Raw genomic sequence first — 230,686 nt, 5'->3', positions numbered from 1 at the left:
TTCTTTAATACTTCTCGTTACATTTATTACTTCGTTTCCCCCATCAAGTATAATTACTGAACATATCGCTCAGAGAAAATGCTTATTCTGATTTTCTATCAACAGTAAACAAAACAGCACATTAATTACTTGATTTTTTTCTAACTTTTATATCTTTCTCCACGGTTAAGAAATCACATTAGTTCTAACAGTATTCTTTGCCCGATCCGTAACTGCGGTGGGTTATTCACTATTATTTTTTCTAATTCGGCTATTTGGTTTTCGGTTAAAAAAGTAAACTGTTGAAAATAGATTGGAACTTGTTCGTCTGCCATATTCTGTCAAAAATTACGAAAATCTTTTTTGTCACTATTTAATCAGAGCATTTTTTTTCCTTTTTCGCTTTTAGAAAACTTTTTCCCGTCTTTATCAGTCAGCAACGGAAAATTAAAAGCGAAAGCCTTATGTTCTGGATAAAAATTATTAATTAATTTTAAACCTGTGGTTAAATTGCCCCACTGGTCGCTCCCGCCTAATTGCCCTCGACAATTATAGTTTTCATATAAATAATAAAAATCATAAGCCTGAATAAGTGGATAACTAAACTCTAAAAAAGAAAGTCCGGTATCAATTCTTTTTTTAATGGTTTCTTTGCTGGATAAGTAAGCAACGGTTAAGTGTTTGCCAGTTTGCCGCAAAAAATCGATGAAATTCATTTTTTCCAATCAGTCTTTATTATTTAAAATCTGAAATTTGGTGTTTTCTTTTAAAGGTCAAATATATCATAAGTAATCCTCTCATTGCTTTTCTTTTTTGTCTTCCTTATTTATTTTTAGCACTTGGTAGATGCTATTTAACAGTTCTGGGTCGTCTTGGTAAAATTGTTCTAAAGGAGAAAGATTTATCTTTTCTATTTTTTTGGGTTTAATTAATATTCTTTCTAACTGCGATTTTATTTTTTCTTGGTAATTTTCAATTTGTTTTTCCTCTAATAAAGGTCGTTCTTTATCTTTATCACTAGGGTCGCCGATTTTGCTGGTTGCTCCGCCCAAAACTAATAGAACTGTAAAATCCTCTTTTGCAAAGCGAATAGTTTGGATGAGTTGAAATAAATGTCCGATATGTAATCTTTCACCCGTGCAATCTATTCCTAGGTAAATTACTTTTTCATCAGGTTCTACAGGTTCTAATTGAAAGAAGTTGTTTAAATTAGCGTGATTAGCAATTATTTTACGACTTTGTAAATCGTAAAAAAAAGATTTTAATTTTAAACTGTCTGACATTATCCATTAATCTAATTTTAACTCACTTTTAACTAAAGAAAGATTTAATATTACTTTTAAGTTTCTCCCATGCGCATAACAATATATTAAAATAGTATTAATAAAGTGAATAGATAGAACGAAGTATGTTTATAAATAATTTTGATAAAGACTATGATTGTTTAAACTCTTGCTAATTAAGGGTTAGAATTGCTTACTTAACAAAATAATAATATATGATGAATAATATTGAAGAAATTTTTAGGCTTCATAAAAATGATACCGGTTCTGTTGCTCTTCAAATAATCTTGTTGAGAAAAAAAATAAAAAGAGAATGAATTCATTTGAAAAATAACAAAAAAGATGTTTCTACCGGAAGAGCATTAGAAAAAAAAGTAGCTAAAGAGAAAAAGTTCTTTCAATACTTAAAAAGGTATGACTCAGATATCTATGAAAGATTAAAAAAAGAATTAAAGGTTCTAAAATCTTAAGAATAAAATAATATAATGAAACATTTATAACATTGTTGGTATCGCTTCCAAACAAATAGGTTACTTGTTATCCTTGTTAAAAACAATTTAATAGAGTATCTTTGAAAACTAGGCAGAACCAAGCCTGCAGGTGAATTCTTGCAGTTCAATTTTTTGAGAGTTTGATCCTGGCTCAGGATTAATGTTGGTAGTATGCTTAACACATGCAAGTCGAGCGGAAAGTGTTAGTAATATCACTTTTAGCGGCGAACGAGTGAGTAATGCTTATCTTATTTGCCAATTAGTGGAGGACGTGTTGGAAAGGTCCTGCAAAGGATCTTCTAACTAATACTGCATACCCTTTGGCTTCGGCCAAAGGAAAGGAAGTCTTCGGACTTTCGCTAATTGATAAGGATAAGTTGTATTAGCTTGTTGGTGAGGTAATGGCTCACCAAGGCAATAATGCATAGCCAGGCTGAGAGGCTGATTGGCCACGAAGGAACTGAGACACGGTCCTTACTCCTACGGGAGGCAGCAGTGAGGAATTGTTGGCAATGGGGGAAACCCTGACCACGCAATACTACGTGAAGGAAGAAGGTCTATGGATTGTAAACTTCTTTACTCAGGTATACTCCTAAAAGCTTGTATCTGAGCAAAAAGTCACGACTAACTATGTGCCAGCAGTCGCGGCAAGACATAGGTGGCAAACATTATCCGGAATTATTGGGCGTAAAGGGTGCGTAGGCGGCATGATAAGTTGCTGGTGGGAAATCAAGGCTCAACCTTGTGGAAGCTAGCAATACTGTCAAGCTAGAGGGCAGAAGAGGTTAACGGAACTCTATGTGGAGCGGTAAAATGTGTAGATATATAGAAGAACATCAATAAAGGCGAAGGCAGTTAACTAGTCTGTCCCTGACGTTGAGGCACGAAAGCGTGGGGAGCAAAACGGATTAGATACCCGTGTAGTCCACGCCCTAAACGATGAGTACTAGATATTGGAAATTAATTTTCAGTGTCGCTAGTTAACACGTTAAGTACTCCGCCTGGGTAGTACGCTCGCAAGAGTGAAACTCAAAGGAATTGACGGGGACTCGCACAAGCAGTGGAGCATGTGGTTTAATCCGATACAACGCGTAGAACCTTACCAAGGCTTGACATGTTCGGCAAAACTAGAGAAACCTAGCGGAGGTTATCCGAACACAGGTGCTGCATGGCCGTCGTCAGTTCGTGCCGTGAGGTGTATGGTTAAGTCCTATAACGAACGCAACCCTTAGACTTAGTTACCAGCATTAAGTTGGGGACTCTAGGTCGACTGCCTGAGTAATCAGGAGGAAGGAGAGGATGACGTCTGGTCGTCATGGCCCTTATGCCTTGGGCGACACACGTGCTACAATGGTTAGTACAAAGCGTTACCAACCCGCGAGGGGGAGTCAATCGCAAAAAGCTAACCTCAGTTCGGATTGGAGGCTGCAACTCGCCTCCATGAAGTCGGAATTGCTAGTAATCGCAAATCAGCCATGTTGCGGTGAATACGTTATCGAGTCTTGTACACACCGCCCGTCAAATCACGAAAATCGGTAGTACCTAAAACCAGTTGGTTAACCCGCAAGGGATGCGGCTGACAAGGGTAGGATTGGTAATCGGGGTTAAGTCGTAACAAGGTATCCGTAGGGGAATCTGCGGATGGAAAATAAAATATATATAAAGGTTCTGCCTAGCTTTGAAAGGCTATAAATTATTACTCAGATTTAAAATTTTAAAAACTTTTGATGTTATTTTAAGTCATTTTAATTTTCTTTAATAATAGACTATTTAAATCTCTTCTTTTTTTTTTCGTAAGCTACTATGGTAGTATATGGAATACCTTTTTCTATCCAAGCTGACAAAATTAGCATGTTGCTTAGAGACTGAAGATTAGAAAAAGAGATAGCAAAGAGTAACCAAGCCTTTGTAAATATGACTAATGCTGATACTTATAAATATGAAACTAGCAGGATTAGATTTTATGAATTAAAAGCAAACTCGATATTGTTTACTAATTCTAATACCATATTGTTCTTTTCGGTTCCCTATTAGTTTTTCTAAACGAAGTCCAGAAAAAACTGTTAAGTCTTGTAAGCTTTCAGCTCGGTTTAAATATTGTAAAGCCTTTCAAACTAATTTTTCAATATGCTTTCATTTTAATACTCTTTTTCTTTCAAAAAGTTGTTGTGTATACTTATCTTTGAAAGATTTTATCATTATTTAGTTTTTTCTCTTTTTGCTAAATAGTAAGTAAATAATAACTATTCCTCCTATAATGTTAATTTAAAAATAAGGTTAGAAATGACAGAAGTTGAGCAGGAAATACAAAAAAAAAAACAAGGAAGATGAACGAAAAAACTGACTCTTAGTTGAGAATTATTAGGTGGAAGTATAGGATTTTGCTTACTTTTTGGTTATTTGGCTCAGGATAATAAAAGTTGATGGGTTGCCTTTATAATCTTTACTGTTCCTGCTATATGAAGTCTTTTAAGTATTACTTCTGAAAGTGGTAAGGTTAAAAATCTTGAACGAAAAATAGAGCGATTAGAAAGAAAGAAAAAGGAACTAAGGAATTCGATAAGATAAGCTTCTAATGATAAAAAAAGATGAAGTAGTTGAAAGCAAAGAAGGAAAAGAACTCCAAAAATCTACTCGAGAACTAGGAGAATTAAGAAAAAGAAAAACAGAAGTGGAAAAGAAATTAGAGAGTTTGAATTATTCAGTGAAAACAAAGGCTAAAAAAAAGTAAATGCTTTAAAGTAAGGACTGATTAAGAATATTTGCTAAGAAAGTGGAAGTAGATCCTTTTTTATCATTTTTTGAAAGGTGGGTCTCATGTATTTTCAATTAACTAGTTCAACTATAAAGGGTAGATTTGATTCTTCTAAGTCCTTTTTAATTTCAATTAGTACATAACTAGGAATTTCTTCTTGATAACAAAGATCTAAATCTGAATACTTTCGAGCAGTTCCTTTTGTTCTTGAACCATAAGCATAAAAACGATAAGGATATTTACTTAGAATTTGTTCTAGTATTTTTTTATCTGAATTACTTATTGATAACTTAGTCATGATTAGAGTTTTTCCAAGTTTTTAATTAGTGAATTAAGATCTTTTAGGAATTTTGGTAAAACAGGATAAACTACTTTCATTATTTCATCTTCATAAGAATGAACTGTAATATTTCTTTTCTCTACATAATCAAACCAATTTTTTGGATTAGCAATTAATGCTTCTCGAGCAGCTAAACGAAAAGTCTCTCGTGGACTAAAAACATCAATTCCTCTTAGATTTAAAACTTTTTTCAAAGTTTTTCAAGCCAGTTCGTAACAAACTTCAAAAGCTTGGATAGTTCCAGCAATTTCTAGTTTACTTTCTGCTTCATAAAGAGCTTGATGAAGAAAATCACGAGTGGAAATCAATTGTTGAATATCAATTTTACCAAGTATTTTTTTCTTAGCCATGTCTATACTTTAATTTTATTTCCTTTACTTCTTTTAGGAGTAGTAAAGCAAACTCCATTACTTTTTCTTTCATCATCAACTACTTTTGGCCTTCTCTCTCTCTGCTACATTCTTCAATAGTTCATATAGTCCATTAAAATCAATAGTTTCATAATTATCAGAGTTAGGATCAAAAAGGAGATTGATTTTCCTTAACTGTTCCTGATATTTTTTTTGTAATAACTCTTTTTCTTCATCAGTTTCAGTGAGTATCCCGAGAAGAAGTAAGAGGCTTAATTTTTAATTGGTTATTTTTTTCCTCTAATTCCTTAATTTCTTGTTCTAACTTATTTTTCAATATTCCTAAATTTCATTTCTGATTAGTATCTATTCCTTGCTCCTTAGCTCATTCAGCGACTTGATTTTACTGATTAATCAACTTATCTACATTGTCGTTAGTTAAAGAAGTCTGGGTTTCTTTATCATCTCCCAAAATATCATCAGTTTGGATTTGTATGGATTTATTTTCCAATCCTAAGTCTTTGGCTACTCTATTCTGATAAAGTTTTTGGTAATGTTGGACTTGTCTTTCTAAATCTTTGATCTCAGAACTATTATCGATAATGTTCGGTTGATATTTTTACTGATGGTAATAGTAGACTAGTAAGATTATTAGGGTAATAATGATTAATTCTTTTGTCATGATATTTCTAACTCCCACTAACTATTCACAAAACAATCAGTAAGCCAATAGCAATCCAAAACAGTCCTCGATAAAAAGTAGGCTGGTTTTGATAGTAATTGACTGGTTTATAAGCAGTCTCTTTGGCTTTTTGGCTGTGAGTGTTTACTTGCTGAGAAACCAAGTTTTCTAATTCTTGGGTTTTCTTTTCAATGAGCTGTTTTATTCAGTTTTCGTATTTGTCAGTCATTCAGTCTTTGACAGCGTCTTTAATTCCGAGGTTTACCATATGTTTTTATTTGTTTTTAAGTTAAGAAATGGTTTTGATGTTAAAGGGCATTAAAATTAAGTAAGTGTTGATTAAGGTTTCTGCTGTTTGCTGAGCTAAAAAGCCTATCAAAACAGCTAAACCTATACAAAATAGAGTTGTTATTCCTGACATATTATTTATTAGTAAAAAATTCATTTAGTCTTCTAAATTGTCCAGTTCCTGTTCGACTTCAATGTCTAATGTAGAAACCTAAGACAATACAGGTACTAAACAAGATTATGTTGCGAGTTTTTATCATATTGTTTTTATATTTCTTTGAAACTCTTTAAGTCTTGTTATCTCAACTTTGTTTGTTGAACCTTATTTACGTTCATTTCTTAAAAATATCAGTGCCTTGGCACAGGTATTAGTTTATTAGTTTAGAGATATCAAAGGTTGAAAGTGCATACCGCTGTTATAAACGACTCATTCTTCTGAATATTTGTCAGGAATAGAATCGAAACGCGAAGCGCTTCTATATTTTTCAATATCATTAGGAAAAACATAAAACTGCATTTGAGTTCACTTTTTTCCATGAGTGTCATTAAAAGAATATCTATTTATTGAAACCAACGGTCTTTTCAAAACAGAAGCTAGATATTTTATGATTTCACTGCTTAATCATTTTCGGTTTTGAGTAATTTCTTCTTGCCTTATTGTATTTTTCAAGTCGTTTATTATTTCTTCATCATTCTCATTTAGTTGACTTTTAAAATATATTTCAGCATTATCCATAATTTCCAGACATAATGCAACTCTTAAACGAATAGTTATGTCTACATTACTTTCACCGGTCAAAAACATTGAAAAGGTGTGTAAAAAACAATTGCCATCTGCAGCAACAGATAATTTAACGTAATCTTTGTATTTCTTAGCCAAATTAAAATCTTCTAATGACCCCGAAGTAGTTAGATTTACTAAACCCGATATTACTCCATAATTAGTTTGTAGTCTAAGTCTGTCTATTTCTATTCCCCTCAAATCTATTCCTTCTAACGGTTGATATTCCTTTTTTAGTATTCACTCTTTTATTTCTTGTAAACTTTTTGGATTGTTACCAAGAAAATTTTCTATTTCGTAAAGAACCGTTTTTCATTCTTTTCTATTTTTATGCAAATTATCATTAGATTCGTAAGGGGCTTTAGAAAAAGATTTTGGTAAAATAGGTTTTTTTTCTAAGCTGTTAATAATGCTAATAATATTATTCTTTCGAATTCTTAGTTCCTCCAAATCATTAGCATCGTTAAGATATTTTTTTAGATCATTAGCTTTACAGTCATGTTTTTTTGCTAACTCTTTTAATAATTCCTCAACTTTAATAATATTTTCATTATTTTTCATTGCTAACTGGATTTCGGATTTTACTTGGTTTTTTACTTCTTTCAAAGCGTTAAATTTAGAAGAAACTCTGTATTTTTTATTCTTATCATTTCTTCTTTTCATAGTCAAGGAAACAGAGATTATTACTAATAAAGTCAGAAATAGAAAAACAAAAAGAGAAGTTGCTAGAAAAACGTTCCTGTAAACTTTATTTACTTTATTTTTCATAAAATTTGGTGCAAAATTTAACATAAATTATTTTATTTCTCATTAATAAGGAAGCTGTTTTTTTCAATCAGAGAAAAACTTGAAAAGATAATGACCAAAAATTTGTAGTTACAAAACCCAAAATAATTAAGAAAATTTACCGATGATTCTAAAAGAAGAACATCAAGTCTAAAATTCAGATTTAATGTTTATTAAGTAAAAAAAATATAAAACATCACGGTTAAAGAAAAAATTGCTTGTAAACATCCTTACAGCTACCCTATATACGCTTTTTTTTTATTGTTTTATTGATTTAATTTCCTCATACCTTATTTTTGTTCTTTTGCAAATATCAATGTAAAGGTTTAATATTTTTGTCAATTTTGGATGATTTTTTTTTCGCTTCTCATATACTTCTATATTTCCTTTTAGTGCCAAAATATCTTTATCAATTTGCTCTAAGTCAGCAGCACTATTAACATCGTTGATTCCTTTGTTAGCCGCCATATAAGTATACTTTTCATTTTCAACCAATTTTAATTCTTCTTCATTTAGTCCTTCGTTTTTTAATTTCTCTATCTCTGCGTTTTTTTTTGAGATCAATTTCTTAATTTCTCCAATTTCTATCTTCAATTCTTTTTTTTGCTTCCTAATTTTGGAACACTTATACGCGCAAGTAAGAATTAAAATAAAATTTATAAAGCTAAACATTAAGATAATCATTGCAATGATTAAGTTTTTTTTCTTATGCTTTTTATTAAACATATAGTATCATAATATAAATTCATTTATTCTTCTGTTTTTCTCTTAATAGTATTTCTGAAACAAACAAAAAAAAGTATTTAAGAGCTCTTAAAGAAACAAAAATAAAAATTTGAGTTTTAAAGAAAGCAGTAAATTATAAACATCTTCAAAAAGCTCTTGAAAATAATCCCAAAAGAATAGCCTATAACTATAAAATAGATAACGGAGAAGAGATTGCTTGAATTTATGAAGTAACTGAAATCTTTAATGAAAAGTTTGGCTCCAATTGAAGTCCAGTTGGGATTTTTGGTTTCATAGTGGGAGGTTTATTAGGAATTGTTTTCTTTGGTTACTGATTTTTCTCACGAGTGAAGTCATTATTGAGAAATAGAAATAACAGACATAGTGAATAAGTTTTAGAGAAAAGGAGAAAAAATTAAGGGAATTACAAGAAAAAAACATAATCGAATGTGAAGTCTACTAGCAAAAGATGTAAAATAAAAACAACTAATTAATCATGATAAAAAATTATCAAAGAAGCATGCATAATTCTAATATATTTAGATAACTTTTTCTCTAGTTATTGCCAGAAATTGATTTTGACATCAAGTTCAATTTACCGTACATGTATAGACTTTTTTAGATGCAAAAAGAAAGATGAAAGAGACGGGTGGATTTTTACCATGACATATTTTTTTCCTTTGACAAAAACATTGACACGTTGCTTTCGAAATATCTACAAGGAATTTGTATTAGTAAACAAACTAGCTTGCCTAATGGATGAAATAATTATCCAATTTCTAACAGTAGAATTCTACGCTATTTAGGGTTAAAAAAATAATAAATTAAAAATAAAATATTTTTACTAATACTTTTTTAATAGCTACTAAAACATTTAGCGCATGCATGCGTTTTTTCGTTTTCAGAATTATAACATTGAGTTTCTTCACAAAAGAACTCACTTTTGCATACGATATTTGTGTACTGAAATCTACCATAAGAATCGTATCTTATGCAATTAAAAATAATCCCCGAGGATCCTATAGAATTTGGCTCACAATAAGCGCCTTCGTCTATTTTGCAAGTAACTTCGTTTTTATGATAGGGATTTGTTTTTAGCTTTCGAATAATCTTTTGCTCGTAAAAACTAAAGCCGAGATAAGCATAAGAATAATTGAGGAAAGTAGTAAAATAAAAAATGACTAGCAACAACATAAAACGCATTTTAATTAAAAAATCCTTTTTTTTATAAAATAAATCGAAAAACCTAAAGGTATTAAATAATGAAATTTATATTAAACAGTATGATAATTAGCCATTTTTTATTACATAATCTTTATAAACGCTCCGTGTTTTTTCTATTAATTTTCTAAAATATAATAAAATAAAGCTCTTCTAAAGCGAATTACTTTACGTTTTGTCTGAACATTTTTTCGTTTGATAAGCCATTTTACACAATAAAAAAAAATTGCTTGTTTATGAAACAGTAAAAAAATAAAATTGGCGATATAAAGATAAGAACAAATCAAAGATTACTAAAAATCAGCTGAACTAAGAACAAACTAATCTAAAAAAAACCTAATTATCCAATAATATTACAATGTTAGAATTAAATGTCAGTATTCAAAAATCTAAATCTCTTAGATAGCAAAGGTTTAGAGGAAATCAACTGACATTAATTATTGGTAAAGTAATATATTATGCTACAAAAAATTAATTTCCGCTTTTTAATCTAATGTCTTTCTCATTCTTGTATAAGGTTACAATCTTTAAATTAATTTTCCCCTAAAATTAATAAAATGTATGGCAAATGCCCAAGTTTGATTAGATGCAAATTATTCCAAAGAAACAAGAAATAAGACAACTACATTAGATATTACTTTTTATGGTCTATAAGGTTCTTTAAATTTGAACGGTTTTGTCAATTTAGAGAAATTAGCTTGCTCTTATAATTACTTAACTGATTTAGATATTAACAAAAGTGTTAAACTTAATAAACTAGCTTATTAATAAAGGTCCTGATCCTGGCCATCAACCTCTTAGATTTTAATTAAAATTAAATCATGAATCGAGTATTGATAGGTGATATATTTTATTCATCAAATTCAGAAAATTTAAAAAAAATTAAAAATTTAGAGGATAAATTCTGTTGCAATTTTTTGCAGTTACGATTAGAAAAAGATGATTCTCGTCTTCATTACGACAGAGTACTTCGTGAATTCTATATAGAAAGAATTTATGATAGTTCTTCGGCGCATGTAATAAAAAACTGCCCTTGATGTGGAAAGAAGTTTCCTAAGGAACTTCGTAGCGAATGATTTAACATCTTAGAAAAAGAATATAATATAGAACCTGAAGTTGGCAAAAATGGAGAATGGGTAGATAATGTCCCTAAAGAATTTAAATCTGATGAGTGATGAAAAAAAAGAGGTTTATAAAATGCTAAAAAAAACATTTTGTTGTGATTATCTCTCCTGAGTAATAAAAGAAAAAGAAGTTTATTTAGGATATGACAAGAAGAGTAATTTTTTTTATATACCAAACTTTTTTTCTGATAACTCTGCTTTTCGCATTAACTTTTGTCCTTGATGTGGAAAATTACTAAAAGATAATATAAATAATTCGTTAAAAGAAAGGTATAAAATGGCTTTAAAAGTAAAAGAAAGTCCGTTAAAAAAACAAATTTGAAGTGAAAAAATTTCTGAAGAATTACGAAGAGAAATCTTAAGAAAGCATTATGACAGTACAAAACGTTTGGTTTTTTCTGATTCTCTGACGCTTGCTTACAGCTTCAAATTCGAAGTTTATTGAACAATTATCGAAGAAATGAATTGTAACTTTACAATAGAAGAAGTTGCAAAAAAAATTCAAATAAGCGAGGGGGAGATGAAGGATCTCTTGAGCTATGAAATAGATAAATTTAGTTTAGAAAAATTGATTATCTATGCAAATAGATTGGTACCCAACTTGTGATTAGAATTGACAAAAAAGTAATAAAAGATATTTATTTTATTTTATTCTCATTCGCTTTTTATTTTAATTCAAAAATTTTGCTATGAATGAAGATATTTCTTTAACAAATTTGCTACCGTATCTGTTGGTTGATTACCTCACGACAAACGCTTTTTTATTTTATCTTTATCATATAAATTTACTTTTTCTTCTCCGGTTTTTGGACTGCTCGGGCAATAGAAACCTAATTTTTCTATAAATGATTCAGTGTCTCGAGGTTTTCTTGCATCAACAGCAACTATTCAGTAGGAACGTTGATCTTTTTTACCTTTAGGGATTAAACGGATTTTTATCATTTATCGCTCGTGTATATTATTAATTTTAATTAGTTTTAGAAAGAAGCAATTTTTAATGACTAAAGGTTTAAGCGGAGCTCAGATAGTTAATATGTTTAATGAAGCCTCCATTTTAAGCATCTTAAATATAGATTTTAGAAATATTAAAACCTAAAAAAAAACTAGCTAAGAAACATAAAAATAATAATATGATTAAAGAAATTATAATACAAAAACTAAACTCAGCTTTTCATTCAATGTGATGATTTATTCGTAACTTTATTCATCCTTTTTTGACTCCTTTATTCGCTGTTTATAATTATGAGTATTTAAAAAAAAATTTGGTTTCTTGATTAGCCGATTCAATGATCTTTCTTAGCACGTTTTACGGAGCACTAACCTTTGGTATTGCAATATATAGAGTAATTAGTAACATAAAAAACCCCCCAAATTAGAGGCAATATCTTGCGTGTAATTTTTTTTTATCACAATTTGGTTTTAACAAACTTTTAACCGGCTCGTAAGTTCTTCGATGTAGATCACATATTCCATAATTAAAAACTGCGCTTAAGTGAGTTTTATTTGGATAACCTTTGTTTTCAAATCAATTATAAAAAGGATACTCGACATGTAGTTTTCGCATTAAAGTATCCCTAGTGACTTTAGCAATAATGGAAGCAGCTGCAATGTTGATAGATTGACGATCACCGCCAATAATACTTATAGTTTTAAATCCTTCTATCATTATTTTTTCTTTTCCATCAATTAGAATCAAGTCAGGTTTTATTTTTAGATGTGAAATAGTTTCTATCATAGCTTCCTTAGTTGCCTCAAGAGGATTTTTTATTTCTATTTCTCGAACATTCTTCGCTATTACAGTGTATTCTAGTGATTCTTTTTTTATTATTTGATAGGCTTTTTCTCGTTTGTTTGGACTAAGTACTTTCGAATCTTGAATTAGAGGATTTTTAAAACCAGTTGGTAAAATAACTGCTGCAACTATTATAGGTCCTGCTAGTGCTCCTCGTCCTGCTTCGTCAATACCGGCAATCATAGGATAATCTTTTCAAAAATTTAATTCCAAATCTAGGCTCTTTTTTGTCATAATAAACTTTTTTTATCTTTTTCTGTTTCGTGTTTTTTTAAATGAAATGATTAGCAGAGTATATTTAAAAAGCATTATGAAACAATTATGAAACAATTAAAAAAAAGATGTTTGATAATCGATGGTAACAATCTACTCTATTCCTCTTATCATATATCTCAAAAAATGTCTTGAAAAATAACCAATGGGACAATTTTTTTTTCTTTACGAGTATTAATAAGTGTTCTAAAAAAAAATGACTATCGGAGGTTGATAGTATTCTTTGATGGTGGTGGAACTAATTTTCGAAAAAAAATTTTTCCTCAGTACAAAGCTCAAAGAGTAGAAATGCCTAATGAATTATGAGAACAAATGAAAATGTTTAAGTTATTGTTAAAAAAAACAAATATTTCTTACATTCAACTAACTAATTTTGAAGCTGATGATTTAATTGCTTCTTTTATCAATCAAATTACAAAAATTGACCCTAACTTAATTTTTGACATCTTTACTCGTGATAAAGACCTGATGCAGTTAATTAACGAAAACACTAGTATTTTAAAGTACATCAATAAAAAATTGACCTTCTATACTCATGAACATTTTTTTAAAGAATATAACTTTTTACCGAAAAATTACATAGATTATTTGAGTCTGCTAGGAGATGATGTAGATAATATCAAAGGAATAAAAGGAATAGGACCAGTAAGCGCTAAATCTTTAATTCAATGTTTTAGCACCATAGAAAACATTTATCAAAAATTAGACACCTTGCCAGAGAGTATAAAAAATTTGTTGATGAACAAGCAAGAAGTAGTTTTTCTCAATAAGAGGATCATTAGTTTAGAAGAGAATATTCCTTTATCAATAAAAAAAAATGAAATCCGTGAATTTTATTGAAAAAAGTGGAAAAATAATGAAGAACTACAAAGATTTTGTACGGATAACAATTTTTTGAGCATACTTAAATTATTGAATTAAATTTGGTGCCCACAGCAGGACTCGAACCTGCATTATTACACAGTGTTTGAGGCTGCAGCATCTACCATTTTGCTATGCGGGCAATTTATTATATTTTACCTTTTTACTTTTTATTATACTGTGTCAAATTTTCATTTAGCTTCTTTGCTAATTTTAGTTTCTTTGGTAGCAGGGGAAGGACTCGAACCTCCGATCTTTGGGTTATGAGCCCAACGAGTTACCAAACTTCTCCACCCTGCGTCATAATATGTCATTAATTAATAATATATAATAATTTTACTATGCTGTCAGATTAATTCAACTTTCTTTTATTTTCGATAATAAAATAATTTGACAAATTAAAAAAAGAATTTAATCAATATCATAGTTGAAGATAATGTAAAAAGCTTTTGTTGTTAACAAATTTTTTATTTTATTGAGAAAAGATTCTGAAACCTGTCCCAAATCATCATTAAAGCTTTGATTACTGTTTGTGAAAAAAATAAATGCTATGCTAGGTTGCCATAAAACTAGAAAAACAATGAGGAATAACATAGAAAAATTCTCTTTTTATACTTTTTCAGTGGTAAGCACTATACTTTAACTAGTTATTCTATCATTAACAATTATTACAAATAGACTAAAAAGCGTTCGTTTAATACTAATAACAATACTAAAAATAATTATATATGCCAAAGAAGTGTTTAATCGTTAAAGCAGGAAAAACTCCTAAATTCTCTACTAGAAGGTATAAAATTTGTATAGAATGTGGTAGAAGTAGAGCAGTGTTTTCATGATTTTTGCTTTGTCGTATTGACTTACGAGAATATTTTTATGGTGGAAGGGTGCCAGGATATAAAAAAGTATCTTGATAAAGAAACAATTTTTAACATATAACAATAATGAATTACGGTAACTATTATATTGGAGTAGGAAGGCGAAAAGAAGCAACCGCTCGTGTTTATTTAAAAGAAGGACAAGGACAAGCCCAAGTCCGAACTAACGACGGAAAAGAAAAGAACCTCCAAGATTATTTTTATATGGAACCCTCGCTTTGTGAGGATATTTATCAACCGCTTAAATTATTTAATAAAGAAAAAGATTATGTTTTTTTTGTACGAGTAAAAGGAAGTGGTTTTCATAGCCAGGCCGAAGCGATTAGATTAGGGGTAGCACGGGCTTTATTAAAGGTTTATCCTGATTATAAAACTACTCTTCGTAATTTTTCTTTGCTAACTCGTGATCCGCGTCGAGTAGAAAGAAAAAAAATTGGTTTCAAAAAAGCTCGCAAAAAAACTCAATTTTCTAAGCGATAACAAAATTTTTCTATTCAAAACTCTGATTTTAAGCAGTTACTGTTTTTTTCTTATTTATCGGTAGAAATTTTTATTATGTGTCTTTCTTAATCATCATATAATTTAATTAATTTCAATCTTTTTGTTTTATTAATAAACAAAAGTTAAACATATAAACATATGAGTAAAGAAATTTCTAAAAAAGCCTTTTTTAGCAGATTAAAAAATAGATTTGAATTTAATTTTAATGGTAAACAAATAATATTTGAAATTGATTGTTTAGCTAGTAAAAGTGATAAGTCAATAATTTGTCGTTATGGTAATACTACCGTTTTAACAACTTTAACTATTAAGCGAATTACTAAAGATGTTTATTCTTTCTTTCCTCTCGCCGTAAGTTTTGAAGAGAAATTTTACGCCATAGGACGAATTCCTAATGTATTTGGTAGGCGCGAAGGTAAACCCAGTTATGATGCTATTACCACGGCTCGGTTAATTGACCGCTCGCTGCGTAGTTTTTTTCCTTCTTCTAGTCAGCAGGAAGTTCAAATAGTTAATTCAGTTCTTTCGCTTGATTCTGAATATGATCCAAGGATAGTTTCTGCTTGAAACTCTTTTTTAGTTTGCTATCTTTGCCCTAGCCTACCTTTTTTTTCTACTCCATTAGCAGCAGTAATTGTTAGCCAAGAAGAGAAAAATTTCATTTGTAATCCTAGTAACGAAAAATTAAATAGTTTACCTCTAGAGTTAATTGTTAGTGCCACAAAAGAAAAAATTGTTATGATTGAAGCGAGAGCTCAGGAAATAGACAGAAAAGAACTTGAAAAAGCCGTTGAATTTGCTCATCAAGAAATTCAAACACTAATTGAATTTTTTCAGAATATCGCTAACACTTTGAATGTTAAAAAAAAAACAGAGACAAAGCAGAAAATATTAACTTATGATAAATGATTAGAAGAAGAAGGAAATATTTTTTTGAGTAAAATTATTTCAGCAACAGATCTTTCTTGAATAGAAAAAGAAAAAAAAATGAAGGAAGTTCGACAAGAGTTAACTCAAAAATACCATGCTAATAATCCTCAATTAAGAGAAGAGACAGTAAAAAATTTAGTCGAGAGAATTTGAGACAGTTGTTTGCGGAACTGAATGCGGAAACTCTGAAAAGAAAAGCAGGTGCGGTTAGACGGAAGAAAAGCTGACCAAATTCGTCCCTTAGAGATTCAGATAGATTATTTGCCTAATGTCCATGGAAGTGCCGTTTTTGCACGAGGAGAAACCAAGGTTCTTTCGGTAATAACCATTGGCAAAATCAGTGAAAAACAGCTAGTTGACAGTATTTTCAACCGTTCTTATAAACATTTTATTCATCATTATAACTTTCCCTCTTTTGCTGTTAATGAAATCGTTAGTCATCATAATATTTCCCGCCGGGAGATCGGCCATGGAGAATTAGTAAAAAAAACCTTTGATCATCTAATCCCTTCTTCCAGTTTATTTCCCTATACAATTAGAGCAGTTTCTGAAGTTTTTTCTTCAGATGGTTCTTCTTCACAAGCTTCTATTTGTGCTACTTCCTTGTCACTTATGACTACAGGAGTTCCTTTGATTAGGCCTGCTGCAGGAATAGCCTTGGGGTTATTTGAAGGCCAAGTTTATAGTGATATTAATGGCTTAGAAGACAAGCTGGGAGAAATGGATTTCAAAATTGCTGGGACGGAAAAAGGTATTTGTTCACTACAATTAGATATAAAAAACGAAGGAATTAGTAAAAAAATAATAAAAGAATGCCTGGAAAAATCATCTAAAAATTTATTATGTTTACTAAAAGAAATGAAGGTGCATATTCCTTGTTCACGCGAATATTTACCAACTAACGTTATTAAATGCCGAAAGTTCTACGTAGAAAAAAATAAAATAGGATTGATCGTCGGTGTTCGTGGTAAAAATATTAGTCAGATAACTGAAAAGTTTAATTCTACTATCGAAATACAGGAGAATGGTTGAGTGCTTGTATATAACAGAGAAGAAAATGCTCTAGAAGAAACTTATCAGACAATCAAAAGAATGGTTGGTCCAACTTAAATATTTCTTTTTTAATCTCTCGACTAAAAAAAATACTTACCAATATTAGCCGATTTTAGCGAACATGTAGAATATTGTTATAATTGTTTACTATTGACGAACTTCTTCTAAGCACTATTTTTTAATAAAGAATTAATGAATTAATAGTTAAATGGAAATAAGCAAAAGAATGTTATTTATCACAATTGTCATTAGTTTAGTTATAGGGATTTTTATCGGTTTGAAATCAAAGATTGTCTGGAAAGTTTTTTGAATATCTATTTTGGCACTAATTCTTTACAAAACAGTTTTGACATAACAACAGTTAATTAAATTAAACAATTCAATAAGTTCTGATTTGTTCCTGTACTAACCTATAATTAGATACAAAGTATGACATAAAAAAACATGGTAAAAAATGCAATTAATAAAAATTGACTAAATCAATGTATTTTGCGACATGTAACAAATGAGAACAACAAAAAAACAGATCAGTTCATAATCTCGAAAAAATTATAATATTACATGGTATCTCAAAAAAAAAACACAGAAAATAAAAAAGTTATAAATTGCCTATATTCTCATTTTAAAAATAAAAATAAGAAGTTAAAGATAGTGTGTGATTGAGATGAAGTAATTCAACCACACGAACCTTATGCTTTGTGACTGACTCCTTTAAGTGAAAAGCAAAAAAAAGATAATTATGTTAGCGAGAAAATTGATTTTTCTGAATATTTTAAAGTCTTTTGGGAAAAATGGTCAGAACCTTGAATTAACTATTCTCCTTATGGTTCTTATCTAGCAGAAATAGAGGACACAGAAAAATTAAATCAACAACAAACAATTAAAAACTCTCTTGACTTCTATCAAAAAGCACCCTTTTTAACTATTGCTAAAGAACTGTTAAAACTAATCAAAGAAGACAAGGTAGAACAAGTTATTTTTCTTTCTGCTTATGATAAGAGAAAATTTCCTGATGGCGACCCGCGAAAAAAACAAATATTTAATGAAACTTTTGGGAAATTTCCTAACTGTGCTTTGGAGTTAATTGGCTTTGATAATGAAGAAAAAGGAAGAACCAAAGCTGACTGAATAAAAGAAAATACCGCTGATTTTGATTTAGTAATAGATGACAATCCTAATATTTGTAGAAGTGTAGTAGAAAACATTCCTAATATAACTGTTTGTTCTCCTCATTATCCAGCAGCAGAAAATCAACATCATGATAAAGTGTTATTGATTAAAACTTCAGTTTCTGACTTAAAAAAAAATGATTTTAACAAAAAAACAGTAGAAAAAGAGAAGTAAAAGCAGAATTCAAAAAAATTAGAAAGTTAGAAACAAAATCATCTTAATCTCTCTCGCTTTTCTAAATTTTAATAACATTTTAAAAAATTAATTTTCATTGTTAACTTTGCTACCTGAAAGTTCAATATTTATGAATAAAGGTTGTTGGATCGCATTTTTTAGCCTCTCAACATGACTGACAATAAAAATAATTTGTGGAGCATTGGAAGCAGAAACGCTTGCCATAAGATATTGAATTACTGTTTCTAAATTGTCTTCATCACAACAACCAAATCCTTCATCAATAAATTGACAATTTAACAATGGAACTTCAGCTAGTTTTCAAAGTGCTGTCCGAAAAACTAAGCTAAGCACAAATTTTTGGTATCCACTGCCAAGTTTCGCAGAAAGTAATTTTTTTGATTGCTGCTGTGAGTGATTGTTAGAAGAAATACTTAATTCAAATTCATCGCTTATATAAACCTGAAACAAAGCTCTGCATTCTCCAAGAACGGAATTGACCGCATCTTCCAAATAAAAACGTGATTTTTTTAGTAAATAATCCGCAATTCCGGTTTTTGGATTCAAAATGCCCCGATACGCCGTTATTATATTAATTTTTTCTTGGGTTTCGGTTAATAAATTTATTCTCTTTCTTTCCTCCTCGAGAGATTTATCAATTCGCTTAATCTCTGATTCAGTTGTAGCTACAAAATTCATAATTTTATCGCGTTGTAAACGTAATTCAGCTAATTCATTTTTCGAAGAAACTATTCGTCTTTTTCATTCAGTTAGCTTTTCTTCCACCAATTGGTGTTTAATTTTAAGCTTCTGCCGTTCAGCCTGAACTTTTATAAACTCTTTAGTCATTTCCACTTTTTGAGAAGCAGACTTGACTCGCTCTAATCCTAACTTCCTCAAACTAATGAATTCTTTTTCCATCTGAAAAGTCTCACTTTCTAAGCGTGCTAGTTCTTTTAGTAAAGATTTTGATTCTGATAACTTCTGAGAAACTGAAATTAATTCTTGCTGTAAATTGCGTATGTTTTCTGCTTGGGTAATTGCTGAATCATATTCTTTTCAAACCTTATTATCTTCTTGTCACCAATAGGCAGCTTTTTCCAAAATTTCTAGCGATTTCATTTTTTGTTGCCAGTAGTTTTTTTTTTTCATCCTAACTTCATAATCAGCAATCTTTGCTCGCTGATTTTGAATTTCAGCAAGACGTTCAACTCTTTTTTGAGTAATTTCGATTTGACGTAAATCAGATTCCAATTTATTTACTTCTTTTTCAGCAAGATGGGTATTATAAACAGCCAAAGCGGCTGATTCTAGAAGAACATCTTCTAAATATCTTTGAATAGTTTCAACTTTATCTTCAGTAAATAGGCTTTTAGTATATTCGCAACCAGAACAACCTGCTTTTAATTTTAATTGTCGGAGCATTTGTTGGGCGTTCTCAGCGGCTAATAATTTTACTTTGGTGTCTGTGATTTCTTGTTGCAAAATAATTGTGTCTAAAAATCGCAAATTTTCAGTAGCAGTAGTTCATGGATTTTGTTTGACTTTTTTTAATAAATCTTTTCTTTGTGTTTTTTCTACTGATTGGACATTTTGCAATTTCAATTTAGCCGCTTGGAAGGTTATTTCTAGCAAATTTTTATTAGAAACTATTTCTTGATCTTTTGCTGTCGAAGCCAGTAAACCCTCAAATTCTCCTTTTTTTTCATCTTGAATTGGAGAAACTAAATTGTTAGAAACTACTGCCAAGTTTCTCAGAATAACGTCACGAACTGAGTCTTTTTTCTCGCAAAAGTCAACTAAATTGTTTTCAGCTTCTAATATTTCTTCATGAGTAGGTCTCGAACCTTTTTGAATAGTAGGCCAAGGCGATTCTTGTTCTTTTGGTCGCTCTATTGAAGGTATCTCTATTTCCAAGGTTTTAAAATCTATTTGTAATTTAGGACAGCTTTCCTGTAAACATTTTTTAGATGTTTCTAAAAGAGTGCTTATTCGTGATTTTTCGGTCTCTAAGTGAGTAATTTCCGCTAAAATTTCTGGTTCTTTTTCTTTCTTATTTTTTTGGGTTAACTGGGCTCGATTAACAATATTTAATACTTCATCATGAGTAGGAATTTTTAATGAATCCAAATCCACATTATTAGCAAAACTAGCATCGAATAAAAGATAAGCATTGCATTCGTCAGAAGGAGATAATTCATTATCAACCTTAACCATTTTTAAGGTTTTTTCTAACTCAGCTTCGGCTTCCTTCAAGTTGGTGAAAAGTTCAGGACCGAGGCTTTTAATTTTGTCTTGAATTCTGGCTAAGTTGATTGATAATTGTTCTTTTTTTTCTATAAATTTTCGGTGTTTTTTTTCTTGCGATTCTATTTTTTTGTCTAATTCTCGAACTTTTATTTTTTCCTTATTACTCGAATTAATAGCAGCCTCGCGTTCTTCAACTAGTTTGGCTATTTTTTTGCCCTGAAAATTCTCTTGTAACACTTTAACTCTTTCATTTAGTTTAATACCTTCCTCTTTTGTTTCCTTCTCTAATTTTTCGAAAGAACCAAGAGCCAAAAGTCGAGCTAAAGATTGTTTTCTTTCGCCAGATTTTAACCGAACAAAATCTTTCTGGCTATCCTGATGTAAAATTGAAGTAAGTTCAGCATTAGCATAAGTTCCTACTAATTTCTCTATTTCTTGGCAAGTCTGCGTATTAGTCCCTTGAGTTAATTCCTGATTATCATAGACAAATTTATACTGGCCGGAGTGTAAGTTTTTTTTGCCGGACCCTTTTTTTTCTATGTAGCCTCGCTTGCCACCAAGTTCAAATTCTAACAATAAGTAATATTGCGACGAATGATTATTAATAATGTTCAACTTTTTTTCGGCTCGTGGATATTCATCATAAAGAGCAAAAACAATGATATCGATCAGAGAAGATTTTCCTGCCCGATTAGGAGCTACTGCTCCGCTTAAACTATTTTCTAGTTTGGTAAAATCGATCAAATTATTTCGTCCGTAGCAATAAATATTACTAAACTTTAATTTGAGCAGACGAATTCGAGCTCGAGTTCTTTCTTGGTTTAAAATTGTTGAATAATTTTGCTGGTGAAACTCTATAACTTTTTGAAGATAAGGATGTTTTTCGCCAAGAATATCCCGAATAATTTCCTGATGAGTTTCGGGAGATTGGGCATCAATTTGGGCTTGGCTTAAAGCAGAAAAATTATTTTCAATAGTTTTTTCATTGAGCAATTCTAGTCTAACAGCCTGGGGAGGAATTCCATAAATTTTTGTCAAGAGATCCATATGAAAAGCAAGTTCTTCTTGGGTTGTAGTTTCATCATGTATTATTTCGTAATAATTAGGTTTAGTTGGGAGAGGCCTTTTGGTTATATCTTGTCCTGCTTTTAGCCTAACTCTTAAAAAACCCTGCTCGTTAGGAATATTAACTTGGCGAATTTTGGGAGATACAGTGCGATAAGGTGAATGATTCGAACTTAATTCTAATTCTCAAACAAGAAATCCATGCCCTGTGTGCGATTCTCCAATATTTTGTTGTATTAAAGAGCCAGCGTACATAGCTCGTTGACTCTCACCAATATTTTGTTGTAAGTGTATGTCTCCGGCTAAAACAGCATCATAAATTACTAGATCTTTAGGAGCTAATCTTCTTTCTCTCAGCAAAGTTTCATTATATAGTAAAGATCCATCGATGGTTTCATGAATTAAGCATATTCAGGCAGTATTTTTTAGATTATAACGCAATGCTGTTTCTTCAATCTCGTTTAGAGAAGGATGGAGACCATCAGGAGCAATAACTATTCAAATAACACCATAGGCTGCATATACTCCAGAGTGACGTCAATAAATAAATCTTGGAGCGTTGAGTATAGTATGATTACTAACTACTGGCGAAATTAAGTCAGGTCCTCCGGGCACTTTGACATTTAAATCATGATTTCCTGGTATCAGAACTACTGGAGCTATCTGGGTTAGCGTTGATAAAAAATCTGCTACATCCAAATAATTATGAGCCGAAGCTTTGGTTTTATCATGAAATATATCTCCGCAAATGGCAATAACATCTGGAGATTCCAAGCGTAATTGTGCATATAATTTCTTAAATATATTTGAATATTCTTCTCTTCGGTTATCTTTTATATGAACATCAGCTAAATGGGCAATTTTTATTCGCCCTTCATCTAAAAAATTTTTCATGGATTTTAATCTAATAAATTATAAAAAAAGCAGAATTAATACTAAGACTTGTATAAATAACTTTTTTTGTTTTCTTTGGTTTATTAATAATTTAATTAAGTAAGTATTACCAAAGATTATTTTTTGCTCGTAAAGAGCGCAATCGGAATGTTGTTGAAGATAGTGAGGAAAAAAATGCTAAAGCTAAACAGAGTTTATTAGTTTCAAAAGTTAGTATAGAAAATATTCGAAGAATTAGTCGAGAATGCGAAAAACTTGCTATATCGAGTTGAGATTTAGAACAAATTCAACAACAATACGAAGCAAGAGTAGAAGTTCCCCCTCGTTAATAGAGGGGAATTATTTAGTAATAATTCAAAAATTAAGAAATTAATATAAAAATATGACAAAAAAGTATTATCAAACGCTAGGAGTGGGCGAGAAAGCGACTCCGGAAGACATCAAAAAATCCTATCGTAAATTAGCTCAGCAATGACATCCTGATAAGTGAAATGACAAAGGTCTTAAAGAGCGAAAACGAGCAAATGAGATGATGCAGGAAATTAATAAGGTTTATGAGATTCTAAGTGATGCTGAAAAAAGAAAAAGATATGATTCAGGTTTAACTGATTTTCCCGCTGATGATTTTAATTGTCAATATGACCCTAAAGAGGAAGTTAGAAAGCAAGAAGAGGAGTTAAGGAGAAGAGAAATACACATTATAGATCTAGAATTGGAGATTCTTAAATTGGAAATGAAAGCTCTCGACCGTTCTTCAACCCTTAACGAAATTTCAGCAGCCCTTTGTTTTACTTGACCACGGGTTCACGCGGAAGATTTAGATCCAATCCTGTGGCAAACTTACCAAAATTGGGGAGAAAAAGTGGCAAAAATGGAAATTACTATTCCCAAAGGCAAGGATAGGAGTGAAGAATTAAAAAATTTCAAAGAGGAAATGGTTAAGGCTATCAAAGAAGCTGAAGTTAATCTTAAAGTTAGAGAAGAAAACAAGAAAAAAAGCGAAAATGATTCTGAGTTAAATCAAGCCAGAACAGCGGCTTTTGGATATATCAAAAAAGAAATGAACAAAAAAGGTTTAAAAGTCAAGGATTTAGGACAATATTCTAATTATCAGGAAAGAATTAACAGTTTAGGTGAGGTGCAAGAAATTCGTAACTTTCGGGATGAGGTTTTGAAATATATTTTGAAATTAGCCAGAAAAGAGCCTGAAACGAGATTTCCAGACAGAACTGATTTTCCGAAACCAGAACCACAAAAAGTCCCTAATAGGTGAGATGAACCACGAGGTAGAATTAAGAAAGACAAAACAGATAATTTTTTAAGCGGAATTCGGGGTAGTAAATATGATAATTTAACTCACCAAGAGTTAGTTGATGAAATTAAACAAAAACAGTTAAATAATGCTTCTTTGCAAAAATTGATTTCTGTCTTAGAAACTAGAAATAAAGAGTTGGAAGAAGATAATAAGGCACTAAAACTAAAAGTTGCCGCATCCAAACTTCTTGTTATTATTGTTGTAGTTGGTATGGTTGCTTTATTGAGTTTAGTTGTTTTTGTAAGATGAGCAAGGAGTAAGATTAAAAAAAACCAGCCAACCATGTCAAGTAATAAGATACATAGAACAATATGCGAATAGATAACACAAAAAAGTATTTGTCGAGAAAATGAAAGGGAGTTTTCTAAAATACCTCTCCCTTTAAATCACATAAAATCATCACATATGTCAAACACACCCATAAAAAAAAGGCAAAATATTCTATTTAGATTTATGTAATCGTAATCTAGCGGGAGAAATAAAACTTATCGGAGTTTAAAACTCTTTACCAAACAAAGATAAATTACAATTTTTCCTAAAAAGAAGCAAAAATAAACATTTTTCTAAATAATAAGATCAGTTCCTTGGGGGGAGAAAAAATACTAACTATTTTATTTTCCCCGTTCATTAGTTTTTTGGTTAATCAGCTTTTAGTTTTATCCTCACCAACCGTAAAAAAAGTTTTTAAGTTTAATAATTGCTTAATTTTTCCAAGCGAGGGTCGGGGCAAAGTCATTATTCCGTTATTAGGAGCAATAGTGACAAAAGGATAATTATCGGCATCAACACTCTTTTTTGGCTTGGTTAAAAAATTAAACAAAGAAGACTTTCCGACATTAGGCAAGCCAACTAAACCAATTTTATAAGGCATTTAATTTGTTTTTAAAAAAATTAAAAAAAACAACATTATATTAAGTAAAAATAAACAAATAAAAAATGAGTGTGAGGATTGGTATAAGTGTGGTTTCTCACATGTGAAGAGCCCATTGAGGAAAAGGAAAAAAAAGTTGAATAAAGTGTTGGATTTGCTGAATGTATTATTTGCTTGGTTGCTTAATGGCTTTTGTTATTCCTTGAAAAATAAATAATAAACATATGAATGAAATATTACAATGAGTTTTAGTAATTATCGCTATTTCTATCCCGCCTATTTTTGTGGCTTTGATTGATTATTATGCTAAAAAGAAGAAAAGGGCTGCTGAAACCGAAGAAATTAAGTTAAAAAACAAAATTACTAAGGACATCACCTACGAACAATTACAGAAAGAAGGCAAACAAAAAGATATTAAGGGCAAAATTGATATTTTTCAACGCTTATTAACCTTAGAGGGGGAAATCAAAAACAAAAAAGAACAGTCGCCTACCGACAAGAAAAAATTAGAAAGTTTAGAAATAATTAAAAAAGAATTTAAAGAAACTTTTGCGGTGGAGGTAAAAGAAGAACCAAAATTAGTCGAGGAAGAAAAAAAACTAGAAACCAAAAAGGAAGATAATGAAGAAATGAAAAAAATAAAATCTGTTAAAACTAATTCAAAGAAAAAAAGAACACCCAATAATAGTAAAGTTAGAGCAGGAAATAAAATTAAAGAGCGCAAAAAATAAAATGACTTTTTATTCAAGAATAGGCTCACCATTTTCTTTATTTCTTTCTGTGTTAAAAATCACCCCCCCGCCTAAACAAATATTATTCTGATAAAAAACGGCATATTGTCCAGGGGTAATTGCTCTTTGTTTTTCGGAAAATTCTACTTTTAATTCCTTAAAATCAGCCATGGGGAAAACTTTGACTGGGATTTCCGGTTGTCGATAGCGAAATTTAGCAGTTATTTTTTGGTTATTAAGAAAATTAACTAATTCTAACTCTTCAACTAATCAATTAATATTTTTCACTAGGCACCATTCGCTATATAATGACCTACTATCTCAACCACTAGCCACATAAATTATATTTTTTTCTACGCTTTTTCCTACTACATAAAGCGGTTTTTTTTGTCCTTGTAATCCTAATTTCCTCCGTTGACCAACAGTAAAAAAAGGAGTTCCGAAGTGCCCCCCTATTACTTTTTTGTTATCGATATTTATTATTTCTCCTTCTTTTTTGGGAAAATAATTAGCAAGAAAGTTTTCAAATTTCCGCTCACCAATAAAACAAATGCCGGTCGAATCTTTTTTTTGGGCGTTAATTAATCCAGCCTCTTCTGCAATTTGGCGAACTTCTTTTTTAGTTAAATCAGCCAAGGGGAAAATTATTTTATCTAATAAATTGCGGTCGATTTGGCACAAAAAATAGGTTTGGTCTTTGGTGTCATCTTTGGGTTTACTTAAACAATACTTCTTTTTTTCCTGAACTATTTTCGCATAATGACCGGTAGCAATAAAATCAGTAGCAAAGTTTTTTTTCACGTATTTAATAAAACAATTAAATTTAATCGCGCTATTACATAAAATATCCGGATTAGGGGTAAGTCCTTTTTTTAAATCTTGAAGAAAATTAGCAAATACTTCGTCTCAATATTCCTGAATAAAATCCACTTTATAGATAGGGATTTCTAGTTGGTGAGCAATGGCTTGGGCATCATTCCAATCCTGAGTTTGGGAACAAATACTTGTTTGTTGTCCACCCAAATAGTCATCTCAATTTTGCATAAAAACGGCGACTAATTCTCAACCTTCTTTTTTTAATAAGTAAGAAGATACTGCCGAATCTACTCCTCCACTCAAACCAATTACAATTTTTTTTTTGGTTTTAATAATCAAACAAGACATATTAGTAAAATTTTTACAAGGAATTTAATAACGAGAAGTAAACTTTTATCCTTTTAGAAAGGTAATGATCGAAGTAATTACTATGACTATAACTCTAATACCTCAGTATTATCTTGTTCTAGTAATTGCTGAATGCTTTAAGCTTTCATAAAAACTTAGTCAATTAGGAATTAAAGGAAATTTTCCTTTGTTGAGAAGTTACTAATTTCACTTAAGTAGTAATTTTTCTATTCTTGGACATTTTTACTATTAGTAAAAGCAAAAATATTATAAAAATTAATATATAGAATAAAGGTTTATAAAAATAGTAAACGAAACATTTTATATTATGAAAATTAACGTAAAGGTTCTCCTAAAGAACATCAAGAATTAGAAAACATAAAAATTATGAATTATGACAAACAATAATAAAATTTTTATAGAAAATAAAATACCTTTTGAAACAGAATATAAAATTCCTAGTTATGAAGAGTTTTTAATTAACTATGACGGGGATGAAAGAGTAAATTATGAAGACTTAGTAAATAGTGATATAGGTGAAATAAGAGGATATGGACCTTGTAAAAACTCTCATTGTGGTTGTTGTTGTTCTAATATCAAGTGTGATTGTAAAAATCCCGAGTTTTCAATCTGCAAAAAAGATAATCAGAAAATAGGCAATATTAATGCTTCCGGCAGTAGTAGAAATTGAGATGATGGTATGTCTGTTGAAGCTGACTTCACTTTTTTTAGAGAGACAAGACATGATGGCGATCTCAAAGTTTTGAGCGTTTCAGCTGGAGTAGATGTAACTAGAACTGGCATTTTGTTAAAAGGCGGAGTTAACGCATTTGATTTCAAAACGCACGGAGTAGGTGTAAAAGTAGGTCTTAATGCTGATACTGGTGGTTCAATTAGTGCTAATGGTCTGGAGCTTAAAGCAGCAGGTGTTGGATTTAGTATAGGTAAAAAGATAGGAGTAAGTCTGCCTGTTGGAGAAGTATCAGTTGATGTTAGCGAAAATTGTAATATTCAATAATGCTATGTACTAAATGTTATAAAAAAATACCAGAAGGGAAAGAAGTTACTAGAACTACTTGCTATTTCAGAATAAATAAACAAGAGCGATTGGGAAGTGGAATTTTTTGCAAAAAATGTGCTATTAAACTGAGCAAAAGGGATCGTGTTATTGGCTTCCTTTTATTATTACCAGCTTTTTTTTTATCACTGAGCGCTATTTTTGTCTCAACAAAAAGCAGCGAGAACTGAATGGCGAAAGATTCAAAAGGTAATGAATTCCCTCTAATTTTGTCTTTGCTTCTCTTTGTTTCTCTTGGAGCATTTTTTATTTTTTCAATATTTTTTATTTTTTTCAACTCGTCTGTCTCATCAAAAAAAATAAAAAATGCTAGGAAAAAAAATACTAAATAATAGCGATATTCAACAAATAAAGAGATTGTATTATCTTGATTCATAGTGTTTTTATTTAAATTTTTTTGAGGCCAAGAATTCTTCTCCAGCTTTTTCCTAAGAATCATTAGAACAATTAATGTTTCATAATATTGTTTGATGTGCAGTCAATATCAGAACAATAGGATAAAACAATAGATTAATATATTTAACAACAATAATTATAATTTCAATTCAAAGTAAAATAAAAATTTTTCTCTGAAAAGAAATCTTTGAAGCAAATTTTATGTTTTAAAAATATTTAAAAAAGGCTATTTACGTTAATATGTAAGTAACAACTAACTATAAAAATAGCATTATTACAGCAAGTTTCAAGTATTTTTTTTTATTTTGAAAATGAAAAGAAGCTCACTTTTCTTAATAATTTAATTTCTACAATTTTTTTTATGAGTCTTTTTGCTAGTGTTAAGTTTTCATCGCAATCGTTTGTGACTAATATTCCCTTAATTAAAAACGGATACAATGTAATTACTACAGAAAAGGAATGTAAAGAAAAAACTGATTTTTATACAAAAAAACCTATATTAAGAAAACTAAAAATATTAACCAACAACGAACCCGAAATAATTAAACTAATTGGTCTGTCTGACGAAGAATATGTTGATATCTTCTATATGAGTCCAATCAAAATTGGTGACCAAGAATTTCGGGTACTACTTGATACTGGTTCAGCAGATTTTTGGGTGGACTCAAACAAGTGCGAATCTAAAGCGTGTAACAAATCACGTGGTTTTGATGAAACATCTAAAAGTTTCTTTAATCTTGGAGAAAGCATTTTTACAGCCTATGGTAGTGGTGAAAGTATCGTTGGTATGATTAGTGGAAAAGATGATGTAACTATTGGTAATATTACTGCAAAAAATCAAACATTCGGTCGTGCAATCATAAAAACTGATGATTTTTTTGGTCCTCCAATTGATGGCATACTTGGAATGAGTCTCAATAGTCTCAGTAAACTGAAAGCGCCAAACGTTTTTTCTACATTGATTGAACAAAACAAATTTTTAGAACCTATCTTTAGTTTTTATTTACGTCGTAGTAAGAGTGACAAAGATAATAATTTTGCTACTTTAACGCTTGGCGGAGTTGACAAGGAAAAATTTTCTGGAGATATTGTTAATAATAAAGTAATCGGTGAATCCGGATTCTGGGTTATTAATTTAGAAGATGTATTGATAGATAAAAATAATCTTAAAATTGGCAAAAGAAAAGCTATTATAGACACCGGTTCTACGTTTATTTTTACTCCTTTCGAAGACGCTAAAAAAATTCATGAGAAAATTAAAGATTCAATTAACATGGGTGATGGAAATTTTGCAATACCTTGTAATACAACTTCTGTAGTATCTCTTCAGTTTAACGGAATTGTATATGACATTGATCCGCGAGATCTTTCAACAAATTCTGACTCATCTATACCTAAAGGATTTTGCGCTTCAGGAATTTTAGGAACTGAAACAATTTCTAATTCTATTGCTAAGACTGCAGAGTGGCTGATAGGAAATGTCTTCTTAAAAAATGTTTACTCGGTATTTAATACTAAAGAAAAAACCGTGGGGTTTGCTCCTAGTGTTCACGATTGATGACTAAATAAACAAGTGTTTTTAAATTGAATTACTGCGCAGTATTATTCAAAATTACTTTTAATACTTTATGACCTATAGCTTTACTCTGTCAAAAGCAAAATCTTATTAAATCTTATTAATAAAATTTACTAAAATAAAACTCTCTAACTCTTTTTCAACCTATTGAAGCAAAAGTTTCTTATATCAACTTCTCTTTTTTTTTAAAATATTCTTGTAGGTAAATAATAGATAACTGATCCTAGAAAAAATCATTAACAGTGATTGTTTAGTAACATTTTGGACATTGAAAAGAAAAAAGATTTTTTATCCTGTCTAGATATTTCCTTTTGTGATACATCTTTTTCTGTCATAATACCGATGTAAGAGTAATAAAATTTTACTATACTTTTATACAAATGAGTAAAGATTTATTGCTAGAAAAATTAAAAAAAAGCAAATTGGTTAGATCATCACAAAATCCTTTTCAACAAACTAGTTTTTCTAAAACCACTAACGTTTATTCAATTATTCAACAATTTTCTCAGTTTAATAAAGAATGATTAATCGAAAAGAATGAAAAGGTAAGTATTGCTGGAAGAATATTAGACAAAAGAGGACACGGTAATTTAATTTTTGCTGATTTAGTTGACCAAAGTGGAACTATTCAATTAATGGTTATTAAAAACAAAGATTTCGCAGAACAAGTAGGCAGAGGCGACATTATCGGAATAAAAGGAAGAGTTTGTAAAACTGATAAACAAGAATTAAGTATAAAAGTAAAAGAATTTATTTTATTAAGCAAGTGTTTAGAGTCTCTTCCTGGTTCATATTTCGGATTGAAAAACACCGAAGAAAGATTTCGCAACCGACATTTAGATTTTATTATTAATAAGGGAAAAAGAGAAATTTTTTTTATTCGTCATCAAGTAATTAAAGGTATTCGTCAGTTTTTAGAAGAAAGAGATTTTATTGAAATAGAAACGCCCATTCTTGTTTCTGAAGCTTCGGGAGCCCAAGCCAAACCTTTTGTTACTAGTCATAATAAGTTAGAAAGAGACTTCTATTTACGGATTGCAACCGAAATTCCTTTAAAAAAATTACTCGTTAGTGGCTTTGAAAAAATATATGAGATTGGTCGAATTTTCCGTAATGAAGGTACAGATGCTCGCCATAATCCAGAGTTTACTACTATTGAAGTTTATCAGGCTTATGAAAATGCTGAATATATGATGAAATTGGCCGAGGAATTGCTTCATTATTTAGCCAAAAAAGTTCTTAAAGAAAAAGAGTTTAAGTTTAAATTAAGAGAGGAAGAGAGTTCAGAAGAGATTTCTTATATTATTAATTTTCAAACTCCTTTTCGAAGAATATCAATGATAGAAGTGATTAAAGAGTATACAAATATAGATTTTGTGAAAATAAACAATTTAGAAGAAGCCCTAGAGTTAGCCAAAAAGCATAACTTAAAATTAGAAAAATTTCAAAAAACTATTGGACATGTCATTTTAGCCTTTTTTGAAGAGTTTGTAGAAAAAAAATTAATTCAGCCAACTTTTATTTATGATTTTCCAATAGAAGTTTCCCCATTAGCCAAAAGTAAATTGGAAAATAAAAATATTGCTGATAGATTTGAACTTTATATTGGAGGATTAGAGTTTGCCAACGGTTATAGTGAGTTAAATGATCCAGTTGAACAAAAAAAAAGATTTGAAGAACAAACTAGACAAAAAGAATTAGGTAATGAAGAAATTGCTAGTTTTGATAAGGAATTTATTGAGGCGTTGGAATATGGCATGCCGCCGGCAGGTGGGTTAGGTATCGGAATAGACAGATTAATAATGCTATTTACCGGTCAAAATAAGATTAAGGAAGTGATTGCTTTTCCACAGCTTAAAAAAAAGAAAATTATTTAAGCAATTTCAAAAAGTCTAAATGTTAAAACTATCAATATTGTATGAAAAAAAAGCAGGTCAATATTAGTAAATCTGGCTTTGGAGATTTACTTGAAGAAAGTGTTTTCTCTTTACCATATTACCAAAGAAGATACTCTTGACAAGAAAAAAATTGAAGAGATTTTATTGAAAGTTTAACAAACTTAATTAACGATGATGAAGAAGAAAAAACTAATAATAGCATAAAGTTTTTTGGAAATATTATCCTTCAAAGGCAGAGTGATGATGATGATGAGTATTATATTATTGATGGTCAGCAAAGATTAATTAGCACATCACTTTTTTTTCTTGTTGTTTACGAAATTTTAGATGATGATAAAAATGGAGAAGAGTGAGAAAAAAGATCAATTAGAGAGGAAATTAAAAATTATCTTCTCACAACAAAACAAGAAATAAGAATTAATTTAAATAATCCAGAGGACGCAGAAGATTACAGACATTTGTTAAAATCTTCCTTTGAACTCACAAATGCAAAAGGTAAGGAAGAAAGCGAAAGGGTTAAGACACTAATCTCAAAAGCAAAAGATTTTGTTCAGGAAACTATTGTCAATGAACTGATAGGAGAGGGTCATTCAGTTATAAAACTTTATAAAGCTGCTAAAAAACTTTATTTCGCAGTAGTCACCCTAACAGGAAATGAAGATGAAATTATTCAAGAGATGTTTATGAGTTTAAATAGTACTGGATTAAACTTGAGTATTTCTGACCTTCTTAAAAGTCTGCTTATTAAAAATAGAAACAAACTAAAAGCAGACGAAGTTCAAAAAATTTGAGATGAGGAAATAATAAAAGTAATAACTGACAATAGCGAAGGAACAAATATAAACAGCGAAATGAACAGATTTCTTTTGGATTTCTTACTTGGCAAAATTTGGACCTAACGGAATGGTAAACAAGACAAAATCTATAAAACTGAGTGAAGAAAATCTGTATAGACTTTTTCGATACAAAATCGAAGAAAAAAATCGTCAATTGAATCCCGGACAAATGCTTAAATTGCTAAAAGACTATGCAGAAGTCTATTTTCATATAAAGAAAGCTAGCCACCATTGGTGGATTCATGAAAAAAGTTGGCCAGTAGAAATGGTTTATGTTCTCGAAGATATCAAATTACTTGGTTTCAGGCAGTTATATCCTCTTGTGCTTTCAATTTTTTTTGAATTTAAAGATATTAAAGAAAAAGAAAAAAAATCCATAGCAAACTATTTAGAGATATTAGTTGCTTACATATTTAGAACAACAACAATAAAAGAAAAAATATCAAGGGGTATTCACCAATCTGTCACTACAAGAATTATAGACGAAAATGTTCTGGGAAATAATAAAAATAAGAACTTGTTTGATAATGATAAAATAAGGGAAAAGTTAAGCGAAGAATTCAATGATGAAGAAGACATAATTCTTTATAAAAAACTTGAAAATCATCATACGAGTGCTAACAAAACTTGGAAATTTGTTTTAGAAAAAATTTATTGAAGGAATTTTCAAAAGAGAATAGAGATGAGGGAAGAATCAAACTTCTTCAACAAACTTCGATGGAGAAAAGCATTTCAACTCGAACATATTATTCCTATCCGAGGGAAAAAGGATAAAAACTTTGTTGAGTATAAAGACGAAAGTATTAAATATTTAATAGGAAACACCACTTTACTTAAAAGAGATGATAATCTTAAGGTTTTAAACGAATCATGAAATAAAAAAAAATCTTGATTTCTAACTTTAGTAAATAACTGTTGTTTAAACTGAGAAAAATATGTAAATTATGAAAAAAACCCTTATGTTCCTAATCTCTTAAAAGTTGAAAATCATTTAAGTGAAAAAGATATTAAATACAGAACGCTTTTTCTGATAAATGAATTGAAAAGATATAAAATTTTTGAGGCAAAGATTTAATTAAAAATTTTTTGTAATATTTCATATCTTTCTATTCTACATTCAAAATTATAATGTTTTAAAATAATTCATGAACTAATCCTACTTAACTCTGATGAGTTTGAAGTAGGAGTTTCTAATGATTTAATTGGTAAAGACCAATCATGCTCCCATTTTACGAAGTTACATTGTTTCCAACAACCTAGGGGATAGTCGCCCATTGCTTTTTCTACTTCGCAAGAAAAAGAAGCTAATATCTCATCTTGGCTTTTCCATGAGATAGTTAAAGTTTTGATTTCTCTTTGAATTGGTTGGTTAAGTTTAAGAGGAATTTTTAACTCTCTTTCTGATTTTTTAACTTTCGCCCCTTGTTTGATTATTAGATAATTGCCCTCGATTTTAAAAACTCAAACCTTATTCACGATTGGTTGCGGATAATTGAAACTGCTATACCAACCCTTATCTGTTTTTATTCTTGGATAACTAGCATTGGCATTAGTTTTCTTATGTTCCTCATACTTTTTTCAAGCATTAGGAACTTTTACTCTTACTATCTCTGCAAGAATTTGGGGTTGAATGCTTTTTAATTCTTGATTAGCATCTTTGAATTGCTTTAACTGTCTTTTTTGTTCGTATTTGATGGGTTGCTTTTGTTTGTTTTTAGCACTTTTATTCTTTCTTTTAAAAAGTGATTGTAAACTTTTTGGCAACCGCGAGAAATTGTTTTTAGTGTTTTTCTTATTTTTTGATTAGGATAGATTTGATCCTGAATAGTTTTTTTCATTTTAATCTTAGATTTTGGATGTATTTTTTAATTAAAACTTTATTAAAATCAACATAAATCATGGCAGTTAATCTTGAAAAATGAAAAGAAAAATTAGAGAACTATATAGAAGAAACCGAAACAGTATTTAAAGAATGAAAAAAAGAGATGAAAAAGATACTATTTGAATCTCGAGAAAAGGAAATTAGTGAGGCCTTTGATTACTACTGTAAAGAAATTATAGAAAAAAGAATCTTAGAAACCTTAAAACCAAGCAAAAAAATTGCTCAATGTATTTTGGACTTAGAATCGGAAGAAAGAGATAAATGATTAGAAGCCGATAAAACTATTTCTTGGGCTTTTTATCCAAAAAAAACTGTTAGTGATAATATTGAGAAAAGATTTCGAAAAGATAAAGATGCAAAATTTCCGAAAAGCATGAAGGAAGTAAGTAATTACTTGGAAACCAGTGTTAAATTGTTATTTTTATATTTCTCTTTTGGTGAAGATAAATGAAAAGTTAAGATTATAAGAAAAAAAGAAAAATTTCAAGAATTATTTGACGAATATAAAGTTGAACCACTTTCAATTTCCGAAACTGAGGGTGAAAAAAAGAGTTACCAAGACTTAACGGAACGCAATATGAGAGTTGAATATAATTATCTTTTGCAAAGAAAAATTGGGGAATTATTTTTTTTGCCGTTCCCTCACGAAGCAGAAGGTTGAGAAAAAGAAATGCTATTAACCATGGAGAAATGAGATAAGAAATTAAAATGGTTAGCCAGAAACAAAAACACCCTCTTTATAAATGAAAAATATAAAATAAATTTTTATGATGGTTTTCAATTTAATTTTTTATCGGTCTGTAATATTATTCTCTATAATTATGCTTACCAAAAAAATAATGAATGAATAAAAAATCGAGCCAAAAAAGCTGTTGATCTTATTTTTTCTTCTATTGATAAAGAAGAAACTATTAACCAACATTTAGAAGCCGAAAATAAACTAAAAAAATTACGAGCCGACAAAGAAGAATTGCTGGTAAAATCTATAACTTTTTTTTGGCAAAATTGTTTTTTTGAGAAATTTAAACATCAAGGAGTTTTAACCCTTAATGACGAATCTTTTGGAGATTGAAGAAATAATTCAATAGGTAAACTTCCCGTATGTTGTTATTGTCTCAAAAAGGAAGAAGAAGATTATGTTAATGAAGATGAACTTGCCGTTAAAGGTTATAGGAAAATTGTTGTTTTTCCCGCACTTTTTGCTGTCGATAATAACGGGCAAAGAATAACCATTGATGAAGTTTTTACTTTATTTCTTAAATCAAGAGTACCAAACAGCAAAAGTTTTATCTACTGGGTTGATAAGTATATTGAAGAACTTTGCTTAACCGACCAGGATAAAGAAAAAAAAGAACAGTTAAAAGAAATAAATAAGAGTAGTGAATGACTAGTTTTTCATGCTAGTTCGTGACAAAGAAATTTTAGTTTTGTTTCTCTGACCGATGAAAATAGCCAATATTTAGGTCCAATTTTGGTTTATGAAGGCGAAAAAGAAAAAAGTGGAAAGTATTTTCTGAGTTTTAAGAAATATAAGGATTTAGAAAAAACGAAAGTAATTGATGTAAAGGAAACTATTGACAATCTTGATAATGTTTCCGAAAAACAAAAGCATTCTTTAGATAGCTTTTTTTATTTGTTTTCTCAAAAAAAACGCAATTATTCTGAAAAAATAACTAAAGAAGCTATTGAAATCAGTGAATATATCGAATTTTTGAATCATTATATTACAGATTATGAAGAAAAAATTGTTAATCACAAGGTAGTTACAGATAACGTGATGGAAGAAGTTTGTGAAAAAGAATCCTTTAAAAGATATCGAGTGATATACCGAAAGAGATATGAAAAAAATTGTGTTGAAAGTCGCTTCCTTAATTATCATGAAGAGAGTTATATCAAACATTCCCCAGAAAACTATTTTATTAAAGATGAAACCTTAGCTAATTTAATTACGACTTATATTATAAAAGAGGAGATCGATGACAAAAAAGTTCCCGAGGAGCTAAAAATAGAGGGAATAAGATATCTTAATTTTATTGGTGGCCGAGGCGGATGTTATGGCCAGCAAACCGAAGAAGCAGAAGTCCGTTTAAGAGACTGAACTGTTTTTCCTTTTTTATGTTTTGAAGAAAATTGAGTTGCGATTAATAAAAACACATTAAAGGACCATTGCCAAAAAAGTTCATTTTCTTTAAACGTGGTGGAAATTTACTCGGCTTTAAGTAATGACCCTTTAAAAATCCAAGACTTAAAAATTGAGGAAGGTAGTTTCTCTTATCGGGAAAAAGGTGATAATACTCCGTGATTAAGATTAGATAAAGAAGAAACAATATTCGATAATATATTAAATAAAAGTGTGGTGCTAAAGGCCAAAACGGTTGAAGGATTGTTAACTGAAATAAAGAAACAAGATTCAGAAGAAAAGCAAAGAAAAGAATTAAATAAGCAATACTCTCAATTGATAAGCAAAGCTGAAGATGAGTGAAAAGATTTAAAAACCTCTAATGATCTGCGAAAATGAAAACAAGAAAAAAAAAAAGATTTAGAAACTCTTCTGAAGGAATTCAATCAAAATTTTCCCAAAAAAGAGAGAATTGGATGGCAAATACTCTTTCATGTTCAGTTAAGAAAGAAAATAGAAAAATTTGAAAAATGAGAGAAAGAAACAGTTCTTAAACTCAGATCTGGTTTTGCTAAGGAAGACAATAAAAAAAACAAAAAAACCAAGTTAAGCAATAAAGAGCAACAAAAAACAAAAAATTTAATAAAGAAAAAAATTAGTGCTTTATTTAGGTATGCTGGACGTGGACCCACTGTTTTCCAACCAAACATTCATTGTTCGCTGTTTCTTTCTTCTGATGCTAAACCTGGAGAATCAGGTAAATATACTATTGAGATTAGAGATGATCACCCCGCTCTTACTAATGCTTCCCAACAATTTTGGAAAATTCTGACTGATCAAAATAAATATCAGACAGTAAAACTTACCTGATATAAGTCTGAAGAAAATAAAAAACTATTTGAAAAAGATGATTTTATTGAAATAGAAAAAGATGAACTAGCTCCTCTAATTAAACAAGCTCAGAAGGAAAATGACTCTGTGAAACTAGCAAAATTAATTAATGATATCAAAACCTATCACAACAAACCAATTTATTTAGACTATTCTCAAAAAATAAATGATTTAGTTAATAAACAAATAGATTTATCTAATCAAGAAACGTCGGTTTTATTAACTAATTTAAAAAAATTAAACATTAAACTTATTGAGAAAGAATTAAAAGCACTAGATAAAAGTAAAGATTTAAGCAATCTAATAACAAAATTAGCCCCTGAAAACCAAAATTTTGTTAATGAAATTAACTTAGCCGGAGAGCAAGACCAGATTGAAACAATAAAAAACCGAGTGTCTACAGATATTGCCAAGGTAAAAGCAACTATAGCTAAAGAAAAAAAAAATCTGTTAAAAAATAATAATGATAGTTTGACAAAAAACTTATTGTATGGATCATTATTTGCTATTATTGTTTTATTAGTCTGTTATCTAGTAGTGAAAATAGTAAAAAAACCCTCATGAAGGAAATAAAAGCTATGTGTTACAAAGTGTTGCTTTAAAGAATGACTCATTTTTGTACAAAGGAAATTAAAAAGAAAATAATCTTTCAACCTAATAAAATCTTGGGGCAGAATTTCCTCTTTGATAAAAATTATCTGCAAAAAATAGTCGCAATCTGTCCGATTAATTCTGACACAGTAATAATTGAAATCGGCAGTGGTTATGGAGATTTAACTAATGAATTAGTTAAAACTAATTGTAAAAAAATCATCGGCTTAGAAAAGGATAAAAAATTGTTTCAATGATTGGAAAAAAAAAACAAAAGCGAGCGAATAATTTATTTGTGACAAGACGCTTTATCAATCGATTGAGAGAAATTCTGCCTAGAATACAAGGACAGTTCTATAGTGGTTATTGGTAATTTACCCTACTGTATAGCTAATTCTTTGATAATTAACTTGCTATTCCAGCATCATTTATTCAAATATTTTGTTTTTTTGGTTCAAAAAGAAGTAGGACAAAAATGAGTGTCCAGTTCCACTAAGTATTCCTCTAAATATTCAGCTCTGTCAATTTTTATTAATTATTTAGCTGAAACTAAACTTGTTTTTGAGATACCACGAAATATTTTTAAGCCTGTTCCTAGTGTAGATGGATCATTAGTAACAGTTAAGCCTTGAAAAGACAAGAACGTTTGTGTATCTAAACAACAGTTAGTTTCCTTTTTAAAATTTTTAAAGAATTGCTTTTTTTTCCGTCGTAAAACTCTTTGAAACAATCTTTTGGCTTTTTCTGGTGATAGAGAGAAGGATTGAAAAAAATATTTTTATGAAAAAAACTATTCAACGAAGATTCGCTCTCAAAATCTAACCGTTGAAGATCATCGCGAACTGTTTCTTTATTGAAAAAAAATACTCAAAAAAAATCTACTAAATTAGGTGTTATGAAAAACCATTACAAAAAAAAAAATAGTAAAATTGTGAAAAATTTGTGTAATTTGATTATTGTTATTTTTTCAAAATGCATCAATGAGAAACTCCGCTATCCAATCAAACATCCATAATATCTTGTCCTAAAACAGTTTTTTCATTTATCAAATTTGGAAATTTTTCCCTCAAAAGCGGCAAGATACTACCATTAAACCAACAATCGGAACCACGACTGGCAACTATTTCAGCAACATAATCAATAATTTCTGAGTTAAGTATCGGTTCATCATTTTTATATAAAATTGGAATAGGCACACCTCATTTTCTTTGGCGAGAAATACACCAATCCTCCCGAGCCGTTATTATTTGCCACATTTTTTCTTCCGTTCAATTAGGATATCATTTTACTTCTTGGATATTTTTTAATAACTCCTTTTTTATTGCTTCTACTTTAATAAATCATTGTTTAGTTAGGCGATAAACCAGTGGACTTTTATCACGCCAATCATGGGGGTAACTATGAGTAATTATTTTTTTTTTTATTATTAGATTTCTTTTTTCTAAATCAGTAATAATATAATTATTAACTTCTGAATAATGTTTATTGATTATTTCTGGAATTCCAATTTTTTCATTAAAATAGCCATTAGGTTCTAGGGGACATTCAATAACTAATTTTTCTTTTTTTGCCGCCGCAAAATCCTCTGCCCCGAAAGCAGGTGCTAAATGAACTAGGCCAGTTCCCTCTCCTTCCTCAATAAAATCGCTACCATCAACAATATATCCTTTTATTTCTTTCCGATAAGGGTGAAGATAAGCCTTGCCTAGTAATTCTTCACCTAAGAATATTCTTTCTACTTTTGCTAACCTTTCTTCATTGTTTAACAAATTAAGACTTTTTTCGAGAGTTATTAAATATTCCTCATTATAGTTCACCAAAGCATAAGAAGCCGATTTTTTGACTGCTACCAATTGATTAGCAGGTATAGTTCAAGGCTGAGTAGTTCAAACCGAAAGATTAACATTTTCTTTACCAAAAAAGTTTTCTAACAAGGTAATTTTAAAATAAAGAGAAGTATCTTTTTTTTCGTAATATTCTATTTCGGCTTCTGCCAGAGCCGTTTCGTGTCCGCAAGACCAATGAATTGGTCTAAATCCTTGATAAATTAAGTTTTTTTTTACCATTTCGCCAAAAATTCTTAATTGCTCGGCTTCATAATTTTTATCCGAAGTTATATAATACTTTTCATAATCAGTGAATAATCCTAACTTTTTTAATTGTTCTCGCTGGATTTGGGCTTGTTCACAAGCAAATTGATGGCAAAATGGTCGCAAATCATTTTTTTTGTCCGGATAAACTTGCAGCATTTTGTGTTCGATAGGCAAACCATGAGCGTCCCAACCAAGTAGAAAGGGAGTATAATGACCCATTGAAGCCTGCCAACGGACAATAATATCCTTAACCAGGAAATTTAAAACATGCCCCAAATGAATTTTACCGTTAGCATAAGGAGGACCCGAATGGAGAATAAAAGAGGGATTATTTTTATTTTTTTCTAAAATTTTTTGGTAAATTTTTCTTTCTTCTCATAAGTCTCTAATTTTTTTTTCGTTTTCTAAGTGGTTTGCGTTTTTTAAAGGAAAATTAGTTTTGGGTAGTAAAAGAGTATTTTTAACTTTCTTTAGATCCATCTTATAATAGAACATTTTAATAAGAATTTAACAATACATAATCATTTAAAATCGCTCTATAAAAAAAATAGCTAAACTAAAAATTTGCATCACTTTGAATCAAAACCATACTTTTTTAATTTGCTCAATATTGTTGTTTTTCAGTTCTACTAGTTATCCTTGTTAAAAACCTCAAAATAGAGCAGTTAAGAACATTCAATAGTTCAATATTGTTACTCTTAGTGCTTTGTAAAAGTAAACTATGAGTCATTTAGTTGATCATTTTCGCTTTGTTTTTGTAATAGATCTTAATACTCAAACTATTTATACTCTTTAGGTAGTTACGATATTTTATCAAAATAATCATCGGTTTAAGTTTTTTTCTGACTTACTAATATCGCTCCTTTTTTGTTTACATTTCTCTCTCTATTATTACGTGATGGTTTAATAAAATAAATCTTTCCTGTTTAATTTTTGAAAGAACTTCGTTTTTTTGTTATTAATTTATTCTGTGTTACTTTGCTATAATTTATTTCATAATAATGACAATTACGATTCAGAAAGAAATTTATATATTGTTCCATGATAAAAAGCTTTAAGATCATTAATGAAAATGAACACTAAACTAGGAATATAAATATTGTTCTTAAATATTCGATTACCTTTATGGTTATTATTTTTTTCGTATCAAGATCAAGAACAATATGAGATTCTGCATTATTATGTCGATGAGAAAATGCAGAAAATCGTGAAAAACATTTTTTCAAAACTATTATTTCTTTATCAAATTGTTTTATCTAGACGTTTTAAAAAGCTATATAAATAAACAAAAGATTTTTGGTAACTTTTAAGCTTCAAAAAATGTTACAAAAAGATTATATTGCTTTATTTTTATGGTTTTTTACTCTTTTTTCTAAAACATCTTTAGTTTTATCTAAAGGAGGAGGCGCAGGTGCCGGCACTAATAGTGGTTATAGCGGTTCCTCTTCTACTACTAGCATGACTCGTTCGTCTTCAGGTTCAGGTTGGGTGTTTTTTTATTATGGAGTAGGCGGAGAAAAGCATTGCGGAAACTATTGTATTACTGTATTCTCAATATTGGCATTTCTCATTTTACTGGTAATCATCTGTGGAATTTGGAAATGTTATGAAATTAGCAAGGAATATAAAAAAGAAAATTCATTTGATATAGAAGCATCTTTGTTTTACGATGATAAAGAAAGAAATAATAACTCGCCTTCAATAAATTCTATATATCCATCGCTTTCGGACATTTATGGAGATAAAATTTTACCACCTTCTTATAAAGAGGTTAGCCCAGCTCCTGAAAAATCATTTTTTTATGGACTAAAAAATGAGTCTAAGCATAGATCGTACATTGCTGGAGAAAAATTTTCTAAGAAATATCCACCAATTGAAGAGGAACCATCTTCTGAACATATTCAACATATCAAGAAGTTAGGAGTAAAAGCCTGGAAAATTAGACCAGATAAAGAAGTTATTGATGCTAAAATTGTAACCATTTGCAATGACGGACTTATAGTAGAATTTAAAAAAAAGAGTTTAGAAGTAATTGTACAAGCAAATTACCCAATGTTTGATCCTTTTGGCAGCTTTTTAAATAAAGAAAAAAATAACGAATTATCTGTGAATACAGATTCAACACAATCATCGTATAACAAAGAATTTATTAATGACACAACGACACCAGTTTCAAATCAAATAACGGAAAATTTCTCATTTTTTTACTACGAAATAAAAATATTGTCAAATCCTAATAAAAAAAAAACCGCTATAGCTATGGGATTGGCGACGAGACCTTATCCCAATTTCAGGTTTTATTTTTACTTCTGTTAACTAAAGTAGATCTGCAAAAATACATAATTTTGTTGATTTGATTACTAATTTAAAAATAACTATTAGATTCCCAGGGTGGCATAAAGAATCTGTGGCATATCATTCAGATGATGGGAATAAATTTTGTAATAATAGTTACGGAGGACAATCTTACAGTGAAACATGGGGTGAAATTGGAGACGTTATAGGATGTGGTTACTATCCCCAAACCGGTATCGTGTTTTTTACTAAGAACGGTAAAAATTTAGGAAATGCATTTTGTGGAGTAAGACATACATGGTTTCCTGCTGTTAGTTCTGACAACAAATGCAGAATAGAATGTAATTTTAGCGGAGAAAAAGAATTTGAATATAAAGGAGCAAGAAATAATAATGTTGCTGGCTATTTTCCTAAAAAAGCTTAAAAAAAGTCGCGTACAAGAAAATCTTATTTTCAAAAATAAGATTTTCAGGTTATCCTGCTAAAAAAACGTTTTCTATCGTAGATCAAGAATTTTCCTAATAAAACGCTGTATTTTTATAAAAAATAACTAATAACTTTAGGTTTAAATTTTTTTTTTGTTGTGAAGGTTAACAAAGAAAAAAAACAACAATACTGACGCTGCAAATTATGGATAATATGATTAATAAAAAACAAATGATAACTTTATTTGTCAAATATTAAGTTGAATGTTATCATTTTTTCGTTTTCCGTTATTTTGATAACAATTGGAAAGTAAAAAAATAACTGACAGGGCAGAATAAAACAATCTTTACTGATCAAATTAGAGATTCTTATTGAACAAACTATTTTTTTTGCAATCACTAACATTTAGATTGGTTAAAAAAAGATTAAAACGTCTCTTTATAAACATTTATTTTTTTCTTCTATCTTTTACTAGTAAATAAGCAATTACACCTACAACAAATATTGCTACTATAGTCAAGCCAGTATAGAGACTTTTCTTAGAAAGAGGATTAGGATGATTATTTTGTTCTAAATCAGCTAAAAATAAAGAATTCTTATTTTGTTCTTCGATATAGCTTTTTATTTGTTTTAGTTTCTCAGTATTTATTTCTTCTTCTTCTTCTTCTTTTTCTTTACTCTTTATGATAATTTTGTTGTCTTTAAAAAGTTTAATATATTGAATATTGTGCTGTTTGAAATAGCTCAAAATGTTCTCCCTGTTTATCTTTGCCGTTTTACAGATGCAAGATTTATTCGTTTCTACCAACTCGTCACCATAAACATTACTAGAAACTGTTTTAATCACTTTACAACATTTTTTGCATTTATGAAGAGAAGTTGATTTTTTTTCCTGATTTGCTTCAGAAGAATAAGCATGAACATTATAATAATTATCTTTTCTAACTGGAGAGTCACAAACACACTTTTTTTCTAATTTTTGCTGTCAGTATTCTTTTCTTTTTACTTCTCAATCTTTATTTTTATCAAGTTGGGTTTGAATTTTTTGAGAACAAATATTACAGTTTTTTGCTTTTTTATTTAAAACATTGCTTTGGATTAGAGACTCGTTTGCGACGTATAAATCTCCAAATCTATTGAAAATATTTATTGCTACATTGTTTAAGTTATTGTTTATTACAATTCAAGCCTTTCCTTTATCGCTGTTGACATCGTTTTTATATTCTTCTCAAAAACTCTCAATTTTTTTAAAATTATCTAGTCGAAAGTTGTTAATTACTCTATTTACTGCAGCAGGAGTGTTCAAATTGGTTAGAGGCACTCAACCACCATTTCTTGTTTCATTTCTAATGATAGTGCGAAGAAGACTTAGTAATACTGCTGATTCTTTAATGGAATTAGTAGTATTTAGAGTAGTATCATTAATTACGTTTATTTCATTAACAGTTAAAGCTGTTTTTCCTCTTAAATCGTTTCGGGTTGGATGGGACCATTGAGCATTGGTGAAAGGATCTATTTCTAAGAATGTATTTCTAGAAGAAAGAATATTTCTCTCTGCATTATTATTTTTTAACAGATTTTTTTTTTCTTTAGCTATAGTTGCTTTTACCTTGGCAATATCTGTAGACACTCGGTTTTTTATTGTTTCAATCTGGTCTTGCTCTCCGGCTAAGTTAATTTCATTAACAAAATTTTGGTTTTCAGGGGCTAATTTTGTTATTAGATTGCTTAAATCTTTACTTTTATCTAGTGCTTTTAATTCTTTCTCAATAAGTTTAATGTTTAATTTTTTTAAATTAGTTAATAAAACCGACGTTTCTTGATTAGATAAATCTATTTGTTTATTAACGGCAGTGGCTGGTTTTTCATTAGCAGTCTTTAGTTCTTGACATTTTTCATTAAATATTGCCCTCCAATTGTCCCCATGGATATTTTTCAGAACTCATTTAGAATAAGGATTAGTTTCTAGTTCCTGCTCCGCCTTGGCATAAAACTCATGAGTATTCTGTAAATTAGTAGCTTCTTTTAAATTAGCGACAACGATATTATGATTACAATAAACCAGCAATCATTTAACTTTTCCAGCAACGTCTTTTAAAAGATTTTTTCCTCCGTCGATGAAATTTTCTAATCCAGTTAATTTTTCTCGGTTGGTAAAATCAGCGAAAATTCCGGAAATGTCAGCTAATATTCTTGAATAAATAAAGCCTTCGCCAGTTCCTGGTTGATTGAATAAGTCAGGGTGATAAAAAATTTTTTCTCGCTCTTCTTGGGTGATTTTGGGACTTATATTGGGAGCTAAACAGAACTTTTCTGTATCATTAATTTTTTTTATGGCTTCTAGGAATTTTCTTAATTTTTCATAATCACTACTATTTCTAACAAATTTGTTTATGCTTTTTCAGGTGTCAGTTTCAAATTGAAAATTTCCTTCACCAACTGCTTGGTTAATTAATTCCTTTATTTTTCTTTCTTGTCGTTCTTGGGCTGGTTGGTTGCTTTTTGCTTTAAGGTAAAAAGTGTCTTTTAAATCATTAAAATTACAATCAAAAAACATATCAGCATTTCGCTTTTTTCATTCTCAAACTGAAAATGTAATGTTCTTAACTTTTTTTCCAGGAACATAATCAATCTTTGCTTGCCCTCCCTGCGAAAGTGCTTGATGAAATTCTAATTTATCGGTGGGCAGATAACCATTATCGGCTAATTGTTTTAGATAACTAACGGCTCTTTGGTCATTTTCTAGCCAACTATTTATCTCATTGTCATATTCATCTTTCTCATTTATCAGGTTAATTAAATATTTTCCTCATAGTTCTTTTTCTTTGAAGTCGGGAAATACTTTACTTAGTTTATTTTGCAATTCCACTATTTTTTTCACTTCCTCATTAATATTAATTTCCGCCGGGGATGGTGTGAGTTTCGCGGTGGTTAATGCGGTTATTGTTCAATCACTCTGGGAAGACAAGACTAAGCCGTGGTGTTTTACTCCTTCCACTTCTCATTCATGACCCACTTCAATCGTATAACCATCAACCGGTCGGCCTATCACCTTTTCTATATAGTCAGCTTGAAGACTAATTTCTGTTCCTGGGGCTAAGTTTTTTAAGTCATTCTCTTTCTCACAACCTGCATATTTTCCCATAATTACTTGACCTATTAAAGCAATGCCCGAATCCTCTTGATAATTAAAAGGCTCAACATCAAAAATATAGTTTAAATCATTACTGTTATTTTGGATAATTTTAAATTTAAAATTGATATTCTTTTTTGGTGTCCTTATATAAAATAATTCTTCTTCTTTATTTTCTATTCTTTTTTTTTGTCGTTTTAAAGCACTTAAATTCGTACTAATCTCTACCTTGTGATGAATATTATAATCCCAAATATCCCAGGCTCAATTTTTAATTTTATTATTTTTATTTTTGTAGGCTTCTAATTTTTCAATATATCCATTAATTTCTGCCAAGTTATTAGAAGTGGTTAATCGTTTATCATTAATTTCATTTTTTATTTTTTCTAACTCTTTTAATTCGGCAGTTCATTCATTTTCCTCCTTCTCAATATTAATACCCCTAAAAGTATCTTCAAGGATAATTTTTAAAATCGGTTCTTTACTACTAATTGGACTTCTATCTTTAACTGCCTCATCACCAGCAAATTTCTCTATTACTCATTCATTTCAGAAAACTTTTTTTCCTGTCGCTTCTTTCTCAATAGCCTTAAAGCCTTCATAAAATTTAACTCTCTCTTTTTTATTGAAACCACCCCCAACCAATTTAGGAGAAACTTTATCGTTTCAATCGAATTGCGTAAAAGTAAATTTTTTCCCCCAATTAAGAGCCGAAAATTTTCCCGGTTCCACTGTTTTTCCATTCGCATCCGCACTTCGCTGACTTAAAAGAGGAACGCCACCCTTTCTTTCTCATACTTCTACTACTTCTTTTTCTAAAATTATGTAATTTACTTTTTGTTGTAGATATTTGGTAAATGTTTTCTCTCCTTGTTTTTCTATTTCTAGTAATAAGACTTTTTTTTGTTTGTCTTCACGGACTTTCAAAAGAATAAATGATATCTCTGTTTCTACTTTTTGCGCTGGCTTAACCCGCAAAGTACCTTCTCTTGCGGCATCTTCTAAAAGATATTCTTCTATTTCGAATTTAATTTGCTCGCGTTTTGGGTCTCCTTGATTTTCTTTTAATGTTCCTCCGCTGATAAAATTTATTGGAAGTAATAAAGTATTATATTTTTTCCCTCCTAGAAAATCTGTTCCGTCTGTCTTTTTGAAAACGACTCCGCCTGCTGATGATTCAGAACCGCCCGAGCCAATTTTTAGCGAAATATCTCAACAATCGTGACGTTCCAAAAAACTATTTACTTGAAAATTTAAATTCACTTTCATATCATTCTTGCTTTAAAGCTATTTTAAGCATTTTACTATCTTGTTTTTCGATACTCTCAAACGACTGCCGAAACTAATTATTAATAAGAAACTCAAAGAGAAACCTAAAAAAAATATAAGGTAATAAGTTTATAAACATCTATAAAGATTATATAAGTGTTTTGGTTTATAACAAGATCCTATCTATACATAATTTTTGTATTGTGTGCAAGTGAAACACTAATAAAAACACAATACTCATCTATCACTCCGTATTTAGTTGACTAGATTAACATTTTTATTTTGGAAATTCATCTAAACAAAAATGTAAGAAGCCAAAAATTTTTATAACACTAGAAACAAAAAATACTGGTGAATGAATAACTAGGATAGAAATCCTTCTTAAAAGGTAAATTTTTCAGAACCTTCTTATCAGCTTAACTTTTTGAAATAGATAACATAATAAGATCTTATGAATACTGATTAATATTTTTATAATTAGATTATCTTTTTGTGAAAATACACTAAAAAATTAGTACAATGAATGAGTTAATTTCTATGATAATTATCGCTATCGAGACTAGCTGTGATGAAACTAGCATTGCTATTTTAGAAAATAAAAAAGTTCTCAGTAATATCACTGTTTCCCAAATATTAGAACAACAAAAATATGGAGGAGTAATGCCAAGTTTAGCAGCTAAATTGCATGTTAAAAATATTCAAAGAGTTCTTTTGCAGTCTCTGAAAGAGGCCAAAGTTTCTCCTGAAAAAATTAATTACATTGCCTATACTGAAAAACCGGGATTAATTATTTGTTTACAGATTGGTAAAACAGTTGCGGAAACTCTCTCTTTATACCTCAACAAGCCGCTTATTCCCTGCAATCATTTAGAAGGACACGTTTATGCTAGTTTGTTAGAAAAAAATGAAGAATGAGAATTTCCGGCTTTGGCTCTGATTATTAGCGGTGGTCATACTCAAATTTATCAATTAAATAATCATTTAGATTTTGTTCTTTTGGGAGAAACTTGCGACGATGCTATCGGAGAATGTTTAGATAAGTCAGCAATTTTATTAGGCCATAACTACCCTGGTGGTCCTATTATCGAAGAATTAGCGCTATCAGGCAAAAATACTTATAAATTACCTTTGCCGAAAAATGACAAAAGCTGTGATTTTAGTTTCAGTGGCTTAAAAAGCGAAATTAGTCGATTGGTAAGCAAGGAAGGAAAAAATATAAATATTAATAATCTGGCTTGTTCTTTACAACATACTTTAGTCGAAATATTAACAAAAAAATTGAAAAATGCTTGATTAATAAAAAAGTCGAAAACTATTATTGTTGGCGGGGGAGTAATTGCTAATAAGTTTTTAAGAAACTGTTTAATAAAAAATATTCAAAAATGGGATAGAGAAATAAAAGTATTCATCCCTAAAAAAAAATATTCTACTGATAATGCTGCCATGATAGGAATATTGGCTTATTACAAAATTGTTCAGAGAACCAGACTTGAATCTTCCTACTAAAAATTATTTAATTTTTTTTATTACTTGTCCTAATGTCTATAATTATTAATATTATATGAGGTTCAACATGTAAAAGAATTAAAAAATGTAGTGTATCAAATTAACAAACTAAGCTATCAAGACGCTTATTTCCACTCGCAATTTTCTTGCTGAAATTATTCAAAATGATAGGGAGTGGTTGAAGCAAAACCAAAAAAAAGCTCTTTCGACACCACAAAAGATTTAGTAATATTTTTTTATTTGTTACTATTAACAATTATAGATATAAATTGATATTCATTATAGTTTTTCCCTGCTAATCATACTACTAAAATATTACTTATATAGGTTGTTGAAATGTTAAATTTAATGATAAAGAGCTAAAGTTACTTACTGTTATTTAACAAAAACAGTTATAATATGAAATATGAAACAAATAGAAATCATTAATAATAAGGGTGAGGCAATCGGGAACTTTCCACTTGGTAATTCAATTTGGCAAACTTCTTTTTCTTCCCGAAACATTTCTCTTTCTAATCGTTATTACTTAGCTAATCAAAGAAAAGGCAATAGTAAAGTAAAAAGTAGAGGAGAGGTTGCTGGCAGTACTAGAAAAATTTATCGGCAGAAAGGGACAGGTAATGCTCGCCACGGAGATAGATATGCTCCTCAGTTTCGTGGAGGAGGTATAGCTTTTGGTCCAAACGGAAAAAGAAATTATTCTCTCGATATCAATAAAAAAGAAAAAAAAAAGTCTTTTCAGTCTCTTCTAGGATTAAAAATGAAGGATAAAAAAATAATCGTAGTTGACAAGATAAACTTTGATTATTATAAAACTAAAGAAGCAGCAAATTTTATCAATATCTTGCCAGTTAAAATCAAAAATGCCTTAATAATTTTAGGAAAAGAAGAAGCAAACAAACAAGAAATAACGCGTGCTTTTCGTAATTTGCCTTACATAAAAATTAGTGACAGTAAAATGTTCAATTTTCTTCAAGTGCTATCTACTGATTACGTTATTTTTACCTATTTTGCTTTTGTTGAAACTGAAAAAAGACTGAGCTAATTTAAACAATAGGAAAAAGCAGTGAAAAATATTATTGATTTATCTGCACCCCCTAATTTTTCCTCTAAACAATATAAAGTTAATGACCCTCATTGCCATGCTCGAAAAAATGATTAGTTGGGAGAAGTTAGAATTAGTTTAAACCCTTTTACACATGAACCAATAGAATTAAAAGTTAAAATTGGTAAAGTTTTAAGAACCGACCAGACAGAAATAAGAAATTTGGTTAGTATCAACAAAGATATGACTAAAACTAAATTCAGAGTAAATTCTCGAATACTTTTCTCTTGATTGTGCATAAATTTATCAATAAATTATGTTTTCAAGACATCATAATAGAAATTTGACAAGATAATAAAAAGATATAGTATATGAAAATAAAAATGTACGTGGAAATACCAAAGGGTAGTTCTGATAAATATGAATACAATCCGATTACAAAAAAATTAGAACTCGATAGAGTTTTATCAGTGGCTATGCATTATCCGGAAAAATATGGTTTTATTCCTGAAACATTAGCACCTGACGGAGATGAATTAGATGTTATTTGTTTAACTGAAAAGAATACTCCGCCCGGAAATTATGTTAAAGTACGAATTATTGGAGTTTTAAGAATGATTGATAATGGCGAACAAGACGACAAGTTATTAGCAGTGGATAATGATGAACCCGAATTAAAACATATCCAGAATTTAGAGGATGTTCCGGAGAAAAGGAAAAAGAAAATTATTCATTTTTTTTCCCACTATAAGGATTTAGAAAATAAAAAAGTAGAGGTAGGTCAATTTGAAAGTAAAGAGCAAGCCGAAAAACTATTAAAAGAGTGTCAAGAAGCCTACCAGGAAGAGGCAAAAAAAAGTTAGTTAAATTGTTGAATAGGAAAAAAATTGAAAGAAGATGGTAGCGATTTTATTCTCACTTTTCATATTCTTTATAATTCGAATAATATCTATTACTTTCATCAATTCTAACATGGAAATAATAAACTCCTAATCCATGCGTATTTAACCAGCGAGGAGCATTGTCTTTTGATAATTCTTCGGATAATTTCTCTGCTACTAACTTTCAAAGTGCTTGTTGTTTGTGTAATATTTTAATTTTATCTCCCTATTTTTCTTTTTAACTCATATCTTTAAAAAAATACGCTCTTGCTAACAACAGCAAATAGCGGACGTTAGTAAAAATTATTCATAAACTAGCTTTTTTTGTCTATATTCTCCTGTTATATCATTCTGTTACCAAGGAAGTGTTTATTCCTTGCTCTAATTCCTCATGAGTAAAACGTCTCAAATAAGCAATCGTTAGTTCTTTTTTGTCAAAAGCAATATAAGAAGGAGTTTTAATGTTTTGTTCTAAACTATTTTTAATTAGTTCATTTTGTTTCATTTCTTCTTTTAAAATGATAACTTGTCCTGCTTCTACTTTATAAGAAGGAATGTTTACTGTTTTTCCATCAACTAAAATATGTTTATGACTGACTAATTGCCGGGCAAAGTTAAGAGTGTTAACTAATCCTGATCGAAAAACTAAGCTATCAAGACGCATTTCTGAAATCACCAAGAGATTGATGTTAGTATCTCTTGATTTAGCCTTAATTTTCATGTATTCATTTTTCATTTGTCTGTCACGTCAGCCATATCCATACTTAATTTTTTGCTTTTCTTTTAGTTGCAATTTATAAAGAGATTCTCTTGTTTTTTTTTTTTGGGTAATATTTTTTCTAAATTCCTTTTTGTTTCAAAGTAGAGAAAAGCTTAAGCTACGGGATTTTTTTCAAAAAGGACCGATATATCTTGACATATATTATAGTTTTACATTACAAAACTTTTCTTAAATAAATTTGCTTTCTATTCTATACAAGCAAAAAGTATATGGTAGAAACTAAAAAAGAAAAGGTCAACATTATTATCATAAGATTACCACAAGTCTAACAGTTGAAGTTTATTGTCTTTTCAAAACTGCACATTTTTTTAACTAATTTATTAATAAAATTATATTTATATAATGAGAATTGAAAAAACACTCTCCATTATTAAACCTGATATCGTTAAAAAAAATCAAATTGGGGAAATTATTAATTTTTTGGAGAAAAAAGGGTTAAAAGTAGTAGGAATGAAAATGGTTCATTTAACTATTCAAAAAGCTAAAAGATTTTACCAAGAACACCAAAACAGACCATTTTTCGAAGGAATGGTGAAATTTATGTGTAGTTCACCAGTAGTAGTAATGTGTCTCGAAGGAGAAAATGCCATCAAACTTAATCGTGAAATTATGGGGGCTACTAATCCTCATGAGGCTAAGGAAGGAACAATCAGAAAAATTTATGGCAAGAATATAGAGGCTAACGCCATTCATGGTTCTGATAGCGAAGAAGCTGCCGAGCAAGAGATTAATTTTTTTTTAAAGGCTAATTATTCTATAAATAAAATAAAAAATTAATCGCTACTAAAATCTCTAAACAAGTAAATTTATATTCTTCGTGATGTCCGCAGGTTTTTTATCAAGGATTTAAAAATGAGATTTTTTTAACAGACTAGACTGCTAGTTAAATTATAAATTTTTTTGCAAATAATTATACAACAACTCAGTAAAAGTGCTATATTTTTGAGATTCTTTTTTGCTCGTTCTTCACCTGATACTATCAGGAACATGATCACCTATAAAAGAAACTTCACCATGGTCAGCATGCTTGAAGAGATAAAGATTAATTTTTTTTTTATTAGTTCTTTTTAATCTATGATAAAAATTAAGCGAACACTTTCATTCAACAATAGAATCTTCTAAACCATGAAGTAATAATAACTTAACAGGTAGCCGCCATGGCATGTTAATAAATGGAGATATTTCTTTTAGGGCTTGTTTTGTACTTTTTAACTTATTCTCAATTAATTTGTCAACTAATATTTTTTTTCAGTAATAATTAATTCCTTTTCCTAAAATATATTCATAAGTTCCAGAAAAATCTTCAAATGAGGATTCAGAAACAACCAATTTTACTTCGGAATTATTCCCCCCACTGAAATAGCTGATCCAAAAAAGGCAGGTTGCCGCTCCCATAGAAAATCCATAAAGACAAATTTTTTCAGGCTGATAGGTTTTTTTTACATAACCAATAATATCCTGTAAATCACAAGATTCTTCTTGTCCTAAAGTATTGATGGAATTTTCGGATGATCCATGATTACGCGCGTCATAATTAATTACTTGATAACCCCTTTGGAGAACTAAATGAATAATATAAAAAAGTGATCATTTGTTATTAGTTACACCATGACAAAAAATGATCACTTTTTTATTATTACTATTTTTCAATATAGGATGGAGGCTAACTCCTTTAATGACTAAGTTACCACGTGTAGTAATGATAGAGAATTCTTCCGTTAATTCTAGTTCCTTAAGAAAGTTAAAATATCTTTGGTAAGAAGTAACGTTTATAGAATTTTTTCTTGTTCATGTTAATAACTTAATTTTATTGTTGACTAAATCAATAAAGTCCTGATCATTGATAATATCAAGATTTCTAGAAGAATTCGGAGACAAAAAAAACAACCTAAGAATATTTTTATACAACTTTTTGGCTCAGAGTCAAAGTTTGGACATTTTACTTTGCATATATCATTAATTTTTAATAGCATTTGATTGATTTTCAATTCAACCTTACCTGTTGAAGCTTGTTTTTAAATCTTTTCTTTAAATAATGTTCGTAAATTTACGTCAATCTCAAATGTTTTTTTATTTAAATAAGAGAATGGAAAAATCAAATTATTAAATAATACTTTGTAAGCAAACAAAAAAATCTTATTTTTTATTTCTATTTTGCTTTCATATTTTTTGTCACCGATAATCGGACAACCTAAATAGGACAAAATAGCTCTAATTTGGTGTTTACGACCAGTATGTAAAGTAATCTCAAGAAGCAGTTTATTATTCCCCCGGTCCACTTTTTTTATTTCCATAGAACATTGTTTCGTTTGTTCTTGTTGAGGATTAGGGGAAAATTTCATCCTTTTCTCTTTTTCATCTTTTCATAAATAGCCACTTATGTAATTAGGCAGTGCTTTCTTAGTATTATTTTCACAGACGGCTAAGTATTTCTTAGTTATTTTCTTCTTATCATTAATGACATTATATAACATTTTCTTAGCCGGAGGATTTTTTGGGTAAATAACTAATCCTTTAGTTAATTTGTCAAGGCGATGAAGAGCATTTATTATGAATAATGATTTCGTTTGTTCTTGATATTTATCAGGATCTTGCTGATAAAGATAGTATTTTACAGCATTATTTAAACAATCACTACTTTTGCTACTGTGAACTTCAATGTTATGTTCTTTTACTACTAATATAATGTTTTCATCTTCATAAATGATTTCGAAATTTACTTCAGTCTTAGTAGGGAGAGTAATCTTAGGTTGGCAAATTTTTAGTAAACTATCTCAAACAGTAATTTTTTCTTTTTTTTTTAAACGATAATGATAATAACGAATGCTTTTTCTACCGATTTGGACTTTTTTGTTACGAAATAACTTATAAATTAGACTTAGGGGAGTGGATCTAAATTTTTTTTTGAGGAAACTAATTATAGTTTGATCAGATTCTTCTTTTTTAATAATAAAATTAATCATTATATTAAGCGTAAATTTTATTTCATTATCACAACTAAAAAAATAAATCAATAAAATCCTGATCATTGATAATATCAAGATTTCTAGAAGAATTTGAAGTGCAATGAATTAGATATATTTTTTTTATGCGTATTGTTAATCCTAATTTTTTCACTGTTGACGCGGTTGAACTAGCCCAAAAATTACTTGGTAAAACACTAGTGAGAAATATTAATGGTAAAATTATCAAAGTTAAAATTGTCGAAACCGAAGCCTATATCGGAAAAATTGACCGGGCTTGTCATGCTCATCTAGAAAATAGGTCGAAATGAAAATCTGCCGCTTTGCATAATCGCGGCGGTTGTGCTTATGTTTACCTCATTTATAGCATGTATTACTGTTTCAATATTGCTTCTTCTGTTAAAGGAGACCCACAAGGAGTACTGATTAGAGCTGCTGAGCCTCTTGAAGGTCATACTATTCCAGTCAGTTCCCACCAAGACGAAAAGAAAAAAATTTACTATCACACTAATGGTCCAGGAAAATTATGCCGAGCCTTGAATATCGACATAAGCCTCAACCATGTTGATTTAACTACTAGTGATTTAATTTACTTAGAAAACCAATCTGAAATTAATCAGGATGAAATTATTGCTACCAAAAGAGTTAATATTGACTATTCTAAAGAAGATAAAAATCGTTTATGACGATTTTATCTTAAGGATAATTTTTTTGTTTCTAAAAAATAGTTTAATCAACATTAAATCAAAGTATTAAAGGAAAAATATTATGCTAGAAATTGATTAAATTTTTTTACTTTGAAATTTCTTTGTCGTGCTATATTTAGCAGTTGACTTTTTTCTCGAGGAGAGTTAATAAAGGTTATAGCCTTGCCGCTGGCTCCTGCCCTTCCTGTTCGTCCAGTTCGGTGGATATAAAATTCTCGATTTTGGGGAAAATCATAATTAATAACATAAGAAATATCTTTAATATCTAACCCGCGAGCTGCAACATCAGTAGCAATTAACAAAGAAATTTTCTTAGCCCGAAAGTTCTGGAAGACTCTTGTTCTTCTGTTCTGTGATAAATCACTATGAATACAATCAACTCGTAAATGATTATCGAGCAAATTATTTTTTATTTCTTCAACCTTTCTCTTAGTATTAGCAAAAACGATTACTGAATCTAGTTGGTTCGCCGAAAGAAAATTGACTAAATTTTGCTTTTTTTGTCGCGGGGAAGCGATTTCTATAAAATAATGCTCAGTATTACTTGGTAAATCGTTAGTTGGGTTGGTAATAAGAGAGGGATTTTTGGCAAATTTGCGGGCAAATCCTTCTACCTCATCGGAGACGGTAGCGGAAAAAAACAGAGTTTGGCGTTTTGCAGGAACCCTTTTTAGTATCTTTTCTACATCGGCTAAAAACCCCCGGTTAATCATTTCGTCCACTTCGTCCAGAACTACAAATTTTAGATAATCCAAGCAAAAAGTTTTTTGTTTAAAAATGTGGTCAATAACCCTCCCCGTAGTTCCTATTATTACATCTACTCCGCGACGAAACGATTTTGATTGCTCTCTGATAGAATCTTGACCAAAAACTGCCAAAACCCGTAAATTATTGTGCGGGGACAATTTGCGGGCTTCTTCGCTCACTTGCAAAGCCAATTCCCGAGTAGGAACTAAAATAAGTACTTGTGGTTTGAAAATTACTTCTAGTTTCTCCAAAATTGGAATAAGGAAGGCAGCAGTTTTTCCGGTTCCGGTTTGAGATTGAGCAATAATGTCTCGACCTTCCAACACTAGAGGAATGGTTTGTAATTGAATGTTGGTTAATTGTTGGTAGCCAGTTTGGCGTAAATTTTTTTTGGTTTTTTCCGATAAGGTTATATTTTCTAAGTTCATTTATATATTATGTTTATTAGTTGTTATTATTTTTCTTTTTCCGATGGATGAATAAGTAAGAGGAGGAAATGTAAATCTACTTTCTCATTTTTTCAACATAATTTTTGTTGTATAAAGTTAAGGAAAACACTAGAAATCCACAATCTAGGAAAAATTATTCTAAAAATATTTATAACGGAGATATACCCAAGTGGCTGAAGGGGGCAGTTTCGAAAACTGTTAGGGAGCAAAATCCGCGGGGGTTCGAATCCCTCTATCTCCGCCATTATTGACATTTTAAAAAATTCTTGTCATTTTTTTAAAATGTCAATAATGTTAAACTAATTAATTATTTAAAAAAAAATCAAACGCTTCTAAAATAACATAATTTTTATCTTGAAACTTTGGTTTTTTCAGTGTTCCAAAAACTAAATTATTTTTCATTAATGTTTTTTTTTTTTTGGCATTTTTGCTAGAACATGTTTATCTGCTCAAGAATTTTCTGTTTTTGCTTGTCTCTCCTTCTCATTCGATATCAAATTTTGTTTCAAAAAATAATTATTATTGCTACAAAGATTGCCAATAAAAAGATTGCTTTTGTTTTACTCAAACTTTTTTTTGTTTTACTCGGAAAGTAAATCGCTTGTGCCAAATCTCAAATAGTTACTCTTTCCTTGAAATAAAAATAGACACAGATTTCAATTTGATCGCCTTTGAATTCATTGTGAACATGTTTAGAATCGCCCTCTTTCCATACTGCTACTACAATATTTTCATCATAATCTGTTTTTATAGCATATTCAATGTCATCGCTTCCAACAATTTTTTCCCCCTTTTCTTTGCCAAACAATTCTTTAAATCTTTCTTTAAATAAATCAATGTGAGCTGCTCTAATAATTTTAAAAAATTTTTCTTGCTCATTTAAATTAGTTATTAACTTACCATTACTACCTACTTCTCAACTATCATTATTTTTTAGTGAATATTCTACTGTTCCTTTTTTGTCCTCTTCATATTCAATAGGAATTTTTCTATCAAACTCAAGAGTAATCCTCACTTTATCGTTATTAATGTCTAGATCGTTTCAATACTTAACTTTATCATCATTTTTATCAAATAGTTCTATTCTAAATTTGGAGTTGTCGAATACTTTTCCAATATTCACTTTATTATGATCTGTTTTTGATTTCTTAAAAGAAACTAACTTAGCTTTTTCCATTATTTTTTTTTACAAAAATAAAGACCATTTCGATATTTTTTTAAGGTGAAAGAAACAGCTTTCTTAAAAACAAGATAGGATAAACCTTTGTTATTTTTGTCTCTTACTTTTACTTTAATCATTAGTTAATTTTAATGGCGGTCCTGACGAGACTTGAACTCGCGATCTCCTTCGTGACAGGAAGGCGTGATAACCACTACATCCACAGGACCTTCTTGATTTGGTGCCCCCCATGGGATTTGAACCCATACCTTTATGGATCTTAACTCCACTGCATACTACCGACTGTGCGACGGGGGCAAATTAATTTTTTGGCAGGGGCGACAGGACTCGAACCCACAACAATCAAGTCTGAAGCCTGACGTTCTACCAATTGAACTACACCCCCTCCATGCTTCGACAAGAAGATTGATCAATATTTACCAATAAAAGTATTATGATTGAGGAACTACTGGTAAATAAGAATTAACAAGTAATTTGGTGACCCGTATGGGGATCAAACCCATGAATGTATGCTTGAAAAGCATATGTGTTAATCGCTTCACCAACGGGCCCCTGCTTAAATACCAATAAACTTTTTTAATTGTTGAACGCTCATGCTGCCACTGATATTTTTAATCATTATACCTTGTCGGAAAAGAAAAGTAGTTGGCACAGACTGAATCCTGAATTGAGCCCTTTGGGCTAACCGGGGGAATTTTTCCGCGTCTATTTCCAACACTACCAATTCTTTCTCCGGTTCCGCTGACTGTTCTAATTCTATCAACAATTTCTTAATATTTTTTTGTAATTCTTGGCAAGGGGGACACCAAACCGTAGAAAATTTTACTAATACTAGTTTATCGTGATTATTTTGAAGAAGAGAATCAAATTCATCTTCGTTACTTAAATTTTTCAGCACGAAATATAAGTATTAAATATCTTCTTCTTGTTCTTCTTCTTTGTTAGAGCTCATTATTCATCATGTTCCTAATCCGATTATAACAATTATTCCTAAAAAAGTTAAAGCAGGTCCCATATATCTATATTGTTCAGCTTCATGCTTAGCTTTCAGTTGGCTTGTTTTATCAGTACTGCCTTCAAATAATTTGAATTCGTCTATATAGTCTTTATATCATCCTTTACAAAACTTACCCTTTACTTTATATGCTACACTATCAATTTCTATTGTTTCATCAATGGATTTTCCAATTTTATCTTCTGGTAACTCTAGAGTTTCACTATAATCTTTTGTACCTTCTCCATCTTTTTTTGTTATTATTATTTTGAGTTTTCTATTTTCGTTGTTCATGTTTTATTTTGTATCCTTCTTATATATGTTTATTTTATTGGAGCGAATGAAGGGGTTCGAACCCTCGCTAATACCCAGCTTGGAAGGCTGGAGCTCTACCGGCTGAGCTACATTCGCAAGTAAAAAAACAGAGACAAAATGTCTCTGGCTTTATTCTTGCTTAATTAATTTATTTTTTAGTTCTTCATAAGTTTTTAAGCTAATTTTTCTACTTTCAGGAATGTTAATCTTTTCTTTTGTGATTGGATTTATCCCTAAACGAGCTTTAGTTTTTATCGCTTTTAAAGAGAAAAGACCCTTTAGACTCAACTTGTCTCCTTTTATTAAAGCTTTTTCTATTTCTTCTAAAAGATTGTCTACTATAATACTTATGTTTTTTTGTTTTTCGTTCAAAGAAGACGATATTTGTAAATTTTTATTTACTCTTTTAATTAGTTCTATTTTGCCTACTATTTTATCTTTTTTGATTTCTAACATGGTTGATTTATTTTTTTTAAGCGTTATATAACAATTAATTTAATGCAACAGCGCTTTAAATTGCAATGGTGGTTTGGGGCAGAATCGAACTGCCGACCTTCTGATCTTCAATCAGACGCTCTAACCAACTGAGCTACCAAACCTTTTAAAATTTTTTGTTATAATCTATATATCGCTACTACTCGTAATCGGCCTTCCCGATCAGGATAAACAGATACTTTAGCTTGAGAAAAATATTTTATTACTAATTTTATAATCTTTTCAGCCTGCTGATAACCTATCTCTACTATTAATAAGAATTTTTTGGTTAGAAATAAATGAGCTTGATCAAAAATTTTTCGATAAAAAAAATAACCGTTATTTCGAGCTACTACTGATATTTTGGGTTGCTGCTTAACATAAGATGAAATATCTTTATATTCATCTTTGTTAACATAAGGAGGATTAGAAATGATTATGTTAAATTTTCCTTTTATGTTGTCGAATAAATTACTTACAACAAATTCGATATTTTTCAATCGATGTGCTTCTGCATTATCCTTTGCTACCTTTAGCGCTTTTTTATTTATATCAGAAGCTACAAATTTTCAATTAGGTTTATTTTTTGCCAATGAAATTGCTATATTACCACAACCAGTTCCAATATCTAAAATTCTTAATTTTTTCCTATTTTTTCAACATCTATTTGTTATTTCTAGTGTTTTTTCTATTAGTACTTCAGTGTCGATTTGAGGAATAAAAACTCCTTTTTTGACACAAAAAAAAAATCCATAAAAAAAAACTTTGTTAATTAAATAAGGAATTGGATAGCTTTTGTCAAGATATTTATTTATATTTTTGCAAATTTTTGAGTAACATTTTTCACTTAATGATTTTTCAGTAAAATTAAGTCAAAATTTATTAGAACTTACTTGTAAAATACTGAGCAGATCATATTTTGAATATTCTTGATGATTTATTTCTTTTCGCGAAAAGAAATAATTTCAACAGTCTTGATAAGAATATTCTTTTTTGTTTTTAATAAGCATAAGGTAGAACAAGCAAACATATGGCTGGTATCAGCATGGAAATTAGTTTTGTTTTTTGTATTATTACTCTACCAATAATTAGCGATAGTTTTCTATAACTTTGTTTTACAATTCTTAACCTCCTAAATTTACACCACTTCCATAAGTTTTAAAAGTCAAATTATACACTTCCTCAGAAGTATCGCAATCATAATTATTATTAATAATTTTATGAATACCTTTAAAATTTAACTCTTTTTGGTTGCTAATAGTTCACTGATTTATAAACTCTGATAAAGAAAAAGAAGTTAAAACAACAATATTTTCCTCCTTGAATATCTTGAATAGCACCACGAGAGTATTCAGGAGTTATCACAATACAGTATTTAGCGTGGGTTTTAGCGATATATTGTTTAAGTCTCTCAGGATTAATTTGAATTAACTTTTTAGTAGTAGATTTAGCATCCACATTGAATTTATGCTTATCATTTGGAGAGATGATGTAAGCGCTTTTGTATTACGTGCTCCACTTATTCTTTCTGCTTTTACATCATAAAACAATTCATTGCTTTTTCGATTATCTTTCAAACTTCTCACTAGACCTTTATTCAATGTTTTAGGAGTGAGAAACAATTAATTTATGAATATCAAATAATTCTCTATCTTTTTTATCTTCTTTACTTACTACATTGTAATCTAATAAAACGTTAGGAAGTTTAGAATAAATTAACTTAACATTTTCAATATACAGAGCATTAGGGTCATCTAATTGAATAGGTTTTTCATCAAATCTCCATCATTTTCTAAAGTTAGAACATATTTTTTTACTACTTTATCAGTCGCTAATCGAATAAGTGTTACTTTATTCATGTCAAGTTTTTTTATTATAAATAAATTAAATAGGAGAATAAAAATGAAAAAATAAGAAACCAAATCCTACAAAGATGGATAAAAAAAATAAGGGATTTAAAGAGAATAACACTTAAAAACAGTAAAAAATAAAAAATATGATAATTCAAAAGCCAATTTTAAGTGAAAAAAGTAAATTAATTCACCAAAACAATAATAATGTTTATAGTTTTTATGTACTTCCATCAGCCAATAAATATCAAATAAAAGATGCTTTGCAAAAAATGTTTCAAGTCAAAATTAAAAAGATTCGTACTAGTCGCCAAAAACCAGTTTTACAAAAAACTAAATATTTGCAGAAGTTACCTGGAAAAATCTATACTAAACCAAGCAAAAAAGCGTTTATTGAGTTATCATCAGGGCAAAAGTTACCTAACATTTTCCAAGAATAAAAAAGCGGAGTATTAATACTATAAAACTATAAAAATGATGGGAACTAACTTTTTTTGTAAACAAAATAGTTGCTTGCTATATAGATTAATGAATATCATGAAATTGCTATATAAATATAAATTTCTGGTAATTATTTAAGATATGTAAAAATAATTTATGGAAAACCGATTTGAACTAAAAATTACAGAAAACGAAACTAAAATTGTTCCTAATAATCAGGATTATTTCTGAATAGAATTAGAAACCACCAAAAGAGGTTATGAAAAATTGTCACTAAAGTTAAACGGCGAACACTATATAGGTTTTTTAAATCAAAATGAACGAAAAAATAAAGATATACTGTGAGTGAGATAGTTGTGTTGTTTGTTGTCCACATCAAATATCCATTTAATAAAAATAAATAGAAAAATTTATGTCTCTAAAAGATAAAAAAACAGAAAATTATTTACATCTTCTTAATGAAAACATTCCTTTTTCTCAAGTTCTTTTAGTTATTAGTAAAGAAGAAAAAAAAAAAGTTACTAGGCAAGAGGCACTAAATATAGCGATTGAAAATAATCTAGACCTTTTTTGTGTTTCCCCCTCTGCTAATCCTCCTGTTTGTAAATTAATTGATCATAAAAAGTATATTTTTGATCTTAAGAAAAATAATAAAAAAAAGAAAAAGAACCTTTGTAAAGAAATAAGAATTTCTTTAAAAATAGGAGATCATGATTTAAAAACTAAACTAAACAAAGTTAAGAAGTGAATAGAAGACAATTTTACAGTGAAAGTTAGTTTAACTGCAGTAGGCAAGGAAAGGCATCGGAAATTATTGGCTAGAGAAAAATGTAAAAGAATAATTACAGAACTAAAAAATCAGTTATCCAGTATTCAGTTAGAGGGTAATATTAATCAGCACTCTTCTGGTAGTTTCTATTTTTTTCTTCATAAAGAACGTGTCCAAAGCGCGTCCGTTGAGGAATAATAAAATAAATCAACTTGTTTTTATCAAAGCAATCTAGGAATGATAAAGATGTTTCAAAATTTTTTTAGAACAAAGCATCATTCTGTCTTTAACTGAGAAATTAAAAGAAATTAAAAGAAATTAAAACTTATGATGTTTAATAATTACTCTATTTTTGATTAAAAAAAAGATTTGATGATCTTATTTATTTCGATAGTGAACAATATATTTATTCGAAGGTTTGTTTTTGCGTGTCTTTTTACCCAAAGTTTTTTTACCTCAGGGGCTAAGTGGCGAAGGATGGCCAATTCCCGCCTTTTGTTCACCACCACCATGAGGATGATCACAAGGATTCATGGCAGAACCACGTACAGTTGGGCGAATTCCTCGTCAACGATTTCGACCAGCTTTGCCTAATCTGACTAGATTAGCTTCGCTATTGCTGACTTTTCCAATGGTTGCTCGGCAAACTGCTAGTATTTTTCGAACCTCCTTGGACCTTAATTTGACTAGCACATACTTGTTTCCTTCTTCTTTACCGATTATTTCCCCATAAGCGCCAGCGCTACGAATTAATTGCCCGCCTTTTTTTGGCTTTAATTCTAAATTATGAATAGGAGTATTAATTGGAATATAGCGAAGAGGCAAATTATTCCCTACTTTCAATGGAATATTTTCTTCTTCTCCGCTAATTATTTTATCATTAACCTTTAATCCTTCAGGGGTAATTATAAACACAAAGCTACCATCTTTATAACTTATCAGAGAGATAAAGCAATTGCGATTAGGATCATATTCAATGCTTTTTACTTTTCCTTCTATTCTGTCTTTTTTATAGCGTTTAAAATCAATAATTCGGTAAAATTTTTTTCTACCTCCTCCTTGGTGTCGCGTAGTAATCCTCCCTTGGTTATTACGCCCTGAATGCAATTTAATCAAATGCAAAAGCTTACGGGGAGTTTTTTTGATACTAGGAACTAGTTTTTTTTGGTAATCAATTAAAACAGTGTTACGTTTAGAATTAGTTAAAGGTCTAATTTCCTTCATCATATACATCATATTTTAATAGGTTTTTGTTGTATATAGTTATGGCGAGTTGTGACACAGAAACTAAATTGCGTTTTTACTTTAGCATCTTTTAGTAGCAATTATTTTTTTTACTGGTTAATAATTTTATAAAATATTTTGCAAATATTTTAGAGGATTCATAAGCAATTTATAACAGCTAGTTTTTAAACTATTAATCTTTAACCTTTTTCTTGTCTTATCTACTAAATTTTATATGCGCTTTTGCATATGCTTATATTTAATCATGCTTCCGGTTATAATCAATTCACTTTTTTTTATATTCTCATTTTCTCTTTCTTTTCTTGCCACTATGAATCTTTTAGTAGCTGAATAAGGACGACTATTTTTAATTACCACTTCATCTCCAGGTTTTAAGTAAAATTTTTCATTATGAACTTGTCACTTTTTAGTTTTTTTAATTAGTTTAGAATATTTGGGATGTAATTTAACAGAAACTCATTTCACAGTCACTGTTTTAGCTCTTAATCCTTGAAAATCATTAGTTTCTAGTCAGTTCTTGATACAATTTTGAGAACAGAAGTAATTGTGTTTAAGTTCCCTAATTTTCCAAATTATCAATTTATTCTGCTTGTATTTTTCATAAAAATTATCGTTACATTGAATACACTCTTTTAAATTGTTTTCTTTCGAATAATCATTTTTTTCACTTATAAATATTAGCTTTTCAGCAAAATCCTTTAGACCTATCACTGTTACTATAAATTTTTGGCTCATATATATTAACTATTTTTTATTTCATTTTTTTTAATTGTAAGTAGTCGGGCAATTATTTTTTTTAATTGTTTTATTTCGTGTGTTTGAACTAATTGACCCATTTTACTTCTCATTTGCAAAACTGATAAAGAAGTTCGAGATTTGGCTAATAATTCTTCTGATGAAAGTGGTTTTTTAGTTTCTAGTTTATTTTTATTCATGTTTTAATTTGTTAAAAAGATATTCCTTTAAAATAATTTTAATTTTTTTGCTCGGGCAATTTACACTCATTTTTTCTAGTTTTAAATATTTTAGTGTTTTATGGTTTACGTAATTGATGATGTGCTTTCCTAGTTTGGCAAAAAAATATCTTTCTTAACATTCATTTGTAGTCAAAATCGCTATATGCTTAATTCTTAATGTCCTCAGCGTTAATTAATTGTTCTTTTACAATTTTGTTTTTATGTTTAGTTTCAATAACATTATCATTATTATTAATAAAACATTAAGATAATGTTAGAATGATAAATTACAAGAAGTTATAAAATCATTTAGTTGTTAAACACAAGATAAATTTTTTATTAATGATTAATAAAAATTCAATAAATCACTATGTTTTATATGCTTATCATTTTTATTTTGATTTTACAGATTTAAAGAAAGTGTATGAATTTTTACGTTAAATATAGAATTGATAAAATATTATCAGAAGTGAGAAGCGAGGTTTAATAAAAAAAATGTTAAGCCTTGATAAACTAGTGAAGAATTTAATTAAGTATTTTCATTTTTTTTCTTTAGTATCTCCTACAATTGCACCAAGAAAAGCTTCAAAAAATTCTTTTTTGTTGATGACCCCATCGTTGTTTTTATCGAAGGCATCAAACGTTTTTTCTGCTATTGCTTTAATTGCTAGATAAAATCCAGTCTCGAATTCTTCATAATCGATTTCGTTGTTTTTATCAACATCAATTTTTTTGAATGATTCTTTGATAGTTTTATGATTCACGAAACTATGACCAATTAATTTTATAATCACTTCTCCAAACTCGCTTTCGGAAATAGTGCCATTTCCATCCTTGTCGTAAATAGAAAACAAAAATCCGATGCTTGCTGTCTTTATTTTTAAAAATAAAGACAGTTTAAATTAGTAATGCTTATCAAAAAAATTAAAAATGTTTTTATTTCACGTCAAAAAAATAAAAACTGTATGAGTTACCATTTTTAATTTTTAAGAAAGTTTTACAGAAAGATATTCGAATTTCGAAAATTAGTGCGAGAGCTCTGGACAACAAAAGTTAAAAGGTTAAAAAGGACATTATAAATAATATTTCATACAATTAATTATTTTCTCCGATTGTCTGTTTAATTTGTTTTATTTAAAACAAAAGGATATTTTTTGTACAAAATTCTCTATTGTGTTGTTGGCGTACTTGAAAGACTTAAACAACAATCAATTCAATTGATTGTTGTTTGTATTATTATAATCCTTACGTAAGCTAAACGTTTGATTAATTAATTGTTCTTTTCATCGTCTTGTTATCTTGTTTTCGTTCTTTTTAAGCTAATATCTTCTTATAATAAATTTGAACGTTTTGTTTGCCTATGTTGGTTACATTTGATAATATTAATTAAAAATAAAAATATTAGCTATTGTTCTTTTGTTTTTGTTTCATTTAATAAACAGTTATTTCTAACTAGTTGGCGGATTACTATTATCATACATTATTTTTGTTCAAAAAAATAGAGCAAAGATCATTGAGATTATTAAAAAAGCAGTTATAATTCAAACTAAAAAAAGTCATTTTTTACTTTCTACTATTCATTGAAAAACTAAATAAGGATATTTTTTTAAATAGAGACTGATTTTTCCAACATTTTCAGGCTGGTTGAATATCGAAACAATATAAGCATAAAGAAAGTAAAGAGAAGGGTGAATAAAAGAACACAAAATACTCTTTACTATTTTTTTTCTTAACAGATCTATTCGAGCCAGGGAATAAAAACAATAAATAATTAGCGGCGGAGCAATAAAATGCCAAGAAATTAATTGAGTGTTAAGAATAGTATGATTAGTTCATTCTAGTTTCCCAAAAGGTCAATGAATAAGGCAAAACAAGAAAGTAGTTAAATTAAAAATTGCCGTTAAAAAGGGGATAAATTGGGATATTCAAGAGGTAGTTTGCTTATTTTTTTCTCACACTAGCACGATTAGCGTAATGATAGCCAAAATAGAAGCATGAACCGATCACCAAGTAAAAAGACGGAGTACTTGAAAATATGGACTAAAAGACAGTTCGTTATTTTCAGTTTGAAAAAAAGCTATTGAAATTCCTAATAGATGTAATACAAATGTGACAAACATTATGAAAGAACGCCATTTAGATGAATAATTATTATTTTTCATTTTCATAGCACAAAGCACTTAGTATTTTTACGTTTTGTTAAGTTCGGTGTTTTATTTAAGTCAAAATTGTTTAATTTTTATTTTACTGCTAATTTAGAATTTACGATTCGATAAGTAGAACAATGCAAACAAATGTGATGAAATATCTTGATTTTTTTGCAATTAGCGCACTTTGCTAATGGCCGAGCAAGAGATTTTTGGTGAAATTTTCAGTTTTTAGGTCCTCGGCCCTTTTTAATTCGAGTAGATGATTTACGCCGAAACGGAACTGCCATAATAATTTATTTTACTCTATTCTTGTTTGCTTAGCTTTATTTTTAATACTATGAAATTTCTATCGAAAAGTTGGTTTCTATCACTATTGCTATTGTTTTTACTACTAGAAATGGTAATTTAGGTTCCGATGAAATATTCTGATTCAAATGAAGTAAAATTTAAATATAACGATTATGAGAGAAATATTGATAATTGAAAACTGTTGAAGCAAAAAAAAATAAAAAATTTTCATATTTTCATAGATGAAATAAATGGCAGCACCAATAAAAACTAAAAAAATAAAAAAAGTTCCTGAAGGAAGAGGAATAATTCACGGCAAATTCAGCTTTAATAATACTGTTTTGCGATTAACCAAAGAAAACGGTGATGCGTTAGGAAAAACAATTAGTGCTGGAAGCATTGGTTTTAAAAATACAAAAAAAGCTACCCTTTATGCGGCTCAAAAAACTGCCGAAGAAATTATTAAAATGGCAGCCGAATATGGCGTTAATAACCTTGAATTACAAGTAAGAGGAATTGGGGCAGGTCGAAACGCTGTAATTGAAAAAATCCTCGAGTCGCAACTTTTAAATGTTGAAGCATTAGCCGATAGAACGCCAATTCCTTATGGAGGATGTCGTCCGCGCAAAAAACCTCGAAAGTAAGATGTAAGTTGACTATCTAAATTCTTTTTGATTTAGATGAGAGCTTTTTATAGTTCGACTATTAGATTAATCAATTATTCATAACATGTTTTAATATGAAAACATAACATAATAAATCAGCGTTTAGCTTTTTCGCTAAAGATAGATTATTAACACGTTTATTTTTAGAAATTTAGAAATGTTCATCAAACAAACAGTCATAATTAGATTGTTAAATTAAAAATATTAGAAACATAGAATTATTTAATTAGCTTACATCAGAGACGTAGTTAGTGAAAATTTCTATAGTACGGAACAATAAACTAATTGTTTATATAATTCAATAAGAGTAATAGATTGTGCTTTTATTAACTTGAAACTTCAGGGTTCACAGGGTTCAAACTAAAGAAATAAAAATTAGCTGTTTTTTTCATTTTCCTTTTATAAAGTATATAAGTCGGCATTTTTCAAGTAGATTCTAATTTTCATAATTTCTAATTTACAATTGCATTTATATTTTATAATAAAATATTGATTAAAATCTTCTGGAAAGATTCAACATTTCTCTTGAAAACTCTTCTTTTTTTTCTAATGAATGCTTTGATTATATTAACTTTCCTGTTTACTACAATAGGATCAATCTCTGCTCATATGAGTATGATGTTTCCTATACCTCGTTCTCACCCATTAGCACTTAAAAAGCCTTTCAATCTTTCTCCCGAAGAAACAGATAAATGCATAATAGGACCTCTTAACAAAGGCAGAAATCCAACTTGTGAATCTCATGAACTTAACTTCCCTTGTGGTGGTTATAAACCTAACTTAAAATTAGTAACAAAACTCAAAGCAGGCCAAGTTTTTAACGTATCTTTTTTAAGTCTACAATATGAAGATAGTATATTTTTTGACGAAAAAGAAGAAAGATTTTTTGTTAATAAAGAGTTTTATGATAATCATCATAAAAAAGATAATCAAGGAAGGCATAATGGTGGACAGTGTGAATTTTCTTTAAGCTATGATGGTGGTAAAACCTATTCAAAGATCGCTACCTATCATAAATCTTGTCCCGATATGGCTTACAATTGGACAGTTAAAATACCAGACAATGCTCCTTCTTGCAGAAGCAAAATTGATGGAAAAAAATTTGGCGATTGCATATTCTCCTGGACATGGTTAAGCAATACTACTCAAGAATTCTATCAAAGCTGTGCTGACATTGAAATTATTAGTAATTCAACTTCTCCTTTAAAAAAAGAAGATATTACAAAGGTAAATTTACCAGGAATATTTAACGAAACAGTGAATGTTCCTGGAGGTCTAGATCCAAGCAAATGTTTAAGTGATGCTGATGAAGATAGTGGTCCTAATGAAGGCAGAGCTGTTTGTAATGCAGAATTTTCTGGTCCCGACATTGAGGATATCAGAAGAAATTTGAAAAGCCAATAAAAGTAGTGAATTTTCTAAAACTAATCTTTAATAGCAAAGATATTCATGATTTTCTTGTTTTCCTTACTTCTTAATATAGTCTTAATATAAGCAGAGAAAGAACATTATTAAATTTCACAGTTCTGTTAGATAATGAAGAAAGCTTTGTTGAATTTGAAAAGCGATAATAAAATTTGTTCCTAAAAAATAAAAAAACTACCCTAGTTGGTGTGTTTGTTAATTTGAAAATAAAAGCTTTTTTAGGCAGAATAAGTAATGTATAATTGTTGTAAAATTATATTTTTCGTACAACATAATATAATAAAACATCTTTAAGGAAGACTTAGCTATAATAGCTTCCTTTCAGTACATGAAAACTGATGGCAGTTGTTAATTATATTAATATTAATAAATAATTGAGGAAAGTCCGTACTCACACTTGCTGGAATGCAAGTAGTTTTGATGCTAGATCCAATAAATCTAGGCGAAAATTTTTTCGACGGCTGATGAAAATATCTAAATGCTGTTTTTTTTTGGCAGATGGTATAGTAGTCTATAAAAGTGCTATAGTGACGATTACTAAGGAAACTTAGGAAGTGAGACTTCGTAAACCCCATCAGTGAGCAATCCAAACTATTTAAATTGGTAGGAGCACTAGAGAAAAAGAACAATAATTTGACTTTAGTAATTCTTAGAAAGAATTAAGATAAATCATCAGTTAAAAACAAAATACGGCTTATTTCATGTACTCTGAATAATAAATGAAAATGAATATATAGAAGAGGCGTAGTTCAATTGGTAGAACGTCAGTTTCCAAAACTGAATGTTGTGGGTTCGAGTCCTGTCGCCCCTGCCATTTTTACCAAAAGGTTTTTTTTAGAAATTCTTTTTAGTAAAAATAAACAAAAAAGACTAAAATCTAGAACATAAAGTTAATAATTTAAATAACATATTGTAAATGCCCGAAAAAGAAGAAAAAAGAAGAAAAAAGTATAGTAGTGTTCAGGATTACCAGGTCTTGGAGGACATTGAACATATTCGAAAGCGACCAGGTAACTATATCGGTTCTACTGATGAACAAGGTTGACACCACCTTTTTCAAGAGGTAATTGATAACTCCATTGATGAAGCAGTTGCTGGCCATTGTGATCAAATAAAGGTAATTCTTTCTCCTGATCAAAGGACTATTACCGTGGAAGATAATGGTTATGGAGTTCCGATTGAAACTCATCCTAAAACTAACCAAAGTGTTTTGGTTACCCTTTTTTCCGCCCTTAAGTCCGGTGGAAAATTCGATGACAAAATTTACAAAACTTCCGGTGGACTTCACGGAATTGGAGTAACGGCAGTCAACGCCTTATCGCAAGAGTTAAAGGTATGAAATAAACGGCAAGGCAAAACTGAGATTTTGGAATTTAGCCGAGGACTTTTAAAGTCGGAGGAAATTATTGACTCGTTTCAAGCGACTGATGGAGTTATCGTTACCTTTACTCCCGATCCCGAAATTTTTAAGGATTTTACTTATTTTAAAATTGACACCATTCAAAATCGTTTAAAGGAGTTAGCTTATCTTAATCCTAACCTTACCCTAATTTTTCAGTCCTCGCCCACCGCCGAAGCAATTATTTACCATTTTAGTAGCGGTTTGGCTGGCTGAGTAAAAGAAATTAATCAAGACGATTATTTAGCAAATACAGAAATTTGTAGCGAGGAATGATCTAATCCTCCCCATAAAGAATACTTTTATTTAAATTTTGCTTGACAATATAACCAAAAACAAAGGAAAAGTCAAGTTAGATCCTTTTGTAATAATATTGGTACTGCTGGTGGTGGAACCCACGTTGAAGGTTTTGAAAATGGTTTGGTTAGTGCCACACGAGATTGAATTAAGGACAAATACTCCCAGTTAAAAGTTAATGTTATTAGGGATGATGTAGGTGAAGGTTTAGTGGCCGTTTTAGCCATTCGCATGAAAGAACCACAGTTTGCAGGACAAACAAAAAGTAGTTTAACTGACAAGCATGTGCGCGAAATAGTTAAGAATGCTACTTACGAGTTAGTGAAAAAATTTCTCCAAGACCATGGTAATAGTGCCGAAGCAATTAGCCAGCAGATTATCACTAACGCCCAAAATCGGGTAAAATCCGAAGAATACAAAGAAACCTTGCGGGAAGGAGGAAGAGGGGCAAATTTACCCGGCAAATTAGCTCCTTGTATTTCCAAAGAGGTGATGAATAATGAACTATTTATTGTCGAAGGAGATTCAGCTGGTGGTAGTGCCAAGGCTGCCCGTTTTCCTTTTAATCAAGCGGTTTTACCAGTTCAAGGAAAATTTATTAACACAATAAAAGCTAGATGAAGTCAAATTTCGAAAAATAAAGAAGTTATCAATATAATGAGTGCCCTCGGATTTAGCACTACGGAAGCGGCTCAAAATTATTACAATCGTTTTCAAAATGAATTGGACACTGACTTTAGTCAAAATGAATTAGAAATACCTGAAGAATTTATTTATCAAGACGATGCTGGTCAAGAACAAATAATTCCAGCTCATACTGCCCTCACCCGAGAACAAGTAAAAACCATAGTTGAAAAAACCAAAGAAAAATTAATTAAAAAACTTCGTTATGGCAAGATAATAATTATGACCGATGCTGACCCGGATGGTAAACATATCGGGTGTCTAGAACTTGCTTTTTTTATCCGTTATTTTCGTTACTTGATTGAAGGTTGTCATTTATTCTTAGCAGTTACTCCCCTCTATAGTTGACGAACTAAAGAAGGAGTTAGATATTTTAACAACGACTATGATTGAGAAATTTATCGGCGGGAAAATAAAAAAGTTGCTGGTAGTTTACAACGATTTAAAGGATTAGGAGAAATGAATGCTAAGCAATTGCGAGAAGTCGCTATGGTCGCTGAAAAACGTTGCGTTAATGAATTAACTTACTCTGATCCTTTGGCTATTTGGAAAACAGTTCAAGATTTAATGGGTCCGAAAAGTGAACCCCGTAAAAGGCTTCTAGAGAGTGGTGAATACAAAAATGCTCAATCGAAGGTGACTGATGGTAAAGCAGATATTAGGGAAACCTTACTAGTAGATTTTTCTGCTTATGGCTATGAAGTAGTAGAAGACCGTGCCCTAACTCAATTACAAGACGGTTTAAAGCCAGTGCAACGTTATATCCTCTACGTTCTTTATTTATTAAATTGTTTGCCTAATCGACCTCACCGCAAGTCCTCCAAAGTAGTCGGGGATGTTATTGGTGGTTACCATCCTCATGGTGACCAAAGTATTTACCAAGCCATGGTGAAAATGGCTCAAGACTTCAATTATCGTTATCCCCTAATTGACGGACAAGGTAATTGAGGTTCCATTGATGGTGACTCTGCTGCTGCTTTTCGTTATACCGAAGCCCGTTTGACTCGTTTTGGCTTGTATTTCTTGAAAGATTTAGAGTTTGAAACTGTAGTAAATTGAAAAGACAATCATGATGGCACCGAAAAAGAACCCGAAATGCTTCCGCCTCACCTTAATTTGTTGCTCAATGGTTCCAGCGGTATTGCGGTGGGAATGAGTGCCAATATTCCTCCCCACAATTTAGGAGAAGTAGTGGATATGACAACTGAACTGGTTAATAATCCGCAACTTACTATTGAAGAATTAATAATTACTTGGGAATGCTCTAATTGTCAAAATAAAGGAAGAGGGGGAACTACTCAATGCTCTGTTTGCCAAAGCACTGAAATCAAATCAAACTATTTTGGACCTGATTTTCCCACTGGCGGGCAAATATTAGAGCGGGGGAAATTATTGGAAATTTACGAAAAAGGTGAATGTCCCAAGGGCAAAGGGACTATTTATATTCGGGCCAAAGCCGAAATTATTTCTAGCAAGAAAGAGAAAGAAAAAAAAGATTTAATTAGGATTACTGAATTACCTTTCAAGATTAATAAATCAAAACTAGTAGTTAATATTAGTCAAATAATCAAAGATAAAAGGATTGCGGGCTTGAAGAGTGTCGCTGACTATTCTAATTTTGAAGATCCAGTAAATATTCACTGTTATTTTGATCCGAATTATGATGGAGAAGTTATTCTTAACCAATTATACAAAAAAACTAAACTTCAAAGTACTTTTTCTTTTCAAATGCGGTCTTTGATTGGTGACCAACCCCAAGTATTTTCTTTAAAGGAAATTATCCAAGGATTTATTGTTCGAAAATCAGAAAATATTCGAAAAAAGGCTCAATTTATTTATTGCAAAACCCAAAAAGAATTAGTCAATTTAAAAACGCGTCATTTCATTATTAAAAATTATCAAGGAATTGCTCAAATAATTCATAATAGTTCTTCCGAAGAAGAAAGCCAAAAGCAATTAATCAACAAATTCCAAGAAGAAATAAAAGAATTAAAAAGTTTGACCATAGATTTATTTTTAATTGACCTTATTATCAAAGCCCAAAAGACGTTAGGTGAATTGCAAAGTAAAAGTTATCAAAAAAATGAAGCGGTAAGGAAAGAAAAATACCGGGAATTAGTCGGTTTGGTGAGACAAATTGATGTATACCGAGATGAGAAAAATTACCATAATAAAGAGAGTGAGATAAAAGAGATAAAAGAAAAAAAAACCAGCCTAAATATGGAAGAGAATGTTTTGTCTGAGATGCCTGAATTATTAGAAGATTATCTAAATCCGGAGCAAAAAGTAGTTAATCGCATTTTAGACACTCCTGCCACTTTTCGCCAATTTACTCCGGAAAAGCAAGAAAAATTACAAAGTGATATCGAAACTTTGAAAGGAAAAATTCTTCAACAGCAGTTATTAATTTTCAATCAAGAACAAAGAAAGCAACAACTAATTCACGAGTTAGTCGAATTGAAAAAAGATTATGCCGATGACCACCGAAGAACTGTTATTACTTCTCAATCCTACTCTATTGCAGAAAGACAACTGATTCCTCACGAAGAAAGAATTGTTTTGCTTAGCCGTTCAGAAAATAAAAAAGAAAACAAATTTAATAATTACTTAACTTCTTATAATTTAGCATCCTTAGATCCAACTAACATTCCCAGCCAAGGAAAAGAATTAAAAACCCGAGGGGACAATTGAACCATTGTTAAACTTAATCGCCGAGATGATTTATGATGTTTTTCTAATTATGGCAAACTATACATCCTTAATTTCTACCTTTTTGCTGCCAACAAAATCGCCAACCTAGATGAAGAGTGCTTTACTCGCAAGGGGAAGTCTACTATCCAAAACCAAGAATATTTTACCTCAGTTCTACCAATGAGAGAAGAACCAACCGAAAAATTCCTTCTAATTATCACCAAAAAAGGGAAAATCAAATGTTTGGAGCGAGAAAGATTTCAAAAAGCCAGTAAATCGGGAAAAAATGTAGTCAAACTAGGACGAAAAATGACTGAAGAGTGCTCTCTCCATCAAGCTCAGTTATCCGAACATAAGGCTGATTCCCATGTTTGTGGTATCAGTTGTTTGCAACGTCGAGAACTACAGAAACAAATTAAAGCATGTAATGATTGTCAGAAAAAATGAGTAAGCAGTGATGATGAAATTAGCAAAGTTATCCTTATTCATGGAAAAGAATTAAATCCTAACGAAGAAGTAGAAATTATTCTCAAAAGAAAAAGTAAAGGCGGAAAAATAAAAAATATAAAATTCTCGGCTTACCGGCAAACAAGAAAGAAAATCGAATTGGTGATTGATGACAAAAAGGAAAAAATAAACGAATATTGCCAAACACATCAGGCTCAATCTATAAGCCATTTAACTAATCATAAAAAAACTAACACTTATTGCAGTATAACTTGTTCTATGTCAAAAGGATCACAAAAACAAATTAAAGCATGTAATGATTGTCAAAGCCCTAAATTATTTACCAAACAACTAAGAAAGCAAATCAAATGCGAGCGAGTGATGGACGTATTAGTCAGCCAATCTGAAGAAGAAAGAAAGAATTCAATTTTACTTTTAATCAAAAAAGATAATACTTGTGAGAAAAGACCGCTAGTCACAGTAAAAAATTGAATTTCCGCCGATACCGCTCGACTAAAAAGAACTGATTACTGTAAAAAGCATTGAGGAGAGTGAGAAAAAGTAGAACAAGAAAAACAAGATAAGGAGCAAACTCTAAAAGAAGAAAAACAAAAAATTGAGGAAAAAGTCTTGAAATCTACTTTGCCATTAAAAAACAAAAAAGAAGTATTAAAAGAAGTAAAATTAATCAAAGGAGCAAAAATTTCCAAGGAACTAGAAAGAAAAATTGCTACTTCTCCAATTGACCCAACTATTGGAGAAATTGCTCTACAAGAGCAAATTAAGGATTTAATTAAAAGCGGTGAAAATTACCAACAATTACTACAAGAGTATCAAGAAAAAGAGAATGAATTTAACAAATTCAAAGAAAAAACTGAACAGTGCAAAGATTGTCAAAAATATTGTTCTAAACACAAAGAAGAAATAGAAAAACATAAAACATGTAGTTATTGTCACAAAAATGATAAGCAAATCCAGCAAGCAAAAGAACAAATTAAGGAAATAAAAGACAAATTAGAAGAACTAAAGAAAACTAATCCTGAAGCTAAGAAAGAAATCAAGAAATTAACTAATGATTTAAGCAAAAAAGAAGCAGAAAAGAAAAAACTACACTATGAAGCATTTACTAATCGCGTAAAATGCCTAACTATTAATACGATTAAAAAAGAAAGAAAATATTGCTCCGATTGCCAAGAAAAGATTAATAAGAAGCACCTAATTAAAACAGAAAATCCTCTTCAACACATTTGCATAGCAGACAAAGAAGCGAATAAATCCGAAATATATTTGTTATCCAAGAAAGATGTTTGTTGATACAACAAAAAAGATTTGATTGATTTCTTAAAAAACGACGAAAACCACAGTAAAAGCTTATTAAGAAATAAAACTCGCGAAATTACCGATGTTAAAGTTCATTCTTTCTAAAATTCTCTCGTTTGTTTTCTTAGTGATTACCAATAGTTAAACTAAGTTTATATAACGATGAGCAACAATAAAATTGAACTAACTAAGGAGCAAAAATTATGTGTTGAGCAGTCATTAAACAGTAATCTAGTTATTGAGGCTGATCCTGGAACCGGAAAAACCGAAGTTTTAAAATATCGCACTCTTTATATTCATCAGCAAAATAAAAAGCAAAGAAAACTAATTTTGATTCTGGCTTACGGACGCAACATTGCTACAGAAATTAGAACTAAGTTGAAAGCTGAAAAACTGAAAGTTTATGACCATCTAAAAAAAGTTTTGCCTGTTTTAGTCCACAAACATACTTGTTCGTTAAATGAATGTCCCGCTTACTTAGAAAATATGAAATCCTTAGTTTTAGTTTGCACTATTCATTCCCTTGCTAATGGTATAAATGACTTAGTGATTAAAAAATTATTTCAAGAGGAAAGAAAAACCAAAATACTAGTTACTACTCAAACAGTAGAAAAAAAACACGGATTTGTTTCCATAGAGGATAAAAATCAAAAATTTGTTTGAAAATCAAGAGGTGCAATAAGGTCTCGCAAAAAAAGACTTTTTAATTATCTTTTAAGTTCAATCGAGGAAAAACATTTGAATAAAACTAAAAAGAAAGTTTTATGAAAGATATTTCAACAATCGGAACCAGAAAACGTCATTCTAAGTCAAATTTCCAATCCTTACTTACATTATGAAATTGACTATTCTCGTTTTCTGTCGCAAGTGCGGGTTTTTTTGCCCGAAGACAAAGAATTGTTAACTAAATTAGCAGAATGTTGTTGCTATGACCAAGAAAAAAATGTTTGATTGGATTTCGATGATATAATTGCTAATGCTAATAATCTTGTTGCCCTAAAAAGTCAGAAAATTTGACCGGAATTTGATTATATTTTAGTAGATGAATGTCAAGATTTAAAAGTAGAAATTTTTCAATTAATTATTAAGATATTTGGCAACAATCAAACCAATTTTACTTTTGTTGGCGACCCCAAACAAAACATTATGGGCTTTGCGGGAGCCCGAGAGAATATTTTTTCTTTATTGCAACAAGAATTTCCTCATGAAATACACAATATCATTGCTACTAGTTTCCGTTTACCGCAAGAAATCGCCGAGTTTGCCAACAATTTTATTCAGAAATTTATGGATTATCGAGCTTCGATTAAAACTATTAAGTCTAATAACAACCATAAACCCCAGATAATTACCGTTGGTAAAATATCTGATTACTTACTAAATGAAGAGGAACAAGTGGCAATTGAAAAAGAGTTAGTGGACAATCCTGAAATTAAAAAATCAAACTTAGTTCAAGGAAAAATCCGAAGAAAAAAACTTGACCAACATTTAGAAACCATTTTACCTATTATTAATGGGTTAGGCAACGATACTTCCAAAGCGATACTTTATCGCCAAAATTGGATTGGAAATCTACTTCAAGAATGACTAAACGAAAAATGTGTTATGACTAATATAAGTGAATTGATAGTTAACGAAATCATTCGTAAAGTTCGGCGTAATTCAACAAGCCATTCTTTAAAAGAATTTCCTTCCTTAAAAAGTTTTTTAGTTAGTTTAAAAATCTCCGAAAATAGCATTTTTCAGTTAAAGAAAATAGTTCAAGAAATAGATGAAAATTTCGAAACCAGCTCTTTTCTTACTGAGAATGAAGTTAATAATTTTATTAGACAATTGGAAGAAATAAAAAAACACCAAGGAATTACTCTTTCTACTATTCACGGTATGAAAGGTTTGGAAGCCGACCACGTTTTTCTCATTTTTTGTGATAAAAAAATCTTACCTCGCAAAGAAAAATTTACTACTGATTGAGAAGAAAGAGAAGAAAAGAACCTATTTTTTACCGCCATAACTCGTCCTAAGGAGAGACTATACATAACTACCAGTTCCTCCGAAGAATGTTCGGATTTCATTGAATCTTCTAATCTAAATCTGGATTTAGTTGAATTAATTGTAAAATATAAATAATACTGCGATATGAATCAAATCATCGAAAGATTAAAGAAAGATTAAAGAAAGATTAAAAAATAAGTTTCTGCCGGTCGAACCAAAATTAAAATCCAAATACGAGATTTGTAAAGTGCAATGTCATCCATTGTCAAGAAAACTTATGATGCACTAAGTGGAAAATAAAACAGACGATATTAATGATAATAGTTAAAAAAATTCAAGACCTAAAAAAAAACAAAAAAAATTGAAAATAGATATCCGGAGAAGTTTAACAAAGAGAAAAAATAGAGAAGGTGAATCAAGAAATCCAAATCGAAACTGAGAAAACTGCTAATTCGCGAGTTACGCGAGTCAAAGAAATTACTATCAGATTACGATTACGAGAAAATTCTAATAATTAAATCATCGCTCATGAATTTGCTCATGCTTTTCTTATTTATCATTTAACAAAATAAAACATATGGCAAATAAAGAAAATATTATTAACAAGGACCTTCTAGCAATCAGAATAAAAAAGGCAATTCCAGAAGAAAAAAGATTGATAGGAAAAATTATTGGACAAGTAAAATCAGCTAAAAAGAAACCTAATGTTCGGTTAAATATTGATGAAAAACAACTGCGAATTCATTTAAAAGATATAATAAAAACTTGGGAAGAGAGAAAGGTTACCAAAATAATTGATAAATTTTTAGAAGAGATAAAGGCCAGCCTGCAGAAAAAGGAAGAAGTGTTGTTATGAGGTTATTTCAGCCTGAAAGTATACAAAACCTCTAAAAGAAAAAGTTTCAATCCGTCTATTATTAAACAATTAAAAAATCCTGAGCTTTCTTTGCAAGAAAAAACAGAACTTGAGAAGAAAAAAGTAATTGAAATCCCTCCCAAAAACCGGATAAGTTTTCGAGCAAGCTCTAAACTAAAAAGAGAAATAAATTAGTTTACCGAGTGCTATTTTTTCTATTTTTTAGCAATTCTAAAGAATCAATTTTGATACAAACAAAATAATATATACATGAAGAAAAAAAAAACAAATCTTAATGATTCTGCAAAATATTATAATAAAATGTTTGAATTAATGACTTTCGATCTAAGATTTTCTTCTTGTATGATTATAGCATTAGTTATTTTATTTTGTATGTTCATAATTTCCCAATTATTTTTATTTCTAAGACATTAAAAATTAAAAATATGGAAAAAAAAGAACTATATAGCAATCACAATCGTAACTATCAATGATATATTCTAACCGTAAGTAGTGGAAAAGAAGAGAAATTAATTAAAAAAATTAGGCAAGAATTAAAAAAAAGAAGTGAACTAGATATTCACGTTAAAGATTTAAAAGTGCTCGATACATTTGATAGTATTGGAAACAAAAAAAAATTGAAAGGTTATATAATTTGTTATTGTCATCTAACTTCAGATTTAGCACTATTTCTCCGTACTGTTGGTGCTTTTATTAGCAAGTTATCTAGTTCCATTTCTTCCAAAAGAGTTGAAAAATTTTTCAACAAATCTAAAAAAAAGAGAGATAGCGAGTCTTTTAGCGACAGTCATGATTTCGATTTGAATATTGGTGATCTAGTAAAAATCACAAAAGGTTCATTTATCAATTATGAAGGAAAAATTACTTATTTAGACAATAAAAAAAAAAAAGCCAAAATTGCTATCAATCTTCTCGATTGGGAAATTACCAATGTTTCAACATCTAGTTGCCAAAAATTGTCATGATAATTTGTTTATCTTAGAGATATTTGTTGGGAAAATTGACTGTGTAAAGATAAATTCGCCCAAAACTAGTCCAGAAATTCAAAAAGATCAGTAATTTCGAAAATATTTTTCCATCACCATCTATCCACCATCTATCAAAAACTCGATAAAAATATATTAAATATGGGAATAACATACAACTTTACACCAATAAATATGAAGACAGAAACTAGACCCCAAACCAAAAAAAACCAAGTGCCTTAAATGTCAAAAACAATTTTGAATTAAGTTCGTAGTTCCACAAAAGGACTATTCTAAAAAAAACAATTGAGGATATTGAAGTGGTGAAAAAGGAGATAAAAAAGTCTGTAATTCCTGTTTAAGAAACTTTTACCTTAATGAGAGAAAAACCTTTTTAACCATTGTAAAAGATTTAAAAAAAAGAAATCATCTATCCTCTTATGTTAGCCGTAATATTACCTAATTTGTAAAACTCCTACATTGAAAGCAGTAAAATATTACAAATATGGTAAAAATTGAAACTAGATTAAACGGCGAACCTTATATTTATAACTCTTGACTACAAATAAAAACAGAGGAGGTTTGACAATTTGAAAGTAGAACCAAAGATGGTAAATGACCAGGACACGGAGTATATAGTGAGGCTGAATGAGTTATTTTAGTTGCCAAAAAAAATCCTTGCTTTAAGGATATAAAAGTTGAATACAAATATTACACAGGAAAATTCCAAGAAATAAAACATGATTACATTTATGAAATAGAGTTTGAGGATAACCCAAACCAAGAGCAAAAAAAAGAGGACGAAAGAAAAGAAAACTTATTGATGAGTAAAAAACGGTTATTTTGGAAAGAGCATAATATTAAGATGACAAAAAAAGGTAGTAAAGATGATAACAAAGAGGGAAAAAACTCTGAAAAACCTACTAACTGAACTCCTTGACTAATCGGAGGAAGAATTATTTTAGTTTTGGTGCTTGGAATAGTTGCTTATTATTTATGAGGGAAAAATAAAAAAAAGTAAGATGATGAAGTTTAAAAGTCTATACGAATTTTCAAAGTTCAATCCCTCCGAACAAGATTGTATTAAACATTTGGAAGAAGTTATTTGAGAGAGAAAACCACCAATCTCTCCTCTTGACCCTACTTCCAAAGTTTATAAATGTACTGATAAAAAAGTTGGTGGTAAATATCCTGCTAAATATAGCAGATATAAATGTAAAAACACAGGCAGATATTTTAATGTCAAAACTGGAACCATACTTGAAAATTCCAATATACCATTAAGCAAATGGTTCCTAGCCTATTATGTTTTTTCCTTTCACAAGAAAGGCATCTCTTCTTATCAGTTAGTCAAGTTTCTTGGCATCACGCAAAAGTCAGCCTGGTTTGTATTACATCGCTTACGAGTTGGTTCTGAATGTTCTATTTTTAGAATCATGCTAGAAAACAATGTAGAAATAGATGAAACATTTATCGGAGGCAAAAACAAAAATAGACATAAAAATAAAAAGGTTCCTAATTCACAAGGTAGAAGTTTAAATGATAAGATAGCAGTTTTAGGAGCAAGAGGAAGAAATGGCAACTTAATGGCCTGAAAGTTCTCTGATACTAAAAAAAGCACTTTCTCCCTTAATAATTAATGAATAATCTTAAAAAACAAAAATAATTGAGGTTCGTGCTTGAACTATTGATTATTTTTCCCCCATTGCGAAACCACTTGAGCTAAGATAATTCCGGAACTGACCGAAACATTTAAGGAACCGATATTATTACTCATGGGAATGTAGAGAGAGTAATCACTTTTATTAATTAAACTTTTCCTAATTCCCTCATGCTCATTGCCAAAAACTAGACAAGTAGGAAAGTCAAAATTGAATTTGCTATACTCGGTTGCTTCTGGTTCACAAACAGTAGAAATAACTTTATAATCTCTTTTTTTTAATTCATTAATGACCTCTTTTAAATTTACTTGGCAAATAGGCACATAAGCTATTCCGCCGGCCGAAACGTTAATTACTGCATTAGTAACTGAAACTTGGTTTTCAGTGGAAATAATTATCCCGTCTACTTTTAAGGCCGCACAAGTTCGTAAAATTGCTCCAAAATTATGGGGGTCTTGAATGCTATCCAACATAACAATTAAGGGAAATTTTCTTTGGGGCTGACGAGATAGTAAATAGTCAAGAGAAGCATAATGATAATCGCTAATAAAAGCCACTATTCCCTGATTTTTTTTGTTGAAACTATAACGTTCAAATCGCTCTTTTTTTAATAAATTATAAGTTATTTGTTTTTTTTCTAAAAGTCCTAATAACTCTTTATCATTCTTATATTCTTCCTCTCGCAGAAGTATTTTTTCAAAATCAAAATAAGGGGAATTAAGCAAATTACGAACAGTATGTTTACCAAAAGCAAGAAGGAAAGGCATAATACATTTTATTTTTTTTTGTAAATAAACCTCTGTGTTAAACAACAAAAAATCCCTACTTTCAAAATAGTTATTTTTTTAATATCTTTGTTGTCTTCTCTCGTTTTTCTTTTCTCCGCGACCAGTAAGCAAAATCAAACAAATGATACCAATCAGCACTGCAACAACTCCTAGACTAATCTCCCGATAAACAAGTTTATTACCGCCTTCTTGTTTAGTCGGCGAGGGTTTTTCTAATAATCGGGCTATTTCTTTGTCTCGTTCGGCAATTTCCCGGGCGTTTTCGGCTAATAATTGGTCCTGTAGAGTCTTGTCTAAGTCATTAGTCGAAGTTTGGTTTTCTAACTTTTCTTTTTGAGTTTTTAACTGAGCCTTATCAGTAGTTAATTTTTTGACTGTTTTTTGTTTTTCCTCGGCCGTTAAGTCAGGAGAAGAAGTAGAAGTAGTACTTTCCTGCTCTAATTTCTTCTCAGCCACTTCTATTGTTTTAACAAAATCTTCCATAATCATTCCGAATCAAGTTTGATATTCTTCCTCAGTAAACTATGAATATAATATTACTATAAAAAAACAAGATTTATGGACGCAAATGCAAAAAAAAAGAATTATATTAAAAATTTCTGAATAAAGTTAAAAATTTTATGTTTTCATAAACCAAAAATAGTAAAAATTCTTTTTTTTGGTTTTTATGCTGGGGGCTTGCTTGCTGCTTGAATAATTTCGTGAAAAATTTTGAAAATTTTTGGTATCAGTTTTTCAGACGCGTGGAGAGTTCTTATTAGCCGATCTCATTATCTTCTTCCATTATTAATTTTGATTGGAACTGTTGTTTCTCAGTATTTTTATTGAGTCAATTTTTTCCTAAAAGAACTTACGAACTTTTCTTTAAGTTGAGATGAAATGTTTAAAATTTGGAAGGAAAAAATTGTTTCGTTAGCCGAAGAAGAAGAATATTTAGTGGTAGGCGGAAGAGATTGAAAAGGGGCTTATGAACAAGGCAATTTAATCCACCTCTCCGGAAAATTGATTTTATCTAACCAAAAAGAAGTTAATTTTCACTCCGTTTTTCCGTCTGAATTTTTAAAAATTTGACAAAAAGAATTTGCTACTAGTAAGTTTTCTGTCAACAATATTACTTTTAAAACCTACTCAAAATATACCACAGGCGGTATAATCTTATGAACATTTACAACTTTGCTTTTTGGGGTTTTCCTTGCTTTCTATATTAAACTTGTGGTTATCGATAATATTGACTTACGGAGTGCTTTTTCTGTTTTTCAGGACCAAGTTAATTTAGAAGAATTATCCAAGATAGCCCAAGAAGAGGGAATGTTTGAAAAGGTTATGCCGAATAAAGTAAAAGAAAGTTTTGCAGATGTCGGAGGTTATGAAGAAGCTAAAGAGGACTTAAAAGAAATTGCTCAATTAATAAAAGAAAAATCAGAAATATTTTTCGACAAAGGAACTATTCTTTACGGTCCGCCGGGCACGGGTAAAACTTTACTCGCGAAAGCCTTTGCTAGGGAAGCCGGTCTACCTTTTTTTAGAGCCACCGGTGATGATTTAGCCGCTAATGCTATTACCGCTGCCCTCGGCTCAGTCGAAACTCGTTTAAGGTTAATTTTTAATGAGGCGCGACGATTTAACGAGAAAAATAATAAAGGGAATAAGATTGTTGTATTTATCGATGAATTTGATAAAATGGGTGCTGCTCATATTAGTTACGGACAGGGGGGAGTAGAACTTTTAAAAATGATGGGAGGAGGATTTAAAACGGAAAAGTATGAAGATATTGTTTTAATCGTTACAACTAATCACATAGGATGATTTGGCGAAGGTGTTTTGAGATCCGGTCGACTAGATAACCAATTTAAAATTGATTATCCTAATTTCCTAACCTTAGAGAAAATTATTAAAATTTTTATCAAAAAATATAAGGCAAAAATTAGTTCTGACTGTTCCGAAGAAGATATAATAAATGAATTTAAAAAGGGAGTTGGAGCGGAAAATGAAACTAGATTTGTCGGAGCTGATGTTGAGAGAGTATTTAAATTGTTAGAATTCTGCCAACGAAAAAGTAAAAAAGATAATATCAACAAAAATATTTTTGATCTTGCTATCAATAAAGTCTTGAAGACAAAGAATCGATAACATTATTAATGCCTTGGATTTTTTTAGTAAAACGAAGATTTTAACTTATGAACGAAAACGATTTAAAAATATTTGCTTTAGGGGGTTTGCATGAAGTAGGGAAAAATTGTTACATTTTAGAAAAAAATGAGGACATAATTATTGTTGATTGTGGAATTAAATTCCTTAATAATAGTAACAGTTTAGCTGATGGAGTAATTCCCGACTTCTCTTACTTATTAGAAAATAAAAAAAAAATAAAAGGTTTGTTTATTACTCATGGGCATGAAGACCATATCGGTGGTATTCCTTACTTGTTACAACTAATTCCTAACATTCCTGTTTATGGATCAGAATTTTCTATTTTGCGTTTAGAACAAAATCTGAGAGACAAAAAGACAAGAAAAACTATTATTTTTCGTGATCATACTATTGTTAATACTAAAGAATCTAGCCAAAAAAAAATGATAAATATCACTGGTTTTTTATATTTCATTTCAATGCATCCAAAAAAGAAATAATTTAGGGTTGCCTTTTAATATGAAGAGTAAAAAAATAAAATTAAGGTATAGAGCGAATGTTTCAATCAGAATAATGTATAAAGATAGGAAATAATTATCTATAAGAAATTTTGTGCTTATAGCTCAGTGGATAGAGTGTTTGATTGCGATTCAAAAGGTCGGAGGTTCGACTCCTCCTAAGCACGCCATTATTTTAGAAACTTAGTGTTGTTTATTACTATACATGAATAATTTTTGATTTTATTTTAAAAGTCAAAAAAGAGGTTTGGCGGAAATTGAACTTGATAGTTACGAAAAAAGCATTCTTTTTTCTCCCTCAGAATTTCAAGAAACAAGATTTCAGAAGCTGATAATTTTACCGACCACTTCTCAGACACAAAAAACATTTTTAGAAAAAAATGTAGTTGGAGAATCAATGATCGTTAAGAATGTTCTAAGAAAAATCTTCCCTCCCTTTGAATTATTAACAAGAAGAAAATGATAAAATTAACTGCTTATAATTTTGAAACAGTTGAACATTATTGATTTGGAAGAACGAAAATCTTTTTTTTGCTCCTTGAAATAAGATCCAGATATCTAAGATACCTCCTTATTTTTGTAAAAGAAAAGGAAAAAAATGAAGAATTTGATGAAACAAACGAAATATGAAACTTTTAAATCCTTCATTAACTCCTGATGATCAAGAATATCTAAATAACAATGATAGTAATCAAGGATTCTGAAAAGTTTATAAGGATCAATTAAACTAGCAAAATCCTGAATTTAGACTTTATTTTCAAGCCAATAAGGTTAATAAAAATTGCACTAAGAAACGTGAAAGAATAATGAATATTAGAAATTTTTTCTTGGTCGTTCTTTGCTCTCTGTCAGAAATCGAAAAACTTATTAGTAATTTAACGACCATAAGGAAAAAAGTTTGCTAATTTTGTGGTGATAAGACAAGTAAAAATGGGCAATCTGACTGAGAAAGGCAAAACGGCAAATTTTGTGAGCAAAGCAAACAAAGCAACTTATTGAGGTAAGAAAATAACAATAATTTAAATCGCAACTAAGAACTTAGAAAAGCAACTAAAGTTGGAAAAAAGAAGTAGAGAAACAAAAAGATTTTGATTGAAGAATTTTCTGAACGATCAGCATGCTTTTATTAATTTTATCAGTTGTTTCTATCTATATAGTTATAGTAAAAAAAAGAGAAAAAATAGATAATAACAAAATTTATGGATAGTAATTTAAAAATATTTGCTTTAGGGGGTTTGCATGAAGTAGGGAAAAATTGTTACATTTTAGAAAAAAATGAGGACATAATTATTGTTGATTGTGGAATTAAATTCCTTAATAATAGTAACAGTTTAGCTGATGGAGTAATTCCCGACTTCTCTTACTTATTAGAAAATAAAAAAAAAATAAAAGGTTTGTTTATTACTCATGGGCATGAAGACCATATCGGTGGTATTCCTTACTTGTTACAACTAATTCCTAACATTCCTGTTTATGGATCAGAATTTTCTATTTTGCGTTTAGAACAAAATCTGAGAGACAAAAAGACAAGAAAAACTATTATTTTTCGTGATCATACTATTGTTAATACTAAAGAATTTCAAATAGGATTTTTTCGAGTAACTCATTCCATTCCTGGTTCTTTTGGCTTAATAATAGAAGTAATAAGTGATAATATTAGAATAATTATTACTGGTGATTTTAAATTTGATTGAACAGAAATTGGTGAAAAAACTGATTTGATTAAATTAGCAAAAGCTAGTGAAAAGGGTGTTGATCTTCTTCTTAGTGATTCAACTAACGCTGAAATAGAAGGCAATACTCCTTCAGAAAAAAAAGTAATCAGGCGTCTGGAAAGTATTATTAACGAAGCCACGGGACGAGTAATTATTACTTCTTTTGCCTCTAACGTTTATCGTCTAAAAGAAGTTATTGAAATTGCAAAAAGAACTCAAAAGAATATTGTTCTACTTGGTTCTACATTATTAAAAATGATAAAAATTATTCAAAAAGCTAGTTTATGAAAAATAGATAGTTCAGTTTTTTTAAAAGCTGAAAAAATTAGCAAAGTTCCCAATGATAAATTAATTATTTTTTGCACTGGATCTCAAGGTGAAGAAAAAGCAGTTTTGAGTAAATTAGCCCATCGGATTTATCCAGGATGAAAGGTAGCAAAAGGAGATTCTATTATTTTAACCTCTTCTCCGATCATGGACAATAAATCCCAAATCGAAGCTATTAATGATAAATTATTCGCTTTAGGAGCCAAAATATATGAAAATAGTAAAGAAGATTTGCTTCACTCATCTGGTCATGCTTGTCAAGAAGATTTAAAGTTAATGTTAAAATTAGTCAATCCTACTTATTTTATGCCAGTTCATGGAGATTTTAGAATGATAAAAAAACATGGTTATTTAGCTCAAGAATTAGGTATTTTAAAGGAAAATATTTTTGTTTGTCAAAATGGAGAAATGGTAGAAGCAAGAGATAAAAAATTTTTTTTAAGTAGAATTAAAATGCCAATTCAATCCAATTATGTATCTAATGGAAATCTATTATCCAAAGAGGAACTAAAAAGCAGCTTAGAATTAAGAAATAAAGTACTTGAAGGAGGACTCTTTTTAATTGTTATCTTTTGCAATAAAGAAAAGAAGATTCTAAATAAAATTCCTCACATTTTTACTTACGGATTTATTAACATAAAAAAAAATGAATATCTAATAAATGAATGAAAGAAAAAAATTAATGAATTTATGATTGTTTGTATTCAAAAAAAAAACGACTGAAAAAGAGAAATTAAAGACTACGTAGATAAAGAACTATTAAAGAATTGAACTAGGGAAAAACCTTATATTTGTCCTCTTATCGAAGAAATATAAGAAATTTCACATGATAAAAAACTTAAACAATAAAACATTAATATGGTAGATAAAAAAGTAACCTTGACTGTCACTATTAAAAAGGATAATTATGAAAAGTTAAAAAAGTTAGTTTCTCAGGGAGAAGTCAGTAAACTTATTAATAAATTAATAGAAGAAAAAATAGAAGTCATGGAAAAAGCAATAGCTAATGAATATCGTCAAGAATCTCAAGATAAGATTATTGATGAAGAAGCAGAAAGTTGATATAACATTCATCATCACCATAGAGACAAAAAGAAAGAAGATAATGAAAAAAAAAAGTAAAAATGATCAAACTGTTGTTAAAGGAGACGTTTTCTGATTTGATCCTTTAAAAGAAACAAAAATTGATGGTTCGCCACTTGCTTTAATCTTAAGTGGTAAATTACATAATGAACACGCTGATCATTTTATTATCACATTAGTAAGTAGCAAATCAATTGCGGATGTTAGGGATTTTTTTGAAGTCCTTTCTGAAGTAGAAGACAAAAAAATAAAAATAATCACTTATATTATTCATGCAGTTGGTAAAGAGTCATTTCTTAAGCAAGCAAAATATTTAGGAAGACTAAATAAAGAAGCACTAAAAAAGATTAATGAAAAGGTTAAATTAATTTTGGAATTAGATAACTAAGTATTATAATTATAAACTTAAAGTTTTGTTTAGCATATTGAATAGTTCTTGCACGATCACAATTTTGAAATTTATAATTATTTAGAGCTTTTTGGAGGCGTGGCCGAGCGGCTGAAGGTGATAGTCTTGAAAACTATAATACGGTAAGTATCAAGGGTTCGAATCCCTTCGCCTCCTCCATTTTTATTTGAAAAAAATATGTCCGAAATGATTTTAGCAATAGCAGCTTTTTTATTTATCCCTACTGCTTGTTATTATCTTGTTAAGAAATCTGATCGACGAATTTACAGTGGAAAAGATATCATTTGAATAGTTACTTTTGCTTATTTATGGAGTTTTCTCAACATTTTTATTCACGAATTTGGTCATGCTTTAACGGCTCGTGGTTTTGGTTATGTAGCAAGTAAAATAAGTGTTGGTGTGGGGTGGAAATTGTTCAGTTTCGGTGGAGGAGAATATACCGAAATGACTTTTCAGATTTTTCCTGTTTTTGGTTATACACATGCCAAAATGGGAAACGCGGGTCAAGAAATAATTGTTCTAGCCATGGGCGTTATCACCCAATTTCTTTTTCTTGGCTTAGTTTATTGACTACTAAAAAGGAATAAAAAATGGCAAGAAACATTAATCGGCTATTTTTGTTATCATTATGCGATTAAAACTGCTTTTTGATTAACCTTTGTTCTTAATTTCCCTTTTGTTTTGTCTGGTTCTGATTGAACAAGGATTGTTATACTAATAAGAGATTTGCTAAAGGATTCAAATTTTTAGTCCAGTTTTTTCGAACAATTTTAATAATTTTGTGTGAAATAATCTCTAAAAAGTTTATCCATATCAAATTTTACTAAAAATAATTTATAAAAGGATCCTTAGGTCTCAGTTGGTAGAGCTCCCGGCTCATAACCGGATGGTCGGAGGTTCGATCCCTCCAGGATCCACCAAATCTCAAGAATAATCTAATTCTTCAATAGAATCCTAATTTTTCGGGGGTCCATAGCTCATTTGGTAGAGCATCTGTTTTGCACACAGAAGGCGGTCGGTTCGAAACCGACTGGATCCACCATAATTATTAATGTCATTATGAAAATTTAAAAAGAAAAAAATTGTAATATGTCTACTATTAATAGTGATAATAGGAGTTTCTTTCATAACTTTTTTAGTTTCTCGGAGCAATAAGCAAAAATCTAAAAGTGGGAAAAAGCGCTCTTCACAAAACCTAAATGATATTACAAAACAAAGAGAAAATTTTCTAAAAAATGAGTTGGAAAAATTACCTCACTGGGAAAAACTAAGCATAGAGAAAAAAAATGAGTTAAAAAATGATTGCAAAGTTTCTCAGCCACAACAATTTCTTGGTATTTTAGAAAAGGCAAAAAAACTACTTGCGAAAAAAATTAAAGAGAGAAAAGAACCCGAACCAAAAAACCCAGATAAAGAAAGTAGGGACAAAGATAAAAAAAACAATAATCCTAATCCTAAAACTAACGAAGGTGAAGTTAATAAGCCCACTAACGACTGAGCAACAAAAATCGATTGAACTGCAATTAAACCTACTCAAAAAGAAAAAGAATATGTTAGAGGACAAATACTTCCTATCTCCTCAGTCGGGACTGAGTATCGCGATTGCTATAAGTTAGATAATATGCTTCCGCGAGGAAGTGCCCTATTGACGGAGGCAGGAAAAGGAGAACTTAAAAATAATGGCATTGAAAGCATTATTCATGCTGCTCCTGGTTCGACCGCGAAAGAACAAGAAGATGAGTATCATCCAATTTATAAAGGCATTTTACGAGCCATCCAAAATTCAATTATTTTGGCAGAAAGAGAGAACTATGATAAAATAGCTATTCCTTTTATTAGGGGAGATTTTTGAGACATGTTTGATGATATTGAAGCCACTGCTAAAGCAATTATTTATGGATCACTTAACCAAAGAGAAAAGTTAAAGGAAATCATTTTTGTTCTCTCTCCTGATAAAAAGCAGGATAGAAATAGCACTGAATTTAAGTTTATTGACTACTTTAAAAAATATTTCAAAGAATACCAGCGAGAATACCCAGACCGAGCCAAATTTGGAAGAGTGATAGAAGGGGATATTAGAGATTTCAGTATTCACAGAGCCAAAGTAATTGTCAATGATGCTAATATGGAAATGGAATGAGCCGATGGAGTTTCCGAATTAATTAGACAAAAAATTAATAATTATCAGGAAATACAAAATAAAGCTCAGGAATTAATTGGCAAGTTCAATTCTTCGCTTTCCTCACCATCACCTACTAATAATAACCAGCCAAAATTAGAATTTGAGGTTTGATTTGCCTCTATGTTTTTTGTGCCGAAAAATTATCCTGCTAATTTAAACGATTATTGTGGTTTCACCCTTCTAAATCAATTACCTGGCAAAGATTGTGATGATAAAATAAATTGATTTATTGTAAGTAGAAAACATCCTGTCGTGTCAAAATTATGATCTGAGAGCAAAATGTGTTATAGTAAAAATCACCCTTATAAACTTACTATTCTCCAAAAGGATAGAAACAAAGAGATTTTTGAAGTGGGTGATTTTTTTGAGTTAGAACCTAAAAAATAGTCATTAAAAAGTAAAGAGGAAAGAAAGACAAAAAATTGAACATATGGCAAAACAATATTTTTATGGAGAAGTTGATTATAGTTCGTTGGTTAAGGTTCGGAACACTTTAAATCGAATTCTACAAACTTCCCAAAACGAAGCAGAAAAGATGGGAGTAGTGAAAGCGTTTGAAATTTGTTATGAATTGTCTTGAAAAATAATGAAAAAAATTTTGGAATTCCAGGGAGTAGAAGTGGGTACAGCTCGCGATGTTTTTCGCGAAGCGGCTCGTTTAAAATTACTTATTGATGCTGAGAATTGGTTTGTTTATATCAAAAAAAGAAATATTACTAGTTCATGCCTACCAACCAGAGATTTTGGATGGTTTATTTACCAATACTGCCCAAGAATTTTTGCAAGATTTAGATTATTTATTAAATCAAATAGAAAAGGAAGCACCTAAATATGCTACAAATAGAAACTGGACACCGAGAAATTGTTAATTCAATTCTGTCCAAATATCCTTATCAATTCTATGCTTACGGTTCTCGAGTCAAAAACCGAGCCAAAAAATATTCTGATTTAGATATTTGTTTTTATGGAAAAATACCTTGGAATGTTCTTAGCCATATCCAAGAAGATTTAGAAGAATCTGATTTACCTTTTAAAGTGGAGATAATATCCTGAGAGTGAATGAGTTCAGAGTTTCAAAAATTAATTAATTCAGATTTAATACTAATAAAATAAAAAAGGAAGTGTACCCAAGTGGCTGAAGGGGCTGGCTTGGAAAGCTGGTAGAGATGTTAATAGCATCTGCGGAGGTTCGAATCCTCTCGCTTCCACCATTTACATTTGACTAAATTGTGGGTTTTCTGGCTTGTTTGCTAAAAAAAGTTAATCATTTATTCTTCTTGTTTAAATAACTTCACAAATTCTTGTTTATTTCTAATTTCTAGTGTTATCTACCTGTCTTGGAAATTTTTCATTAACTTGACTAAGGCGTGAAGATTTTTAACTTTGGCTGGCTACCACAAACTCAATAATATCAGGGTGTCAATCAGCCAACATAATCATTTGAGCTCCTCGACGAGAACCTCCTTGTTCAACTAAGTTAGTTAATAAAAAATATTATTATATGGCTGAAAAAAAAAGTAAAGAAACTCACTTTTTTAAAAAGGGTTATATTCATATTTACAAAGGCGAGGGAAAAGGAAAAACAAGTATCTTGAATGGCGCTGTAACAAGAGCTCTTGGTTACCCAGAAATGAATATCAAATATTTACGTTTTTTAAAAAACCGTGAATCAGGAGAAATCTTATTCTTTGAAAAAAGCACGAGCCTAAAAGTTGAAAATTTTTATCATTTCTCTAAGCAATTCATTTGAGAAATGAATAAACAGGAAGATAGAGAAACATTGATTAGTCAGTTTAAAGAAGAAACAAGAAAAGGATTTGAAAGACTAAAAAATTTGTTAAAAGATGATAATATTGACTTGATTGTCGTTGATGAAATACTTGGTTGCATTGAAAACCAATTTATTAGCGAAAATGAGATAGTTGAAGCTTTAAAAGAAAAAAAGGAACATATCGAGGTTATTCTTTCGGGTCGAGAACCTAAAAATGGCATGAATAAATTAGAAGATATTGCTGATTTAATAAGCGAAATTTCTTTAAAAAAGCATTATTTCGAGAAAAAAGTCTATGCTAGAAAAGGTATTGAATACTAAAAAGGACAAGAGACGAGAAAATAAAATTTCTTATAAGAAGTTTACTTCCCAGATAATTAAGTGTTTTCTTTTAGCTACAATGTCTGCGATTTTTACCAATAGTGTATGGTCGATTACTGGTAGTCTTTTTTACCAAAATGAAAAAGTGGAAGATTATGCTTCTTTTACGCCTCATTATTTAGAAATAGAATTTTTAAACAAAGAGAATTTTATTATTTTTAGTTTTCTTTGAGTTTTTTTATACTTTTTGTTTACCTATTTATATAATTCTTGATCCGAGAGATTAATAATTAAAGTTAGTGAACACATCAAAAATCGACTGCTAAGAAAATTTCGCGTTTTAAAACTAGAAGAAAAATTAAAGAGAAAAGGAGAAATTAACCATTTAGTAGAAATAGAAAGTGATGTAGTTGCAAATATTTGGGTTAATTTATGCAGAAAATTATACGAAGGGACTTTCAGTCTTTATTTATTACTTTTTTCCTACTGGAAAGCTAAGAATTCTGAAAGAGAAATTAGCAAAGAAACAATCATTTTTGCAGTTTTTTGACTAATTTTCATTAATGGATTTGTCTATTTTTTTAACAGACTAGGGTCTCAGTATGGAAAGTTGAGTAAAGAAAAAGTGGATAAAGAATACGAATTAATTAACAAAGAAATAAATAATTCGGTTCTCATCGACGGAATGGGTTTAAAATCAAAATATGAAAAAGAGCAACTGATTTTAACTAGGAGAACAAAGAGAAGCAAATTTTTTTATAAAAAAATACTCGTATTAAGCAAATCTGTACCATGAGAATTGTTAATTAATCTTTTTCCTCTTTTACTATTGTTCTTAATTCTAGATGAAAATTTTATTGGAGCCAACTTGCTTATAACTTGAAATATTCTTAATAATTGTGCATTACAATTTGGATACTTGTGAAACTATTCTGACTATGCAACTTCCCAGGAACGAATTAACAATTTTCTTTTCCTCCCTGAAAAAAATGATAATTCAACCGGGATTAAATTAAATAAATTCACTAAAATTAAAGCTTTGCACTTGCAAAATGTTACTTTTAGTTACTCTGGATCAACTCAACCTATTTTAGAAAATTATAATCGTACTTTTTTAAAAGAAGAAATTAATTATTTAACTGGAGCCAATGGGACAGGCAAAAGTACTATTTTGTATTTACTGTTAGGAATGTTAGTTCCTCAACGAGGTCAAATAATAGTAGAGACCGAACCAGGAATAACTTATAATTTACATCAAGATCTTAATTTGCAAACTTGACGAGAACAAAATGTAGTTTATTGTGCTCATGATAACTTAATTGAAAGTGGTTCAACAGGACAAAGGCAATGAACTAATCTGCAAAATACTCTCAGTACTAAATCAGAAGCTCAAATATTTCTTTTTGATGAAGCTAGCAATGCTTTGGATTCAAAACAGAAGCAAGAACTTCAAGGAAAAATAGAGAAATTAGTTAAGCAAAAAAACTTAGTTATTAATGCTAAGTGTTGAAAAAATTAGCGCTTTTATTTTCTTTTTTAGTACCTATCAATCAGAAGTTAAAAGTAAAGATATTGAGGTAAAGAAACAAGAAGATGAAATTAAGTTCTTAAAAGGTAAAGCAGAACAAGCACAAGAAAAGTTTTCTAGCGAAAGAGAGTATTCCAAAGAGGGAAAATTGGAAGAGTTTGCTATTCAGTTCGGAATTAGTTTACAACAACTTGATAGTTTACGTAAATATTATGAGAGATTAATTGTGCTTCTCGCAAGAACTATAACCAAGACAATATTGCTACTCATGAAAGTAATATTATGACAGTTAAGCAAGAAATGTTGAAAGCGGGAATTAGTATTGCTGATATTCAAAAAATCTGTCGTAAGTGTGAAAAATTGGCTGAGGTGCGTTTCGAGTTAGAAGGAATAAGGCAACAACAATATCAAGCTTATCAGGAACAACCAACTAATAATCAGTAATTATGACAAACTTTTACTAAATACTAGAAGTAGGAAAAGATGCTACTGACGAGCAAATCAAAAAAGCCTATCGAAAATTAAGTTTAAAATGGCATCCTGATAAGTGAGCCGTCAAGCCTGAAAGCGAGAAAAAACAGGCTGAGGAAAAATTTAAGGAAATCAGCCGTGCTTATCAAATACTTTCTGACTCTATAACTAGAAATACTTATGATATCTATGGTGAAGAGTTTGAAAATTTTGGTTTAGGTGGTGATACTTCTTCTAGCACCGATGAAATAAGAAGAGAATATGCCGAAGCTGAAGCTAAAAAACAAGAATTGAAAAAACAAATGCTAATTGCACAAATGCAAAGTTTGAGCATTTTACTAATAATTGATGAGTTTATGGAACATATACAAATAACTGAAAGTAGTTTAGATTCTAGTTTATGAAGTTCTTATAGTGATTGGAAAGAAAAAATTAGAAGTTTGCCTTTTGAAGAGGTTGATGCTTTTCGGGAAAAGATGATTAAAGCTATTCGTGAGGCAGAAAAAAATAGAGATGATGTTCCTGGCAATGATGAAATAACTATTACTAAAAATAATTCTGTTAAAAGAGTTGAAGACTTATTAAAAAGTCGAGAAATAGAAGCAGAAGAGTTAGAACCTGCTAATCGTAATTATAAGGAAGTTATTTTTAATGCTGGAAACACTTCTGAGGAAATTTTTGACATTGAGGAAAGAATAAAAGATGATATTATTTTGAAAGAATTGAAAAAGAGAAAAAATGATGAAGAAGAATTTCAACAAGAAGAGGTTATTATCGATGGAGTTAAGTATAATTATAATAATAGCCAAATTCCTTCTTTGTATCTGATAGGATTTATTGGTTTGTTAATAGTTGTCGGAATAGGATTTTTAATATACAAAGATAACGCTAGAAAAAGAAGAATATATTAGAGAAAATAAATATTTGTATTTGTTTAAATATAAAGAAAATAATTATGGTATGTAAACATATTGCTGAGGCTTTAAAAAAAATAGATGAATTAGGGAAGAAGTTGAGGTCAACTGATCCTTCTCTTTATGAAAAATTAGGTCCGTATGTCGAGTATGAAATGGCCGATAAACAATTGAATTTTTTAGTAAGAGCAGCAGATGAAATGACCGGCAAAGCAGCAGAATTTTTAAAAACAGATTTTATTGATAAATATGGGACTTTATCTCCGTTTCATATAAATTCAGTAAAAGCACAATCTCTTTCGAAATATGTTATAGAAATAATTGAAATATTGCAGGGTTGTAAGTGTTTATCTGAATTAAAATCTGAGGTAGTTGACAAGCATTATGATCCATTGTTGAACAAACATAATAACCTAGTTGTTAAGTATAATTCTTCATTAACCGAACATGAAAGTTTACAAAAATCTTTTGGAGAGTTAAAAGGACAATATGATGAAGTAAGTGTTAATTATAAACAAAAAGAGTGAGAATTAGAACTAAAAGAAAAAGAATACACATTAGCACAAATGCAATTGGTTAGTTTGAAAATTCAATCAGAAAGCTATTTTTCTCAATTGGTTGATGTTCGCAAATTATTAGAAGATAAAGAGGAAAAAATAACAGAAATGATGCTAATATTGCCTGAGAAAATATAACTGCAACTAAGGAAGGTTTAGTAGAAAGCGGAATAAGTATCAACAACATCCAAAAACTTTGTAAAAAGAGTGAAAAAGTTTCCCGATTAGAATTACAGTTGGAGAAAACTCATGAACAATATCAGAATAATCAAGAAGTTCCAACTAATAACTATTAATTTTCTTTAATTTTTTTTCTCATTTTGAGCATTCTGAATTCTTAATCGTTTCATAAATTTTCCTTAGTAAATTTTTATAATTTATAAAATTAATACTAACATATAAGTAGTTTATCTTGTATATGATCAAAGAACAAAAGAGTTGAGTTGATACATAAAAGGAAAATTTATTCCTTTCTGATTTTAATAAAACAAAAATTATGACCAAATGATGTAATAACTGTGAAATATATAGATCGGAGTGAAGTTCAGGGTATAAGCCTTCTAGTCGTTGTTGAAATTGTGATAAATGAACTTTGGTAGGTAGTGATGCAAAAAATCTTTATGAGTGGTGAGGTAATGATATTAGCGGAGACCAAAAAGACAAAATTGCTAAGTTTGGTGTCAGCACTAGTAGTTCGAGTAATCAAAAATATCCTTCGTGAACTTTGACAAAGCTCTACTATTATGATATAATATGAGAAAGAAACAAAATATTTATACCAAAAAAAAATCAATTTATGGTTTTTTTCTCTACGTGGTGAAATAATAATTGTGTATTAACTGTGAACGGAGATGACAACTATGCAGTAAATTTGCTGGTTTATGAAATGCCTTCGCGAGAAATGAAAGAAATATTAAAAGAATTTTATGTCGAAGGTGGTTATTCAAGTTTGTATAGTGCCAAGAACAAGGTAAAAGAAGTCGAGACAACCTTAAAGGGCGAAAATCCAATACTTTACAAAGGAATTAATCGAGAAATAGATTATCCTCCTTACAATGACAAAAGTTCTGGAGGTTTTTTTCTTTCTTTTTGGTCTTTTTTTGGAAGAAGAAATCATTTAAGTTCGGTTTTCTCAGAAGTTAAATCTACAACTTTACATTATTCTGATGACGAAGAAGATAAATTACCTTTTTCTTACTCCGGATCTTCTTTTTTGGGAAACTTTGCTTCCTCTTCTAGCAAGTTTTTTGAGTATAGCAAAGTTTCCCATCTATTGACTTCTAAATACCGAGAATTTCTAAATACCGACCCCGATAATTTTATCAAACCTTTGGACATTATTAAAACAAGCAAAGATAAAACCATTCATACCGGAATTTATCTCGGTAAAAGGAAAGTTGCTCATAATTTAGGAAATGGTATTGAAATTGCAAATTGAAAAGATTTTGGAGTTCGAGTTGGTAATCCTAATAAAATGACTCGTTATCACCCAATCATTCCTTTTAAGAAACCAGAGAAAATAATCGAACACATCGCTAAATGTGTGGTAAATAGTAGTTGGAGATTTGATATAATAAAAAATAATTGTGAACATTTTGCTAATAAGTGTATTTATAGCATTAACATATCAGAGCATATGGAGATGAAGAAAAACCCAGAACAAAATTATACAAGAAAGCAATTAAATGGTAGTCCGAGTATGTCATCAGAAATAAATCGAACTGACAATACTCTTGATGATTCAGTTAGTTATAGACCACAAAGCAAAATAGATAAAATAAATAATTATAAAGTTTATCATCCGCAAGGAATAGATATGGAGTGTTCTATTGAAGTTAGCCCGAGATATAGTTATTGATATCACAACGAAAACTAAACTTTTATAAAAAAAATGATTAATTAAAGATATAATAATTTACACATGACAAAGAATTTAAAAGAAAAAGTATTAAAAAATCCTGAAAAATGAAATGTAATTTTCTCTGAAAGTCAATCAGGATTTTCAGTAGATGATTATCGTGAACTTAAACGGGCTGTAATTGAGAAAGTTATTAAACCTTGCAAAAAAGGTGACTGAGAAGTTAAGAATGTACTTACAATGAATGGTGTTTATGGAAAACAAGAAGATACTGTTCTAATCCATAAGTCAGCAAAATTGAAATATGATAATGAAGGTATTTTGGTTTGAGATTTAGGCAAAATCCATTACAAGAATGCTTTTGATAATGAAGAATGAACTGAGATTGAACAAGTTTTGAGTGAGAAAAAATGATGAACAAACAAATTCCACAAGAAGAACACTCATTGAAAACTAGGAGTGCTTTTTCTTATTGTAAACATTAAGTATAGGAAATAGCACGTGAGAAAGCAAAAATTAAAGTAATATTAATATTCTCTCCTGAATATCATAATTGAAGCTAAACACTTAGCTTATTATTTAAACTATTTATGAGTATTTCTCTTGCTAACTAGCTGGCGACATTCTTATAAAACACGCACATAAACACAACGCTTTTCCTCAAAATTATTGGTTCTGCTAAACTTTAATCTTTATTTAAACATCGCATTTGTCCTGAGTTTGGCAATGATTACAAGTGTAACAACCATTAGCCCGAACTAATTTTCCTTCTCCGCAAGTATGACATTTATCCTCATTTTTCAAGTTTTCGGAACTATTATCATTTTTTTCTAAACTAAGCACTTGAAAATCCCGACTGCCATCTACATAAACAGTTCCGCCTTTAGCTCCTCTTTCGTACAATCTTTCATAGATTTTTTTTACCTGCTCGACACTATAACCACAAGGAGCATTAATAGTTTTGGAAATGGAACCATCTATTCAGCGTTGAATAACACATTGAACATCAACATGCTCCTCGGGCTTCAATTCCATCGCCGAAACGAAAATGTCTGGTAATTTTTCTGAGTTATATTCAGGATGATATTTTAACCACTCTTTAACTATTGGATAATCAACCTTAATCCATTTACCTAACCGCCCTGAACGATAATGAGAAAAAGCAAAATAAGGCTCTAAGCCGGTGGAAACTCCTACTAGAGTTCCCGTGCTACCTGTTGGAGCAACAGTTAATAAATGGGAGTTTCTTATTCCATATTCTCTAATTTGGTCTTGCATGCTCTTTGGTAAAGATTGAATAAAGGCCGATTTTTCTACAAACTTATTCTTATCTTTAAGGAAAGGAAAAGAGCCTTTTTCTTTAGCAAGTTCAATCGAAGTTTCATAAGCGGTTAAACAAATAGTTTCAAATAATTTATCCACTACTGAATTGGCTTCTGGTGAGCCATACTTTAAACCTGCATAAATTAAAAAGTCATGAAGTCCCATTACTCCCATGCCAACTCTTCTTTCTCCTTTGGCTTGGTCTTTAAGAGTAGTATCTCCTTCTCCTTTAATTGGAAAATAAAAACTGGCGTCAATTATGTTATCTTGAAATCTAACACATGTTTTTGCTGTTTCTTTTAACTCTTTTCATAAAATTTCAGAATTTTTTTTATTTACAAAAGAGGCTAAATTAATAGCACTCAAATTACAAACTGAATAAGGAGCGAGAGGTTGCTCGCCACAAGGATTAGTTGCTACTACTTTTTGTCCATAACCTCGCACATTAGTAAATTTATTAGCCCTATCAATGAAAAATATCCCTGGTTCAGCCGAATGAGTAGCACAAACAATAATTAAATTCCACAGCTCACGGGCTTTAATTGTGTAATGCTTTTTCAATTCATGTTTTTTTTCTTTTCATTCATAAGCATCACCTATTTTTTGTCATTCTTTTTCATAAAATTCTTTTTCTTTTTTTATATCCGGAAATACTAAATCTCATTCTTGGTCGTTTTTTACTGCTTTCATAAACCGGTCAGAGATACAAACTGAAATATTGGCTCCTTCCAAAAAATCAGGGTTTCTTTTCATATTTTCCAATTTATTTTTAATTTTCTCCTTTATCACTTCATTTTGACTTTTTATCATCAATTCAGTTAGAACCCGTGAGTTCTGCATTTTTGCTACCACAAACTCAATAATATCAGGGTGTCAATCAGCCAACATAATCATTTGGGCTCCTCGACGAGAACCTCCTTGTTCAACTAAGTTAGTTAGCAAAGAAATATCGTTTACTCATGACACTGCTCCGCTGGACCTTCCACCTACACTTTCTACTATTGCTCCTCTAGGTCGCAGAGTGCTACCATTGCTGCCTACTCCTCCACCACGCGACATAATTTCTAACACTTCTTCTCGATGACGAGCAATACTACGACGGGAATCAAAAATATAAGGCATTACATAACAATTAAAATAAGTGACTTGGTTTTTGCTGCCGGCTCCGTGTAATACCCTTCCTGCTGGAACAACTTTAAAGTCTCTAATTTGCTCGTAAAACAATTGAAAATAATTTTCTTTTAATATTTCTTCTTTTTCTTGGCTAGCTATTTCCTTCGCCACACGTCAAGCTATTTGTTCATAATATAACTCCAAGGGTTTTTCAATTTCAAAAGTCTGTTTAACTATACGGTTAGAAGTACTATTATGAAGGATATTAGGATCAATATTATTTATAAATTCTTCTTCAATTTCAATAACTCAAAAGTCAATATCATTATCAACAAATTTATCAACTATTTTACCAATTCCTTTACTGGGAAATTTGGGGTCATATTTAATATTAGTAATAACTATATCTCCTACTGCTAGAGATTTCAATTCTTTATCTTTTTGGGAGTAGCGATCCAGCATGACCAGACGGGATATTCCAGACAAGGTTAAGCGGAAATCTTTTTGAACCGGCGAAAAGTGGTTAAAATGGTTATCAATCAAGTTATTTAGGCGTTTTATATAGGCTTCGGAATAGATTTTATTTTCACTCATATAAAATCATTTTAATAAATCTAATCACCTCCCAAAAAGTCAAATTTAGTAAGTTAAAAAATTCGCTTGTTAAACTCTTTTTATTAGCCACAATATCTGTTTTTATTACTCATTTTTTTTGATATTATGTAAAAAAAACAGTAGACAACTATGCTATTTTTGTCCTCCCGCCTTCGCAAAAGGCGGTTTGTTACGTTGAGCCTTTAGTTGCCATTTCTTTGCTTGTTAGAGGTTCAAGGTGAAAGGTTAATGAATAAGACAAATAGTTGCATCTAAAAATTGTTATGTTGAGAATTAGGAGAAAAATTAAAGAGAAAAGGAGAAACTGCTTACATTAATAATCTAGTGGGTAGTGGCTGATATCTAAGTCAATTTGATCAAAAATGTATACAAAGGATTTGTTAATCTTGGCTTGCTAATTTTTTTTACGACAAGAGAAGAGGGTTTTAAGGGAAAAAGTATCAAAAAGACATCTATTTTTTTTAGTTGCCTGGATATTTATCTACTTTTTTAACCAAACAATTTTTCGATACGGAAAATTAAGTAAAAGAGCAATTTAAGAAGTTTTGAAGTACTTAAATAAGCGAGTAAGGATGTGTTTAATCTACTTATCACTAAGAACTTCGAGTTTAGCTTCGAATTTTGATTCCCTTTTTTTCAGGCGTCGTGCTGAATTTTTCATTGCTTTTTCTAAGCTTTTACCTCATATTTTATTTACCACTTCACGACCACATTTACATAAAACATCTCTTTTAACAAGTTCGTTCAATTCTTTTTCAATACTTAGTTCATTTTCTAAATTCTTGATAATTTGTTCTTGATTTTTAATAGTTTTCTCTAGTTTCTCACTCTTTTTTTGTCAATCTGAGGTTCGTTTTTGTAAATCAGATATATCGTTTTGCGAGCTGTTTTTTTCTTGTTCCATAATATATGTTTTATATTGTACAATGTTATAATCGTTTTTTAGTATCGGTAGCAATCGCCTTTCTAATTAAATTTTTTTACGACTAACTAGCTTTAGCGCAAACTCGATAAAACACAAATCAGAGCTAATTTAAACAACATGGTTAGTAGTTAATTCTCGTCGACAATTAATGCAAATAAATTTATCTTAGTAATAGTTTTTCTCTGTGTTAATCTTTTGCTATTTAGCTTCGATTATCAGATAAGTCACATCATTATCTTAAAAATTTGGTGCTTGTAGAAATATTTAAATTCTTTTGATCCAGAGAAGCTACTATAGCACTTTAATTTCTTTAGTAAATTGATTAATTAGATAAATTTAATCGATGTTTCTCACAATTCTTACATTTTTTATTAAAACATTTAAGATTTTTTTTTTTCATTCTTTTTCCAAAAAAGAATGAGGATTTTGTTCGCTATCGTTATCTAGAGCTAACGAACTTTGTTCACATTGAATATTTAACATATCTAATATGGTGTACCACTTCCCATTAGACAATAGATAGATTATTTCCTTTACTAGCTTCTTTGGTTTTTTACATATAACACGGTACTCTTTTTTATTCATAACATTCTATTTTTAAAGTCTTTAAAGGCTTCATACATAATTTATTTTTTTCTCTTTCTTTGCAAAATAAAAGATAATAAAAATAGATTTTAACATCTATTTTGAACTAGTTCAATACGAATGCAATCATCTTGAGCACCGCGTTTAGCGATTGGCATGAGTAAAGGTTGATGAGAAAAAGAACTACTCATAACACAAATTCTGTAGAGACCAGGATTTAGAAGTGATGTTGCATTGACAGAAACGCTTAAAATTCCGCTGTTGTCAGGTTTTTTGTTTAATCCCGCAAAAAAAACAAAGTCTTTAGCATCGGGAGGATTTTTATCATTGATTTTTTGAACAGTAACGTGCTGATGACCTTTTATTTGTCCTTTGTTATTAAGACATTGAGAAAATGAATAGTATCTATTATCAGCATTACTAAAATGTCCGAGCTCCAAATTACTCGTAATTACCGTCACATCAAAAGCCTTATTAGATGGAAGTTTTTGGTTAAAGTCAGGTTTTATAATGAGGGAGGAAACCATATTATTGATATTGGGTATTTCTCCCTGTTGAGTAGTAGAAAAAAATCCATCCCTAATTTGCTTACCTTCATTAGAAGGCAGCTTGGATTTTTTGCAAATGCTATCAACATTTTTAGCAGGAGCCAAAATTGAATAAAATAAGATGGCAACGAGGATAAAAAGAATTTTTTTCATATTTTAGTGAGTAAAAATATGTGTAAAATTTTTAAGAAAATACAAATTATTTAAAAATAAAATGGGTAGATAGCTTCAAACCATTATCAAAGATGTATTAGAAAAAAAGAGAGTTTATATCTAAAATGTAATACAATTGTATTGATTTATTAAGCAAAAGAATATGTTTCACAGCAATTTATTTTTAACAAAAATTTGAAACTAAAATGATGCTTTTTTTTGGATTTTATCTTCTTTTTAATTTTACATTTCATATTGTTTGAATTGAATATTAATACGGTATTGTTTTATCAAATTTCTTCCTGCAAGAAAGCTTGTTTCGAAGAATTCGATAGAAATGAGTTACAACATATCACGTGGTCTTCAAAAGTTTTTCACTTGTCTACGATATAGTTTTAAGCTTTAAAAAAGTGGCTAATTCTTTTCTAAAATCATGATTATCCAACTATTTACGTTATTTAGATAATCATGATGATAAAAATATTCTCTATCGAGTTCAACTAGGAATCTTTAGAGGCAAAAACCTTTTTTTCTATGAACTCTTTAAAACTTTAGTTAAGAAGCTCTTAATTTAAATCTTGTTAGATCACAGGTTTAATAATATGCCAAAGTTTTTAGGATTAAGTAGAGAGAACAGCTATTTATTGCTTTTATTTCCAAAATTTTTGCTAAGTTTTTTTGATAAATGTAATTAGATTTGCTTTTTTAAGCTCTACTAGTAGTAAGTAGTTAAATTTATAATAATAAAAAAGTAAAACTAGTAATAAAATAAATATAAATATGAATCTGTCTGATCCAGTAGCTAATATGCTAACAATTATACGTAACGCAAACATGAGAGGATACCGCACAGCGATTTTTCCCTATTCTTCTTTTAAATGAAAGATATGCAAAAAATTAGAAGAAAACGATTTTCTTTTGCAATGCTGGTTTGACGAGAAAAATAGAAATATTAAAGCAGATATTAAGTATTCTAATCAAAACAGTCATATTCACCAAATAAAAAAAATCTCTAAACCCTCGCAACATATCCACTTAAAAGCTAAAAATTTAAAAAAACACTGCCGCAACCGCGGCGTTTATCTTATTTCTACTTCTGCCGGATTATTAACTCATCGAGAAGCTTTAAAAAAAAATCAGGGAGGAAAAGTTATTTTTTTTATTAGTTAGGTTAAATTAAGATACCATAAATGTCTTGTGAAGTGAAGATAAAATTTTTCAATCTCTACTCTATAGAAAACATTATAAACTGATGTTTTAACTATGTTTTTTCTAATAACTTTTCTGAAGAATAAAGTATAAATCTGAGCCAAAATGTTTCTAATTCATAACTTACTTCTAAAATCTATTCAAATTTCATAGGCAGTTTTTTTGGCTCAGAGAAACTCTTCTATTTCTTTGTATTATTCCTGAATAGGAGTCTGTTTTTTCTCAGATCAGATTGTAAGATCAATATTCATATTATGAAAATTTGCGTAGTAAAATTATATGTTATTACCTAATATTATCAAATATATCACGCACTCAGCACAGAAATTATTAAAATCATAGTGAGAGCAATTATTAAAGGCAGGGTTTAGGATAAATAGAATCAGTTTGATTAGCAGCAACGCAGAATTGGAAGTATTGCCGTTTAAAGGTCAAGGTTGTTTGCATAATCTGATACTTTTCATTGTTAATGCTAAAGTACTTTTTAGATTTTTTACATAGTTTTTTCCAACATACTTTGTCAAAATAAGGACCAAAAAAAATAATAATAAATAATTTTGTAATACATTTAAACTTACTAGTGAGAATATTATTTATTACAAATAAAACTCTTTATTCTTTTTTAATGAACACAAGTATTTATTTTGATGTTTCATTTTTTCGTTTCAGATAGAAAACTAAGCTTAAAGTTATTGTTTTTTAGCAGTGTATAAATAAAGTATAAAAAATCAACTTGTAGCAATCCTTTTTATCATCAAAAACTTTTTTTTGTTTCCAAAATAATTCCGATTTCCTATGTCTGATATCAAAAAAAAAGAATCTCTTGATTTTGACAATTTTGAAGACATTTGTTTAGTATATAATGACGACAAAAAAAAAGAAGTTAATGAAAACAATACAAAAAGGATTTCCTTATTTTTTTTCCTTAAATGCTTTAAAAAAGATCCGTTAATTTTTTTAGTCTATTTTTTTATTTTCCTGTCAACTTTATTTTTAATGATATTAATGATTGGAAGTTGCAGTTCTATTTACTTGTCGAAATTTGAATTTGATGACAAAGTCAGAAAAATTATTAAAAAAGATAATATAACTTTTAAACTGTATGGTTATTGTATTGATAGCAAGTGCTCTAAGTTTTCTTTGATTAATAATTTTGATAAAGGTGAGAAAAGTTTAAATTAGCATTGTTTTTTCATTTCAAAATTAGCATGCTCAAGATTTTCATCTTTTTTTTATAGTGCCGACTTCTGATGAAGTATCTTCTTCAGATAAAGAAACTAAGAGATTTTTTAATCCAGGTACTACTGTAGAGGATGTTGGCAATGTAATTGAAGAGGGATCAAAAGAGTTATTGGCAAATTTACTTAAAGGACTTGAGAATTTCCAACCAAAGAATCCAACCAAAAAATTGTCTGGAATATTTTCTATGCCCTACTTAATTTCCATAGCCACTAACTTGATTACATTTGTTTTTATCTACTTACATCTACCGTTTTTTGCTACCTTTTTTTTACTTGCTTCAATAATTCTAAATGGTTTAGCTCTAATTTTTGATATGATATTATTTATTTGGGTATTTAATTTAATTGCTATTTTGCCTGGCATTAACAAGCAAAAAACAGGATCCGGCGTTTATTTAGCTATATGGAGCTTGTTCTTTCTGTTAATTGTTTTAGTTCTTATTTATGTGCGTCGTTGGTTAAAATTAGCAAAAAAAGTTTCTGAAATGAGAATGAAGTAAACGTTTTATATTATTATCTATTAAAATTAAAATGAATTTCTTTTTTTATCCTATAATATAAACACTATCGAGCAGGATATAAAACTAGTTCTTGTCAATATAAGACTTTTTTAAACCCTTTGTCTAAAACTAAACAAATTTGAAAAATATTTTCTAATATCCCTTTTATCCAATAAAAATCTATGCTATGAATTAATTGATGCAAGGGTTGGTTAACTATTTTACCAGTTCCACTCAAAACAAGCAACTCTTCACTTTGAGAATAATTATAAATCGAACTAATTTCAAAGAAAATTTTTTACGGAACATAATTACAAAAATTTAGATCCAAATTAGTTAAATTTTTTCTATTTTTTTCATAATAATAAGAGATTTATTTTGATATACTACCATCGATAACAATATTACTTTGTCTAGTTGTATTTTTTTTGGTTTTACTTAGTAACATATGGAATAATTTAGCTGCTATCAAAATCATGGTCGTTATTATTAAAAAAAAAGAAGCTTTTTTGAAAAGTTGACCGTAAAATTTCTCACGATATTTATTCTTTTTGTTATTGCTTTGTGACATTTTATGTCTTAAAAGTTCTAACTCAGCAAAACTTTCTTCACTATCTATTTTTAGTTTTTCATCACTACTTAGCATAAAATTAAATTCTTGTTTAATTTTTTCTTTAAATTTAGTTAAAATATGCTTTCTAGCGAGTTTTTTTTTATTTTTTATTTCCTCTTCAGTCTTTATATTTTTAATATCTTCTTTAAATTTTTCAAAAGGATCGTTAACATCTAGTTTCAAATTATTCGCTTTCCTTAATCAATTATCAAACTTTTTACAAGCATTAAATTGTAATCCTTCATTTTTTTCTTTATCACCTAAATTGAAAAGACGATTATTAAGCACATTGATGACTTTTTTTACTTGACTATCTTCTCTAACATGAGTAGGAAGAACTCCTAATTTTTTAATAAAGAAAGTAATTTCCTTATTTGAACATTTTCTAGCTTTGTCTAAAACATCAGAAAGAGATTTTTCAGCTCGTTTATTCTTTATTTCTTGGATAATTTGCTTTTTAATGTTTTTTTTTTTACCAGGATCTAGGTTTTTGTAATTCTGGAGATAATTACGATATTTAACATCGAGCTCATTAATACTAATTGGAGGAAAAAAAATATTCAAAATATCTTGTATATCTTGTATATCTTGTATATCTTGTATATCTTGTATATCTTGTATATCTTGTATATCTTGTATATCTTGTATATCTTGTATATCTTGTATATCTTGTTTATCTTGTTTATCTTGTATATCTTGTATATCTTGTTTATCTTGTTTATCTTTCAATAACATAGATAAAAGAAATACTTTTTCTTCTTTAAAGATGTCTAACAAACTATCGGTTCCATAATTTGAATAGAAACTTTTTCAAACAATAATAGTTCCTTTGTCAATAAAATCAGATAAAGAAGAAATCAAATAAATAATTTGCTCGCAATGTTCATCTTTTAAAATTGCTTTGCTAGGTGAAAGGTTAAGTAAAATTGATTGTCTTCTAATATCATCAATAGCTGAAATAGTACTTTTTATATTATCATAAAATTCCTTATTGGCAGATTCTAGAGAACGAATAAAAATTTTTCATTCCTTATCTCATTTTTCAATACTATTTCTAATAGAAAGGCTTAAGAAGTAATCTTTTCGATGGCAATCACCACTACCGCATAACTTTCAATTTTTTAAACGCCCATCGATATTTTTATGTTTTTTTTTGTAATTACACAAAGGACAACCATGACTTTCACAATACATACCTTCTTCAGTTTCGATTAAAGCTTGGCATTTTAATTCAAATTTATCTTCCTTCTGAAGAATTACTTCGCATCTTTTAGTTTCTTTCATATCAATATCATTGATTTTAACAAATGTTTTATCTGCTAGCAAGAATCTTAGTTTTATTATCTATTGTCTCCTGACGCATTAAAAAAAGATCAAGACAAGATTCACTCTAACAAATCTTTTAACGTTTTTCTCTTTTAATAGATTTTTAGCAAATTTTTATTAATTAATGGAAAAGAATTTTTGAAACATAATAATCAAAAAGTTATGTTGCAAAGGTTACATACAACTCTATAACTCATTAAAAATTAGTTATATGGTTCGCATTAGTAATAAAGAAATACCTGACAAAAAAAACATTCGGGCTGGTCTAACCAATATTTATGGTATTGGGTGGTCGACCGCGGAAAAGATAATTAATAAATTAGGCATTGGTAATAGTAAAAGAATTCGTGATTTGTCCGAAACAGAGATCAAGTCTATTAGCGAAAAAATCAAACAATTTTCTATCGAGGGAGAATTAAAAGAAAAAATCCAGAAGAACATTAGTGAGCAAATCAGTCTTGGTACTTATAAAGGATTAAGGCGTTCTCGTAGACCTAACCCCTTACCAATTCATGGGCAAAGAACTCGTCATAACGCTCGCACTGCTAAAGGACACAAACGAATAACTATTGCTAATAAAAAGAAAGCTCCCACTCCGAAATAATTTTATTAAGTGTTTTTTTTATTATTTTAATAATAAAATGATATATGCTTAACTCGCCTTATTCAATATAAAAATAATTGGCCTCAATGGTTGAGATTAATTTCATTCATTTTTTTACTACTTTCTAAGCATTACAAAAAAGGCATCTTTTTATTATCTAGACAAACTATGATAACTAACAAACCAAGAGCTAAATTGATAAGAATCTTGTAACAATTTCAAGTGAGTAAGCGAAGTAACTTTTACAGATTAGTCTTGGTGCTTTTTCATGTTTTTCCTCACCAACTAATAGATTGCTATTTATTCATTACTAGTAAACTGATTCACCTAATTCTGATTTATCAATACCTTCTTCCTCATCCTCTTTCTTACTCCTAAGTGATAGACCTGGAGTTATATTCATGATCAACAAAATCGCAGCAGTTATTAAGAGGCTGTAAACTATTCCAACAACTGAAGCAGTGAATTGGTAAATAATTTGCATCCAATTACCATCCAATAATCCTCCAGAAATGTTGATGTTGTCTAAGGCAGCAATTGATTTTTGAGCAAAAATTCCAGTCATTAAGTTTCCTATAAAACCGCCAATACCGTGTATTGCAAAAACGTCCAATGTATCATCATAGTCAAAAAAGTATTTTAATTTTACAGCGAATCTACAGGACGCAGCAGCAATAAATCCAAATATAACAGAAGAGGGAATGCTAACGTAACCAGAGCCTGGGGTTATAGCAACAAGACCAGTAATAGTTCCTGAGCAAAATCCTAGAATCGATAACTTTTTTTTCGTTCTATAATCAAAAAACATCCACGTAAGTCCTCCAGATACAGCAGCCAAATTTGTTACGGTACATGCTATAGCTGCACGTGAATTAGCACCTAATGCAGAACCACCATTAAATCCAAACCATCCAAACCAAATCAAAAATGTGCCAAAGGTGGCATTTATAATGTTTTGTGGTTCAATTTCTTTGTTTTTTTCATAACCATGGCGCCTGCCGATAATGATAGAATAAACTAGAGCTGCAATTCCTGAAGAAGTATGAGCAGGAATTCCTCCTGCAAAATCAAGACTGCCCAATTGGTAAATCCATCCATTCGGATTACAAGTCCAGTAGGCAATAGGATCATAAACAACAGTCGTCCAAATAAATATAAACACTATCGAGGGAACGACACGATCTCGTTCAACAATTGATCCAAAAATAAATGCAGGTGTAATCGCAGCAGACATTCCTTGATAAATAGCAAATATTATACTCGGGAGGGAATCAGTTACCGGCGATGGGTGATCATCAACCCCTATAAAAAATGCATTATCTAAGCCGCCGATGAATGGATTTTTTTTTTTGTTAAATACTAAAGAGTAACCTATCATCCACCACTAAAAAAAAGACAAAAAAAATATTATATGAAATGCTTAATGTAGATAGTTATTTTAAAAAAACAACTGAGAAAACCACACCTGAATCGATACGATAGCTAATGATAAAATGCTTAACACGATAAACGATAATGCATTTTTGTCACGAACCATTCCACTATAAAAAAAACCAACTCCTGGAATCATGAAAAATACTAAAGATGTTGAAACAAGCATCCATGCTATGTCTCCAGAATCATAGTTGTTCCCAATTCCTTCAAATCTAAAATCCACTGCAGAAGTATTATTTGACATTTTTGTATCTGAAAAAACTCAAAACAGATCGTAAAAGTATTTAAATTATGATCTGAGTTATTTGCTTCTAAAAAAAACGAAATTTTTGTTGTGAATTGCAAAATTTTATCAAAAAAAGTCTCTTGATCTAAGCGCATACAAAAATTAATAAAGACCTCTTAAATAACTCTAGTTGCTATTAAAAATCCTGAACAATATTATACTCTTTTTAGCAAATTTATATTACAATAAAATTAAATTGTCAAAGCGTAAATTAACACAAAGAGGACAATCAGTTTCAATCTTTTTTTAGATGTGTTTCAAATGTTATACACTAAACTATAAAATTAGTAATATGTCTCGTTCCTTAAAAAAAGAATTATTCATTAATCCAAAATTAAAAAAAAAAATTGATGAATACAACAAGAAAATTGCTGAACTTTTGAAACAAGGTGATGAACAGAAAGAAATAGATAAAATTTATAGTAACCCTATTAAGGTCTGAAGCAGATCTTCCACTATTTATCCAGAAATGATTGGTTTTACGATTGAAATTCATAAAGGTAAAGGTTTCACTAAAAGACAAATTACTCAAAATATGGTTGGGCATAAACTGGGTGTTTTTTCTCCTACTAGAAAAACTGGAAAAAAAGGAAAAGCAGGAACTCATTAAAACCAAATTGTTCTAATTAAACTCTCAATCTTGCACTAAATAATTCTTTTATGTGGTGAATAATATTATTAATAATTATTTCTATTTCTTTATTTTCTAGTGTTTTTATTTGACTTCTAAAAATTAAATTAAAAGATACTGATTTTTGATTTAATTTTTTCATTTCAACACTTTGATAAATGTCAAATATAGTTATTTTTTCTAGATAGCTTCCTCCTATTTTTTTTATTTCTTGCGTAACTTCGTTATAGTCAATATTATTAGAAAGTAAAAAGGATATATCTTTTTCACTAGCCGGAAAGTTAGAAATAGAATGATAGGACATCAAAGGTGGAAAATTTTTGAGATAACGGAATATTTTGCTTAAGGATATTTGAGCGACAAATATAGTATCGTTTATTTGGTATTTCTTCAGGATCTGAGAATTAACTTGGCCAAAAAAACCTATTTTTTCTCTTTCTAAAATTATTTCAGCACTTTTGATTGGATCTAGGTAATCTAAAAAACTAGAAGAAAAATGAATTTTTGAATTAATTAAACAAATTTGAAAAATATTTTCTAATATCCCTTTTATCCAATAAAAATCTATGCTATGAATTAATTGATGCAAGGGTTGGTTAACTATTTTACCAGTTCCACTCAAAACAAGCAACTCTTCACTTTGAGAATAATTATAAATCGAACTAATTTCAAAGAAAAATAAGTTTCTGTTTCCATGCAACAAATTGTGCTTTATTATTTTCAAGTGACTTGAAATAATCCCTTGTCGATAGTATTCATGATAACTATTTTTTGGCGCTAATAATTGACAAAACTTGTTAATTGATGGATAAACAAAATCTCTTCTTTCTTCTTCTGAAACCAAAGAATAAGTAACAACTTCCTGTCATCCATTATTAGTTAGATAAGTGTTAACTTTCTTCTTTTCTGACTCATATTCATTGTTATCATTATCAAAAAGAACGACTTTGTCACTAGCATAAAAAGAACTGTTTAATTTATTAAAACCATAAATTCTCAATAATTCCTCTAACAGATCTTCTGGGCCATTGATATCGAGGCGATAAAAAGGAATAGTTATTTTATAACTATTCTCTTTTTCTTGATAGGGAAATTGCAATTGTTGTCAAATCTTTTCAATAGTTTTCTTAGAAATTTTCTGACCAACTTTTTTTTCAATGAACTTTTGGCTAATAATAACGGATTTTTTTCTTTCTTTCTTTTCCTGATAAGCAAAAATCACTCCTGAGTTTAAATCACCATTATAGGTTTTAATGATAAGTAAAATGGCTCGACAAATTATTTGTCTGGGTGGTAAAGTCAAATTTGCCTGTTGAACGAAGGAATCTTTAATAAAAACAGACGTATTTAAGGGTTGAGAAGTTCTTTTAATTTTTTTTGGACTAAAAGAGACACATCCGATAATAATATTTTTCGTTTGTGTAGTCAAAGACACTTCTTCAGCGTTAATAAATTTTTCTCCTGTGCTCATTACAATGTCACTAAAACCTAGAAATAATTCTTTTTTTTGAGAGACGCTAACATTTTTTTTACTAACATCGTGGATAATGTTCAGCTTCTTATTCAAAATATCATAATCAAAAATATGAAAACGATACCCAGTTTCTAACATTACTAAATTAACAGCATCTGTTATATTGTTGACAGAACAAATGCCATTTGCTGCTAACCATTCCTTTATTCATGAGGGGCTTTGTTTAATTTTAATGTTTCTTATTAAACCCAAAAAAAAACCATGACAATCACTGGTGTTAATCACTATTTTTAGCTTTTTCTTGCTTTCGTTTACAGCTGGAAAATCAATCAATTTGGCTTTACAATTTAATAGAATTCTTATTTCATGAATAATACCTCGTCAAGATAACAAATCATTTCTATTAGGAAAGGGATTAAAATCAAGATAATAACTCTTTTTCTTTTTAACTATTTTTAATTCTATACCAAAATTGACCAACTTTTTCTCTATTTTTTTGGGGGAATATTTGGATAAATAAAGATGTTCTTTTATATATTTTCAGGGTACTGAGATCATACACTTTTTTGTTAGATTTTTAAATATCTTAAAGAATTAAAAATTATTTCTATGATTATCAAGTTAATCTAATTTTACTAAAAATAACTCTTTGTTAGAGATATATTACAATGTTAGAATTAAATGTCAGTATTCTAAAATCTAAATCTCTTAGATAGTAAAGGTTTAGAGGAAAATCAACTGACATTGATTATTGGTAAAGTAATAACTTATTAAAAAGTTAAAGTTAAAATTACATTTTTGATAGTCGTAACTCTTACGTTAATTGGTTTTTAGATAATATTCCTAGTTTGCAAAGTTTAAGATTTTACATCTATACAAAATAGTATGATATCGAAAATTATGTTCTAAGTAAAGTCACTATAGTCACTATAATTTAAGAAAAAATAATCACAAACGCATCAAGTTATTACTTTTATCATTAATATAAATATAAATCAAATGTTTTCCTATTGTCTTGTTTTCTTGTTTAATGATAAAAGTAATAACTTATTCTATCTTGCATGATTCAATACAAATTTAAAGAAAATAACATAAGTCTTAGTCTTTAGGAAATCTAATAAGAAACAACAAAGAAATTTATAACAGATCTAGAATAGAACTGAGTTACCTTATCAACTTCTTATGGTTCCTCTACAAATCTTGTTAAGGCTATCAAAAATTAATTACGCTTAATAAATGCAATTAGCTAGACTATTCTCAAACTAAACAATTAAACAATAACCGTGAAAGTACTATTTTTAAAAAAATCAACTCTTAATTAAAAACTTATTGTCTTTTTATCATATTCAAACGTCAATCAAACAAAACAGCATATTTGTATTATATAAAAGGAATAAAATAATCAAATTATTTTTTAAAAAGCAAAATGTATCTCAATTTTATCAACTCTTTAACCCTTGTTATTGTCTTAATTTTTCTAAACTCTTCGGCCGCTGAACAACCTGCTTCCATCGTTCCTAAGGCCGAACCCTATAATAATATGTTTTGTTCTGTCAATAAAAATAATCCCAACGATCCTAACAATGCTCGCTGTGATAGCAAATATCCTACCATTATTTTTAACTGTTCATATAGAAACAATGGTGTAAGGGTAGATGCACAATGTCCAGATGGTTATCTGTGTTCTCCATTTTATAAATCAAGTGATCTTTTTTGCGGAAAAATTTACAGCGCCTAGTTTGATATATAAAATTACTCATGAGCCAAAGTTGAAATTTACGGCGTTTTTTTTAACAAAAAGTCATAAAATTATTTCCTAGATCTTTTATTTAAAGGCAATTTAATTTCTTGCCTTTAGCTCAATATTTTTTCTAAAAGTCTAAAAGATTAATCATAATTACATAGTTCCCCTGGAGATTTCGAACAATCAAAATACTTCTGATTTAAGTTAAACCTACGTTCAGACCATTAGGATAAGCATATAACTAAGATCTTAACAAATAGTCTTTATTAGCTGTCTTACATAAACTTTAATAAAGCATATGGTTTAGTTTAACCCTTTTAAAATAAATAAATAATAAATAATATAATAAACTAATTCATTTTATCATTTGTGAATAATAAAAATATCTTGAAAAAATAAGTTAATGAGAAAAAAAAAAATAATTAAAGAGCATTTAATAAAACCTGATTTAAAATATTCTTCAGAAAATGTCAGTAAATTGATTAATAAGATAATGAAAGATGGAGAAAAAAGAAAAGCAAAGAAAATAGTTTATCAAGCTGCTCAGTTAGTTGAGAAAAAAAATTCTTTACCTTTCTTAGATGTTTTAGAAAAGGCGCTAGCAAATATTAAGCCTACTCTAATAACCATAAGTCGCAAATTTGGAAGCCTTAAACAGCGAATTCCAGTAGAGATTAAGGGACGACGTTCTATCAAATTAGCTTTGAAATGATTAATAGAAGGGGCTAGAAAGAGAGGATCAAACAAACCTATGTCTGAAAATCTAGCTGAGGAGATAAAAGATGCTTATAATAAATCTGGAGAAGCTTTTAAAAAAAAAGAAAACATTCATAAGGAAGTAATGAGTAATATGACTTCCACTAGCTCTTTGAAAATAAAATAACGATAAAAGAACTAATCATTCTTTAAAACTTTCCCTGTAATTTTACTGATTTATCATAAGTTATTAAGAACCTTCTATCTTAAGTTTTTCGTCTTCTAAAGCGTGGATAATCATAACAAAGAAAATAAATTAATATTATTCGGAACGTGGTCCAATGATACGATTCTTGGTTTGGGACCAAGCGACACAGGTTTGATTCCTGTCGTTCCGACCATTATTTACAGTTATCATTATAAATTATAATTATACATTTCGAAATTTTAAAGGCACATGAATTGACTAACTTTTGGTTTTCCTATCAATATTTGATTATTTATTTTTCTGCTGATGGGTTCTTTTATATCTGGATTTTTTGCCTGTTTTTTATGAATAAGTAAAAAAATAGGAAAACTACAAAAAATCATGAAAAATCCTTACAAAGTAGATAAGTTACTTAAAGATCCTTTTTTACAAAAACAGCTGGAAGATTTGAAAAAAAAGATAGAGGGTGAATTTTCTAAATAAATGTAAAATGTAAAAAAATAATTAGCTTTAAGATTTGTGTTACTGAAGTTATATTTCAAGATCTTATGTTTTTATAAACATTCATTTGCCTTCATTTTTAATGATTGCAATTTAAAAGTAGCACCAGCAGGAAGACAAATAAAATTATTTTATTAATGATCGTTTCTAATAAACCGCGTGGCACTCAAGATATATTTCCTCCTCGTTCTTTCTTATACTATGAGATTCAACAGATTATTACAAAAATACTTCGCAAGAATAACTACTGGCCAATAATTTTTCCCACCTTTGAATACAGCGGATTGTTTACTACTTCTTTGGGTTCTACCACTGATATTATTCATAAGGAAATGTATACTTTTTTAGATAAAAAAGGTCGAGAATTAGCATTGCGACCTGAGGGAACCGCTAGCACAGTGCGTTTGGTTTGTCAAAATAAACTAATTAGAGAAGGTTATCCATTGAAACTATATTACTGGGCTAATATGTTCCGCTATGAGCGACCTCAAAAAGGGAGATATCGAGAGTTTTGGCAATTAGGAGTAGAATTAGTTAATGCTCAAGGGGTTATCGCTGATTATCAAATATTAAAACTCGTTTCTGATATTTTAATTGGTTTAGGAATTAAAGACTTTGTTTTTAGCTTAAACTATTTAGGAGATAAAGAAATCAAAGAAAAATATAAAAAAGAATTAGAAAGATTTATTAAAAAAAATAATCCTGATTTATGTGTGAATTGTTATAGTCGATATAAGACGAATCCTTTGCGGATACTAGACTGTACGTCATGTAAAAGTGAAAATATTTACCCTTCTTATAAAGATGTTTGAAGTAGTAAAGATAGTGATCACGTAAATGAACTTAATTATTTTTTAGACAAATTTAATTTACCCTATCAGTATGATTATCGCTTAGTAAGGGGATTAGATTATTATACCGGATTAGTTTTTGAAGTTATTTTGAATCAAGAAAAAGCCCTGGTGGGAGGAGGGAGATATGATAAACTTTATTTCGAAATGGTAGACAAAAAGATACCAGCTCTCGGTTTTGCCTTTGGAATCGATCGCTTAGTAGATTATTTAGAAAATAAACAAGTATTAAAAATTGACAGTCAAATTGATATTTTTTTCTTAACTCTCATCTCTAATGCCTACCATGATATACTAGCTTGAAAATCGGAATTAGAAAAATATCCTTTAATAGTGGATTATAATTTGAAAATTACAAAACTGAAATCTCTGTCAAAAATTATTGATCGTTATCAACCAAAAGTATTAGTCATATTAGGAGAAAAAGAACTAAAAAATGGGAAAATTATTGTAAAAGATTGTCTAAAAGAACAAGTTTTTTTTGTCAAAAGAGAGAACTTGACAAAAAGAATAATTGAATTATTTTCATTAATTTAGGCAAAAAACTCCCGCAAGAACTTAACTAATATGCGTCGAATTTTTATCATTTTTTTTACTTAAGTCTTGAATTGAAAATTTCACTCTAATCATGTTAATTATAAACTTAGTCATTCCTCCTCAAAAATTTAGTAAATGATTACCAACACTTCTTAAATTAAAAAACTTCATGAATGCTAATATAGAAAGACACATAAATAAATTAATGGCTCAATTTTTTTTTATATAGTTTTTTAATTCCTGAGCGCTTAGCAATTGTTTTCGATGCAAAAATTCAGTAGATAAATTAGAACAAAAAGTAGAAAGATACAAAGGAATTGTTCAAAAAAGGAGATCAGCATTTTTCTTAAATAAGTGATTATTTTTATCAAAAAAGGCAGGGTGAATAGGGAGAAAAAAATTAAATAATAACATCATAAAAGTGTTAAAGAGTTTGTAGCCCGTTTGTAGTACTATTTCTTTGTTAATTTGTTCTTTCTCCTCTACGCTTAAGTAAAGATCTTGAGATCTTTCGATACTTTTTTCTTGTAACATTGTTGTTTCCGAAAAACTAACTAGAATCAAAAGAAGTTCGATTATCGTTAATTTAAAGATAATTTCTGAAAAGAGAAAACTGTCTAATTTTAGTCATTTACTAAATTTTTGAGGAGGAGAAATGATGAAGAATTCCAATGGATCATAAAGCATCCTTTGTCATCAATTTCTTCCATCGTTTAGTTCAAAAATCTCTAGTCTGTTACTCTTCAATTCCTTTTCAATATTTTTAATAGTGTTTGTTTTTTCTTTAAAAAATTTCTCACGATAAACTCTAATTATTTTTTTTAGTTCTTTCTCCTCTTCTTCGCTACGATTTGTCTCTTTCAGCTTTTCTATTTTCTCCAAGTATTTGTCAAATTCTTTCGTTTTAGTTCTTCATAGATATTTACACTTAGTTTGTTTTTTTTTTTCAATTTGCTTTAAAACGTCTTCCTCAATTTCTGCTATACTCTTTTCTTCTGGATTGTTAAACCATCCAGAATTATAGTATTTGTTAGTTTTCTCATTGTGAAATTCTATTTTTTCGTCTTTTATTGCTTCATAATAACTTGTGCATCTAGCATAAGAGACAAATCCAGTAATTCAATAAAAAAAAATAATTAAATAAAGTATTCGCAAAACATTCCTAATCAAATTTACAACTACCTTGATTTTTTTATACACTATTATATAATTTTTTTTCATTCCCAATCGTATTCCCAAAAATTAAACAAAACAAATTATTCAAATTGATCTGATTGGTAGAAAAATCACTATTTAAATAATGATGGCGAATAATAATTACTAAATTATAGTGAATATGATTAACAGATGTTCAACAACTATTGTTATTAAGCTTCAAGTAGCGAATAATAATTTCACGAATCTGCCTCTTAAACTTATTTCTTTTGACACTAAAGGATTTTTTTTTATTCTTAAAAGATCCTTTAAGCATTTTTTTAGGAATACTAATGCCGAATTTACAATTGTTTAGTGAATTTTTAGTTGCAAACACAAGAAAGCTAGAGTTGATTAATCTTTTTTTACTCTTGTCCTTAATTATTGCTTGAAACATCCAATTTTTCCGCAAACGATAAGGTTTTCACAACATCATCATGTTTATTTGACATGTATTTTATAATAATACTAAAAACAACATAGTAAAAAGATTATTATAGTACATACAGTAATTTTATGAAAAGAACTTACCAACCTAAGAAAAAAAAAAGAAAACGTAAGCATGGCTTTCTTTTCCGTATGAAAAAAAGTCATTCAATAATCACTTTCCGTCGGTCTAAGCATCGATGAAAATTAACAGTTTAAACAAAGCTAATGATCAAAAATAACGATGAGATTTTTAATTGTAAATTAAATTTTATATGAACCAAAAAAGATATAAAGTAAACAAAAACGATACTAATAAAAAGTTAGACAAAAAAATTTTTAAGAGAATAAGTGACAAGTTTCATGAATACTGGAAATGTTTATTTAGATTGATAGGCATTTATATTGTCGCTTACTTATTTTGATTCTTTATAATAGTGAAACATGGTAAGAGACTTACAAATAAATACAAGTTAAATGGTAATGTGTTGTGATTTACCATTATTATGATTTTAATTCAAGGGCTTTTATTTAGTCTAGATGGGTTCGTTACTGCTTTATTAAAATCTCCTTTCAATCAAATGTGTTTCGCCGTTAATAAAACAGAAGGAATATCAGATAAAAAAAAAGACTTTATAATTACTAAAGCTACCGAGTCAAATGAACATTGCAAAGAAACGTTAAAAAAATTTGGGATAATAACAATTGCCACTGAATTGTTTAAATCATTTATTAAATCACAAAAGGAAGAAAAAGGTACTGATTGAGAAGAATTAATGGTTTTGAGTTATTTGGTTCCAATATGTTTTGCTGCTTTTGACATTTGATTAATTTATCAAGAACTTCAAAAAATGAAAAGATCAATAAGTTATTAACTACTCTACTAAAGATAGAGAATTTTTTAATAGACTTAATATCTTTCTAGAAATCATCATTTTGAGGTTATCTTTGAAACATCACAATTTTTTGTGGCAAAGAAGTATAATTATCTTGATATTTGGTGGCAGAAACGCTATTAATTGAAGCAAAAGCAAATATTTTAGGAGAAACCAGAGGCATGATTATGATTCTCGTGCAAAAAAAAGGCTGTAAGTTTATAAGGAACCTTATATTAGAAGACAAGGTAAATGAAGAAACTGTACATTTAAAACTAACTTTACCGTTTTTGATAAGTCAATGTTAAATAACATAAAATTAAATTCTTTTTTAGTGATTTCCTGACATTATCGAATTAGAAAAATAAATAATTCTCTGACCTTGTAATATTAATTTTAGCATTTAGTAAAATAGTAAAAGTAAAATAAATAGTATTACAAATGGGACCGTGGCTCAGTGGTTAGCGCGCTCCGTTGATAACGGAGAGGTCGGTGGTTCAAATCCACCTGGTCCCACCATGATTATTAAAAATGTGGAAGGAATTAATAATTTTTATATTAGGAATAACTTTAGGAATGATAGTGAATATTCTTCTTATAATTTGAGGGATATTATCTTTTTCTTTAGATGTTAAATGTATTAAGTGTAAAGAAAGACAAGTACTTCAAATAGCAGTTTTTAGATTGAAATTAATTAATTATGATACTAACTGTAAAAATTGTAGAGACTTAATACCTCATACAAAAATAAAAAAATGTTAAATATTGGGAGTGATACTCAAGTGGTTAAGAGGATTTCCTGCTAAGAAATTAGGTTGGCCTAATAGCCAGCGCGAGAGTTCGAATCTCTCTCACTCCGCCATTTTGCTTTATTTTGATCGGACTATACAATTATAATAAAAGTTCAGAGAGTGTTTATATTTAATTTCGTAATTTCGAAGAAGAATGCTAGATGAATTTTATTATATGTTATCACTAATCAGCTAAATTATAATAAAATATGAACAAAAATATTACGAAAGAATTTTATAAAAAAATTGATCTTCCTTATAAACTTAATGAGCTAGAACCAATAATTAACTTCTTGTCCATGCATTATCATTATGATGTTTTGCATGAAAATTATAAAATAAATCTTAACGAAAAAATACTAGAAGAAATAGAAGAAGAAAAGCTAAGGAAAGATTTTCCTACTCTAGAAAAATTAATGAAATGTTGAGAACAGTTACCATCTAAACTGAAAGAAGATGTGCGTTTTTTTGGAGGTGGACTAATTAATCATAATTTCTTCTTTGCAAATCTTACTAAACCTTACAAAGAAGAGGAGAAAATTGATCCAGATCTGTTAGCGCTTATCCAAAAAAAATATACTAGTTTAAAAGAATTAAAAGCAAAACTAATAGAAAGTTCCTTAAAAGTTCGTGGAAGTGGATGAACTTGATTAGTGCTAAATGAAGATAATCAATTACAAATTGTCAACACTGCCAATCAGGATAGTCCATGATTGTTTAATTTGCGCCCACTTATTGCTATCGATGTTTGAGAGCACTCCTATTATCTTGATTTTGGAACTGATCGCAAAGAGTACGTGAAAAAATTGTTAGGACATCTATTAAATTGGAAGTACATTAGTAATGTTTATCTTGACTACAAAAATTCTTAATTATTCTCTGGTCCTCTTCACTTTTTTTGAGAAATGTCGTCATCAATTGGTAATTAATGTTTCTATTTCTTCTCTTCGCACCGAAAAATTCAAAAAGTTCTATTTTTTGTCTAAATCCTAGCAAGAGTAAAAAAAACTTCTACTTCTCTAAAAAATGAATTGCAGAAAAGATTAAAATTGAGCATAACAGTGATAAAACTACTAAGCTTTAGTAAACTTCCAATTTCAAATCCTTAACAGTTAAATAGGAGCAGTTCGCACTCCTGAGTTTTTTTTTATTCTTAACAAAAACTGAAACAAAGTAGAAAAATAACATATCTTTCTTTGTTCGTAAAAAACTCTGCTAAAAAAAATCAGTTCCTGTTGACGTCAATAATAAGTAATGCTAAATAATTTATTTGTCATTTTCGACTTTACTTTTATTAAACTTTAAAACTATCTAATATTTTTCTAATTATTGACAGCTTCTTAAAAAAAACATATAAACAAAGAAAAATAGATATTTAAAAAAATTAAGTAAATTTATTGTTAAAAAATAATTCTTGAAACAATAAATCGAAACTTATTCAAAACAAAATATTTTGTTACTGTTAAAGTTATCTTTGAATACACAAGTTGATTTTCCGGCGCAACTTCCTAACAAAACCAAACTCCCAGAAGAACAAGTAAAATCTTTTTCAAAACAACCATTATTATTGGGAGTACAATTTTGAACTGAATTTGAATCACTAAGGCAATCTCTTATTTGCTCTTTAGTTGCACCATTTATACCTACAAACTCTCCTAGTCCATTATTGTCAGTGCTGGGCGGAGTTGGAAAAGCTCCAATTTTACAGTTATTAGTAGTAGTGCAAAAACCAATAGAACAAGCAGTTGTGCTACTAGAAGTGAAGGTGGTAGTATCAGAACTAGCGCTACTGGTTGTTGTAAAAACCGAAGTGCTTATACTTTCGGTTTTTTGTTTGTCTAAAAAAACAAGAATATTTTAAGACAAAATAAACTTGTAAGCTTGAAGATTTAGCGTAAAAAAATCAATTTTGTTACTTTCACTACCTTCTACTCTAAAAGACTTAGAAAACTTTATATTTGTAGCATCATTTTTAAAAGCAACAGCGCACTTAAATATGCCTGGTGTATAATTTTCGAGGAAGATTGCTAATGGCGATATGGTTAAAGCTTCACTTCTGATATCCTTTATGTTTACAGACGCCACTTGTTTCCCAGGTGTACCATCATCGTTAAGTGTAAAAAACAACAAAAGGCCTTGAGTATATGGAGTATCTTTACTTACTATCCAAGTAAATTTAACAGAGTCGGTTTTTTCAAACGCCATTCCAGGAAAATCTACTTTTAACACTTTGTCTTACAACAAAAAAAACACTCTTGCTTTTAGTATTTTTATTTTATTATGAAAATAATAAGTGTTTTGTTAAAAGAAGATAACACCTACGAGAAGCAGAAAAACCAATAAAAATCAAACTTGCTAAGAGAATTGTAAACTTAGACATAATTATTTCTTTTAATTTTAGATCAAAAGAAAATAAAGTAAAAAAAGATTGAATAAATCAAGTCAAAGTGTTTTTTTTGCATTTATATACACTTATTATAAACAAATTATTTATAGGAATAAGGGGGGAAAATCTATTTTTTCTGAAGCATATTCTGAAACATAATATAGAAAAAAACTTTTTGTTTTTCAAACCCAATAGAAATAATTAATTGATAACTTTAGGACAATAGAAAACTGTTTTTTTAAAAACGGACCTTTAGTCAAGAAAATTTTAACATGTCATCTTGTTTTTGAGAGTAGTTACGCACATAGTACTGAGTTCATTTTTTTAATACTATTTTTTTTTCATATCAGCGTCCATGTTAAACATATTAATAAAACTTATAATAATAGATAATAATTTAAATAATTTAATTAAAGAAGACCAAAAATTTTTGTAACTTATTTATAGATGTAAAAAAAATGAAAAATTCGCACTCCCGTCGTTATCGAGAAATTAAAGAAAAGATCTCTAATAAGCATTATAATTTATCTGAAGCAATAGAATTTTTGCGTGCTAATAATCCTGAAAAATTAAAAAACATTAAAGTGAGTTTTTCCCTTCATTGAGTTAATCAAAAAAATATTCTGAAAACTAAATTAATTTTGCCTCATAAGGTTGAAAAAGAAAGAAAGGTGGCAATAATAAAAGAAGGACTACCAGAGGATATTTTAGAAAAATGTCAAAAAATTAAGGAAGTTGAGTTATTAACTATACCCGAAGTTCGTCAGAGGGTAGAGAAAAAAAAATCCCATTGAGATTTTACCAAAATATTAGTTCATTCTGCTAGCGAAGAAACAATTAAGCCATTACAAAAATTATTAGGTCCTAAAAGTCTTTATCCAACTAAAAAAAATAGTTCATTAACCGAAAATATATTAGAAGAAATTGAGAAATTTCAAAAAGGAGAAATTGAAATAAAAACTGATAAAGCTGGTAATATTCAAATGGTAATTGGCGACAGTAATTTTAGTTCTGAACAATTAGAAGAAAACTATAAAATTTTGTACAGCAGTATAACTAGTTTAAGACCTAGTAGTTGAAAAGGAGATTTTGTAAAAAACATAACTCTTTCTACTACTATGGGCCCGGGTTTAAAAATGTTTAAAACTTAGAACTTTAAAAACAAATTAAATCTTAACCGCTGTTTTAGAAGAGTTAAAAAAAAGTTATGTAAAATTTATTTAATAATATTCATAGTGATTATGCCTGCTATTAGCAAAGAAAAACAAAAGCAATTTATCGTTCAAGATATTAAAAATAATTTTCATAATTCTAAGGCAGTTATTTTTTATAACTTCTGTAAAGTTGAAGATAGAGAAATATTCTGTTTAAAAAGAGAATTAAAAAAGATTGGAAGTTATTGAAAAATTTATAAAAATAGTTTAGTAGAAAAAGCTTTTTTTGATTATTCTTTAAAATTAAAAGAATCTAATGCTTCTATCTTTTGTCAGGAAGACGAGTATAAACCATTAAAAATTCTCAATAAATTTGAAAAGGACCATCCTGAAGTTAGGCGATTTCAAGGTGGCATCTATAATCAACAACTAGTAGAAAATACCTTGCTAGAAAAATGAGCCAACTTGCCAAGCAAAGAAGTACTAATAAATACCTTATTCTATTATCTTAATTTTCATACCAGAAGACTTGTTGATGTTTTAGAAAAAATTAAATCAGCCCAAGAAACAAATCAATAAAATATGTCAGAAATAAAAAATAGCAACGAAGTAAGCACAATCAAAGAAAATATAAAAAAATTAAATTTAGGGCAAATCAGCGAATTAATAGATGGTTTAAAAAAAGATTTAAATATTGAGGAACAAGCCCTGGTTCAGCCTATAGCCGCAACTAAAACCGAAGAAAAAGTTGAAGAAAAAGGTAATGTTTCAGTTAAATGAGTGAAAATGAAAGATGAAAAGGCTACCATGACTCCAATACTAGAAGATATAGTGATTGCCGTTAAAGAACTAGAAGAAAAGAATATAACCAAATTTGAAGCTATGAAACTTGCTAAAAAAGGAATTGTTCTAGAAAATATTCCATGAGACAAAGCCGAAGAATTTAAAAATAAAATGGAAAAAAAAGGGGCAGAATTTGAAATTATTAAATAAAAAATTTTTTTATAAATGTCATCGTATCGAATAATTAAAAGTGGGAAAAATCAGCGACGAGAATACTTAGGTCCCAATCATTCACCGCTTTTTCAGAACCTACCAGATAAAAACTTTGCTCAAGAGCGAAAAAAAAAATATAACGATCTTTTTAATAGATTGTCAAAATTAATACACTTTTACTTTCCTGAGAAAAATCCGATCGAATTTAGTGATTATAATAACAAAATTAAGATAGAAATTAAGAACATAGAATGCCAAGAGTTAACAATAAAAAAAAAAATAGGAGATAAAGAAATCGAGGTTAAGGTTACCGAAGAGGAAGCGCGGGACAATTTTCTTACATGGAGTAATGCAATTTCTTTCTTTTGAAAAGTTATTTGAGATTGTGAAAGAATTCGAGAAGTTAAACTCCCAAGTAGTAATTTAAAAGAATGTATCACCCAATGAATAGAAGAAAGTTTTAAAATTGAAGAATTTACATGTGAAAGAAAAGTTTTTTCATCAAGCGAATTAACATTATTATTAACTCAAACTAAAAAAGAACTTCGAGAATTTCTGCTAGATAAAGAACAAAAAAAGAAAAAGTCACATGAGAATATTTCTTGACGTTTAACTAACAAAATTAAATCGTTAGAGAATAATGAATATGAAGAATGAGAAATAAAAGAATTAGAAAGCAAAGATAAAAAATTGAGGATAACTCTTGAAATTTTAGAAAAAAGGCAGGATAGTATGTCGGTTGGATTTCGTTATGAGCAAACCGCAAAGGTAATTTTCTGTCACTTACCTAAAATGAACTCTTGCGGGAATTTTATTATTAACGGCCACGATAAAGTGGTAGTGTTTCAGTCAGTTCGCGCACCTTCGATCTATTTTTTTACAAATGAAGCAAATGGTTTTTATGGCGAAATTATTCCTCTAAAAGGTTCGTGAATTCGTATCTTTCGCAATGTTAAAAAGCCACGAGCTATTGAATTAAAATTCCTTAACTCTAAACTTGTAGTTGATTTGCTAGAAATTTTTAAAAGTTTTTCAGTTACTCAGGAGTTACTAGAAAACTTATTCAGTTATGAAGACCTAAATATTGAAGATTATCAAAAAACTAAACCGTTAGAAACTGGAAAAGATGGTTTACCTAATTTTTTGTTCACTAATTATAACTCTTACTTTACTGTTGGAAAATTAGGGCGGAAGAAAATTAATGAAAAAGTAAATATCCTCAAACAAGCCTCTGGTCAAGTACTAGCTGAAGATATTTACAATAGTAAAGGAAGATTACTTTTAAAAAAAAATACTCTTCTTGCTGGAAAAGAATTGAAATTGTTACAAAATTTTCTGAATAAAGACGAATTAGTGGGCATTTCTATTCCTCATTCAACCAACGTTTTATATATTATAAAAATAATAAAATCATCTCAAGATCAAAAAGTTATTGAAGAAATTAAAACCAAAATTGCTGAACTAGAAAAATCAATAGACAACTTAGCTTTAACATTATCCAATCCAAAAATACCTATTCAAAAAATTGAAAACAAAACTGATAAAGCTTTTGAAGTAGTTAAATTTGAAATGGAAGAAGAGGTAATTGAGTTAAAGAAACAATTGAAACAAGCAGAGTCAGCTCAAAAAACTATATCTATAATTACCAGCAAGGATCTACCAGAAGAAAAAAAATATTTTGATCTAGCTGATCTGATATGTATTGTTTCTAGTTATATTAATTTGCATCATGGATTAGGCAAAACAGAAAAAGATGAAGACAAAGATAACTTAACTAACCAAGTTGTTCGTAGTGTAGAAGATTTAGTATACAATATTTTTGATAACAAATTGGGTAGTTTTCTTCAAGACATAGATAATAAGTATTTAGCCAAAATTTCACAATTAAAAAAAGCTGACTTGTTAGCAATACCTAACTTAAAGGATTTCGATAATATAATTAAAACTTTTTTTAATGATTCAGCTTTAGTACAACTCCAAAATCAAAATAATCCTCTAGCTGAAATTTCCTACATTCGAAAATTAAGCGTGCTTGGGCTAGGTGGATTTAGTTCTGCTAATACTACTTTAGCAGCACGTAATATTAACCCTTCATATTATGGTCGCTATGATTTAATAGAAACTCCTGAAGGACAAAAAGTTGGTTTAATTCATAATTTAACTATTGGGGCTGAAATAAATAATTATGGACAAATAACTGCTCCTTATTATCTAGTGCAAAATGGCGTAATTTCCCCCCAGTTAGTTCATTTGACTAGCGAAGAAGAGTGAAATAAATATATAGTTCATGCTAATATAAAAATTGACGAAGAAAACAGAATTTTAGAAGAAACATTATTGGCCCGTTATCAAGGGGATTTTTTAAAAATAAAAAAAGAAAAAGTAAATTATATTGACAGTTCTTTTTATCAGTTAAATTCAGTCACTAGTGCAACCATTCCTTTTTTTCATCATAACGATTCTACTCGTATGTTAATGGCTACTAACATGCAACGCCAAGCAGTAATTTTATTGAAGAGCGAAGAACCTTTGATAACCAGCGGGATAGAATCTAATCTGTTAAACAATTCGTCTTTTGTTATCAAAGCTCAAGAAGGAGGAACAGTAGAATACGCAGATAACAAACATATTATAATAAAAGAAGACAATAACAAAAAAGAAAAATATTATGAACTAAAACAATTAATAGTTTCTAACAAAAATGTTCTTAGTTTCTCCCAATCTTTAGTCAAAAAAGGCGAAATAATTGAAAAAGGACAAATAATTGCCAGTGGTAATTATGCTAATAATGAAGAATTATCACTTGGTTATAATCTGAGAGTAGCTTATTTATGTTGAGAAGGTTACAATTACGAAGATGCGATTATCATCAGCGAAAGGTTGGTAAAAGAAGATATATTTACCTCATTCTTTGTTAAAAAACATACTATTGTACGTCGCAACACTAAATATGGTCCAGAAACTTTTACTTCTTTTTCTTCTAGTTTAGAAAAAAGTAAGTTCTCTCATTTAGATGAAGAGGGAATAGTAAAGTTAGGTACTAGGGTAAAAGGGAATGACATCTTAGTTGGTAAACTTACTCCCGAACCCAGCCTCCAAAAGGAAACTGAAGAAGAATTGCTCTTGATGAATATTTTAGGAGAAAAAACTCGACGATTTGTAAATTCTTCTCTATTTTTGCCTTCTGAGGAAAAAGGATTTGTTTACGATATCAAAAGAAAAAACCTAAATAAAAAAGAGGATGAATTAGAATTAGTAGAAATATACGTAGCACAAAAGAGAAAAATAGAGCCAGGTGATAAATTGACCACTCGATTCGGTAATAAAGGAGTAGTAGCTAAAATCGTTCCTGAAGTTAATATGCCTTTTGATGAAGAAGGAGAAACTATTGACATAATTTTTAACCCATTGGGTATTCCGACTCGAATGAATCTTGGCCAGTTGCTCGAAACTATACTAGCAAAAGCAGCTCATAAGCTTAACAAAAAATTTCTTGTTAGACCCTTTTCCACTCTTTCTTTAGAGACAATCAAAGAAATAATTGAAGAAGCAGGAATAGAAAATTGAGGGTCCCAGAGATTATTTGATGGCAAAACCGGCTTACCTTTTAGGAAAAATATTTATAATGGCTATATATATACTATAAAACTAAATCACATGACAATTGATAAACTTCACACAAGAAATACGGGTCCTTATTCATTAATCTATCAACAGCCTTTAAAAGGCCGATCTCAAGAAGGCGGACAAAGAATTGGAGAAATGGAGGCTTGAGTGTTAGAAGCTCACGGAGCTGCTTACAATTTAATGGAGATGATGAGCGCTAAATCAGATGATATATATAAAAAAAGGTTAACGCAAAATGCTTTATTATTCGACAATCGTAAAATCGATCTTCGAAATAGTCAAAGTGAAAGTTTTAACCTTTTGTTACAATACCTACGAGGAATTGGTTTCGATCTTAGAGCTACTGATTATCAAGGGAAAGAAATCGATTTTTACGAGACTTTTAGTAAAAAAAATAAGTAAACATGAATTTAATACAATCATTACGAATTAGTTGGCTTTCGCCACAAAGAATTACCCATCTTTCTTTTGGAAATATCACTAATCACAAAACAGTGAATATTCGAACTTTTAAAGCTGAACCAGGGGGTCTTTTTGATCCAAGAATTTTTGGTCCCTCTATTAATTATGAATGTCATTGCGGAGAGTGCAAGGGTAAACAAAATGAAGGTCAAGTATGTGAAAAATGTAAAGTTTTGGTAGCTGAAAAAAATATTCAACGTTGAAGAATCGGTCATATAGATTTAGTTACTCCTGTAGTCAACATAGCTATTTTTAAAAACTTGGCTACTAATTTAAGTAGGTTGTTAGGAATACCAGCCAAGACTCTAGAAGATATTATTTATTTTCAAGCTTACGTAGTTATTGACAATGGCCTAACTAGTTTATTAAAAAAAAAGCAAGTTCTAAATAAAAACATGGACATGAATCTAGTTAGTAATATTTTGCAGGAGATTATAAAGGACGAAAAGTTAGATAAAAAAATTATTTCTCAAGCTAAGGAATTAAATAAAGATGTTGAAAAAGATAAGCAAGAAAATACAGGAGCAAGTATCATCTTTTTAGAAAATTATTTAAACTTTTTAGAAGAACATTGGCAGATAAAGATCAAGATTGGAACTGAAGCTTTTGCAGAGTTAATTAGAACAATCAATATAAAAGAAGAATTAGAAAAAATGCGAGAAAGTGACGAGAAATCGTTGGGAAAATCCGATCTTGAAAAACTGAGATTTTTACAAGCTCTGCAGAAAAATAACATAGAACTTGAATGAATGATCATTCATAAACTTCCAGTAATTCCTTGCGGTCTACGACCAGTTACTAAGTTAAAAGAAGAAAATACTGTTTTTATTGCTCAACATAACAATCTTTACCATAAAATATTATTCATTAATAATAGATTATCTGAATTTCTTAATAGCGAATTTTTTTTTAATGAGATAATTTATAGCGAAAAGAAAAGACTACAAGAATCAGTTGATCAAATTATATATGGATCATCACGTGGTAGTCAACAAAATGAGATTAAAAGTTTGTTACAAAGTCTGAGTGGCAAAGAAGGAATAATACGTCGTTACTCTTTGGGGAAAAGAGTAGATTATTCAGCTAGGTCAGTAATCGTCCCTAATCCTAATTTATCTTTTGACCAAATAGGCTTACCAACAAAAATGGTTCTTGCTCTTTACAAACCATTTATTATTAGAAAAATACTAAAGGAGAAAATTGCTTTCACGGTTAAAGAAGCCGAAAAATTATTATCAGAAGAAAATCCCATTGTTTTTTCTTTTTTAAGCAAAATCATTTCAGATCATCCAGTACTAGCTAATAGAGCTCCTAGTTTGCATCGTCTTAGTATTCAAGGATTTTATCCTCAACTATCACTTAGTAATTCGGTTGAATTACATCCTTTGATAACTACGGCTTTGAATGCTGACTTTGATGGAGACCAGATATCTATTCATTTACCTTTAACTAATGATGCATGTAAAGAAGCTAAAGACTTTATTTTATCCTCTCATCATATTATTGATCCAAAAAACGGTTATCTTATATCTGTACCTAATCAAGATATGATTTTAGGAATTTATTATTTAACTAAAGAAAGCAAAAACAAAAATTGACATTACTATGATGAAATAAGCAATCTTTGAAAAAGTTATGAACAAGGAAAGATAGATATTCATGACTTAGTTGTTATTCCATCTTGTCTGGTCAATCGTAACTTTGCTGATAACAAAGACCAACTTTTTTTTACTACTTTAGGCAAAATTATCTTTAATGAAATTTTGCCTTCAAGTTTTTCTTTTTATGTTAGTGACTTAAGAAGTTATAACGAAAAAGAAGAACAGTATCAAGGAATGATAACAAAAATAGATAAAAACGAAGTTGATGAAAAATGAAGAATATACCAACCTTTAGCAGGGTGAAAAAAAAAAGACATCATTGAATTTCTCAATAAACTAGTTAAAGAAGTGTCACGAAAAGAAATGGTTTGTTTTCTAGATAAATTAAAAAAAATCAGTTTCACCTATGTTACTCGTTCTGGAATTAGTATTTCACCCTTTGAATTGGATGAAGTAACTTCTAAAAAAGAACTATTAAGAAAAACCGAGAAAAAAATTGAGCAAGTAGACTATCATTACTCTCAAGGTTTTTACACCGAAAAACAAAAAATACAGAAAAAAATTGAGTTTTGAGGAGAATGTAAAGATGAATTGCAAAGACAATTAATCAACAACTTAGAAAAAAATAGCAACAGTTCTTTTTATCACATCTGGAATTCAGGAGCAAGAGCTAGTAGCGAAAATCTTGCACAACTTTTTGTCATGCGCGGTCATACTACTAACTATCTAGGAGAAATTGTTGAAACACCCATTATTTCTTCCTTATGAGAAGGATTATCACCTTTTGAGTTTTTTACTTCAGTTTATGGAGCGATGAAGGGAATGATTGATTTAGCTCTAAAAACAGCTATAGCAGGTGATTTGACTCGAAGACTAGTCGAGTCTACTCAAAGTATCTCTATAAATTCTTCTGATTGCCAAACTGATAAAGGAATACTGTTAGAAGAAAATGATGAACTACCGTTATTCAAGCAATTATACGGGCGCTATTTAATTCGTAATATTTGCAACAAAAAAGAAGAAATTATTATAACTAGCGAAACTCTTTTGCTAGAAAAAGAAATAGGAATTATTCAAGAAAATCAAATAACTTCAGCATGAGTTCGTTCCCCATCGAGTTGCGAATCAGTCAAAGGCATTTGCCAAAAATGTTATGGATCAGATCTAAGCAAACCTGGTGAAGTTGTGACAATTGGAACAGCTGTCGGAATAATTGCCGCTCAGTCTCTAGGTGAGCCAGGAACTCAATTAACCATGAGAACATTTCATACTGGAGGGATAGCGGATAGCGAAGGAGACATTACTCAAGGATTACCAAAAATTAAACAAATACTTGATAATATAAAGGTAAAGAAAGAAGAAAAAGCCATTTTAGCAAAAAATGATGGTGAAATAATAAATATAGAAGAAAAAATAATTAAGCAAAAAGATGGGACAAAAATAATCATTTATCCAAGAAGTGAAGACAAATTAATCAGAGTTAGTCTAGGAAACAAGATAAAAAAAGGCGAAAAAATCACTGTAGGAAAAGTCGATCTAGAAGAATATTTAAAAATAGCTGGAAGGGACAATTGCCAGACTTACATCAAAGAAGAAATAAATAAAGTGTATAGCAGTCAAGGTATAGAAATTAATGGAAAGCATATCGAAATATTTTCTAGACAAATGTTATCTTTAGTAGAAATAATAGAAACAGGTGATAGTGAATATTTAACAGGTGATATAATAAACTACTACCAAGTACAAAAAGTTAATCAGTCACTAGCAGCACAGCAAAAAAAACTCATCATCTTTAAAAATATTATTTCTAGTTTAAAGGATTTATCATCTTTTCCTTCTTCTTTTCTTGCAGGTATTTCTTTTCAAAATTCTCTAAAAAACCTAATTAATTACTCCTTATACAGACCAGTTGATGAATTGTTGGGCAGTAAGGAAAGTTTAATTGCTGGTCAACTAATTCCGGTTGGCACAGGATTCAAAGAAAGAGAAAAACACTTGATTAAAAAACGCAGATTAACAAAAAACATAAATTAAAAAATTAAATAGGGAAAATATATGAAGAATTCCTTTAACAAAAGAAACTTTAAGCTTAGCAATAAGTTCAAAATCAAAATGAGCTTTCCTCTTATTCATCGTATTTTTGTTCGTCAATCTGTTCGTCAATCAAAGAAATAATTTGTCCTCTTTTTAAATCCTTTAGGGTTATCTCCACTATTACTTTTCTACCTTCTAGAAATTTTCTTCTTGCCTTTTTTTTTCCTTGAGCAGTGCGAAAGCGAGCAGCAATATCGGCAACGATTACTTTTTTATTAGCAATACATTCAACTAAAAATGTATTATTTACTAACGAATTACTAATTATTTTACCCTGTACCTGAAAAAAGTTTTCATTAGAGTTCTTATTTTTTTTGACATAATTGCCAGCTTTCATAAGAATATTTTACTATTCTGAGAATAGTTTTTATTTAATATAATCAAGATCTTATTACAACATTGACGAGAAAATAATGTGGCTTATGTAGCACACGAAACCTTATTAGAAGCAGGTTCAACAGGACAAAGGCAATGAACTAATCTGCAAAATACTCTCAGTACTAAATCAGAAGCTCAAATATTTCTTTTTGATGAAGCTAGCAATGCTTTAGAACAAAAAAAGGCAAAATCAATTTTATCAAAAGTTAGTATTCATTTTTTTGACGAGTTTAATAAAGATTTAGAAATTATAGAAGTCTAAAAATTAGTATCTTTTTGATATTTTTTTCAGCAAAATACTATACACAGAGATGCAAATTAATTGAAGTTGTAAAACACACTACTAATAATCAGCATAACGGGCCATCGCATCCTCACTGCTTAACCCTGATGAAAAATTAGCAGAAGAAATTTTTGAACTAATCTCTTTTAAATAAACAAAATTATAAATTAATTCTAATGGAACATTTTTTTGTCATTTGGGACTTTTAATACTTTCTCCTGCTTCTTCCAAAGGAGCGTATCCATTTATTTCTTTGTTTCAAGGCAACTCGGCTTGGCGGGCAAATTTTTTATAATCGCCCGCTCTTATTCGATAATCCGAGAACTTTTGAAATTTAGGAAGATTTAAAAGTTGTAAGGCGGGGCAAATAAGATCCTTAAAAGCGGCGTAAGTAACTGAATCTTTGAACTCAAATTCTCATCTGATTATTGGCTCTAAGTGATATTTAGCAGTGATGGGACAGAGAATTTTCCACCCCTTCCCTTTGGTTCAAATAGAATCGTCGCTCGTGTCGCAAGCCTTTCAGTAGCAATTTTTCTTCATATAGTTACGGTTAGAAAAACTCAAACACATTTTAATAATATCGGTCAATTGTCAACTTTCTTTGGCTTGTCAAATAAACTCAGGTAAAGAACTTCGAATATCCTTTTCAATTTGTTCGATATAACCATAGTCGTTATTGATAAATACGTGCGAGTAGCACTTGGGCTTACGGACTCTTCCACTTATATAAGTTAAGTCTATCCCTTTTTTCTTATCCTGATAACAGTCATAAGTAACTCGAAAGAATTTATAAATCCTCATGCCTGATAATAAACCAACTTTCTCTGCTAACTCTTTATTAGATCGCATTTGAAAGGATTTGGCTAAATATTTAGTTAGGTAGGTGACTACTCCTTCTACAGACCCAATTAGCTTGTCGCTAATTTTCAAATAAGACAACCGCTTAATATCAACTAGTCCATGGTTTCAAATATCATGAACAATATAAGCGCGATGGTCCCAACAAACTTGGGAATTGCCCCGCTTATTATATTTGCCTAATCCACAAACCTCATGGTTATATTTGGGTGGTAAAAAATTGGTTGAGAGCATATGAATGTGCCAATTGCGAAGACAATCATGTTTTGTTGGACAACAGCAATGAGATTTATCGTGGTCTTTTCAAGAACTTTTGCGATGTTTTTTGCCCAGCCAATGACAAGAAGTTTGGCACTTGTGAAGTTCCGGAACTGCAACATATTTAAAACCATTTGGTCTTCAAATTTTCTGAATATCATTAATAGCTCGTTTAAAGAGGTCATTTACTCCTTCTAAATTTCTCCCCAATCTTTTTTTAGCAATTTTTTTCTCGGCTAAGAAGGAAGAAATTAGACGGGAAACTCGACGGTAAAAATGCTTGCCATTACAACCAGGAACCAGACATTTTCCTTTTTTTCGCCAGGGAGCAAAAGAGAAGGGCATTTTATTCTGATAATTGTTGAAAGTAAAAGTAGAAAAATATAAGCCTTGGTCAAGGTCTTCCGGAGTAAAGTTCATAAGAACTTTTTGTTGAAAATTCCGCAAAGAAGCACAAAAACTACCTTTTTGAGTTAAATTAGTAGCCAATTGGTATAAATCTTTTTCCTTTTCTTCATCATGAAAGATGGGCTTTCTTTTCCTTTTGGGTCCTTTTCGGTAAATACCTAAGGGAACCTGACCAAAAGAAATTTTAACTTTCTGAATTTTCTCGCCAAAATCCGTGATAGAAAAATTGATTAATTTGCCAGAACTAGCCGAGTCAGTAAATAAATTAGTAAGATTTTCCAGTTGCAAAATAGAGACAATATTTAAATAGATTTAGGCATGATCTTTTTTTCATTAGGATCAGATATGATGCTTAATAGTTTTAATAAAAACTCCCTCGGAGTAGTAAGCAATAACTCTTACTTCAACTTACTTCAAAAGAATTCTTTTGGTCTCCGACAATGCTTTGCATTTCATAACTGTTTCTTAATGGTTGGATATTCCTTTTTTGATTAGTCGAGAACTAGCAGTCTTGTAAACATTAATGAACTTACTTAACTTACTATTCGGATAGGCTTTGAATAAACAATGGATATGGTCGATATCATGTTCTATTCATGGAGAGTTATGTAGTAATTAGGAGCAATGTATTTGAATATCTCTCTTTTAGTCGGTTAGTACGAATACAGAATGATTGTTGCTATCTAGTTCCATATACTATATTATATAAAAAAATATTGTTAGCATTAGTTTAATGTTAAAACTTATATATTAAAAAATAAAAACAAAATATTATTAATGACAGAAAGTGTAAGACTCAAAATAAAACAAATAAAAACTATTGGTTTTGAGGAGATCAAAGAATCCAAGTGGTTTAGAAAAGGTCAGGAGGGGAAATTTTTTTTGAAATTAAGTATAGAAGAATATAAAACGACATGACAAGATGAAGATGAAGATGAACCACATGAAAGAGGAATTCATCAGATACTTATTGATTTAGTTTATAAAGAAGGAGAAAAAAAGGGACAAGTTGATGTTCTTTACGAACCATTAGTTGCTTCTAATCCCATAGGTAAAGAATTTATTATTCAAGATTTGAACTGAGATAAAGTGTTGCTTGAGGAATCATGATGAATAGGAGAAAAAAACGATGTTCTCATTATTCCAAGAGATTCTTATCATAATTTAATTTTTAATCAAGGTGATGAACCTCTGCTAGAAACTAATAGTATAAAAAAAAAATGAGATTTTCCCAAAGAAGAAGAAGTTAATAATGCTAATAAAGAAAAGTACAATGAAATAGTTAAAAATTATAGAGAAAAAATGGATAACGATCCTGTTTTGAAACAATATACTTTTTATTACGAAAACCTTACCTCGAACAGTTCTTATTATGAAATTAATGATGAACACAAATTGAACGATTATTTTAATTCAGAGGTAGAAGAAATCGCAAAACAAAAACCGATTACACCAGCAACATTAAAAGATGATGATGATGATGATTTAGTATCTAGAAGAAAAGAAGAGCTAAAAAAATATATTAAACAATATGGCGAGATAATAATTGCTAAAAGAAAAGTAATAAAAAAATTAAACCAACACTTTTATAAATGGAGAGCAGAAGGAGGTTTAACTGATAGAGAACATAATAATGAAGTTAACGAATGTGAAAAACTATGAAAGGAAGATCCTAATGAATTAAGGTTTAATGAATTAATTAACAATTTTGAAAAAGATGAAAAATTTGTAAACATAAAGAAAAATTTTGAAGATGAATCTGCTCAAGAAAAAGATGTTGGAATAAGAGCTGATATTAAAATTTCTGAAATCATTTCTGAATTATCATTACTTATTATTAAAGAAGACGAAATTCCAAGATATGATGAAGATGTAAGAGAAACAAAAAGGAAAAAGAAGAATGATTTTAAGAAGTTAAAAGAAAGAAAAGAAAAAATCTTTAACTTAAAAAAAAATATAATAGATAAATATTCTCAAATTAAAGAACAAAAAGAAAGGTGTTGACATTGTAATAAAGAGTACTATTATACTTTAACCAACATTTGAAATAAAAGAAATTTTTGCAGCGTAGAATGTGTAAATTTAGGAAAAGCAAAACTAAAAGAAGCTAAAATTGAATCAATTAAAAATATTAAAAAAGCTCTTAGAGAAAATTTCTTAACTAACAGTAATGATTTCAAGTTAGATCCTGCTTATCAATCCTGAGAAGAAAAAATTGAAAAATGTAATGACACTACTAGTCTTTCTTTTTTCGAACTTAATTTATTGACAGATATCAGAGAAAAAATAGCGGTTTTAGAGACCAATTTATTAAAAACTTCACTTGAAAACAATGAAAAATTAAGAGGAACGAAATCCTTTAATAGTTCTATAGAAAACTCTATTAACTCTTCCATTAAACAAATATTCTTAAAAGATCCTCAAGGACTTAAAGAGACGTTTTTGAAAGTAATTAAAAACAAAATGGCTGAATCTAGAGTTACAGAAGAAGATTTAGCTAATAAAGAAATAAAAGCATTTAAAGAAATAAAAACCAGTAAAAAAAATATTTCTGAGAGTCGACTAAAAAATATAAAAGAACTCCTTATTAAGTCGATTGATAATATGAGAATAAATAGATTAATGAGCAACTTGAAAACAGAGACAAACTCATCTCTAAAATATGACGATAAGAAAAAAAAAGAAGCTCTTAGAAAAAAACTACAATTACTATTAGAAAGAGATGACACAATTCTCATTAAAGAACAAGGAGTTAAAATAAGAAACCTTCTAGATAAAGTAGAAAATGATTTAAGTAGAGAAAATGATTCTTCCTCCTTGTTTCGTAATCTTCCGTGAGGAAAGATTTCGTTAGCAACATTGATAATAGGAGGAATAATAACTATCGCGATAGTAGCAACAAGAAAAAGAAGAGAATTAGTAATATCTTTGGACGATTCAGATAGTCAAAATCTTAAAAATTAAGTAAAATATATACTAATGCATGCCTGAAAACGAGAGAAAAATATCTTATATCCGTAATGTTGGTATTATGGCTCATATTGATGCCGGTAAAACAACTACCACAGAGCGTATACTTTACCAAGCTGGTAAAATCCGCGACGTAGGGGAGGTTCATGAAGGAGAGGCTAAAATGGATTTCATGGATCAAGAGCAGGAGCGAGGAATTACTATTCAATCGGCAGCTACTACTGTGTACTGAAAGGAAAACCAAATCAATATTATTGACACGCCTGGCCATGTCGATTTCACAGCTGAAGTAGAAAGATCTTTACGAGTTTTAGATGGTGGAATAGTGGTCCTAGATGGAAAAGAAGGAGTCGAGTCCCAAACTGAAACGGTTTGAAGACAAGCCAATAAATATAAAATACCCCGTCTGATTTTTATTAACAAAATGGATGGTGTTGACAATATAGATAAATTTGATAAATGTTTGGAAAGTGTTGTAAAGAAACTTAACGCCAAATGCTTAGTGGTACAATTTCCTATTGGAGCAGGTAAAGAATTAGAAGGAATTGTTGACATAATAAAAGAAAAAGCTTGCTATTTTCAAATGGGAGATAAGAAAGAAAATTATCAAGTTAAAGAAATTCCGTCTAATTTGTTAGAACAAGCCCAAAAAAGTCGCCGAGAATTAGTCGAAAAAATAATTGAGGTGGAAATGGAAAAAACGATTGAGGAAAACCAAGAAGAAAGTTTAGTTCTCAAAAAATATTGAAAAGGCGATAAATTATCAGAAGAAGAAATCAAAAAATTAATACGTCAAGCCACTTTAACTGGTCGATATTTCCCAGTATTTTGCGGTTCAGCTTATAAGCACGTTGGGATAAAATTACTTTTAGACGGAGTAGTAGACTATTTACCTTCGCCGTTAGATATTGCCGAAATACCAGTCTTTACCCTCTCGAAAAGAAATGAAACAAAAGAAAATGTTGTTATTGAAGAAATTAAAACCAAAATTGCTGAACTAGAAAAATCAATAGACAACTTAGCTTTAACATTATCCAATCCAAAAATACCTATTCAAAAAATTGAAAACAAAACTGATAAAGCTTTTGAAGTAGTTAAATTTGAAATGGAAGAAGAGGTAATTGAGTTAAAGAAACAATTGAAACAAGCAGAGTCAGCTCAAACTAAAATTAATTGCCAAAGTCCTTTATCTTGCTTAGCACTCGCTTTCAAAATCACCGTTGATAATAAATATAAGAGTAAATTGACCTTTTTTCGGGTTTACGCGGGTAAAGTATCTACAAACTCCTATATCTATAATGTTAGTCGAGACAAAATAGAAAAAATTGGTCGAGACCGATTGGTTCGAATACACGCCAACGAAAAAGAAAAAATTGAAGAAGTAGGAGCGGGTGATATTGCCGCGGCGGTCGGATTAGAACATACTATTACGGGAGATACTTGGGGAGAAGAAAAAAAACCTCTATTGTTAGAAACAATCGATTTTGTCGAACCAGTAATTTCCCAAGCCATTGAACCTAAAACCGACAAGGACAAAGACAAATTATTTGAAGCCTTAGATAAATTAAAAATCCAAGACCCTAGTTTTAAATACTGAACCGATAGAGAAACTAGACAAATAATTATTGCAGGAATGGGAGAACTTCATTTAGAAGTTTTAATAGAAAGGTTAAGAAGAGAATATAAATTAGATGTGGAAAGCAAGCAACCAAAAGTATCTTATCGGGAAACCATGAAAGAAGAATTTGAGAAAGACGAAAAAGGTAATAAAAGATATAAGAAAATTGTAATTTCTCATCTTCATAAAAAGCAAACTGGAGGAGCTGGTCAAAGAGCCGAGATCAAACTTGAATTTAAGCCTAATCCCGGAGAAGGGTTTAAATTTGTAAATGCTTTGCGGGGGGAAAAAGTAGGAAAAGGAAATTGCTACGTTCCAGCAATCGAGAAGGGTTTACTATCGGCTTTTTCTGAGGGACCTTTACTTGGCTATCCGGTAGTAGATATAGAAGTTACTCTAATTGATGGTGCTTACCACCCAGTTGATTCTTCTGATTTGGCTTTTGAAACAGCCAGCCGAGACGCTTTTCAGGAAAACGTTAACAAATCTAACACTAGCGATAAAAAAATTAACTTAGTTTTATTAGAACCAATTATGCAAATAGAGGTAGTAGTACCCAAAGAGTACATGGGAGATGTTTTAGCTAGTCTTGGTTCAAGGAGAACGATAATTGAAAATACGGAAGAAAAAGAAAATAATATTCACATTCGGGGAGAATCTCCTTTAAATGAATTACTTAATTATTCCACTATTTTACGTCAGTTAACAAAAGGTAGAGGCAGCCATTCTATAACTCCATCTCATTATCAAGAAGTTCCTAAGAACTCACAAGAAGAAATGTTAAAAGAACAAAAAGCAAAATATTGCTAAGCATTCATCTAAAAAGTGACAAGGTTTTTTTACTTCGTTTGCGAGTTAAAATGAAAAAAATAAATGTACAAATATGCTTTATTCGCCCGAAGAAAAAAGAAAAATAATTTTAGATAATTACAATAATCCCAGCAAACAAGTAGAATTAGAAGAGTTGAAAGAAAAAAGTATTGATTGACAAGTTTCTTTTGTAACTTTTCGTGGTTTGGATGCAAGTTGTGGGGATACCATTTATCTATTGATAAAAAAAAAGGATAATTTCTTGATCAAGTTATTATTCTCAGGCCAACGATCCTGTCTAATCACTGTTGCTGTTACTAACATTTTTTTCTCTTGCTTAGAAGGAAAAAGATTAAATTTTGCTCAAAAAACTTTGGATAATTGTGAAGCTATGATAGAAAGAAAAGAATATGATCTAGAAAACTGCCCTGAATTGCAAGTATTTAATGATATTTACAAGTTTCCTCATCGTGTAGAATGTATTAAGATGATAATAAGAGGAATTAGAAAAATATTAAATCTAAATTTATAGTAAAACAAACTATCATGAAAGAAAAAAACGAAAAAAAATATTTGCCTCTTTACGAAACTATTTATCATTGTATTTCTTGCGATAAAAAATATCAAACTACCTCCACTTATGTTCGAGACAATCTCATTAATAATTGTAGCAATTGTAATATCTTTTACACCGGTTCTTTGGCTAGTGAAGTAAAAACAGGAATGGTGGAGAAGTTTCATCAAAGATCCCAAAAAGTTAAAATGAAAAATAAAATTACCTAAATTAGTAGAAAAGTTCGCAAGAAAATTACTCATAAAACCCCTAATTTTCTCTACAATCAAAATGATTATTTATTTAGAAAAATGATTTGTCCTAATATAGTAAGTTTTCTAAAAAAAAATAATGACTATCAAAATTGGCTTAGTTGGTTTACCCAATGTTGGAAAAAGTAGTTTGTTTCATTTTTTAACCCGAAAAAAAGAAGGAACTAAGATTGCTAATTACCCTTTTGCTACTATTGATCCTAATCATGGTGTGGTGCTTATTCCTGATTTTCGCTTAGAAAAATTAGGCAAATATTGGCAGAGTGAAAAAATTACTCACAGTACGGTTGAAATTGTTGATATTGCTGGTTTAGTGAAAGGAGCTTCGCAAGGTTTAGGACTAGGTAATGAATTTTTATCTCATATTAGGGAAGTGGATATGATTTGGCATGTTCTCCGCTGCTTTCCGGACCAAGAAATAATACATGTGGAAAAATCGGTCAATCCTATTCGGGACTTAGAAATAATTCAGTTGGAATTAATTTCGGCTGATTTACAACAAGCGGAGAGAAAGTTAGGAAAATCAAAAGTAAAAAACGAAAAAACTCAAAAAGAAAAAGAAATTTGCGAATTAATTAAAAAAAATTTAGAGCAAGAAATACCAGTTAGTCAATTAGGTTTATCGGAAGAAGAAAAACAAATAATAAAAGGCTATAATTTTCTGACTAATAAGCCCGTTCTTTTGCTGGCTAATCATGGTGGAAACGAAACAGAAATCGCAAAATTAAAGGACTATGCTCAACAAAAACAATTAACTTTATTTCCCTTAGCGATAAAGTTAGAAAAAGAAATGGAAGAAGAAATGGAAAAATTATCTAATGAGGAAAAGCAAGAATTAGGTTGACAAAGTGTTGATTTTTCAGTTTTAACTGGAAAAATTAAGCAATTATTAAACTTAAAAACTTTTTTTACAGTTGGTGAGGATGAAACTAAAAGCTGATTAACCAAAAAAGCAATGAACGCTCGTGAATGTGCAGGGTTAATTCATTCTGATATTCAAAAAGGTTTTATTTGAGTAGAAGTGCATAAATATAATGATTGACTACAATTTCCTGGTCAGAAAAATTGAAAAGGGCTGACAAAAAAAGCAGATTATATTATTGAGGACGGGGATATCTGTCACTTTCTTTTTAGAAAAAAAAAATAAAACCAATTTATGAAAAGATTTTTTCTTCCTCATTTGAATACCCAAACAAATTCTAACCTTAGTTTTTCCTTTCTTAAAGTTTCTGAATTAGCAAACTGAGCTAGTGAAAAGCAGTTAAGTTATTTGGCTATTGCTGATTATCATCCCTATGAAATTATCGAGTTTTTTAGCTTTTGCAAAGCCAAGAAAATTAAGCCAATTTGGGGCATAAAAATTTTTTTTCAAGAAAAACCAGAAGAGGAAAAATATTCCGCAACTATTTATCCTCAGAACAATAAGGGATACAAGGAAGTCCTCCAAAAACTATTTTCTCCAGACTCCCCTAATGACCGAACCTTTTCTCTAAATTACATTCTCTCTAATTTGAGTAAAAATTGCCTAGTTGTCTTGGAAGCACGAAAGATAGAAGAAATAAAACATTTTGCTGCCGAATGAATCTTAACTCGTCTTTCTCAAAAAGAAATCAATTACAACAACCTTTTTATTGGATTTAATTTTTTTCTCCTTGCTCCCTCTCAATCTATTCCTCCCAAGGTTATTCCTCTTCTGCTTCCTTTCTTTTCGATAAAATGTTTAACTTTCCAAGAAATTGGATTATTGAGTTTATGAAGAAAGACCAATTTTAATCGCTATTTTTTTCCTTCTGATACTTATAACACTTTTCTTCATTATCTCAACACTGATGATTACTTTTCTCATTGCACTGATGACAAAGCTTTTTATCAACTGTTACTCGTCCAATGACAGGCTTTTCTTATTAGAATCAAGCTTAATCCTTCCTTTCGCAGGGAAAAATTAAGCGAGACTAAAAAAGAAAATTCCCTTTTGTTGTTAAAAAGCAAATGCTGGCAAAAATTAATATCTCTAAAAAAACAAAAAGAAGGAAATTATCAAAAAATCCTCGAAGAAGAATTAATTGTCATCGAAAAACTTGATTATTCAGACTATCTTTTAGTATTTAGTGATGTAGTAAATTATTTGAAAACAAAAAACATAATGGTGGGGCCTGGAAGAGGGAGTGCTGTTTCTTCTTTGGTTGTTTATTTGTTAGAAATAACTAGTGTTGATCCTTTACAACACAAGCTGTTTTTTGAAAGATTTTTAAATGAGGAAAGAAAAAGCCTTCCTGATATTGATCTAGATGTCGAAGACCAAACGGAAATATTCAACTACTTGCAGCAGAAATATCCAAAAAATCAGGTAGCTCGCATTGTTACTAAAGAAAAAATTGGCTGGAAAAACTCTTTAAAAGAAGCTGGAAAAATTTGTGGAATAGGAGAATTAGTACTAGGAGAAATTATCTCAATAACGGGGAAAAATCCTGATTTTGGTAATTTAAAGTTACAAAAATGGCAACTTAGTTATCCAATTTTTTTTGCCCTAGTTGAAAAAATTAACAACCTATATTATAATAACAGCATCCATCCTGCAGGGGTTATTATTACTGAAAATTCCTTGACAGGTTTGGTTCCCTTGAAACATGATAAAAACTATATATTAGCACTTTTTGAAGCTGAAAAACTCAATTATTTAGGGTTAAAAAAATATGACTTTTTGAGTCTAAAAGAGACCTTTAGTTTTGTTAACTTTAGTTTTATTCGTGAAGTTAAAGAGTTTCTAAAACTTAATCTACCTAGTTATCAAGATATAAATTTTGAAGATGAAAAAACATGAGAACTATTTAGTAATTTTCTTCTGGCTGATATTTTTCAACTAGATACTCCTTCCGCTCGCGAATTACTTATAAAATTCCGTCCGCAAAATTTTTCCGACTTAATTATTTTTTTGGGCCTAAACCGTCCTGGAGCAAGAGCAAGAGCACAAGAAATATCTCAAGCAAGGAATACTAAGAAAAAACTTAATTTTTCTTCCCCAATAATTAGAGAAATATTAAACGAAACGTACGGATTTATCATTTTTGAAGAGCAAATAAGTCAAATTTTTGTCTTTGTTTATGAATGCTCTTTTGCCGAAGCCGAAATTAAAAGGCGAGGATTAGCAGAAAAAGGATTAGGAAAGGACTTTCTGACCAAAGCGGAAAAAAAAATGCCTTCCTTCGAAAGTAATCTGCTTTACAATCAAATAATCTCAGCCATTGGCTATACTTTTAACAAAGCTCACGCAGTTGCTTACGGTTACTTAACTTATTATATTTCCTACTTGAAAGCAAATTTCTTTCCAGAAATTATTGTTCATCTGCTAAATGAGAAAAGGGGAGATAATCTACCGCGCTTACAGGAAGCCTTTTTTTATGGATTTCGAATAAAAGGGCCGGATATCAATCATTCAGAAATAAATTGAGTTAAAAGTAATAACAAAGAGCTGATCATGGGTTTAAATAATTCAAAAGAATGCAGGACAGATTTTTTTGAAAAAATAATTATCGAAAGAAAAGAACATGGAATTTACAAAAACTGGGAAAATTTTCTAGATAGAACGTTTCATTATTGAGAAAACATAGAAAATAACATTTTAGAAGCGTGAGTAAAAAGTGGATTATTTACGAGCTTGCAGATAGATATTGATACCCTGTTAGAAAATAAGGAATCTATCCTTCGCTACTTACAAATAAAAAAGAAGCTTTCTAATACCAATAAAGACTTACCTTTTTTACATTTACCAGTTAAAAAAATTGAAGAGAATACAACAATAATTAACAAAAGAGAATACGAAAATTTAGGCTTATACGTTAGTTACTTTTCGCGTTGGAAAGAACTTTTCCAAAAAACGAACGATGAACTACATTCTCTGTTAGAGATTTTTCAAAAAATTGAAAAGTATAATAATAGAAAAACTCTAATAAAAGTCTATGCTATTATTTACCAAATAAAGAAAAAAGATGAAAATAATCATGAGCTTTTGCTGCAAGATGTAAAAACTTCTTTCAAATTAAATATAAACAAAAGCATTTACCAATTAAATAAAAAAATTTTGTTAATCCACAGCGAATTACTATTTGATCTAAGCATAAAAGTAAAAGAAGGAAAAATTTATTTTTTAGCTTGCGAAAAAATAAGCAACGTGTAAAACGAACTAAAAAATGAAAAGAAAGAAGAAAACAAGAATAACGTGAGATCCTGAGACGCAAACCATTTTAGCAAAAATATATTATATATGAACGATATCAAAAAAACTATTGTATTAACCAACGTTTCTATTAAAAAAAAAGATAGCGTTAAGGGAGAAGAATATTATATGATTATTGATCAGAATGCTGATAGAGCAGCCTATTTTTGCTTTCAAAATCTATTAAAAAATGATTGAGAAGATTTAACACAACATTATCAAGTTATCAAAGAAATAGAGTTTGAATACTATAAAAATGACCTTGGTAATAAAGTGACTCGTATTTTGCATCATGATCATTCTGAAGGAATTTTAATTTAAATATAACATTAACTAAAACGAATTTTAAAAAGAATAAATATTTTTCAATATCTATAATAGATTTCTTTAATAAGAGATCAAATAAAGGCTTTGGGCTGTAAAAGGCGTATCTTCACGTATCTGTTCTAAGTGGAACTACTTTATCTAATCATTGTTTCTTATAATAATAATGAATATTTTTAGATTTCAATGGGCGTTAATATTTTGAAATTTAAACAATAATAGTGACTTTTTGGTGCTGCTTGTTGTTCAAAAAAGGCAATTAAAATCAATCAACTTAGATGATCAAAGGATAAACGAGGGTTCTACTTCTTACTTTGCAAAGAAACAAATTTTCCAATTTCTTTTCTAACTTTTTTTGAATCATCAGCTTAGTGCGTGTGCGTTTCTGCGTTTGCTATTTTCCTTCCTTCTTCCTTACGAATCAAATAAATTTTTATTACCAAATAATTTATTTGTCGCTATGAATTTTAATAATCGGCAAATGCGAAATATTAGAGAAGAAGCAAACAAACGAACTGATTCCGCTTACGAACAATCAAGGATAAGCGAACATAATAGCCAAATACTACTAATGAAGGCATGATAATTCAAACAATCAATTCTTTTTTTTATTATTTGTTTTAATAATTTAAAACTTATTTATTTTATAAACAGGAAATTGTTGTAGCTTTCAAATGTGAAGAGTTTTTTGTTTTTGCTATTACTACTTATATAAAAAAAACAAGCAGATTAGAACATGAAAAACTTCATTTGTTTGTTCATACTTGCACTATACCGGCTAATAACGATTCTCAAAATCATTTATTAAACACAACGATATCGTCTAGTGGTGAAATAATAATGTTTATTGAAAGGCATAATATCTATAACGGACAATTTGTTGAGGATAAGAATCCAATTCAAAGATTAGCTAGGTTATTTGGTGATAAAATTTTGCCCACTATTTGTAATCTTACTTCAGAATTTATCAAAGATCTCCTTATGCCGCAATTAATTTCAGAAGCTAGAAAGGAGTTAACAACATTAGCAGATAAACCAAACAACATTGATTTGCAAGAAGTTGCAAAATTAATAGTTTTGACAACTATCGAGTTACTTAAAGGACTTTCGGTTAGTCAAAAAAATCTTTCTCAATGGCTTTGCTTGACATAATTTAAGTGCAAGATTAATGTTAACAATTTTGTTTTATTTTTATTTAAAAAATTGCTAGTTTCGTTCATAATTTATGAATCTGAGAGCTGATTTTTTTATTTGCAGGTTTTTTATTCTGATTCGATTATACATAACTTTTAAACATTAGATAATGATTATCATTGCATCTTACCGCGTATCATGTTTTTTCTTCCTTTTTTTTATTCTCACCTCGTGTATAATTTATACTCTTAAAAACTTATCTAATTAAGAGAACTTGAGAGTTCTACGTATATTTATGCAAATAAAATAAGATCTTTAATTAAAGCATGGTAGAAGCCTCGTTAATATTTATGCTTTCTCCTTTTTTATGCCTCTTAATTGCTTCTTTTAAACTCTTTTTGGCTTGCTTAAGTATTCGTTCAGCATTTTTCATAAGCAGCACCGCGAAATTTTCCTCCAAAAGCGGCAATGGTGCCATTTTGTAAGTCTTGTAAGCATTTTTTAGCATTGTCAATGCTGTCTGCTTCTAATGTTTTGCTCTGTCAGCCTTTGCGAAAAACTTTCTTTTTTCAATTGCTATTTTTTAATCCTAATTCTTAGCTTTGTTTGGTTATATGTCAGCGATAATTGGCTCAACGACCCTCGTCCGGAGTCTGTATTTTTCAAGTAAAGTTCATACATTTTGCTATTTATTTGACTTTTCTATAACATTTTTTAAGATTTCTTGATATAATTCCGGATTTTCGAGCAAATAGTCAACTGCATTTTCCTTGCCATTGCCTAATTTTTTTTCTTCATAAGAATATCAATTGCCACTTTTTTGGATTATATTTATTTCAGTCGCTAAATCAATTATTTCTCGTTCTTTTTGAATGCCGCCCTTAAACATTACTTCAATCAGTTTTTCTTTATTTTCTTTGGAAGAAAGAAAAGAAGTAATTGACCGATTTTTTATAATTTGAGCCCAAAATTTCATTCCAATATATTCCCCCTCTTTTTCAATTTTCTCCTTTTTGTTCTTCAACTCTATTCGTAAACTAGCATAATATGTCAAGGCTACTCCACCAGTAGTAGTTTTCGGATTACCCATAAAAAAACCAGTTGATATTTTGTTCCGAAGTTGGTTAATAAAAATTATAACTGTTTCTCGATTTGTCATTTCATGGTTAATTTGTCTTAAACCATTATTAATCATTCGAGCATAAGCACCGATGACTTGTTTGTCAAAATCCCCTAATAATTCAATAGGTATTAAAGGTGCTAATGAATCAATAACAATTATACCCGCTCCTTTATTAATAAAATGAATTAATAATTTAAAGGCTTGTTCGCCATATTCAGGATGAAGGACAAACAATTTATCAATATCTACTCCAATATTTTGGGCGTGCTTGACATTTAATGCATTTTCTATATCAAATCAAACTGTTTGCTTACCTAATTTTTGGCATTCTCTAACTGCATGAAGTGCCAAAGTAGTTTTGCCGCTGGCATTTTCTCCATAGATTTCGACAATTTTTCCAAAAGGATAACCTCCGCCAATTTCTCGGTCTAAAATAATACTTCCGGTGGATAAAGTAGGTTGATCTTTAAATTTACTTTTTCCCAAAGTAGTGATAATCCCTTCACCGTATTCCTTAGTAATTTCTTCAATAATATTTTTTATTTCTTGGGAAAGAGAAAAATCTTTTTCGTTTTTAGTTTCTTTTTTGGCTGTCATTATGTTTAGTTTTTATTTCATATTTTTTTAAATTTACGGCCTTCAGCAGATTTCATAATCATCTCACTTATCATAAAAGTATACTTTTTGTGCAAAGGTCCGTGATGTTCTCCATCCGTTTTTTCATAATTATTATAATTAATCAGTATGCTATCAATTAAAGCGTGAGCTAACTCATGAGCTATAGTTTCTAAAATTCCTTTATCTCAACTAATATCAGAACTATTTCATCTAATAGTTTTTTCTTCATTTTGAACATTAGTGATTCATTCTTGATATCCTTTGCGATTAAAAAGCAATTCTTTTCTTAGTTTTATTTCGATAGTGCGTTCCTTGTAATAACATAACGAAGTTTTGTCACTATCATAATAGGATACTTCTTTTAAGATATTGTTTTCGTCTTTATCATAAAAAACTAGTCCTTCATAGACTAGTTTTTTTTTATCGCTAGTAAAAGTTGCGCCTTGTTTTACCGTTTTTTTTTCTTTTTTATCAACAATAAATCCTTTAAACCCTTTAAATTTGACTTGAAACTCTCTTAACTGCTGAAAATTGCTTTGAAAGTATTTTAAGTACTCAGAGGCTTTAGTTGAACTAATAATCTTTCCCTTAAAAATTTTAGGATCAATTGATTCTTCTCAGTCACTTTTAACTTCTCCTTGTTTTCTAATTTCTTTAATAGATCGGTGATAAAAAGTTTTCATTAATTTATCAATATCAGTTCATAATTCCTTAATTTCGTAAAAAAGTTTATATCTAAGTCAATTTTTTTGAACTTCATAAAATCGTTCCCTAATTAGTTTTGGTTTCATTATAGAATCCTCTATTTTTTTGAGTTTTTCTATTCGATAAAATGGGCAAGCATTTTTATCTGTTTTAAGTATTTCTTGCTTTAATTCATCAGTTCTACTTTGTGTAAGACAGTAAATACTAGGATTACTTAATTTTCTTCATATTTTTCTTCTTCTTTCGGAACAATGAGCAAGTATTTGATGATCATCATTATTATAAAGAAGCATCATTTTCTTTTTCGTTTTGTTGATTTTTTTTGTAGAAGGTTCTAATTCGTTATTATTAGATTTACTATAAGAGAAAAAAACTAGTGATAAAACCAAAAGGATAATTATTGAAGACATTAAAGGTCAAATAGTCGAGCTTCTACTTTTTTGTAAATTTTTGGAGAATTTTCTCATATTCATTATTTAAATATTTTGATATTTCATCAAACTTTATTCTTCTTTTTTTTTGTTTCATGGTATCACGACAACGAACAGTAACAGTATTATAGTGTTGAGACTTTTTATTAATAGTTAAAAAATCAACTACCAAGCAATAATAAGTACCAATTGCGTCTTGACGACGATAACTTTTACCAACACTATTAGTTTTTTCATAGGATAAAGAAAAAATACTTGTTTTTAACAATTTATGGTATAACCGATAAGCTTTTTTTTCTAGTTTTTTTTCGCCCTTTAATTTACTAGCAGATAAAGGAATTATAGATACAAAATAAGGTGCTAGCAACGGATGCAATTTTAAGAATATTCTTTCTTTATCTTTTTCCTGTGTTTTTTTTGTTATTTCTTCATGATAACTGTCTTCTAATATAGCTAAAATTATCCTTTCTATTCCAAAAGACACTTCAATTATCTCTGGAATAATTTTGTTAACACTCAGGTTTTTTTGGGAACATTTATTATGTTGTGATAAATCGTAATTTCCCCGATCACTAACACTGCATAATTCACCCCAACCAAAATGATAATTGAAGTAAATATCTAAAGTTTTTTTAGCATAGTGAGGCAATTCACTGGCTTGTAAATTTATCTTTTTGATTCTTTGCTGATCATTAATAATAACTTTTTGAAGAAAATTCCAGGCCTTTTCATTTCAATAATTTCACCACCTTTCGCTTTCATCGGAAGTACAAAAAAACTCTAATTCCATTTGCTCAAATTCACGAGTACGAAAAATTCCGTGATGGAGAGTTATCTCATTGCGAAAGCTTTTACCAATTTGACCGACACCAAAAGGCAGCTGCCGGTGAGTGCTTTTTTGCAGAGCTAAAAAGTTAGTAAATATTCCTTGACAGGTTTCCGGTCTTAAGTAGACAGTATTTTCTTTCCCATCTGCAATTTCTAAGTTAGTAGTTAAAAGCAAATTAAATAGTCGTGGAGAATGAAAATCATTCTTACCACATTTAGAACAATTGACTTTTACTATATAATTACTTTTGTTTTCTTTTTCCAAAAAAGCCGTAAATTCCTCAGCACTGATTAAATTGTCTAATCGGTGCCTTTTGCGACATGAATGACACTCTACTAACCAATCGTGAAAATTTTTCAAGTGACCTGAAGCTTTAAGAACCAAAGGATGAGTGATTATACAACTATCACTTCCTATATTATAAGGGTTAGTGGTGATAAAATATTTTCATCAGAGATTTTTCAGATTTCTCTTTAATTCTGCTCCATGTGAACCTAGATCTCAAAAATTAGCTAAACGACCATAAATTTCCGCATTAGGAATAATGAAACCGCAGTTTTTTAAGTAACTAGTTATGTCTTTTTTAATCATTTTACTAGAGCTGATTATTTTATTTTATAAAATAGTGTTTATATGCTAACTTTCTATGAATATTTTCTCTTCCTCTTCTTAGAATTTAGTTTTGTTTTTTGATAGAGAGAAACAAGCTTTATTAGCAAAATTAGCAAAACTGATAACGTTATGAGAATAAATGAATGTTTTATAATCATTGCTAAAAATTCTGAGCTTTCAGAATTGTTCCTCCTTTTGCTATTATAAATTATTTGATCTTGGATTGATTTTATTATTCTACTCTTTTCAGTTTCAACAAAGTCTAAATCGTTAGAATTAGAAAAAATGCTTCTATAATCTCCTAATTTTTCAAAGTCTATCTTAACGTTTATATTTTTCGTAATAAGTTTGTCAATTTCTACAATACTTTTCTGAATAATCTTATTTATTTTTTTTTGTTTTTTTTGTATAATAAAATCACAGATTTTATTATTTAAATCGTAAAGAACTTGTAGTTCTTTACAACTGTCTAATTTCTCTTTTAAATTTTTGTAGGGACAAAGAAAGTTATTCCGAAGACATTTTTCTTCTAAAACTACTTTTCTTTGTCCCTCTTTTAATTTACTAGTAATTTTTTCCAAACAAATTTTTCTATGTTTAGCAATATTTTCTTTTCTATTATCGTTATTTCTCTCAGCCATGACTTTATTAATTATTGCTAGTACTTTTTTTCTTTCATTAGCTAATTCTCTACTATTCTTATTTCTAAAATTATTCCTTCAAGAAGCTTTAAGAATATCCTTCTCTTTAACTTTTAAGTATTTTAAACGATGTTCAACTAAATCGATAGAGTCTTTTATATCTTTAACTAAATCAGATATTTGCTTAATCATTAATTTTTTTAATTTTTTTACTTCAAGTTCTCCTTTTAAGTTCGTAAACTTTTCTTTTCATTCATTTCCTAAGATCTTTTCATAGCAATTTTCTAACCTATGTTTACTCAATAATTTCTCAATTTCAATAACAGAATTTTTTATAATTTCACTTGTTTCACGTTGATTTTTTTTTTTATCCTTCTCTTTAGCTTTTTTTCATATCCCTTCGAATTTGCTATCTTGATTACTATAAATTTCTTTAATAAAAAACTTTTTTTCTTCCTCTGTAAGTTTGTCTAACTCTTTTATTTTTTTGACATATTTTTCTCCTTCGAATAGAGTATTTCAACAGGATTGGCAAAAATATTTATCTCTATTTCCTTTTTTTCACCCAACCGCTTTTTTAGCATCACATCCAGGACAAGTTTTACCTTCTGGATTAGGGACTAATTTTTTTTTTATATCACTATTTTTAGGAAATCTAGATTCGCAAGAGTTATTTTTGATTTCAAAGCATGGTGGACAATACCCTGAGCCATTTTTTAATTCTTTTAGAAAGGTATTGCAGCATTTTTTACAACAAAAAAGAGATTTTTTTTTGAATTCTTTCAAGCAACTTGAAGAACAAAATAAAAAAATACTACTTTTTTTTCATCATTTTTTCCTGTCTTCTTGTCAATAGTTATCATAAACTATATTTTTTAATTTGTAAAGACTTGATATAAAACAATCTCTTTTGCAACCATTTTTTTCATTATTACATTTGTATCGTTTAGCGTTTCAAGAGCTTTGGCTACTACTTAAATCTTCTTTGTCTGGTTTTTTAGAATCTGATAAAACTTCATACGCTTCATTAATTTCTTGCATTTTTTTTTCAGCTTCAATTTTTTGTTCATTGCTATTTCCAGCCTGTTTATCTGGGTGATATATCAAAGACAATTTTCGATAGGCCCTTTTAATATCTTCTAAGTTAGCAGTAGAAGAAATTCCGAGGATCTTATAGTATTTAAAATTTGACACTGATTTCATAGTTGTGTTGTATTATATTTCAATAAAGATGTGTATTTGATTTAGAATTTTTCTTGTTTTTAACAATTTATGGTATAACCGATAAGCTTTTTTTTCTAGATATCAAGATACTTCGTAGTTTTTAACTTGTTTGTTCAGTTAGTTTATTAATAAAGTTTTATTTAGAAATATTTTTTTCTTCCTTGCATTTAACTCTAAAAAAATATAAGTATGCGGCGTAACATTGTACCTATGATTGTTATAATAGGAACTAATGAAATAGACAAAGCTATCCTGTTTCAAAAAATGATAAAGTTTTTCTCTTTTTGTAAAAAAAGAGAAAAAATAATCCGCCCGATAATTAATTATTCTGAAGCAATGATAAAAATAGAAGGCAATGTTTACAAATTAGTAGATACGCCAGCTTTTGTTCTTTCTCCTAAAACTGAAATAGAAAAAGGGATTAAAACACAAACAGAAAATTTATTAAAAACTAGCGACTTAATTTGCTGAGTAATTGACAAAATAAACGAAGAAGAAATTTTAACCAAAAAATACTTAAAAAAGTTTTCAGCTCCACAAATTTTAATATTTAATAAGATAGATTTAACGGATGAAAAAGATTTTTATGCTTATCAATCTCTCTGACCGCAATATTTTTTAACTATTTCGGCTGGAAAGGAAATCAATTTGGACCAATTAAGCCAACAAATAACTGAAATTTTACCTCACTCTGTGGTTGAAAACACCAATCAAAAAGAAAATCAGTTAAGATTACTTATTTTTGGTCCACCTAATTCAGGCAAATCTACCCTCATGAATTATTTGCTAAAAGAAAATCGTTCTTTAGTTACTCCGATTGCTGGTACTACCCAGGAACCAGTAATTAGCAATTGAAATTGACAACAAATTAATTTTCAATTGGTCGATACAGCTGGGATTACTAAGGAACAAAAAATAAAATGAGAGTTATGAAAAAATTGCGATTTAGCTTGAGCAGTAATTGACGCCACTTTGCCTCTAACTAAACAAATTCTCCAAATAATCAATTTAGGAGAAAAGCATAATAAGCCACTTATCATAATTATTAATAAATACGATTTAATAGCAGACAAAAAAATACTCAAAGAGGAATTGAGAAGTCGCCTTAAATCGTTAGGTTATGCCCCAATAATTTATCTCTCGGCTTTAAAAGGAAAAGGAATTAGTTCTCTAATAAAAACTTTGGCAAAAATGCTAGAGCAATCACAAAAAAAAGCCTCCAAAAAAGGACTGGCGGAACTAATAGAAAAAATGCTGCTTAATAATCCACCTAAATATTTTAAGGGCAATAAATTAAAAATCTATTTTGCTAAACAAGAATTAGGATTAGTTCAACAATTTATTTTTTTTGTTAATAATCCACAATGGAGCCATTTTTCTTATCAACGTTATATTATTAATTATTTGCGGAAAAATCTTGAATTAGAATATCTTCCTATTAGAATTATTTTAAAAAAAAGTAGTTAATTTTGTATTTTTCTTGCTAAAAAAAATGTTACGAAAAAGCAAAGTCTTGTTCTAAACTTTGTGTAATATCTCTTTATAAAAAGGTAAAAATATCCAGCTTGATTCTTTTTGTCTCAGATTTAGCATTACTTTTTTTTCTTCTCTTTTTATCCTTTAAAAACTTGTAAAATTTATCATTAATGTAATGAAAAACACAGCAGTAAAAATCGTGGAAGTTAATTATGAAAAAATAATTTTCAAAACTACCTATCCTTGAGCTTTTTGTTTAAATGCTAGCTACGAAAAAAAAATGAAACATTATTCTCTTCTCAACAATTTTCTTAGTTATCAGAAATTACATAAATTGATTCCACAAGATGATCTATTGAAGTTTAACGAAAATTATAAGTCAGAAAATATTCCCCTTTTTTTTAATTTAAGAGGTTATCAAAAAAAAGACGTTGATTTTTTTTCTAAACTAAAAATTGCAGCGATTTTTAGCGAAATGCGTACAGGAAAAACTCCTACTGCTCTAATGATTTTTAGCAAATGACCTGTAAATAATTTGTTAATAATTATTCCCAATATTTTACATCAGCAGTGACAAAAATCAGTAGAAAATTGGCTAACCAACCCAGCGTTTATTATCACTTTTTTGAGCAAAAATCAACGTCATAATTTTTATCGCAAGCTTTTTCAAGATGAAAAATTAATCATCATTGTTTCTAAAGATACTTTTAAAATTGATAGTATTTATTTTAAAAAACTAAAAGAATTAAGAAAGGATAGTAAATTTTATTGTGTCATCATTGACGAAGCTCATTATCTCCGTAATTATAAATCTCAACAAAGCAAAAGTATTTATATTTTGCGTGATTCTCCTTATAAAATAGTACTAACAGGAACTCCCATTGTTAATCATCACACCGATATTTTTGGCATTTTGAAATTTCTGCAACCCGAAACTTATTCTTCCTATTGGAAATTTGTCGAACAATATTTTTACGTTCATAAAACTGAATTCAAAAAAGGAAAAAAAACATATAAACTTTTTCAAATAAAAAGTTTTAAGAATGATCAGCTGCGACAAGAATTGCAAAAACAAATAGCTCAATTCTCGGTAAATAGAAAACAGAAAGAAGTTTTACCTTGATTACCTCCTATTATTCATCAAAAAGAGTATTTATTCATGGAAGAAGAACAACAAAATATTTACTCTCAATGAAAAGAAAAATGGCAAAAATACCAACCTCTTGAGGTATTAGCTAAACTAAAAACTATTACTCTTTATCCGCCAGCCCTAGGATTTAGAATTTTAGGTAGTAAAATCAATTATCTAATTAGTCTTTTTAAGGAGCAGAAAGAACAAAAAATAATTGTTTTTTCTACTCGCAGCGAGACATTTTTAGAACCTCTAGCTCAAATACTAGAAGAAAATGGAATAGAAGTAGGAATAATAACTGGTAAAATTAACTATCAATTAAGGGAGAATTTTATTAGTAAATTTCAAAAGGGCGAACTAGATATTTTACTGTGTAATATTCAAAGTGCCGGAATAGGTCTAAACCTTAGCCGAGCCGAGACTATTATTTTTGCTGATCGTAGTTATTCTCTAGGTGATAATGAACAAGCTGAAGCTCGTTTTTTGCCTACCTTCAGTTCAAAAGCGCCTCGAGTTCGTCTAATAATTGACCTCGTTTGCAAAGGAACAATTGATGAAAAGATACTTCAATTAATAAAAAAAAAACAAAACATACTCAAAATTCTGGACGATAATTCAAGCTACTTCTTTTCTTAGTTATAATGCTTTTGTGATTTTAATATTTTTATGATGTTTTTAACTTTTTGTCTTTTTTAGTATTATATTTCAAACTTCCGTAAATATTTCTTCTTCACTTTTGTCAGCATTAATAATATGTATTCTTTCAGGAAAATAATTTTTTAATCCTAAGTAGCCTTCTTTAATTTTTTGGTGAAAATTTTCACTTAAATTATCTCAATTAGTATTTTTATTTTGTCGCTTGTTTAACCGCTCACGGGCTTTTTTTACTTCAATATCTAACACAAAAGTAAGGTTAGGAAGAGGAGTTTGGATAGTTTTTTCTAATACTTCACTAATTTTAGTTATTCCTAACTTTCCTTGGTAGACAAACATGCTATCAATGTATCTGTCACTAATAACTACTTGCCCTTTTTCTCAGGCTGGCTTAATTACTGTATTAACATGCTCGGTTTGAGCGGCCGCATAAAGGAACCAGTAAGTTCAAGTATTAGTAATAGTTGAAGGCCTGTCTTTATTTATCTGTTTATCAGTTAAATCATGGACTATTCGACCCAATTCAGTGCCACGGGGTTCACGAGTTAGTAAGGAATTAGCAATTTTCTGGTGTAATTTATCTGCCAAAGTAGATTTACCACAACCGTCAATTCCTTCAATAGTGATTAGTTTTATTTTTGAGAATAATTTGTGCTGATTACTTGGCATATTTGGTTAATTTTTGTGAAGAAGAATTGTGTTTCGTTGGCATATCGTAGAATTTTCATGACTAATTAATGACTTATTAAAATAACTAACTTCTTTTTTGCTATTTTGTCAATTCTTTGCTGAAGCTCTTTTTTATTATTCTCGTCCAAAGCATTATCAGCTTCATCAAAAATAAATATTTCTTTGTTTTCGCTACTAGCAAAAAGGCTGTTCAAATCGGCTAACTGCTTTTGACCGGTCGATAAACCATTTTCGATTAAGTTTTCATGCTCGGCGTAAGCAATTTTTTCCTGCCGTCAAACTAACAAGTTAATTTCATTAAGATTGTATTTTTCATTAACGATTATGTGTCCTTTATTAGGTTGATATAAACCCACTAGTAAATTAATAATTGTTGATTTGCCGAAGCCATTTTCTCCCGATAGGTAGTTTATTTTTCCTTTTTCAAACTTTAAATTTAGTTCATTTATTACTAATTTATTTTTTTCATAACCAAAAGAAACTTCTTTAAGTTGTATTTGGGTAATTGTTTCATTGATAACGACATTTTTTTGAATATCGTCTCGTTCTGGCAATTGTAAGAAGTCATTTAATCTTTTTTTGGCGGTAAAGTAATAAGGATAGTCTCGTGTTCTCTCAATCATTTTTTTTATTCCACTAAATATTTTATTAAATACTCGCAAGGCTAAAAAAGCGTTTTCTCCCCCCTTATACACAAAAGGCAAGAAAAAAAATTCTGAATAAGGAATTAAAGAGAAAGAAGGGATTACTCACGAAAGAGTATAAGTTCATTCCTTTTTATCTGCTTTATCCCAAGTATAATTGACAGTTTTTTTGTATTCTTGACAGAAATCACTAGTTAAACCTTTTTTGATTATTAAATCTCGTTTATTTACCGCAATATTCTCTTTTTTAGTTTGATTTTCCGAGGCTTTTTGAAATTTTAAATCTCTTTTGTATAAAAATTTATCAATAAAAATTATAGTGGCTATAATTATTAAAGAATAACCCAAACCAGCCCAAATAAGTTTGTTATTTTCAAATTTGATTAAAATTAAACCAAAAATTACGCTTAAAACCAGGTAAAACAATTGATTGGGAACAAAAACAATCATATTTACAAAGCGTTCTGTATCTTTATTAAATGCATTTAAGGCTGATTTTTTGTCATAAGCCACATTACGCAGGCGGAATAGTTTATTCATTAACTTATCTCGCAAATTACGACTAATTTTATTAGCAAAATAAGGGGCATAATAAACATGAGCGATAACAATCAAACAATAAATAATAACTAATACAGCCATAAAAAGCATGAAATATGATAATTTTCCAAAGTCTTTAATAACTACTCAATTAAATATCTTAAAATTAGGAGTTCACTTTCCTTTGCTTATTATTTTCCACTCTCCACTAATCGCATTTTGGTCGATAATAAAAGACAATAAACAACTTAAAAAAGTTAAAAAGTAGAATATTATCTGTTCTTTTCAGTATTTTTTGGTTATTGTAAATAAATTGAGTTTCATTTTTTTAGGGATTTTTTTGGCATACTATTTTTGGATATTTTCTAATTTATGGGAGGTAAACTTATATATTTCATCAGCATAACGCAAAGTTTCCTCATCATGACTGATAATGATAATGGTTTTAGCTGATAATTCGTTAAAAATAGTTTTCAGAATCTTGGTTTTTAAATTAACAATGACATATATTTATTGTTTTAGCAACGTAGAAAATGGGCTTTTTTCCTGAAAATAAAGGGCTTGGAGCAAAAAAAACAGAAAGACTTATAGGGTTTGTATTGACAAAATAAACGAGAAACTTGTTTTTTGCTTGTTTTTTTATCCTGAAGCAAAAAAAAACAAGCTCTTGGATAGGTAAATTTTTGTTTAATGCTTTTCGTTTCTGTCAGGTTTTTATTCACTTTCTTTATTTAAATCTTTTTCTAAAGGCACTAACGTAGATTTTATGAATAAAGAGGTAAAGAAACAAATCAAACCAAAAGGTTTTAATTTCTCTAAATTATTTTATTTTGCTCCTTTTGTTTCTCTTATCTTACTAATTTTCTTCTTTTTTAAACTTTTTTATATTTACCACAATTTTAGTGAAGAAAATGAAAAAAAAGGTAGAATAATTGAAGCCATGAAAGGACTGTAAGATACAGTAAAAATTACTTAAATGTCAATATTTTTTTCTTGTATGTCTCATAATTTTTATATTAATCTTATTTGTATTATTATCAAGATTTGTTTTCTTTATCGCAGCTAACTAAGCACGCTACTCTATATTCTCCATATGCACCAAGTGCGCATACAGAGCCACCAATACAAACAGCTAAAAATACATTTCCATTTAATCTGCAAGAGACTCTAGTGGTGAGACAGTTGTTATTAGCAGAATCAACATCGGGACATGCTAAGATTGCATCAGGATTGAAAAAACAGTCATCAAATCCATTTGGTGTTTCAGCAAAACCGTCTCTCACGCAAAGATTGGGATCGTATATTGGAACTTCACAAGTTTGAGCCATCACCCAATCTAAAAAAATTAAAGAATAAGTTTATAAATCTTTATAAATATTAATAACTTATAATCTTTACTCACTCGCAATCATTAAATTAATAAAAATTAAGTTAATCACTGAGTAAATTTTCATTTTGCAGTAAATTAATAAAAAATGTTAATAAAAATGTGTATTTATTACAGAATAACAATCAGTAACTAAGTATTGTTGTATTTGACAATTCTTGTGAAACTGATATTGTTTAAAATGCAAGTAATAATAACAAGTATATGATTTTGTGATAAAACTTTATTTATAAAAAATAAGTGCTAAATGTAAAAATAGAATAAGCGAAAAGATGTGTTAAATTTAATTTTTCCAGTGAGATAAATAAAAAATTACTAAATTTTGATCAATTCTGTGAAAAATAATGAGGAGATTACATATCACTTTGTATAAAAATAAGCAATTATAATAAAAATAAATTTATTGTGTCACACAATTTTTTAAAGTAATTCACTTTAATAACAACCGAGATGGTAAAAAAATGAAAAATAATTAAATCTTCTTTAAAACTTGGTTTAGCTAAAATTCTATCTTAGGCTTAAACTACTTATTTATTAAAATGCAATGTATATAAACAGACAAAGATAAACAATTGCAAAAAGAATTATCTAGCTATCATCCTACTTCGATTTCTATTTTGCTGTGAATTCAAATAACTTAACATAATTGACAACAGGAAAAAGAGAATGACAAAATTAACAAAAAAGCTACAAAATTAAAAATTTATTATTAAATGTTAATGAAAATTTGAAGTACAAACAAACTTTTTGCTAAACAATTGGTTTACAACCTCAATTTTTTCAAGTCGTGTAAACATAAGGTTAGCAAAGCATTTTGCGTAATCTTCTAGACTTAGCGTTATAGATCCGAGCGTTGCATCTAACATCACTTCAATTTCTTTACAAAACGGCGGAATAACAAAATCATCTAAAAATTCTATGTTTCCTTCTCTACACAATCGAGCTATTCTATCTATTGGAAAGCAGTCATTTGAAAATATTTCATTTGCCGACAAATAATCACAGTTTTTTGTCCAACAAAATTTTTTTGTTATAATAGTTTGTAGGTCAGATATTGCTTTCTTTAAGTCTCCATTTACAGGTTTTTTTATGTCAGCGCCAGTTTGTTCTAATATGTGTTTTTTTGCTGCTTCTCCACTTACTAAACGTTTGATAGAGATAGACTGAAAATGGTCATTTGCTGGCACTTCATAAATCTTTTTATCTACTAACTTGACAAAATAAGTTCTATTTTTTTCGCTTTTAAGTAACCAAATGTTCATGGATAGCTTTGTTACATTGCACTTTTTGATTTGTGAACAGTAAACCGAAATCTTTTTTAACAATTTTAAGAGTTGATTATTAAAAAATTCTATTTCAAATTCAAAGTACTCAAAATTATTAATAGACAAACCTTATAATTTCTTCCTGATGTTAATGCTGCTTTTTTCATTGATTGTATTTTATCCGAAGTAGGAAAGATATAGTACTCCATCTTTTTTTATCGTGAAATTCAAAAAAAATGTTATTGCTAGAGTGCCTTGCAATACAAAGCCAGTGACGAAAAGAAAATTTTATAAGAGTGATGGTACATTTATGCTTTACGAAAGTTCTTAGCAAAAACCTACACAAAGACAAGTCTCAAACAAAAAAAGAGTGTGTATGTATTAAACGTTTTCATGTTTTTAAATTTAGTTTATTGCATGCATTATATTAAAGTGTTTCAATAAAAAAGCTACTTGCTTTTTAGTAGAAGAATTTAGTCGACAATGTTGCTATTATCATGTTTTGGTTTGAAAAATAATTAGTTTCATAATTTAGTTCTAGTTTACTAGTTGCCTTAATTAAGACGAACTAACGCTTAACAGTAAATCTAGACTATGTAAAGTACTATGATTATTTTAAAAAATAACTTCTTCATGATATCCATTATCAATGGAATGTTTTTAATTTAATACATTTTTGTTTAATATATATTGTTTCATATTATTAGAGCACTTGGTTAGCAGCATCATAAAAGAATAAGTAACATTTTGTTCTTTTTTTAATTCTCAAAACGCAACAATTCATAGTTAGTTCAGCATTTACTGATTAAATCTACTAATAGCTGAGATATTTTAATTTGAAACTTAGAATGTAATCCTTGACATATTTCTAAACCTAAGTATACATCATGAGCTCTTTCATAATAAGGAGGCAACCCTGAAAGCATTTCATAAGCTATGATACCAAAAGAGTAAATATCAGCTGCTTGGGTATATGGTCTACTATTTAAAACCTCAGGAGCTACAGGCATTACTCCGTAAGTTTTTTCTTGTTTACTGGCTTCATCAGCTGGCTTACATAAACCTAAGTCAGTAATAAAACTATTGATATTATTATTTAAGATATTCCCTAAATGAAAGTCTCTATGGACTAAGTTCTTTTGGTGAATATCTTTTAGTCCTTGAGCTATATTAACTAATCTTTCGAGTTTTTCTTTGAAACTTAGTTCTGGGCTATTTTTTAGATAGTCTCTTAGGTTGCCTTGAGGTATGTATTGCATGACCATTAGGTAATTGCCTGTTTTTGAGTCTTGTGAGATGCCATAGCAAGGCACTATGTTATCGAATCAGTCATCAATTATTTTGTGCTTAGCAGTTTCTTGAAGAAAGTCAGCGTTGGTTTGGGAGTTAGTAAGGCTTTTTAGGACTACTGTTTTGTAATTATGGTATTTTTTATTTAGTTTAAATTTATCTCTATTTTCGTAGTAATGGTCTTTTTCTCTTATTCATTGGTTATTAGTATCTCGGTAGAGAATATTGCCTTTGGTTCATTGGGATTTATAGACTTTACCAAAGCCGCCTTGGGTTAAATACTGGATATTCTTAAATTGTTCATAAGGAATTTATTCTAAGAATTTATTGGCTTCTGTAGCTTGAAGTTGGTGTTTTTGGATGAATTTATTGATTTGGGGATTATGGCTGGTCCAGTTAGGGAAGTTTGTTTGTAAATGAGTAACATTATAAGTCTGACATCATTGTTCTCCAGTATTTGGCTGATTGCATTTTGAACATAAATCATATTTCTTAAATCTATCACTTAGTATTTCATAGTCTTCTTTATATAGCGATTCATTCTAGAGTCTCTTTTTTAATGTTTTTTAATCAATTAATAAATTTAGCATCATCTAATTTGGCTCCAGAGTTTATTCAGGATTTAATTTCTTCTTCAGTGAAGTTGAGTTTTATTCAGTTTTTATATTCTTGAATATTTAATCCTGCTTCTATTCATTCTTTAGTTTGCTGAGGATTAAAGACTTGGTTTATTCAGGTTTTAGCTTCTTCATAATCACGAGGATTAAAACTAACCTCTGTCCATTTTTTAGCTGCTTGGTAAGTAAAGTTTAGGTTTTTTCAGTCTTTTTGGTTATATTTACTAAAATCCCTATGAATATCTTCCCAATCCAAATTACTCTTCTGTTCTTCTCTTAGTTTATTTAAGTTTAATGCTCGATTAGGACTAATACCTTTTCTTTTTAGATAGTTAGCTAAATCATAATCAGTAGGGGTTAAGCCTTACTTTATTCATTGTTTAGTTTCTTCAGCAGTAAAGTTTAATTCTCATAATTCCTGTAATCTATCAGTAAAATCAGGGTGTATGTCTCTCCAATCAGTCATATACTCTTTATTACCTATCTTTCTTACTTTTATTTCTAAATAATAATACTATTATTAATAACCCTACTAGAATACTTGCTCCTACTATTCAGGGAGTGTAGTTAAAAGGTTTATTAGATTCTTTAGTTTGATTATTTTTATCTAACTCTGCTAATTGTTTTTTTTAGCTTCTAATTCTGCTTCTTCTGTTGCTTTTTTATTATACAAATAATATTAGGTTTATCTATTTTAACAGAACACTTTTGACAATAATTAGTTTGATTTGACTTTGATTGTTCTTTTCTTGACTGTTTAATTCTTTTAAGAGTTCTCGATAGGTTTGTTTAAATAATGTATATTATTTTTTATGTCTTTTAATTTTTTCTCAATAAAATTGACAAGGTTGCTGTACTTTTTCTGTTCAGTCAAAAAATTCTCTTATCTCGTTTTCAGAGGAATTTAAATTTGCAAATTTAATTTCTAATATTTTCCCGACCTCTTTGATTTTTATCTCCCCTGAATATTTACTGACCTGGTAAAAATAGCCTTTTCAGTGTTGATTTCCTTTCGGTAAATTAGCGTAAAAAATGTTTTTGATGGCTATCAATTTTAGATCTTCCGTTACCAAATTAGTCTCTTCAAACACTTCTCTTTTGGCGGCCGCTGTGGGGCTTTCATTAGGTTCTATTTTACCACCAGGAAAATTCCAACCTCATTTTTTATCTTTTACTAACAAAAATTCGCCTTTTTCATTTTTAATTATTACCCGAGAGTGGCTGGGAAATTTTTTTTCGTTTTCTGGTAAACAAAATGGTTCGATTAAACTTTTAACTTCGGCTAATATTTCGGTTTCGCTTTGGTTGGCATTAACAATATAAATCCTTTCGGGAAATTGTTTTTTTAATTCTAAATAATAATTACGTATTCGCTGATGAAATTCTAAATCTAATTTATCCCAATTACTATATTCGCCAGTTTCCTCTTGTCTTTTTTTTAATCTGGTTTGGGCTTTTCTGGGGTCAATATCCAAAATAAAAGTAATATCGGGCATTGGCAAATTAATTGTCTTTTTGGCAACTTCTTGGACAACATTAGCTCCTGTTCCTCCTTCTAGCCCTTGGTAAACCAAAGTGCTATCAATGTATCTATCAATAATCACTACTTTATTTTCTTGCAAGTTAGGTTTAATTATTTTTTTAATCAGCTCATCAAAAGCCGTTAAAATTAGAAAAATATAACTTCAATTACTCGGTAAACTATCCTTGCCTTTGGCTTCGTTGAGTAAATGTCATATTTTTTGGCCTAATTCGGTATCTCGCCAATTGTGAGTTAGCAGATTTAATTCGCCACTTTTTTTTAAATTATTAATAAGAGTAGTTTTCCCGCTCCCGTCAATTCCTTCAATGGTGATTAGTAAGGACATTTTGTTAATTATAATTTTAGGACTTTGTTTAAAAGAAGCACGATTGTTAAATGAAAATGCATTTTTATAGCAAACTGGTTAAATTCATCCCATTTAATTTTTAATAAAAGTTTTTCTATAATTCTATAATTTTTTTTTATTAAGCAATAAGTCAAGTACTTTATTAATATATTTATACTTTTCTTCTTCTAAGTAAGCTTTGCTGAAATTAATTGTTTGATCAATTATCATTCTCTCATAGCCAAAATTTTGGTTAAATAACATTTCATAGCCAGAATAAGTCAGTATTGCTTTTTCTAAAGGAGGCAAACAAGAAAAGGTAAAAGTCCTTTTTAAATTTACTCCAATTCTTTCTTCTAAATACTTCTTTTTTGTATTGAATTTATTAAGTCAGATGATTCTTTCTTCATCGTATTCATTTTCAATTTTCGTAACATTATCCAGTAGATAATAGCGATAAAGTAGAAAAATTTTTCTTTTGTCGAGACGAAACATTTATCTAATATCTAATTTTTTAGCAAAACTAATCTTTTTTTCTTACAAATTGATTACAAATCGAACCATGAGGTTCAACAAGAATGAAGTTTAATCTGGACAATTTTGGTCTTGAAGAACTTAAGTCCCCAAGATTCTGAAAAACAAGCACTAAATAACTGACCTTAATAATTAATATAGTTTAGTCAAGCTTAACAAAACCATGACTTCATTCATGAAGAATGCCAAGACTGAATCAATATCCTAGTCTCTCCTGAACAAGTTTTAAACGTTTAGCAGATTAAAAAAGCGGGTATTAGGAATATATTACAGAAGTGTTTCCGAAATAATATAGTATTCTTGTTAAATAATTATAAGTGGTCTATTGTTTTATCCTATTGTTCTGATAAACAATATTATGAAACTATTAAATTATTATATTACAATACTCAAATTAAATGTCGGTATCTTTAACGATAGCTTATTCAGCAAACCCATTAAATATAAGGGTCTAAGCAAAAATTAAACTGACACTAATTATTTAGTGTAATTTAGTATAAAATAAGCATTCATAAAAGAGGAAAAAGAAGACAAAATTAAAAAACTGTTTCTTCAAAAAAAAAAGAATCAAAATGCATTTTGTTAATTGGTTAAATTTGCTTTTTGTTGCCTTCTCAGTTTTACACTTCTCAATCAAAGTCACTGCTAATCAAACTGATTCTGTTCATCCTAATTCTGAATCCTGGGACCCTAATTCAATGACTTGTATTATTGATAAAGGTAATCCGAACGATCCTAAAAATGCTCGCTGTGACTCTAACTATCCTAGCATTATTTTTAACTGTGCCTATGATAGCGGTGTACGAGTAGATGGGCAGTGCCAAAATAACGAAGTGTGCTTTGTTGGTAGTGGTGGAGGAAACCGTCTAAGACCAGTTTTCTGTAAAATGCCTTCTTAATCATTAGCACTTTTATGATGTAAATGTATGTGAAATATTATGGATAATTGATGATGTTTTTAAATTTTTTTAATCACTCTTTTATTCAATTCGTTCTTTTTGTAATTTTCATACGGTTGGGCTTAAACTAGTAATTAGAATAATTCAATTTATTCGAGATGTTTTTTTTAGCTTTTGGAATATCTTTTTACGCTCTAGTTTTATTAATTATTATAATTTATTAATCTATTCTAAAAGAATTAAAAACTAAATTTCATAATTAGAGACAACATTTCTTCTTAAGTAGGAGCTTTATTTTCAAATTTTTTTTTTTATTTTTAGTTTTTAAGATTGATAACCAATGCTAATATTTATTAATAAAAACATAAAACTTTATATACAGAAAGTAGTTTTATTAAGTTTATTATAAAGTTATATTAGAACTTTAGGTTTTTTAATCATTTTATTGTTTGTATTTTTTCATTATTAATTGTTTTCTACTACCAATATTTTGTTAATCTCCTAAAGTTTTTACTAGCAGATGAAAATATTTATTTTGATATTAAATTTAAATAAAGAATTAACCAATAAAAAAAAATTGTAATGGTAAACATAAATGAAATAAACAACGCAGCAGACGCTAAAGAACAATTATATGGTAACAACAATATAGATATAAGTAAACTCCCAGAGAGCTTTATATTTGATAATAGTAAAATATCAAAGGATATCAGTAAAACTAGAAAGACAGCTGAGATATTAGATAAAGTTTTCACAGCTAAGTGAACAAATTCTAGAAATGATAAACTCTTAGAAGAATTAGAAAATCATATGATTAATGATTATGATTGTTGTGAAGCTATTAATAGCTTAGGTAATTATAAGAAAATTGAAGAAGCTATCAATAATTTGCAAAGACTTAAAGATGGATTAAAAACTGAAGCTGAAATTAGACGTTTGATCAATGAAAAGGAACTTGAAATTAATTTTAAAGAATTAGAGATAGAAGAAACGAAGAAAACAAAAAACGAAGGTTTTTTAAATTCTGAAGAATATCAAAAAATTAAGTTAGAAGAAATAAGAAGACAAGAAATTGTCGAAGAAGCTGTAAGATTTAGAGATGATATCTTAGACGGAACTTTTGAACTTGATGATAATGCGATGGAAATCTCTGCTAATTATAAAAGATATTTCAATCAAACTCATTATTATTGAGAAGCTAATTTCGATAATATAGATGATTCAATCAAGCATTTGCTAACAGATAAACAGAAAGAAAAGAGATTTATAACTAAAGAAAATGGTGGAATGGTGCCTATTTTAGGGCAAATTATTGTTGCATTACAAGAATTTGATAGGGACGAATTTGTACAAGCCCTTACAGAAAGTACATTAGAACAAAATGTTGAGAGACCTAGAGCAATAGAGCTTTTTGAACTTGTAAAGGCTTCTTCTTATTCCCTTATGCTAAGCGAAAATCCTTATGGAAAAAAAACACAAGAAATAAGAGAAACAAAAGGCATTAAAGATGTATTTCAAGTTTTCCCCGGTAACTCTTTTGGGTTTTACAAAGATGAAGAAACAAGAAAGAGACTAGAAGGTAAGATTATGAATATCACTGATGAAGATCTTATTGCGGCTACCCCAGATGAAATGCTAGAACTAGTTCAACTGATATTAAATGACAAAAATATTCTAAGTCCTGATAACAGATCTGAGGCTTTCAAAGCAGTGTTAAACAAAAAAAGACTCTTCATTTTTCGAGCTTTAACTGAAAAATTTAATGATGGTGCAAAAAGATTTTCTTTAGAAAAATGAATTATTAAAAACAGAAATAAAAAAGTTCTAGAAGGAGAACTGATTAGTACTAGATTTAAAGATGTAAATCTGTATCAGATGTTTTGTTTTGCAGAGGTTTATGGAGACAATATGACTCCTAAAGATTTTAAAAACAATTATCTTTGTCCTTGTCTGGAAGTTACTTCAATGAATAATGTCGCTCTATTGAGATTTGTAAGGAAAATTAGAAAAGAATATCCAAAACTGTCAGAACTTGATGACAATTTCCTAATCTCTTTGAGTGCAGAAGTGAAAATGGGACATTCTGAAAGATTCGCGGCTTATAATAAAGAATATAATATGACAATTTCTAAAAAAGATAATTTTTACGAAACGACTGAATGACCAGAATCAATGACTAATCAAATAGTTAAAATCAATGTAGAAGATATGCAGCTTGATTATGAAGCTAAAGATGGAGAACCAACCAAATATATCAGCGTAAATTTACTTGAAAAGAAAATTATTGAATTAAAAACACTCGAACAAATGGCTTCAATGGACTCCAAGAGAGTGTTAAAAGAATCTGAGATTTCTTTAGTAAAGAGCAAGTTAGAAAATAAAAAGGTTTCAGAAAATAATATTATCAAAAAAGAAGAGGAAATAATTGTATCAAAAAATGAATTAAAAGTTTTACAGAATTCTCTTATAATTTGTAGAGATAAAGATGTTGAAGAATTAGAAGAAATTATTGATAAGATGGTTGAAGGAGATGAATTTGAAGCTAAAAATCATAGTTTATGAGACTTACAAAGAATAAAAGAGACTGTTCATGAACTAAGTATTAAGTGTAGAAATAAGAACAATAGTTTTAAAGAAAAATATGAAAACATTTATGAAGCAATCGAAAGATCAGAAAAAGAATTATTAAAATCAGAATCAAATTCTTTAGCCTTACAATTCCGTACATTAGGGGGCAATCTAAATGAAGTAATAGAAAAAATTATCTCGTCAAGAGATAAAGACGAATTACTAAAAAAATACATTGATGCTTTTGAAGACCTTGGTAATAATTACCGTAAACTAAATGAGATAGAAGATAGATTTCTAAAATCATTAAAAAAAGCCCAAGAAGGCACTTGAGAACCTGAAAAAGAAGAAGATAATGATCACAAAAGTAATGATGGTGATAGTGATAATGATGAATCTAATGAAGATAAACTAAAACAAGTATTAAAAATTAGTAATAATTCATTAATAGATCAAGATTTGCTTGATGAATGAACTAATGAATTAGGTGAATTAGGTGAAGATAAACTAAAAGAATTAGTTAATCAGGTTTATGGAGATAAAAACTCATTTGTTGATTATATGAGAAGCGAAAACGCAAATTTAGATGATTGAGAAAAAATTATGATTCAAAGACCTGAGGAAGTAATAGACAGTATTTTTTCCTATAAAGTTAATCATCCAGATTTCGATATAGAAGCAGTAAAAACAGAAATGGATGATTATCGAGATGATGATAAAGAATTAGACAAAGAAGAATATGGTAATGGTGAAGAATATAGTCTAGAAGGTATTAAAAAGTTTTTGATTGAAAAAGAAAAAAAACAAAGTCATTCCACTAGAGAAGTTGAAGAAGAAGAACATAATGGTGATGATAACAACAGCTTATGAAAAAGATGAGTGGTCGATCAAAATTATTTAACTCTTATAATTCCAGCACTAGTAGTTCTCGCTTTATCAGTAGTATTCTGAGACAAAATTAGTAATTGATGAGAACCAACTAACGAAGATGATGAAACCAAAGAAATAGCTAGTGAGTAGAGATGATAGTATTATTGCTTGCTCTTAATTGAGCAGGCACTAATTGGTAATAAAAAATAACATCATTGTAACTCAGGTTTTAAGTCTGAGGGACATTTTTATTATTAATAAAGTGGTAAAGTTAGAGACGAAAAATTCTCCTATAATGGTTTAAATAGTGGTGACAGTTGGAGAAAGTAAATGGTATAGTCCTCGTGGTTGAGATAATCCTGATTGTGTGAATATTATATAAGTGAGAATATACCTCTATATGTAGGTTGTTCAACGGATTATTGTAATGATATAACTCTTTGATTAACTAATATGTTTGTTGTAAAAAGTGTGGGGGGGATTAATTATTAAAGCAAAAAATAAACACTATGGCATTTGCTAGATATCGGTATAATATCAAAGAAAAAAGATGCTTCGTTCTTTACGAAAGCACCAAGGCAACCAAAGAGGAAATGGTGGAGGAGTTAAGTCAAGTTCTTTTGCCCAATGGAGTGAAAGACCTAGACCAATTCAAACAAAAAGATGACAGTTTAGCTTTTGAATATGAATTGGAAAAAGTGAGTGGTTTCAGTTTTAAAACTACTTTCAAGCACGAGAATGCTTTGTTGGAAGTTGAAGAATTAGCTCCAACTATTATTACGGCTACTTTAAGGAATGTCGAACAACAATTTGATACCATTTATAATTGACCTATTAAAGTTGAGGATGGAGTTCAAGAATATATTTACCCAGATTATGGTTCGGTAGTTTTTAATAGTAAAGATGATACCTACCAAGTGGAATACGGCAAACCTCAAATCTTTAACACTTATTGGGATGAGTTTGACAAAGAAAAAGATTGGTTATTCTTTTTTGATTATGCTATCCACCAAGTAAACAAGGACAAGGACATGAAGAAACCTTGACTTTACTATGCTGATGATTTCAGTCCAGCCATCAGTAAGTTTATTTACAAAACTATTTCACCTCATTTATCTATCCTCAAAGGAAAGGAAAAAGAAGTTAAAAATGCTTTCACTTTAAAAGAACAAAATGCCCTTAAAGGTCAGATAGTTCAATTACCTGGGCAAGATGGAACCATGTTAAAAGATTGAAGAAAAAATGGTTATTCTACTAGTTATTGGAGATATGTCAGTCTTGATGAAAGTTGGTGAGAGGAAGTGGATGAGGAACAACGGCAAAAACTTGGTTTTGAGTTCTTTGATTTTATTAGAAGAATTCCCTATGAAAAGAGAGAGGAAGCTGTTAAAATGGCTATTAAAAAAGGAGTGTTTGGTAAAGATGCCGAACAATTTATGATAATGGAAGAAGTTATGAAATATTACACTGGGGAAGAAGCAGTGAAATATACCGACCCAAGAATATTGGATTACGACTTTGCTTTTGAAACCAAAGACACTTGAATAAAAAGTATGGGTGAATTACCAGCCTTAGTGATTTCTTTTTTACCCACTATGTTCTACGGAAGAAAGGTGCCGAGAGATGCCAAATTAACTGGAACCAAGTGAGTAGAAAAACTTTGAGAAGTATTTATCCAACACGATGTTCCAGTAGTATTAAGATGCTATCCTGGCTTTATCTTTGAAAATGTGTGGAGATACCACAACGAATGAACCAAAAGAATTAGTGCTATTACGGAATTACCTAAATGTATTGATAACCGAGAGATAGGAGGTTCTACTTTGTTAGTTTACTTCAATTGTCCTTGAATAGGTAAAGGAATTAGTGATAGGGTTAAATGGGACAGTGATTGTGATTTGTTTAAGAAAAAAGATAGTATAAATCGTTTGTGGAATTTAGGAAAAATAACTGCTAGGCAAAGACTTTGATATGCCAAACCTCAACTAGACCCAAGATTTAAAGATGCTTTCTCTCCCTTTGAATGTTTAACTGAAAAGCAACAAAAGGATTGAATGATTTGGGAATTTGGGTTCTCAGAAATGAAAAATAAATTAACTAAGAGTGAAGTTGATGGTTTTTACAAAAAAGAACAAGAACTTTTTGGTGATACTGAAAAAATCATTGAAAGCAAAAAGGAAATGACTAAAACCATCAAAAAAGAACTAGAACAATTAACTAAATAATCACATGACAGGAAAGAAGCCATCTCGTTATAATGCCGAAGCTGCTGAGAGAAGAGAACAAAGAAAGTTCGAAAAAGAACAAAAGGACATAAGAAAGAAATCAAGAAATTAACTTTATTATTAAGAACGCCTATCGAAATTGAAATAGACTAATTACTCACCTAACCGAGCACGCTCAAAGTTTAAAAATTACTAATGAAATGTGATAGATGTCAAAAAAACTGAGAAAATAAATTACTGAATAGCAGGAGAAAAAACAAGTAAATGTTACTATTTTAAAATTAAGTGAGGAGAAGTCCTTGTGGACTTATTGTAGTGATCGAAAGGAAGCCTTGTAGCTTCATTAATAAATCTACTGATTTTTCTTTGATTTATTAAATCTTTTATTTTGTTGTAGGTTTTTCTCAAAAGTAAATAAGCATTTAGGTAAGTAAGCTATCGTTATAACTTCAGTTATAAAAAACCGAAGCAAATCTTTAAAAGTTATAGAATGACATAAACATTGAAATATGCTTAGATAAGTAGATTCTACATTGTGAACTACTCACCACTTATAGAAGTGGGATTATTCTTGCTAAAATTTTGTTCTAAACTTCTTGTTTATCCATTTTAATTTCAATTAATTTCAAAAAAAAGCACGATCTGAATTACTGTAGTTTTTGATTTCTTTTGTTAAAAACGTTTTAGATAATAGCATAAAACACTCTATTTGATTGCATTATTCTACGATGAACAATATAGTTCAACTGATTAGCACTAACGCTTTGCTTTGATAAATATAGCATGTTTTTTTGCGATAACTTATAGAAACATATGTTTTTTTTTGAAAAAGGAAATAATTTTATCTTTCAGAAGTTGGTTAACAATCTGTACACAAGCCAATTGTTATATTAGATTATACATTTCTGAGAATGAGATGATCCATATTCATTTTTAAGCATAACAAAAAGAAAAAGTTAAAGGGTTAGGGTTAAGTTTGTGGACATTTAGGCTAAATGATTTATAGATATAATTAATTTGTTTTCAATTATTCTTAATTAAGCACGTTTCAAAGCGAAATTTTATACGAATAATAAAACTTATTGTTATTCTGTCAACAATTTATTTCCGATTTGTAATTTTCTAATAAAAATTTATCGTATTTAATTTCTCGATCAATAAAAGAAGAAAATTTACTAGTAAGATCTACAAAATGCACTATCTCATGACAATAAGGATCCAAGAATCAAAATTAATTTTTTAATTGTTTAATTTCACGAGTGTGTTTTGATATTTTTTTTTTGCTTCGAAACTATTATGATACTTGATTATCAAATCTGATTATTTTTTTATTAATAAGTTTATTAATTTTCTCAGCGATATCGAAGATCCCTATCTTTGCTTTATTTTATTTATAAATACTGGCTTTTTTAATTACTCCTACAGCCATCAATTCTTCTGCTACCCTTTTTTACAAGTTATTTTTGCTATTATTTTACTAATTACTGTTTGTCAACTTTTATTTGTCGTGCGAACTCTTCTTCTCTTTGTATTATCATGCCTTCAGTTGTCGTTTCTAGTCTGAAGAATGATAGCGATTTTACAGTTCGTGTTATTTTTTTTATAACTTTTCTCGATCTTGAATTACTTATTTAATGTTTTTTATTTTTTAATTTTTTATTGATAAGATCACAACTAATTTTTCGAAGATTGAGGAGGAAGGAATCAACAAGATGTTGGTAGAAATTTGCTTTCCTATAATGATAACAGAAGAACTTCGCTCTCATTCAGTTGATGTTAAGCGGTATAAGATTTATAATATACCAAGTAATAGCATACTACAATTTAACTCGTTGAACAATCTAGTAACTGGTAATTATGCACGAGAATACATTCTAGAGAAATTTCCAGATATGAAGAATATCAGCAATGAAGAAATACAAAAAGAAGTTGATAGAGTGAAGGTACAAATGGCAAAAGGATTCTGCCAATGTAAAAAGTCTTACGAGGCACCAGAGGATCATTTTTTTAGCGATAGAATGGCTCGATGTCTTGATTCAGAACTTAATAATGGTGAAAAGTTTCTCAGCGATATTATTTTACCAATCGTTTATCAAAAAGTTACGGAAAAAATTAATTTATATAATCCTAATTGGGTGAGTGCCTTGGTATATGGAGAGAAATTTGCTGAATTTATGTTTTTAGAATTAGATGAACCGGTCAGTAAGTCACATTTTTATCATGTTTTTTCTTCTCAACAATGTTTTTGCTTGATTAACTTTTTCATTTTTCTATTTATAATCCAAATCCTCCATTGACGTCTTAATTACTTCTTGCAGCTTTTTTGAAACAATAAATGAAGATTGTTTTTTTTCTTCTTTATGAGTTTTTAAAATTCAACCCATTCCTATAATTGTTCAATTTTAAACAAAGAATCCATTAAACTATCCCTTTTTAGATTTATCAATCTCACTTATCATTTTTTATCTAGTCTAAATTAGGTTTATTATTTTTAATTTGGAATATAATACTCTTCAAAAAAAGATTATTGTTTAGAAAAATAGATGATAATTATTACTTTTCTCATTTTGACATCTTGTTTATCACTACTAAAACAATCACTTTATGCTTTACTAGATTTTGGTTAAAAACATAGTTCTAACCAAGAGAGGTTAACGAATAAAAACATTTTCTTTTTACTGTTCTATAAAAACAATAACATGAAAAAAATAACAACTTGAAAAAGAAAAAAATAGTAATGATATTCAGTTTTTATTCATTTATACTGTTTCTGTTAAAGATTAAATAAACATAAAAACGATTAAGTTTGTGTAAAGATCTTGATAGATCTCATAAAGATAAAGAATTTAACTAACTAAGTCTAAATTAGGATTTTTTTAAATTTTATCTTTAACCTATGCGCAATTGCAATTGTTTTTCTTACAATCTTTGTAAATAAATTTCACTACTTTCTTTCTAAAAAGATGCATAATATATATATTATCAATAAGAAAAATGACAAAAATAAATGTACACTTAATACCGCTAACAGAAGAAGTTAGAGAAATAGAAGCCGAAGAATTAGAAGCTAGAAAAATAGCGAATAATGAATTCATTCGTAACAATGTAGATAAATATTTAGTTGATGTTCATGGTAATTTTTGCCACATTGATTCAGATATGATGGACACTGATTATTATTACATTGGTAAAGGTTTGGTTCATAAATATGAAAGAGTTAAAACAATCATGGCTATGATGATTATCAATGAGAAAGATGATGAAAAAAACTATCTTTGAGAAATAAAAGAGAATGGTAATTATTACCACAAAAAAGATGGTAAAATAATGTTCGCCAAAGGTTTTTCTGATGAACAAAACGAACGAATTAAAAAAGCTTTCTCGAAAAGAGTCAGTTTTGCTAATATTTTAATGAATAGAGGAAGGGAAGGTCGTTCAGACAGAAACGGAGAATGAGTTAGTCTAGTAACCTCCCAAAACAATGATAATGAATAATATTTTCAACAAGCATTAGAAAAAATAAAAATAATGAATTATGACAATTCCCGTAAAAAAAAGTACTGGATAGCGGGTTCTTTACTAATAATTGTTTCAATAATAGGAATAGTTTATTATGTTTTCTCAAAAGATAATAAAAAGCAGTCACAAAAAAGAGAAAAAGAACAGAAATCTGTTGATATCCAACAATTAAAAACTCAACTAAACTCAGTTAAAAATGAACTTAGCAAATCAAATACTAGTCAAAAAAGTCAGTTAGAGGATAAGTTAACTGAGATAGAAAATAAGGTAAAAAATCTTTCTAGTCTAGATAAGCCAAACATTAAAAAATTGGAGGAGGAAATTAAAGAGATTAAGGAGAAGTTAGAGGAGAATAAACCTGATAAAGACAAGCCCAAGAAAAATCCAAAATCAAAAGATAATCCTCCGCCAACTTCCAGCCTGACCAAATACATTTGCACTAAAATAAATGACAATACTTATAAATATCGTTTTACAGTTGATAATAATAACCAAAATTGTCGAGGATATGACGAGGTTAGTTTTGGGAATTTTCTTGGTCTTTTAAAAGACCCAAATTATGGTGGACTAGACAAGGATTTTTTCCAGAAAGCATTCCAAGGAGCCTTAAAAGACGCCAATTCTAAATTTCCTGCCTACTTTTGAAAATGCCCGCCGGTATCTCAGAAAGCCCTCGATAAACCTTTTGAATTTGTGGTAATTAAGTCGAAATCACTAGAAGACATTAGCCAAGATTATTATAGTTTTGTTCCCTATCTTACCCAACCAAATGTCAAAAAACTGTCTGCTACTAGTTTTCCCAACAACAGAAACCCAAGCGACGCAATTCTTGTTATTCCTACCTTAAGACCTGCGAGTGGTAAAAAATATGACTACAAAAATATTAGCCAGTTTACTAAAAGTGCTCCCGAGGAACAACAACAAGCACTTTGAAAGTTAGTAGCAGAGAAATTATCCGAAGAATTATCAAAAGACAATGCTCCTCGCTGGTTAAATACGCATGGATTAGGAGTTTATTATTTCCATGTTAGAATTGATGAAAGTAATAGATATTATTCGAATTATAAAGAATATGAAAAGTGAGAATAAAATCGCTACCATCTTCTTTCAATTTTTTTCCTCGTTTAGTAGTTAAAAAAATACAAAATATAATATATAACAATTAATAATTATTATGACAAGAACATTAAGCATTGCCATTAAAGAAAATACCTACCAAGAATTAAAACAGAAAATTGGACTAGGAAAAATAAGTTCCTTTGTTAATCAAGCAGTGGAAAAAGAATTGTTTGAGTTAGCCCAGGAAGAAAAGAAAGAAAAGGAAGAATTAAGACAACAACTTATTAAAGGATATCAAGCCCAAGTCAAAAATAAAAAACTACAAAAGGAATTAAAGGCAATGGAGGAAACCCAATTTGAGGATTTAAAAGATGAGTAAGCTATTAGACAAAAAAACTAAGAACAAGCTTCCCAGGCGGGGGGGAAATTTGGTTAATAAAATGTGATAAAATTAAGGAATTTTCCAAAGATTACCGTCCAGGCTTAGTGATTAGTGGCGATATTCAAAATGAGTTTGATGATTTTATAACTGTCGCTATGATGACGACTGATGATTTAGAAAATATTCAACCGTTCGAAGTTTTTATTAAAAACACTCTGCAAAATGGTTTAGATGAACCCAGCAAAATAATTCTTAATCATCCCTTTACTGTTTTTAGGGAATTAAGGTTAGAAAAGTGTCTAGGGATAGCTAGTAGGGAGGTAATGGAACAAGTTAAAAAAGCCTGAAAGATTGTTTTTGATGTTGAGGAGTGGTAAATCTAAATTCTTTTTTTAACATTCAATTAGTTAAACTATCATAAGCTTCTACTTGCAAAAGTAGAAGTAGTTCACTTCTCATATGGATGTTGATATGAATTTTAAAATTATAAACATGGTAAATGCAACAGAATGGGAATTAGAGTCAGAATCTATACTTAAAGAAAGAGAAGAATTAACTAATCAACTAAAAGAAGTCGAGTCACAAATCCAAATCCCACCTAAAAAATAATGAATTATGACAAACAATAATAAAATTTTTATAGAAAATAAAATACCTTTTGAAACAGAATATAAAATTCCTAGTTAAATTATATAATGTTTAAAAATTGTTCTAAATGCTTAAAAGAAATAGCTTCAGGTAAATTCTATAATTTTTTTATCGGGAAAAAAGGGGGCAAAAACATTCAAGAGTATGATAAAAAAGAAGTAAAAGGGGATAATTTTTTTTGTCCGATTTGTGTTGACCAAGAAAAAGCGAATCCACAAGGTGTCTATATACCTGAGGATTTAATCAAAGTTGAATGAGAAATTGGGAATCTGACTGATGAGGAAATATTAAACTTTGAGAAAAAATGAAGAGATTTCAATTATGAAAATAGCGTAAGGATCAATTTTAAAGAAACCAATCTTACTCTTGATTTTATCAAAAAAAGCAGACAAGAACTTGAGCCCTATCTCAACAAGCTGAATGTAGTGGAAAAAAGCTTTGGGGGGAAAGTGAAAAAAGGTTATGGCAAAAGCTTAATGAATTTTTGTTATTTATTTACTAAGTCAGCCCTGGATGAGAATTATCGTAAAGAAGTAGTTGTTCCAACTGTCGCCAAGATTCTAGGAGGAAACTCTAACCAAGAAATTAATACTACTAATGTTGGTGGTTCGCCAGGAGTGCCTGGGGAAACCAAAGGAACTTGGCAAGTTGACAACCAACTTAATATAAATTATTTTTGAAATGATGGTCCAGAAAGAATTTGCCGGCGAATAAGTTTTCTTTTTTGCGACCAAAAATTTGCTTTAGAGTCTCTCTGCTGAGCCCTAACAAATAAAGAAAAGGAATTGCAAGAAGAAATTAATGATCCTAACGATGCTTTACCAATAAACTGGGGCATCGTAAGTATTTTTCTATTCAGTTTATTATCTATCATTTTATTTTACAAAATAAATACTAAAAAGAAATTTTTCATAAAACGATAAAGTAGGAAATAATTTTGATAACCCAAGCAAATAAATTAATTACACCAAAAAAAAAAATTTCGTGTGAATAAAGATAACAAAATATTTAGCAATTAGCAAAAATTTGCATAGTTATTCTTTCACATATAAAAATTTAATCGTGTCTAATTTATTTTGTCATTAAGCTTCCTATTTTTATCATTCTAGTTACATTTAATTTTTTTAACTTAGTCAACAATCTACTAATAGTTAATAAACTTACCAACAATAAACTGGTAAAAATTACTCTTTCTGACTTTTGTTGACTAATTAATTTATTTTCCTTTTTTTGCCAATCAATCTTACTTACAAAATGCTTATCTATCAATTCTAGTTCGAGGTTTTTAATTTCTAAATAGTCGTTTAAACCTTCTAATTTTTCTGAAAAATCTTTTTTCGATTCATGAGGAATTAATTTTCCGACCCTCTGGACACTAATTCTTTTGATAGTTTTTAATTTTACTTCTTGTAAATTAGCAATAATTTTCTGGGCTTTGCTTAATCTCTTTTGTGTTTTTTTTAAACTAGCTGAATTGTCGGGATGAAACAATAGTTTTTTAATTTTGATAATTGTTTTTTCCAAAGTAGATTTGTTAGTCAGTCCAAGTTCTAATTCAGTGTTTATTTTTTGAATAATTTCTTTCTCTTTACTATCTAACTTTTGTTGGGTTTGTTGATGAGCTTGTTTTTCTTGATTTAATTTACTTTGTAAGTCATTAATTTGGGATTGGTTAGGAGTATTTAATAAATCATCAAAGTCATTATCACTTATTTTACCACCTAGTTTAGTAAATATTCTTCTATATTTATTACTTTCATCGTCCCTGTCATCATAATCAGCGTGAACAGGAACATGGCATTTTTTTTTGGCATGGTTAATTAACTGGATTAAACTTTTTCCCGTGTTAGGTAGATTACTTAGATCAGTAATTTCTAGGTTATTTTGGAGATAATTTTCGTATCTATTTGCTTTATTTCTAACACTAGGTAAGTCGAGGTAGGCATCTTTAAAAGGTTGTAAGTTGGCAATAGTTAAATCCCCGATATTTAAGTAGTGTAAAACAGTATAAATAGAATCATTAACATCATCCAAATCCTTTCGGGTGTTAGCGTGGCTAGCTTTTTCGGCAGCTAAATCATCTTGGTATTGATCACGATCTTCTTCAGCTTTTTTTAGTTTAGTATCTACTTGGTTGGCATCGTCTGTGCCAAACTTTTTTTTTCAATTTTGTAAAGTGATATCAACCACATCCTTAGCTTTATTAGCAGCGGCCAATTTACTTCTGGTTGCGTTATGGTCATTTTGTTCTTGGATTAGATCATTTTTGGCTCGAGCAAAAGGTATTAAATCAATGTTCTTCAGCGGATTTTTAAAATTGTCAATTTTATTTTGGTTTATTTTGTTGTTTTCTGCTAAATCGGGATTGTCGGTAAGCAATAATTCATAATGTCTTACTTTATCACTAATGTTTTTAAGTTTATCAGTATCTAAATTACCAAGATTATCAAATAATTCGGGGAATCTTTTTTCAATCTCTCTTTGATCTTTAAAAAGCTTGGCTTCTTTTTCCTTAGTTTTATTAACATTATCTATGTTTCCTAGGATTTCTAGTTCATTAATAATTGTCTCTATCAAGTCATCTTTTTCTTCACTTTTATTTAAAAATTCTGCTGCTTTTTCTTTTAATTCTTCTAATTTGACATTTTCATCTTTTAGTATTTTAATATCTTTATCTTTTTCTTTAATATTTGTTTTTAATTTCTCGACAGTTTCGATTGTTGCTCCCACTTCACTGATGTAACCATTAATCTCTGTTTCTTTAATAGTTATGTTGCTTTGCAGATTTTCTACTCTGCCTTTTAAGTTTCCTTTTTCTCTTTGCTTTTGGTCTAAATCGGTGTACAGTATTTTGATTTCTTTTTCTAAAAATTCTATTGTTTCTTTTAACTCTTTGGTCTCAATCTTTTTTTTAGTTAAGTTCTTGTTGTATCCTTCTCGGAAATCGATGATTATTTGTTCTTTTTCAAGCAATTCTTTTTTTAGTTGTTCGATTTCATTTTCTGATTTTTTTAAGTTATTTTTTTCCCTTTGTAGTTCTAATTTTAACCTTTTTAGTTCTTCTTCTAATTCATCAACAACTTTCAAAACTAATAGAGACTTTTCGGCTATTTCCTTTTCTTCCTTTAATCGCTTATCTTCAGTGTCTTTTAATATTTTAATCTGTTTTTCTAATCTAAGCGTTTCTTCTTGTTTTTTTCTCAAGTTTTCATTGAGTGTTTTGTTATATGAATATAGTGCTCTTAACTTTTCAGGAAAATCGGTGAAGATTTTTCCGTCTTTCAAACCTAAACCATTTTGCCCAGCAATATAAATGATTTTGCTTAATAATTTTGTGTATTTTTTTAATCCTTCTTTTTCTGTTGTAAATTTGTTTGTTTTTTCTTCTTGATGGTAAATCTCTTTTTCCTCTAATGCCTTTTTAGTAGTTTCTAAAACATCTTTTAAATTGTCGTACAGATTTCTAAAGTCGATTTTGTTGTATTTTTTGACATTAGGATCAATCAATGAAAACAGTTCTCTCAATCTCTCGTCGAACTCGTTTTTTTTGTTAGTTAATTCCTCAACTCTCTTGTTGGAATCATGTTTTTCTCTCTCTAATAAGGTGTTAAGCTCCTTGATTTTTCTTTTTTCTTTCTCTAAGTTGTTTACTAACAACTTAGTATTTTTTTTATTTTTATCTAGTTCATCATCTTTCTTTTTCAAACTTTTATTAAAAGTTAATATGATTTTTTTTACTTCTTCTTCCAAATTGTTCTGATAATCGACAAGTAATTCCTTGCCTTCATTAATCATTTCTTCTCTATCTTTTTTTAGATTTTCAAAGTTATTTTTGATAACATTGTCTTTTTTGCTTTTAAGTTCATCTAATTTTCTCTCTAGCCCGATTAAGTGATTTTTTTTTCATTCTAATCGTGTTTCTTGATTTTTTATTTCTTTTTCAAGTTTTTCTCCATCGTTGAGTCCTTTAACTATCTCTAGTTCTTTTCTTTTTTTCTCTAAATCATCTTTATCTTTTTCTAATGTATTTTTTCGTGCTTTGACTTCTTTTTTTATTTCATCAGTAGTTTTATCAAATTCTCTTTCTCTTTTTTCAATTTTCTCAATTTCTTTTTCTTCCTTTAATATTTGCTGATAAAGTTCATAATATTCAATATAAGCTTCAGTTTTTTTTTTTCTTAATTCTGCTTCATCATTGGCGCTTTTCTTTATTTTTTTTTTAAAGCTATTTATTTCATTCTTAGAAATTTCTATTTTTTTCTTTAATTCAGTTAATTGTTTTTTTTCTACATTAAAAGCATCTCTAGAAACTAGTTCATAAAGTTTGTCTAAATTTTTTTCAGTAATGTATAAAACATTATTGTCTTTTAAATTTTTTAGGAGTTTTTCTCATTCGTTAATTTCTTGGTTTTTTATTTTACCAATATCAGAAACTTGATCTTTTAATATTTTTAGTTCCAATTCAAAAGCGAGGTTTTTTCAGGCATTTTTGTTGTTTATTTTTCCCAGATCTTGGCAAACGTTAGTAAAATGGTTGTTATTTTTTTCGTTAATTACCTTAATAATGTCTAAATTATTTCTTTCAAATTCTCTTAAAATATTGAGATTTTTTCTTTCTTTCTCGGTGATCAAACATTCTTTATTGTTTTTGACTTTTTTTATTGTTTTTTCAACTTCAATGATCTTTTCTAATATTTCTGCTGCCTTTCTAATTTTATTGATATCATTTTCCTCTAATAAGCTAAAAATACTTTTTTCTTCCTCGGTTAATTGTCTATCATTATAATAACAAGTGTTTATCGCTTCTTCTTTTGTTTTAATATTTTTGTATCATTGTTTTGTCATAGTTATTTATTTTCTTGTTGTACCTTTTTTAAGATTAGCAAAAAAAACTAATTTTTTCTGGTGCAAACAGCTGTTTTAATTTATGATAAATACTTTCTTATAGGATAGATTTTTAATATCTTTTTCATAATAGCTATTATATAATATATTATTTAAAAGATAACAAAAACACTTATTGAGAAAAACCTTAGCTATTTAAGCACTAGATATAAAGAAAATTGAAAAAAAGAGAATAATTAATGTTTCTTAAAATACTCTGAGAATATTTTTAAAGAAAAGCAAGCTAAAATTTTTAATGAAACTATATTGCAAAAAGGTTTTTTATTTTCAAGCTTTAAATATCATAGATTAGCTGTTTTTACTTAATTAGCTATTCTTTTTGATCAAATAGACAAGTTAATGATAGTATGAAAGGATTTAAAAAAAGAACTAATCGCCATTATGAATTTCCTAAGAACGTGAAATACAGCATAAAACCTTATTTTTTAAAATGTAAGTCTTCAAAGATAAGGCAAATTATTCTATAAAAGTAGAAATAAAAAGTCTTATGATGTAAGATCCGGTATTGATATTGCGGAAAGTTAGTCTCTTGCATATCAAGATTAGTTAAATGATTTCCTCTTTTCTTTATTTGTTTTAATTAACAAAAAGAATTAATACATTAAATAACTAATTTCGAAAAGATAAAAAAAAACAATTTGATCTTTTTTATTATAAATAAGGTTTTATTTTGACATAGATCTGATTTTTAATTATTTTTTTAGAGGAATAAACCAGTGAGTAATGGCAAATATAAAGTTCTATCAGATGTTCTATAAATCTATAATTTTCTAATTATAAAAGACGTTTTTTAACATTCTCATTTTATAGATTAATAATGAATCCTGATTTAGAAGCAATTATTGTGGAATATCTCATAAAATATACTGATAAAAATTCAATTATTAAGTTGCAAAATGCTCTGGAAAATAATGGTATTAGTTTCGAAAAGGATATTCATGTTTCTTATACCAACGAAAAAGAAGAAGATAAGAATAAAAAAATCGCAAATAGAATTAAAAAGATAACTAATAAAATGGGAAAAAGTAGCGGAAAGAATAACGAAGAATTTGAATATTATAAAAATGGCAACAATATAAAAACAGAGGAACATATGCTAAAAATAAAATGGGGTAAAAACGACGAAGTGATGATATTCTTTTGGTGCCTTATTGCTAATAACAAGTTTATTAAATATAAAGACATAATGATTAGTGTCAAGTTCTTTTCAAAGGAAATCAAAAACTTTATCAGTAATCATCGTAGTGGACTAGCTTTTTTGTTGTTTCCAGAAAAAGGAAATATTATTAACTTACTACCAGATAATAACCTGTATACTAGAAATTCGGTAAGAGTTTTTATTTTTAACTATTCGTCATTCAGATTATAAACCATGTTATTAAAAATTGGTGATCTGTACCAATTTTTATAATTTGGGCTATTTTTCGCTTTAGAAAAATTTTGCATTTATTTTACTAATATAAGTTAAATCGATATTCTTCTATCAAATTTCCATTTTTAGGCGATTGTTATTGCATCCTGTTCAGGTAGCGATCACGAACAAGAATGAAAATAAATTGATGCAGAGTATTAATTTGTGTACTTTACTTATGTCACATCTTTATATCATAAACGTGTTTCTATGATAAACAGTAAAGCACTAATTTTAAATGATTTAAAGTTCTTATATTATCCTGTTTAAAATTTATCTCTTATGTTTATCTAATAAAATTAATAAAAGATAGTCCTTTTAAAGCGTGGGAATTATTAAAAACATCATGTTACAGAGATTATCCATTTTCAGTACAAAATAAATGTTTTTTTAATTTGAATGCACAATAGATCTTAAAAAAATGGTGGGAAAATAAAATATCATAAAATTAGCAAAAATAATAGTACAAATGCCAAGTAATTTTAACCATTTATGGAAAATTTATTGTTTCTCTTATTTTGGTTTCGTTTATATTGAATAAGAATAGCTAACAAATTTTGAAAACTCTGACCTAGTTTAAAAAGAACATAATATGATCTTATTGTTGTATTGTATTTGTGTTATTAAGTATAAATATTCTGTATAAAATAAAGTACTTTTTGCTACTTATCAAAAATTAAAATGTCTTCTAATTGTGAATTACAAGAGATTATTATTAATGAACAACAAAAATGTTTTTTTGTCTCTAAAATTTCATCTTCTTCCTCTAAAGTTATTTTTAAAAAAAAAGGTGAGTAAATAAATCTTTCTCATTATTAGCAATTTTTTAAAATTTGTTGCTTAATTTTAATCCGTCCTTTTTACAGCCATTTCTTTTTTTAAGTCTCTTAGTGGAAGCAACTATTTTTTTCATGGATTATATGTATTTTGCCCAAGTGTGCAAAAAAAAGCGGAAGCTTATGCAAAAAAAACTTCAGACGATGATGAATATCTAAAAAAAAAATTAGGTGAAGAAGAATATAAAAAGATTATTGTAACGGGAATGAAGGACGAGGAGCAGAAGAATATGATAAAAGAATTAGAGTTAGAATTTTATGAAAAAGAACGGTGGTAAGTTTATGGTTCATCAAAAAAAATAAATGTTTCAAATTTATTTATTATATTCTTTCGTTTTTTTTTCGTTAGCGAAATAGGAAACTTGACTCAGGAAATTGTAAACATTGTTGACAATAAAGAATATAGTTATTATTTGTTAAAAGAGGAATTGAAAGAGAAGCTCGATGATGAAAGAGTTCACGAACATACAACAATCGTTCTGCTAGCAAAAAACGGTGAAGTTTATGTCGTAAGTAATTTTCTTTGAAATAGTTATTCATATCAGCCCTTATTTTATTATGCTAACAGTAAAAATGACATTTTTAAAAAAGGCAAGTAAAAATAAAGAAGCAAGTATGTGTGGCTATCTTAGAATCATTAGAGAAAGAGAATCTCAAGGAGAAAAAAAGAATGAAATCGATGTTCTATCTACTAGATACCAATTATTAGAAAAATTTCCTTCTAAAATAATTGAAATTCCTTGTGCTTCTCCGTTTGACATCCGCACCTATAATTCTAGTGAAATAGAATTCATTTTGTTATCATCTACAAGTAAGTTAAAAAAAAATTTGTTTTGTTAGATTGCAATTTTGAACTTATTAATTTGTTTTTTTATTTAAATTCCAATTTTTCAGACTTAGATTTTTTTAGCGGAAAACTTCTCGATTCTTATGAAAAAGCCCAAAAAGAAAAAAAAAAAGAAGAATCGTTAAAAACTGCTTATGAAAACATTTCAAAAAAATTTGAAGCAGAAGATTTTGAATTTTTTTATTTTTTTAAATAGTTTTACGAATCCTTTCTTTATAATATTAACTTAGAAGTACGCTTTATTACACACACAAAAATATTAATTTCTTTTCTTTTTGCCATTGTTTGTTATTTTCAAAAAGATTAACAATCAAGTTGTGAAATTTTTACAAAGAATAAATTTTAACTTTTTTTTATTATCGCTGTATTTACCGTATTTTTTTTGTCTTTTCTAGTCTTCTAATAAAGCGTTAATTAGATAAAAAAACTAGAAAGAATGCGGCTTATATTTGTGATTATGATTAAAACTTATTACTTTCATAATGTACAATGTGCAATGTAAAGTATATAAAACAATATTATGAAACATCAATTTTATGAAACAATCAATAAACAATTTGAAAGATTCTTTGATACTTTCCAAGAATTAAAAATTGAAATTACAGATTTAAAAAATCAAATAGAAGCAGTTAAAGAAGACTCAAAAAGTGTTGCTTCAATCCCTAACAGCAAACCTGAAATTTCATTATCGCCAGACGTAGAATCCAGAATGGCAGCTTTGGAAGAAATGATCAAGCATCTGAGAACTGGTGACACTCAATTTAATCTTCAAAAAGATGATAATTTGTTAGAGTATATGTTTGTAAAGAGCGAATTAAAAGTAGATCGTAAAAGCAATCCACCAACTGCTGATCTTCTTAACAAATTACTAATAGGACCAATAGGAAAGCATGTTTTTGCAGACAAAATGATTAAACTTCCTAAAGGATATGCAGAATACTCTTTTGGAGCTAGAACGTTGAATGATGATTATACTCCAAAAGAATGAATTACTGGAAAAACTTCCCAAATTTATGCCAAAGATAAAAGTGGAAATAAGATTGCTTCATCGCACTATGATAATATGTTTGATACTAATAAACCAGTAGAGAAGAGAGTGATGTTAGGAACCGGAGCTGGTAAATCAACTTTTTTTCTGAGATGTGTAGCTCATGGAGGCAAAGAAAATCAGGGCAAAGGAGCAACTTTAGTAGTTCCTTACTCTTCATTAATAGGTTCTGTTTTAGATGGTCATCGTAAATGATTATCATTAGGAAAAGATGTTGTAATAGATCAGAGCGGAAAAACAGTTCCAGACTTACAAAAAAGAGTAACAAAATGTCCAATATGTGACGGTTTTCACACTGCTAAATTTAAAGAAGACGGCATTACTCCTGATATTGATCCTGAAACTAAAAAACAAATAGGTAAATATGAAATAGCTACTTATGAAGATATTCATGATAAACGAGATGCATTGATTTCTGTATTTACTTGGTGAGAATTTTTGGACATTTGAGTTAACGATAAGAAATATAAAGATGGTACTAGTTTAATAAAACCATGAGTAATATTTGACGAAGCGCATACTGATTTGCCTTGTGATCGAATTCTAATTGACAAATTAAAACCTAAAGAAAAAAAAAAAATGCGCCCAAATTTCGACATAATCGAGATGTCAGCTACTTTTGGTGATATACCTACTTCGAGGAGATTAGCAGGAGATATTACTGATTATTTAATAAGTGATTTTAATAATGTTCTTAGAGATCATCCCGAAATAGTTAAAAAGAAAATCATTATCTTCATTGACAAACCTAATAAGGACAGTTGAGAAACATTCCTCCCTGGCTTAAAATCCTTAGAAAAGAAATGCAAAGTTTTGATATTAAATGATGCAATTAAAGATTATGCTACCGACATAGTTAGTAGTATGAAAGCACCTTTAATAGTTATTGCTAGTCGGGATTATTCAGTAGGCTTTTCTTTTGGTGATGTTGTTGTTATTTCTACAGGAATTTCAAAAAGAACTATTAGAACAGGAGAAGTAGGAAAATGAACCAAAGAAGAAAGAAGCGGAGTTAGTAGCTTTGATGATTTGCTTCAAGAAAGAGGTAGAGCTTGTCGAAATAAGAATTTTACTAGTTTTTGGTTATCGTTTGTACCTACAGAAAAAATGGTAACTTATAATCTCTTAGTCAAAGCAGATACTTCCGCATTAAAACTAGCAGAAGAGATTAATAAAGGAAAAATCGAAGAAAGCTTAAAAAAATTAGCCGCGAAACTTTTTGAACATTATAACAAACCTGAGCCACTACCACCAATAGCTCCAGAGGATGGAGAAAGATATCTTAACTTAATACTGGTAAACTTTCTTAGAGAAAGATTAGATCCTACTAAACTATTTGGTTCACCAAGTAATAAAAAAAAAGATGAACTAGGGAAAGTTATTTTTTGCAACAAATTAGTGGAATTTTTTGATAAAAACCAAGTAAGTGATATACTGATAGCAGCTACCGAGGAAAAAATAAAGTCAATTGCTGAACAGTGTGAATGATGAACAGATAATTGTCTGGACTCATCCGATGCAATTTTAGAAGGTGATGATGATTGTCGTCACATTTATAATAATGAACAAGATGCTAAAACAGTTGGTTTCTTACTTCAAGCTCGAATAGAAGGAAAAGGATATAAATTAGAAGTTGAAAATGCTAAAATCAAGACTGGAACAGAACCTGGTGAAAAAGAAGTTCCTAATAAGTTAATATTTACATTTAACCGCTACAAATTTGACAAAAAAAAACTAACTGAATAATAAAATAAAGATTTTTATTTAAACTTTGCAAACTAGATAAGAAATGATTAATACTCAAATAAAATATGAAAAATAATGCTTTTAGTACTAGAGAGGAAAACAAATGATTAATACTAAGAAATAAAGACTACTCTAGCGCTATGTCTATTTTTCAATGATGAACGATAGCTGAACAAGTTGTTAAAGAAAATCTTTTAGCCTTAAATAAGAATAATCATGGAGAAATACCCGAAATCATCAAATGCAGAGAAGAAAATAATTGAATTTATAAAGAGTTAGAATCTTTTTGAGAAGGAACTTTCATTGAAGAAAGAAGAAGAATAAATCTTCAAATGTCTGATAGAGAAATAGAAAAACAAATAATTGATGAATTAGAAAATTTCATAAAATCAAAATCAGAAGAATTTAGACGATTAATGAAAAATATCAGAGAAAATAAACTTGATGATGATGAAATCTTAAAAAATGAGAGAAAACAAAAGAGATTGTCGCAAAAGTTGACAAATGATCATAATGAAGAAACAAAGAACGTTTCTTCCTATAACAATAACAAAAAAGCATTTAACATGGAAGAAGAAATAATTAAAATAACAAAGGAATATCTAAACAAAAGTATAACAAAGTGACAAAATGATAAATATGAAAAAAAAAATAAAACAATAATAGAAATTCTTCTGCCAATTTTTGAGGATATATCGAAGGGAGGAGATGGTTTCGAATTTAAAGATGAGTGTGAAAAATTATTAGCCGAATGAACAAAACACAAAGCGTGGGACGATATAAGACTAGAAAAATATGAGCTAGAAGGTATTTTAGATAACTGAGACGAACCTGAAAACTTATTAGTGGATCCTGAAGAATTAAATGATTTAAATAATCTTATGAGCACGAACAAAAAAAAGTTAAATAAAATATTAGCTGGAAATAGTTTATCAGAAAGCAAAGAAGAAGATAACTCCTCAAAAAAAGACGATTCGATATCGGATAAATCTTCAGATTCAGAAGAAGAAGAAAACAAAAAAATAGATAAAGACGCCCAGGAATGGCTAGAAGAAGAATACGGAAATGATAAAGACAAAACAGAATGAATAGAAATTTATGAAGATGGTGATGGAAAAATAAATCTAAGTGGAGAGTTAGAAATTAAAGATTTTCCTGAATTAAAAGTAATTGATTTAAAAGAAATGAATTTGAGCAAATTGATTATTGAAAATTGCCCAAAATTAGAAAAAATTCAAGTTTATAAAAATGAAATCACCGAAATAGTTGGATTAGAACATTTAGCAAATCTGAAAAAATTGAACGTTGGTGATAATAAAATTAAAAAATTGAACGTTGAAGGAAATCCTCTGTTGGAAGAACTTTCGGCTTTTGATAATGAAAACATTGATATAATTGGTCTTCAAAATCTTTTCAATTTAGTTGAATATAGTGGTGGTTCTAGTCCACTTAATCTGTTGAAAAGCACTTTCAAAGAATTAAAAGAAACAGCAAAAGAATTGAATATTGATGAAAGCGAATTAGAAAAATTAAAAGATGATTCACTAAATAAAATAAAGAAACTTTTAAAAGAGGAAGGAGAAAGAAATAAACAAAACAAGAAAATGCTTGATGAAGAATTTCCTAATTTAACAGATAACAACAAAAGAATTATTGGCGAAGAATTAACAAAGATAAAAGAAAATTTCGACAAGGGTGAAAAGTATGCAAAATTGGTAACAAAAAATACTGAACTAGTTACTGGTGACGAAGTTGATCAAGAGAAAATTGATGAACTTAAAGTCGCTGGTGCAGATGCAGTTGAAGCTATTAAAAGATTGTGTATAAACGATTTAAAAATGACTACCTTGGAAGAAAAATTAGGAGACAATACTAACTTGACTCATATTCCTGTGAATCTAAAAACCTTATTGGAAGAAAAAAAACTCTTAGAAAAAACAGTAAAAGATTATGAAGAAAAAGAAGAGTTGTGAGAGGCGGAGAAAAAAATAACAGAAAAAGAGATAGTGCTTAAATCAGGAAAGGACGCTTTAAAAAAGCTTAAAAATAAAGCAGAAGAAGAAGTAGCAAAGATAGCAAGAAACAAAGAAAGGAAGGAAAAACAGGCACAGCTTGAAGCCAAAACGGAAGCAAAATTAAAATAGATAATTTATACGCTAATATATTAACAAAATTGTTTGCAAGACCCACAACGATTAAAATAAATTTTAAAATTACGTAAGATAAAAACATGACGACAAATGCACAAGATTGGCTAGATAGCCTGAAATCAAAATATAATAATAAGGAAGAAATTACAGAAATTAGTGTAAAAACAGATGAAGACGATGACAATGACGAGACCACAGTAGAACTAAGCGGCGAATTAAAAATAGAGGATTTTTCTGAATTAAAAAAAATATACTTAAACGAAACTTCTGAATTAGACAAGTTGATTATCAACAACTGTCCTAAATTGACAGAAATACACGCTCAAAATAGTGGAGTTAAAGAAATAGAACTAGGCAAGGGCCTAGAACAATTACTTTTTTTGGATTTTAGTCTTGAAGCCGACGAAAATCCCACAAATAATGAAAGGAAATTAAAAAAACTTGATCTTAGTAACGTTATTAATTTGAAAGTTCTTGTGGGTTTTGGAATCCAAGAAACTGAACTAACAGGAATAGAAGAATTAAATCAGCTCCACCACCTTTATAGTGGAAATTCAATTGATGATGAAAAAGTTATTTTATTTCCCAATGAGATCTTTCGAAGATGAAAAAAAGGCATTAAGGACATTCTAGGTGTAACTAGCGTTTCTCTGCCGGATGATTGAGAAACTAAGCTATCGAGTAAACTTGGTAAAAAAAATTTGTCTGAAATACCATCTGGTCAAACTTTAAAAACACTGATCGAGCATTTTAATAATAGTAATGAAGATGAATTAGAAAAAAAATCAAAAGGAGAAACTGAAAAAATAGATGAATTATTGACTGAAATAAATGATTTAGGATTGAAATTAACTCCAAAAGATATTACCAAAGATAAGGTTTGCGAGAAAATAAAAGAGTTAATTATCAAATCTCTAATTTCTTTCTGTAGTAACTGCGATAGATTAAAATCAGAGAACGTTAGATTGAAATCTAAGTTTAACGAAAAAGACTTTATTACAAAAAAAATTCTTAGAAAAAATGGTAAGGAAATTTTTAGTAAATGGGGGAGATTTATTTTTGATGAATATAATGAAAAAACTATCAGCGCTCCGGCTTTGCAAGTAGAAAAAGTTAGAAATGAACTGATTGAAAGACAATTTAAACAATTAAAAGAGACAAAACACAACGCTTTTTATTTGAACACTATTTTAATGACTTTAAGTATTGGAAATTTATTTTTGTTAACTTGATCTATTATACAAAAAAGTAGTTTTCAAAAAACAAACAAAAATATTGTGAAAAAAAATCTGAACAAATAAACAGATCTAACTTATTATCAGGATTTTATTTAATTAGCGCTTTTTTTTCTCATATCTAAAAATCATTCACTAATCAAGATTAAGAAGAATACCAATTAACAAAATTATTGATACAAAAAGAAAAAAAATACTAGTAAAATAGATCCTTTTCATTCTATAAAGGTAGTAATCATGCCATCTTTGGGCTTTTTCTAATTCCTTTAGCAAACTTGATTTTAGAAGTGAGTATGAAATTAGAACAAAGAAAAAGAAGTAATCAGAGAAAAAGAAATAATAAAGTTTTAATAAGGAGGTTTACTTTTGCTGCAAAAGTATATCTATGATAGTCTGTCAAGTGCTCTATTGCATGTTTGACAATCCCTATCGTAGATAGTTCTTATTTTATGAAAGTCATGATAAAATCTAGCTTCTCCTTAAATTTTGTCCTTTATTTTTCTGTAAATATCAACTATTTTTCTTCTCCAAAAAGGCGTATCATTAATCTATTTCCTAGTTTTTTACTACAAAATAAAATTTAGCAGTATATTTTGTAGTAAGAATAAAGAAAATTGAAAAAAACAAGAAAAAGATAAAGAAAGACACAAATATCTGTAATTGTTACTTATTAGATTAAGGATTGGAAATTTTAAACTTGTTAAATATAAAACGTAACTAAAAACCGCCATAAAAATCGTTAGCGAAAATAACAGAGGTATTGATTGACACGTTCCTTTGTTATTTATTCTGAGAAATGTTACTCGAAAAAAAAGGCCTCATTATTATTGAATATTACAAGTTTCTTCTAAATCTACTGATGCTCATCTAATGGCGTGCTAAATCCCATTTTTTTCCAATACTAAGACCAACACCGTTGACTTTAAGTTCTACACCTCCATTACCAGCTGTAAGATTGCTACCGAAATCAACTCCAGAAAAGAACGGTAATGATTAATGGAAATGCAAATTATTCAGCATTTAGGCATAGTGACGAAGCTGCTGACTTTAGGATTGGAAGTATCTTTCTAGGAGGTGAAGCTGGAATAGGTGCAGGAGGCGCTACGCTCGGATACTCATTAGGTGCTGATGCAGTAAATGTCCAAATAAAAGACTTTCGAACTAATATTAGAAATGCTCTCGATGAAAGTTGAAAATTATGTGCTTTAAAGTTATTGATTTCACAAACCGATTCATTTTTATTTAATTAGTCATATTTATTCCCTCTATCATTCAAATTTTGTTAATTTTATTTGTTGTTATTAGGTTTACTTTTACTTTTTTCTTTTGTTATTTTCCTTTTCTTTTCCAGGACCATATTGAGGACCGTGTAATATTTATCTTCCCATTCAACTTCGATAAGTTTTTCTATTTTTTCACTCTGTTCATAGGTTTAGATAAACTCTTCATAACTAGGAATCTCATAGACTGTTTCTACTTTTCTAATCTCTTCTATCTTTGGATTAAAATATTATTTTTTTTGTTGGTTTTTTACTACTATTTAGCTTTGATAGTAATTAGAATATATTAGGAATAATCAAAGTATGAAATAAGAATAGTTATTAGTCTTGTTCTATAACTTTGCTTAACTATTTTCAAATTAATATGTTTTTCTTTTTTTCAAAGTTGAGGCATTTTTTTAGGTCATTCGATAATATTTATATTTCCTACAGCGAATTCTTGAAAGGCTAACAAATTATCATTAATATTAACATTTTTTAAATAAAAAAAATCAAAGTGATTTAGGTAATAATTATTTTTTATTTGGTACCTTTGCAAAATAGTAAAAGAAGGAGAAGTTATTTTTTCTTTAATTCCAAGATTCTTTGCTATTAATTGCGTTAAGGTAGTTTTTCCTGCTCCTAACTCACCTTCTAAAGTTAAATAAAAGTTTGGTTGAAGAAATAAAACTAAAATTTTACTTAATTTTTCTAAATCTTTCAAGTTTTTTATTTTTACGGTGAAAATCATTTCAGTTGCAAATAAAAAAATGTTCATAATAGAAATAGAAATTTTATACATTTTTTTTTAATAGAATCAATGATCCTCGAGAGCCAGGAACTGATCCATAAAGGAAGATAATTTTATTTTCTTGATCTACTTTCGCTATCGTTGATTGTTTGGTAACTTTTTCGTTACCCATACGTCCCGGCATTTTTTTACCTTTGGGAATTCCTTGGTTAGTGCCTCGACCACCACCCATAGAGCCAATTAAACGATGAGGATAACCACCGCCATGAGTCATGCGACCACGAGAAAAGTGATATTTTTTAATCACTCCCTCTGTTCCCTTACCCTTGGAAATACCAGTAATTTTAATTTTATCTCCTACTTGAAAAAGTGCTAAATCTATTTGGGAACCAACTTCTAATCCCGACATGTCTCTTATTTCTCGTAAATGCTTTTTTAGCGAAATATTATTTTTTTTTAAATGACCTACCAGAGGCTTAACAAGACTTTTTTCTTTACAATCACCAAAAGCAATTTGACAAGAATTATAACCTTCCTTTGCTTCGGTTTTTACTTGAGAAACTACATTATTGCCAACCAGTATTGGGGTGACTGCTTTTAATTCACCCATGTCGGAAGGTAATTGCGTCATCGACATTTTTTTTCCTAATATACCAAATTTTTCCATATTAACATTTAATTATATTATTTTATTAGTAATAAAGGAGATACAATAAGAAAATTTTAGAGATTATTCAATTACAAAAATGATAATCATAGTCATGTCCTACAAAATTTTTAAGATTAAGAGAATTATAAAACTGATACAAATGTTCTCATTTTCCTTTTAACACGTTTTTTATAATATTTTACTATTCCATCATATTGGGCATGAACAGTGTAGTCCCTACTAAAAAACACTCCTTTACCTTTTTTGTATTTAGTTCCCCTTTGTCTGATAATGATGCTTCCCTCTCTCACATGCTCGTTACCAAACTTCTTTACTCCTAGATTCTTAGGATTGTAAGATTTGTGACTACGATTTGTTGAAGCAGAACCACCTCCTTTTTTATGAGCGAAAAATTGTAAATCTAACTTAAACAATTGGTGTAACATAAAATATCTCATTTATTAATAACAACGTTAAAAAATGCATTCTCTTTTTAATAATTTTTTTTGTGAAGATTCAGAGCATTTTGTAACTAGTATTATACTATATTTTATTTACTTATTATTTATATTTGTTACTATTCTCTAAATCAAAAAAAAGCATTTAGTGATTATCTTTTCTCATATAACGATCTGAATGGCACGTTTAAATGCATCTTGTAAAGGAACTAGACCAAGAAATAAAAACAAATTTTTCTAAAAAATTTAGTTAATTTATTTACTTGGTTCTTACAAATTCATTATTACTTTTAATATTTTCTCTTGTATTTCTCCTGAGAAAATGTCTTTTTCATTATCAACAGTCAAGTTAATTATATTCGAGGTTGTGATTTTATTTTCTTTAAGAAGTTTTTCAATCGTTTTTTTAGAATTTACTAAATGGTTCTCGATAGCAAATTCATGGAATTTTTGTATTTCTTCTTTTAAAAACTGAAACTCATTATCTTCGGGACAAACAAATTTTTCATTATCCTTCATTTCTTCCTTTTTAAATAACCTTTCGCAAATAGGGCAAGTTAAATAGTTGCTTCTTATTTTTTTTATTAAGTCATAATTAGAAGTACTGACAATTATTATAAAGTTTATTTTTCTATTTATTTCAGACAATTCAGCTTCTAATGATTCAATTTGATTGCTATTAAGTGGGTAATTAAAAAGTATTGAATTAGTCAATTTTTCTTCTAAAAGTAATTGCTGAATGATAGTTTTATTCGCTTCCTTTTCATAATCACTACTGCTGATTAAGTTATATAATGCTTCGTTGCATCGCTTTTCTAAACAATAATCTTTTTTTGAAGTAAAGTTTTTTTTAGTTTTTGTGTGCTAAAAAATCACACATTTTCTTTTGAGTGTAAATGTAAACCACTAGCAATAGGAGGAGCCAATAACAAAATTATTTTTCCTAGATTATTATCTTTTTTATTTTCCATGTAGTTACAACGTGTTATTATTTGTTTTTATTACTATTTTTTTAGCTATTTTTTATATATTCAAACTTGGTTCTTATTTGTCTAATTAATTCGACACCTATATTAACACCTCCGAATCAGCTCATAAAGTTTAGTTTTTCTGCATTTTTGCCAGCGTAAGCAAAAATATTGTCAAAGATGATATTCAAAATAAGTATTGAAAAATTTCAAAATATAATTATTTTGTTAACTATTTTTTTTAACAGTTGGCGAGTAGAATTTCCAGGAGAAATATAATTGATATAAATGCCTCTTTTTTGCAGATCTTTGCTAATCTCTTTAGTTTTTCATGGACTGATTTTCCTTGCTTGAAATCAAATAACTAGTCAACGAAATAAAACAAGAAAAATAATAGCCCCAACAATCATTCACTTATTTCTACTTAATAATTTTTCCAAGTTTTTTCAATTGAAAATTCACTTATCTTCGTTAAGTGAAAAAAAACAATATCAAAATCCTTTTTTTCCTCTTCGATGTTTTTCATTCAATATTATTTTATCTTTGTTTGCTTTTTCTAAATTGCTAAATATACTTCCAAGGCTGGTTCAATCAGTTCTTCCTCTCATTAAAAAAAAGGTGTAGACGTGTCTAATGAAAGTTGACAGGTAAATTAACGGAATGAGACTAAAATTAAGGCGAAATCCTAGTTTAAACTCGCTATTTTTTAATAACTTGTTGTTTTGATTGTAAAGAGTGTTAATTTCAACAGGCATTTCTAATTTTAAGTTGGTTATTCAAATAAAAAAAATTGTTATTAAATACAACCAAACTATTCAAATTCTGCTTCAGTTTTTTTGTAATCATCCAAAAGGAGTAAATTCTGTAAAAAGTACTAAATTAAGAAAATTACATATTCCGTATTGGTTCATCAATTGAATAATTATCTCTAGTAAGCAGCAATTTATCACTATGATAATTAAACACAGAAGTAAAATATTACCTAAGCTGTTTTTTATCTTTTGCCAATAATGATATAGCCCTAAAATCAAAGAAGAAATTAGTATCAATACTTTATTGATTCAAAATCTCCATTTTTTAATCTTAACTCAATCTTTTTTTTCACTGTTCAATAAACTAAAAAGAATTCCAAGAAAAAAATTGACTTGCAAATGAATATCAATACCAGAAAAAAATAAAAATAATTTTTCTTGTGATGGTTCATTGACTCTAGAGAACCATTGAACAGGAAAGTAAATGTATCTAGAGAAAAGAACATAAGATAATAATCCTAGTAAACTAACTGAGCAAGCCGAAATAAAATTAAAATACTTTTGTTTAATTCTTCTTTTTTTACTATTATTTATCATTAATTATTCTTTAATTACTTGTGTTTCTCCTCCTTCCTGGATGATTTTATTTGACGCTGTTTGAGAAAAAGCCGCTGCCTTAATAGTTAATTTTTTGCTGAGTTTTCCTTTCCCTAACACTTTAACAGAAAATTTTTCTGATGAAAAATTTACTACTTGCCCTGCAATTATCCCCTCGTTTTTCTCTATCTTTTCTAAATTGATTATCCGATAAACTATCTTTTTTTTTCTAAATCCTCCTCCTCACTTAGGAAAAGCTCGATAAACCGGAGTTTGTCCCCCTTCAAAGCCAAGACGCACGTTACCGCTTTTACGTGACCCTTGCCCTTTAGTTCCTCGTCCAGAAGTCTTACCACGACCTGAACCAATTCCTCGACCGTGCCTTTTTGTTCTTTTTACTATCTTTGTTAAATAATTATTACTCATTGAGATATTTACTAATTTGTTATAACAATAAAATTTTTTTCTAGACTTTGTAAGTTATGATTTTTGTCAGCAAAAACAAACAATCTTTTTTTTTGTCTGTTTCCTAATTTTTTATGGGGGATCATTCCTTCTATAATACGCAAAACTAATTCTCTAGGATGTTTTTCTAGCATTAATCTAGCGCTTCGCACTTTTAATCCACCTGGGTAACCAGAATGATTATAGTATTTTTTACTATCTAACTTGTTCTTACCGGTGAAAGTTATATATTTAGCATTTATTAACACTACATAATTTCCCAAATCTAAATTAGGTACAAAATCTATTCGATTTTTGCCACGAAGCAAGTCTACAATCTTTTCTGTGGACTCTCTACCTACTATTCTGCCCTTTAGATCCAAAAAATATCATTGACGATTAACTGTCCGGAGAGAAGGAATAGTAGTTTTTTGTAATTTCTCATTTTCTTTATGTATTTCAATAATATTCATAGTATTATTTTTTTTGCTAACGAAAGCAAAAAGACTTTGATTTATATATATTATATACCTCTATTTTATACAAAAAAACGATAACGATGTTAATGAGTTATATTGGAACTAAACAAGAAAAGAGCATGACTACTACTTTAATAAGTTTTACTATATAAGCAACCAATTTAATTGTTTTTTTTTATTCAATCCTCACGTTTTTTTAGAAATTCTTTCGCTTGTTTATTTTCTTTAGATGCAGTGTTTTCTCTGTTATTATCACTAATTTGGTAATCAGGATCACCTTCATCCTGCACTTGCATTAAAAATAATTTAGAAAGCATATATTTTATTGCATAAGTGTCAGCTGCTCCCTTGGCTTTAGCAGGATCAACATTAACGCCAATAGCATAAAAAGAAAAAGTTTTAATTTCATCAACAAAGCTGTTTTGATTGTTCCTGTTTTCGGCGAAGTCTTTTGTAATAAGATTATCATCATCACTTATATTTATTATCTCTAGTTTTTTTAAATATTTAACTAAATAAGAATTACCTATTTGTTGACACTCAAAGTTACTATCAGGATCATCACTTATTAAGATAGCCATTTTGTATTTTTGTAATAAAGGTTTTAATATTTCAAAAACTGCTGATTCATTAAAAAAACTGTAATTCAACTTTTCGTTTTCCTCAGCACGAATTAGTTCTTTAACCTCTGATTGAATTTTTTGAATCTTATTATAAATACTTAATTTTTTCATAGCGACTTGAATTTTTATATCTATTTTTTAATTGAAACTCTAAAACAAACAAGCTATCAGGATGTATCTTTTCAAGGCAATATTTCATTTCTTCTTCGTGACTTAAAAACAAAAAATAGCTGTTTTTTCAACAATTAGCAATTGATGATTGTTTTGATTTTGGGGTTGTAAAACGAAAAAAAAATCGTTGTACTTATTCTTTCTGTTTAGAGTTATTTTCGACTTTTGGGCGATAGAAGAAGTATATGCTACCGCCTTGCAAAACACTAACTTTCTTTGTCATAAACTCTGTTTTATTTATTTTAATGTTTGTTGCCTTGTTGTCTATCTCAATTAATTTTGTTTTTTTTCAGATAAGCCTCTTCAATATCCTTTTCACTCTTCATTCCTAATTTTCCAGCCAGTTCTTCAAATATTAATAATCAACGATAGAAAATAGTTTTATTTTTCTCGATTTCAATTGCTTCTAAAAAACTACTACTCATTTTTTCAATAATTTTTTTCTGTCCCTCTTTTATTTTTTTGAAAGTTTCTATATTTTTTTGGTAATCTTTATCCTCAGGATTTAATTTTTTAATTTGTTCCTCTCAACTTTTTTCAGCAGTAGCAAATATTTTTTCCTTAGTTGTATGTAAAGGAGTTTTTAAACTAAACATTTCTGTTTCCGAAAAAAGTGCCAGTAGTAATTCGTTCTCGTCAGGTTCGGGGACTAATTTTCGAAACTGGTAATCAGAAAAATCAATTTGAAAGGCATTAACTCAACTTAAATAAAAATGTAAGCAATCAATTAATTCCTCTTTGGCCTTTTGTAAATCATTTGGGTCTTTCTCGGCAATTGTTTTTTTTCCTTTTTTTCAATGTTTAAAGGTTTCTAATTCATTAGCCAATTCGCCAATCTCAACCAAAAGGGCAATTTTAGTGCGGATAAAACTTGCTTTGGTTTGACTATCAGTAATATTATTTTTTTGGATAATAAATTGGTCTAATTTCTCCTGTTCTAGTTTTAATTTTTTTATTGTTTCAAGGCTCAACATTTTATTTTTTTTCCACTATGCATTGATTTTTTTCTCTTCTTCTTTGTTTAACTTATTAGATTCAATAATAGTATCTGCCATTAATTCTGCAAAGAAGTCAATCGAACCTGTATTTTCATCATTACCAGGGATGACATAAATATGTTCAAATGGTTTTGGATTACAATTACTATTACAAATGGCAATGACTGGAATACCCATTTTTTTGCACTCCTTAAGAGCAACTTTTTCCTTGCTTAAACCAAGAATAAATACAACATCAGGTTTCTCTTTTAATTTTATTACTCCTTCGTAAACACTTTGAAGTTTAGCTTTATTTTTCTTATAGTTCAACTGCTCTTTTTTGGCCAAGTTTTCAAAATCAGGACTTTCAATAAAATTATTTAATCATCACAATTTTTTTAATTTTTTCTTTATTTCTTCAAAATTGGTCAAAAACCCTCCTTTCCATTTGTTAGCAATATAAGGCATACCGCATCTGATTGCGTGCTTTTTGGTAATTTCCTGAGCCTGTTTTTTAGTGGCCAAAAACAAGATAGTTAGCTCTTCTCCTTTTTTTTTAATCAAACAATTTACGTGATCACTTAGTTTTTGACAGCTGTCAAAGATCTTGTTTAGATCAAAAATGTGAGTTTTATTCCTTATATTTTTCCCGTAAATGTAAGAAAGCATTCGTGGGTTTAAATACCTAGTTAAACTACCATGTTTAACTCCTGCTTCATCCATTTTTTTTCAATTAAAATTTGTCATGAATTATATTAACATGTTTTACAACAATTTTTACTAATTTTTAGTGATAGGTTAATTGTCTCATAAAAATTGTTCCATCTGTTTTCTTCTTCAATAAACAACTTTTTTTAGTGCCATCAAAATATATTCCATATTTACTGTTAAGTATTTGCATTGCTGGGATCAACTGATGCCTGATAGCTGATTCCATGTTTTTTTTGTTATAATTTTTTTTTACTTCAGCTACTATTAAAAACCTATTTTTTTTTTTAATCACCAAGTCAACTCGCAAAGTATTATGACCTTTATGTCCGATCGGTATTTTATGCTCAATGATAAAACATTTTTTAGCATAGCCTTTTTTTAAAAGATGTTTGATTAGTCGTACTCTTTGATGTTCTTCACTATAATCACCTTTTATATCATATTTTTTTGCCCGCAAATCTCCCCGAATAGGACAAATTAAAAAAGGTTCGTTAGGTTTTTTTTTCTTTGAAAATAAAAGAATACAAACGGTAACAGTAAGAAAAAAAAATGTTATTATAATATATCACATATGCCAATTTTTTACGAGAAGATCTTTTTAATTTCATATATAACGGATAACAATTGTTATAATAAATATACAATTTTGTATATGAATCGTTTCACTACAAACAGTTTAGGTTTAAGTTAATTTTTTTTGTGTCTATAAAAAGAAAAACGTAAGTTAGGAATTACTGTCTTGGTGTACTATTTCATAGTATGAAAATTAGAAAAAAAAGAGAAAACTGTTCGTTAGTTAATAAGAGTTTTTTGTTTTGTTAGCAAAGTAGAAAGAAACTACTGAAAATCACTAGCAAAAAAAACAGGAACCAACTCGAGCCTGTTTAATTTTCGTGCTTTGGATACAAAAAAATTATATTTCAACAAAAATAACTTAATATTATGCTATCAATAATTCTTTATAGTTTAATTTTGTTGTAAAACCTTGTTAAACAAGAACTTTTTAACTTTTATGATACTATAAATAATTTCTGATATTGTAATAACTTAAATCTAAAATGATCTGCTTTTAAGTCAATAGACCAACTTATATTGATGAATAATTAAGCTGGAGCTTTTTTCTTTTGAAACAAGAAAAAATTTTTCTTTTTCATTTTTTGTAGGCTGTTATTTGCTTATTTTAGTTTTGCTCCGTCAGATTTAGAGAAAATGGACTATATAATCAGCTATGTTCTTTATTTTAGATACTTGATGAACAGATGATAATAGAAAATTAGATTACTTATTTGACCAAAAAACAATAATAATTAATTATATGAAAAAAGTAATAAGTCGTAGAAAAATCCAATTAGTTTGTGGACAAGCTAAAGCTGGAGCCAATTTGGCGTTTTTAGAGAAAAAGATGGTGTTGTTTGTTAAAGATTTTAATAATGATGAGAAAGCAAAAAAAAAAAACGGCGAACTTGTCAATGTAGAAATAACTATTTACGAGGATGGAAGTTATGAGTACACTATCGGCAATTCACCAAGCAGTTACTTAATAAAAAAAGCTATTGGTGATAAAAAGGAGATTAGTCAAGTCGACTTGGAAAAAATTGCTAATGAAATAATGCCGAGTCTAAATACAGACAATTTAGAGGAAGCCAAAAAAACTGTAGCGAGTACAGTGCAAAGTTTTGGCAAAAAAGTTAGTGAATAACATTTCTTTAACAGGAAGAAAAAAATCTAACAATTTTAATATATCAGAGATAATCTTGGTTTATGAATAAATTGTTATTATATCTCTTCAAAAATTTTAAGTGAAAGATTTCTGTCTTTTTCTCTTTTCAATTTCTTGTTGATTATGTGCTTTTTCTTATTCGTTTTAATTTGATTAATAATTTGTCTTATTATACAAAAAACCAAAATCGAGGGAATTTTTCTTTCTTATTTGGTAGATTTTGCTTATCAAAAAGTGAAGGAAACGAGATACTTATAGATTGAAATAAGTTACTTTTTCTTCTTTTTTTGCTTTATTTTCCAATTAAATTAGTTGTTCATCTAACTCTTAATTACTGAAAAAAAAAGTGTCAGAGAGAAATCAACGTCTATCTAATAAAAAAACTAATAAATTATGCTTATAAAAATGACAAAATAATTAATATTGTCACTGAATTTTCTTATAAATTCATCAGTATTTTAGCCAGTTTATTTGAAATAGTGACTGGTGTTTTTTTTGTTATGGTTAATCTACAATCTTTAATCAGGTCTTGTTATTTGTTGAATTTAGTTATTTTTTTGGTTTCATTTGTTCTAGCGAATATAGCTTGATTAATCTCTTTTTATTTTTTTTTAACTCTTTTTATCAAATTAATTTAGCCCGCAAAGTCAACCAAGAAGAGCAGGAAAAAATCCAAATAAAAGACTGATTGAAAAATTTTTCAATTAGCAATAAGTTGAAAATATATAAGCTACTAGATGATAGCTCTTGACAAATAAATAGATTTAATCTATTTATTTGTTTTTGTAAATTACCTGATTTAATGGTTTCTGGTATTACCATTTTGTTTTTGTTTCTTTACTATCAATTTTATTGCAGAGGAAAGGGAAGATTTGATTGAAGTATTTATTTCGTTGCTCTTTATCTACAATCTATGATTCTAAAGTTGAAAAAGGGATTTGATCTACTACCAACTATTTTTTCTTGCTGAAAAGATTACCAAATAATAAATAAATCTTTACAGACTAAGCTCTTATAAGTATTTATATATACTCGTATTTTTGACATAAAATTAAGTATATTAAAAAAAAGTATAAAATATTTATCAAATGGCAATCAAAAAAAATAATTTTTGCTTATTGGCCTTTTCAACTTTTTTACACTTATTTTCTTCCATCTGCGCCTTTTACTTAGATTCTTATAGATGACCTAGCGGATATAAAGAAATTAATTACTGATGTAATTTTCTTTCTTATTGAAGTGTCCAAGCATCCTTGGTTACCATTGTCTACTTTATTTATAGATTATTTAAAAAATCTCCTACTAATTATTTTGATAAAATTTTTGATCTCCTGGTGATTAATGCTAATGTTACTTCTATCGGCATTTTTACGATTTCGGTAATCGGACGTTGAACTCTGGCTCCTCAACGAGAAGGAATGATTAATATATTTTCTTTTCCAGTTAATAGAAAAATATTTTGGTGATTTTACTCAACTCTTTGACACTATTTAGCTCCGCTTTCAAATATTGCTTATTTCACACGAAGAAAAACTAGTTTAGTCAGTACTTATTTTGGTCGCAGAAGATTATTTTGATATAGTTTTATTCATCCCTTTTTTTATGTTTTATTTGTTCTTTTTAGACCATACATTCCTGGATCAGAGTTTTATCAGTTTGGAAGTAGAAATAAGAAATCACTTTATCCTTACTTTTTTTTTGGTTGAGTAAAACATGGTAAGAATAACATCTTCTTGTGGTTTTTTTTAGTAATTTCTATTATTTTTTTGGGATTGTTAATATTTTGAACCTCAACCTTATTTTTTTGGTGGTTTGCTGGCTATAAATTAAAAAATAAAATATATGATAAAATTAAATAAATGTTGAAAGCATTAATTTTTGACTTACTTTATAGTCGCTATTATGGAGTAATAATTTATACTCGTATTTTTAAAGGAGAATTGATAAAAGGGCATAAAATAAAATTTCATGCTAATCAACAAAAAGTTTATCAAATAGAAAAAGTAGGAGTAAAAACTCCTCGCGAAGTTTTAAAGGGTAAATTAATCACAGGAGAAATTGGTTGGTTTACAGCTAATATTCGAGATATGCGAGAAGTAAAGGTTGGTGATACTGTGTTCGATTTAGATAGTAACTTTTTACCTTTTGCGGGCTACCAAGAAATAAAACCCAACGTCTACTCTAATTTATATCCGAGTGAAAGTTCTCAATTTAAGGAATTTGAAAAGGCTTTGAGAGAATTACAAATCCAAGATAGTAGTTTAAGTTTGGAAACTATTGATTCAAAATTGTTAGGTCCAGGATTTCGGTGCGGTTTTTTAGGTTTATTACATCGAGAAGTTGTTTGTGAAAGGATACAAAAAGAATATGATTGTGAAATTATTACTACCTCTCCCAGCATTACCTATCGGATAATTTTTTCTGATGGTAAAAGTTTAGAAACTAATAATCCCCAAAAAATTCCTCTCAAAGCAAAAGCCATCGAAGAACTGTTTATCTCTCTAAATATTATTACTCCCGAAGAATATTTAGGAGACATTTCTCAATTGTGCCGAAATAAACGGGGTGTTTATCAATCACAAGAGTGAAAAGCAGGTTTGCTTTATCAATTAAATTATCATTTACCTTTTGCGGAATTTATTATTGATTTTCATGATAAAATAAAATCTATTTCTCATGGTTACGCTTCTTTTAATTATCAACTAATTAGCTTTCAACCTAGTGATATTGTCAAAGTAGATATTTTGCTAAATAATCAATTAGTTCCTGATTTATCTTTTTTAGTTCATCGAAATTTTGCCTATGGGCGAGCCAAGTTAGTATGCGAAAAATTAAAAACCACTCTCAATCGACAAACTTTTATGGTTCCTATTCAAGCTATTATTGGTAATCAAGTAATTGCTCGCGAAACCTTACCGGCCTTGAAAAAAAATGTCACCGGCAACTTATATGGGGGAGATAGAACAAGAAAAATGAAATTGTGAGCCAAACAAAAAAAAGGAAAAGCTCGAATGAAGATGTTAGGAAAAGTGAATTTCAGCTCTGATAATCTAAGAGATTTTTTAAAAAGCAACAAAAATATGTAAAAATTCTTGAAATTTTTCTAATATTATTCATTTAGTCACTATGAAAAAATTATGAGATCAATTATTTATTGGTTAACATTAATGATAATTCTTCCGCTTTTTTATTTATTTAGATGAAATGAAAAAAGAAGACTATTATTAGGAATTGCTATCGGAGTATTTTCAATTCTTGGCTTTCTTATTTGCCCTGATGAAGTGGCTTATTCTATAGTGCATAGAGAAATAAAAAAAAGCTTTGAAAATAGAAACATACAACTAAAAAGAATAGAAAAAAAATTTGAACAGTTACTAGCTAAACCTCACAAAAAAAGAAATATTTTTAGAAATAAGGAAAAAGAAACACTAGAAAATGATTTGAAGGAAATAGTTAAGAATATAAAAAGAGATCCTATTTTATTATTAGGAAATGAAGGAAAGCTATGAGGAGAAAAATTTCAAGAATGAAAACACAAATGAAGCAACGAAAAACCATTGTTAACATTATTTTATGGCAAAGAATTAGCTAGTAAAATAACTGAAGAACACGATTTTGGGAACAAAGGGTGCAAAATTGATTCTAATTTTGTCAAAATTGATAAAAAATCTAGTCCTGGAGCTATTAAACGAAAAATTGTTAACATTATAAAAAGTAGTGATTACAAAAAAGATCCAATTCTTTTTTTTAAGGATATTGACAAACTGAACGAAAATCCAAGATTAAAAGAAATTATCTTATCGTTTTTTAATTCTCAGCAAAATAATTCATGAAAATATGAAAAGGAATTATTAGTGGACGAAAAAAATAATGATAAAACAATAATAACAATAACTCCTGATTTAAATAGATTTGTTTTGATTGCCTCCGTTTCTGAATACAATTACAAACTACCCAAGGAGATACAAAAAGAACTTAGAGTACGATTCATTAAAAGCATTTTTGACGAATATAGTTTTACTATCTTCTTAGTTTCTTGTATTGTAGAATTTCTTGTATTTTTGTTTTTAACAAAAACAAAAAAATCTTCTATTGTTTAAACATGAAGATATTTTATAACTATTTTTAGTAGATTTTTTTAGCAAATTGAAGACTTTTTAGTAATGGTTAGTAATTTTAGTTTTGAGTTAGCTTAAGATCTTTTTTTTGTTTTTTCTTCGTTTGTGAAAAACAAGCTTTCAAAAAACTGATCAATGTGTGGATCTATGAGATATTACACTCTCTTTCTATATTACTTTTATTATTTATTCAAAATAATAATATACTACCTAAGGTAGAAGAAATTAGAAGTGTTAAAAAGTACAGAAACAAGTTAATAATAATAACTGAGGACAATAATTATCAAAACAAAGCAACTAGTGAAATATTTAATACTAACAACTTCACTCCTAAACAAAAACCTGGAAATAAAAAAATTCTTGGAAATGTTGGAGATTGTAAAACAGAGGGGCAGAACTGGAAAAATAAGAAAAGATAAAGAATATGCAGAATTATATTATGCTATCAATAATTCTTTATAGTTTAATTTTGTTGTAAAACCTTGTTAAACTAGCAAATACTTATAGAAATAGCAAAAATCTTTATGATTTTCCTTGTTTAAAGTACCATTTTTTTATTTTCTGTCAGTATTTTATAATAAAAATAGTTATTAGACTAAAAAAACTAAACCAGAAAAAGATTAAGGTTATTTTTCAAAAAAAACGATATCTATGATTAATCTCTAACTTAATAATCATTTTTTTACTACTAAGAAAAGGAAGAGTTCATCGCGATTGATCAAATTTTTTAAAAAATTCTTTATTTCCTATTTTGCTACGAAGAAGACAATAACTATAATAAAGTGTAGGGTGGATTAGACAATAAAAAACACTCGATCCTATTTTTTTTTTTAGTAAGTCCATTCTTCCATAACGAAAGAATCAGTTAATAAAATAAAGGGGACAATAAAAATGTCAAAGAGGGGAATATAATCACCAATGAATTACTTTAAATGTCTGTGAATAAGAGTCTATTATATGACTAGGTATTGGAACTAACTTAATAGTTTTTTTAGTAGATCCATAGTAAGTAGTTAAAATAGTGACTAGTCAAATGAACAAACCAATCGAATAAAGGATCATGGTTAAAAAATTACTGATAAAAACCACTAAATAAAAAATTTCATCCTTGCTTCTTTTTAATTTTTGTCAAGCAATAAAAAATAAAGATAAGAGACTATTTCAAGTACATCATCAAGATAAAAAATGAAAAAAAAAATGAAGTGGAAATTTTAATTTTTCCCCTCCGTTAAACCAGCCTAAAATTATGCAATATATATGAAAAAAAAATAGAGGAACTAATTTTTGATATTTTTTTTTCATATATTTAGGAAAATTATCTGTAGTTTATTTAAATAAGAAGTTTTATTTATGCTAATTAAATATAATAACTTCTAAATCTAAAACTAGGTTACTCTTTCAAAAATTTGTGTATTGCTAATTTTTAAATAATCAGGATAAAAATTAGCAATATTTTCCAATTGATAGAACATTAATCGTAAACATAATTGACACTCAAAATTATTGTTTAGAGGATAAATACTTATATTAGCAGACTGATAATAAATTTTACAATCATTTTCATAGTGAAGCTGGAGAAAATTAACAGTGCCGTTAGTAATAGCTGAAATCGCTGCACAAACTATATCTTTTTTTGTTTTTGTATAATTAGCATGACCTTTAATGGTAATGCATTGAAAATTATTTTTCTTATCTAATTTATAGAGAAGGCAAGTCATTATTTTTTCATCATCATTATTATTATTATTTGTTTTTTGTCTTACTTTTTATTTTTCTTCTACTCTTATTATTTTAATTAAGGTAAATCTCGCACGATGTCCCCAAGTTCTTTTTGTCCTTTTTTTGGCTTTGTATTTCATACCAAAAATTGTCTTATTTTTTATATTTTTAATCACTTTACCAATCAATTTAATAGGCAAATAAGGCTGACCAAATTCTTCCACATCTTCATCTCTTTCTAAAACTTTGTCAATGATTATTTCATCGCCAGGTTCAACTTCTATTTTTTTGCCTGACTTAACTTCTATTTTTTTTTGTAAAGGAATTCGGATAGTTTGTTTTTCTTCCCCTTTTTCTTTTTCTGAAAATCAGGTAACTTGCGTACCCTTAAAATCGAATGTTATACTCATTAGTATAGATTTTAGTATAAAAAGTTCTTTTTTTTTGAATAACTTTATAATAAAACATAAATAATAAGGAACTGTCGCCAAGTAGCTAAGGCCGTAGACTGCAAATCTACTATCGTCGGTGCAAATCCGACCAGTTCCTCCATAAATAAGCAAGCTATCATCTAAAAAGAAAAATCAAAGAAAAGTTAAAACTTTGACCAGTAAACATTTTTATCTATCGCTTTTTTATATGAAATAGCTAAGGTTTATATTTTTTTTAATATATCAGTACGAGAAGATAAAGAGAGTATTTTACGAAAAAAATGATTATAGAATCCTTCAATCAGGCAAATACTAATCTCTGTTATGATCACTTATAAGATTAAAAAAGATTAAAGATGAAACTATCAAATATTGCGCTCGTAGTTCAGCGGATAGAATGTTTGACTTCGGATCAAAAGGTCGGGGGTTCAAATCCTCCCGAGCGCGCCAATATGCTAATATGTATCACTATTGTAAAAACAGCATAAAACCTTATTCTTTAATGTAAAAATTTATTTGTTGATTAGTGTGGTTATGCCCGGTAGAACAACATACTGAACTTTCTCTTTGATAATTATCAGAAGATAATTTATACCTTGATCAAAAGATCTTGTTCATTTCAGGGATATTGATATTAACACTATCTTCTATGAGATCTTTTGTGTTAGTATCATCAAACCATAATAATTCGTGAATAATTGCCTTGAAATTCATTTTACAACTAAAAAGCGCTTTGTTCCTATGTCTGTTGGATTTAATCTTTATCTATCACTTTCTCATTATATGACTTAACAATTTTAATAACTGTTTCAATCCTCATCTTCCGAAAAAAATTTTACAAAAACAGCGAAAAAAACGTCAACTCAAGTACTTACGCTGACCTATTTTTAGTTAAGCATAAGTTAAATATAATTTAACTAAGCTGTATCTTTTTCTTATTTTATCAGCTCGACCTTTTGCACGATACATTATATTCTTCTGTACTTTTCCTTGGTTTATTTCTATTTTTCTAAGATAAACATTCTCGATTTTTTGTTTTTCTAAACTTTTGGTTACTCCTTGAAGCAATTTAAAAAGTATTCTTCCACCTTTTTTAGGTAAAAAAGACAAAATTTTTAATGAGTGATACAATCCTTTTTCTTTAGTCGATCTTACTATTTCTGCAACTAGATTCAGTTTTTGAGGAGAAATAGCAATTTGAGAACTTTTAATGATTATTGATTCCATATATATCTTATTTTTCCTGCTTTTTAATATGTTTAAAGGAGCAAGAGAACACTTTCATTTTTCTTTTCAGCTTATTTAGATTTAGTTATTTGTTTCTATCAGATACTCTTTATCTCTACCGGACAAAACTTTGCAGTCATTAATTCAGCACTTATTTTCTCTTCATCTTTCACTTAATGATCCAATACACAAAAATACTTAAAATGCCTGCTCCCAAAATTCTTGCTGTTCAAATTATTGGGAAATCATCCTTTGAAGAAACATCAGAAGAAGCAGCATTTTCAAATTGTAATTTTTCTATTTTTAGTCGCTGTATTTGTTGAATGTTTTGTTGAATGTTAACATCATCATCATAACAAAAACTGGTTAAGCTTTGTTGTTCAGCAAGTTCATTAAAAGCCTCTTTAATAACTCTTTTATCTCCACTAACTAGTTCAACTAAGGATTTCATATCGTTTAATTTCTCCTCCTCAGAACTTCTTTCAATAAATTTACCAATAACATCTTTGAATTTTTCTTTTAACTCTTTTTTTTGTTGTTCTTGTCTTCTTTTTATTTCGTTATCCATATCCAGCTTTGCATTATCAACTTTCTCAATAAAAGAATGCACACAGACTCCAATATGTACTTCATTTTGTGCAGTTTCAATTTTATTTCGCCAATCGTTATCTAAAACTTGGTTAATTGACTGTCCATCGATTTTTTGCCACTTGTCTTGATTTTTATCCCAATGAGTTTGAACTTTCCTAATAGCCTGAACTCGATCAACCACTAATTTTTCTTTGGCTTCTTGTTTTTGTTGTTTCTCTTTGGCTCTCTGTTCCGCCTGCTTTTTTTCTTTTTCTGCTTGCTCGCGGGCTTCACTGGCTAATTTTTCTTTTCGTTCTCTTTCTTTTATTTCCTCCTGCTCTCGAATTTCTTCCTCTTCTTCTAGCTCTCACTCTGCAAAATCATCAGCAGCTTTTTTTCTTTTTTTCTCTATGACTTGTGGAAAGAAGTCAAATTCGTCATGATTAAGATCCCAAGATATTTGATTAAAAGATATGTCTCCTTGTCTAGAATCACCATCAAACCTGCTTTCAACCTCTATATCTCGGTAAGTTTTGCCTTTCAGGGCTTCTCCCTTCTCTCTATTATTATTCAAAGGAACTTGAAGAGCAGCAAACACTTTAATCACATCTCTTGGATCTACTTCTCCATCAATTATTTCCCGAGTTTGCTCAACAATTTTTTCTCCTCTTCCTTCTAGTATCTCATTGATCTCAAACAAATAATGCTTTAACTCTTTTGGACAATTATTAACATTAATTCCTGTCGCATTAATTCATTTGTAAAATTCTCTTTTTATTTCTTCTCTAAAAAATTCAGGTTTATTATTAACTATTGCCTTAAAACAAAGCAATTGAGCTAAAAAATCATCAGCTAAGTCAGCTGGAGACCTATCTGGACTATTGATAGACTGGTCAAAAATCTGTTTTCTGAAACCAGGTAATCCAATTTTTTCAATATACTCTTCTAATGATTCTATCGCATAGTGAAAATTTTCCAATACTAATTTTTTTTGATGAGCCGTTAGTTGAGCCTGCTTTTGTATTTGTATTTGTCGTTGTTTTTGCATAATTACTTAAATTCCTTTCAATCAACCAACTTTATCTCAAATCACCACTACTAGCATTATAACCTTCATTATCCATTAACTTGGTTATAACCTTTCTTACTACTCTCTTTATCTTATCAGGTCTATTTGGATAAAGCCTAAGTACTGTCCCTAAAGCATTTAAACAATCATCATTAGTTGTTTCTAAAAATTCTCTGGATGCTCCGAACATTTAAAACTTCAATTGGTGATATAATCCTGTTTTTGACAAACCATACATTTAAGCTCAGCATTGCCCTAATGCATATGAGTTCGTTATATTATCATAAACTCGTCGTTAGTAAGATTTTTACTTGATTATTAAAACCTTCTCCGAAAGGTAGACGCATGTACCTTGGTACTAGACCAACAATTTTACGCATCGCATTTTCTAAAGTTTTCATTTGATAAATAATTTCTTCTCTGTTGATTTTTGTCATGTTAGGATGGGACCAAGTATGAGATGCTAATTGATGTCCTTCGTTTACAGCTCGTTCGTCACTACTACGATTTATAGCAGGACAAGTCAAATTATACTTTTTATTTGTTGTAATATGATAAAAAAATTATTAATAAAAAAGAAAATGGTTCCAAAAAAAAGTTCTGATTATAAATAAACAATATTATATAATATGTCAGTTGAAAAACTTCGTTCAAAAAAATCTTTTACTAAACGTTTAAGATTTTTATCAAAAGGTAGATTAATAAAACATCGTCATGCTTGCACTTCTCATTTAGCTTATAGTAAATCTGCTAAACAAAAAAGGCATTTACGCAAGCATTCTTTATTAAATGCTCGAGATAAGAAGCGAATAAAAAATATGGTGCCATATTTAAATACTTCTCGACATAATTATTAACCATTAGTTATTTTCATGATTATGTTCTAGCAGAACATCGAAAAATTTTAAGAAAAAAGTTAATAATTAAACTAAAAAATAAAAAAATGTCGTGTATTATAGCTCTTGAAAGAAAAACAAAGACAAAGACGGAAAAAGAAAAAACATCAAATTTTCAGCTTACTCAGAGAGCGAGAAAAAATCGAAGTAATTCAACATGTATATTAAAATCACGTTATAAAACCTTAATATAATAAATGAAAGACTTTAGAACATACCTTACATGCTTTAAAAATTGAGTCAAAGACGGATATTTATTTCTGATTAATCTAGATATTGAAAAGATAGAAGCTCAACATTTGTTTGCTCTTTTATTGGCTTTTATAATTCTGTATTTTTTTTCCATTATTATAGTCAAGATTTTTAAATCTTTAATAAAATTCTTTATAATAGTATTATTAGGATGGCTTTTATGGATGATGTTTTTTGATAGAAGCAAATACAATCAATTATTTTGTACAAAATGTAATCCTACTGAAGAATAGCAGTGAACAACACAGATTTGTAAATAAGAGAGAACATAATTTATGCTTATAATAAATGACTGATGAAAAATCAAAAGAAAAGAAACAAAAAAAATGGTGGGGGAGAGATTTAAACATTCTTCTTCAATGCAAACTACAGACATCAAAAAAATAGTTTTGAATAGCGGAGTAGGGCAAACCATTGAAAACAAACAATTACTAGATAATACTAAAGAAGCGCTTGCCAAAATAGCTCGAGGGCAAAGACCAATTTTAACTTATGCTCGTGATTCTATCATTAATTTTAAATTACGAGAAGGAATGCCTATTGGTTGCAAAGTAACTTTGAGAAAAAATAAAATCTGGGATTTTTTATTTGAATTAATTAATATAAACTTACCGCAAATTACTAATTTTAAAGGTTTTTTACTCGATAAATTTGATAGAAATGGTAACTATAATCTAGGATTAGATAATTTAAATATTTTTCCTTCCATTCCTTACGATTTAACTTTTAAAAACCAAGGTATACAAATTGCTGTTGTTTTTAAATCTAATTACATCAAAGAGAATGCTTATTTTATGAGTTTATTGGGTTTTCCTTTTAAAGAAAGACAAAAATTGTTGGAAGAAAAAAGCATAACTATTGCTAACGACTAATAAATATACTAATAAATATGATAATGTTAAATATTTATTGTTTATGCTTTTTAAATACATTTATTTCATTACTCAAAAATTTTCCTTAACCGCTCAAACCTTTGCATTCAAGAGCAAGATTTATTCTTTCATCTACATCTTTTTCAGGAATACAGTTCGTAAGAACTCCGGGTTTTTTCAAATTAGGAACAGCAGCACAAATCATTTTTGTAGAACTTGTTTTGCAATCAGCCATAAAAACATATATACCATTATCGCACTTGAAAAGATTGCCTTTATTGTCACAAGCTAGTCCTTCAGTAACGCTGTCAATACTTTCTTTGCAACTAGCCTTTGAACTAACCACTCCGCTTTTAAACAATTCATTGACTCTTTTAGAATCTCTGGCGTTGGTTTCTTGTAAAGAACAATTACCAGAATTAGCAGTTGTAGTTCCAGTGATTTGTGTAGTCATCAAATCAGTTACTGTTACCAAGTTAGTTACTGTCTGATAAATAAAAAAACTTGATGAATAGAATATTTGATTTAAACTGATTATTTTGCAATTTATTTTATTAGTTAACTTACTTGTGTTGTTAATATTGTTTGTGCTGTTGCTAGAATTTCGAAAAAGTTATTCGTTGAAAAAACAACAAAACAATAGATAAAGGTAGTAGTAATAAAGATAGAGGTCCTCATTTTAAGATTCACAGTTAAAAAGCTGGTTTATGTTTACAATTTTGCTGGCTTTTTATTATGTAACAGCAAGAAAAATTTAGTTTTCTTTTATAACCTTTTATAACTAGGAAGGTGATTTTTTGCTAACTCGAAAAAAACTATTAGATCAAAATAAAATAGTTTTATTACCTCATATTAAACAATACTTTTTATTACTATTCACACAAACTCTCTACCTGAAAACAGAATCTTTCAAACAAAATGATTATTGTTGTTTATCAAACAGGAAAAATAAAAAAGGTTTAAAAATTTAGATAATAGTTGTTTGTTCATTGTTTATAGAAGAATAGTAAATTTTTGTATTATTGTTATTTGTTGGTATCATTTCATTTTCTTATTATTTTATGATTAATCATTTTTTTTTAAGGATTTAGAAATGATTTTCTGGTTGTTTTTATATTTCTTTTTTTTATTTTTAGTCTTTGTTTGACTATTTTTTTGTCGTCATTCAGCAATTTTTTTGTGGTCACCTGATAACAAGACTTCGGGAACTTTTAGATTCTCATATACAGAAGGTCGAGTATAGGTATCAAAATCTAATAAAGAATTATGAAAAGTTTCTTGTTGATGAGATTCGAATTTAATAGCATTTGGAATGACTCTAATTAATGCATCAGTGATTGCAAGAGCAGGTATTTCTCCTCCCATCGTGACAAAGTCACCAATAGATATTTGCTCATCAATATAGTATCAAATTCGCTCGTCAAATCCTTCATAACGTCCACAAATAAAAACTAAACTAGAATTTTGATTAATTAGTCTTGAAACATCTTTTTGAGTAAAAGTTTTTCCTTGGGGAGAAAGTAAAATTAAGTAACTATTTGGATAATCTTCCTGGATAGTCGATAAAGCATTAACTAATGGCTCGATTTTTAACACCATTCCTGCCCCTCCTCCATAAGGAGAATCATCTACTCTTCTCTTGTCTGCAAAATCTCTTAGGTTATAAACTCGGTAATCAAACAGTTTTGTTTCATAAATTTTTTTTGCGAGAGAAATTTGAAAATAATTGTCGAAATACTGAGGAAAAATAGTAAGATAAATAAATATAGGTTTCATAAAACTATTTTTAGTCTTTGTATTATTTTTTTATTTTCTGAAGATATATTTAGCGGTTTTTCAACAATTATATAGATCTGTAGACATGTTAATAATCAAAAATAAATTATAAAAAAATAAATAAATAATAGCCTATGATTAGTATACAATTTTTAGCCACGACAACTTTTTCATCTACAATAATTACTCCACTAGATTAAGAGGAATTTGATAAAAGTTAGATTAGACAGTGGATGATAGTTCGCGCTATAAGTTATTATGATTTATGTTTACCAACAATAAAACGCTTGTTAAAAAAAAATTATACGTTCTCGCTGTTTCAGGTGGTCCCGATAGTATGTTTTTATTAGATAAAATGCGCTCTGAAGGATATAATTTAGTGGTTGCTCATGTTAATTACAAAAAAAGAATCGATAGTGATTACGACGAAAAAGTAGTAAAAAATTACTGCCAAAAGTATTCTCTACCATTAAAAATTTATCAAGTAAAAAGTTCTGAATATGCCTCTGTTCATAATTTTCAGGACAGAGCTCGTCAAATTCGCTATGATTTTTTCCAGAAATTAGCCAAAAAATACCAAACTTGGTATATCGTAGTCGCTCACCACGGCGACGACCATTTAGAAACGTATTTACTCCAAAAACAACGAAAATCGTTAGTAGAATATTGAGGATTACCCGCCGCTACTAAGCAAGGAAAATACTGAATACTGCGTCCCATTTTGTCACTCAATAAACAACAAATTTTTCGTTATTTAATCAAAAAAAAAATAGATTATGCTATCGATACTACTAACAAATCGTCGATCTACCAAAGAAACGCCGTTCGGCACAATTTGGATAGAATAAGTTTAAAAAAAAAAAGAGAATTAGAAAAAGAAATTAAGGAAGCAAACCAAGAATTAAGAAAAATTAGAAATCTGGTTAAAAATGCTGTTGAAAAATTAATTATCTTTCCTCATATTCTTAAGTTAGATGACAAAATCGAATACTCTTCGGAAGTATATTTACGCTTGCTTTATTTCTGAATTAACCAAGCTGTTAGTGGTACTACACTCGTTAAAAAAAAAAAAAAACTTCTCAAAGAAACTTATAAACAATTATTTAAAAGCAAAAAAAAGAATCTAATAATAAAAACAAATAGCTTTAAAATAATCAAATATAATTCTTATGCTATTATCTCCTGCTAGAGCTAAAGTGTTATTTAAAACTTTATTATATAAAAAATTATAACATTTATTTTAAATATTTATAATTAACCTAGATAAATATATATGTAAAAACTGGCTTCGTAATAATAAAACAGCGGAGATTTTAATTTAATTATACTTGTTTTTATAATGAAAGAAGCACAAACGAATACAAAACAGAAAGTTGTCAAAGTAGATATACCTAAGAGAAGAGGATTGCTTTTTTGGTTAATTTTACTTACAGGAGGAATTATTTTCCTTTTTAGTAGTATCTTTTCTGCTCCAGATAGAAGAAATTTCGAATTGAGAAAAAAAGAAAGTAGTGATGATACAATAAAAGCTTATGGTCTAAAAGAAAAAGAAGTTGATAAGATAGATTGACAGAAAGGAACTATATATACTTATCATCACTTAGGAAATAATAAGCAGCACCTTTTCTATAATAAAAGACGAAATTTTTTCGAATGATTGACAGAAAAAAAAGTTATTTACCAAGCTTTTACTGAAATGAATGTTGATGAGATAAAAGACAAAAAGATAGAATTTGACGGTTTCTCTATCGATAAAAGAATAACTATACCTAAGATCAAACTTTTTTTCTCCAAATACCATGATATGTTTTTTGTAAAGAATAGGAAGTTAGAAAAAGCGTTTTCGTTTGTTTTTCAAGGAATCTATCTTATTATAATGATTCATTTTATTGACATTATTTTTGGTACCAATTTTATAAATCTTATTACTTATCCTTTCCGAACATTTAAGGATAATAATCAAAGGATAAATACTATTTCTAATATTAAATTTAAAAACGTTGGAGGGTTACATGAAGCTAAAGAAGAATTAAAAGAAATAGTTTCTTATTTTCATAATCCTCAACTTTTTTGACAACGAGGTGCTGTGGTTCCCAAGGGCATTCTTTTAGTAGGACCACCGGGCAATGGTAAAACTTTATTAGCAAAGTCCTTGGCTGGAGAATGCAACTTACCTTTTCTATTTCGCGCTGGTTCTGAATTCGAAGAAGCTTTAGTAGGAACGGGAGCTCGTCGAGTGCGAAGTCTCTTTGAAAAAGCTCGTAGTTACCCTCAAGGTTGCATTATTTTTATTGATGAAATTGATTCGATAGGTTATAAAAGATACTCGATGAATACTAATCATACTGAACAAACATTAAATCAATTGTTAAACGAATTAGATGGATTTAAACCTCGAGATAATATCATCATAGTTGCTGCTACTAATTCCTTAAAAGTTCTTGATAAATCTTTGATAAGACCTGGGCGCTTTGATAGGCAGATTTATATTCCACTACCTAATTCAAAAGGACGACAAGAAATTATTAAGCTTTGCATACAAAAACTCACCTTTAAACATAAATTTGACCTAGAAGAAATAACTTCAATGACTAAAGGTTTAAGCGGAGCTCAGATAGTTAATATGTTTAATGAAGCCTCCATTTTAAGCATTCGTTACAAAAAAGAGTCAATTAGTCAAGAAATTATATTTGAATCTTATGATCGTGTTTTAATGGGTCCTTCCTTAACTTCTCATACTATTTCTTATGAGAAAAAAAAAGTAATTGCTTATCATGAAGCCGGACATGCAATAATTGGATTAAGTTTGCCAGAAACAGTGGTTAAAAAAATTACTATCCTTCCTCATCTAATGTCAGGAGGTTATACTTGAGTCGATTTATATGGAGAATCAGGAGATGATTATTTACTTAATAAAGGTCAAATTCTAGCTAATGTTATGTCATGTTTAGGAGGACGAGCTAGCGAAGAACTAATTTTTGGTGAAGATTGTGTTACTATAGGAGCTTATGATGATTTTAAAAAAGCTTCCGAAAGTGTTCGCGATTTTATTTTTCGTTATGGAATGTCTGAATTGGGAATAATTCCTACCAAAGAGTCATTTTTTTATAAAGAAGAATCATTGGCGGACGAACTACCTGAATCTACTAAACAGAAAATTGAGAATGAACGCACAAAAATACTTGATAAATGTTGAACTAGGGTAAAGTCTATTCTACAAAAAAAAAAAAAAATTTTAGATCTGTTTGCAGAAATACTTTTAAAAAAAAATACTTTGTACAGGGAAGAGATTAACTACATTTTCGTTAACCATATTTCTCCCTTTGTTTCTTTGCTAACCAAAAAGTAATAAAAAAATGAACGATCAGTTGAAGAAAAAAATAGAAAAAAAAGACAGTGTTTACAATGTCTGGAAACAATACAGAAAATTTATTAGCGACCTTTATTTAAAAGACAAATTGGTCAAGAAATTAAGTGGTAAGGAGATGACTATTAATTATCTAAGTAAATTAATTATTGTATTTTTTGCCGCTTTTTTTACTACTACAACTTTTTATTTTTTAATTGATCCTAATGGAATTTATAACAGTGGTCTGAATGGCTTGTTACAAACTGTTTCTAAAATAATTGTTGGCACTAGTAATAAAATTAAATGAAGTGATTATTACATGATTTATTACGGATTAGGAATTTTAACCAATTTAACTTTTATTTCTTTTTTGCGGATTTTTTTTAAAGCCAGATTAGAAGTAGTAAGCACCTCAATTTTTTACGTTTTGTCACAAATCGTCTGAACAAAAGTTTTTAATCATTTTAGACTAAAAGATAACATTTTTAGTAATTTCAGTCCAAGTAATTGACAAACATTGACTTCTCATTCTCAGCTATCTTTTACTTTACCCTACTATATAACTATTGCCATTGTTGCAGCCATTATTCATACTTACGGATATAGTTTAATCTTTCAGGCTCAAGCTACTCCAGGAGGATTAGAAATCTTTACTTCTTATCTTTCTCAAAAAAAAAAAGTTAAATTGCCAATCAGTTTTCTTATAAAAATTTTCGGACTGTCTATTGTTTTTGTTACTATTTTAGTAAATTTTATTTTAGTAGAAGATAATACAAAAATAAGAAAAAGTTTATTATCCAAGGAAATAGAAGAAACAGATAAAAAAAAAATATCTTGATATGAAAGGAAGAAAATAATAGACAAAATTAAAAAAGGAGAAATAGATTGCCTTCTTAAAGGATGAAAAGAGCAGATGGAGGATTTGAAAGAGTTAAGAAAAAAAAATGATGAAAAAAGCATCAAAAAAGCTCTTAAAATTAGTGAAAACAACCGTTTAATTACTTCCATTGTTAAAAGAAAGATAGAAGGGTTAGATCCAGAAGATTATCCGCAAGAATTAGAATATTATTTATCTGATAACAAAAATAAACTAATTTGATTAGAAAATGAAATAAAAAAAAATAATGAACTTATAAAAAACAATAGTAAAAAGAACTCAAAAAAATGTTTACAAAGAAAATTCAGCTTGACTGAAAGAAAGTATAAATTAGAAGAAATAAATAGTAAAGGGAAAGTTTGAAATTATTTAAACTATGTAAGCAATAACGAAAGATTATGAGCAACTATTGTTTATATTTTTTTCTCGTCTTTTTTAATTAGCCAAATATTTCCCCGCGATCAACTTATTTTACTAAGCATTCACTCAACCACCGAAGAAAATTGCAATAAAGGCTTAAGATTGTTAGCTAAATTTTCACCAGTTTACTATATTGCTCACCAAAAAAGAGAACAAAAAGAAGAGACTATTTATATAATAAGCTGTCATTTGAGTAAATGAAATTATTATCTATACTTACCTTTTTTGAAACGAATCGGAAAAATTTATGAAACTAAATAAAGACAAAATTCAGAAAGTGATTGACAGCATCAAAAATACTGAACATTTTCAACAGGCTCTCACCCATACTTCTTATTGCAATGAAAGTAATTTAGGCACTTCTTATGAGAGATTAGAATTCTTGGGTGACAGAATTTTAAACTTTTATGCTAGTCTTTTTATCTATCAGAATTTCCCTGACTTTGCTGAAGGAAAAATGAGTAAGCTTCAACAGTTAATGGTTAAAGAAAGTACGTTAGTTGAGTTAAGTAAGAAAATTGGGCTGAATAGAACAGATGAAAAAAATAAACCAATATACTTACGACTAGGAGAGGGAGAAACAAAAAATCAAGGGATTAACAAAAATAGTATTTTAGCCGATATATTTGAATCTTTCGTTGCTGCTTTATATTTAGAGAAAGGCGGAAGAACGGTTTACTATTTTCTTAAATTAACCGTCTTTACTTGAATTAAAGGTAAAGAGAACGCAATTTGGGATTATAAAAGTTATCTCCAAGAGTATTGCCAAGAACAGAGAAATAAAGTTAATTATCGACAAAAAGAGGTGAAAAGGATAAAAAATAACCAATTGTTATTTACTGTAGAAGTTAGCGATGAGTTAGAAACTTTTCGAGAAGAAGGAAAGGGGCATAGTAAGGACGAAGCTGAAAAAAAAGCTGCTGCTAAAGTGATTAAAAATCTAAAGATAACAAAAAAATAAACACTTTTTAACTTATTACACGAAACTATCCATTTAAACTGTTTAAATCTTAAAAATTATAGAGTTCTTCAAAATTCTAATTCTAGTCATCACTTATTAAAAATTATTTTCATTAATGTCTTAGTCATTCTTAAACAATTTTAAAACTGTCTCTATTTTTTTAAACACCGTGGTGAGTTAAATAAGTTACCGTGCTTGAATTTGAGCTAAACTTGAGGTAGCCTGGTTTTTATTGTCAGGACTTTAAGTTGACGAAAGAAATTCTAAAAGTTTTTGTAAACATATTTTAAAAAGTATTCTTAACTATACCAACACTTTGCTAGAAAAAAAGAAAAAATATAATATATATGTCATCGCTATTACTTGAGTCTTTAGAAATTAAAGAAATAATTACAAAAGATATTATTCCTCATACTTCTATCTTTACTTTTTATCACTTGCCTAATACCAGCATGGGGATTACAATTGGTAACAATTTACGGCAAATTCTCATGACACTTATTGAGGGAATAGCTATTTTAGGAATAAAGATTACCGATAAAATTGGTCCAAAGAATAACATAATCAGTCCCATAGAACAAATAGGAGATTCTACCCCTTATTTAATACTAAATTTAAAAAAAATTATTCTAAAAGAAAAAAAAACGGATAAGAAAGGAATTTTTTGTTTAGAAATGAAAATAGAAAATAAAGAACAAGAATTAAAAACAATTAGGGCTGGTGATTTTGAAGAGAATGAAAATGTGGAAATTAAAAATCCAGAATTATGCTTAACTACTTTAGAAACAGGAGGTGTATTAGAAATTAAATTATACTGTCAGAAAAGCTGAGGATATCATTCAGAAGAAGAACAAGAAAAAGATCATCATTTCGAAGAAGATAATGTTATTTTCCTTGATAGTGACTATTCTCCGGTGAAGAAGGTTAGTTTTGGATGCTCGTCTGATACAAATCCGATAACAAAAACAATAATAACCAGTTCAAAAAAAAAAGAAGGAGAATTAACTATTACCGTTACTACTAATGGGGCTATTAGTCCAAGAGAAGCTGTTTTAGAAGCATTAACAATATCAGAAGATATTTCAAAATCAATTCGTTCCCGCTTTTCTAAAAACAATTTTAAAGATGAAGAAAAAGAAGCTTTAAGACAACAAAATTAAATACATTATTATTTAAATTATTATGATAATTAGTAGTAAATAGTTTTTGAGATAATTTATTTTATATCAGTAAAAATACTTATGTCCTACATTAATAAACGCGGTAAAAATACTGCTTGGCGCAGTCATGTCCTTAACAACTTGGTGGCAGAAGCCATTTTACACGAAAAAATTAAAATTAGTTTTTCTTTAGCTAAACATCACAGAAAACCTGACTTAACCGAATTATTGGATAAGCTTATTGGCTATGCTAAAGAAGATACTCTCCATTCTCGTCGCTTGGCTCTCCGCTATTTAGTTAATAAAAAACATTTAAAAGACAAAAGGGGGAAAAAATTGCTTGATAAATTATTTTTTGATTTAAAAGAAAGATATAAAGATAGAAAAGGCGGTTATAGCCGAATTACTAAATCAAATTATCGAATGGGTGATAATAATTTACGGGTTATTTTCTCTTTAGTGCCGTAAGGAATAATAAATATGATGGAAAAGAAAAAATGCAGAAAATGTCAAAAAGATTTAGAAAAACATTATAGATTATCAACTTATAAATTAAAAAATCCTACTGACTGAACACCAGAAGTGAGGAAATTAATAGCTGAGAGCTCATTTAGTCAAATTGTAAAACGTTTTTGTTTAGATTGTTGAAAGGAAGAAGAAAAAAACTACCGAGAGTTATCTTGGGATACTCTTAATTGGAAAAATGAGCCAGAAACAAGTAAACGAAAGAGGATAAGCCAAATTGTATTTGTTGACAAATCTCTTGATCCCCAACAAATTTCTAATGAATCTTCAATTTCTTTACACAAAACCTTTAATCTGAAATCGGCCTAAAAACCAATGAGTTTTCACCAGTAGATATTTTCCACTTCGTAAAGAATTCGATGAGGAAAGAATTGAATTTACCGAGGAAGTTGATGAGGATATAGTTAAACCGGATAATTCGAGTAATAGTTCTAATCTCCTCTTGCAAATAATCCTAGTAATTTTAGTTGGGGGGGGAGGGTTGTTGTATTTTTTTTATTGGTGGTTTAAAAGTCATAAACAGCAAAAAAAACCAGTTAAGCCTAGTTAGCTCAGTGGTAGAGCGCCCGGCTGTTAACCGGTAGATCGTAGGTTCGAATCCTACACTAGGCGCCATTTTAATAAGAAAAATAATATTATGAAAGCGATACAACACACACACACAGCAAAAACACTGTCGCTTCTGCAAAAAAGACCATTATGGAAGTCAACAAATTTGTCGGAATTGTATTGAAAGATACCGACCCAAATTAAGTTTATTTTGAATATGTTTTTGACTTATTTTTAGTGCGGGTATCATTTTCCATTATTTATTATCTGTGAAAGAAAAACCAGCAAGAAAGATGGGATAGAATAAATTTGTAAGAAAGCGGGAGGATGGCAGAGTGGCCCATTGCACCTGACTGTAGATCAGCAAAACCGGGGGTTCGAATCCCTCTCCTCCCACCATTATTGTAAATAAATTATAAAGTGAATAGAGAGGACAATAAGAGAGAAAGAGATAAAAAGTAGATCAGAAAAATGGTTTAATAAAGGCTATTTGTCTCTTTAACTTTTATTTTTATAATCGATTCTATTGTTTTCGGTATCTGTTTGGTAATTATGATTAATTGTTCGACTTTCAGGAAATAAAAAAAAAGAGTAATTGACCAAGTTTAGAGGTATTTACAAAAATAAGTTATAATGATAAGTCCTAAAACGTGGAAAGAATTGAAGGAAAAACAAGTCCAATTCGACCGCCTTATTGTCCAAAAAAGTCCCACCGAATTAAAGTGAGTTTCTTACTTCAATGCTAAAAGGTTAAAATTAGCCCTTTTGGTGGAAGTCGGCGAATTTGCTAATGAAATAAAATCTTTTAAAGCATGGCAGAAGAAACAAGAAATAGATTGACAAAAGGCCAAAGAGGAATTAATTGATTGTCTAGGCTATTTTTTAGGTTTAGTTGGTATTTATCAAGTAGATATGTTTCCTTCTCTTAGTGTAAAGTATGAAAGGAAAGATTTGCCTTTTAATAAGTTGCTTTTAGACTTTTTTATTGAAACTAATAACTTGTATATAAAAGAAAATGAAGAATTTTATAATTTAGAAAATATTGAAATTAAAGATAAAGACAAAAAAAATACTTATTATGAGTGATTAAAAACTTTTAATAGAATATGCGAAAAACTACAAATTGACGAACCAGCATTATTAAACATTTATTCAGAAAAGAATAAAATTAATTTAGAAAGAGTTAATGCTAAATAATTAGAAAAGCAAAAATAATATATTATGGTAACAATAAAGGAATATTTAGAAGTACAAGAATATTTAGATAAGGAGTATCCGACAAAGGAGAAACGGGCGAAAGTGGAGGAGATTTATATTCATGGTATTAAAGATAAACTAAAAAAAGAAAGTATAGAATTAGAACCGATTAAGGAAATAGATTTAAGTGATTATGTTGGTTTAACTATTTTAGATCTTCAACTGAATGAATTAATCAGCATTAACTTAACTAGGGACACCGCCTTAACTACTTTAAATCTTGGCTATAACCAATTAACTTCCGTAGACTTCTTAAACGCTTTATCTTATCCTGAAAAGTTAAGATCTTTGGTGGTCTCTAACAACAAAATCCACCTAACGAAGATATTAGATTAAAAAATATTCTCTAAGAGTTTGAAAAAAATTATTTAAAACTTAATCAGGGAAAACAACAAAAAGAAGTCCAAACATTACAAGAGCAGTTAAATAAATTAACTACTAAAAAATAAAAAAGTAATTTTTAGGGTATCGTCTAATGGTAGGACAACAGCCTTTGACGCTGTCAATGTTGGTTCAATTCCAGCTACCCTAGCCAAAAAGAGAAGCACATGAATAACAAAGAATTACTTTTTTTAGTAGTCATTAGTAATATAATTAGTTTGAAAGTGATATCTTTGCATTTGGTAAATAAGAATTATAAGTGATTTCCAAGTTGGCTATTTTGCATTAGAAGTGTATTTATCGTTTTTATCCTTAATCTTATTCTCCTATTAGTTTGGATTTTAGGTTTTGAATTAAAAAATTAGAAATATGAGCAAAAAAGAAGAATTGGCGAAGCGGTTAATTACGAAAGCTGGCCAAAAATCTCAAGGATTTAAGTTATTTATATGAAGTGTAGTACTCGGTATTTTAAATTTTCTACTCGATGGTTTATACAATGCTTTTCTAATGTTATCACAAAGAGGCGATTTGGGACAAAAAGGAAAAAACATCCTTAATTTTTTACAGACCAATTTTTTTATTCTCTTTATCGTTTGGCTTCTGTTGTGACTAGTAACGATAATTTTGTTAATTCATGGTTTGTCAAAATGATTGAACGCTCACAGTGATATTGAAAAAATTAAATTAGAATTGGAAACATTAAAACAAAAGTCCTGTTAGCTCAATGGTAGAGCACCTCCCTTTTAAGGAGGTTGTCGGAGGATCAGTACCTCCACAGGACACCAGAAGCGGGGGTAGCCCAGTTGGCAGAGGCGTCAGACTTAGGATCTGAAGGTCGAGGGTTCGAATCCCTCTTCCCGTACCATAACCAATGTATTCATATAGTAAATACGAATTTGGAAAAAAGAGTCATTAATAAAAATTGTAAAATAGATAATAATAAGGACACAATAGTAAATAATAAGCACATATGCCAAGAAACAAAAAAAAAATCTCCCGAGTTAAAGGTTCTCACGAAAGACCACGAGTAACTTTTAGCGAGTCTAATCGCTACTTACGAGTTCAAGCTATAGATGATACAATAGGTAATACTCTTGCCTCTGCTACTACAGAAAATTTAAATAAAGAAGGTAATAATTATTCTCGTTCTTTCAAAAACGCTATTTATGCAAAAAAATTGGGAGAAATGCTTGCAAAAGAGTTGAAAAAAAAAGGGAAAATTAAGATCGTCTTTGATTGCAACTCTCGTCCTTATCATGGTAAAATTAAGATTTTTTGTGAAACAATGCGTCAGTTAGGTATTAATTTTTAGTTACAAATGGAAACAGAAAAAAAATATAACAATAGTTTAAAAAGCAAAGGAATGAGAAGAAATGTTTCTTCTCATTACCATCTGCAAAAAGCAATATTGAGGGTTAATAGGCCAGTAAAAGTAACTAAAGGTGGTAGAAGATTTAGTTTTACTTATTTAGTTTTGGTAAAAGATGAAAATACAAAAGCTATTGCCTATGCTCATGAAAAAGGCAAAGAATCAATAATAGCTTTACAAAAAGCTTACAAAATAGCACAAAAAAAATTAATTACTTATTTTCCTATATCACGCCGAACTATTCCCCGCCAAATATTAGTAAAAGGTGGGGCAACCAAAATTTTTTTGAAACCCTCTTCGCCTGGAAGTGGTATCAAAGCTGGTGGGATACTTAACACATTGTTCAAATATTTAGAAATTAAAGATGTAAGTGCCAAAATAATTGGTTCGCGTAATAAACTAAATGTCATTAGAGTTGCCTTTTTAGCTTTAGATAAATTGACCGGCAAAAAATATGACTATTAATAATGATTAATAAATTTATCTGTTATAGATATGATCGAATTCTCAAAAAACCTAGCAAGTTTGCTGATTCTTCTTCTGCATCGCTCAACACTTTGTAACACATAGCTTTTATTTCCTTCATGAGGGTTTTTTTACTATTTTCACTACTAGATAACAGACTAATAAAACAATAATAGCAAATAATGATCCATACAATAAGTTTTTTGTCAAACTATCATTATTATTTTTTAACAGATTTTTTTTTTCTTTAGCTATAGTTGCTTTTACCTTGGCAATATCTGTAGACACTCGGTTTTTTATTGTTTCAATCTGGTCTTGCTCTCCGGCTAAGTTAATTTCATTAACAAAATTTTGGTTTTCAGGGGCTAATTTTGTTATTAGATTGCTTAAATCTTTACTTTTATCTAGTGCTTTTAATTCTTTCTCAATAAGTTTAATGTTTAATTTTTTTAAATTAGTTAATAAAACCGACGTTTCTTGATTAGATAAATCTATTTGTTTATTAACTAAATCATTTATTTTTTGAGAATAGTCTAAATAAATTGGTTTGTTGTGATAGGTTTTGATATCATTAATTAATTTTGCTAGTTTCACAGAGTCATTTTCCTTCTGAGCTTGTTTAATTAGAGGAGCTAGTTCATCTTTTTCTATTTCAATAAAATCATCTTTTTCAAATAGTTTTTTATTTTCTTCCTTGGCAAAACCAGATCTGAGTTTAAGAACTGTTTCTTTTAACAAGTTTATGTCTACTTCATAGACTTTAATACTTGTAAACCCTCTTTCAATTTCTCCACCACGCACTACGATTTCTTCCTCTTTTTCATCAGAAAATTCATCAGAAAAGATGCCAACTAAGCGTTTATCATTAAGAGAATATTTAAGCTGAGTTCATCCGTTTTTAAAAGCTTTCTGAGCTTGTTTGGGATTATTTTTGTAAGCTTCTTTTCAGGCTTTTTTTGTTCTCTGATGAATTTGTATTCTTTCTTCTATAGACTTTTCCTTTAACCTTGTCAATTCGTCAGATACTAAAGTGACTTTTCTTTCATCAAGATCTTTATTAATAAGCAAAGAACAAATAATGTCTTCAATTTCTTCTGATTGGTAGTCAATTAGTTTTTCAGTAACTTTATCTCAATATTCTCGATAATCTTCACCACCAATCTTAGATAAATGTTTAAAAGAAAAAGAATATTCTTGGCAATCACCATTTATTTTTCTTAAGTGAAATTCTTTAATTTCTGTAAAAAGTTTATTTCATAATAATTCTTCTTTTGGTGAATTTTTAACTTCTTCATTTTTCCCCTTATTCTTCATATTGTTTTTTTTGTTTAGATCTTTTATTTCCTTAACAATATTTAGTAAATTTTCTAAATCATTTTCTTCAGATATCTTTGTATTATAATCATACTTTAAAATAGTTTTTTTATCTATTTTTTCTAATCCTTTTACTATTTCTTCTTTTATTTTCTCGACCGCCAGGGGAAAATATTCCTTATCGTCTTCAAGAATTACTATTTTTATCTTAACACTATCTTCTGATACTTTTTCTATTATCCCTATGTCCTCCGTCTGCTTGATATCTAATTCAACCAATTTGTTAACTTCTTCAATGAATAAATCAAGTTTTTTAATTTTTTCGCTTTTTTCTTTCTCAGAACTTTCGCTTATGTTTTCGATACTTTTAATATATTGAGAAGCACTTTCGAGGTCGGTGGTTAATTTGGTGGCTAATCCGTCTAATTCTTTGTCTATTAAATTATGAAATTCTTTTCACCGGCGTTTTTTTTCAGTTTCATATGACTCAAAATAATTATTAAAAAATTTTTTTCTTTTTTCTTTTTTTGCTAATTCATACAAAGCATTTAAAAAACTTAAAAATTTTTGAAACTCTCATAGTTCCTCTATTTCAAGTTTAGAAAATTCTTCGCTTTCAACAATTTTTTCTCTCTCGTTTTCAGTCAGACAGTTTTTTACGCCACGGTGATTTGCTTTGTTTAGTTTGTATCCACTAAATTTTTCAGTCTTTTCATCATCAGCAATTTTTCAAGTAATTTCATCGAGAACAAATTTTGAAACAATGAGTTTAACTAAAAATTTTTTTCTCTGCTCAAAAGTTTCGTAGTTTTTGCTTGAAGTTATAAAAGTTTGGTGACTTTCACTTCTTTCTGTAATAATTTTTTGACGATATAAATAATTCCGCAAAGCCGCTCCGTTTGGGTGAAGAATATCAGTATCACCTAACCCCTCTTTGGTAAATCCGGTCTCAGCACAAAGTTTTTCGTTACTTAAACTCCAAAGAAATTCAGCTTTTTCTTGCTGAAAATTTTCATATGATTTTTTCTTTTCTGCAATAATTTCAGACTGCTTTTTTGGTTCACTAATTAATAAATTAATTTTTTCTGCTTCTGGTTGAGAGTTAGGAAATCAACTTTCTAACTCTCTAAAAATCTTTACTTCTTTTAAGGTTGCGACTTGGCTTTCTTCGTTGTAGTCTATCTCTTGGAATTCAAGAAGAATCGGTTCATGATGATCGCGAGCCTTTCTTAACAAAGAGTGGTTATTAATATCGTCAAAAAATTCATTTTCGTTTTCACTAACTTCAAGTTGAAGTATCTTTCGTTTGCCCTGTATTTCTTTTATCCCATGAAATTCGACCATTACTCCTCTTATTCCATTGAAGTTTTTGGGAGTAATTTTTTTCTCTTTTGCCGAAAATTCCGCTATTTTTATTGCTAAATAAATTTTATTATTTATCATATTTCTTATATTTTTAATAAACACTTAATAGGCATGTTTATTTGTTTCGTATTGCTTACATCAAGAAACGCTTTTTGTTAGATAAAGTAACTAATTAGTAAATATTCATGAATGATGATTAGTTTTCTTTCTAGACCCTTCTAATTTTCTAAAGTTACTTTGAGTCATTTTTCTTTTGTTTGCCAAAATATCACTTGACTTACTCACTCATCCCAATATTCAGTAACCCGTCAACAGGAATCCGATCACAATCAAGATTTTAGTAACATTTCTGGATCATTTCCTTATTTTTTGCTTAGTTTTAGATTTAGAGGTATTCTCGTTCTGTATTCTTCAGTACCTATAATGTTGCTTACAATATAAATCTCGAGTTTTTGGTATTTCCTGAAAGCATTGATTGCATAACATAGTTTATTATATCGTAAATTTTAGCGAAGAAACCCTTTCCTATGTTTATTAAGTGTTGTATAGAGATATGCTTTAGAGTACAGAAATGACAATATCATTATCACCAACAAGACGCTTTTTTAAATTTTTTTGCGCTGGTCTAATTGTACGATGTTTTGATTATATTTCATATTCAGTTTTTTTAGCCTAATATCAGAGATTGATTAATTTATTTTTACTTGTAGTAAAGACCAAGTATCATAAAGTGATATATATATATTACAATATCAGAAATTATTTATAGTATCATAAAAGTTAAAAAGTTCTTGTTTAACAAGGTTTTACAACAAAATTAAACTATAAAGAATTATTGATAGCATAATATATAAATACATAGAAAATAGATTAAAAACCTATTTTTTTTAATCACCAAGTCAACTCGCAAAGTATTATGACCTTAATAAAGGATAAAGTTTTATAAAAAACCTAAATTAATTTTTTAACTTTTTAGAAGAAGAATTTTTTTATTTGAAATCAAAAGATAAAGTTATTAAACAAAATGATTGATTTCGTCATTTTTTGTTTGCTTCTTTAACATATAAATTTTCAGCAGATTCAAATTGTTTACTTTCTGTCTGAAGAAGATCGTTTAATTCAAGTTTATATTTAAGAATTTGCAGATCTCTTTCTAACAGCATTTTTAAGCAGTCCTCGTTTTGACAAGTAGAACGGTTAGCAAGTTCATTATTCGGCGAAACATTCTTATTAAAAAATAAAAAAAAATTTATAATTCAAGTTGTGTTCGTTTGCTTTAATCTACATTATCTAACATAATACTAGTGGGATATTCTTACTTTTGTTGGTTCAGAGATTTCTGAAACTGTAGAATATGAATTTACGTCATCATCTTCGTCAACTTCCTTATTGTCGCTGTTGAAGAGTGACGATAAAATTTTGTCTTTTTCCCACTGATTTATTAAGTCAGGAGTAAAATGTTTTTCAGGTTCCTATGTATGTAAAACAATACTTTTGTCAGATTATTCTAATGATGTTGTTTATTTTATTTGAATCAAAAAATTACCCAAGTCGGATCCCACGGAAGACCATTTTCATCTTCTCCTTCCCATTGAGCTAGATAATAAATTTTATTTTGTAGAACCTTTTCTGCTAAGATACGTTTAACTTTCCAATAATAGTTATTCATAAATGCTGCGTAGTTTTTTTCTCGTCTTATTATCTGGATTTCAACGATTATTTATATGAATATAGAAATGTAAAAACTATGATTTCTTGTCCTAGCTGATTTTCTTGAATTCCCCTCATACTACTTTATTTTTAATTAGATAGATTGATATAAAAATTA

General features: G+C 29.1%; 197 protein-coding genes, 25 tRNA genes, 1 rRNA gene, 1 other RNA gene and 4 pseudogenes. 139 read left to right on the top strand and 89 right to left on the bottom strand.

Annotation, left to right across the window (positions count from 1 at the left end; all coding sequences use genetic code 4):
- Positions 1-140 precede the first annotated feature (140 nt).
- Entirely contained in the window at positions 141-1,262 is a 1,122-nt protein-coding gene (gene tyrS, locus GvMRE_RS12805; RefSeq protein ID WP_147411612.1) for a tyrosine--tRNA ligase, read from the bottom strand.
- 215 nt (positions 1,263-1,477) lie between these two features.
- Between tyrS and GvMRE_RS12800 the strand changes: the two genes are divergently transcribed.
- Complete coding sequence (locus GvMRE_RS12800) at positions 1,478-1,732, top strand: 30S ribosomal protein S15 (RefSeq protein WP_147411611.1); 255 nt, start codon at positions 1,478-1,480, stop codon at positions 1,730-1,732.
- Positions 1,733-1,881: 149 nt separating this feature from the next.
- Positions 1,882-3,410, top strand: a 16S ribosomal RNA gene (locus GvMRE_RS12795).
- Positions 3,411-3,721: 311 nt separating this feature from the next.
- On the opposite strand, the gene GvMRE_RS12790 is transcribed toward GvMRE_RS12795, so the two are convergent.
- Positions 3,722-3,952 carry a type II toxin-antitoxin system RelE/ParE family toxin gene (locus GvMRE_RS12790; protein WP_147411610.1) on the bottom strand — a complete coding sequence of 77 codons (231 nt, stop codon included), beginning with the start codon at positions 3,950-3,952 and terminating at the stop codon, positions 3,722-3,724.
- An 84-nt stretch (positions 3,953-4,036) separates the two neighbouring features.
- Here GvMRE_RS12790 and GvMRE_RS12785 point away from each other — a divergent pair, with 84 nt between their 5' ends.
- Entirely contained in the window at positions 4,037-4,321 is a 285-nt protein-coding gene (locus tag GvMRE_RS12785) for a hypothetical protein (protein WP_147411609.1), read from the top strand.
- 7 nt (positions 4,322-4,328) lie between these two features.
- Positions 4,329-4,484 (top strand): hypothetical protein, encoded by a 156-nt coding sequence (locus GvMRE_RS14040; protein WP_172575434.1) that lies wholly within the window; start codon positions 4,329-4,331, stop codon positions 4,482-4,484.
- Positions 4,485-4,518: 34 nt separating this feature from the next.
- Here GvMRE_RS14040 and GvMRE_RS12780 read toward each other — a convergent pair whose 3' ends face one another.
- The 6 genes from GvMRE_RS12780 to GvMRE_RS12760 all read right to left on the bottom strand — a co-directional run bounded on the left by GvMRE_RS12780 (position 4,519) and on the right by GvMRE_RS12760 (position 8,329).
- Positions 4,519-4,806: a nucleotidyltransferase family protein gene (locus GvMRE_RS12780; protein ID WP_147411608.1), complete on the bottom strand. Its 288-nt coding sequence runs from the start codon at positions 4,804-4,806 to the stop codon at positions 4,519-4,521.
- 2 nt (positions 4,807-4,808) lie between these two features.
- Positions 4,809-5,198: an HI0074 family nucleotidyltransferase substrate-binding subunit gene (locus GvMRE_RS12775; protein WP_147411607.1), complete on the bottom strand. Its 390-nt coding sequence runs from the start codon at positions 5,196-5,198 to the stop codon at positions 4,809-4,811.
- Positions 5,199-5,361: 163 nt separating this feature from the next.
- On the bottom strand, positions 5,362-5,535 hold the full coding sequence (locus tag GvMRE_RS14035) for a hypothetical protein (RefSeq protein ID WP_172575433.1): 174 nt from the start codon (positions 5,533-5,535) through the stop codon (positions 5,362-5,364).
- Between the two features lie 352 nt (positions 5,536-5,887).
- Positions 5,888-6,148, bottom strand: coding sequence for a hypothetical protein (locus GvMRE_RS12770; protein WP_147411606.1), 261 nt, complete (start codon positions 6,146-6,148; stop codon positions 5,888-5,890).
- A 396-nt stretch (positions 6,149-6,544) separates the two neighbouring features.
- Entirely contained in the window at positions 6,545-7,612 is a 1,068-nt protein-coding gene (locus GvMRE_RS12765) for an OTU domain-containing protein (protein WP_147411605.1), read from the bottom strand.
- Between the two features lie 381 nt (positions 7,613-7,993).
- Positions 7,994-8,329: a hypothetical protein gene (locus GvMRE_RS12760; RefSeq protein ID WP_147411604.1), complete on the bottom strand. Its 336-nt coding sequence runs from the start codon at positions 8,327-8,329 to the stop codon at positions 7,994-7,996.
- Positions 8,330-10,503: 2,174 nt separating this feature from the next.
- On the opposite strand from GvMRE_RS12760, the gene GvMRE_RS12755 reads away from it, so the two are divergent.
- Both GvMRE_RS12755 and GvMRE_RS12750 read left to right on the top strand, forming a co-directional pair.
- Entirely contained in the window at positions 10,504-10,878 is a 375-nt protein-coding gene (locus GvMRE_RS12755) for a DUF6980 family protein (RefSeq protein ID WP_147411603.1), read from the top strand.
- Entirely contained in the window at positions 10,850-11,434 is a 585-nt protein-coding gene (locus GvMRE_RS12750) for a hypothetical protein (protein ID WP_172575430.1), read from the top strand. Before GvMRE_RS12755 ends, GvMRE_RS12750 begins: the two co-directional genes overlap by 29 nt.
- A gap of 59 nt (positions 11,435-11,493) precedes the next feature.
- Here the strand turns inward: GvMRE_RS12750 and rpsP are convergent, their stop codons facing one another.
- On the bottom strand, positions 11,494-11,748 hold the full coding sequence (gene rpsP, locus GvMRE_RS12745; RefSeq protein ID WP_147411601.1) for a 30S ribosomal protein S16: 255 nt from the start codon (positions 11,746-11,748) through the stop codon (positions 11,494-11,496).
- A 430-nt stretch (positions 11,749-12,178) separates the two neighbouring features.
- The gene (locus GvMRE_RS12740) at positions 12,179-12,832 is read right to left on the bottom strand and encodes a ribonuclease HII (RefSeq protein ID WP_147411600.1); all 654 of its coding nucleotides are present in this window, start codon (positions 12,830-12,832) and stop codon (positions 12,179-12,181) included.
- Positions 12,833-12,919: 87 nt separating this feature from the next.
- On the opposite strand from GvMRE_RS12740, the gene GvMRE_RS12735 reads away from it, so the two are divergent.
- Positions 12,920-13,792: a 5'-3' exonuclease gene (locus GvMRE_RS12735; protein WP_147411599.1), complete on the top strand. Its 873-nt coding sequence runs from the start codon at positions 12,920-12,922 to the stop codon at positions 13,790-13,792.
- A 3-nt stretch (positions 13,793-13,795) separates the two neighbouring features.
- Here GvMRE_RS12735 and GvMRE_RS12730 read toward each other — a convergent pair.
- Positions 13,796-13,874: transfer RNA gene (locus GvMRE_RS12730), tRNA-Leu, on the bottom strand.
- Between the two features lie 81 nt (positions 13,875-13,955).
- Positions 13,956-14,032 (bottom strand) — tRNA-Met (locus tag GvMRE_RS12725).
- Between the two features lie 428 nt (positions 14,033-14,460).
- Between GvMRE_RS12725 and GvMRE_RS12720 the strand changes: the two genes are divergently transcribed.
- From GvMRE_RS12720 to GvMRE_RS12705, 4 genes are all read left to right on the top strand, one after another.
- Positions 14,461-14,646, top strand: coding sequence for an uS14 family ribosomal protein (locus GvMRE_RS12720; RefSeq protein WP_147411598.1), 186 nt, complete (start codon positions 14,461-14,463; stop codon positions 14,644-14,646).
- Between the two features lie 27 nt (positions 14,647-14,673).
- Entirely contained in the window at positions 14,674-15,087 is a 414-nt protein-coding gene (gene rpsI / locus GvMRE_RS12715; RefSeq protein ID WP_147411597.1) for a 30S ribosomal protein S9, read from the top strand.
- Positions 15,088-15,246: 159 nt separating this feature from the next.
- Positions 15,247-17,148: a polyribonucleotide nucleotidyltransferase gene (locus GvMRE_RS12710; protein WP_147411596.1), complete on the top strand. Its 1,902-nt coding sequence runs from the start codon at positions 15,247-15,249 to the stop codon at positions 17,146-17,148.
- 594 nt (positions 17,149-17,742) lie between these two features.
- Positions 17,743-18,435, top strand: a complete 693-nt coding sequence (locus GvMRE_RS12705; RefSeq protein ID WP_147411595.1) for a hypothetical protein — start codon at positions 17,743-17,745, stop codon at positions 18,433-18,435.
- 87 nt (positions 18,436-18,522) lie between these two features.
- Here GvMRE_RS12705 and GvMRE_RS12700 read toward each other — a convergent pair whose 3' ends face one another.
- Complete coding sequence (locus tag GvMRE_RS12700) at positions 18,523-22,644, bottom strand: metallophosphoesterase (RefSeq protein ID WP_147411594.1); 4,122 nt, start codon at positions 22,642-22,644, stop codon at positions 18,523-18,525.
- A gap of 382 nt (positions 22,645-23,026) precedes the next feature.
- Between GvMRE_RS12700 and GvMRE_RS12695 the strand changes: the two genes are divergently transcribed.
- Positions 23,027-24,280, top strand: coding sequence for a J domain-containing protein (locus GvMRE_RS12695; RefSeq protein WP_147411593.1), 1,254 nt, complete (start codon positions 23,027-23,029; stop codon positions 24,278-24,280).
- A 214-nt stretch (positions 24,281-24,494) separates the two neighbouring features.
- On the opposite strand, the gene GvMRE_RS14445 is transcribed toward GvMRE_RS12695, so the two are convergent.
- Positions 24,495-24,830: a GTPase gene (locus GvMRE_RS14445; RefSeq protein ID WP_147411592.1), complete on the bottom strand. Its 336-nt coding sequence runs from the start codon at positions 24,828-24,830 to the stop codon at positions 24,495-24,497.
- 224 nt (positions 24,831-25,054) lie between these two features.
- On the opposite strand from GvMRE_RS14445, the gene GvMRE_RS12685 reads away from it, so the two are divergent.
- Positions 25,055-25,561 (top strand): hypothetical protein, encoded by a 507-nt coding sequence (locus GvMRE_RS12685; protein WP_147411591.1) that lies wholly within the window; start codon positions 25,055-25,057, stop codon positions 25,559-25,561.
- A gap of 9 nt (positions 25,562-25,570) precedes the next feature.
- Here GvMRE_RS12685 and mnmA read toward each other — a convergent pair whose 3' ends face one another.
- Complete coding sequence (gene mnmA / locus GvMRE_RS12680; RefSeq protein ID WP_147411590.1) at positions 25,571-26,725, bottom strand: tRNA 2-thiouridine(34) synthase MnmA; 1,155 nt, start codon at positions 26,723-26,725, stop codon at positions 25,571-25,573.
- Positions 26,726-27,119: 394 nt separating this feature from the next.
- On the opposite strand from mnmA, the gene GvMRE_RS12675 reads away from it, so the two are divergent.
- Positions 27,120-27,743, top strand: a complete 624-nt coding sequence (locus tag GvMRE_RS12675; RefSeq protein ID WP_147411589.1) for a hypothetical protein — start codon at positions 27,120-27,122, stop codon at positions 27,741-27,743.
- Positions 27,744-27,804: 61 nt separating this feature from the next.
- Here GvMRE_RS12675 and GvMRE_RS12670 read toward each other — a convergent pair whose 3' ends face one another.
- The gene (locus tag GvMRE_RS12670) at positions 27,805-28,179 is read right to left on the bottom strand and encodes a hypothetical protein (protein WP_147411588.1); all 375 of its coding nucleotides are present in this window, start codon (positions 28,177-28,179) and stop codon (positions 27,805-27,807) included.
- Between the two features lie 381 nt (positions 28,180-28,560).
- On the opposite strand from GvMRE_RS12670, the gene GvMRE_RS12665 reads away from it, so the two are divergent.
- The 4 genes from GvMRE_RS12665 to GvMRE_RS12650 all read left to right on the top strand — a co-directional run bounded on the left by GvMRE_RS12665 (position 28,561) and on the right by GvMRE_RS12650 (position 33,584).
- Positions 28,561-29,838, top strand: coding sequence for a pepsin-like aspartic protease (locus GvMRE_RS12665; RefSeq protein ID WP_147411587.1), 1,278 nt, complete (start codon positions 28,561-28,563; stop codon positions 29,836-29,838).
- A 317-nt stretch (positions 29,839-30,155) separates the two neighbouring features.
- Positions 30,156-31,652, top strand: a complete 1,497-nt coding sequence (lysS, locus tag GvMRE_RS12660; protein ID WP_147411586.1) for a lysine--tRNA ligase — start codon at positions 30,156-30,158, stop codon at positions 31,650-31,652.
- Positions 31,653-31,693: 41 nt separating this feature from the next.
- A complete protein-coding gene (locus GvMRE_RS12655) occupies positions 31,694-32,572 on the top strand; it encodes a DUF262 domain-containing protein (protein ID WP_147411585.1) in 879 nt (292 codons plus the stop codon).
- Between the two features lie 4 nt (positions 32,573-32,576).
- On the top strand, positions 32,577-33,584 hold the full coding sequence (locus GvMRE_RS12650; protein ID WP_147411584.1) for a GmrSD restriction endonuclease domain-containing protein: 1,008 nt from the start codon (positions 32,577-32,579) through the stop codon (positions 33,582-33,584).
- Here the strand turns inward: GvMRE_RS12650 and GvMRE_RS14260 are convergent.
- On the bottom strand, positions 33,581-34,273 hold the full coding sequence (locus GvMRE_RS14260) for a hypothetical protein (RefSeq protein ID WP_245939649.1): 693 nt from the start codon (positions 34,271-34,273) through the stop codon (positions 33,581-33,583). The two genes, GvMRE_RS12650 and GvMRE_RS14260, sit on opposite strands and share 4 nt — an antisense overlap.
- Positions 34,273-34,347: pseudogene (locus tag GvMRE_RS14600) on the bottom strand (hypothetical protein); the annotation flags it as partial. The pseudogene GvMRE_RS14600 and the gene GvMRE_RS14260, both read right to left, overlap by 1 nt.
- Positions 34,348-34,407: 60 nt before the next feature.
- On the opposite strand from GvMRE_RS14600, the gene GvMRE_RS12640 reads away from it, so the two are divergent.
- Positions 34,408-37,974 carry a hypothetical protein gene (locus GvMRE_RS12640; protein WP_147411582.1) on the top strand — a complete coding sequence of 1,189 codons (3,567 nt, stop codon included), beginning with the start codon at positions 34,408-34,410 and terminating at the stop codon, positions 37,972-37,974.
- 32 nt (positions 37,975-38,006) lie between these two features.
- Positions 38,007-38,882: a 16S rRNA (adenine(1518)-N(6)/adenine(1519)-N(6))-dimethyltransferase RsmA gene (gene rsmA / locus GvMRE_RS12635; protein WP_147411581.1), complete on the top strand. Its 876-nt coding sequence runs from the start codon at positions 38,007-38,009 to the stop codon at positions 38,880-38,882.
- A 69-nt stretch (positions 38,883-38,951) separates the two neighbouring features.
- Here rsmA and GvMRE_RS12630 read toward each other — a convergent pair whose 3' ends face one another.
- The gene (locus GvMRE_RS12630; RefSeq protein WP_172575429.1) at positions 38,952-40,565 is read right to left on the bottom strand and encodes a class I tRNA ligase family protein; all 1,614 of its coding nucleotides are present in this window, start codon (positions 40,563-40,565) and stop codon (positions 38,952-38,954) included.
- Between the two features lie 840 nt (positions 40,566-41,405).
- Here GvMRE_RS12630 and GvMRE_RS12625 point away from each other — a divergent pair.
- Together GvMRE_RS12625 and GvMRE_RS12620 are read left to right on the top strand one after the other, a co-directional pair.
- A complete protein-coding gene (locus GvMRE_RS12625; protein WP_147411579.1) occupies positions 41,406-42,401 on the top strand; it encodes a hypothetical protein in 996 nt (331 codons plus the stop codon).
- Between the two features lie 37 nt (positions 42,402-42,438).
- Entirely contained in the window at positions 42,439-42,804 is a 366-nt protein-coding gene (locus GvMRE_RS12620; protein ID WP_172575428.1) for an SPRY domain-containing protein, read from the top strand.
- 450 nt (positions 42,805-43,254) lie between these two features.
- Here GvMRE_RS12620 and GvMRE_RS12615 read toward each other — a convergent pair whose 3' ends face one another.
- Positions 43,255-47,208, bottom strand: a complete 3,954-nt coding sequence (locus GvMRE_RS12615; RefSeq protein ID WP_147411577.1) for a hypothetical protein — start codon at positions 47,206-47,208, stop codon at positions 43,255-43,257.
- Between the two features lie 519 nt (positions 47,209-47,727).
- Here GvMRE_RS12615 and tsaD point away from each other — a divergent pair.
- From tsaD to GvMRE_RS12600, 3 genes are all read left to right on the top strand, one after another.
- Entirely contained in the window at positions 47,728-48,714 is a 987-nt protein-coding gene (gene tsaD, locus GvMRE_RS12610) for a tRNA (adenosine(37)-N6)-threonylcarbamoyltransferase complex transferase subunit TsaD (RefSeq protein ID WP_245939648.1), read from the top strand.
- A gap of 406 nt (positions 48,715-49,120) precedes the next feature.
- A complete protein-coding gene (gene rplD, locus GvMRE_RS12605; RefSeq protein WP_147411576.1) occupies positions 49,121-49,759 on the top strand; it encodes a 50S ribosomal protein L4 in 639 nt (212 codons plus the stop codon).
- 371 nt (positions 49,760-50,130) lie between these two features.
- Positions 50,131-50,622, top strand: a complete 492-nt coding sequence (locus GvMRE_RS12600; RefSeq protein WP_147411575.1) for an inorganic diphosphatase — start codon at positions 50,131-50,133, stop codon at positions 50,620-50,622.
- A 46-nt stretch (positions 50,623-50,668) separates the two neighbouring features.
- On the opposite strand, the gene GvMRE_RS14595 is transcribed toward GvMRE_RS12600, so the two are convergent.
- Together GvMRE_RS14595 and rpsD are read right to left on the bottom strand one after the other, a co-directional pair.
- On the bottom strand, positions 50,669-50,821 hold the full coding sequence (locus tag GvMRE_RS14595; protein WP_425451148.1) for a DUF6940 family protein: 153 nt from the start codon (positions 50,819-50,821) through the stop codon (positions 50,669-50,671).
- A gap of 147 nt (positions 50,822-50,968) precedes the next feature.
- Positions 50,969-51,559 (bottom strand): 30S ribosomal protein S4, encoded by a 591-nt coding sequence (gene rpsD, locus GvMRE_RS12595; protein ID WP_147411574.1) that lies wholly within the window; start codon positions 51,557-51,559, stop codon positions 50,969-50,971.
- 204 nt (positions 51,560-51,763) lie between these two features.
- Between rpsD and ndk the strand changes: the two genes are divergently transcribed.
- The gene (ndk, locus tag GvMRE_RS12590) at positions 51,764-52,198 is read left to right on the top strand and encodes a nucleoside-diphosphate kinase (RefSeq protein ID WP_147411573.1); all 435 of its coding nucleotides are present in this window, start codon (positions 51,764-51,766) and stop codon (positions 52,196-52,198) included.
- Positions 52,199-52,309: 111 nt separating this feature from the next.
- On the opposite strand, the gene GvMRE_RS12585 is transcribed toward ndk, so the two are convergent.
- Together GvMRE_RS12585 and GvMRE_RS12580 are read right to left on the bottom strand one after the other, a co-directional pair.
- Positions 52,310-53,371: an alpha/beta hydrolase family protein gene (locus tag GvMRE_RS12585; RefSeq protein ID WP_147411572.1), complete on the bottom strand. Its 1,062-nt coding sequence runs from the start codon at positions 53,369-53,371 to the stop codon at positions 52,310-52,312.
- Positions 53,372-53,436: 65 nt separating this feature from the next.
- Positions 53,437-54,384, bottom strand: a complete 948-nt coding sequence (locus GvMRE_RS12580) for a pseudouridine synthase (protein ID WP_172575427.1) — start codon at positions 54,382-54,384, stop codon at positions 53,437-53,439.
- Positions 54,385-54,449: 65 nt separating this feature from the next.
- Between GvMRE_RS12580 and GvMRE_RS12575 the strand changes: the two genes are divergently transcribed.
- Positions 54,450-55,112, top strand: a complete 663-nt coding sequence (locus tag GvMRE_RS12575) for a DNA-3-methyladenine glycosylase (protein ID WP_216361650.1) — start codon at positions 54,450-54,452, stop codon at positions 55,110-55,112.
- 38 nt (positions 55,113-55,150) lie between these two features.
- Here GvMRE_RS12575 and GvMRE_RS12570 read toward each other — a convergent pair whose 3' ends face one another.
- The gene (locus GvMRE_RS12570; protein WP_147411570.1) at positions 55,151-56,266 is read right to left on the bottom strand and encodes a DEAD/DEAH box helicase; all 1,116 of its coding nucleotides are present in this window, start codon (positions 56,264-56,266) and stop codon (positions 55,151-55,153) included.
- Between the two features lie 176 nt (positions 56,267-56,442).
- On the opposite strand from GvMRE_RS12570, the gene GvMRE_RS12565 reads away from it, so the two are divergent.
- Positions 56,443-56,531, top strand: a tRNA-Ser gene (locus GvMRE_RS12565).
- A 186-nt stretch (positions 56,532-56,717) separates the two neighbouring features.
- Here GvMRE_RS12565 and GvMRE_RS12560 read toward each other — a convergent pair.
- The 12 genes from GvMRE_RS12560 to GvMRE_RS12505 all read right to left on the bottom strand — a co-directional run bounded on the left by GvMRE_RS12560 (position 56,718) and on the right by GvMRE_RS12505 (position 60,708).
- Positions 56,718-57,464 (bottom strand): hypothetical protein, encoded by a 747-nt coding sequence (locus GvMRE_RS12560; protein WP_147411569.1) that lies wholly within the window; start codon positions 57,462-57,464, stop codon positions 56,718-56,720.
- A gap of 135 nt (positions 57,465-57,599) precedes the next feature.
- Positions 57,600-57,676: transfer RNA gene (locus GvMRE_RS12555), tRNA-Asp, on the bottom strand.
- Between the two features lie 9 nt (positions 57,677-57,685).
- A tRNA-Leu gene (locus GvMRE_RS12550) sits at positions 57,686-57,764 on the bottom strand.
- Positions 57,765-57,776: 12 nt separating this feature from the next.
- Positions 57,777-57,852 (bottom strand) — tRNA-Trp (locus GvMRE_RS12545).
- Between the two features lie 90 nt (positions 57,853-57,942).
- Positions 57,943-58,018 (bottom strand) — tRNA-Glu (locus GvMRE_RS12540).
- A gap of 5 nt (positions 58,019-58,023) precedes the next feature.
- Positions 58,024-58,365 carry a thioredoxin family protein gene (locus GvMRE_RS12535; RefSeq protein WP_172575426.1) on the bottom strand — a complete coding sequence of 114 codons (342 nt, stop codon included), beginning with the start codon at positions 58,363-58,365 and terminating at the stop codon, positions 58,024-58,026.
- Between the two features lie 12 nt (positions 58,366-58,377).
- Positions 58,378-58,755 carry a hypothetical protein gene (locus GvMRE_RS12530; protein ID WP_147411567.1) on the bottom strand — a complete coding sequence of 126 codons (378 nt, stop codon included), beginning with the start codon at positions 58,753-58,755 and terminating at the stop codon, positions 58,378-58,380.
- 38 nt (positions 58,756-58,793) lie between these two features.
- Positions 58,794-58,872 (bottom strand) — tRNA-Gly (locus GvMRE_RS12525).
- Positions 58,873-58,905: 33 nt separating this feature from the next.
- On the bottom strand, positions 58,906-59,232 hold the full coding sequence (locus GvMRE_RS12520) for an HU family DNA-binding protein (RefSeq protein ID WP_147411566.1): 327 nt from the start codon (positions 59,230-59,232) through the stop codon (positions 58,906-58,908).
- Between the two features lie 66 nt (positions 59,233-59,298).
- Positions 59,299-59,375, bottom strand: a tRNA-Phe gene (locus tag GvMRE_RS12515).
- A gap of 15 nt (positions 59,376-59,390) precedes the next feature.
- Entirely contained in the window at positions 59,391-60,260 is an 870-nt protein-coding gene (gene prmC, locus GvMRE_RS12510; protein WP_147411565.1) for a peptide chain release factor N(5)-glutamine methyltransferase, read from the bottom strand.
- A 244-nt stretch (positions 60,261-60,504) separates the two neighbouring features.
- Positions 60,505-60,708: a hypothetical protein gene (locus GvMRE_RS12505; RefSeq protein WP_147411564.1), complete on the bottom strand. Its 204-nt coding sequence runs from the start codon at positions 60,706-60,708 to the stop codon at positions 60,505-60,507.
- Between the two features lie 538 nt (positions 60,709-61,246).
- On the opposite strand from GvMRE_RS12505, the gene GvMRE_RS12500 reads away from it, so the two are divergent.
- From GvMRE_RS12500 to infC, 3 genes are all read left to right on the top strand, one after another.
- Entirely contained in the window at positions 61,247-61,540 is a 294-nt protein-coding gene (locus GvMRE_RS12500) for a 50S ribosomal protein L23 (RefSeq protein WP_147411563.1), read from the top strand.
- A gap of 157 nt (positions 61,541-61,697) precedes the next feature.
- On the top strand, positions 61,698-61,895 hold the full coding sequence (locus tag GvMRE_RS12495) for a hypothetical protein (RefSeq protein ID WP_147411562.1): 198 nt from the start codon (positions 61,698-61,700) through the stop codon (positions 61,893-61,895).
- Between the two features lie 58 nt (positions 61,896-61,953).
- Positions 61,954-62,508, top strand: a complete 555-nt coding sequence (infC, locus tag GvMRE_RS12490) for a translation initiation factor IF-3 (protein ID WP_147411561.1) — start codon at positions 61,954-61,956, stop codon at positions 62,506-62,508.
- 180 nt (positions 62,509-62,688) lie between these two features.
- On the opposite strand, the gene rplB is transcribed toward infC, so the two are convergent.
- From rplB to GvMRE_RS12470, 4 genes are all read right to left on the bottom strand, one after another.
- Complete coding sequence (gene rplB, locus GvMRE_RS12485; protein WP_216361649.1) at positions 62,689-63,537, bottom strand: 50S ribosomal protein L2; 849 nt, start codon at positions 63,535-63,537, stop codon at positions 62,689-62,691.
- Between the two features lie 228 nt (positions 63,538-63,765).
- A complete protein-coding gene (locus GvMRE_RS12480) occupies positions 63,766-64,290 on the bottom strand; it encodes an uS17 family ribosomal protein (RefSeq protein ID WP_147411560.1) in 525 nt (174 codons plus the stop codon).
- A 5-nt stretch (positions 64,291-64,295) separates the two neighbouring features.
- Positions 64,296-64,490, bottom strand: coding sequence for a 50S ribosomal protein L29 (rpmC, locus tag GvMRE_RS12475; protein ID WP_147411559.1), 195 nt, complete (start codon positions 64,488-64,490; stop codon positions 64,296-64,298).
- A gap of 458 nt (positions 64,491-64,948) precedes the next feature.
- Complete coding sequence (locus tag GvMRE_RS12470) at positions 64,949-65,365, bottom strand: EF-hand domain-containing protein (protein ID WP_147411558.1); 417 nt, start codon at positions 65,363-65,365, stop codon at positions 64,949-64,951.
- Between the two features lie 955 nt (positions 65,366-66,320).
- Between GvMRE_RS12470 and GvMRE_RS12465 the strand changes: the two genes are divergently transcribed.
- Positions 66,321-66,659, top strand: coding sequence for a hypothetical protein (locus GvMRE_RS12465; RefSeq protein WP_147411557.1), 339 nt, complete (start codon positions 66,321-66,323; stop codon positions 66,657-66,659).
- Between the two features lie 91 nt (positions 66,660-66,750).
- On the opposite strand, the gene rpmF is transcribed toward GvMRE_RS12465, so the two are convergent.
- A complete protein-coding gene (gene rpmF, locus GvMRE_RS14590) occupies positions 66,751-66,948 on the bottom strand; it encodes a 50S ribosomal protein L32 (RefSeq protein ID WP_147411556.1) in 198 nt (65 codons plus the stop codon).
- A gap of 252 nt (positions 66,949-67,200) precedes the next feature.
- Between rpmF and rpsK the strand changes: the two genes are divergently transcribed.
- From rpsK to GvMRE_RS12410, 10 genes are all read left to right on the top strand, one after another.
- Entirely contained in the window at positions 67,201-67,593 is a 393-nt protein-coding gene (rpsK, locus tag GvMRE_RS12455; protein ID WP_147411555.1) for a 30S ribosomal protein S11, read from the top strand.
- Between the two features lie 546 nt (positions 67,594-68,139).
- Complete coding sequence (locus tag GvMRE_RS12450) at positions 68,140-69,018, top strand: hypothetical protein (RefSeq protein WP_172575425.1); 879 nt, start codon at positions 68,140-68,142, stop codon at positions 69,016-69,018.
- Positions 69,019-69,367: 349 nt separating this feature from the next.
- Positions 69,368-69,739: RNase P RNA component class B (rnpB, locus tag GvMRE_RS12445), an RNA gene on the top strand.
- Positions 69,740-69,777: 38 nt separating this feature from the next.
- Positions 69,778-69,853, top strand: a tRNA-Trp gene (locus GvMRE_RS12440).
- A 102-nt stretch (positions 69,854-69,955) separates the two neighbouring features.
- The gene (locus GvMRE_RS12435) at positions 69,956-75,982 is read left to right on the top strand and encodes a DNA gyrase subunit A (RefSeq protein ID WP_147411553.1); all 6,027 of its coding nucleotides are present in this window, start codon (positions 69,956-69,958) and stop codon (positions 75,980-75,982) included.
- 57 nt (positions 75,983-76,039) lie between these two features.
- Positions 76,040-78,004: a UvrD-helicase domain-containing protein gene (locus GvMRE_RS12430; protein ID WP_147411552.1), complete on the top strand. Its 1,965-nt coding sequence runs from the start codon at positions 76,040-76,042 to the stop codon at positions 78,002-78,004.
- Positions 78,005-78,446: 442 nt separating this feature from the next.
- A complete protein-coding gene (locus GvMRE_RS12425) occupies positions 78,447-78,920 on the top strand; it encodes an HU family DNA-binding protein (protein ID WP_147411551.1) in 474 nt (157 codons plus the stop codon).
- A gap of 251 nt (positions 78,921-79,171) precedes the next feature.
- Positions 79,172-79,714: a transcription termination/antitermination NusG family protein gene (locus GvMRE_RS12420; protein ID WP_147411550.1), complete on the top strand. Its 543-nt coding sequence runs from the start codon at positions 79,172-79,174 to the stop codon at positions 79,712-79,714.
- 502 nt (positions 79,715-80,216) lie between these two features.
- A complete protein-coding gene (locus GvMRE_RS12415) occupies positions 80,217-80,732 on the top strand; it encodes a hypothetical protein (RefSeq protein ID WP_147411549.1) in 516 nt (171 codons plus the stop codon).
- Between the two features lies 1 nt (position 80,733).
- A complete protein-coding gene (locus GvMRE_RS12410; protein ID WP_147411548.1) occupies positions 80,734-81,351 on the top strand; it encodes an IS1595 family transposase in 618 nt (205 codons plus the stop codon).
- A gap of 44 nt (positions 81,352-81,395) precedes the next feature.
- Here the strand turns inward: GvMRE_RS12410 and rlmB are convergent, their stop codons facing one another.
- Both rlmB and GvMRE_RS12400 read right to left on the bottom strand, forming a co-directional pair.
- On the bottom strand, positions 81,396-82,139 hold the full coding sequence (gene rlmB, locus GvMRE_RS12405) for a 23S rRNA (guanosine(2251)-2'-O)-methyltransferase RlmB (protein WP_147411547.1): 744 nt from the start codon (positions 82,137-82,139) through the stop codon (positions 81,396-81,398).
- A 78-nt stretch (positions 82,140-82,217) separates the two neighbouring features.
- Complete coding sequence (locus GvMRE_RS12400) at positions 82,218-82,649, bottom strand: hypothetical protein (RefSeq protein WP_147411546.1); 432 nt, start codon at positions 82,647-82,649, stop codon at positions 82,218-82,220.
- 390 nt (positions 82,650-83,039) lie between these two features.
- Here GvMRE_RS12400 and GvMRE_RS12395 point away from each other — a divergent pair, with 390 nt between their 5' ends.
- The 22 genes and pseudogenes from GvMRE_RS12395 to GvMRE_RS12305 all read left to right on the top strand — a co-directional run bounded on the left by GvMRE_RS12395 (position 83,040) and on the right by GvMRE_RS12305 (position 98,442).
- Positions 83,040-84,290, top strand: coding sequence for an AAA family ATPase (locus GvMRE_RS12395; protein WP_172575424.1), 1,251 nt, complete (start codon positions 83,040-83,042; stop codon positions 84,288-84,290).
- A 47-nt stretch (positions 84,291-84,337) separates the two neighbouring features.
- The gene (locus GvMRE_RS12390; RefSeq protein WP_147411544.1) at positions 84,338-84,790 is read left to right on the top strand and encodes an MBL fold metallo-hydrolase; all 453 of its coding nucleotides are present in this window, start codon (positions 84,338-84,340) and stop codon (positions 84,788-84,790) included.
- 112 nt (positions 84,791-84,902) lie between these two features.
- A tRNA-Arg gene (locus GvMRE_RS12385) sits at positions 84,903-84,978 on the top strand.
- A gap of 1,029 nt (positions 84,979-86,007) precedes the next feature.
- Positions 86,008-87,666, top strand: a complete 1,659-nt coding sequence (locus GvMRE_RS12380; protein ID WP_147411543.1) for a ribonuclease J — start codon at positions 86,008-86,010, stop codon at positions 87,664-87,666.
- A 42-nt stretch (positions 87,667-87,708) separates the two neighbouring features.
- Complete coding sequence (locus tag GvMRE_RS14030; protein ID WP_172575423.1) at positions 87,709-87,972, top strand: hypothetical protein; 264 nt, start codon at positions 87,709-87,711, stop codon at positions 87,970-87,972.
- Entirely contained in the window at positions 87,956-88,321 is a 366-nt protein-coding gene (locus GvMRE_RS12375) for a type II toxin-antitoxin system PemK/MazF family toxin (protein WP_172575422.1), read from the top strand. Before GvMRE_RS14030 ends, GvMRE_RS12375 begins: the two co-directional genes overlap by 17 nt.
- Positions 88,322-88,414: 93 nt before the next feature.
- Positions 88,415-88,501, top strand: a tRNA-Ser gene (locus tag GvMRE_RS12370).
- A gap of 18 nt (positions 88,502-88,519) precedes the next feature.
- Positions 88,520-89,092 (top strand): site-2 protease family protein, encoded by a 573-nt coding sequence (locus GvMRE_RS12365; RefSeq protein WP_147411541.1) that lies wholly within the window; start codon positions 88,520-88,522, stop codon positions 89,090-89,092.
- Positions 89,093-89,184: 92 nt separating this feature from the next.
- Positions 89,185-89,262: transfer RNA gene (locus tag GvMRE_RS12360), tRNA-Ile, on the top strand.
- Between the two features lie 46 nt (positions 89,263-89,308).
- Positions 89,309-89,384, top strand: a tRNA-Ala gene (locus tag GvMRE_RS12355).
- 198 nt (positions 89,385-89,582) lie between these two features.
- Positions 89,583-90,911, top strand: a complete 1,329-nt coding sequence (locus tag GvMRE_RS12350; RefSeq protein WP_147411540.1) for a macro domain-containing protein — start codon at positions 89,583-89,585, stop codon at positions 90,909-90,911.
- A 43-nt stretch (positions 90,912-90,954) separates the two neighbouring features.
- Entirely contained in the window at positions 90,955-91,353 is a 399-nt protein-coding gene (locus tag GvMRE_RS12345; protein ID WP_147411539.1) for an HI0074 family nucleotidyltransferase substrate-binding subunit, read from the top strand.
- 2 nt (positions 91,354-91,355) lie between these two features.
- Positions 91,356-91,637 (top strand): nucleotidyltransferase family protein, encoded by a 282-nt coding sequence (locus GvMRE_RS12340; RefSeq protein ID WP_147411538.1) that lies wholly within the window; start codon positions 91,356-91,358, stop codon positions 91,635-91,637.
- A 4-nt stretch (positions 91,638-91,641) separates the two neighbouring features.
- Positions 91,642-91,735, top strand: a tRNA-Ser gene (locus tag GvMRE_RS12335).
- Between the two features lie 290 nt (positions 91,736-92,025).
- On the top strand, positions 92,026-92,616 hold the full coding sequence (locus GvMRE_RS12330; RefSeq protein ID WP_147411537.1) for a cob(I)yrinic acid a,c-diamide adenosyltransferase: 591 nt from the start codon (positions 92,026-92,028) through the stop codon (positions 92,614-92,616).
- Positions 92,591-94,135 (top strand): ATP-binding cassette domain-containing protein, encoded by a 1,545-nt coding sequence (locus GvMRE_RS12325; protein WP_147411536.1) that lies wholly within the window; start codon positions 92,591-92,593, stop codon positions 94,133-94,135. Before GvMRE_RS12330 ends, GvMRE_RS12325 begins: the two co-directional genes overlap by 26 nt.
- A gap of 291 nt (positions 94,136-94,426) precedes the next feature.
- On the top strand, positions 94,427-94,588 hold the full coding sequence (locus GvMRE_RS14025) for a hypothetical protein (protein ID WP_172575421.1): 162 nt from the start codon (positions 94,427-94,429) through the stop codon (positions 94,586-94,588).
- 20 nt (positions 94,589-94,608) lie between these two features.
- A pseudogene (locus GvMRE_RS14585) lies at positions 94,609-94,788 on the top strand (DnaJ domain-containing protein); the annotation flags it as partial.
- A gap of 129 nt (positions 94,789-94,917) precedes the next feature.
- Positions 94,918-95,526 (top strand): hypothetical protein, encoded by a 609-nt coding sequence (locus GvMRE_RS12320; protein ID WP_245939647.1) that lies wholly within the window; start codon positions 94,918-94,920, stop codon positions 95,524-95,526.
- A gap of 44 nt (positions 95,527-95,570) precedes the next feature.
- Complete coding sequence (locus GvMRE_RS12315; protein ID WP_147411535.1) at positions 95,571-96,224, top strand: hypothetical protein; 654 nt, start codon at positions 95,571-95,573, stop codon at positions 96,222-96,224.
- 358 nt (positions 96,225-96,582) lie between these two features.
- Complete coding sequence (locus tag GvMRE_RS12310; RefSeq protein ID WP_147411534.1) at positions 96,583-97,962, top strand: lecithin retinol acyltransferase family protein; 1,380 nt, start codon at positions 96,583-96,585, stop codon at positions 97,960-97,962.
- A 45-nt stretch (positions 97,963-98,007) separates the two neighbouring features.
- Positions 98,008-98,442: a hypothetical protein gene (locus GvMRE_RS12305; protein ID WP_147411533.1), complete on the top strand. Its 435-nt coding sequence runs from the start codon at positions 98,008-98,010 to the stop codon at positions 98,440-98,442.
- A gap of 198 nt (positions 98,443-98,640) precedes the next feature.
- On the opposite strand, the gene GvMRE_RS12300 is transcribed toward GvMRE_RS12305, so the two are convergent.
- The 4 genes from GvMRE_RS12300 to GvMRE_RS12290 form a co-directional block, all read right to left on the bottom strand.
- The gene (locus GvMRE_RS12300; RefSeq protein WP_147411532.1) at positions 98,641-100,974 is read right to left on the bottom strand and encodes an adenosylcobalamin-dependent ribonucleoside-diphosphate reductase; all 2,334 of its coding nucleotides are present in this window, start codon (positions 100,972-100,974) and stop codon (positions 98,641-98,643) included.
- A gap of 604 nt (positions 100,975-101,578) precedes the next feature.
- Positions 101,579-101,899: a hypothetical protein gene (locus tag GvMRE_RS12295; RefSeq protein ID WP_147411531.1), complete on the bottom strand. Its 321-nt coding sequence runs from the start codon at positions 101,897-101,899 to the stop codon at positions 101,579-101,581.
- 357 nt (positions 101,900-102,256) lie between these two features.
- Positions 102,257-102,403 (bottom strand): hypothetical protein, encoded by a 147-nt coding sequence (locus GvMRE_RS14020; RefSeq protein ID WP_172575420.1) that lies wholly within the window; start codon positions 102,401-102,403, stop codon positions 102,257-102,259.
- Between the two features lie 191 nt (positions 102,404-102,594).
- Positions 102,595-103,206, bottom strand: coding sequence for a hypothetical protein (locus GvMRE_RS12290; protein ID WP_147411530.1), 612 nt, complete (start codon positions 103,204-103,206; stop codon positions 102,595-102,597).
- A gap of 780 nt (positions 103,207-103,986) precedes the next feature.
- Here GvMRE_RS12290 and GvMRE_RS12285 point away from each other — a divergent pair.
- From GvMRE_RS12285 to GvMRE_RS12280, 3 genes are all read left to right on the top strand, one after another.
- Positions 103,987-104,376, top strand: coding sequence for an uS8 family ribosomal protein (locus tag GvMRE_RS12285; protein WP_147411529.1), 390 nt, complete (start codon positions 103,987-103,989; stop codon positions 104,374-104,376).
- A gap of 834 nt (positions 104,377-105,210) precedes the next feature.
- A complete protein-coding gene (locus GvMRE_RS14015) occupies positions 105,211-105,597 on the top strand; it encodes an SUR7/PalI family protein (protein WP_172575418.1) in 387 nt (128 codons plus the stop codon).
- Positions 105,598-105,652: 55 nt separating this feature from the next.
- Positions 105,653-106,156 carry a hypothetical protein gene (locus GvMRE_RS12280; protein ID WP_147411528.1) on the top strand — a complete coding sequence of 168 codons (504 nt, stop codon included), beginning with the start codon at positions 105,653-105,655 and terminating at the stop codon, positions 106,154-106,156.
- 373 nt (positions 106,157-106,529) lie between these two features.
- Here the strand turns inward: GvMRE_RS12280 and GvMRE_RS14175 are convergent, their stop codons facing one another.
- Positions 106,530-108,095 (bottom strand): hypothetical protein, encoded by a 1,566-nt coding sequence (locus GvMRE_RS14175; protein ID WP_216361648.1) that lies wholly within the window; start codon positions 108,093-108,095, stop codon positions 106,530-106,532.
- 211 nt (positions 108,096-108,306) lie between these two features.
- Here GvMRE_RS14175 and GvMRE_RS12270 point away from each other — a divergent pair, with 211 nt between their 5' ends.
- The gene (locus tag GvMRE_RS12270; protein ID WP_172575417.1) at positions 108,307-108,699 is read left to right on the top strand and encodes a ribosomal protein uS13; all 393 of its coding nucleotides are present in this window, start codon (positions 108,307-108,309) and stop codon (positions 108,697-108,699) included.
- Between the two features lie 310 nt (positions 108,700-109,009).
- Here GvMRE_RS12270 and GvMRE_RS12265 read toward each other — a convergent pair.
- Positions 109,010-110,299: pseudogene (locus GvMRE_RS12265) on the bottom strand (ammonium transporter).
- 412 nt (positions 110,300-110,711) lie between these two features.
- On the opposite strand from GvMRE_RS12265, the gene GvMRE_RS12255 reads away from it, so the two are divergent.
- The gene (locus tag GvMRE_RS12255) at positions 110,712-111,029 is read left to right on the top strand and encodes a ribosomal protein S19 family protein (protein ID WP_147411524.1); all 318 of its coding nucleotides are present in this window, start codon (positions 110,712-110,714) and stop codon (positions 111,027-111,029) included.
- A 16-nt stretch (positions 111,030-111,045) separates the two neighbouring features.
- Here GvMRE_RS12255 and GvMRE_RS12250 read toward each other — a convergent pair whose 3' ends face one another.
- Positions 111,046-113,082: a phenylalanine--tRNA ligase subunit beta-related protein gene (locus GvMRE_RS12250; RefSeq protein ID WP_147411523.1), complete on the bottom strand. Its 2,037-nt coding sequence runs from the start codon at positions 113,080-113,082 to the stop codon at positions 111,046-111,048.
- A 1,589-nt stretch (positions 113,083-114,671) separates the two neighbouring features.
- Here GvMRE_RS12250 and GvMRE_RS12245 point away from each other — a divergent pair.
- From GvMRE_RS12245 to hisS, 4 genes are all read left to right on the top strand, one after another.
- Entirely contained in the window at positions 114,672-115,151 is a 480-nt protein-coding gene (locus GvMRE_RS12245) for a small ribosomal subunit protein uS7 (RefSeq protein ID WP_147411522.1), read from the top strand.
- 140 nt (positions 115,152-115,291) lie between these two features.
- Positions 115,292-115,365 (top strand) — tRNA-Pro (locus GvMRE_RS12240).
- A 56-nt stretch (positions 115,366-115,421) separates the two neighbouring features.
- Positions 115,422-115,655 (top strand): hypothetical protein, encoded by a 234-nt coding sequence (locus tag GvMRE_RS12235; RefSeq protein ID WP_147411521.1) that lies wholly within the window; start codon positions 115,422-115,424, stop codon positions 115,653-115,655.
- Between the two features lie 155 nt (positions 115,656-115,810).
- Positions 115,811-117,061, top strand: a complete 1,251-nt coding sequence (gene hisS, locus GvMRE_RS12230) for a histidine--tRNA ligase (RefSeq protein WP_147411520.1) — start codon at positions 115,811-115,813, stop codon at positions 117,059-117,061.
- A 21-nt stretch (positions 117,062-117,082) separates the two neighbouring features.
- On the opposite strand, the gene GvMRE_RS12225 is transcribed toward hisS, so the two are convergent.
- Complete coding sequence (locus tag GvMRE_RS12225) at positions 117,083-118,261, bottom strand: hypothetical protein (RefSeq protein WP_147411519.1); 1,179 nt, start codon at positions 118,259-118,261, stop codon at positions 117,083-117,085.
- Positions 118,254-118,688 (bottom strand): ribonuclease P protein component, encoded by a 435-nt coding sequence (locus GvMRE_RS14580; protein ID WP_425451147.1) that lies wholly within the window; start codon positions 118,686-118,688, stop codon positions 118,254-118,256. Before GvMRE_RS14580 ends, GvMRE_RS12225 begins: the two co-directional genes overlap by 8 nt.
- An 83-nt stretch (positions 118,689-118,771) precedes the next feature.
- Between GvMRE_RS14580 and rpmH the strand changes: the two genes are divergently transcribed.
- The 6 genes from rpmH to GvMRE_RS12190 all read left to right on the top strand — a co-directional run bounded on the left by rpmH (position 118,772) and on the right by GvMRE_RS12190 (position 122,208).
- Positions 118,772-118,900 carry a 50S ribosomal protein L34 gene (gene rpmH / locus GvMRE_RS12215; protein WP_147411517.1) on the top strand — a complete coding sequence of 43 codons (129 nt, stop codon included), beginning with the start codon at positions 118,772-118,774 and terminating at the stop codon, positions 118,898-118,900.
- A gap of 56 nt (positions 118,901-118,956) precedes the next feature.
- The gene (locus GvMRE_RS12210) at positions 118,957-119,556 is read left to right on the top strand and encodes a hypothetical protein (RefSeq protein ID WP_147411516.1); all 600 of its coding nucleotides are present in this window, start codon (positions 118,957-118,959) and stop codon (positions 119,554-119,556) included.
- Between the two features lie 443 nt (positions 119,557-119,999).
- A tRNA-Ile gene (locus tag GvMRE_RS12205) sits at positions 120,000-120,075 on the top strand.
- Positions 120,076-120,324: 249 nt separating this feature from the next.
- Positions 120,325-120,418 (top strand) — tRNA-Ser (locus tag GvMRE_RS12200).
- A 138-nt stretch (positions 120,419-120,556) separates the two neighbouring features.
- Complete coding sequence (locus GvMRE_RS12195; protein ID WP_147411705.1) at positions 120,557-121,219, top strand: superoxide dismutase; 663 nt, start codon at positions 120,557-120,559, stop codon at positions 121,217-121,219.
- A gap of 602 nt (positions 121,220-121,821) precedes the next feature.
- Positions 121,822-122,208 carry a hypothetical protein gene (locus GvMRE_RS12190; RefSeq protein ID WP_147411515.1) on the top strand — a complete coding sequence of 129 codons (387 nt, stop codon included), beginning with the start codon at positions 121,822-121,824 and terminating at the stop codon, positions 122,206-122,208.
- On the opposite strand, the gene GvMRE_RS12185 is transcribed toward GvMRE_RS12190, so the two are convergent.
- On the bottom strand, positions 122,205-122,576 hold the full coding sequence (locus GvMRE_RS12185) for a hypothetical protein (RefSeq protein ID WP_172575415.1): 372 nt from the start codon (positions 122,574-122,576) through the stop codon (positions 122,205-122,207). The two genes, GvMRE_RS12190 and GvMRE_RS12185, sit on opposite strands and share 4 nt — an antisense overlap.
- Before the next feature lie 615 nt (positions 122,577-123,191).
- Between GvMRE_RS12185 and GvMRE_RS12180 the strand changes: the two genes are divergently transcribed.
- From GvMRE_RS12180 to rpoC, 5 genes are all read left to right on the top strand, one after another.
- A complete protein-coding gene (locus GvMRE_RS12180) occupies positions 123,192-123,884 on the top strand; it encodes a hypothetical protein (protein ID WP_147411513.1) in 693 nt (230 codons plus the stop codon).
- Positions 123,885-123,974: 90 nt separating this feature from the next.
- Positions 123,975-124,466 carry a 50S ribosomal protein L10 gene (gene rplJ / locus GvMRE_RS12175; protein WP_147411512.1) on the top strand — a complete coding sequence of 164 codons (492 nt, stop codon included), beginning with the start codon at positions 123,975-123,977 and terminating at the stop codon, positions 124,464-124,466.
- A 3-nt stretch (positions 124,467-124,469) separates the two neighbouring features.
- On the top strand, positions 124,470-124,880 hold the full coding sequence (locus tag GvMRE_RS12170) for a hypothetical protein (RefSeq protein ID WP_147411511.1): 411 nt from the start codon (positions 124,470-124,472) through the stop codon (positions 124,878-124,880).
- A gap of 15 nt (positions 124,881-124,895) precedes the next feature.
- Entirely contained in the window at positions 124,896-128,912 is a 4,017-nt protein-coding gene (locus GvMRE_RS12165) for a DNA-directed RNA polymerase subunit beta (RefSeq protein WP_147411510.1), read from the top strand.
- Positions 128,913-128,914: 2 nt separating this feature from the next.
- Positions 128,915-132,607, top strand: coding sequence for a DNA-directed RNA polymerase subunit beta' (rpoC, locus tag GvMRE_RS12160; protein ID WP_147411509.1), 3,693 nt, complete (start codon positions 128,915-128,917; stop codon positions 132,605-132,607).
- Between the two features lie 91 nt (positions 132,608-132,698).
- On the opposite strand, the gene GvMRE_RS12155 is transcribed toward rpoC, so the two are convergent.
- Entirely contained in the window at positions 132,699-133,004 is a 306-nt protein-coding gene (locus GvMRE_RS12155) for a hypothetical protein (RefSeq protein WP_147411508.1), read from the bottom strand.
- Positions 133,005-133,082: 78 nt separating this feature from the next.
- On the opposite strand from GvMRE_RS12155, the gene GvMRE_RS12150 reads away from it, so the two are divergent.
- Positions 133,083-133,307, top strand: coding sequence for a hypothetical protein (locus GvMRE_RS12150; protein ID WP_147411507.1), 225 nt, complete (start codon positions 133,083-133,085; stop codon positions 133,305-133,307).
- An 81-nt stretch (positions 133,308-133,388) separates the two neighbouring features.
- Here GvMRE_RS12150 and GvMRE_RS12145 read toward each other — a convergent pair whose 3' ends face one another.
- Positions 133,389-135,143, bottom strand: coding sequence for a hypothetical protein (locus GvMRE_RS12145; protein WP_147411506.1), 1,755 nt, complete (start codon positions 135,141-135,143; stop codon positions 133,389-133,391).
- A 122-nt stretch (positions 135,144-135,265) separates the two neighbouring features.
- A pseudogene (locus GvMRE_RS14250) lies at positions 135,266-135,499 on the bottom strand (IS200/IS605 family transposase); the annotation flags it as partial.
- A 133-nt stretch (positions 135,500-135,632) separates the two neighbouring features.
- Between GvMRE_RS14250 and GvMRE_RS12135 the strand changes: the two are divergent.
- The 9 genes from GvMRE_RS12135 (at position 135,633) to GvMRE_RS12100 (ending at position 146,767) form a co-directional block, all read left to right on the top strand.
- Positions 135,633-137,819, top strand: coding sequence for a hypothetical protein (locus GvMRE_RS12135; protein WP_147411505.1), 2,187 nt, complete (start codon positions 135,633-135,635; stop codon positions 137,817-137,819).
- A gap of 19 nt (positions 137,820-137,838) precedes the next feature.
- Positions 137,839-140,253, top strand: coding sequence for an elongation factor G (locus GvMRE_RS12130; protein ID WP_147411504.1), 2,415 nt, complete (start codon positions 137,839-137,841; stop codon positions 140,251-140,253).
- 73 nt (positions 140,254-140,326) lie between these two features.
- Entirely contained in the window at positions 140,327-140,785 is a 459-nt protein-coding gene (locus GvMRE_RS12125; RefSeq protein WP_147411503.1) for an iron-sulfur cluster assembly scaffold protein, read from the top strand.
- A 14-nt stretch (positions 140,786-140,799) separates the two neighbouring features.
- Positions 140,800-141,036, top strand: a complete 237-nt coding sequence (locus GvMRE_RS12120; protein ID WP_147411502.1) for a 50S ribosomal protein L31 — start codon at positions 140,800-140,802, stop codon at positions 141,034-141,036.
- 121 nt (positions 141,037-141,157) lie between these two features.
- Positions 141,158-142,225, top strand: coding sequence for a redox-regulated ATPase YchF (gene ychF, locus GvMRE_RS12115; RefSeq protein WP_147411501.1), 1,068 nt, complete (start codon positions 141,158-141,160; stop codon positions 142,223-142,225).
- A 9-nt stretch (positions 142,226-142,234) separates the two neighbouring features.
- Positions 142,235-145,252 carry a PHP domain-containing protein gene (locus tag GvMRE_RS12110; RefSeq protein ID WP_147411500.1) on the top strand — a complete coding sequence of 1,006 codons (3,018 nt, stop codon included), beginning with the start codon at positions 142,235-142,237 and terminating at the stop codon, positions 145,250-145,252.
- Positions 145,253-145,339: 87 nt separating this feature from the next.
- The gene (locus GvMRE_RS12105; RefSeq protein ID WP_147411499.1) at positions 145,340-145,612 is read left to right on the top strand and encodes a hypothetical protein; all 273 of its coding nucleotides are present in this window, start codon (positions 145,340-145,342) and stop codon (positions 145,610-145,612) included.
- A gap of 463 nt (positions 145,613-146,075) precedes the next feature.
- On the top strand, positions 146,076-146,201 hold the full coding sequence (locus GvMRE_RS14440) for a hypothetical protein (protein WP_281267981.1): 126 nt from the start codon (positions 146,076-146,078) through the stop codon (positions 146,199-146,201).
- 254 nt (positions 146,202-146,455) lie between these two features.
- Complete coding sequence (locus GvMRE_RS12100; protein WP_172575414.1) at positions 146,456-146,767, top strand: hypothetical protein; 312 nt, start codon at positions 146,456-146,458, stop codon at positions 146,765-146,767.
- A gap of 667 nt (positions 146,768-147,434) precedes the next feature.
- Here the strand turns inward: GvMRE_RS12100 and GvMRE_RS12095 are convergent.
- From GvMRE_RS12095 to GvMRE_RS12080, 4 genes are read right to left on the bottom strand one after another with little or no spacing between them, the layout of a single operon-like run.
- Positions 147,435-148,469 carry a recombinase RecA gene (locus GvMRE_RS12095; RefSeq protein WP_147411497.1) on the bottom strand — a complete coding sequence of 345 codons (1,035 nt, stop codon included), beginning with the start codon at positions 148,467-148,469 and terminating at the stop codon, positions 147,435-147,437.
- A 5-nt stretch (positions 148,470-148,474) separates the two neighbouring features.
- Positions 148,475-149,668 (bottom strand): hypothetical protein, encoded by a 1,194-nt coding sequence (locus GvMRE_RS12090; RefSeq protein WP_216361647.1) that lies wholly within the window; start codon positions 149,666-149,668, stop codon positions 148,475-148,477.
- Positions 149,628-151,046, bottom strand: coding sequence for a glycine--tRNA ligase (locus GvMRE_RS12085; protein WP_147411495.1), 1,419 nt, complete (start codon positions 151,044-151,046; stop codon positions 149,628-149,630). The genes GvMRE_RS12090 and GvMRE_RS12085 overlap by 41 nt, the downstream gene beginning before the upstream one ends.
- A gap of 53 nt (positions 151,047-151,099) precedes the next feature.
- Positions 151,100-152,911 (bottom strand): J domain-containing protein, encoded by a 1,812-nt coding sequence (locus GvMRE_RS12080; RefSeq protein WP_172575413.1) that lies wholly within the window; start codon positions 152,909-152,911, stop codon positions 151,100-151,102.
- A 210-nt stretch (positions 152,912-153,121) separates the two neighbouring features.
- Between GvMRE_RS12080 and GvMRE_RS12075 the strand changes: the two genes are divergently transcribed.
- Positions 153,122-154,399 (top strand): GTPase, encoded by a 1,278-nt coding sequence (locus tag GvMRE_RS12075; protein WP_147411494.1) that lies wholly within the window; start codon positions 153,122-153,124, stop codon positions 154,397-154,399.
- Positions 154,400-154,583: 184 nt separating this feature from the next.
- Complete coding sequence (locus tag GvMRE_RS12070) at positions 154,584-156,176, top strand: DEAD/DEAH box helicase (protein ID WP_147411493.1); 1,593 nt, start codon at positions 154,584-154,586, stop codon at positions 156,174-156,176.
- Between the two features lie 39 nt (positions 156,177-156,215).
- Here the strand turns inward: GvMRE_RS12070 and tmk (GvMRE_RS12065) are convergent, their stop codons facing one another.
- Positions 156,216-156,863 (bottom strand): dTMP kinase, encoded by a 648-nt coding sequence (gene tmk, locus GvMRE_RS12065; RefSeq protein ID WP_147411492.1) that lies wholly within the window; start codon positions 156,861-156,863, stop codon positions 156,216-156,218.
- Positions 156,864-156,928: 65 nt separating this feature from the next.
- Positions 156,929-158,392, bottom strand: a complete 1,464-nt coding sequence (locus tag GvMRE_RS12060) for an ABC transporter ATP-binding protein/permease (RefSeq protein ID WP_147411491.1) — start codon at positions 158,390-158,392, stop codon at positions 156,929-156,931.
- A 442-nt stretch (positions 158,393-158,834) separates the two neighbouring features.
- Here GvMRE_RS12060 and GvMRE_RS12055 point away from each other — a divergent pair, with 442 nt between their 5' ends.
- The gene (locus tag GvMRE_RS12055; protein WP_147411490.1) at positions 158,835-159,023 is read left to right on the top strand and encodes a hypothetical protein; all 189 of its coding nucleotides are present in this window, start codon (positions 158,835-158,837) and stop codon (positions 159,021-159,023) included.
- Between the two features lie 1,148 nt (positions 159,024-160,171).
- Here GvMRE_RS12055 and GvMRE_RS12050 read toward each other — a convergent pair.
- From GvMRE_RS12050 to GvMRE_RS12030, 5 genes are all read right to left on the bottom strand, one after another.
- On the bottom strand, positions 160,172-160,717 hold the full coding sequence (locus GvMRE_RS12050) for a hypothetical protein (RefSeq protein WP_147411489.1): 546 nt from the start codon (positions 160,715-160,717) through the stop codon (positions 160,172-160,174).
- Between the two features lie 761 nt (positions 160,718-161,478).
- The gene (locus GvMRE_RS12045) at positions 161,479-162,204 is read right to left on the bottom strand and encodes a protein kinase (RefSeq protein WP_245939653.1); all 726 of its coding nucleotides are present in this window, start codon (positions 162,202-162,204) and stop codon (positions 161,479-161,481) included.
- Positions 162,205-162,535: 331 nt separating this feature from the next.
- Positions 162,536-162,883 carry a hypothetical protein gene (locus GvMRE_RS12040; protein ID WP_147411487.1) on the bottom strand — a complete coding sequence of 116 codons (348 nt, stop codon included), beginning with the start codon at positions 162,881-162,883 and terminating at the stop codon, positions 162,536-162,538.
- A 547-nt stretch (positions 162,884-163,430) separates the two neighbouring features.
- Positions 163,431-164,495, bottom strand: coding sequence for a dTMP kinase (gene tmk / locus GvMRE_RS12035; RefSeq protein WP_147411486.1), 1,065 nt, complete (start codon positions 164,493-164,495; stop codon positions 163,431-163,433).
- A 123-nt stretch (positions 164,496-164,618) separates the two neighbouring features.
- Positions 164,619-164,990: a transcription antitermination factor NusB gene (locus GvMRE_RS12030; protein WP_147411485.1), complete on the bottom strand. Its 372-nt coding sequence runs from the start codon at positions 164,988-164,990 to the stop codon at positions 164,619-164,621.
- 611 nt (positions 164,991-165,601) lie between these two features.
- Here GvMRE_RS12030 and GvMRE_RS12025 point away from each other — a divergent pair.
- From GvMRE_RS12025 to GvMRE_RS11985, 9 genes are all read left to right on the top strand, one after another.
- Complete coding sequence (locus tag GvMRE_RS12025) at positions 165,602-165,928, top strand: hypothetical protein (protein WP_147411484.1); 327 nt, start codon at positions 165,602-165,604, stop codon at positions 165,926-165,928.
- Positions 165,929-166,510: 582 nt separating this feature from the next.
- On the top strand, positions 166,511-169,516 hold the full coding sequence (locus GvMRE_RS12020; protein WP_147411483.1) for a hypothetical protein: 3,006 nt from the start codon (positions 166,511-166,513) through the stop codon (positions 169,514-169,516).
- A gap of 359 nt (positions 169,517-169,875) precedes the next feature.
- Entirely contained in the window at positions 169,876-171,591 is a 1,716-nt protein-coding gene (locus GvMRE_RS12015) for a hypothetical protein (protein ID WP_147411482.1), read from the top strand.
- Between the two features lie 1,892 nt (positions 171,592-173,483).
- Positions 173,484-173,963 carry a hypothetical protein gene (locus GvMRE_RS12010; RefSeq protein WP_147411481.1) on the top strand — a complete coding sequence of 160 codons (480 nt, stop codon included), beginning with the start codon at positions 173,484-173,486 and terminating at the stop codon, positions 173,961-173,963.
- A gap of 622 nt (positions 173,964-174,585) precedes the next feature.
- Complete coding sequence (locus GvMRE_RS12005) at positions 174,586-175,086, top strand: hypothetical protein (RefSeq protein ID WP_147411480.1); 501 nt, start codon at positions 174,586-174,588, stop codon at positions 175,084-175,086.
- 33 nt (positions 175,087-175,119) lie between these two features.
- Positions 175,120-176,199 carry a DUF6940 family protein gene (locus GvMRE_RS12000; RefSeq protein ID WP_147411479.1) on the top strand — a complete coding sequence of 360 codons (1,080 nt, stop codon included), beginning with the start codon at positions 175,120-175,122 and terminating at the stop codon, positions 176,197-176,199.
- 85 nt (positions 176,200-176,284) lie between these two features.
- Positions 176,285-176,548 carry a hypothetical protein gene (locus GvMRE_RS11995; RefSeq protein ID WP_147411478.1) on the top strand — a complete coding sequence of 88 codons (264 nt, stop codon included), beginning with the start codon at positions 176,285-176,287 and terminating at the stop codon, positions 176,546-176,548.
- A 47-nt stretch (positions 176,549-176,595) separates the two neighbouring features.
- Positions 176,596-176,928, top strand: coding sequence for a type II toxin-antitoxin system PemK/MazF family toxin (locus tag GvMRE_RS11990; RefSeq protein ID WP_147411477.1), 333 nt, complete (start codon positions 176,596-176,598; stop codon positions 176,926-176,928).
- Between the two features lie 318 nt (positions 176,929-177,246).
- On the top strand, positions 177,247-178,122 hold the full coding sequence (locus GvMRE_RS11985; RefSeq protein WP_147411476.1) for a hypothetical protein: 876 nt from the start codon (positions 177,247-177,249) through the stop codon (positions 178,120-178,122).
- Positions 178,123-178,270: 148 nt separating this feature from the next.
- Here the strand turns inward: GvMRE_RS11985 and GvMRE_RS11980 are convergent, their stop codons facing one another.
- A complete protein-coding gene (locus tag GvMRE_RS11980) occupies positions 178,271-182,044 on the bottom strand; it encodes a coiled-coil domain-containing protein (protein ID WP_147411475.1) in 3,774 nt (1,257 codons plus the stop codon).
- 877 nt (positions 182,045-182,921) lie between these two features.
- On the opposite strand from GvMRE_RS11980, the gene GvMRE_RS11975 reads away from it, so the two are divergent.
- The 8 genes from GvMRE_RS11975 (at position 182,922) to GvMRE_RS11945 (ending at position 192,627) form a co-directional block, all read left to right on the top strand.
- Complete coding sequence (locus GvMRE_RS11975) at positions 182,922-183,473, top strand: hypothetical protein (protein WP_147411474.1); 552 nt, start codon at positions 182,922-182,924, stop codon at positions 183,471-183,473.
- 979 nt (positions 183,474-184,452) lie between these two features.
- Positions 184,453-184,629: a hypothetical protein gene (locus GvMRE_RS14010; RefSeq protein WP_172575410.1), complete on the top strand. Its 177-nt coding sequence runs from the start codon at positions 184,453-184,455 to the stop codon at positions 184,627-184,629.
- 84 nt (positions 184,630-184,713) lie between these two features.
- The gene (locus GvMRE_RS11970; protein WP_147411473.1) at positions 184,714-184,950 is read left to right on the top strand and encodes a hypothetical protein; all 237 of its coding nucleotides are present in this window, start codon (positions 184,714-184,716) and stop codon (positions 184,948-184,950) included.
- Positions 184,925-185,191 carry a hypothetical protein gene (locus GvMRE_RS11965; RefSeq protein WP_172575409.1) on the top strand — a complete coding sequence of 89 codons (267 nt, stop codon included), beginning with the start codon at positions 184,925-184,927 and terminating at the stop codon, positions 185,189-185,191. Before GvMRE_RS11970 ends, GvMRE_RS11965 begins: the two co-directional genes overlap by 26 nt.
- 527 nt (positions 185,192-185,718) lie before the next feature.
- A complete protein-coding gene (locus tag GvMRE_RS11960; protein ID WP_147411471.1) occupies positions 185,719-187,992 on the top strand; it encodes a DEAD/DEAH box helicase family protein in 2,274 nt (757 codons plus the stop codon).
- A 65-nt stretch (positions 187,993-188,057) separates the two neighbouring features.
- Positions 188,058-190,136, top strand: a complete 2,079-nt coding sequence (locus tag GvMRE_RS11955) for a leucine-rich repeat domain-containing protein (RefSeq protein WP_147411470.1) — start codon at positions 188,058-188,060, stop codon at positions 190,134-190,136.
- Between the two features lie 86 nt (positions 190,137-190,222).
- The gene (locus GvMRE_RS11950; RefSeq protein ID WP_147411469.1) at positions 190,223-191,443 is read left to right on the top strand and encodes a hypothetical protein; all 1,221 of its coding nucleotides are present in this window, start codon (positions 190,223-190,225) and stop codon (positions 191,441-191,443) included.
- Between the two features lie 923 nt (positions 191,444-192,366).
- A complete protein-coding gene (locus GvMRE_RS11945; protein ID WP_147411468.1) occupies positions 192,367-192,627 on the top strand; it encodes a hypothetical protein in 261 nt (86 codons plus the stop codon).
- 316 nt (positions 192,628-192,943) lie between these two features.
- Here GvMRE_RS11945 and tsaE read toward each other — a convergent pair whose 3' ends face one another.
- The 11 genes from tsaE to GvMRE_RS11890 form a co-directional block, all read right to left on the bottom strand.
- On the bottom strand, positions 192,944-193,414 hold the full coding sequence (gene tsaE / locus GvMRE_RS11940; protein WP_172575408.1) for a tRNA (adenosine(37)-N6)-threonylcarbamoyltransferase complex ATPase subunit type 1 TsaE: 471 nt from the start codon (positions 193,412-193,414) through the stop codon (positions 192,944-192,946).
- A 16-nt stretch (positions 193,415-193,430) separates the two neighbouring features.
- Positions 193,431-194,054, bottom strand: coding sequence for a 50S ribosomal protein L3 (gene rplC / locus GvMRE_RS11935; RefSeq protein ID WP_147411466.1), 624 nt, complete (start codon positions 194,052-194,054; stop codon positions 193,431-193,433).
- Between the two features lie 125 nt (positions 194,055-194,179).
- Entirely contained in the window at positions 194,180-194,482 is a 303-nt protein-coding gene (locus GvMRE_RS11930; protein ID WP_147411465.1) for a 50S ribosomal protein L27, read from the bottom strand.
- A 282-nt stretch (positions 194,483-194,764) separates the two neighbouring features.
- On the bottom strand, positions 194,765-195,208 hold the full coding sequence (locus tag GvMRE_RS11925) for a hypothetical protein (protein WP_147411464.1): 444 nt from the start codon (positions 195,206-195,208) through the stop codon (positions 194,765-194,767).
- Between the two features lie 298 nt (positions 195,209-195,506).
- A complete protein-coding gene (locus GvMRE_RS11920) occupies positions 195,507-196,373 on the bottom strand; it encodes a hypothetical protein (RefSeq protein ID WP_172575407.1) in 867 nt (288 codons plus the stop codon).
- Between the two features lie 441 nt (positions 196,374-196,814).
- On the bottom strand, positions 196,815-197,237 hold the full coding sequence (rplO, locus tag GvMRE_RS11915; RefSeq protein ID WP_147411462.1) for a 50S ribosomal protein L15: 423 nt from the start codon (positions 197,235-197,237) through the stop codon (positions 196,815-196,817).
- An 11-nt stretch (positions 197,238-197,248) separates the two neighbouring features.
- The gene (gene rplM, locus GvMRE_RS11910; RefSeq protein ID WP_147411461.1) at positions 197,249-197,728 is read right to left on the bottom strand and encodes a 50S ribosomal protein L13; all 480 of its coding nucleotides are present in this window, start codon (positions 197,726-197,728) and stop codon (positions 197,249-197,251) included.
- Positions 197,729-197,895: 167 nt separating this feature from the next.
- The gene (locus GvMRE_RS11905) at positions 197,896-198,468 is read right to left on the bottom strand and encodes an ERF family protein (protein WP_147411460.1); all 573 of its coding nucleotides are present in this window, start codon (positions 198,466-198,468) and stop codon (positions 197,896-197,898) included.
- 302 nt (positions 198,469-198,770) lie between these two features.
- Positions 198,771-199,502, bottom strand: coding sequence for a dUTP diphosphatase (locus GvMRE_RS11900; protein WP_147411459.1), 732 nt, complete (start codon positions 199,500-199,502; stop codon positions 198,771-198,773).
- Positions 199,503-199,517: 15 nt separating this feature from the next.
- Positions 199,518-200,252 (bottom strand): 30S ribosomal protein S2, encoded by a 735-nt coding sequence (gene rpsB, locus GvMRE_RS11895; protein WP_147411458.1) that lies wholly within the window; start codon positions 200,250-200,252, stop codon positions 199,518-199,520.
- Between the two features lie 40 nt (positions 200,253-200,292).
- Positions 200,293-200,787, bottom strand: coding sequence for a type I restriction enzyme HsdR N-terminal domain-containing protein (locus GvMRE_RS11890; RefSeq protein WP_147411457.1), 495 nt, complete (start codon positions 200,785-200,787; stop codon positions 200,293-200,295).
- Between the two features lie 744 nt (positions 200,788-201,531).
- Here GvMRE_RS11890 and GvMRE_RS11885 point away from each other — a divergent pair.
- The 4 genes from GvMRE_RS11885 to GvMRE_RS11870 all read left to right on the top strand — a co-directional run bounded on the left by GvMRE_RS11885 (position 201,532) and on the right by GvMRE_RS11870 (position 206,036).
- Complete coding sequence (locus tag GvMRE_RS11885; protein WP_172575406.1) at positions 201,532-201,915, top strand: uL11 family ribosomal protein; 384 nt, start codon at positions 201,532-201,534, stop codon at positions 201,913-201,915.
- Positions 201,916-203,024: 1,109 nt separating this feature from the next.
- Positions 203,025-203,795, top strand: coding sequence for a hypothetical protein (locus GvMRE_RS11880; protein ID WP_147411455.1), 771 nt, complete (start codon positions 203,025-203,027; stop codon positions 203,793-203,795).
- Complete coding sequence (locus tag GvMRE_RS11875; protein ID WP_147411454.1) at positions 203,796-205,022, top strand: elongation factor 4 family protein; 1,227 nt, start codon at positions 203,796-203,798, stop codon at positions 205,020-205,022.
- A gap of 51 nt (positions 205,023-205,073) precedes the next feature.
- Positions 205,074-206,036, top strand: a complete 963-nt coding sequence (locus GvMRE_RS11870) for a hypothetical protein (RefSeq protein WP_147411453.1) — start codon at positions 205,074-205,076, stop codon at positions 206,034-206,036.
- A 1,403-nt stretch (positions 206,037-207,439) separates the two neighbouring features.
- Here the strand turns inward: GvMRE_RS11870 and GvMRE_RS11865 are convergent.
- Both GvMRE_RS11865 and GvMRE_RS11860 read right to left on the bottom strand, forming a co-directional pair.
- Positions 207,440-207,772 (bottom strand): ribosomal-processing cysteine protease Prp, encoded by a 333-nt coding sequence (locus GvMRE_RS11865; protein WP_147411452.1) that lies wholly within the window; start codon positions 207,770-207,772, stop codon positions 207,440-207,442.
- A gap of 48 nt (positions 207,773-207,820) precedes the next feature.
- Positions 207,821-208,183 (bottom strand): bL21 family ribosomal protein, encoded by a 363-nt coding sequence (locus GvMRE_RS11860; protein WP_147411451.1) that lies wholly within the window; start codon positions 208,181-208,183, stop codon positions 207,821-207,823.
- A 67-nt stretch (positions 208,184-208,250) separates the two neighbouring features.
- On the opposite strand from GvMRE_RS11860, the gene GvMRE_RS11855 reads away from it, so the two are divergent.
- A tRNA-Cys gene (locus GvMRE_RS11855) sits at positions 208,251-208,325 on the top strand.
- A 253-nt stretch (positions 208,326-208,578) separates the two neighbouring features.
- A tRNA-Arg gene (locus GvMRE_RS11850) sits at positions 208,579-208,654 on the top strand.
- Positions 208,655-209,095: 441 nt separating this feature from the next.
- On the opposite strand, the gene GvMRE_RS11840 is transcribed toward GvMRE_RS11850, so the two are convergent.
- The 4 genes from GvMRE_RS11840 to GvMRE_RS14575 all read right to left on the bottom strand — a co-directional run bounded on the left by GvMRE_RS11840 (position 209,096) and on the right by GvMRE_RS14575 (position 211,597).
- Positions 209,096-209,431 (bottom strand): uL22m family ribosomal protein, encoded by a 336-nt coding sequence (locus GvMRE_RS11840; RefSeq protein WP_147411450.1) that lies wholly within the window; start codon positions 209,429-209,431, stop codon positions 209,096-209,098.
- Between the two features lie 151 nt (positions 209,432-209,582).
- A complete protein-coding gene (locus tag GvMRE_RS11835) occupies positions 209,583-211,049 on the bottom strand; it encodes a coiled-coil domain-containing protein (protein ID WP_147411449.1) in 1,467 nt (488 codons plus the stop codon).
- 31 nt (positions 211,050-211,080) lie between these two features.
- Positions 211,081-211,260 carry a hypothetical protein gene (locus GvMRE_RS11830; RefSeq protein ID WP_147411448.1) on the bottom strand — a complete coding sequence of 60 codons (180 nt, stop codon included), beginning with the start codon at positions 211,258-211,260 and terminating at the stop codon, positions 211,081-211,083.
- 88 nt (positions 211,261-211,348) lie between these two features.
- The gene (locus GvMRE_RS14575) at positions 211,349-211,597 is read right to left on the bottom strand and encodes a polysaccharide deacetylase family protein (protein ID WP_172575405.1); all 249 of its coding nucleotides are present in this window, start codon (positions 211,595-211,597) and stop codon (positions 211,349-211,351) included.
- A 102-nt stretch (positions 211,598-211,699) separates the two neighbouring features.
- On the opposite strand from GvMRE_RS14575, the gene GvMRE_RS11820 reads away from it, so the two are divergent.
- Positions 211,700-211,927 (top strand): large ribosomal subunit protein bL35, encoded by a 228-nt coding sequence (locus tag GvMRE_RS11820; protein ID WP_147411446.1) that lies wholly within the window; start codon positions 211,700-211,702, stop codon positions 211,925-211,927.
- A gap of 566 nt (positions 211,928-212,493) precedes the next feature.
- Positions 212,494-213,090 (top strand): large ribosomal subunit protein uL5, encoded by a 597-nt coding sequence (rpl5, locus tag GvMRE_RS11815; protein ID WP_147411445.1) that lies wholly within the window; start codon positions 212,494-212,496, stop codon positions 213,088-213,090.
- Positions 213,091-213,175: 85 nt separating this feature from the next.
- On the opposite strand, the gene GvMRE_RS11810 is transcribed toward rpl5, so the two are convergent.
- Together GvMRE_RS11810 and trmD are read right to left on the bottom strand one after the other, a co-directional pair.
- Positions 213,176-213,544, bottom strand: coding sequence for a hypothetical protein (locus GvMRE_RS11810; protein WP_147411444.1), 369 nt, complete (start codon positions 213,542-213,544; stop codon positions 213,176-213,178).
- A gap of 611 nt (positions 213,545-214,155) precedes the next feature.
- Positions 214,156-214,866, bottom strand: coding sequence for a tRNA (guanosine(37)-N1)-methyltransferase TrmD (gene trmD, locus GvMRE_RS11805; RefSeq protein WP_147411443.1), 711 nt, complete (start codon positions 214,864-214,866; stop codon positions 214,156-214,158).
- Positions 214,867-215,131: 265 nt separating this feature from the next.
- On the opposite strand from trmD, the gene tilS reads away from it, so the two are divergent.
- The 17 genes from tilS (at position 215,132) to GvMRE_RS11715 (ending at position 226,179) form a co-directional block, all read left to right on the top strand.
- Positions 215,132-216,055 (top strand): tRNA lysidine(34) synthetase TilS, encoded by a 924-nt coding sequence (gene tilS, locus GvMRE_RS11800; protein ID WP_147411442.1) that lies wholly within the window; start codon positions 215,132-215,134, stop codon positions 216,053-216,055.
- Between the two features lie 150 nt (positions 216,056-216,205).
- The gene (locus tag GvMRE_RS11795) at positions 216,206-218,215 is read left to right on the top strand and encodes an AAA family ATPase (protein WP_147411441.1); all 2,010 of its coding nucleotides are present in this window, start codon (positions 216,206-216,208) and stop codon (positions 218,213-218,215) included.
- 7 nt (positions 218,216-218,222) lie between these two features.
- Entirely contained in the window at positions 218,223-219,773 is a 1,551-nt protein-coding gene (locus tag GvMRE_RS11790) for a YitT family protein (protein WP_147411440.1), read from the top strand.
- Entirely contained in the window at positions 219,760-220,473 is a 714-nt protein-coding gene (gene rnc / locus GvMRE_RS11785; RefSeq protein WP_147411439.1) for a ribonuclease III, read from the top strand. Before GvMRE_RS11790 ends, rnc begins: the two co-directional genes overlap by 14 nt.
- Positions 220,474-220,820: 347 nt before the next feature.
- On the top strand, positions 220,821-221,633 hold the full coding sequence (locus GvMRE_RS11780) for an RNA polymerase alpha/RpoL/Rpb11 family protein (protein ID WP_147411438.1): 813 nt from the start codon (positions 220,821-220,823) through the stop codon (positions 221,631-221,633).
- A gap of 81 nt (positions 221,634-221,714) precedes the next feature.
- Positions 221,715-222,101, top strand: coding sequence for a 50S ribosomal protein L17 (gene rplQ / locus GvMRE_RS11775; RefSeq protein WP_147411437.1), 387 nt, complete (start codon positions 221,715-221,717; stop codon positions 222,099-222,101).
- A 12-nt stretch (positions 222,102-222,113) separates the two neighbouring features.
- Positions 222,114-222,467 (top strand): hypothetical protein, encoded by a 354-nt coding sequence (locus GvMRE_RS11770; RefSeq protein ID WP_147411436.1) that lies wholly within the window; start codon positions 222,114-222,116, stop codon positions 222,465-222,467.
- Positions 222,468-222,698: 231 nt separating this feature from the next.
- Positions 222,699-222,773 (top strand) — tRNA-Asn (locus tag GvMRE_RS11760).
- A gap of 255 nt (positions 222,774-223,028) precedes the next feature.
- A tRNA-Tyr gene (locus GvMRE_RS11755) sits at positions 223,029-223,106 on the top strand.
- Positions 223,107-223,340: 234 nt separating this feature from the next.
- Positions 223,341-223,904 carry a dUTP diphosphatase gene (locus GvMRE_RS11750; RefSeq protein ID WP_147411434.1) on the top strand — a complete coding sequence of 188 codons (564 nt, stop codon included), beginning with the start codon at positions 223,341-223,343 and terminating at the stop codon, positions 223,902-223,904.
- A 24-nt stretch (positions 223,905-223,928) separates the two neighbouring features.
- A complete protein-coding gene (locus GvMRE_RS11745) occupies positions 223,929-224,300 on the top strand; it encodes a leucine-rich repeat domain-containing protein (protein ID WP_147411433.1) in 372 nt (123 codons plus the stop codon).
- A 125-nt stretch (positions 224,301-224,425) separates the two neighbouring features.
- Positions 224,426-224,499, top strand: a tRNA-Gln gene (locus tag GvMRE_RS11740).
- A gap of 215 nt (positions 224,500-224,714) precedes the next feature.
- On the top strand, positions 224,715-225,065 hold the full coding sequence (locus GvMRE_RS11735; protein ID WP_147411432.1) for a hypothetical protein: 351 nt from the start codon (positions 224,715-224,717) through the stop codon (positions 225,063-225,065).
- Positions 225,056-225,130: transfer RNA gene (locus GvMRE_RS11730), tRNA-Lys, on the top strand. Before GvMRE_RS11735 ends, GvMRE_RS11730 begins: the two co-directional genes overlap by 10 nt.
- 3 nt (positions 225,131-225,133) lie before the next feature.
- Positions 225,134-225,210, top strand: a tRNA-Leu gene (locus tag GvMRE_RS11725).
- Positions 225,211-225,315: 105 nt separating this feature from the next.
- On the top strand, positions 225,316-225,657 hold the full coding sequence (locus GvMRE_RS11720) for a 50S ribosomal protein L18 (protein WP_147411431.1): 342 nt from the start codon (positions 225,316-225,318) through the stop codon (positions 225,655-225,657).
- A gap of 6 nt (positions 225,658-225,663) precedes the next feature.
- The gene (locus GvMRE_RS11715) at positions 225,664-226,179 is read left to right on the top strand and encodes an uS5 family small ribosomal subunit protein (protein WP_147411430.1); all 516 of its coding nucleotides are present in this window, start codon (positions 225,664-225,666) and stop codon (positions 226,177-226,179) included.
- Positions 226,180-226,287: 108 nt separating this feature from the next.
- Here GvMRE_RS11715 and GvMRE_RS11710 read toward each other — a convergent pair whose 3' ends face one another.
- Positions 226,288-228,936: a hypothetical protein gene (locus GvMRE_RS11710; RefSeq protein ID WP_147411429.1), complete on the bottom strand. Its 2,649-nt coding sequence runs from the start codon at positions 228,934-228,936 to the stop codon at positions 226,288-226,290.
- Positions 228,937-230,686: the final 1,750 nt, after the last annotated feature.

This window comes from endosymbiont GvMRE of Glomus versiforme (genome assembly GCF_003546845.1).
Note: the sequence above shows the minus strand (reverse complement) of the source record. Positions and strands in the feature narration are given on the sequence as shown.